At 27.5% G+C, this 168,341-nt stretch carries 124 protein-coding genes, 1 tRNA gene and 1 pseudogene; 80 read left to right on the top strand and 46 right to left on the bottom strand.

Annotation, left to right across the window (positions count from 1 at the left end; genetic code table 11):
- Positions 1-108 precede the first annotated feature (108 nt).
- The 3 genes from F811_RS0114595 (at position 109) to F811_RS0114605 (ending at position 2,469) form a co-directional block, all read left to right on the top strand.
- A complete protein-coding gene (locus tag F811_RS0114595) occupies positions 109-885 on the top strand; it encodes an enoyl-CoA hydratase-related protein (RefSeq protein ID WP_020005972.1) in 777 nt (258 codons plus the stop codon).
- Between the two features lie 185 nt (positions 886-1,070).
- On the top strand, positions 1,071-1,913 hold the full coding sequence (locus F811_RS0114600; protein WP_020005973.1) for a 3-hydroxyacyl-CoA dehydrogenase family protein: 843 nt from the start codon (positions 1,071-1,073) through the stop codon (positions 1,911-1,913).
- A gap of 181 nt (positions 1,914-2,094) precedes the next feature.
- Entirely contained in the window at positions 2,095-2,469 is a 375-nt protein-coding gene (locus F811_RS0114605) for a group III truncated hemoglobin (RefSeq protein WP_020005974.1), read from the top strand.
- 38 nt (positions 2,470-2,507) lie between these two features.
- Here F811_RS0114605 and F811_RS17055 read toward each other — a convergent pair whose 3' ends face one another.
- Both F811_RS17055 and F811_RS0114615 read right to left on the bottom strand, forming a co-directional pair.
- On the bottom strand, positions 2,508-2,924 hold the full coding sequence (locus F811_RS17055; protein WP_342662789.1) for a MarR family winged helix-turn-helix transcriptional regulator: 417 nt from the start codon (positions 2,922-2,924) through the stop codon (positions 2,508-2,510).
- Between the two features lie 85 nt (positions 2,925-3,009).
- The gene (locus tag F811_RS0114615) at positions 3,010-3,840 is read right to left on the bottom strand and encodes an MBL fold metallo-hydrolase (protein WP_020005976.1); all 831 of its coding nucleotides are present in this window, start codon (positions 3,838-3,840) and stop codon (positions 3,010-3,012) included.
- Between the two features lie 165 nt (positions 3,841-4,005).
- On the opposite strand from F811_RS0114615, the gene F811_RS0114620 reads away from it, so the two are divergent.
- The 4 genes from F811_RS0114620 to F811_RS0114635 all read left to right on the top strand — a co-directional run bounded on the left by F811_RS0114620 (position 4,006) and on the right by F811_RS0114635 (position 8,553).
- The gene (locus tag F811_RS0114620) at positions 4,006-5,154 is read left to right on the top strand and encodes an ankyrin repeat domain-containing protein (protein WP_020005977.1); all 1,149 of its coding nucleotides are present in this window, start codon (positions 4,006-4,008) and stop codon (positions 5,152-5,154) included.
- 114 nt (positions 5,155-5,268) lie between these two features.
- Positions 5,269-6,156: a DUF58 domain-containing protein gene (locus tag F811_RS0114625; protein ID WP_020005978.1), complete on the top strand. Its 888-nt coding sequence runs from the start codon at positions 5,269-5,271 to the stop codon at positions 6,154-6,156.
- Between the two features lie 83 nt (positions 6,157-6,239).
- A complete protein-coding gene (locus F811_RS0114630) occupies positions 6,240-7,577 on the top strand; it encodes an MATE family efflux transporter (RefSeq protein WP_020005979.1) in 1,338 nt (445 codons plus the stop codon).
- A gap of 64 nt (positions 7,578-7,641) precedes the next feature.
- On the top strand, positions 7,642-8,553 hold the full coding sequence (locus F811_RS0114635; protein ID WP_020005980.1) for an Rpn family recombination-promoting nuclease/putative transposase: 912 nt from the start codon (positions 7,642-7,644) through the stop codon (positions 8,551-8,553).
- Positions 8,554-8,585: 32 nt separating this feature from the next.
- Here the strand turns inward: F811_RS0114635 and F811_RS0114640 are convergent, their stop codons facing one another.
- Positions 8,586-9,548 carry an alpha/beta hydrolase gene (locus F811_RS0114640; protein ID WP_020005981.1) on the bottom strand — a complete coding sequence of 321 codons (963 nt, stop codon included), beginning with the start codon at positions 9,546-9,548 and terminating at the stop codon, positions 8,586-8,588.
- A gap of 23 nt (positions 9,549-9,571) precedes the next feature.
- A complete protein-coding gene (locus F811_RS0114645; protein ID WP_020005982.1) occupies positions 9,572-10,378 on the bottom strand; it encodes a ZIP family metal transporter in 807 nt (268 codons plus the stop codon).
- A gap of 487 nt (positions 10,379-10,865) precedes the next feature.
- Between F811_RS0114645 and F811_RS0114650 the strand changes: the two genes are divergently transcribed.
- Positions 10,866-11,216: a histidine triad nucleotide-binding protein gene (locus F811_RS0114650; protein WP_020005983.1), complete on the top strand. Its 351-nt coding sequence runs from the start codon at positions 10,866-10,868 to the stop codon at positions 11,214-11,216.
- A gap of 21 nt (positions 11,217-11,237) precedes the next feature.
- On the top strand, positions 11,238-12,050 hold the full coding sequence (locus F811_RS0114655; RefSeq protein WP_020005984.1) for a TatD family hydrolase: 813 nt from the start codon (positions 11,238-11,240) through the stop codon (positions 12,048-12,050).
- A gap of 76 nt (positions 12,051-12,126) precedes the next feature.
- Here the strand turns inward: F811_RS0114655 and F811_RS0114660 are convergent, their stop codons facing one another.
- The gene (locus F811_RS0114660; protein ID WP_020005985.1) at positions 12,127-12,642 is read right to left on the bottom strand and encodes a flavodoxin family protein; all 516 of its coding nucleotides are present in this window, start codon (positions 12,640-12,642) and stop codon (positions 12,127-12,129) included.
- A 187-nt stretch (positions 12,643-12,829) separates the two neighbouring features.
- Between F811_RS0114660 and rplI the strand changes: the two genes are divergently transcribed.
- The 10 genes from rplI to F811_RS0114710 all read left to right on the top strand — a co-directional run bounded on the left by rplI (position 12,830) and on the right by F811_RS0114710 (position 24,837).
- On the top strand, positions 12,830-13,348 hold the full coding sequence (gene rplI, locus F811_RS0114665; protein ID WP_020005986.1) for a 50S ribosomal protein L9: 519 nt from the start codon (positions 12,830-12,832) through the stop codon (positions 13,346-13,348).
- A gap of 37 nt (positions 13,349-13,385) precedes the next feature.
- Positions 13,386-14,792, top strand: coding sequence for a replicative DNA helicase (gene dnaB / locus F811_RS0114670; protein WP_020005987.1), 1,407 nt, complete (start codon positions 13,386-13,388; stop codon positions 14,790-14,792).
- A gap of 7 nt (positions 14,793-14,799) precedes the next feature.
- On the top strand, positions 14,800-15,606 hold the full coding sequence (locus F811_RS0114675; protein ID WP_020005988.1) for an MlaE family ABC transporter permease: 807 nt from the start codon (positions 14,800-14,802) through the stop codon (positions 15,604-15,606).
- Between the two features lie 137 nt (positions 15,607-15,743).
- Entirely contained in the window at positions 15,744-16,856 is a 1,113-nt protein-coding gene (locus F811_RS0114680; RefSeq protein ID WP_169337210.1) for an AraC family transcriptional regulator, read from the top strand.
- A gap of 111 nt (positions 16,857-16,967) precedes the next feature.
- Entirely contained in the window at positions 16,968-18,044 is a 1,077-nt protein-coding gene (chvE, locus tag F811_RS0114685; protein WP_020005990.1) for a multiple monosaccharide ABC transporter substrate-binding protein, read from the top strand.
- 27 nt (positions 18,045-18,071) lie between these two features.
- Positions 18,072-19,601 (top strand): sugar ABC transporter ATP-binding protein, encoded by a 1,530-nt coding sequence (locus F811_RS0114690; RefSeq protein ID WP_020005991.1) that lies wholly within the window; start codon positions 18,072-18,074, stop codon positions 19,599-19,601.
- 48 nt (positions 19,602-19,649) lie between these two features.
- The gene (gene mmsB / locus F811_RS0114695) at positions 19,650-20,828 is read left to right on the top strand and encodes a multiple monosaccharide ABC transporter permease (protein ID WP_020005992.1); all 1,179 of its coding nucleotides are present in this window, start codon (positions 19,650-19,652) and stop codon (positions 20,826-20,828) included.
- 31 nt (positions 20,829-20,859) lie between these two features.
- Positions 20,860-22,536 carry a ribulokinase gene (locus F811_RS0114700; protein WP_020005993.1) on the top strand — a complete coding sequence of 559 codons (1,677 nt, stop codon included), beginning with the start codon at positions 20,860-20,862 and terminating at the stop codon, positions 22,534-22,536.
- Between the two features lie 19 nt (positions 22,537-22,555).
- Positions 22,556-24,049, top strand: coding sequence for an L-arabinose isomerase (gene araA, locus F811_RS0114705; RefSeq protein WP_020005994.1), 1,494 nt, complete (start codon positions 22,556-22,558; stop codon positions 24,047-24,049).
- A 92-nt stretch (positions 24,050-24,141) separates the two neighbouring features.
- Positions 24,142-24,837, top strand: a complete 696-nt coding sequence (locus F811_RS0114710; protein WP_020005995.1) for an L-ribulose-5-phosphate 4-epimerase — start codon at positions 24,142-24,144, stop codon at positions 24,835-24,837.
- Positions 24,838-24,899: 62 nt separating this feature from the next.
- Here the strand turns inward: F811_RS0114710 and F811_RS0114715 are convergent, their stop codons facing one another.
- Positions 24,900-26,426: a UDP-N-acetylmuramoyl-L-alanyl-D-glutamate--2,6-diaminopimelate ligase gene (locus F811_RS0114715; RefSeq protein ID WP_020005996.1), complete on the bottom strand. Its 1,527-nt coding sequence runs from the start codon at positions 26,424-26,426 to the stop codon at positions 24,900-24,902.
- 184 nt (positions 26,427-26,610) lie between these two features.
- On the opposite strand from F811_RS0114715, the gene F811_RS0114720 reads away from it, so the two are divergent.
- Both F811_RS0114720 and F811_RS0114725 read left to right on the top strand, forming a co-directional pair.
- Positions 26,611-28,125 (top strand): glycogen synthase, encoded by a 1,515-nt coding sequence (locus F811_RS0114720; protein WP_020005997.1) that lies wholly within the window; start codon positions 26,611-26,613, stop codon positions 28,123-28,125.
- Positions 28,126-28,163: 38 nt separating this feature from the next.
- A complete protein-coding gene (locus F811_RS0114725) occupies positions 28,164-28,661 on the top strand; it encodes a YajQ family cyclic di-GMP-binding protein (RefSeq protein WP_013115207.1) in 498 nt (165 codons plus the stop codon).
- A 76-nt stretch (positions 28,662-28,737) separates the two neighbouring features.
- Here F811_RS0114725 and lexA read toward each other — a convergent pair whose 3' ends face one another.
- The 5 genes from lexA to F811_RS0114750 all read right to left on the bottom strand — a co-directional run bounded on the left by lexA (position 28,738) and on the right by F811_RS0114750 (position 34,186).
- Positions 28,738-29,364, bottom strand: a complete 627-nt coding sequence (gene lexA / locus F811_RS0114730) for a transcriptional repressor LexA (protein WP_020005998.1) — start codon at positions 29,362-29,364, stop codon at positions 28,738-28,740.
- 193 nt (positions 29,365-29,557) lie between these two features.
- Complete coding sequence (gene rpe, locus F811_RS0114735; RefSeq protein ID WP_020005999.1) at positions 29,558-30,208, bottom strand: ribulose-phosphate 3-epimerase; 651 nt, start codon at positions 30,206-30,208, stop codon at positions 29,558-29,560.
- 59 nt (positions 30,209-30,267) lie between these two features.
- Complete coding sequence (rnc, locus tag F811_RS0114740) at positions 30,268-31,008, bottom strand: ribonuclease III (protein ID WP_020006000.1); 741 nt, start codon at positions 31,006-31,008, stop codon at positions 30,268-30,270.
- 96 nt (positions 31,009-31,104) lie between these two features.
- Positions 31,105-32,586 carry a VWA domain-containing protein gene (locus tag F811_RS0114745; RefSeq protein ID WP_020006001.1) on the bottom strand — a complete coding sequence of 494 codons (1,482 nt, stop codon included), beginning with the start codon at positions 32,584-32,586 and terminating at the stop codon, positions 31,105-31,107.
- Between the two features lies 1 nt (position 32,587).
- On the bottom strand, positions 32,588-34,186 hold the full coding sequence (locus F811_RS0114750; protein ID WP_020006002.1) for an AAA family ATPase: 1,599 nt from the start codon (positions 34,184-34,186) through the stop codon (positions 32,588-32,590).
- A 181-nt stretch (positions 34,187-34,367) separates the two neighbouring features.
- On the opposite strand from F811_RS0114750, the gene F811_RS0114755 reads away from it, so the two are divergent.
- From F811_RS0114755 to pgsA, 4 genes are read left to right on the top strand one after another with little or no spacing between them, the layout of a single operon-like run.
- Positions 34,368-35,315 carry an ABC transporter ATP-binding protein gene (locus F811_RS0114755; protein WP_020006003.1) on the top strand — a complete coding sequence of 316 codons (948 nt, stop codon included), beginning with the start codon at positions 34,368-34,370 and terminating at the stop codon, positions 35,313-35,315.
- Positions 35,316-36,059, top strand: a complete 744-nt coding sequence (locus tag F811_RS0114760; RefSeq protein ID WP_020006004.1) for an ABC-2 transporter permease — start codon at positions 35,316-35,318, stop codon at positions 36,057-36,059.
- 41 nt (positions 36,060-36,100) lie between these two features.
- Complete coding sequence (locus F811_RS0114765) at positions 36,101-37,129, top strand: DUF4340 domain-containing protein (protein ID WP_020006005.1); 1,029 nt, start codon at positions 36,101-36,103, stop codon at positions 37,127-37,129.
- 28 nt (positions 37,130-37,157) lie between these two features.
- Entirely contained in the window at positions 37,158-37,715 is a 558-nt protein-coding gene (pgsA, locus tag F811_RS0114770) for a CDP-diacylglycerol--glycerol-3-phosphate 3-phosphatidyltransferase (protein ID WP_020006006.1), read from the top strand.
- Positions 37,716-38,095: 380 nt separating this feature from the next.
- Here pgsA and F811_RS0114775 read toward each other — a convergent pair whose 3' ends face one another.
- Positions 38,096-39,298 carry a dicarboxylate/amino acid:cation symporter gene (locus F811_RS0114775; RefSeq protein ID WP_020006007.1) on the bottom strand — a complete coding sequence of 401 codons (1,203 nt, stop codon included), beginning with the start codon at positions 39,296-39,298 and terminating at the stop codon, positions 38,096-38,098.
- A gap of 560 nt (positions 39,299-39,858) precedes the next feature.
- Between F811_RS0114775 and F811_RS0114780 the strand changes: the two genes are divergently transcribed.
- From F811_RS0114780 to F811_RS0114795, 4 genes are read left to right on the top strand one after another with little or no spacing between them, the layout of a single operon-like run.
- Positions 39,859-41,577, top strand: a complete 1,719-nt coding sequence (locus tag F811_RS0114780; protein WP_020006008.1) for a hypothetical protein — start codon at positions 39,859-39,861, stop codon at positions 41,575-41,577.
- A 15-nt stretch (positions 41,578-41,592) separates the two neighbouring features.
- Entirely contained in the window at positions 41,593-42,843 is a 1,251-nt protein-coding gene (locus tag F811_RS0114785; RefSeq protein ID WP_020006009.1) for a hypothetical protein, read from the top strand.
- A 12-nt stretch (positions 42,844-42,855) separates the two neighbouring features.
- Positions 42,856-43,455, top strand: a complete 600-nt coding sequence (locus tag F811_RS0114790; RefSeq protein ID WP_020006010.1) for an OmpA family protein — start codon at positions 42,856-42,858, stop codon at positions 43,453-43,455.
- Positions 43,456-43,472: 17 nt separating this feature from the next.
- Entirely contained in the window at positions 43,473-44,141 is a 669-nt protein-coding gene (locus F811_RS0114795; protein ID WP_020006011.1) for a hypothetical protein, read from the top strand.
- A gap of 98 nt (positions 44,142-44,239) precedes the next feature.
- Here F811_RS0114795 and F811_RS0114800 read toward each other — a convergent pair whose 3' ends face one another.
- Together F811_RS0114800 and F811_RS0114810 are read right to left on the bottom strand one after the other, a co-directional pair.
- Complete coding sequence (locus tag F811_RS0114800; RefSeq protein WP_020006012.1) at positions 44,240-45,139, bottom strand: SAM hydrolase/SAM-dependent halogenase family protein; 900 nt, start codon at positions 45,137-45,139, stop codon at positions 44,240-44,242.
- Between the two features lie 222 nt (positions 45,140-45,361).
- Positions 45,362-46,324: a class II fructose-bisphosphate aldolase gene (locus tag F811_RS0114810; RefSeq protein ID WP_008725933.1), complete on the bottom strand. Its 963-nt coding sequence runs from the start codon at positions 46,322-46,324 to the stop codon at positions 45,362-45,364.
- Positions 46,325-46,646: 322 nt separating this feature from the next.
- On the opposite strand from F811_RS0114810, the gene thrS reads away from it, so the two are divergent.
- The 4 genes from thrS to rplT all read left to right on the top strand — a co-directional run bounded on the left by thrS (position 46,647) and on the right by rplT (position 49,834).
- Positions 46,647-48,578 (top strand): threonine--tRNA ligase, encoded by a 1,932-nt coding sequence (thrS, locus tag F811_RS0114815; RefSeq protein ID WP_020006014.1) that lies wholly within the window; start codon positions 46,647-46,649, stop codon positions 48,576-48,578.
- 12 nt (positions 48,579-48,590) lie between these two features.
- The gene (gene infC / locus F811_RS0114820; RefSeq protein WP_020006015.1) at positions 48,591-49,169 is read left to right on the top strand and encodes a translation initiation factor IF-3; all 579 of its coding nucleotides are present in this window, start codon (positions 48,591-48,593) and stop codon (positions 49,167-49,169) included.
- 92 nt (positions 49,170-49,261) lie between these two features.
- Entirely contained in the window at positions 49,262-49,465 is a 204-nt protein-coding gene (rpmI, locus tag F811_RS0114825; RefSeq protein ID WP_008725923.1) for a 50S ribosomal protein L35, read from the top strand.
- 15 nt (positions 49,466-49,480) lie between these two features.
- A complete protein-coding gene (gene rplT, locus F811_RS0114830) occupies positions 49,481-49,834 on the top strand; it encodes a 50S ribosomal protein L20 (RefSeq protein WP_008725909.1) in 354 nt (117 codons plus the stop codon).
- A gap of 779 nt (positions 49,835-50,613) precedes the next feature.
- Here rplT and F811_RS0114835 read toward each other — a convergent pair.
- On the bottom strand, positions 50,614-53,793 hold the full coding sequence (locus F811_RS0114835; RefSeq protein ID WP_020006016.1) for an efflux RND transporter permease subunit: 3,180 nt from the start codon (positions 53,791-53,793) through the stop codon (positions 50,614-50,616).
- A gap of 331 nt (positions 53,794-54,124) precedes the next feature.
- Here F811_RS0114835 and F811_RS0114840 point away from each other — a divergent pair, with 331 nt between their 5' ends.
- From F811_RS0114840 to F811_RS0114875, 9 genes are all read left to right on the top strand, one after another.
- A complete protein-coding gene (locus F811_RS0114840) occupies positions 54,125-54,712 on the top strand; it encodes a TetR/AcrR family transcriptional regulator C-terminal domain-containing protein (RefSeq protein WP_020006017.1) in 588 nt (195 codons plus the stop codon).
- 251 nt (positions 54,713-54,963) lie between these two features.
- Positions 54,964-55,494 (top strand): hypothetical protein, encoded by a 531-nt coding sequence (locus tag F811_RS0114845; protein WP_020006018.1) that lies wholly within the window; start codon positions 54,964-54,966, stop codon positions 55,492-55,494.
- 13 nt (positions 55,495-55,507) lie between these two features.
- Positions 55,508-56,020: a hypothetical protein gene (locus F811_RS0114850; RefSeq protein WP_020006019.1), complete on the top strand. Its 513-nt coding sequence runs from the start codon at positions 55,508-55,510 to the stop codon at positions 56,018-56,020.
- A gap of 199 nt (positions 56,021-56,219) precedes the next feature.
- Positions 56,220-56,552, top strand: a complete 333-nt coding sequence (locus tag F811_RS0114855) for an STAS domain-containing protein (RefSeq protein ID WP_020006020.1) — start codon at positions 56,220-56,222, stop codon at positions 56,550-56,552.
- Positions 56,553-56,654: 102 nt separating this feature from the next.
- A complete protein-coding gene (locus F811_RS0114860) occupies positions 56,655-63,656 on the top strand; it encodes a TolB-like translocation protein (RefSeq protein ID WP_020006021.1) in 7,002 nt (2,333 codons plus the stop codon).
- 134 nt (positions 63,657-63,790) lie between these two features.
- Complete coding sequence (locus F811_RS17065) at positions 63,791-64,000, top strand: hypothetical protein (RefSeq protein ID WP_020006022.1); 210 nt, start codon at positions 63,791-63,793, stop codon at positions 63,998-64,000.
- 24 nt (positions 64,001-64,024) lie between these two features.
- Entirely contained in the window at positions 64,025-64,519 is a 495-nt protein-coding gene (locus tag F811_RS16160; RefSeq protein ID WP_020006023.1) for a hypothetical protein, read from the top strand.
- A 171-nt stretch (positions 64,520-64,690) separates the two neighbouring features.
- Positions 64,691-65,500, top strand: coding sequence for an undecaprenyl-diphosphate phosphatase (locus F811_RS0114870; RefSeq protein ID WP_020006024.1), 810 nt, complete (start codon positions 64,691-64,693; stop codon positions 65,498-65,500).
- A 15-nt stretch (positions 65,501-65,515) separates the two neighbouring features.
- Positions 65,516-69,160, top strand: a complete 3,645-nt coding sequence (locus tag F811_RS0114875; RefSeq protein ID WP_020006025.1) for a DNA translocase FtsK 4TM domain-containing protein — start codon at positions 65,516-65,518, stop codon at positions 69,158-69,160.
- 98 nt (positions 69,161-69,258) lie between these two features.
- Here the strand turns inward: F811_RS0114875 and F811_RS0114880 are convergent, their stop codons facing one another.
- Both F811_RS0114880 and F811_RS0114885 read right to left on the bottom strand, forming a co-directional pair.
- Complete coding sequence (locus F811_RS0114880) at positions 69,259-70,020, bottom strand: DUF4261 domain-containing protein (protein WP_020006026.1); 762 nt, start codon at positions 70,018-70,020, stop codon at positions 69,259-69,261.
- 2 nt (positions 70,021-70,022) lie between these two features.
- Positions 70,023-71,372: a UDP-N-acetylmuramoyl-tripeptide--D-alanyl-D-alanine ligase gene (locus F811_RS0114885; RefSeq protein WP_020006027.1), complete on the bottom strand. Its 1,350-nt coding sequence runs from the start codon at positions 71,370-71,372 to the stop codon at positions 70,023-70,025.
- A 281-nt stretch (positions 71,373-71,653) separates the two neighbouring features.
- On the opposite strand from F811_RS0114885, the gene F811_RS0114890 reads away from it, so the two are divergent.
- Both F811_RS0114890 and F811_RS0114895 read left to right on the top strand, forming a co-directional pair.
- Entirely contained in the window at positions 71,654-72,703 is a 1,050-nt protein-coding gene (locus F811_RS0114890; protein ID WP_020006028.1) for a tetratricopeptide repeat protein, read from the top strand.
- Positions 72,700-74,526 carry a hypothetical protein gene (locus F811_RS0114895; protein WP_020006029.1) on the top strand — a complete coding sequence of 609 codons (1,827 nt, stop codon included), beginning with the start codon at positions 72,700-72,702 and terminating at the stop codon, positions 74,524-74,526. The genes F811_RS0114890 and F811_RS0114895 overlap by 4 nt, the downstream gene beginning before the upstream one ends.
- Here F811_RS0114895 and F811_RS0114900 read toward each other — a convergent pair.
- The 3 genes from F811_RS0114900 to F811_RS0114910 all read right to left on the bottom strand — a co-directional run bounded on the left by F811_RS0114900 (position 74,523) and on the right by F811_RS0114910 (position 79,974).
- Complete coding sequence (locus tag F811_RS0114900) at positions 74,523-76,400, bottom strand: conjugal transfer protein TraB (RefSeq protein ID WP_020006030.1); 1,878 nt, start codon at positions 76,398-76,400, stop codon at positions 74,523-74,525. The two genes, F811_RS0114895 and F811_RS0114900, sit on opposite strands and share 4 nt — an antisense overlap.
- 33 nt (positions 76,401-76,433) lie before the next feature.
- A complete protein-coding gene (locus tag F811_RS0114905) occupies positions 76,434-78,833 on the bottom strand; it encodes a penicillin-binding protein 1A (RefSeq protein ID WP_020006031.1) in 2,400 nt (799 codons plus the stop codon).
- A gap of 424 nt (positions 78,834-79,257) precedes the next feature.
- Entirely contained in the window at positions 79,258-79,974 is a 717-nt protein-coding gene (locus tag F811_RS0114910) for an META domain-containing protein (protein WP_020006032.1), read from the bottom strand.
- 177 nt (positions 79,975-80,151) lie between these two features.
- On the opposite strand from F811_RS0114910, the gene F811_RS0114915 reads away from it, so the two are divergent.
- From F811_RS0114915 to F811_RS0114985, 15 genes are all read left to right on the top strand, one after another.
- Entirely contained in the window at positions 80,152-80,652 is a 501-nt protein-coding gene (locus tag F811_RS0114915; protein ID WP_020006033.1) for a GNAT family N-acetyltransferase, read from the top strand.
- Positions 80,653-80,870: 218 nt separating this feature from the next.
- Positions 80,871-81,659 carry a flagellar type III secretion system pore protein FliP gene (gene fliP, locus F811_RS0114920; RefSeq protein ID WP_020006034.1) on the top strand — a complete coding sequence of 263 codons (789 nt, stop codon included), beginning with the start codon at positions 80,871-80,873 and terminating at the stop codon, positions 81,657-81,659.
- A 51-nt stretch (positions 81,660-81,710) separates the two neighbouring features.
- Positions 81,711-81,980: a flagellar biosynthesis protein FliQ gene (gene fliQ, locus F811_RS0114925; RefSeq protein ID WP_012669897.1), complete on the top strand. Its 270-nt coding sequence runs from the start codon at positions 81,711-81,713 to the stop codon at positions 81,978-81,980.
- 39 nt (positions 81,981-82,019) lie between these two features.
- Positions 82,020-82,823 carry a flagellar biosynthetic protein FliR gene (gene fliR, locus F811_RS0114930; protein ID WP_020006035.1) on the top strand — a complete coding sequence of 268 codons (804 nt, stop codon included), beginning with the start codon at positions 82,020-82,022 and terminating at the stop codon, positions 82,821-82,823.
- A complete protein-coding gene (gene flhB, locus F811_RS0114935) occupies positions 82,820-84,019 on the top strand; it encodes a flagellar biosynthesis protein FlhB (protein ID WP_020006036.1) in 1,200 nt (399 codons plus the stop codon). The genes fliR and flhB overlap by 4 nt, the downstream gene beginning before the upstream one ends.
- A 21-nt stretch (positions 84,020-84,040) precedes the next feature.
- Entirely contained in the window at positions 84,041-86,152 is a 2,112-nt protein-coding gene (locus F811_RS0114940; protein WP_033425286.1) for a flagellar biosynthesis protein FlhA, read from the top strand.
- 64 nt (positions 86,153-86,216) lie between these two features.
- Positions 86,217-86,390: a hypothetical protein gene (locus F811_RS16815; RefSeq protein WP_008725115.1), complete on the top strand. Its 174-nt coding sequence runs from the start codon at positions 86,217-86,219 to the stop codon at positions 86,388-86,390.
- A gap of 78 nt (positions 86,391-86,468) precedes the next feature.
- The gene (locus F811_RS0114950) at positions 86,469-88,451 is read left to right on the top strand and encodes a flagellar biosynthesis regulator FlhF (protein ID WP_020006038.1); all 1,983 of its coding nucleotides are present in this window, start codon (positions 86,469-86,471) and stop codon (positions 88,449-88,451) included.
- A 36-nt stretch (positions 88,452-88,487) separates the two neighbouring features.
- Complete coding sequence (locus tag F811_RS0114955; RefSeq protein ID WP_020006039.1) at positions 88,488-89,351, top strand: MinD/ParA family protein; 864 nt, start codon at positions 88,488-88,490, stop codon at positions 89,349-89,351.
- A 34-nt stretch (positions 89,352-89,385) separates the two neighbouring features.
- A complete protein-coding gene (locus F811_RS0114960; protein ID WP_020006040.1) occupies positions 89,386-89,994 on the top strand; it encodes a hypothetical protein in 609 nt (202 codons plus the stop codon).
- 41 nt (positions 89,995-90,035) lie between these two features.
- A complete protein-coding gene (locus F811_RS16390) occupies positions 90,036-90,935 on the top strand; it encodes a sigma-70 family RNA polymerase sigma factor (protein ID WP_020006041.1) in 900 nt (299 codons plus the stop codon).
- A gap of 75 nt (positions 90,936-91,010) precedes the next feature.
- Positions 91,011-91,829: an RNA polymerase sigma factor WhiG gene (whiG, locus tag F811_RS0114970; protein WP_013112715.1), complete on the top strand. Its 819-nt coding sequence runs from the start codon at positions 91,011-91,013 to the stop codon at positions 91,827-91,829.
- Positions 91,830-91,843: 14 nt separating this feature from the next.
- Positions 91,844-93,826 (top strand): FapA family protein, encoded by a 1,983-nt coding sequence (locus F811_RS0114975; RefSeq protein ID WP_020006042.1) that lies wholly within the window; start codon positions 91,844-91,846, stop codon positions 93,824-93,826.
- Positions 93,827-93,851: 25 nt separating this feature from the next.
- Positions 93,852-94,817, top strand: coding sequence for a hypothetical protein (locus F811_RS0114980; protein ID WP_020006043.1), 966 nt, complete (start codon positions 93,852-93,854; stop codon positions 94,815-94,817).
- Between the two features lie 23 nt (positions 94,818-94,840).
- Positions 94,841-95,506, top strand: coding sequence for an HAD-IA family hydrolase (locus tag F811_RS0114985; RefSeq protein ID WP_020006044.1), 666 nt, complete (start codon positions 94,841-94,843; stop codon positions 95,504-95,506).
- Here F811_RS0114985 and recO read toward each other — a convergent pair.
- A complete protein-coding gene (gene recO, locus F811_RS0114990; protein WP_020006045.1) occupies positions 95,495-96,292 on the bottom strand; it encodes a DNA repair protein RecO in 798 nt (265 codons plus the stop codon). The genes F811_RS0114985 and recO overlap by 12 nt on opposite strands.
- An 84-nt stretch (positions 96,293-96,376) precedes the next feature.
- Entirely contained in the window at positions 96,377-96,544 is a 168-nt protein-coding gene (locus tag F811_RS0114995) for a DUF362 domain-containing protein (RefSeq protein ID WP_013112710.1), read from the bottom strand.
- A 337-nt stretch (positions 96,545-96,881) separates the two neighbouring features.
- Here F811_RS0114995 and F811_RS0115000 point away from each other — a divergent pair, with 337 nt between their 5' ends.
- On the top strand, positions 96,882-98,135 hold the full coding sequence (locus tag F811_RS0115000) for a homoserine dehydrogenase (protein WP_020006046.1): 1,254 nt from the start codon (positions 96,882-96,884) through the stop codon (positions 98,133-98,135).
- Between the two features lie 60 nt (positions 98,136-98,195).
- Here F811_RS0115000 and F811_RS0115005 read toward each other — a convergent pair whose 3' ends face one another.
- Positions 98,196-99,953, bottom strand: coding sequence for a YhjD/YihY/BrkB family envelope integrity protein (locus F811_RS0115005; RefSeq protein WP_020006047.1), 1,758 nt, complete (start codon positions 99,951-99,953; stop codon positions 98,196-98,198).
- 55 nt (positions 99,954-100,008) lie between these two features.
- Between F811_RS0115005 and F811_RS0115010 the strand changes: the two genes are divergently transcribed.
- Positions 100,009-100,089: transfer RNA gene (locus F811_RS0115010), tRNA-Leu, on the top strand.
- Positions 100,090-100,093: 4 nt separating this feature from the next.
- Here the strand turns inward: F811_RS0115010 and F811_RS0115015 are convergent.
- Positions 100,094-100,366 carry a hypothetical protein gene (locus F811_RS0115015; protein WP_026364481.1) on the bottom strand — a complete coding sequence of 91 codons (273 nt, stop codon included), beginning with the start codon at positions 100,364-100,366 and terminating at the stop codon, positions 100,094-100,096.
- A gap of 43 nt (positions 100,367-100,409) precedes the next feature.
- Complete coding sequence (locus tag F811_RS0115020; protein ID WP_020006049.1) at positions 100,410-100,781, bottom strand: hypothetical protein; 372 nt, start codon at positions 100,779-100,781, stop codon at positions 100,410-100,412.
- A gap of 359 nt (positions 100,782-101,140) precedes the next feature.
- On the opposite strand from F811_RS0115020, the gene F811_RS0115025 reads away from it, so the two are divergent.
- The 8 genes from F811_RS0115025 (at position 101,141) to F811_RS15890 (ending at position 109,196) form a co-directional block, all read left to right on the top strand.
- On the top strand, positions 101,141-102,703 hold the full coding sequence (locus tag F811_RS0115025; protein ID WP_020006050.1) for an AbgT family transporter: 1,563 nt from the start codon (positions 101,141-101,143) through the stop codon (positions 102,701-102,703).
- Between the two features lie 43 nt (positions 102,704-102,746).
- Positions 102,747-103,991 carry a peptidase T gene (pepT, locus tag F811_RS0115030; protein WP_020006051.1) on the top strand — a complete coding sequence of 415 codons (1,245 nt, stop codon included), beginning with the start codon at positions 102,747-102,749 and terminating at the stop codon, positions 103,989-103,991.
- Positions 103,992-104,163: 172 nt separating this feature from the next.
- Positions 104,164-104,964: a thymidylate synthase gene (locus tag F811_RS0115035; protein ID WP_020006052.1), complete on the top strand. Its 801-nt coding sequence runs from the start codon at positions 104,164-104,166 to the stop codon at positions 104,962-104,964.
- A gap of 21 nt (positions 104,965-104,985) precedes the next feature.
- Positions 104,986-106,557, top strand: a complete 1,572-nt coding sequence (locus F811_RS0115040) for a DNA methyltransferase (protein ID WP_020006053.1) — start codon at positions 104,986-104,988, stop codon at positions 106,555-106,557.
- Positions 106,558-106,565: 8 nt separating this feature from the next.
- Positions 106,566-107,348: a TdeIII family type II restriction endonuclease gene (locus F811_RS0115045; protein WP_020006054.1), complete on the top strand. Its 783-nt coding sequence runs from the start codon at positions 106,566-106,568 to the stop codon at positions 107,346-107,348.
- Between the two features lie 3 nt (positions 107,349-107,351).
- Entirely contained in the window at positions 107,352-107,849 is a 498-nt protein-coding gene (locus F811_RS0115050; RefSeq protein ID WP_020006055.1) for a dihydrofolate reductase, read from the top strand.
- A gap of 275 nt (positions 107,850-108,124) precedes the next feature.
- Positions 108,125-108,433, top strand: coding sequence for a tetratricopeptide repeat protein (locus F811_RS17070; RefSeq protein ID WP_020006056.1), 309 nt, complete (start codon positions 108,125-108,127; stop codon positions 108,431-108,433).
- A complete protein-coding gene (locus F811_RS15890; protein ID WP_020006057.1) occupies positions 108,426-109,196 on the top strand; it encodes a tetratricopeptide repeat protein in 771 nt (256 codons plus the stop codon). The genes F811_RS17070 and F811_RS15890 overlap by 8 nt, the downstream gene beginning before the upstream one ends.
- Before the next feature lie 51 nt (positions 109,197-109,247).
- Here F811_RS15890 and F811_RS0115060 read toward each other — a convergent pair whose 3' ends face one another.
- The 3 genes from F811_RS0115060 to F811_RS0115070 form a co-directional block, all read right to left on the bottom strand.
- Complete coding sequence (locus F811_RS0115060; RefSeq protein ID WP_020006058.1) at positions 109,248-111,407, bottom strand: methyl-accepting chemotaxis protein; 2,160 nt, start codon at positions 111,405-111,407, stop codon at positions 109,248-109,250.
- A gap of 147 nt (positions 111,408-111,554) precedes the next feature.
- Positions 111,555-112,235, bottom strand: a complete 681-nt coding sequence (tsaB, locus tag F811_RS0115065; protein WP_020006059.1) for a tRNA (adenosine(37)-N6)-threonylcarbamoyltransferase complex dimerization subunit type 1 TsaB — start codon at positions 112,233-112,235, stop codon at positions 111,555-111,557.
- On the bottom strand, positions 112,232-112,699 hold the full coding sequence (locus F811_RS0115070) for a YaaR family protein (protein ID WP_020006060.1): 468 nt from the start codon (positions 112,697-112,699) through the stop codon (positions 112,232-112,234). Before F811_RS0115070 ends, tsaB begins: the two co-directional genes overlap by 4 nt.
- 235 nt (positions 112,700-112,934) lie before the next feature.
- Here F811_RS0115070 and F811_RS0115075 point away from each other — a divergent pair, with 235 nt between their 5' ends.
- Both F811_RS0115075 and F811_RS0115080 read left to right on the top strand, forming a co-directional pair.
- Positions 112,935-113,630, top strand: coding sequence for a YggS family pyridoxal phosphate-dependent enzyme (locus F811_RS0115075; protein WP_020006061.1), 696 nt, complete (start codon positions 112,935-112,937; stop codon positions 113,628-113,630).
- Between the two features lie 56 nt (positions 113,631-113,686).
- A complete protein-coding gene (locus F811_RS0115080; RefSeq protein ID WP_020006062.1) occupies positions 113,687-114,832 on the top strand; it encodes a restriction endonuclease subunit S in 1,146 nt (381 codons plus the stop codon).
- Positions 114,833-114,912: 80 nt separating this feature from the next.
- Here the strand turns inward: F811_RS0115080 and F811_RS0115085 are convergent, their stop codons facing one another.
- A complete protein-coding gene (locus F811_RS0115085) occupies positions 114,913-115,440 on the bottom strand; it encodes a hypothetical protein (protein ID WP_020006063.1) in 528 nt (175 codons plus the stop codon).
- Positions 115,441-116,152: 712 nt separating this feature from the next.
- Between F811_RS0115085 and F811_RS0115095 the strand changes: the two genes are divergently transcribed.
- Positions 116,153-139,423, top strand: coding sequence for a SpiroCoCo family coiled-coil protein (locus F811_RS0115095; RefSeq protein ID WP_020006065.1), 23,271 nt, complete (start codon positions 116,153-116,155; stop codon positions 139,421-139,423).
- 396 nt (positions 139,424-139,819) lie between these two features.
- On the opposite strand, the gene F811_RS0115100 is transcribed toward F811_RS0115095, so the two are convergent.
- From F811_RS0115100 to F811_RS0115120, 5 genes are all read right to left on the bottom strand, one after another.
- The gene (locus F811_RS0115100; RefSeq protein ID WP_020006066.1) at positions 139,820-140,560 is read right to left on the bottom strand and encodes a hypothetical protein; all 741 of its coding nucleotides are present in this window, start codon (positions 140,558-140,560) and stop codon (positions 139,820-139,822) included.
- Positions 140,561-140,563: 3 nt separating this feature from the next.
- Positions 140,564-141,379, bottom strand: coding sequence for a hypothetical protein (locus F811_RS0115105; protein WP_020006067.1), 816 nt, complete (start codon positions 141,377-141,379; stop codon positions 140,564-140,566).
- 42 nt (positions 141,380-141,421) lie between these two features.
- The gene (dut, locus tag F811_RS0115110) at positions 141,422-141,856 is read right to left on the bottom strand and encodes a dUTP diphosphatase (RefSeq protein WP_020006068.1); all 435 of its coding nucleotides are present in this window, start codon (positions 141,854-141,856) and stop codon (positions 141,422-141,424) included.
- A 70-nt stretch (positions 141,857-141,926) separates the two neighbouring features.
- The gene (locus tag F811_RS0115115; protein WP_020006069.1) at positions 141,927-143,309 is read right to left on the bottom strand and encodes a GntP family permease; all 1,383 of its coding nucleotides are present in this window, start codon (positions 143,307-143,309) and stop codon (positions 141,927-141,929) included.
- A 52-nt stretch (positions 143,310-143,361) separates the two neighbouring features.
- The gene (locus tag F811_RS0115120) at positions 143,362-143,673 is read right to left on the bottom strand and encodes an HPr family phosphocarrier protein (RefSeq protein WP_020006070.1); all 312 of its coding nucleotides are present in this window, start codon (positions 143,671-143,673) and stop codon (positions 143,362-143,364) included.
- A gap of 269 nt (positions 143,674-143,942) precedes the next feature.
- Here F811_RS0115120 and F811_RS0115125 point away from each other — a divergent pair, with 269 nt between their 5' ends.
- From F811_RS0115125 to F811_RS16260, 7 genes are all read left to right on the top strand, one after another.
- A complete protein-coding gene (locus F811_RS0115125) occupies positions 143,943-144,131 on the top strand; it encodes a hypothetical protein (RefSeq protein WP_020006071.1) in 189 nt (62 codons plus the stop codon).
- A 372-nt stretch (positions 144,132-144,503) separates the two neighbouring features.
- Positions 144,504-145,043: a PadR family transcriptional regulator gene (locus F811_RS0115130; RefSeq protein ID WP_020006072.1), complete on the top strand. Its 540-nt coding sequence runs from the start codon at positions 144,504-144,506 to the stop codon at positions 145,041-145,043.
- 456 nt (positions 145,044-145,499) lie between these two features.
- On the top strand, positions 145,500-146,087 hold the full coding sequence (locus F811_RS0115135; RefSeq protein ID WP_020006073.1) for a P-loop NTPase family protein: 588 nt from the start codon (positions 145,500-145,502) through the stop codon (positions 146,085-146,087).
- Between the two features lie 24 nt (positions 146,088-146,111).
- A complete protein-coding gene (locus tag F811_RS0115140) occupies positions 146,112-146,528 on the top strand; it encodes a hypothetical protein (RefSeq protein WP_020006074.1) in 417 nt (138 codons plus the stop codon).
- Positions 146,529-146,561: 33 nt separating this feature from the next.
- Entirely contained in the window at positions 146,562-147,371 is an 810-nt protein-coding gene (locus F811_RS0115145; protein ID WP_020006075.1) for a hypothetical protein, read from the top strand.
- A gap of 165 nt (positions 147,372-147,536) precedes the next feature.
- Positions 147,537-153,365 (top strand): excinuclease ABC subunit UvrA, encoded by a 5,829-nt coding sequence (gene uvrA, locus F811_RS0115150; RefSeq protein WP_020006076.1) that lies wholly within the window; start codon positions 147,537-147,539, stop codon positions 153,363-153,365.
- A gap of 59 nt (positions 153,366-153,424) precedes the next feature.
- Complete coding sequence (locus F811_RS16260; RefSeq protein ID WP_020006077.1) at positions 153,425-154,147, top strand: hypothetical protein; 723 nt, start codon at positions 153,425-153,427, stop codon at positions 154,145-154,147.
- Between the two features lie 182 nt (positions 154,148-154,329).
- Here F811_RS16260 and F811_RS0115160 read toward each other — a convergent pair whose 3' ends face one another.
- From F811_RS0115160 to F811_RS0115175, 3 genes are all read right to left on the bottom strand, one after another.
- On the bottom strand, positions 154,330-155,442 hold the full coding sequence (locus F811_RS0115160; RefSeq protein WP_020006078.1) for a DUF3298 and DUF4163 domain-containing protein: 1,113 nt from the start codon (positions 155,440-155,442) through the stop codon (positions 154,330-154,332).
- Between the two features lie 124 nt (positions 155,443-155,566).
- Entirely contained in the window at positions 155,567-155,698 is a 132-nt protein-coding gene (locus F811_RS17135; RefSeq protein ID WP_020006079.1) for a hypothetical protein, read from the bottom strand.
- A gap of 618 nt (positions 155,699-156,316) precedes the next feature.
- Positions 156,317-158,485: a glycosyltransferase family A protein gene (locus F811_RS0115175; RefSeq protein WP_020006081.1), complete on the bottom strand. Its 2,169-nt coding sequence runs from the start codon at positions 158,483-158,485 to the stop codon at positions 156,317-156,319.
- A 156-nt stretch (positions 158,486-158,641) separates the two neighbouring features.
- Between F811_RS0115175 and F811_RS16265 the strand changes: the two genes are divergently transcribed.
- Positions 158,642-159,643: a WavE lipopolysaccharide synthesis family protein gene (locus tag F811_RS16265; RefSeq protein ID WP_020006082.1), complete on the top strand. Its 1,002-nt coding sequence runs from the start codon at positions 158,642-158,644 to the stop codon at positions 159,641-159,643.
- Between the two features lie 5 nt (positions 159,644-159,648).
- Here the strand turns inward: F811_RS16265 and F811_RS0115185 are convergent, their stop codons facing one another.
- The 9 genes and pseudogenes from F811_RS0115185 to F811_RS17075 form a co-directional block, all read right to left on the bottom strand.
- The gene (locus F811_RS0115185; RefSeq protein ID WP_020006083.1) at positions 159,649-159,876 is read right to left on the bottom strand and encodes an acyltransferase family protein; all 228 of its coding nucleotides are present in this window, start codon (positions 159,874-159,876) and stop codon (positions 159,649-159,651) included.
- Positions 159,877-160,018: 142 nt separating this feature from the next.
- Positions 160,019-160,699, bottom strand: a complete 681-nt coding sequence (locus F811_RS0115190) for an acyltransferase family protein (protein ID WP_020006084.1) — start codon at positions 160,697-160,699, stop codon at positions 160,019-160,021.
- Between the two features lie 64 nt (positions 160,700-160,763).
- Positions 160,764-161,360: an HAD family hydrolase gene (locus tag F811_RS0115195; protein WP_245555880.1), complete on the bottom strand. Its 597-nt coding sequence runs from the start codon at positions 161,358-161,360 to the stop codon at positions 160,764-160,766.
- Entirely contained in the window at positions 161,345-163,138 is a 1,794-nt protein-coding gene (locus tag F811_RS0115200) for a hypothetical protein (RefSeq protein ID WP_020006086.1), read from the bottom strand. Before F811_RS0115200 ends, F811_RS0115195 begins: the two co-directional genes overlap by 16 nt.
- A 1-nt stretch (position 163,139) precedes the next feature.
- Complete coding sequence (locus tag F811_RS0115205; protein WP_020006087.1) at positions 163,140-163,883, bottom strand: glycosyltransferase family protein; 744 nt, start codon at positions 163,881-163,883, stop codon at positions 163,140-163,142.
- Complete coding sequence (locus F811_RS0115210; protein WP_020006088.1) at positions 163,880-165,010, bottom strand: WavE lipopolysaccharide synthesis family protein; 1,131 nt, start codon at positions 165,008-165,010, stop codon at positions 163,880-163,882. Before F811_RS0115210 ends, F811_RS0115205 begins: the two co-directional genes overlap by 4 nt.
- Positions 165,007-166,956: a WavE lipopolysaccharide synthesis family protein gene (locus F811_RS0115215; RefSeq protein WP_020006089.1), complete on the bottom strand. Its 1,950-nt coding sequence runs from the start codon at positions 166,954-166,956 to the stop codon at positions 165,007-165,009. The genes F811_RS0115210 and F811_RS0115215 overlap by 4 nt, the downstream gene beginning before the upstream one ends.
- Positions 166,957-166,974: 18 nt before the next feature.
- Entirely contained in the window at positions 166,975-167,940 is a 966-nt protein-coding gene (locus F811_RS0115220) for a class I SAM-dependent methyltransferase (RefSeq protein WP_020006090.1), read from the bottom strand.
- A 38-nt stretch (positions 167,941-167,978) separates the two neighbouring features.
- Positions 167,979-168,341 (bottom strand): annotated as a pseudogene (locus tag F811_RS17075) (hypothetical protein); the annotation flags it as partial.

Genomic DNA, 168,341 nt, shown 5'->3' on the forward strand with positions numbered 1-168,341 from the left:
AGTTTATCACTAGCAATATTATGTGATAAACGAGCAGCTTATAACTGACGAAGGAAGTTATAAGCTATTTGTAGGCGAGTTTATCACTAGCAATAAAAGGAGAAATCAATGGAATTCGTTAAGTATGAAGAGAAAGGTATGATTGGTATTATTACCATTAGCAGAGAAAAAGCTCTTAATGCCTTAAACTCTCAAGTGTTGGATGAAATAGAAAAAACTTTTGATAGTGTTGATATTAATAATATAAGATGTTTAATATTAACTGGAGCAGGCGAAAAATCATTTGTAGCAGGTGCTGATATATCTCAAATGAGTACATCTACTAAAGCAGAAGGCGAGGCTTTTGGTAAAAAAGGTAATGATATATTTAGAAAAATAGAAACATTCCCTATACCAGTAATAGCTGCCGTTAATGGTTTTGCTTTGGGCGGCGGATGTGAAATATCTATGAGCTGTGATATTCGCATATGTTCTGAAAATGCTATATTTGGTCAGCCTGAAGTTGGTCTTGGTATTACCCCTGGTTTCGGCGGTACTCAAAGACTTGCTAGAATAGTAGGTGTTGGAATGGCTAAACAAATGATTTATTCTGCAAAAAATATAAAAGCTGATGAAGCTTTAAGAATAGGACTTGTTAATGCTGTTTATCCTCAAGCAGAACTTATGGCTGCTGCAGAAAAATTAGCTTCTTCAATAGCTGCTGCTGCTCCTATAGCTGTAAGAAACAGCAAAAAAGCTATTAATGAAGGCTTACAAGTTGATATGGACAAAGCCATTGTCATAGAAGAAAAATTATTTGGTGACTGTTTTGAAACAGAAGACCAAAAAGAAGGTATGAAAGCTTTCTTGGAAAAAAGAAAAGTAGAAAAATTTGTTAATAAATAATAGTTTAATTTGCAAATTAATATAAATAATGTAATATATTTTTAATATTAAAATGCTAAATATAAAAATTGTTAGTGTATATCAAATTTATTTGCTATACATTTTACATTAGTTTAGTAGAGCTAATGTATGGTTTTTATTAGCAGCAATAAAAAATAATAATTTTTAAAATTAAGGAGTTAAAAATGAAAGTAGGTGTAATTGGTGCTGGTGCTATGGGTTCTGGTATAGCACAAGCTTTTGCTCAAACAGAAGGTTATGAAGTTTATTTGTGCGATATAAAAGAAGAATTTGCAGCTAATGGTAAGGCTAGAATTCAAAAAAGTTTTGCTGGAAGAGTAGCTAAAGGTAAAATGCAGCAGGCTGATGCTGATAAAATTTTGGCTAAAATCACTACTGGTCTTAAAGATATTTGTAAAGACGCAGATTTAATAGTTGAAGCTGCTTTTGAAAATTTGGAAGTTAAAAAAACAACTTTCAAAGAATTGCATGAAATTTGTAAACCAGATTGTATATTCTCTTCTAATACTTCATCTCTTTCTATTACTGAAATAGGTGCTGGTATGGGAAGACCTATTGTTGGTATGCACTTCTTCAATCCTGCTCCTGTTATGAAATTGGTTGAAGTTATTTCTGGTCTTAATACTCCTAGAGAGATTGTTGACAAAGTTATCAAAATATCTCAGGAAATAGGTAAAACTCCAGTAGAAGTTAATGAAACAGCTGGTTTCGTTGTTAACCGTATACTTGTTCCTATGATTAATGAAGGTATTGAATTATATTCTATGGGTATAGCTTCTGCTGAAGGTATTGATAATGCTATGAAATTAGGTGCTAATCACCCAATGGGTCCTCTTGCTTTAGGAGATTTAATCGGCCTTGATATAGTACTTGCTATTATGGAAGTTCTTCAAAAAGAAACAGGAGATCCTAAATACAGACCTAGTGCTTTGCTTAGAAAAATGGTTCGCGGCGGATTACTTGGTCAAAAAACTGGTAAAGGTTTTTATGATTATTCTAAAAAATAATGGTATTTTAGTTTATTTATGTTAAGGATTAATGCGGGGGACTAGCTGTTCCCCGTATTTTTTTGAATTTAATATTATTTATTAAGATTAAAAAGTATAAAAAATTATGAAGTTTAATTGTATTTTTTTATTACTTTTATATAATTAAAAATAAAAAATAAAATTATTAGGACAATTTATTATGAAATATACTGAAATAAATGATGAAGGAATAGAAAAATTAATGGATATATTCTATTCAAAAATAAGAGTTCACAAAGATTTGGGACCTATATTCAACGGTGCTGTTGGTACAGATGATGAATCTTGGGAGAGACATAAAGAAAAAATAGCCAAATTTTGGAAAACTATGCTTTTAAATAAAAATTTGTATATGGGAAATCCAGTTCAGCCCCATATTAATTTGCTTCCTTTTGATATTAAATTATTTGATACTTGGCTTGATTTGTTTAAAGGATGTTTAAATGAAGTTTTTGAAGAAAAGGCAGCTAATAAATATTATGAGGTTGCAGAAAATATAGGAAGAAATTTTAAAGCTGTATTATTCCAGCAGTAATATTAATAGGCAAGGGATAAATTATTTATCTTTTGCCTTTATACTTCTGATATATTATCTCTGATTTTTTCTAATATTTTTATGAACTTATCAGTATCTTCTGTATTTAATTCTTTTACTATTGTTTCTAAAACTTTATTTTCATAGTTTTCTATAATTGGAAGTTCTTTTTTGGCTTTTTGTGTAAGAAATAGTGAAAAAGCTCTTTTATCTAGTTTATTTTCTCTTCTTTCTATAAAAGATTTTATTTCTAATTTATCTATCATAGCTTTGACAGTGTTTTGATCCTTATCGAGCTTTATAGATAATTCTTTTTGAGATATTCCTTCCTCTTTGGAGAGTTCTTTTAATACTATTAACTGTTCGGGTGTAATATCAAAATCAATTATTTGTTTGCCTATATACTGATATATTTTTCTTGCAGTATAACAAACATCATATCCTATATTATTAATATTATGCTCCTTATATAAAAAATGCTATCATATATTTATTATGATAGCATATAATTTATTTTTTGTTAATAGGTTATGTTATTAATTATTGTTTAGCTCTTTCTATTAATGAGTTTAAATATTTTTCCATATCTTCATTTGACATAATAAATGGATTTTCTTCGCCACTTTTTAAATTTCTTACTTTTTCTAAATTGGCATATCCGTTATCAGCAAATAAGTGTGCTGTGAGAGAAACTCTTGCATTTCTTGATTTGGCTTCTTTTTTAAAATATTCTGCTGATTTTTTATATTCTGATATTAATTCTTTTTCTTTTGGAAGTCCAGTTCCTCCCCAAAGTACAGCAGTATATTCTTTTCCTCTGAATTTTACTGGAAATATAAAAGAAGTGCATCCAGCAGTATGACCTGGTGTTTCTAATATAGTTATACTCATGTCTCCTAAAGTTATTACATCTTTATCTTTTGAATAAATATCAACTTTAGTTTTTGGAGAACGAGGTGAATTTGCTCCAGTATTTAGATTGTACATTAGATCTTCATCTGTTTTTGTTAGTACAACTTTAGCACCGTATTTTTCTCTTAAATATTTAGCTCCGCCGTAATGATCTCCATGACCATGACTTAATATTATATATTTTAAGTTTTTAGGGTCTAATCCGAAGCCTTTAATACCTTCTTCTATTAGTTTAGCATCTCTGTCGTCCCACATAGAATCTATAAGTATAAGTCCGTCATAAGTATTTATTACCCAAGCAACAACACTTACAGAGCCTATACAGTATACATTATCAAATACTTTTGTAGGCTTTAGAGGAGTATTGTCATTTAGATAATCCATTGGTGTTTTTTCGGCTGCAAATAGTGAAAAAAAGAACATTAAAAAAATGAAAAAAGTTTTTTGTAATAGGTTCATCAATTTTTTACCTCCTACTAATAATTTATACCTAAAATATAATACGTATACGTACTATTGTCAATATGTAATTTTTATATAAAAAATAAAAAAATTGTATATTTGATTGTTATAATAATATTTCATATATGTTATAATGAAATATATCTTATTTTGGAATGAATTATGTTAAGAAGGTTAATATTTATAATTTTTATTTTATCTTTAAATATCTTGTATTCTCAAGAGGAGCAGGAGCCTCCTGTTAATATACCAATAATAAAAGCTGTAGCTAATAATGATATTAATGGATTAAAAAAACTGATAGAAGAGGGAGCTGATATTAATATAAAAGATGCTGAAGGAAATACTCCTTTAATATGGGCTTCACTTTTAGGATATGAAAAAATAGTTAAGGAGCTTTTAGCAAATGGAGCTGATATTAATATGGGAAACAGCTTTGAGAATACTCCAATAATGGCAGCGGTTCTTGAAGGTAACAGCAGTACTGTAAGAGAATTAATATCTAGTGGAGCTGATTTAAATGCTAAGAATAAAGACGGATGGACTGCTTTGATGTGGTCTTGTGTTAAAGGGGATTTATCAGTATTGAGAATGCTTGTTAATGCTAAGGCTGATATTAATATAAAAGATATTAACGGCAGTACACCTCTTATGGTTGCTTCTGACAGCGGTTATTCATCAATTGTAAAAGAATTAATAAAATTTGGAGTAGATGTTAATCAAAAAAATAATTTTGGAGATACTGCTTTGATGATGGGAGCTATAATAGGCGATGTGACAATTGTAAGAGAATTAATTAAAGCAGGTGCTAATATAAATGAAAAAGGTTCTAATGGAGGCAGTGCTTTAATATATGCAGCAAGATTTGGAAAAATAGATGCTGTTAGGGAATTAATAAAAAGCAATGCTGATGTTAATATATCCGCTGATGACGGAACTACTCCAATATTGGCTGCATGTATAGACGGACATAGTGATGTAGTAAAAGAACTTATAAAGGCTAATGCTGATATTAACAGAGCTGATAATGTAGGCTATAATCCTTTAATAGTTTCTGCAATAGAGGATCATATAGTTATTGTAGAGGCACTTATTGATGCGGGTGCTGATATAGATTTTTCTACTAAAGAGGGGTACACTCCATTAATGGGGGCTGCTATAAAAGGAAATATTGAGATGGCTCAGGTTCTGCTTGATGCTGGTGCTGATATTAATTATAAAGCAAATAATGGAAAAACTGCTTTAATAATGGCTGAAGAAAAAGAACAGGAAGAGATGGTTAATTTTTTAAAAGCTAATGGTGCTAAATAGTTTTTATTTAATTTTTATTGTAAGATAATAATGCTTTATAAAACTCATAGTATTGTTTTTTATCCTCTAATAATATAATATTAATTCAATAAATATTTAATAAATAGGTTATATATGTTTACAAATAATAATATGACAACTTCCGAATTATTAAAGTCGGTAAGGCAAATAGAAATAAAAACTTCAAAAATAGTTAACTCATATTTTGCAGGACAGTATCATTCTGCTTTTAAGGGGCAGGGTATAGAGTTTGATGAGGTTAGAAAATATACTGTAGGCGATGATGTTAGGGCTATGGATTGGAAGGTAAGTGCCAGATACAATGAGCCTTTTATTAAACGTTTCAGAGAAGAGAGAGAATTAAGCGTTATAATACTTGCTGACTTTTCTGCTTCTACTGATTTTGGGTTTACAAAGACTAAACATAATCTGATTGTAGAGCTTAGTGCTTTGCTTAGTTTTTCAGCTTTAAAAAATAATGATAAAGTTGGTCTTTTAATATTTACTGATACAGTAGAAAAATTTATTCCTTTAAATAAAGGCAGAAATCATGTACTTAGGATAATAAGAGAGCTTATAGAGTTTGAACCTAAAAGTGCAAATACAAATATAGCCAATGCTTTAGAATATTTTAACCGAATACAAAAAAGAGACAGCATAACATTTTTAGTAACAGATGCCTGTGCTGATTTGCCTAAAAAAGAAATAGATATTACAAGAAAACGTCATGATTTTATTGTATGTTTGGTTAATGATGATTTGGAATATAATCTTCCTAATTTGGGAGGCACTTTAGTATTGTCTGATTTGGAAAATGAAGATTATGTTTACTTTGATATGTCTAATAAACGAATAAGAGAAGAGTACTTCAATGAACAGAATAATATTATGGAAGATAGGCTTAATTTTCTTAAAAGAAATTCTATAGAAAAAATAGTTTTAGATACTTCAAGCGATTATGTTACTGAAGTTATGAAGTTTTTTGTTAAGAGAAGACGATAATTTTTATTTTTTTATAATAATAATATATTTTTATTTTTTATTAATGATATATAATATTCTCTATATTTTTTTAGAGTTTTATTATGACAAAAGACATGACGGTTGGAAGTCCATTCAAAACTATAATATATTTTTCTATACCTATGCTTGTAGGAGGAATATTTCAGCAATTTTATGGAGTTGCTGATACGATTATAATAGGTAAGTTTGTAGGTTCTAGGGCTTTGGCCGCTATTGGTGCTACTACTTCAACTATGTTTTTCTTTTTATCATTTGCTATAGGATTTACCAATGCATTTTCTATAGTAATGGGGCAGTTCTTTGGGGCTAAAAATGAAACTATGCTTAAGAGAACTTTTTTAAACTCTATATATGTTACATTATTCAGTTCTGTAATATTATTAATATTAGGTTTATTTTTTTCAAGACCGCTTATGGTATTATTAAAAACGCCTGATGATATTATAAATAATTCGGTACTTTATTTGCAAATATGTATTGGCTTATCATTTGGACAACTCATTTATAATGGTGCTGCAAGTATATTAAGGGCTTTAGGTGATAGCAAAACACCTTTATATTTTCTTATACTTACAACCATTGTTAATATTATATTAGATTTGGTATTTGTTGCTTTGTTAAATATGAATGTTGCAGGAGTTGCTATAGCTACAGTAATATCTCAGATAATTTCTGCTTTTTTAAGTGTACTCTATATTATTAAAAAATTTCCTATGTTAAAATTGAATAAAGATGACAGAGTATTTGATTTTGATAATTTATTTATGATAATAAAAATAGGTTTTTCTATGAGTATTCAGGCTGTATTTTTATCTATCGGTGAGATGATTATAAGCGGAGTAGTTAATACTTTTGGTACTAATGTTGTAGCATCATATACTACTGGAAACAGAATAAGTCAGTTTGCTTCTATGGCTTATTTTGTTATATCAGAGGCTTTTGCTGTTTATGTAGCACAAAATTTTGGGGCATGCAAATTTGATAGAATTAGAGAAGGTTTTAAAAGTATAATAATACTGTCTCTATCTTTAAGTATATTAGCAGCTGTTATTATATTTTTGTTTGGAGATAATTTAATAGAACTTTTTATATCAAAAAATGATATGTATATAGATACAATAAAAGATATATGCAGAGGCTATTTGAGGATATCATCATTATTTTATCCGTTTTTGGCTATAATACTTTTATATAATAATTCTATAAGGGCTATAGGAAATGCTTTTATTCCTTTAATGTCTGGAATAGCAGAGCTTATTATTAAAGTAGGGGGATCTGTATTTTTATCTATACCTTTTGGATATGTTGGAATATGGTTTGCAAATCCTGTGGGCTGGGCTATAGGTATAATTCCTACTTGTATTTATTTTCATAAGTATGCTTTCAAAACAAAAAAATAATAGACTTGTATTTATAAAAATTATACTGCTTTACATTTATAATTAATTTTAGTATAATAATATCATGAGAGATATTAATGTATTAAATGATTATTTTGTGAGATATTTATTCTCATCTAAAGATAGTAATTTGATATTACTTGATTTTATTAATTCAACAATGCTTGATGCTAATATGAAAACTTTTAGGTCAGTAGAGATTCTAAATCCATTTAATTATAAAGAAAATTATCAGGATAAAGAAACTATAGTTGATGTAAAGTGCATAACTCAAAATGGAACAGTTGTTATAATAGAGATTCAGCTTCAAGGCAATTCAAGATTTCCAGAGAGAATATTATATTATTGGGCTTCTAATTACAGCAAACTTTTAAAGCAGGGTGAAAAGTATGATGCTTTAACTCCAGTAATTAGTATAAATTTGCTTAATTTCAATTTAGATGATAATGATTGTATACATTCTTGCTATATGATTTATGATACTAAGAGTAAAAGACTGCTTACAGATCATTTACAGATACATATAATTGAGCTAAAGAAATTTAAAGATAATTTATTAGATAAAGATTTAGACTGCTGGCTTAAATTTTTTACTATTAAAGAAAAAGATAATAGGGAGGTAATTATGTCAGAATTAGTAAAAGAAAAACCTATAATGGAAGAGGTACAGAAAAGATATAATAATTTTATAAAAGACAGACTTATGATGAATGAATATGATAAAAGAGAGGCTTATTTATATGGTAATCAGATAATGTTGGAAGAAGAAAGAAAATTAGGTATTGAAGAAGGTTTTAAAAAAGGTATAGAGAAGGGTATAGAACAAGGTATAGAGAAAGGTATAGAACAAGGTATAGAGAAAGGAATAAAAGAAAATCAGATATTAACTGCCAAAAATATGAAAAATAAAAATATAGATATAACACTTATAAGTGATATTACAGGGCTTAGTATAAAGGAGATAGAAGAGTTATAATAAAGCTATTTAATGTATACTAAAACTATTAATTAAATATATTTATTTATAAAATTATTAATAGTATTCCAGTATAAACTTTCATCTTTCATTACAGCTGATATATGTCCTCCGTCTTTAATTATTAGCTTTTCTTTTTCTGAAGAGCATGAATCATAAAGTTTGTGTACCATATTGCAATTGACTAACTCATCTTTATCGCCATGTATAAAGAGTATAGGTACTTTTGATTTTGATACGCTTTTTTCAACATTAATATCATCAAATGAAAACCTAAGTCTTATTTTTGACATTATAGAAGTTAATTCTACTATCGGAAGAAAAGAAAATTTATATGCCATGTCAAGTCTTTCTTTTAACTGTTCATACGCATTTGTAAACCCTGCATCTTCTATAATTGCTTTTACATTATTTAAATCTTTATTTGAAGCTTCATTTAAATTTTCACAGCTGCACATCATAACAGCATTTGCTCCCATTGAAATTCCATATAGAATAATTTTTGGAATAATTTTTTCATCGTTATAATTATTGTTAATATACTTAATCCAAGCTAATACATCAAGCCTCTCTAAATATCCTAATGAATATATATTGCCTTCACTTTCTCCATGACTTCTTAAATCTATAGCAAGTACATTAAATCCCATATTATAAAATTTTTCTATAAAATATTTCATATAAGATCCTCTGCCTTCATATGGGTGAACTATTATTATATATACATTGCTGTTATTATTTATTAAATGAGCATGAAGTTTTAGATTATCGCATGAAACTGTGTATACATCTTTTTGATTTTCTTCAAACCATATTTTTCTTTTTTCTTTTATTAATTTTTTTTCATCATCATCTTCTTTTGTTTTTTCTTTTCTTTCAAAAAGTTTTTTATTAGTTTTTATAAGAAGTTTATTTACAAAATGATTTGCTGTAATTATCAGAATTACTGCTGTTATAGTTATTGCAGATAGTATTATATATAATACTATTATCATTAAATAATCCTTTTTATTATAAATTAACCCAAAGCCACATCAAGAACCATCATCACAGCAAAACCAATTATAAAACCAAATACACCAAAGTGATTATGTTCTTCAGCTACAGCCTCAGGTACAAGCTCTTCTACAACAACGTATATCATAGCACCAGCAGAAAAAGATAGTGCTATAGGAAGTATAAGCGTAAGTTTAGTAACAGCCAAAGCACCTATAACGGCAGCAATAGGCTCTACTATTCCAGATACAGCACCAAATAAGAAAGATTTTATATTTGATACACCGTTGGTTTTAAGAGGAAGCGATACGGCAGCACCCTCTGGAAAGTTCTGCAAACCTATAGCCAATGCTAATACCAAAGCAGCATTAAAAGTTACATCAGCATTTCCTATAGAAAAAGCTCCGAATGTTATTCCTACAGCCAAACCTTCTGGTATATTATGCAAAGTTACAGCAAGAAATAAAAGTATATTTTTTGAAAGTTTTGTGTTTGTTCCCTCTTTTTGTTCGCTTCCATTTACTATATGCATATGAGGGAGTATTTTATCTAGCACCCATATAAAAAATGATCCGAATAAAAATCCAAAAGCGGGTATAACCCAATTTGGTAGATTAGTATTTTTTGATAACTCTATAGAAGGGGCAAGCAATGACCAAAAACTTGCCGCCATCATAACTCCAGCAGCAAATCCATACATAGAAGCAAATACTTTATGTTTGATTTCCTTTGAAAAGAAAAATACAAGTGCTGAGCCTAATGCTGTAAAAGTAAATGTTATAGTTCCGCCGAATAATGCAAGTAATGCTGGGGGGATATTTTCTATCATTTTTATAACCTTAAATAAATATAATTTTTTTAATTTGTATATTATATATATAATGAGATTAATTTCAATTTTTTAAATTAGCTTATTTTTATTAAATAGAGTATAATAATATATAGATTAATTTTTAATTTTAGTTTATACCTAAACAATTATATTTTGTCAGAATTAATTTTTTTAATTTTAAATATTTGCATTGCTTTACCCTTACGAAGTACACAGCGTGAGCTACGTATCCATCACTTCTTTTGTACTGTGTCCGCCTCGTTCTGCGTACCGTATGCAGGCATGTAATAAAGGAGCAAAATGCCTAAATTTAATAATTTATCCTACATGTAAAACATAATTAGTACTATTTAATATTATTTTTAGATTTGCACTTTTTGCAACTTTTTGCGGCGGGAAAAAGTTGAATAAAAAAATTGACAAACTTAAAAATTTTTAGTATATATTATTAAACGATTTTATAATATTTCTATTGGAGTTTTTTATGAGTAATTATAATGATGATAAATATTTTGATAAAGACTGTATATTCTGTAAAATAATTAAAGGAGAGATTCCTTCAAATTTCATAAAAGAAAATGAATACTGTGTTGTATTTGCAGATTTAAATCCAAAAGCTAAAGTACATTTGCTTGTTGTGCCAAAACCTCATGTGAAAAATATATTAGAGACAGATGAGTTTTTGATGAATAAAGTTTTAGAAACTATAAAGGAAGTTTCTAAAGAACAGAAGTTGGAATCTTTCAGAGTTATAAATAATTGCGGAAAAGGTGCAGGACAAAGCGTATTTCATGTGCATTTTCATATACTTTCAGGCGATAATTTGGAAGAATAAATAATAATTGGAGTTAACATAATGATAGACAGTCATTGCCATCTTACATATATATCAAAGAAGAGTAAAGAACTGGAAGAGGTTTTAGAGAGAGCTAATAAGGCGGGTATATTTTATTTTGTAGATATAGGAGTTCACCCTAATGATATAGACGAACGTATGTTTATACTTTCTGATGCTGAGGGTGTATTTTTCAGTATGGGGTATTATCCAGATTATGCCAATGAAAATGATGAGGATACATTAAAGGCTTTTGAATTAAAAATAAAAAATTTAAATAAAAAGACATTAAAAAATCAAAATAAGTCAATATATGCTGTAGGTGAAATAGGACTTGACTATTATCATGATGATTCAAATAAAAATGAGCAGCGTGAGTTTTTCTTGGCTTTATGTGAGGCTGCGAAAAATACTGATCTTCCTATATTAATACATAGCAGAAATGCATTTAAAGATACTTTTAAAATTCTTAGAGAAGCTGATATACCAAAAAGAGGTATATTTCATTGTTTCAGCGGCAATGTTGATGATGCAAAAAATGCTTTGGATTTGGGATATATACTTTCTTTTTCAGGCTCATCTACATATATAAAAAATGATTTTATAAGAGATGCTTTTAAGTATGTGCCAAAGGATATGTTTACAATAGAAACAGATGCTCCGTATTTAACTCCGCAGAAAGTAAGGGGTAGGGCAAATGAACCATCATTTATACCATATACAGTGGAAGTATTAGCTGAGGCAAGCGGTGAAAAAAGCGAAGATATTATGAGAAAAGCTTTAGAAAATACTGTAAGAGTTTTGGAACTTCCTATAGATTTGAATAGAATTTAATTTGTATAAAGATATGAAAAGCCCTCTATAAATAGAATTAATCTATATTATAGAGGGATATTTTTATGGGTAAATATTATAGAGTTTTAATAGCTTCTTTCAATTTGTTTAAATCATCAGCATTAGGGTGTCCCATAGCATTGTCATAATTAGCTAATTTAGATTGAACAACTTTTTTCTCATCATCAGTTGCAGCTTTTTCAAGCATATTTTCTAAATTTTTCTTCTGACCGTCTATCCATTGACCTTGGCAAGCATAAGTACCAACTAATGTATTAGAAGAATCTAAGAAAGTTTTTGCAGGATTAAGCATTTTATCATAATATTCTTGATTATTACCGTAGCCTACAGTCATAAATAAAAATACTTTTTTATTTTTTAATGTCTGCATAAACTTACCAGCAGCCTCATCGCAAGTACCTTTATAACTTCCAGCACCTACAAATACTAAGTCAGATTCACCAATTTTATTAGCATCTACTGCATCAGCTTTTACGCATTGAAGACATTCTCCGTTAGCAGATTCTTTTATAGCTAATGCTAATTTTTCTGTATTACCGCTTTTGCTAGTATAAACTATAGAATATTTCATATTAAATTAACTCCTTATGTTAGAATACTCTAATTATTATAACATAATAATAAAAAAAATCAATATACTATATAGGTGTATTTATGTATAAAAGTACTTGCTATAATATGTGTAATATGATATAATATGTAAATTGTAAACTAGAAATTTATTATATTATTTAATAGCGATATCAAGGAGAAGGCAAATGGAAGTTATCTTAAAAAAAGATTTTATATCATTAGGTTATGAAGGTGATATATGTAAAGTAAAAGACGGCTATGCAAGAAATTACCTTATTCCAAGAAATATAGCTGTAATAAAAAATGCAGCTAATTTAAGAACTTTAGCTCAAATGCAAAAAAGTTTAGAGAAAAAAAGAGCTAAAAGAAAAATGGAAGCTGAAATATTAAAAGGTAAAATTGTTGATATAAGCGTAGTTATACCTATGAAAGTGGCTGAAAACGGTAAATTATATGGTTCTGTTAGTCAGCAAACTATAGTTGATGCTTTAAAAGAAAAAGAAATTGATATAAATAAACGCGATGTTCATATGGAAAAACATATTAAAGAACTTGGCGAGTTTGATGTTGAAATAAAATTATATCATAGTGTTAATGCTGTTATCAAAATTAAAGTTATCAATATAGATGATAAAGAAGTTGTAGAAGTAACAGAGGAAATAAAAGAAGAAAACAATAATACTTCTGAAACTGTACAAGCTTGAGATTAAGTCTTAGTATCAATTAATAGGCATAATATTTATGAATAATACACCCTGCTCAATAGAGGCTGAAGAGTCTCTATTGGGGGCGATGCTTCAAAACTCTCAGGCTATATCCGCAGCTTTATCCAAAATAAAATCTACTGATTTCTATAGTGAAAGAAACAGGCTCCTTTATGAAAGTATCATAGAGATGAATAATAGGGGTATAGCTGTTAATGCCGAAACCACTTTAAGATATCTTAAAGAAAACGGACTTTTTGAAAAAATTATTCAAAATGATGAAGCGTATTTAATGCGTATAATAGACGGTACGCCTTTTCATCAAAATGCCAAATATTATGCTGAAATTATCGCTGAAAAATCATTACTTAGAGATTTAATAACAGCAACTCAGGATATACAAAAATCAGCTTATGAGGCAAAAGATGCAGAAACTAAAGAAATTGCTGATTTTGCTGAGAAGAAAATATTCGAGGTTACTCAAAGAAGACTAAGCAATGATTTTATTCATATACGGGATTTACTTTACGAGGCTTTAACTACTATAGAGAGCCGAAAAAAACACAAAGGTACTGTAACTGGAGTTCCATCTGGTTTTATATCACTTGATAAAATTACTCATGGTTTTCAGCCTTCAGATTTGATTATATTAGCAGCAAGGCCTTCTGTAGGTAAAACAAGTTTTGCACTTAATATCGTAGAACATGTTATTACAAATATAGAAACTACAGGTTTTGGTATAGGTTTTTTCTCTCTTGAGATGAGCCGAATGCAGCTTGTAGAAAGGTTAATAGCAAGTAAGGCTAGAATTAGTTTGTCAAGAATAAGGTCTGGGGACTTGGAAAAGCAGGAATGGACTAAACTCGGACAGACTTTTAATAGTTTATCTCAGGCTAATCTTTTGATAGATGATTCCAGCCAATTAACTATAATGGAAATACGCGGTATAGCTAGGCAGATGAAGTATAGATTTGCCGAGATGAGTAAAACTTCTGGAAAAGAAATTGATTTAAAATTAATAGTTGTAGATTATCTTCAGCTTATTCATTCTGGTGTTCAGACTAGAAGAAATGGTACAAGAGAACAGGAAATAGCGGATATTTCAAGAGGGCTTAAAGCATTGGCTAAGGAGCTTAATGTACCTGTTATATCTTTGGCTCAGTTATCTAGGGCTGTTGAACAAAGACAGGATAAACCTAGACTTTCAGACCTTAGGGAATCTGGTTCTATAGAGCAGGATGCAGATATTGTTATGTTTCTTCATAGACAAAAACCTAACAAAGAAGGAAAAGATGATGAAGTTATAGATGACAAAACTAATCAGGTTGAAGTTATACTTGCAAAGCATAGAAATGGTGCTATACATGACGGAATACCGCTTCATTTTATAGCTGACCAGACTAGATTTGAGAATATATACAATAATAGTAATGATGCGGGGTAATTTTATTATGGAATTATTTGATGTTAAAATAGAATTACGAAAAGGTGTTAAGAATAAAATAAACTATTTTCTTGCAACTTTAGGTGAATTTGCTACTCTTCTTATAGAGGTATTCAGATATACTTTTAGATCTTCTTTCTCTTTTAGACTTTTAAGAGAGCAGATAGTAAGAATGGGTGTTGATTCATTTGTTGTTGCTGCTGTTACAGTTCTTTGTACTGGTATGGTTATGTCTTTGCAGATAGCCGTAGTACTTGACAGTGTACTAAAAGGTATTTCTCAGTTTGTAGGATCTATGGTTGGTAAGGCTATGGTTAAAGAGCTATCGCCTATGCTTCTTGCTTTGATATTTGCAGGAAGGGTGGGCAGTTCTGTTACTGCTGAAATAGGTACTATGCAGGTTAGTGAGCAGTTAGATGCTTTGAAAACTTTATATACTAATCCTATAGAATATGTTGCCGTTCCGCGTTTTTGGGCTGCTGTTATATCGCTTCCTATGCTCACAGTTTCTGCAGATATTATAGGTGTTTTGGGAGGAGCTGTAGTTACAGTATTTGTGCTTAATAGTGACCCTATTCATTATTTTGATAGTGCTATATCTGTTATATCGCTTGGAGATTTTATAGGAAGTTTAATTAAATCAACCATATTTGGTGCTGAAGTTATGCTTATATCTTGTTTTTATGGATTTAGAACTTCTGGCGGAGCTGAAGGTGTAGGTAAGGCTACTACTACAAGTGTGGTTTATAGTTTTATGCTGATACTTATTACTGACTATCTTCTAGTTTCTATACTCGGATTGTTTGGAATGTAATATCTTTTTATCTTTTATATTTATAATAATTATTATATTAGAAAATAGTTTTTATATTATATTGAATATTATTCATAAATTTATATACTAAAATATATACTATGAATATAGAATATATATGCAGCCATATTTTAAAAATGATTCAGTCTCCTGTAAGAATATATAATTCCAATAATATTTTAGAAAAAACTATAGGAATTTACGAAGGTTGTAAAGATTCTATAGATATAAGACTTCAGAATTTTCTTCTTATGAATGCCAATAAAGATTATCCTATATTAAGTATAGATAGAGATAATATAGTTTATTCTTCTATTGTACTATCAGATAAAAAGATTATAGTAGGTCCTAATTGCATAAACAGTATATCAAATGATTCTAAGAATATGTTAGAGATTCCTTTAGATATATTTTGTGAAGAGATTTTATTTATTCATAATTTATATAATAATACAGAAATATCTTATGATGAAATGCTTATTAATAATTTTATTAACGAAGAATTGCTTCATAAAATAAATAAGGAAATTACAGATACCTATATAAATACATATTCTAATAATGTATTTCATAATCCTTATGACAGAGAGCTTAGAATATTGGAAAGTATCAGGAATGGGGATTTAAATAGTTTAAAGCAGAGTTTAGATGAAAAGTTTATAGGTCAGTATGGGGTTATGGCTAAAGATAAAATTCGTTCATATAAAAATGTAGCTATATGCCATATATGTTTATCAAGCAGGGCAGCTATAGACGGAGGTATTTCTTCAGAAGTTTCTTTTTCAATTTGCGATAACTTTGTAAGAAAATTAGAAGATACTAACAAAATAGAACATATACAGTCTATAGAAAGAGAGGCACAATTTTATTTCGCTCAAATGGTATACAATGAAAAAAATAATGAGCATATAGATAATAAAAATTATTTAATAAATCAATGTAAAGAAATAATTATAAAAAATATTAATAAAAAAATAGTTGTTAAAGATATAGCTAAAAAACTTTATACCAATTCTGAATATCTTTCTAGGGTATTTAGTAAACAGGAAGGCATCACAATAAAAGATTATATACAAAGGGAAAAGATTACATTCTCAAAAAATATGCTTATTTATTATGAATATTCTTTCGGAGAGATAGCACAATATTTTTCTTTTTATTCTCAAAGTCATTATATAAAAATATTTAAGAAATGGACTGGTACAACTCCAAAGAAATTCAGAGATGAATATGGTATAAAAAATAAATAATTCTTAAAAAATCAAATTTATAGTATAAAAGTAATAATTATAGTATATAAAGCTCCTATTTTTTCCTAGTTTAAATATATATAAAAAAATAAATATTTTGGGGGCTTAACTATGATAAAAAAATTATTTATCATCATTTGTTCTTTAATGTTTTTTATAATTTCCTGTTCTGGAGGAAATGACAGCGATAAAATTTTGGTTGGTGTTGCTATGCCTACACAGTCATCAGAAAGATGGATAAATGACGCTGCTAATATGAAAGCCAATTTAGAAAAATTGGGTTATGCAGTTGATATTCAGTTTGCTGAAGACGATGTTCAAACTCAGGTATCTCAAATTGAAAATTTTATAGCAAAAGGTGTTAAATGTTTGGTAGTTGCTTCTGTAGATTCTCAGGCATTAGTAAACGTTTTGGATCAGGCAAAAAATAATGGCATACCAGTAATAGCTTATGACAGATTATTAATGGATACTGATTCTGTTTCATACTATGCTACATTTGATAATAAAGGCGTAGGAACTAAAATAGCAGAATATATAGTAAAAGCTAAAAATTTGGAAACAGCTAAACAAGAAAATAGAAGCTATACTGTAGAATTCTTTATGGGATCACCAGACGATAATAATGCCTTATTCTTATATAACGGTATAATGGAAGTTTTACAGCCATATCTTGATAATGGTGTATTAGTATGCAAAACAGGAAGAACAAGTTTTCAGGATACTTGTATATTGAGATGGTCTCAGGAAACAGCACAACAATGGGCTGAAAATTATCTTTCTGGTTATTATAACAATCAAAAATTGGATATAGCTTGCAGTGCTTTTGACGGATTTGCATATGGTATACGTTCTGCTTTGGAAGCATCAGGATATAAAGTTGGTGAAGATTGGCCTTTAATTTCTGGTCAGGATGCTGAATTAATGGCTATAAAAAATATTATTTCAGGTCATCAAACTATGACTATATTTAAAGATACTAGAATATTAGCAGAAAAATGTGCAGCTATGGTTGACGCTGTATTAAAAGGCGGTGAACCAGAAATAAATGATACTACTCAATACAATAATAATGTAAAAGTAGTTCCTACTTATTTGTGCGAACCTATTGCTATTGATAAAAATAATTATCAAAGCATAATTGTTGACAGCGGTTATTATACAGAAGAACAACTTCAAGTTAATTAATATTCAATTAAAATTAGGAGGACATTCATGGATAATGATTATATTTTAGTAATGGAAAATATTACAAAAGAATTTTCATCTGTAAAAGCTCTTGATAATGTTAATTTAAAGGTTAAAAAAGGTGAAATACATGCTCTATGCGGAGAAAATGGGGCTGGTAAATCAACTCTTATGAATGTCCTTTCTGGAGTTTATCCTTACGGCAGTTACAGCGGTAATATATACTATAAGGGAGAAAAGTGTAAGTTTAAAAAAATTAAGGATAGTGAGCATAATGGAATAGTTATCATACAGCAGGAATTGGCATTAATACCTTATCTTTCAATAGCTGAAAATATATTTTTGGGTAATGAACAGGTTTCTTTTAAAGGTGTTATAGATTGGAATAAAACTAGAGAAAAAGCTGTAGAAATGCTTAAAGTTGTGGGATTAGAAAATGAAAATGTAATGGATCCTATTTATACTATAGGGGTGGGTAAGCAGCAGTTAGTAGAAATATCCAAAGCATTAGCAAAAAAAGTGGAGCTTTTAATATTAGATGAACCTACAGCTTCTCTTAATGATAAAGAAAGTATGAATCTGCTTGAGATTATTAAGCAGCTAAAGAATGAAGGTATTACTTGTATTATTATATCTCATAAATTAAATGAAATAAGTTATATAGCAGATTCTATAACTATTATTAGAGACGGACAAAGCATACAAACTTTACATAAAGGAAAAGATAGTTTTGATGAAGACACAATAATTAAAGGTATGGTTGGAAGAGAATTAACAAACAGATATCCAAAGAGAGAAAATTGTCCTATAGGTAAAGTTATATTTGAAATAAATAATTGGAATGTATATAAGGGTAATAAACATGTTTTAAAAGATATATCTTTAAATGTAAGGGCTGGAGAAGTAGTTGGTATTGCAGGATTAATGGGCAGCGGAAGAACAGAACTTGCTATGAGTATATTTGGAAGGACTTACGGAGACCGCATTAGCGGAAATATGAAAATACATGAAAAAGAAGTGTTTATAAAAAGTGTTAAAGATGCAATAGATAATAAAATTGCATATACTTCAGAAGATAGAAAAACTTATGGTTTGGTGCTTATAGATGATATAAAACATAATATGACAATGGCAAGTCTTAAAAATGCTTTTTCTAAATTTGGCGTTGTAAATGATAATGAAGAAATATTAAAATCACATGAATATAAAAATTTATTAAATTTAAAATCTAATTCAATAAATCAGGTTGTCGGATCTTTATCTGGAGGAAATCAGCAAAAGGTAGTTTTAGCAAAATGGATGCTTTCTAATCCAGATGTTCTTATATTAGATGAGCCTACTAGAGGTATAGATGTCGGTGCTAAATATGAAATATATTGTGTTATTAATGATTTGGTAAAAATGGGGAAAGCTGTAATAATGATCTCTTCAGAATTACCTGAAATAATAGGAATGTCAGACAGAGTATATGTATTAAATGATGGAAAAATTGTGGGTGAATTGAAAGAAGATATTAATCAAGTAAATATAATGAAATGTATTATTCAAGATAATTAATTATAAAATTAATAAATAAAATATATAAAAAAATGGAGGCATTTTTATATGGATACAAAAAATAACAAATATATTAATATTGATGTAAAACAATATGGTATGATAATAGCACTTATAGCTATATTCTTTTTGTTTTATATTCTTACAGGAGGTAAAAATGCATCTCCAACTAATATAAACAATTTAATAATGCAAAATGGATATATAGTTATATTGTCAATAGGTATGCTTTTATGTGTTTTAACAGGTAATATAGATTTAGGTGTAGGATCTATAGTTGCTCTTTGCGGGGCTACTAGTGCTATATTTGTAGTTGATTTAGGAATGCCCACTCCAGTTGCATTTTTAGCTGCAATAGTTATAGGTACATTGTCTGGTGTTATAGTTGGATTTTTCGTATCTGTTTTATCAATACCCCCATTTATTGTAACTTTGGCTACTATGTTGATGGGAAGAGGTTTAACTTATACTATGCTTCAGGCTCAGACAAAAGGTCCTTTGCCTAAAGATTATACTTTTTTAGCAATTGGATTTTTGCCTAATATAGAAGTTACATTAGGAACTGTAAAATTAGATTTGGTTCCAATAATAATAGCTTTGATAATAACAGTATTTATAATATTATCAGTAATTAAAAAAGATAAAGAAAGAGCTAAATATGGTTTTCCTACAGTTGTAAAATGGCAGCAGGCTATAGTTATTTTTGTAATATTGGCTATATTATGGTTCTTCTTGTATAAACTTGCCAGATATAATGGTATACCTGTTGTATTAATATTGATGTCATTACTTATTGCCGTATATCATTTTATTACAACAAAAACTATAGCAGGAAGACAAATATATGCTTTGGGAGGAAATGCTAAAGCAGCTAAATTATCAGGTATTAATACTAAAATGGTATTTTTCTGGGTTTATACCAATATGGGACTATTATCAGCAATAGCTGGAATAGTATTATCAGCAAGAAATGCATCAGCAACTCCTAAAGCAGGTGACGGTTTTGAAATGGACGCTATAGCAGCTTGTTATATAGGAGGTGCTGCAACTTCAGGAGGTATAGGTACTATTATTGGTGCTGTAGTAGGTGCTTTCACTATGGGTATATTAAATAATGGTATGTCTCTTGTAGGATTATCTACAGATATACAAAAGATAGTTAAAGGTTTAGTTTTATTAGGAGCAGTTACATTTGACTTATTGTCAAAACAAAGAAAAAATGCATAAAATATTCTAATTAATTTTGGAGATAAATAAAATGAAAAACTTTAATGTTGGCGAGCATTATGTATTAGGTGCAGATTTTGGTTCTGATTCTGTGAGAGTAGTTATAATAGATGCAAAAGATGGAAACGTTGTAGGCAGTTATGTAAGCTATTATCAAAGGTGGAAGAAAGGACTTTACTGTAATAAACAGATAAATCAATTTAGACAGCACCCTTTAGACTATATTGAGAGTTTAACAGAAGCTGTTAATAATGCTGTTAAAGAGGCTGATAAAAAATTTAATAATGTATCTGAAAAGATTAGAGGTATATGTATAGATACAACAGGTTCTACTCCATGTTTATGCGATAAAGACGGAATGCCTTTAGCTATGAGTGAAAAGTTTAAAGATGATCCAGATGCTATGTTCATACTTTGGAAAGATCATACTTCAGTGAAAGAAGCAGATGAGATTAACAGAGTTTCTCATAGTAATGATGTTGATTATACTCAATATCTTGGAGGAGTTTATTCTACTGAATGGTTTTGGGCAAAAACTTTGCATGTTATCAGAAATAATAAAGCTGTAAAAGAAGCAGTATATACTGTTCTAGAGCATTGCGATTGGATAACAGCAGTATTATGCGGAAATACCAATCCTAGTACTATAAAAAGAAGCAGATGTGCAGCAGGTCATAAATGCATGTGGCATAAAAGCTGGGGAGGTTATCCGCCTAGAAATTTCTTTGATAAATTTGACTCTAAACTAGGAGATATAAGAGATTCATTAGGAACTGAAACATATTCAACTGAAACTATTGAAGGATATTTAACAAAAGAATGGGCTAATAAATTTGGACTTAATGAAGGTATATTAGTATGCGTTGGAGCTTATGATGCACATATAGGTGCTGTAGGCGGTTTAGTTGATGTGGGTGTTTTGGTAAAAAGTATAGGTACTTCCACATGTGATGTTACTATTGGAAATTTACCAAATGGGGAAGAAAAGTTAGTAAAAGGGATATGCGGTCAGGTAGATAGTTCTGTTGTTGAAGGATATATAGGTTATGAAGCAGGTCAGTCAGCTTATGGTGATTATTATTCTTGGTTTAGAAGTTTATTAATGTGGCCTTATAAAAATATATTAAAAACTTCTGAAGAAGAGACAGAAATGTTTGAGAAAAAAATACTTCCTTTATTGGAAGAAGAGGCTAGTAAAATAAAAACTACTGAAGATTCTCCTGTTGCTGTGGATTGGATTAATGGTAGAAGAACTCCTTTTGCTAATCAAAATTTAAAAGCGTCTATATTTGGAATGTCATTAGGTGTAGATGCTCCTATTTTTATGAAAATGCTTTTAGAGTCAACAGCGTATGGAGCTAGGGCTATAATAGAATGTTTTGAAGATGGCGGTATAGAGATTAAAAAAGTTATGGCTATAGGCGGCGTTGCTAGAAAAAGTGTATTGGGAATGCAGATATTAGCGGATGTTACAAATAGAGAAATATATGTAACCAAAGGTGATCAGGCTCCTGCTATTGGGGCGGCTGTATTTGCTGCTAAAGCTTATGGTTTATATGACAGTGTTTTTGAGGCTCAGAATGCTTTGTCTGCGGGAATAGACAGAGTGCATAAGCCTATAGAAGAGAATGTAAAAGTATATGAGACATTATACAAAAAATATAAAGAGCTTGCTAATTTTAGTGAGAAATTAATTAATAATAACTAATTTGCGGAGGATAAGTATTATGATGGATTTATCTAAATATGAATTTTGGTTTTTGACAGGCAGTCAGTATTTATATGGAGAAGAAACTTTAAAAGAGGTTAGAGCTAATTCAAAAAAAATAGCAGAAGCATTAAATAGCAGCGGACTTCCATATAAAGTAGTATGTAAAGAAATATTAACAGATTCTGATAAAATATTAGCACAATTAAATGAAGCAAATTCAAGTGTTAATTGTGCAGGGGTAATATGCTGGATGCATACATTTTCTCCAGCAAAAACTTGGATAAAAGGGCTTAGTGTATTAAAAAAACCTATGCTTGAATTAAATACTCAATTCAATGTAGAAATACCTTATGATAAAATAGATATGGATTTTATGAATTTAAATCAATCAGCACATGGAGACAGAGAATTTGGTTTTGCTACATCAAGAATGAACATACCTCGTAAAGTTATAGCAGGTCACTGGTCTAGTAAAAATGTACAGGACAGAATAGCTGTATGGATGAGAGTTGCTGTTGCTTATATTGATGGTATGGATATGACTATCGTAAGATTCGGTGATAATATGAGAGATGTAGCTGTTACTGACGGTGATAAAGTTGAAGCTATGATAAAATTTGGCTGGTCTGTTCAGTATTATGCTGTTGGTGATTTAGTAAAATATATGAGTCAGGTTACCGATGCTGAAATAGATAAACTTATGAAAGAGTATGAAGATACTTATAATATAGTTTATGGAGATAATAAAGAATATACAATATCTCATATAAAAGAACAGGCAAAAACAGAAATAGCTATAAGAGCATTTTTAAAAGATAAAAATGCAAAAGCATTTACAAATACATTCCAAGATTTGTATGGAATGAAACAATTACCAGGACTTGCTACTCAAAGATTAATGGCTGATGGATACGGATTTGGTGCTGAAGGTGATTGGAAATTATCTGCTTTGGTAAGAACTATAAAAGTTATGGGTAATGGTTTGAAAGGCGGTACTTCTTTTATGGAAGACTATACTTATCACTTTGAAGAAAATAATATGATGAATTTAGGAGCTCATATGCTTGAAGTTTGTCCTTCTATAGCAGAATCTAAACCTAATATAGAAGTTCATGAACTTGGTATAGGTGATAAAGAAGCACCTGCACGTTTGGTATTTAATGGTCAGGCTGGTCCTGCTCTATGTACTTCAATAGTAGAAATGAAAAATAGATTCAGAATGTCAGTTAATGTAGTTAATGCTGTCAAAATAGAAGAAAATAAATTCCCTAAATTGCCTGTAGCAAGAGTACTTTGGAAACCAGCACCTAATTTAACTACTGCTGCTGAGGCTTGGATATTGGCTGGAGGCGGTCACCATACTGTTTATTCTAATGCAATTAATGTTGATTATTTAACAGACTATGCCGAAATCGCTCAAATAGAACTTTTGGTAATAGATGAAAATACTAAAATTAATGAATTTAGAAAAGAAATGAGATGGAATGAAGCTTATTGGAATATGAGATAATATTATTATATGATATTTATTTTCTATTATGATAATATATTATTTATTTCATAATAGAAAATATATCTTATAATCATTAAAGGGGCATACATATGCTTGATGAATTAAAAAAAATAGTATTTGACGGTAATATTGAACTTGTAAGAAGAAATCTAGTTATTTATACTTGGGGGAATGTAAGCGGTATTGACAAAGAAAGCGGTCTTTTCGCTATAAAACCAAGCGGTGTTGATTATGATACAATGAAATTTGATGATATGGTTGTACTGGATTTAGAAGGAAATAAAAAAGAAGGCAAGTATAAGCCGTCATCTGATACTGCTACTCATATAGAATTGTATAAGGCTTTTCCAGAAATAGGTGCTGTAGTTCATACTCATTCTAGTTATGCTGCTAGCTGGGCACAGGCAAGAAAAGATATAAAAGCATTTGGTACAACTCATGCAGATTATTTCTATGGAGATATACCTTGTGCCAGAGCTTTAACTAAAGAAGAGATAGAATCAGATTATGAAAAAAATACTGGTTTGGTTATAATAGAGACTTTAAAAGAAAGAAAGATTAATCCTATGGATATACCAGGTATAATACTATCATCTCATGGACCTTTTGCTTGGGGTAAAGATGTTCATAATGCAGTACATAATGCTGTTGTACTTGAAGAAGTAGCTAAAATGGCTTACAGAACTATACAGATTAACCCTGATATAACAAGAGTAGAACAGTATTTGCTTGATAAGCATTATTTCAGAAAACATGGAAAAAATTCATACTATGGTCAAAATTAAAATTTTTGAGTAAACTGTATAATTTTATATTTATACTCTAAAATTATACAGTTTGCTTATTTTTATATATCTTTATAGAATTCTTTTAATGCTTCTTTTGCTGTTTCTCTGTCATCAAAATGTATTGTCTTATCTGGGAATATTTGATAAGTTTCATGGCCTTTGCCTGCTATTATAACTATGTCATTTTCTTTGGCTTCTTTTATAGCTTCAAATATTGCCTCTTTTCTGTCTATAATTTTTTTATAATCTTTCTTTTTAAATCCTTTTTCAATATCGTTCATTATTTGATTAATGTCTTCTGTTCTTTGATTATCTGTAGTAAGTATAGAAATATCCGAATATTTTTCTGCGATACTAGCCATTATCGGACGTTTTTTTCTGTCTCTATCTCCTCCGCATCCAAATACTACTATTACTCTGTTTGGATTTAATTTTCTAGCCTCTCTTAATATATTTTCTAAACTGTCTGGAGTATGAGAATAATCAACTGCAGCAATAAATGGGTGCTTTTCTTTTGTTACTATTTCAAATCTTCCTGCTACCTGAACCCTTCTCATAGCTTTAATTGATTTTTCTATGTCTAGTTTATATTCAGAAACATAAGCTAATACTGATAATGAGTTTAAAATATTAAATCTTCCAAGCATTGATAATTTTACTTTTGATATAAACTTGCCATTAGCATAAAACTCATATTCTGTATTTTTTGAATTAAGAGAAATTATTTTTCCGTAATAATCAGCTTTTTCATTAAGTCCGTAAGTAACCATTTTAATACCAAGTTTTTTTATATAATTTGATATTTGCTTAAAGTTATCCGTGTCTATATTAACTATTGCTAATTTTTTCTTTTTAGAGCTTTCTTTTAGAAGTGAGAATAATTTTAATTTTGCTTTAAGATAATTTTGCATATCTCCATGATAATCAAGATGATCTTCTGTGATATTAGTAAAAATGGCTGTATCATAATTTAAATAATCGCATCTGTCCATAGCAAGTGCCTGAGATGATGTTTCCATAACTATATGAGACACCTCTTTTTTTAATGCCTTATCAAATATATTCTCTAAGTCAATGGATTCTGGGGTAGTAAGATTAGTTTTTATTTCTGTTTTTCCTATCATATTTTTAATTGTACCTATTAAAGCAGTTTTATTTTTATTGGCTTCAAGTACAGATTTTAACAAATATGTTGTAGTTGTTTTTCCGTTAGTTCCAGTAATTGCTATAGTATTAATCTTTTTAGTAGGATCATCAAAAAACTTTGCCGAGATATAAGCTAAACATTCTCTTGGATTTTTTACTGCTATAAAATATACATTTGAGTGTTTATCTTCTAATTCTTTTATAAAGTTTTTATCAGCTGAATTATCATGTATTATTATACTTGCTTTATTATTAATGGCACTTTCTATATATTTATGACCGTCATCTTTTAAGCCTTTTATAGCTACAAAAATATAGTTCTTTTTTATTAATTTTGAATTGTACGCTATGCCTTTTATTTCAGTGTTTAAGCATTCTTTAGTTAATTGCTTTTCTTTTGATACTTTATATCCTTTGATAAGTTCTTTAAAAAGTTTCATAATTTAGTCCCATTTTTCATTTATTATATTTCTTATATAGAAAATAAAACAATTTTTTAAATTTTATAGTAAAAAATATATTTTATTTTATTTACTATATTATACAAATAAATAGCTTGATTTTTAGGTGTAAAAGATATATAACTATATTATAGTAAAAACTTTTTCTTGATGGAAGTAAATTATGAATATATTTATGGTATCTAGTGAAGCCTATCCATTTTCTAAAACAGGAGGGCTGGGTGATATTGCAGGAAGTCTGCATTTGGAGATTTCTTCTATCAATACTACCAATACTATGAATACTAGAAAGGCTTCAAATATTAATGCTTCTTTGATTATACCATTATATAAACAAAATTATAAACTTATATCCAAAAAAGATATATTAACTACATTAGAAATAGAACATGGTAAAAATATAGTTAAAGTTGATATTGCTAGAATTAAGCACCCTAATAATGATAATATAAATGTTTATTTTATAAAAGAAGATAACTTATTTAAAAGAAATGGTATTTATTCTGAAAATGGTATTGATTATAATGATAATGCAAGCAGATTTATATTATTTTCAAAAGCGGCAGTTAAACTTATAATATATTTATACGAAAAAGAAAATTTAGAAGTTGATATAGTACATATTCATGATTGGCAGACTGCTTTAATAGCTTTATACATTAAAGAAGTATTTAATGAAGAGGAAGCATTAAAAAAATTAAAAGTAATTTTTACTATACACAATTTGGCATATCAGGGTAATTTTCCTGTTGATATTTATGGTCTTTTAAATATCTCTTGGAAGTTTTTTGTACATAGCAGATTGGAGTTTTATGGTAATGTTAGTTTTATAAAGGCTGGTATTATACTATCTGATATCGTTACAACTGTAAGCCCATCATATGCTAAAGAGATACAGGGTGAAGAGTTCGGATGCGGTCTTAATAATTTGCTTTCCGATGTATCTTCAAAATTATATGGTATACTTAATGGCGGTCATGACGAAGAATGGGACCCTAAAACAGACAAATATATAAAAAATAATTATGATATAAATACTGTTTCAAAGAAAAAAATTATAAGAAATTCATTATATAAAGAGTTTGGTTTTATTAATAAATCCTGTCCTCTTGTAACTATGATTTCTAGGTTTGACCCTCAAAAAGGGCTTGATTTGATATATCAGTCTTTTTTTGAGATTGCAACTTATAATGCTAATTTTATTTTTCTTTTCAGCAAAAATAATTATTTTAAAGATTTTGAAGAAGATTTTATTGACAGAGCTAATAGAGCAAAAAACATAAAAGTATTATTTAGTTTTGATGAATCATTGGCTCATAGACTTACAGCAGGAAGCGATATGTATTTAATGCCTAGCAGATTTGAGCCTTGCGGACTTAATCAGATATACAGTATGAAATATGGAAGTATTCCTATAGTGCATGCTGTAGGAGGACTTAAAGATACTGTTATAAATTATAATGGGGCAAAAACTATTAATAAAGCAACTGGATTTGTATTTAATGAATATTGTATTAAAAGTTTTGTTTACACTATGGATTTAGCTTTTGATTTATATTATAATAAAAAAGATATATGGGATAAATTGGTTGCTAATGCTATGAGTAAAGATTATTCGCTTCATAGATGTGCTTTAGAATATACTAAACTTTATAAAAAATTGTTGAGTGATAAATAATAGAAAATTAAATTTATAAATTTACAAAGGAGTTAATTATGGCAAAAGATCCAAGTTTTGATATAGTTTCTGAGGTTGATATGCAGGTTATTGATGACTGTGTTAATGTTGCTGCTAAAGAAATAGATAATAGATTTGATTTTAAGGGACAAAATATACAAATAGAACTCAATAAAGGAGAGAAAACTATTACTATAGTTGCCCCTGCAGATTTTGTACTTAATCAGGTAAAAGATATTCTATTTCAGAAATTTATTAAAAGAGGCTTAAATCAAAAATGCCTTAGAGAAAAGAAAAAAGAAAAAGCAGCAGGCGATGCAGTTAGAGAGATTAATGAAATAGTTCATGGTATAGATAAAGATTTGGCAAAACAGATAGTAAAAGATATTAAAGATATGAAATTAAAAGTACAGGCAAGTATACAAGATGAGCAGGTAAGGGTGTCTGGTGCTAAAAAAGATGATTTGCAGTCTGTAATAACAATGCTTAAGGGTAAAGATTATCCTATACCTTTGCAGTTTACAAATTATAGATAATTAATTTTATATAATAATATTTATTATGCAGTAAAAAAGAGGGTTTATAAAGCCCTCTTTTTAACAAGATATATAATCATACTTTTAACCTTATAAGTCCTACAACTTTTCCAACTAAAGCAACGCTTTCTTTTATTATAGGCGGATAATTTTTATTTTCTGGCATAAGTTTTATATGGTCTTTTTCTCTGAAAAATCTTTTAATTGTTATCTCTTCATTTCCATTATCATCAATTTTTGCTACTACTATATCGCCGTTATCAGCCTGATTAGTAGGGTGCACTAATACCATATCTCCTTCTTTTATATGGGCATTTATCATAGAATCTCCCATAACTTTCATAAGGAAATTACCTTCATCTTGAGCTATAGATTTTGGAAGTGAGTATGTTTCTTCTACAGTTTCATCAGCTACGTCCATTAAAAGACCTGCTTTAACTTCATTTGATAAAAGCGGTATTCTTACCATATTGTGATTGCCTTTTTCTGATGTATCTATAGGCACGCTTCCTCTAGCTCTTTTACCAGTTTTTTTTACGTATCCCTTTTTTTCCAAAGCTGTAAGATGTGTTGTTACTGCTGTTGGAGAAGCGAAGTTAAAATGAACCATAATTTCCTTTACAGTTGGAGGGTATCCGTTTTCATTGGTAAATCTTTGCAAAAAATTAAAAATATCTCTTTGTTTATCAGTTAATTCAGTCATATTTATACCTCTTTATATTTACATGTAGTATTTGTTATTATACTATATAAAAATATGATGTCAAGTTATAATGTGAAAAAAATAATATTTTTATAAAATATAAATAATAAATTATCATAAAATTTAATATTATAATAATATGTTAAATACAAATATTTGTATAAAAATAATTCTTGAATGATAATTATTTAAATTATTTATTTCCCTTAAGTTTATTAATAGTATCTTTTTTGTTATCGCTGTCAATTATTGCACTTCCAGCAACAAGGAAATTTGCTCCTGCTTCAATTACCATATTACAGGTATTAAGATTAACACCTCCGTCTACTGCAAGTATTATATCCCTATTACCAATCAATTTTTTAGCTTCTCTTATTTTTTTTACAGATGATTCTATAAACTTTTGTCCTCCAAATCCCGGATTAACACTCATTATAAGTATATAATCTATATCATCTATAATAGGCTCTATAACATCAACTCTTGTATGCGGATTAAGTACAATACCTGCTTTGATATTATGCGATTTTATTTGATAAATAAGTCTGTGAATATGAATATTGCCTTCATAATGCACACTTATAATATCAGCACCAGCTTTAGCAAAATCATCAATGTGCTTTTCTGGATTTACTATCATAAGATGAACATCAAGAGGAATATTGCTTGCTTTTTTTATATCAGAAACTATTTTGGCCCCGAATGTAATTTGAGGAACAAATACTCCGTCCATAATATCCAAATGAAGATAATCGCTTTGAGCTTCTTCAAGTTCTTTTATTGCACTTTCCAAATTTAAAAATGAAGAAGTTAATATTGAAGGGGCTATCATAATCTTATTCATATGTTTTCCTTATCATATTTTTTGTTTTATTAAAAATTTATTATTAAAAAATTATATTATCATTTGTTTTGTCTGTTTTTCTTTATGGTTTTGCTTACTCTTTCTATATTTTCTAATGCCTTTTTAGCAGCTTCAGTTTCTGCTTCTTTTTTGCTTTTTCCTATTCCAGAAGAAAAGTTTTTATCATTAACATAAACTTCTGCTTTAAACATCTCATGATTATTTTCATCATGGTATTCATAAGATTTATATACTGGGCTTGTTTTATGTTTTTTTTGTATAAGTTCCTGAAATATAGTTTTATAGTCTTTATCAAAGTTTTCTATATCAAGATTAGTAAGTCTGTTTTTATATGCCGTCATAACAAATTTGGCAGCATTAGTAATACCAGAATCCAAGTATATAGCTCCCACTATAGCCTCAAATAAATCTTCAAGCATGTTATCCCTATATCGTCCTCCAGAAACCTCTTCTCCATGTCCTAAAAGAAGAAAGTCTCCGAGTTTTAGTTCTTTTGAAATATCGGCTAAACTTTTTTGAGAAACCAAAGATGATTTTACTTTGGAAAGCAAACCTTCTTTACTAGTATTATATTTTTTAAATAAATAATCTGATATGATAAGAGAAAGTACAGAGTCTCCAAGAAACTCAAGCCTTTGATTATATTTCATTTTATTTTTAGATTCATTAGCATAAGTTCTATGAGTAATAGCTTCTAAAAGATATGACTTATTTCTAAACTCATATTTTATAGCTGCCTGACAATTATTTAAAATTTCTTCTATATTTATTATGTTCATAATACATTCTGCCTAACAATATAGCAATTATAATACAATGAAAAAAAATACAGTCAAGAAAATATTATTATTTTTTTATAATTTTATATATAAATGTTAAATATTAAAGATATTTGAATACATATTTTCTGTAATCTCTTTAACAGAACCTCTTGAAGAATCATAACACCAATTATAATCAAATATGCTGTTTTTTACATTAAATAGAGGAGTACTTCCTACTATAAGAGAATAGAATCTATTTTCATTTTTTCTTTGTTCATTTACTAATTTATAATCACTGTCGGTAAAATCATTAAATACAAAGTCAGAGATAAAAATTAAATCAGATTTTTTATAATTTTCAATATTCATAGTTTTTATAGCATGCCTCAATGCAGGCACAGCATCAGTTCCTCCATCAAAACTTAATCTTAAAAACTCAATCAAATTATCCATAGTATTAGGATATGTTAAATCCATAGTTTCTATTTGCGTACTAAAATTTATAAGATAGCAGTTTCTTTTCTGTTTCATTGCACGAGTAGCTAGATATAATGTAACAGCTTTTGAAACAGTTTCTGGAACTCCGCTCATAGAACCGCTTGTATCAACACATATTATAATAGGACCTTTTTTATCATCTTCTTTAGCCTGTATTTCTTCTTCTATATCCTGCTCATAAAATGAATCAACATATCCTTCTTTTTTGAAAGTTAAAAGCCTGTTTTCAAAATATTTAACTCCAAATAAAGTTTCAAGTACACCTTCAGCTAGAAGCAGCTTTTCCTGAGGAAGTATATTATGTATATCCCTAGAATAAGTTATGCCAACAATCTCTTCCTGAGAGTTAGTATCTATTTTTTTAGTTTTGAAAGTTTCTTTTCTTAGAACTTTTTCTATTTTTATGCTTTCCTCTGCTTTCATAAATCTTCCTAGCATATCGCAAAGTTCTTTTATACTTTTATGATTTTTTAGAAAGTTTGCTAGTTTTTTTATATAATTTATATCTCTTTTGGCAATTTTTCCAAGACTCAAATCAAAAAGCTCACCTGTTTCATCGCCTAATGATTCTTTAATCTCTTTTATATCTTTTAAATATTCAAGCAGATTTTTAGTATCTTTAAAAAACTCTTTTCTCCTTTCGTCTATTTTATCCAAAGCCCATTTAGTATATTCTCTGTCTAAAGAATTTTTCCAATCATTCAAAACCACTTTTTCTAAAGCATTATAATAGTTATTGATATTATTGTATTCTTCTTTTTTATGTCTATTTTTTATATCATTTAATTTTTTATTATAAAAATTATAATCAGCATTTTTATCAAAATTTTTATAATTATTTATATCATTTAAAATACGGTTTTCATCAGCACCATTATTTTTAAAAGAAGAATATGCATTATTATATTTATTATATTCATTTTTCAAAGGGTTGTTAGATGAAAGTTCTTTATTCAAATTTTCATTATAATCATTTATTTTTTTATCGAGTTCCTTTGAAAACTCTTCATCTTCAAATAATTCACTGTACTGCGGAAATTCAGTATATAATTGATTTTTAATATCATCTTTTTTAAATAAAAAACTATCCAGCATATTATTTTAAAAACTCTCTAATCTTTTCAAGCTCTATAACCTTAGACTTTAATTCAGATATATTTTCATTGTATATTTCAGCCATCAAAAAATTATTTTCATCACTTAAAAATACAGAATATATATTATTAATATTGTTTTTTAAATAATTTTCATAACCATTAATATAATCATCAATATTGTTTATTAAATCATTGCATTCTATTTTTAAGTTTGAATTATTTACTGATACAATATTATTAGCTGTATTATTGACACTATTTTTAACAGGCAGACTGCATATAGTTTCATATACTTCTTTTCCATTTTCATCTATTAAAATAACACTACCCCAAAGACCAACAAGACTTATACTTCTATTCTTCATTTTTATCTTCAATTTGCCATTACCTAAATGTATGCCTTCTAAGTATTTACATTCAAAAACATTTCCATTATTTACATAATATGGATTGAAATATGAACCAGTATTCAATTGATGTGATGTAGCATATAAACTATAATTTATCAAAGGATAATTTCTCCATTTTACAGGTAATTCTACAAACTTTTCTCCATTTATCAATACTGTTTCAAATTCTAAATCGTCATCATTTGAATCAGTGCTGCTGCTATTTTGAGAATTTTTAGACCTATTTTTTATGTCCTCAATTTTTTCATCAAATATATTTATATCTGAAGCTGAAAAAAATTTTATGGCTTCTAATACTATTTTTTTCACCGCTTCAATATTTTCTTCAAGTGTCCATATACAATGAGTTATTAAAAAACAATCTACAGGCATAACAGTATTTCTTTCTGAAAAAAATGCAGCTGCTTTTAATATATAAACAATATTTTTCCATCTTCTGTCTGAAATATATATAGCTTCATTATTGCCTTTGTTATATTCGTCTATCTCGTATTTTATGGAGCATATTATATCAAGAGCTTCGTCGGATACTGATACATTATCTATCTCTTTATGAAATTTTAACCAATCTTTAGTAGATATTTTTTCTTCTTCTTTTAAATCAGCATCGAAAGAAACATCTTTATCAGATATTAACTTTACAAAATTATCAACATCTTTAGCAGTATCAACAAATAAACGCATTATAAATCTGTCATACATTGCCTCAAATCCCTGACCTTTAGGCGGAGTTTCATTACTTGCTGAAACTAATGCCTTTAATGGCACTTTCTCTTCAGCACTTCCGTTTCTATACACTTTTTCATTTATTATAGTTAATAATGTATTTAATATTGCAGGACTGCTTTTCCAAATTTCATCTAAAAATACAAAATCGGCTTTAGGTAAATATCCTTCAGTCTGTCTTTCAAATTTATCTTCTTTTAATTTTGATAAGCTCACAGGTCCGAATACATCTTCAGGAGTAGTGAATCTATTCATAAGCTGCCCGAAATATTTAGAATCTTTAAAATCTGAAGCTATTCTTCGTACTATCAAACTTTTAGCAGTGCCAGGAGGACCATATAAAAATACTGATTTTCCAGCCAAAGCACATAAAAAAGTTAAGGCAATAACTTCATCTTTTTCATACAACCCTTCAGAAAGTTTTTTTATTATATAATTTACTTTTTCTTTATTTAATTCCATATTATAATACCTTAATAATTACTTATTAAGTATAATAACATATATATTAATCATTAACAAGTATAAAAATATATTTTTAGATTTTATAATTGTTTTTTTACTTTGTATATATTATAATGTTTTTTTAATTCATAAATAAAATTATTTTGTTTAATATTTATTTGCAGATAAAAGGAATAAAATGATATCAGTAGAAAATTTAAGTAAATATTATGGTGATTTTCATGCTTTAAAAGGCGTAAGTTTTGAAATAAATGCAGGCGAAATAGTAGGTATACTAGGTCCTAATGGTGCTGGCAAGTCTACTACTTTGAGAATACTTACCTGTTATCTTTCTCCCACAAGCGGAAATGCAGTTATTGACGGAAAAAGTATATTAGATAATGAAATGGAAGTAAAAAAAGTTATAGGATATTTGCCAGAATCGGCACCGCTTTATGATGATATGAGTGTGTTTGATTATCTTGTTTATATGGCGGAAATACAGGAACTTGAAAGAAGCAGATTAAATGAAAGACTAAGATATGTTGTAGAAGCCTGCAGTTTGAAAGATGTTATATCAAAATCAATAGGTGAGCTTTCAAAGGGTTATAAGCAGAGGGTAGGTATTGCTGGTGCTATAATCCATGACCCTAAAATACTTATATTAGATGAACCTACAAACGGACTTGACCCAAATCAGATAGTAGAAATAAGGGAACTTATAAAAGAGCTTGGTAAAGAAAAAACTGTTCTCATATCAACTCATATATTAAGCGAAGTTGAGGCTACTTGTTCTAGGGCTATAATTATTAATCAGGGTAATGTTATTGCAGATGCTGACCCTAAACATTTAACTTTAAATAATAGTAAAGAAAATAAAATATCTTCAAGAATAAAATTATCTATTAAAACTAATGATGATAATAATAAAATAATAGAAAAGCTCAAAAAAATAGAAAATGTTTATGATGTGAAAATAGAAAATAATGATAATTTGAAAGATATAATAGTTTATTCTAATGATGAAGAGCCTAGAGAAAAAATTTATGCACTTATAAAAAGTACGGATTGGGTAATATATGAAATGATAAAAGAAAGAGAAAATTTAGAAGAGGTGTTCCATACACTTACAAAAGGAGATAAATAAGTGGAGAATGTTTTTTCAGTGAATAAAATAAATCATATTATAAATAAATCTATAGTTATACTAAAGAAAGAATTAAGACATATTTTCTTTTCGCCTATAGCATATATATTTTCAGCAATATTTTTGATAGTAAGCGGAGTATATTTTTTCTCAAGATTTTTTATACTTCAGCAAAATGATATGCAGGATTTTTTCAGCATTTTGCCTTTAATACTATCTTTAATAATACCGCCTATAACAATGGGTTTATTATCAAGCGAGTTTTCGAGCGGTTCTTATGAGCTTATAAGCACTCAGTCAGTTTCTACTTTAGAAATAATATTAGGTAAATTCTTTTCAGCTGTTATATTTATGCTTTTTGCCTTAATTCCAACTATACTATATCCTATTACATTGATGTTTTTAGGAAGGCTTGATATAGGACCTATAATTGCAGGCTATATTGGAAGCGTATTTCTTATTATGGCATTATGTGCTATTGGTATATTTGCCTCATCAACAACAAAGAATCAGATAGTGGCTTTGATAGTAGGACTTGCTATTATGATATCATTAAACATGTTTTTGAGATATTTAACCTTGCTTTTTCCAGCCTCTGTTAATATTATAGAAGTTATAAGCGGTGATTATCATTTTGCTAATATTGCAAGAGGGGTATTGGATTTGAGAGATATTGTTTATTTCTTGTCTGTTACAGTAATATTTTTGTATTTATCAAATATTATGCTGGAAAATAGGAAATAATTTACGATATTAGAAATTAAAATAAAATAGGGATTATATAAATGAAAAAGAATATTACAAAAATTATAGTTTTACTTGTTGTACTTGCTGTAATAAGTGTTGCAGCTTTTATTACTACAAAACAAAAACGCTTACAAATGGAAGCTAATAAACCAAGAACTCAGCTTTTTGAACTTAATGAAACAAATGTTACGAAATATGAATTAAAATATGCTGAAGAGCCGATTATCGTAGAAAAAATAGATGAAACTTGGAAAGTAATTTCGCCTTCTAATGATTATAAAATAGATCAATTAGAGGCTTTTGCTAATGTTAAAAACTTTAATACACTCAATATTGATATGACTATTACTAATCTTTCAGAGCTTGAATCATTCGGACTTGAAAATCCTAGCAATGAGTTTACAGTTTGGGAAGGTAATAAAGAGTATAAAATATTTGTAGGAAATAAAACCCCAGATGAAGAAAGATACTATGTAAAATATAATGATGAATATTTTAGTGTTGAATTAATATATATAGAGGCATTAAAGAAAACTATTGATATGTTAAGAGATAAACAAATATTTGACAGACCTATATATATAGATTCAGTAATTAGAACAGAAAGCAATGTAAGAGATTATACTAATATCATAAGAAAAGAAAATAGAACTAATTGGGTTGTTGATGGAGTAGAGGAAGAGATTAATTTAGATAAGGCTTATAGAGATTTTGAAACTTTATCTTTGGTTAAGGCAACAGGATTTGTGTATGATGATAATATGATAAAATATTTGGAGAGATTATTCAGAATTCCAGATGCAACAATCACAATATATATGGAAGATAATACTAAAAAAAGCTATGAAATAGTATATGATAATAATGACAATAGAGTATATGTAAAACCAGAAAGCGGAATAATATACGAAGTTGATTATTCTATATATGCTGCTGCTATGCGTGACAGAAGTTACTATATAAAGACAGAAGATGATGATAAAGAAATGAATAATTCAGATGATGAGTTTTATAATGATAATATGTCAGAAGATAATATGAGATTAGATGAAAATATTCAGCAATAATTTCATAAATAAATAATAGGAGCAAATTATGAAAAAGCAAATACCTAATTTACTAAGTATTAGCAGAATAGTTTTATCACCGCTTGTTATATTTTTATATTTTTATAATTCTATGATAAGTGCTGTGCTTGCTTTAATATTTCTCATAATATTGGAGATAACTGACGCTTTAGATGGAGCTATGGCTAGGAAATTCAATTTAGTTAGTGATTTAGGTAAGGTGTTAGATCCTTTTGCAGATACTGTATTTCATATAACTATGTTTACAATATTTTTGTATGAAGGTTCTATGCCTATATGGATGTATATAATTTCGCTTTACAGGGATATGTTTTCTATGTTTATAAGAATATTAGGAGGGCTTCGAGGCTTTGCTGTTGCTGCTAAGTTTAGCGGAAAACTAAAAACTGCTTCAAGGGCTGCTGCTGTTGTTATAATATTCTTAATAAAAATATTAAAGCATACTTCTATAGTTTTACCATATAATGAAATAATATACTATAGTTTATTAGTTGTAACAATAATAACTATATATTCATTCTTTGATTATATGCCTTTAATAACTGGAAAGTCAGCTAAAAAATAATAGAACTGATTAAATTAATTTTTTAGTATTAGAATAAAAAGCTGATAACTTATTGACTTGAGTTGTCAGCTTTTTTATTATAATTATACCAGTTTATAGTTGTCTATGTATATGCTGAAAATTCTTAAGTTTGTCAATTTTTTTATTGTTCTTTTCCCGCCTTCGCTCTGCGGACTTCGTCAAAATAACCTTATATCATCTATAAACTCGGATACGCTTCGCAAAAGACTGCATATTTATATATTATTATCTTCTATTTACGATAAAAATAATATATAAAAAATAGTTTAAAAACAGGCAGGTATAATATAAAAATAAAACCGCCTATAAAATATTTTATAGACGGTATTTATTAATGGCAATTTTATTATATGTCAGTTTTATGCAGATTTTACAATTTTTTTCTTGTATATTGTATCTACTATAACACCCAAAGCATTATCACCAGATACATTACAAGCAGTACCGAATGAGTCTTGAGTGATGTATAAAGCAACCATTATAGCACATAAAGGACTATCTGGAGTACCTAATCCTACCATATAAAGGAAAGGCAAAGCTGTCATTATAGAACCGCCAGGAGCACCAGGAGAAGCTATCATAGCTATACCAAGCATAGCAATGAAAGGAAGTACTGTAGTGTAAGAAATAGGTATTTGATTCATTAAACATACGGCAGTGGCACAGGCTGTAATTGTTATCATAGAGCCTGCCATGTGTATATTAGCACAAAGAGGTACTACAAAGTTTCTTATTTGTTCAGATATTCCGTCTTTTTCAGCACATTGTAAATTTACAGGTATTGTAGCAGCTGATGACTGAGTGCCTAAAGCTGTAGCATATCCAGCTATTTGGTTTTTCATAAGCATAAAAGGATTTTTCTTTCCTATTGTACCAGATACTAAGAATGCTATTAATAAATAAAGTAAATGCATTATTATTACCACTATAAATACTTTCCATAATATTCCTAAAATTACAAAAGTTTTTCCAGATCTAGTCATATCTACGAAAGTACCACAAATGTAAAGAGGCAAAAGAGGAATTATAGATACTCTTAAAACTTTATCTATAATAGTTGATAACTCTTTAAAAACATTGTACAAATAATCACCTATTTCTTTTCCTCTCATAGTGGAAATACCAAGTCCTATTATGAAAGCAAATAAAACAGCTGCCAAAGTATCTAAAAGAGGAGTTACCGTTATTGATAAATAAGGAGCAACAGAGTTTCCGGCAGCAGCAGCTATTTTTTGAATATCATCTGGACTCATAAAACTAGGAAATAGATTATAAGCTACTAAAAAAGATGCTGATCCAGCGATTAATGTAGAACCATAAGCTAATATACAAGTCACAAGAAGTAAGAATCCCGAGCCTTCTTTTAAATCAGCTATACCCATAGACACATAGGAAACTATCATTAGCGGTATTACAAACTTCAAATAAGAACTAAATATTCCAGATGCTGTAACAATAATTCTTGATATTACTTCTGGTATAAAGTGCTGTCCAAAGAATATACCGAGCAGAATTCCGATGATTAGTCTAGGTACTAATCCAAGTTTAAATTTTTTTTCCATGCATTTCTCCTAAATTAATGTTTATACTATATAATATATACAAAAATCACAACAAGTAAATAGAAGTCCACATTTTTTTTGTTTTTAACTACTAATAGAAATATTAAAATTTTGTTTAAAAAACTTTTACACTACATAAATTATGTTTACAAAAAATATAATAGATTTGTAGTAAAACATTAAATTTCAAATATATTGTAATATACGGCCTTTATATATATTAAATCAATTTTAAAAGAATGTATTATTATATAAAAATGAATAATATTTATATGTTATTCAATTTATTTATGCTATTATAAATTTATTTGTATTAAAAAATGATTACTAATTAATATGAAATATATCTGATTTATAAAAATAAAGTTATAATAAATATTATTAATAGTAATTTTAAATTAATTAATAAACATCTTGTATCTTAATAATGATTTATCAATAAACTAAACTATATATCTATAATAATATTACTATAATAAATAAAAAAATAATATATTTTACGAATGTTTTTCAATTTTTACGTATTTATTATAGTAAAGTATATTATTTGGAATTTAATTATGAAAAAACTATTTTTTCTTATTTTATTAATTTTGGTTATTATATTTTCTTGTAAAAAGGTAAATATATTAAGTCCCGTTCATATTCCTCCACCTACTGCTTTCCCTTCTGAAAGTGATGAAGAAGCAAGTATACCAGATTATCCTAATCCAAGTCCTTTGCCTCTGCCTCCTGAAGAAACAGAAGAAAAACCTATAGAAATAAACCCAGAAATAGTTCAAGACGGTACAGTATTCGGCGGATTTTCAAAAAGATTTAGATATAAAAATGAATGGTATGTATTAGCTGCTAATGAATATAAATATGATCCTGATAAAAAACAATTAAACAGAACAGGAAAAGGTGCTGTATTAAAAATAACTGATGATGGAAATACAATAATCAAAATACATAGTCTGTCACCAAATGAAGATTTAAGTAAAGTTCAATATTGGACTAATCTTCATTCTCCTAAATTAATTATTGATACTGATAGAGTATATATAGAATTAACCAACAGATCATATGAAGTTCCTTATAAAGATATAACATTTGAAATAAAACCAAGTAATTTTAAAGATACATTATATGATACAGAATATTATTATGAAGTTAGAACATACAGACATAGTGTTTCTTCGGATACTCTTATTAATTGGCAGGATTTAAAAGATATTGATAAAATATATAAACTTCCAGAAACAAATTATAATAATCCTAATAACTGGCAGGGAAGAATAGGCTGTACTAGAATAGAAATAGTATTTTTTAAAGATAAATTGTATGCGTTTAATAGATGGTATTCAGTGTATGATTTAAGTCCTACAGGATACAGAGATCCTAATGATAAAATATTTACCACTTCAGATGGGTATTATTATGTTAATGATTTGAATGACTCTTCTTTAGAGTTAAAAACTTGGACAACAAATCAAAATCCGTTCGGATGCCGAGATGGTTATGATATAAAAACAGATGGAAAAAAGCTTTATGTTACAGGAGGAGTTTCAAATTGGTTCTATTATAATGCTCCTTATTGGAAATATGGAGTTAAATATTTTGATAAATCTTATGGTATATGGTCTACTGAAGATGGTAAGAATTGGGTAAAAGAAACATCGTCAGCAAATTATGATGCAGCTGATTATATAGGAGATGAAATGATAGCTATGAGTAGTTTGCCTCAAACACCTCCAACACCTTCAGAACCTTCATATACATTGCTTAACGGTAAATATTATAGAACCTTAAATCTTACCTATCCTATACCGCCTATAAAAGAAATAATGGATACCGTTGATAAATTTGAAACTAATTTTACTATTACAGAAGAACATATAAGAAAGTCTGGAAGTTATCAATTACAGGTATCTGATATTTCTCCTGATAAGGCACAGGAATCCGATTGGATCAGTATTGTACCAAATAATGATATTACTTCTTTTATAGGATGGGAAAGCGGAGGAGGATATTTGTTTACATTTAATAATAAAATAGTGCGTTTAGTAGATTATGACAGAGAGTTTAAACTTAATACTCAGTATGAAACAGCATTAAACTTATCAGAGAAATATTATGCACTTCTTATAAAGGCAAAAACTATGGAAGATTATAAAAAATATGATTATTATTTCTTGTATTATAAATCAATGTCTGATATGATTAAAATGATAAAAGATAAAGGCAATGATTATTTCCTTCCAGATAAGGCCTATACTCATTATACTTTTGAATTATAATTTGGGAATGTTTTTATGAGAAAAATTGTTTTTATATTTTTTATGATAATTTTATCAGGGATAAGTCTGTATTCTCAGTTTCCCGGACTTAATTATAATACATTTATTAATGCATATATAGAGTATACTGGAATGTATAATAATATTCCTAAAGAAACATTAGATATTTTAACCTCAAGCGAACAAATGAATAAATTATTTGATGATGGAATAAAGTCTTTTACATTTGGAGAACTCATATCAATAGCACAAAATCCAGAAAAAGTTTTGGATACTACAACTAATGAATCGGTAATATTATTGGTCGGCACCACACTTGGTTTTTTAGAGGTAGCTAATATGCAGCAGGGAACTGCGGCTATTGTACTTAATGCTTTAAAAAAGAAAACAGCTTTTAATGCTGCTTCTGGCAATAATACTGGTCTTCTTATACCTATGCATACTCCTATAGGAAGTTTTGGAATTAATTTATATAGTGATGTTCCTCTGCTTCATATTGATTATATAAAAAATCCCACAAGGACTCAAAATGATTATGAGGCTTTATCAAAGGCATTGGATATATTGCCTATACCTCATGTTAATGCCTATTTTCAGGTGAATTTAGGTCCTATACCTTTGGCTTTAACTCTTAGAGGCGGCATTTCTTTGGGATTTAAAGAGATTTACGGGGCTGTTGTTAATGATGTTGAAATAGAATCTATGGGTTGGAATATAGGAGCTTCACTCAAGGCTTATTTATTCAGAACTAAATATTTTTTTGGAGATTTAAGATTTGATTTTAATTATGATGTTGGTAATTTAAGTTTGGATGTTAGAAATAGAAATATATATGTACCTTTATATTTAGGATTTAAAGGCGGTACTGAAACGGGGGTTGTTTTTAATGGAAATGCTTTTTTAAGAAGCAAATGGAAAACTTTTGCTTTAAGTCCTAAATTGGTATTTGGATTTAAAATGCAGGAGAAAGTTCCAGTTATACAATATTTAGCTGCATATTTTTCAGTTGGGGCAGATATAACTTTTGGAAGTATGGAATCAACAGTAGGCGTAAATGGTATTGGAAGTTATGCCAATATAGTGGGACATAAGATAACAGCAAATGATTTATATATACCTAATTCCAGTGATAAACAATCTTATAAGCTTTATGATATGAGAGTGGGTTTTCATTTTGATATATTCTATCAGTCATTAGCTATTGAATACGGTATATTTACAAAGCAATTCGCTGTTTCATTTATACCTATAAACATAAGGTTTTAATAAGGCGGTATTATGAAATATATAAAAATATTTTTGATTCTAATTATTCCTTTTATTCTTACTGCCTGTTTCATACCTGAAAGAAGATTATATTTTTCTTGGAACAGACCACAGAAAATTAAAGATGCATGTGATTATGAGTTTAATGTTAATACTAATATCTCATTGATTAAAACAGACAGAGGATATTTGCTTGATACAGATAAAGAAATATATTATAGGCTTGGAGAAGAAAAGCCATACAATATAGATGATTATTATTATGTTATGAATGAAGTTATGACTTTTATGAGTAATAATAGAAATTGCATTTTGATAGTAGAAGGTCATGCTGATATTACAGGGCATGGTAATGGAGATATTAATTACAGATTATCAGAGAGAAGGGCTAGCGTTATAAGAGATGTTATACTTTCTTCAGGTTTTTTTTATAAAAGAGTTCAAATTTTTGCTTATAGTGATATAATTCCTAAATATATTACTAATATTTCACAAAATAGAAGAGTTGATTTTGTCGCTCTTAAATGTGAGAGAGAATTAAGTAATTATCTTAATTATTATAGTAATTATTACAGCAATATTACAGCTTTTAGTAGTAATATTACTGAATAATTGTTAGGAGTTATATTATGTTAAAATTATCAAAAATTGTTCTAATAAGCAGTTTATTAGTATTAGTTCAGCAAATCTCTTATGCCAAAATTGGCGGATTTGAATTGATAGTTAATGTCCCTATAGGTGCTGGTATTACTTTAGTGAATAAAAATGTATCAGTTGCTGGTAATCCTAAATTAGGCGGAAATTTTCAAATAGGGGTAGAGGCTGATATAGGGTATATGTTCCAAATAATGGATAATATGGGAGTAAGTCTTCTTGGTTCTCTTGGATATGATTTTACTGGTTTTAGTTATTCAAAAAATAATAACACTGAAAGCTATAAAAATACGGTTCATGATATTTATATAGGTTTTTATCCTAAATTCAATATAGCTGGATTTTCTATTGGTATCAATACTGGAGTGAAATTTGATGTGAGTTCAAAATTACACTATGAAACTTCATCCGCTTCTGAAAATATTAATAATAAAGTTAAGCCTAGAACATATATAAGAGGCACTTTTGATTATTCCATATTTTTCAAAGATAATATGGCGATTAATGTAGGACTTTATATAGGCTATGACTGGGGATTTGCATGGTCAGATACATATGCCAATGCTGATGTTGTGAAGAACGAAACATTTGGAAACTTAGATGTTGGTGTTCAGGTAGGATACAGATTCGGACCTAAATTTTAATTAAGATATCTTCAATAATCATATTTCTGTTTTTTATAAAGGGCATACTATTAAAAATAGCATGCCCAACTTATTTTATATAATATAAAATAAATATATTATTTTTTTATTATCTCCATACTCCAATCGGGGCCGCTTTCAACTTTATATTTATCAGAGAAATTTCCCATATTAACAGCAACAGAGAAATTAAGTTCTGAATTGAAATATGACATGTTATCGCCTTCAGCTACATCTCCGAAAGTATTAACAAGTTTAACATCGCCATTCCAAATTAAAGTATTTTTATTGTATATAGAAACATTTAGAATATCTCCAACCTGTACTCCATTGTCTAGCATTAATTGACGAGAAAGTGAAGACCATACATTTCCATACTGTACATCAAGTATAGGAATGTTGGCAAAGAATTTACCTTCTTCATATCTTGGTTTTTGATAATCTATTTTTGTTATATTAGTTCCTAATGATTTACCAACTTGTTCAAAAGTTATTTGTTTTGAAGCTAGTCTTGCTCCAGTATATACATAAACATCTCTGCCATGAAAAGTATATGATTCCTGAGAGTTGGTAAGTCTGTTTACTGCTTCATCAATCTCTCTTACTTCTTCTATACCTAAAGTTTCAGAGACAAAAGTTAAAGAGCCATTATCTGGAGTTACAAAATAATAGTTGTTAGTAGTTTTCATAACAACCGATTTTCTTTCAGTACCAACTCCGGGGTCTACAACATTAACAAATACAGTTCCTTCAGGCCAATATCTTGCAGTTTGGTCTAATCTCAAAGCAGCTTCCCATATATTAAATGCAGGTATTTCATGAGTAAGGTCATAAACTTTTAAATCTTTATCTACTGTTAAAGCTACTCCGTACATACTTGCAACAGCATTATCCTTTCTTCCAAAATCTGTTTGAAGTGCAAGCGGAGATTTATCAATTTGTTTTTGGCATGATATAAGCATAACAAATAATGATATTATTAATATATATTTTTTCATTTTGTATCCTTTTTTATTTTGTTAAAAAATTAAGGGCATAAGAATAAACTCATACCCTTGAAGTTTCTTTTTAATAATTATTTAGTTTTAGCATTTAGAGCGTCTTTTTGTCTTTTTATTCTTCTTAAAGCTCTTTTGCGTTTAACTACTTTTCTATGCTGTTTTCCCACGTTATCTCCTTTAATTTAAATTTTTATTGTATTTATATTTTATTTATTAAAATTATATTTTTCCATTAGAACCTAATACATTATTAATTTTATGCATGTATAGTTTTTTCATTTCATCACGAGCAGGTCCTAAATATTTTCTAGGATCGAATTCTTTAGGATTGTCATGGAATACTTTTCTAATAGCTGCAGTCATAGCAAGTCTTGAATCGCTATCGATATTGATTTTACAAACGGCACTTTTTGAAGCTTCTCTTAATTGTTCTTCTGGAATACCTATAGCATCATCTAATTTACCGCCGTATTCATTAATCATTTTTACATATTCTTGAGGTACACTTGAAGAACCATGTAAAACGATAGGGAATCCAGGAATTTTTTTCTCAATTTCTTTAAGAATATCTAATCTTATTTCTGGATTTTGACCTGGTTTGAATTTATAAGCACCATGACTAGTACCTATAGAAATAGCAAGAGAGTCAACGCCTGTTTTTTTAACGAAATCTTCTACTTCTTCAGGCTGAGTGTAAGTGTGATGTTCAGCAGAAACATCGTCTTCAACACCAGCAAGTACTCCCAATTCACCTTCTACAGTAACATCATATTTATGAGCATATTCAACAACACTTCTAGTAAGTTCTACGTTTTTGTTGTAATCATAATGGCTTCCGTCTATCATAACAGAAGAGAAACCATATTCAATACAGCTTTTGCAAAGTTCTAAACTGTCGCCATGGTCAAGGTGTAAAACTATAGGAACATTAACACCTAATTCTTTAGCATATTCAACAGCACCCTGAGCCATATATCTTAATAATGTTTGATTGGCATATTTTCTTGCTCCTGAAGATACTTGAATAATAACAGGGCTTTTAGTTTCTACACAAGCCTGAACTATAGCCTGAAGTTGTTCCATATTATTAAAGTTAAATGCAGGTATTGCATAACCGCCGCTTATAGCTTTTTTAAAAAGGTCTCTGCTATTAACAAGACCTAAATCTGAGAATTTAACCATATTCTTCTCCTTAATTCTTTTTAAAAATTATAAAAAATACTTATTAATAATATAGTAAAAATAATATTTTTTCAATAAAAATACTTATTTTTTATATGATTAGAATTCAAAAAAAATATTTAAAAATTAAAAATAAAATAACAGCCTACAAATTATACATGAAATAAAACTATATTATTAATTATAATTATTTTTCTATAATTTTAATAATTGCCTTATATGATTTGTTGACTATTGTTTTTATATATGTTATAATACTTCAAAATATTTGCATAAGTTTTTATTATATGCAAATATAAGTATCAATTCAAGAGGTGTTATAATGTCAAAAATTAATTATTTGGGACAGTCCTATGATTTGTCCAATGGAGAGTCCTTACTAGACTTCCTTAAACAAAATGCCAAAAAAGATTCCAAAGATGCAATAGCAGCTAAATTTAATGGAAAAGAAGTTGACCTTACATATACGCCTGAAACAGATGGCGATTTAGAATTGATACTTACAACCACCGATGAAGGGCTTGAAATATTAAGACACTCTACAAGCCATTTAATGGCTCAGGCTGTTAGAAGACTTTATCCTAATACTCAGGTTACTATAGGGCCTGCTATTAAAGATGGGTTTTATTATGACTTTGATGCAGAAAAACCTTTTACAGAAGAGGATCTTCCAAAAATAGAAGATGAAATGAAAAAAATTATCAAAGAAAATATACCTGTAGTAAGAAAAGTAATGAATAAAAATGAAGCTATAGAGTATTTTAAAAAAGCTAATGAGCCTTATAAAGTTGAGATTATAGAAGGCATAGATGCTGATACAGTATCTTTTTATGAACAGGGCGATTTTATAGATCTTTGCCGCGGTCCTCATGTTCCTTCTACAGGATATATAAAATCATACAAACTTATGTCTGTAGCTGGTAGTTATTGGAGAGGGGATTCTAATAACAAAATGCTTTCACGTATATATGGAACAGCATTTGAAAGCAAAGATGCTTTAGACAAATATCTTAAAAAACTCAAAGAAGCTAAAGAAAGAGATCATAGAAAATTAGGTAAAGAACTTAATTTATTTAGTTTTCATGAGGAAGGACCTGGTTTTCCTTTCTGGCATCCTAGAGGAATGATTATCTATAAAGCAGTAGAATCTTATATAAGAAATGAAAATGATAAACGTGGATATGTTGAAATAAAAACTCCAGCTATACTTAATGAAGAATTATGGCATAGAAGTGGACACTGGGATAATTATAAAGAAAATATGTATTTTACAGAAATTGATGAAACTAAATACGCTGTAAAACCTATGAACTGTCCGGGCGGTTTGATTGTTTATAATTCTAATATACACAGCTATAGAGATTTGCCTTTAAGAGTTGCTGAATTAGGTTTTGTTCACAGACATGAGCTTTCTGGAGCTTTGCATGGGCTTTTCAGAGTTAGAGCTTTTACTCAAGATGATGCCCATATATTCTGTACAGAAGAGCAGTTGGGTGATGAAATTATTAATACTATAGAATATTATTTATCTGTATATAAAGATTTTGGTTTCGAGAACTTTGAAATATTTGTTTCTACAAGACCAGCCAAATCAATCGGAAGCGATGAGATTTGGGAGCTTGCTACTAAATCATTAATTAATGCTTTAGATAAATTAGGTATAAACTATAAAATTAATGAAGGAGACGGAGCTTTTTATGGTCCTAAAATAGATTTTAATATTAAAGATGTTCTTGACAGAAACTGGCAATGCGGTACTTTACAAGTTGACTTCTCGCTTCCTATGAGATTTGAAATAAGCTATGAAGGTAAAGACGGAAGAAAACATACTCCAGTAATGCTTCACAGAGCTATACTTGGTTCAATGGAGCGTTTTATAGGTATATTGGTTGAGCATTATAATGGTAAGTTCCCGTTATGGCTTTCTCCTTTACAAGTAGCTGTTGTTAATGTGCTTGATGAAAAATCTCAGATTGACAGAGTTAATGAAGTGGCTAAGGCATTAAAAGATGCAGGATTCAGAGTTGAAATAGATGAAGGAAATGAAAATTTAGGTACTAAGATTAAAAAATACCGCTTGCAAAGAACTCCGTATACGGTTATAATAGGAGCCGAAGAAGTTTCTAATGGTAAATTATCTATTAGAACACGTTCTTCACAAGAAATTAAAGATATGGATTTAAATGAGTTTATAGAGAAACTCAAAAAAGAATCTAAGGAGAGAATGAATGATTCTATATTTACTACTAAATGAGGTAGATAAATAATGGCAACAGTAAAAAAAGAAGGAGAGAGAATTAATCAATTTATTACTGCCCCAGAAGTTAGAGTTGTGCGTGATGAGGGAGTAAGTCCTGGTGTAATGAGTATTAAAGATGCTCTTGCATTGGCTAAAGAGGAAGGTTCGGATTTGGTTGAAATTGTACCTACAGCAGATCCTCCTGTTTGTAAGATTATCAATTACGGTAAGTATAAATTTGATATTCAAAAGAAAAGTAAAGAAGCTAAGAAGAAACAGAAATCAGTACAGCTTAAAGAAATCAAGATGCGACCTCAGATAAGCATACATGATTATAACTTTAAAATGAAGCATATTCGTGAATTCTTAGAGGAAGGTAATAAGGTAAAAATTACTATAATGTTTAGAGGTAGGGAAATGGCTCATACTGAATTCGGCTATGACCTTATCAATAAAATTATACAGGATTTGGAAAATGAGGCTGCTACAGAAAAACCTGCTAAATTAGAAGGTAAAAATCTATCAGCAGTGCTTAATCCAGTAAAAATGAAAAAAACTTCTTCTGATTCGGAAAAAAATGAAGTTTCTGAAAATAAGGAAGAATAATTATTTTATAATTAATAGCCCACTAGCTATGCGTACTTATCATACGTATAGATTGAGCATACAGTAAATATAATTTTAAAGGATATTAGTTTATGAAACAAAAATTAAAAACAAAAAGCGGTGCAAAAAAACGTTTTAGATTCTCTAAAACAGGTAAAGTGAAATTTGCTCATGCATTTGGAAGCCACAAATTCTTAAGCAAAAGACCTGACACTAAAAGAAAGTATCGTAAAGCAAGAATAGCTGATGATACTAATATGTTAGAAATGCCAAGATTAATGCCTTACGGCAGATAATAAAAGGAGACCAGAATGAGAGCAGTTAGCGGTGTAGTAAGAAAGAAAAAAGTTAAAAAAATATTAAAGATGGCTAAAGGTTACTATGGTTCTCATAGTAAACAGATGAAACAAGCTAAAGAAGCTGTAATAAGAGGTTTAAAATACGCTTATCGTGACAGAAGACAGAAAAAAAGAATGATGAGACGTTTATGGACTTTAAGAATCAATGCAGCTTGCAGACCTTTAGGTATATCTTACAGCAAGTTTATTAATGGACTTAAAAAAGCTAATGTTATAATAGACAGAAAAGCTTTATCTAATTTGGCTATTGATGATTACAAAGCATTTGAAGCTGTAGTTGAAGTAGCTAAAAAAGCACTTGCTTAAAATAAATTAAAAAATATTTACTTATGTATAAACAGCCGTTAGTATTTATTAATTTAAATACTAACGGTTTTCTATTATCAAAAATTTATATAATTTTCTTGTTTTTTTATAAAAATATTAAAGTTAATTTCCAAGCGGCCGATAATATATTTAGTTGATTGGACTACCCCCCAATAACTATATTTGTAATAAGCCGCTTTGTTCATCCCACAAAAGCGGTTTATTTTTTTAAATTTTATTGAATAAAAAATATACCTTTTGCAATTTTGTACATTTATATGGCTAATTATCATATAATAATTATAAAATAATATTTACAATTTTAATAATTGAGTCTTTGCCGCTTACTGTGTATACTTTAGAAAATAGACTTGTTTCAAAACTAATTTTTTATAATTTTGTGGGGACTAGCCCCCACACCCCCACTTCTTTTGGACGATGTCCGCCCGTGGCGTGGCACAAAGAAGCAGGTACAGCCCGTAGTCGCGAAAGACTGCATGTTTATATACTAAAATTATAGTTTATACAACATGTAAAACATTGTATTTATAATTTTAAAATTAAATAATTTTAGTAATTAATCTAGTAAAGTAGTTTTGAAACAAGTCTAATATAATTTCTTCACTTTATAGTAAGGCATTAGGAACATCTTATATACCTAAACAAATACAGTTTGTCAAAAAATTAATTTTTTAAATTTAGAAATTTGCAGGGCTAGTCCCAAAAAATATTAAAAATATAAAAATCAATTTTTGACAAACTTAAAAATTTTAGTATAATCATTTCAATTTTATAAGTCTCAAATCAAAAGCTATCATAAACACACAAGGTAAAAATATTAATGTTATAAGTGTGGAAAATATAAGTCCATAAGCCAAACTCATAACTATAGGCACTATCAAATCAGCACGTCCTCCTATGCCATAAACTGTTGGAAGAAGGCCTCCTACTGTTGTTACTGTGGTCAAAAATATAGGAAGAAGTCTTTGAGTAGCACCTTCTACTATTGAGTTGAATGCGAATTTTTTTGGGTTGCTTAATGCTTCCGTATCAGTTTTTCCAGATTCTATGATTTTATTTATCAAGTCTATCATTATGATGCCGTCATTAACGAGAACTCCGCATAGTCCTACAATTCCTATAAAACCAATAAATGACATAGGCATGCCATGAAGATAAAATGCTATAAATACTCCTGTTAATGTAAAAGGTATTAAAAACATTATCATAAGAGGCTGAACAAATTTTTTAAACTGAAGTAATAATATTAAATATATTAAAACTATTGCTATTAAAAGTGTAACAGTAAGCCCGTCCAAAGCTCCTACTGTCTGGTCAGCTTCTCCTCCAAAACCTATTATTATACCGGGGTATCTTTGAGCAATATCTTTAAACTTATTTTGTACAGCAAACATTACTTGTATAGAAGTATTTTGTCCTTGTATCAAGTCGGCATTGATTGTAATACATCTCTGACCATTATAGTGCCTAATAGAAGATACTCCATTAGTTTCAACTATATTTGCCACATTTTTTAAATATAAAAGTCTGTTATATGTATTAGGTATAACTAGATTATTAAGTACATTAGTATCAAATATATAATTTCTGTCTAACTGTACCCTGAAGTCTAATTTATAATCAAGTTCCTGTATTGATGTTGCCACTGTTCCGCTGTATGCTGTTCTAAGTTCATTTGCAACATTAGCTACATTCATACCAAGCTGTGCTATTTCATCATAGTCAAATAATACTCTAAGTTCATTTTTACCCGCTTTGTCATCATCATAATAGTTAATTACGCCGTTTAAGCTAAGTAAATATGCTTTTACTTCATCTCTTACTTTTCTAGTCTGCTCTAGATTATTTCCTACTATTTTTATATCTACTGCTTTACCAGGGTCCATAGGAAGTTTTACTGATACCATTAAAGCATCTAATTCTTCTCTTAAACTCGTTTTTTCTAATTCTCTGTTTATATCGTCCATTATATCATAAGCTGTTTTTTTTCTTTCTGTAGATGGTATAAGATAAACAGTGATTCCTGCTAGATTTGCCGATTCTTCTGAAATATCAACTATATTTTGATTAACCTGTTTTCCCACAACACTATTAACAGCTATTAAGTTTTTAGGATCAACTGACTTGTATATAACATTCTCTATTTGTTCAACGTATTTCATAGTATTATTAATAGAGTTACCTATACCAGAGTCAATATTTATCATTATACTGTCTGAACTTGTATCATATATAAGTATAAATTTTTTAAGGCTTTCTTTAGCTAAAAAGAAAGAAAATATTAAAAGCACTATAAAAAATAAAACTACTAAATATCTGAATTTTAATAAAGTTTTTAATGCTTTATTAAAAGGATTTTTCATAGCATTAAATAATTTTTCTTTATCAAAGTCTAGAGGATTTTTTATTTTTTTAAAAAATTTAAATTTAGAGTTTTTTTTAGTTTTATCCTGTAAATTATTTGGAAGAATAAATATAGCCTGAAAAAGACTAGCAATTAAAGCTACAACTACAACTTTAGGAAAAGGTGCTATAAGTTTTCCTACAACATCTTTTGTAAGAAGCATAGGCATAAAGGCTACAACAGTAGTCATAGTAGCAACCATTATGGGGCTTACTACGTCTCTCACTGCTTCAACTGTTCCATCCAGCCCAGTTTTTCCAGCCTTTTGGAAATCGTATATGTTTTCGCATACTACTATGCTATTATCAACAACCATACCTATAACAGTAATTATACCAGCAAGTGATATTATATTAAAAGTTAAATCAGAAAAATTAATATATGAGAAAGTGATGAATATAACAACTATCATACCTATGCTTGTAAATAATGCACTTTTAAAATCCAAAAATATTATAAGCACTATTAATATGATGATAAATCCGAATATTAAATTACTCGTTGCCACATTTGTTAGAGATAATACCATTCTTGAAGTTTCACCCATAGTTGTAACTTCTATATTTTCTGGGATAAGTTTTTGATTATTTTTTAGGAAATTATTAATGTTTTCTGTAGTTTTTACTATATCAGCATTTTCTTTTTTTTGTATGCTTAGAGAATATCCTTCTAGGCTGTTTATTCTTACATATATAGACTTTTCAACAAAATCTCTATTTACTTTTGCCAAATCCTGTATTCTTACTCTTTGCCCATTAAAAGTAGAACGTACTACAACATTAGTTGCTTCTATAGGGTTTTCAAACTGCCCCATTGTTACTATTGTTTTTTCTTCTTCATCTTCTTCTAAATCTTCATAAATAGGCTTCTTAAAATCTCCGCTTGTAGCTCTTATATTTCTAGCAGAAAGAGAGTTTACTATATCAGTTAAAGAGATATAGTATTCCTGCAGTTTTTTTGGGTCAGCAAGTATTTTTATTTCAGGGTCTGTTCTTCCCTGCACAGTTATATCAGCAACCCCATCAACATATTTTAATTGTCTTTCAAGTTCTTTACTAAAATCATATAAAACTTTTTCATCTCCTTCAAATCCTTTTTTAAAATGAACTCCTATTTTATAAATAGATGTAAGTTTTGGGTTTATATCTGTTATTTCTATGGTTTCAACTTCTTCTGCCATATCTGGAACACTTTGCATCTTTCTGAAAATATCGTCTTTAGCTTTGCTTGTATCTATCTCCATATCAAGCTGTACAAATATTATAGCAGCATTTTCTGTTATTATGGATGTAAACTCATCTATTCCAGATATAGTTCTTAATTGGTCTTCTATTTGTATAACAGCATTTTGTTCTACATCTAAAGGAGAAGCACCTGGATATACAACTTGCAAAATCATTAATTCTAAATCTGTAGATGGAAATGATTCTTTATCTATATTGTAATATGAGTATAAACCTATCATAATAGAGACAAATATGATAATGTTTACAAGCATTCTGTTACTTGCAAAGAAGTATATTAATTGTTTCATATGTTTTATCCTAAAATATATATATTATAGTATAGCAAATTTTTATATAAATTTATCTATATAATAAAAAATATTATATAATAATTTATTTTAAATTTACACAAACATCAATATTTATGAAATATAGTATTAATTTGTACTAATTAATAGACATAAATATTATAGTGTTCATTATAATCATATTTATCACAAATTTTTTTATGATTATTATTTATTATTGTTATATTAACAGTTTACATTTTGTAATATTATAATATAATAATTATTATTGATAATATTGTTAATTGAATTAGTAATATTATTTTTTTTGTTTAGATTAGGAAGCTAACGTATGAAAAATAGTTCAAATAAAAATAATGCTAGAGTAAAAAAAACAAAAAAAATACTTGAAGATTCACTAGGTCTTTTACTAGAAGAAAAGCCTTTTGAAGATATTAGAGTAATTGATATTTGTGCAAAAGCTAATATGCACAGAAGTACTTTTTACACTTATTATAATGATAAATATGAACTATTAAAATCAAAGTTAGATGAATATGAAGCCAAGTTTTTGGAAGACCTCAATAGATACAAAATAGAAAATAAATTAAAAGATGAACATATTGATATAATGGAGAAAATACTTCAATATTTTTATCTTAATAGGAAATATTTAAAGATAATATTTCAAAATAATAAAGACGGAAGTATTACTAAGATATTGAGAGAATATTTAGCCTCTTATGTAATTGAGGGTATAAAGGATTTTAAAACAATAAGACCAGATAAAGAAAATGTTGTAAGAATAATGGGTAGTTTTTATTCAGGAGCTTTTATATCTGTTCTTACTGATTGGATTTTAAATGACTGTTTTATATCTGTAGAAGATTTGGCTGTGTATATTTCTGATATTATCATGCAGAGAGTATTTTCTGAATAAAATATAAATCTAATTAATAATATATAATTCTATTAATCTTTTAAATACTTAAATTATTATATATAAAACTAAACATGTTTTGTATAAATTAATCAAGTTTTATAATTATTTAATCTGCAATGAAATAAATATTAAAATATGTTATTGAAAAAAAATGCGGTTGTCGATAATATAAAAAATAAAATAAATTTTTTACTTTTATATACTTAATTTGATTTATTTATATATAAAGAATAGGAGATATTTATATTATGAAGAAAATAATTATCTTGATATCATTGTTTGTACTTTGTTTTAATTTATTAAATGCACAAAATATAACTAAAGATAGTGATTATTCAAAGAATTGGGCTAATTTCATATTTAGAAAAACAATAGACATGAGAGGTGCTTTATATGAGGGAAGACCTGGAGGTGATTTAGAATTAGTATCTGGAAGATCTCCTCTTTTTTTGATTAAAATGTATAAATTTATGGGAGCAAGATCTGATACACATGCATATTATACTCATCAGGTTCCTATATCTATGTTTTATGATAATGCACCAGCTTTGGGCGTTAATCTTGTAGAAGGTTATTCTATAGAGGGCGGCAAAATAATGAGATATTCAAAATATATAAGAAGCTATCAGGGCAAATTGGATTCATGGAAAAAATCTAATTCTGTTTATACTAATGAGAGATGGGTGGCAAATTCTGATGCTGATTGGGGATCATACCCAGTACCTCAGCCTGAAGATGTGAATTGGGCAGAGGGAGAATATGCAGGAGAATTGTATTAAATTATAATGCAGTATGTTTTTTATTATATTAGTTATATTATTAGTTCTTATAGTTTTATTTTTTATTAATCATAAAAGTGTAATATCTTATGATAATGCTTGGGTTAGATTAGTTCAGAATAAGACAGTTAAAGATGCTGATAAAAGCTATTTATTTAAAGAAGATGCTCAATTAATTATAGGCGGCAAAAAAAAAATAGATTTTATAAAAGCAAAATATGATAATATGGCCGTTTACAGTAATACTGATTATTTAAATAAATTTATGTTAGTTTTTTCTGGATATCCTTCTGTAAAAGTAACTTTTATGGAAGGATATATTGTTGAAAATAATAAATTATATTATACCTATGCTTATAAATCTTCATATTATACTAAGCTCAATAACTGGATGAAAATTAACGGGGTTTTTCAGTCTAAAGAAGTATGGGTGGCCAAAAAAAATATAAAGTGGTCTGCATTTCCGTATCCTACTGCCTCTGATATTAATTGGGAAAAAAAGGCTATGATAGGCAGTTTATCATAAAATATATAAAAATTATAACTGATATGAAAGTTTACTTATTATACCTTTTTGTGAATATATGAAAAGTTAGGAGATAATTTTTTTATTAATTTTAAAAATCTATATATTACAATATTACGGTATATCTTGTTATTATAAGTTATATTGACTAAAAATTTTTATTTGTCATACTTAAAATAAATTTACAAAAGGAGAAATTATGAGTTTAAATATAGATGATAAAGGTAAAGTTAAAGTTGTTAGTTTGGCTGGAAAACTAGATGTTAATTTATCTGTATCTATAGAAGCTGAGTTAGAGCAGTTAGTTGAATCTGGAAGCCATTTTCTAATATTAGAGCTATCAGGAATTGAATATTTAAGTTCAAGCGGTATTAGAGTATTTATTTCTATAATGAGAAAAATTAAAGATAAAAATGGAAGATTAGTATTAGCCTGTGTACCAGATATTATTAAAAAAATATTAAAAACAGTTGAATTAGAAGATTTGTTTGAAGTTTATGAGTCAGTAGATGATGCAGTAGCTTCATTCTAATTTTTTTTACATTGATTTTTATTTGTATTTTTTGTATAATGCTTGTATAAGTTGTATAATTAATTTTATACTACTATTAAATATATAGAGTAGAAACATTTTATGAAGTTAAAGTATTATATAAAATTAAAATTACTAATATTATTTTCTTTTATACTATTTGCCTGTGCATCCAGTCAGAAGAATTCTGATTCTGTATTCAGCAGCAGACCTTTTTTAAGAGAATATAAAAGATATTCTCTTACTTCAGGGGAGGTGAATCCAGCTTTGGATGCTGTAATAGACAGAGAAGGTACTTGGGTATATTATGCAAGAGAAAATGCAGGAAATACAGATATTTTTGCAATAGATTCATATACTTTAGAAACATTTAGATTAACTAGAAGCCCTGGTATAGATACTTCTGTTTCTGTTGATGATAAATCAAAATATGTAGTATTTTCTTCTACAAGAGATGACGCTTTTGGTGATATATATGCTTATAAACTAGTTAATCTTGTTGGTATAAGAACTTCAAAAAATAATTTAGAAAATTTAGAACAAAGTATTATAAGACTTACAGATTATAAAGGCTATGATGTTGACCCTGTGATATCTCATAGAGGAAATATGATAGCTTTTGTATCTGATAGAGATGCTGGTATTAAAAAGCTCTTTACTATGAGAAATAATGGTAAAGATGTAAGAAAACTATCAGATATAGAAGCTAGTTCCCCTGCTTTTTCTTTTGATGACACTAAAATAGCATTTATAACTTCAAAAATAGGAGAGCCTTATTCTCAATTAGCTATATATAATTTTACTCCAAGCACTAATGAGCAAACTAATTTAACAATTCTTACTTCTACAAAGACATTTAAATTTAATCCCACTTTTTATAATGATGATACTATAATATTTTTTGAAATAGAAAAAGATTCTGATAGAGATGGAAATTTGACATACTATGATAAAAGACGTTTGATGTCATATTCGCTTACAACACATCAGTCATATGTATTATCTGAAGATACTCAATTAACAACTTTTAATGTTGCTTATCCTTCTGCTTTGGTAGGTGCTTATGTTGTTAGTGAAGATGGTACTAGTATAGTAACAATGGGTTCTACGAAAGAGTATTTTATAAAAGATGATAATTCTCAGACTATGTATGAGAGTTTTGTTGAACTTCCTTATGATAGAAAAGTTGATGCTATAGACAGATTTTCTGAATATTTTCCATTTGAAGATGATAAGGGAAATGTTGCTAAAGCATATTTTAATATAATGATATCATCATATACAAATAATAATATAAACGAATATAATAAAGCTAAAAATACTCTTACACAGGAATATTCTGATACATTTGTAGGATTTTTGACTTCAAGAATATATACGAATTTTTATACTAATGAAAATATATTTAATTTAGATTTTTATACTAATGATTTTTTTGCAACGAATAAAAATTTCAAAAATTTAGATATTACTAATTTGCTTGGTTGGGCTGGATACATATCGGCCAATGAAAAATATAAAAATAATAATTCTGATAAAGATACATTACTTATACTAGATAACTTAATAAATTTGAATATAAGCAAAGATTTATATATGTTGGCAGCAAAGTTATATGCTCATTCTGTTGAAGATAATGGTTATAAATATCCTGAAGATGAAGATATGTATAATGTTCCTTATAAGAGAAAAGATTTATTATTTTCAGACAGACTAGATATTGCCAAAAATTTTATAAGAGATACAAAGATATCTTATAACATTATAATAGATAATGCCCACCCTTATGCGCCTTTATCGGCAGCTGCTAGGCTTATATATTTAGACGGACTGATACTTTCAAGAAATTATGAAGAAGCTACTAATTTATTTATCCCTTATACTGAAGCGAAAAATGATATAATGCTTGCTTTAGGATATTATGGAAATGCGAAGGTGCTTTTAGCTCAAAATGATGATGGGGCTTATGCTCTTTTAAAAGAAGCTTTGACTTCTGGAGGTAAAAATTTTGAATCAACTTATGAGGCAGAAGATTGTAAAACTAAATTAGCAAGTTATTATAAATCATTAGCAGATGATGCTTATAATCAGCAGAGATATGCTGTTGCTTATGATAATTATAATGAAGTGTTAAAGTATTCGCCTAATGATACAACTGCTTCAACTAGAGTAATAGAGAGCGGACTTAGAGCTTACAGTACTATAGATTCTCTTGAAAGAACTATTTATGAAAGAGAGAGAACTATTTTAAGTACAAGATATTCTGATCATGAGGCACATGCCGAACTTGCTAATGCATATTATTATTTGGCTAATAGATATTATGGTATGGCTGTATCAAAACAGTACAGTAAAGAACGCTATGTTGTAAGTGATAAAAAGCGTGAAGACGGATTTTATTTGTATTTAAATAAATCTTTTGAGGCAATAGTTGATAAGGCTGTTTCATATATTGACTTTGCAATATTTTTATATCCAGATGAAGAGGATTATTATATAAAAAAAGCTGAGATGTTAACATTTGCTCAGGCTTTGAAAATGCAGGTTCTTCAGGATACTAAAACTTATAAAAGTGTAATAGAGTTAGTACCTGCTTATAAAGATAATACAATTACCAATGATGTATATATGGGCTATAATTTACTTGCATTTCAAACTGCTGATTTGGATTCTGAAATTATAGATGCATTGATAATGGCTAAAAGCAAAGTAAAAACAAAACCTAATATTGTTTCTATAATGCTTGCTAATTCATACTTGATAAATGGAAGATATTCTGATGCTGCCTCTGAATATAAAGAGGCTGAAAGTCTGCTTAATCAGGTAGGAAGTGATAAGAGCAGGGCTTGGTATCATTTCTTTTATGGTTATTCTCTTTGGATGAATAATGATATAAAAGGTGCATACAGAGAATACGATACTGCACGTAAATTATTTGAAAAACTTGGTGATAAAGAAAGTATATATAAAATAGTAGGGTATACTTCTGTAGCTGCTATTGAGCAGGAAGATTATGAAAAAGCTATAGAATCATTGCTTGAAAGAGATAAACTTACAGAAAATGATGTTAATAAAAATGAACTTAATCAGCTTTTGCTTGCTGCATGTTATCTAAAATTAGAAGATTATAATAATGCTTTAGCATATTGTGATAGTGTAAAAGCACAGATTGATAGTTTGGATTCATCAGTTTATACTCCTAACTATGTAAGTATAACATTATACGGAGCTAACATTAATATAGTAAATTTGGGTCTTGCATCTTTCGGAGGATATATACCAGGGGAGCCTTTGAATGTTGATAAGCAGCAGATGCTTTACTCTATATATCAAGAACTTTATGAAAAAATGGGAAGATATTCTGAGGCTAGAGAGGCTTTATCATCTTATAGAAATTATGTTATGAAAGATAAGCCTAAAGAATCTATACAGCCTCTTATGCTTGCTACTTACTTTAATAACGAAGGATATCTTTACTACAGACAAGGAGATCAGTCAAACTCTATAATGTCATTTAAAAGTTCTATAAAGGAATATCAAAAGACATTAGACCCTAAAACTCTTGAAAATAATCCTAGTCTTCAGTATCAGAATGCTGAAAATGATGCTAAAAACTATTTAAGTTTATCATCTTTATATTTAAGATATTTGTCAGAAAATGATTTAACTTCTATAAAAAAAGAATTTTTTATAGAATTATTTAATACTACAAAAACTCTTAAAGTATTATCTACTAATAATTCAGTTAGTACCAAAGACAGATTATTGTTATATTCTCATATAGCAGCATTCCAATATATAATGGCATTCAAACTTACAGCAGATAACAGCATAGAGTATAAAAGAACAAACAATGATGACCCTACTGATATGACTGATTATGATATAAATGTTCAAAGACTTACTATGCTTAAAGATGCTATTGACAGATATAAATATATTCTTTCTTCTAATTCTAATTTCCCAGTGGATTTAAAAACTGAAATAATTGTAAGATATAATTTGGCTAAGGCCTATGAACTTGCAGGATATATTGAAGAGGCTGCAAGAGAGTATATGTCAGCATTTTCAAAGGCACAGGCTTCAGCTTTTGCTGTTGAGGAGATTGCTATACTTACTACTTTAATTGATTTTAGTACTAAATATAGAAACAGATATCCAGATAGTCTTGATTATCCTGTGCAGTATGTATTTAGGATACTTCAGAGAATAAGCGAAAGCGTATTTATGATAACATTTGTTGAAGATAATAACTTTATATTAATACAGGCAAGACGTAAAGTTATAGAATTTCTTCAAGATAAATATCCAGATGCCAGTCTTAATATACTTGCTATGTTTGATGCTATTGATATGCGAAGAAAGTTTTTGGATAAAAGACTATATACATTAGGAGAAAATAATTATTATCTTAGAGAATATTATAAACTTTATGAGAATGCTCTTTATGCTTATCAAAGATATTTAGACGCTGTTGCAACTCCTTATGATAGTAAAACAGAAGCTGCAGCACTTAAAGAAATTGCTAATTATGAAAAAGAAGCTATAAAAAGATTTTCTAATACTCCAATAGAGCCTATCGTTATATGCGATGTTAAGCCTGCAGATATAGACAAATCTATGCGTAAAGATGAAACTTTAATATGGGATACTTTCTTCGGATATAGATTTGTAAGAGAAAATGGAAAAACTTCATTCTATCTGCAAAGTAATGCTATGCCTAAAACTAAAAACTATGTTACTCATATAGGTTTTAGACCAATTGTTATAAGCAATAAGAATATATTTGTAAGGGAATTGTATGATTCTACAGAATATATGCTTCCTGCAAAAACTGCTTATATAGATACTAAATTAATCTCATTCTACAGAACTACTAGAAGTGCTGAAAAAGAAATAAACAGCAGTATGAGTATGATGAGTAATACCAACTCTACTAATAGTGCCTATAGCTATAATATTAAAGAAACAAATAATTATGAGTACAGAAGAAATACTCTTGCTATGAATGTGGCTTATAATACTGCTGAAACTAATTTATCAGAAACAAATTATAATACTACAAATGTACTTTCTACAAATAATACAGCTTCTACAAACAGACGAAGAAGAGGAAACTTTAGATTTATAGAATTAAAAGATATACCTACTAATTCGTATGTTCCTTTGATTGTAGATATAACAGGTGCTAGCGGCTCTGATATATCTAATATTATGAGTAAAAATCTTTATATAGTTTACAGTGATAAAGAAACTTTTGATAAAAACAGAAGAGTATTGAGAAATATTAATAATATAGCATTAGTAGTAGGCAACAGCGGAAGAGATTCTAGGATAATGTTCTATACTAATTATTTCAGAAAATTATCAACCAATTCTTTAGAAACTGCGATGAAAGGATATGATAATAATTTATTTACTGTATATGGAAAACCTGATTATAGTATGACTTCATTATCAAATGAAGCATATAATTTTAAAACAAGACTTTACACTTCATATGCCAATACTGAAAATCCTAGTATTTCTATGATGTCTAATGTTATTGCCTATTCTCAAAGCGATGATGAAAAAATGTTTAATTATGCTACTATTGTTGAAGATAGATATGCGGCAAAAGATACTAATACTGCGTACTTATTTTCAGAAGAAGGATATAAATTCTTTGCCTCTTCATACAGCAATATAAGTGATTCTAATGCTTATAAATTTATTAAGTCAATGCTTCCAGTGTATAGAAGAATGGGAGAAGACGGAGCGGTAAAAGGTGCGAATAGAGCATTGCATTTTGTATATCTATATACAAACAATAATTACGATTTAGTAGATGAATACTTTACTCCTAGGACATTATCAAGATTCTTAAAAGCTAAAGATAATCCTAATGAATCTGTAAGGTATTTAAATTATATAGCAAATAGGGTTAATGGAGATAATAAAGAAAAGATTTTGGAAGTTGCTGTACTTTATGATTTGATATATGCTAAAACTCCTATTGATACTGTAACTAATTTCCTTAACAGAATGCAAAACACAAATGAGGTATTAACTGTAGCTAATACAATACTTGATACTTCTGTAACAAATGAAAGCGATATATTCACTACTATGAATTATATATACGGCAATCAGTATGTATTTGAAACAGAAACAGTATCTTCATTTGCCGATAGATTCTATTCATTATACAAAACTAATTCTGCTTATATATACGGGCTATTAAATAAAATACGTGTTCCAGAAAGCGACTTTGATAAAAATATAGCAAATGCTTATGATATATTTTCTAATGAAAGCACTAATACTATGTTTATATTTTATGCTTATGAAAATGATAAATATACCGCTTATAGTTATGTGGTAGGCGACAGCGAAGTAAAAAAATCAAGCCTTATTGATATGAAAAAACTTAGCGGATATTTGGAAAGTTTTACTAATGCTGCTAAAGCTAGAGACAGAAGAACGGCTTTGAAATCCATTGAAAGCGGAATGCTCTCATCAGATATTATTAAAGATGCACAGAGAGTTCAGAGAATATATATAACAGGTTCTTATGCTAATTTATTTACAGTGCCTTTTGCATATTTGAATTCTTTAAGAAGTAATGATGTTGTTAAGATAAGAGAGTTGGAGTATTCACCTCTCTATGTACTTAATGTAGGAAAGCCTAAAATTAAATTAAATACTGAAACTAATTTCTATACCTCTTTAGAAACTTCAGCAGTTGAGAAATTTACTAATCCTAATGGAAATATACCATTAACGCACTATATAGGAATAGATACTAATAGAAATAAACCTTTTGATAAAGAAGATATTTTCCTATCTCCTGCTAGAAATGCTGATATATTTATGTATTTGGCTGCCAGAAATGATACAAAACTTATGTTTACTTATGCTACTAATAGTGCAGGCGACTATTATACTGTAATGAAGTATTTATATGAAAGATTTGATAATGGTATTATTGATGCTTACAGATTTATAAAGACTAATAGGGTGAGTGTTAATACTATAAATAACAGTGATAGGGATACGCTTTACATTGCCAATTATGCATTGTTTGATTATATACTTCCGGGTATACCTAAAGGTGATAAATAGATAAATAATATTTACCTTATTTTACTTTATATTAAAAAATACGCTTTTTTAGTAAAAATTATTTACTTTTTCTTGACATTTTATTTACAATATATTATAATATAAGTATAATCAATCAAGAAAGGGGCGTATTTATGAAAAAGATATTTCTTGCAATTATTAGTATTTTTATAATTCAAATTCAAACAGCTTTTGCAGATTTTAATGCTGGTATAGGTTTGTATATACCTTTGGGAGCATCCATTTCTCAAAGTTATCAAGACTATAAACTAGGTGTTAATAATAATGACGGCAAACTTACTACAGGTGCTGCTTTTGAATGGGGTGTTGGAATAACTCCCTGAATATATAATGGATTTGATAATTACATGGGGTTTTCTTTATCATTGGATATAGCATATCATAGAGATGTTTATGCATACAATGAAAGTAAAGCAGCAGGAGCAGCAGGTCAGTTTCAAAATGTAAAAACTACATATTATTTTGATACATTAACTATAGGCATACTTCCTAAATTTAATATAAAAGGTTTTTTCATTGGAGTTGGTGCTGGAGTAAAAATTCCTTTGGCTGGAGGAGAGTCAACTCAAAATTACAACACAACATACAGTCAATTTGAAAAAGTTAATTATTATTATAATTTAAGCGATATAAAAAATAAATATAAAATGTCAGTTATTCCATATGTTAAACTTACATTAGATTATTTATTTTACTTCAGTGATGAAACTGCTTTAGGTATAGGTATTTATGCAGGGTATGATTTCGGACCTGGTATTGTTAATGATGCCAGATTTTCTAAAAATGATTTCGGAGCTGTTGATATAGGAGGACAAATAAGTTTATATTTGGTAGATAATTAATTCTTATAATAAATTCATATATCACTCATAAATAGTATATGGGCTTGTCTTAATATAAGGCAGGCCTATTTTTTTGGTTATCATAAATCAGTTTACATAATTTTTTTATATTGTTTTTTTTAAACTATCCGAAAATTATCTCAGTATTATGTAAACAAATGGGGTAGTTTAATGATTAAAGCTGTAATATTAGGTTTTATACAGGCTATAACTGAATTTTTACCAGTATCGAGTTCAGGGCATTTAAGAATAGCAGAATATTTTCTTAAGTTTCATGCAGAAAATATATTATCATTTGAAGTAGCTTTGCATTTCGGTACTTTTTTAGCTACATGTATAATATTTCATAAAGATATTATTAAAGCTATAAGCGGATTTTTTTCTGGATTAAAAGATGTTAAAAATTCAAGCAAAAATAATGAAGGTTTCAGAACATCATTAATGGTGATAATAGCTTCTATACCTGTTGCAGCAGTAGGGCTTCTTTTAGAAAAATATTTAAGTAATTTAGAAATACAGAGAATAGGTCTTAATCTTGTTATAACAGGTTCTATATTACTTTTAACTAGAAAGTTTGATAAAAACACTTATAATAATGATACGAAAGATGTATTTAGTATGAGTTATTATAATGCTTTTATAATAGGATTAGCTCAGGCGATTGCAGTTTTTCCAGGTATTTCAAGGTCTGGTATGACAATAAGTATAGCGTTATTTATAGGATTAAATAGAGATTGGGCTGGAAGATTTTCTTTTTTAATATCACTTCCTGCAATATTTGGGGCATTACTTTTATCAATAAAGGATTTGACGGATTTTAATATAACTTATGCTTTGGTTGGATTTATCACAGCATTTGTTTTTGGTATTATAGCATTAAAATTTTTAATGGCATTTTTAAAGAAAGGCAAACTTTTCTACTTCGGTTTTTACTGTATGATAGTAGGAATTGCCGTTTTAGTTTATTTTATGGGTTTATAGTATTGGAGTTTTATTATGTTTGGATTATTTAAAAGAAAATTAGCAATACAAAAAAGAGCTGAAATAAGAAATGCAAATAAGAAACATACATCAGATAATTTTGATGACAATTATGAAGAAACTTATGAAAATAGAAATATATTCTTTGATATAGCAGGATTTTTATGTATTTTATTTTCTGGTATACTGCTTTTATCATATTTTAGTATGAATATGGAAGATTTAAACTCTGGAAAAGAAGTTAGGAATTTGCTTGGAATATTTGGAGCTTATATATCTGCTTATTCATTTTTAGCTTTTGGTTTTTCTTCTTATGTAATACCTGCATTTTTTATGTATGCTGGAGTTAATATTATATTAAAAAATTCTACTGATAAAATATTAGTTTCTGCTTTATCATCATCTATATTAATGATTTTGCTAAGCATATTATTAAATATATTTTTAGGCAATTTGGATTTTTATAATAAAGGCGGTATGATGGGAGAGTTTATAGGAGGCTCTTTAGTATCATTGTTTGGAAAGACTGGTGCTGTTATGATAGTGTTATCAGCATTTTTAATAACAGCTATAATATTTGCCAAAGTTTCTATAATGGATTTAGTTAATTATTTAATAGATATGTTTAAAAATGTAAAAGTTATAGAAAAAAAAGTTGTTGATGGAATAAAAGATTTTGAAATGAAAAATATGCATCATGATGATAGTATTATGAATAATCATACTAGTGAAAATAATTCAAGCGGCAGTCAATCATATACAAAAGATTATCTTCCTTTATTTTACACAAAAGAGGTTTCAGAATTAGAATTAAAGAGCATACCTTTTATAGAAAAAGTTAATGATTTTGATGAAAAAAGCTATAGAGAGAATTTTTTACATAAAAATAATGTTTCTCATAATTTCAATGATAATTTCTTTAACAGAACATCTAAAGAAAGCAAAGAAATAGACAGTATTGTATCAGAGCTAAAAAATCATAGATTTGGCGGAATAAACGTAAATACTATGGAAACTAAAGAAGAAGATTTGGGATTAACTTTGGCTGAGGCTGTATTTGGAAGAGATAGAGCTAATAGAGTTAATAATAATACATATCAAAGCAGTATGGAAAGAGAAGATAATTTTTATAGAGAATATTATAATGATATAATAAATAAAAAAAAAAATAATGAAATAGAATATAGTAACAATAAGATAGAAGATAATGAAATATTTGAAGGGCTTGATTATAATATAAATTATTTAAGAAAGTCTGATTTTAAAAGAGCTGCTTATGATGATTCTGTTAATAATTATGCTAAATATAATGTATCAGATCAGTATATAAAAGCTAAAGAAACAGAAAGTTTTGATGATGATTTTATTTATTATAATGAGGCAGATGAGAATAATTTAAATACAGAAAATGATTTCAATATAGAAGAAGAGGATAGCTTTGAAAAACTTCAGAGATTAGTTGAAGAAAATAAAGAAAGTAAAAAAATTAAAGAGATTGAAGAAGCTGAACACAATGCAGATATAGATAATATAATAGAGACTATAAACAATAGAAAAGATAATATTGAATCAGAAAAATATGTTTCTAATATACAAAGCAGAAATTCTAATAATAATAAAAAAGAGGTATTTGAATTTGCTATGGGATACGCTTCAAAAAGAGCATATAATCGAGCAGATCATATACCAAATTATAGCAATTCTTCATACAATAATAGTATTGACGGAAGAATAGATGAATTTGATTTGGACGAAGAAGAACTTTATAATGCTGATAATAATTCTGATAGCATAGAAGATATTAGATTAAAAACAAGAACTGTAAATAAAACTTCTGATTATGAAGAAGAAAATAATTATTTAAATGATCCATATTTAGATTCTTCTAAATATAATTTGGATTCAAAAATCAATGATAATATTCCAGCAGAAAATATTTCAGAAATTGCTGCAATAGAAGAAAACAATAATAATATTACTGAAGATTTTAATGAATCTGCGGATAAAGAAAATTCAGATAATATTTTTGATAATAATTCAGAGATAAATAATGCACCAAAAGAAGAGGCAGCAGGTTTCATTAATATGGAATCTCAAAGAAATGTTGACACCTTAAATAAGCCTAAAAAAGTTATACTTGGTACTAAAAATATAAGGAATATGGACAGCGAACGCATACAGTCAAATTTTGATACAAAGTATGTTGATAAGCATTATAAACACCCTCCTTTTGATTTGCTCAACAGATCCATACCTGTTAATGATGGTGCTATGATGGAATCTATAAAACAAACAGCTATGCAGCTTGAGCATACTTTATTAGATTTTAATATAGAGGCAAAAGTTACTGGAGTATCAAGAGGTCCTGTTATTACAAGATATGAGCTTGAAATAGCTTCTGGTATAAGAGTATCAAAAATATCAAATCTTACTGATAATATTGCATTAGCTTTAGCTTCTGAAAGTGTAAGAATAATAGCTCCAATACCCGGACGTTCTGTCATAGGAATAGAGATCCCTAATAAAGTAAGAAATGCAGTTTTTTTGAGAGATGTATTAGAAAGTTCCGATTTCAGACAGTCTAAACTTGATATACCTTTTGTGCTTGGAAAAGGAATATATGGAAATAATGTTATATCTGATATGTCGGAAGCTCCTCACTTACTTGTTGCTGGAACTACAGGTTCTGGTAAAAGTGTTTGTCTTTCTACTATAATACTTTCACTATTATATAAATTCAGACCTGATGAATTAAAGTTTATATTTGTAGATAAAAAGAGAGTAGAACTTTCTATATATAACGGCATACCGCATTTGATGTCTCCTGTAGTATCTGATGAGAAAAAAGCTACTATAGTATTGAGATATATTGTAGATATAATGGAAAAAAGATATGAGAGAATGGAGAGATTTTTTGTAAGAAATGTTAAGACATATAATGAAAAGGTTAGACAATTACTAAAAGAAGGAGAAACAGAATTTAATGGAGAGCCTTTAGAGTTTTTCCCGTATATAGTTCTTGTTATAGATGAGCTTCATAACTTGATGGTTGTAGCCTCAAAAGAAGTTGAGGATTTAATCTCACGTTTGGCTGGAATGAGTAGGGCAGTTGGAATACATTTAATAATAGCAACTCAAAGACCTTCTGCTGATGTTGTTACTGGGGTTATAAAAGCAAATCTTCCAACTAGAATAGCATTCCAAGTACCTAACAAAACTAACTCAAGAATTATAATTGATATGTCTGGAGCTGAACAGCTGCTAGGTAAAGGTGACGCTTTATTCTGTGCTTCTGGAAGTCAAATGCCTGATAGGGTACAGGGTGCTTTTGTATCTGATAATGAAGTTAAAAAAGTCGTTGATTATTTATCTGGGCAGATGTCTCCTATGTTTGATGAGAGTTTGATTGCTGCTTTAGAGGGAAGCGATGCTGATGATAAAAATTCTGATGAAGAGGATATACTTGATGAAGAGCTTTGGGAGGATGCAGTTCAATTAGTTGCTAGAACTGGTAAGGCTAGTGCTTCATTCTTACAAAGACGTTTGAAAATAGGATATAACAGAGCTGCAAGAATAGTAGAGATAATGGAGCGTCAGGGTATAGTGGGACCAGAAAACGGCAGCAAGCCTAGAGAGGTTTTAATTACTTTAGATGAATGATATTATAATAATTTAAAAACTATCAAATATTTATATACATGTTTATACCTATCTAAAAAGACAGGAGAGTTAAGAAATTAATTCTCTTGTCTTTTATTTTATTGATTTTTATTTATATCTTTTAAGTTTTTTTCAAGCATTATGAATTTATTATCAAAGAATTTAAACATACCTATATAATTATCATCTGTCTGCATAGTATTTCCGTCTTCAAGATTAAGATTGTTTTCTATAATGCTTCTTGATAATATTGTAAGCAGATTAATTATACTTTTTGCATCTCTTACCGTTTTATAAGCCATAATCTCATATTTACCAAAATTTTTAAGTCCTTCAGTGAATGCATGGTTTCCATTATTATCTGAAAAAATATCTACTCTTACCCATAGACGAGTAGGGAAGTATTTATTATTTTTTATATATTCTTCCATTTCAGATAAATATATATCATTAGAAATAAGAAGATTAATTTCACCTATTAAAACGGCTGATACATTATTTTGTCTTATTATAGAATATATTATCTTACTAAAAGTTAAAGCAGCATCTTTGAAGCTTTTATTTTTTGAATTGGCATTAATAGATACAAATGCATTGTGATTTAATATTTTTTCTCTTGTTACATTATCTATATCATTATAATTAATTAGTATTTCAGCTTCTTTGTCAGGTACTTTAAAAGGAGCTAGTTCATATTCAAAATCAATATCATTAATGGTAAATGTATTTTTGTTATTATAAGATACTATGTTTATATAAATATTCCAATCTTTTTTTAATTGATTTGAAAAGTCATTAAAGTTTTTATCATCTAATAAAATAAAAGCTATTACATAATTATTTTGAATTAAGTTATTCATTTTTATTTATTCTCTTTTATACTATCTATTATCACAGCAAAACCCATACTTAGTGAAGCCTTTATAAGCATTGCTGTATTATATTTCAAAAACTCTTTTACTTTTTCTATAGCACTTTTAGCATTTTCAAAATAGTATTTTTCACAATTAACAGTATTATAAATATCTTTTGAATGCTCTCCAACTGCTATAACAGTATCAATATTTTTTAATTCATTTATAGTATTTCCTATTTCTTTATGATAAGATGAGTTTTCAGTTTCAGTTTCAAGCATATCTCCTATCACAGCAATTTTTTTTGATTCATTTCTTTGCGATAAATATTTAAGCATATTTTTTAATGCTGATGGATTAGAATTATAGCAGTCATTAATAACATTACAGCCTTTTATATTAATTATCTGCATTCTGTTTTTTTGTGATTCATAATTTACTAAAATATCAGCACATTTTTTTAAGTCTGCATTATAAATCTCTGCGGCATTTAAAGCAGAAAGTACATTATACAAATTAAAATCTCCAACTAAATTATGCTTAAAAATTATTCCTTTATACTCAAAAGTATTATCATCTTTTTTGACTATCTCTTTTATATCAGATTCTATTATATTTTGTATATTGTTTCTTTGAGCCTCTTTTTTTAAGATATCAGCACAGTTAGTATTTTTATTTATTATAGCATTAGCATTTTCTCTAGTGTGATTAAAAAGTTCTGCTTTGGCATAAGCAATATTTTCTATAGAACCAAGATGAGCAATATGCACAGGTTCTACATTATTTATTATAACAGTATTTGCCTCTATACATTCAGATATCCTTAATAATTCATTTTTATGATTCATTCCAGCTTCAATAACTGCTATTTCATAACTACTATCTAAATTAAATATTGTTTTTGGTACTCCTATTTCATTATTAAAATTTCCTTCTGTTTTTAATGCTTTATATTTTGTAGATAAAAAAAGATGAGTTAATTCTTTAGTAGTAGTTTTACCGCAGCTTCCTGTTATTGATATTATAGGTATATTAAATCTTTTTCTATATTCTCTTGCAAGTTTTATAAAAAAAAGTATTGTGTCATTAGTATAAAAAACTATTGCGTCATCTGGCATATTTATAGTTTCATCGCTTAAAATAAAATATCTGCAGCCTTTATTGTATGTTTCTAATGCGAATTTATTTCCGTCAAACTTTTCACCCTTTATTGCTAAAAATAATTTTGTGCTGTCAAAATCATCTCTGCTGTCAGTTGATATTTCTAATTCTATATCTGAGTTTTTTATATCTTTATTGTATTTTGAGTTTAATTCTTTATTTACTTTTATTATATCTTTTAATGAAGTTTTTCCCATGATAAAATTTCCGATTAATTAATATTGTTAACATAATTAAACCATGTAAATAAATAATTGTAAAGTAGGCACAGGTATAATTTAAGCTATAAAATTATTATGAATATGGTTAATAATTTTTATATTTAATTTTATCAAATACTTTTGAAATAAGTATATTCTTTAACAGGATAAATATGAAAGTATGGCTTTTGGTTGACAAACTTAAAAATCTTTAGTATATTTATTTAAGCTGCGAGAGATTGTTTATTATATTAGTAGTATAAATTAAGGATAAGTTTATGGTAGATGATTTATTAAAATTGGCAGATGAAGCATTTGATAATGAGGATTATGAAAAGGCTATAGAATATTGTGATAAACTAATATTTTATAATGGAGATAATGAAGAAGTTTATAATTACAGAGGACTTGCCAAAAGCAATTTAGGTAAATATAAAGAGGCATTAGATGATTTTAATACCGCTTTAAAATTGGATAATAATAATGCGGATATATATTATAATAAAGGTGTAACTGAATATCATATGGGTGATTATGATAAAGCCATTGAAGATTACACTAAAAGTATAGAACTTGATAATAGTATTGATGATGTTTATAATAATAGAGGTTTATGTTATTCTGCATTAGGAGATTTTGAAAAGGCTATTGAAGATTTTACCTATGCAATAGAATTAAATAATGAAGATTCACAGTACTATTATAATAGAGGACTTGCAAAAGATAATTTAGAAGATTTTAAAAGTGCATTAGATGATTACGATAAAGCTATTGAAATAAATCCTAAGTACAGCAATGCTTATAATAACAGGGGGAATGCAAAGGCTGAATTGAATTATGATGAAGAAGATATTATAAAAGATTACGATAAAGCTATAGAACTTGATAATAATAATATAAATGCATATTTTAATAAGGCATTATATTACGATATTAATGAAAATTATGAGCAGGCTTTGAATATTTATAATCAATTATTAGAGATAGATGAGTATTATATAGAGGGTTATGGAAACAGGGCTTTAATTTTATATAAGTTAAATAAATATGAGGAATCTATTAAAGATTGTGATAAAGCTATTGAATTAGACAGTAAGTATTGGTTATTATATTTAAATAGAGCAGAGATTAAACTTGAAGTTGCTAAGAAAAATATTGATGATTTAAAAAAATTAAATGATGAAGTATTTGAAGATATAAAAAAATTTTATGAGTTAGCTTTAGAAGATGAAGATAATTTGAATGAGTTTAATAATTTTGTATCAGAATTGGCAAATGAAGGATTTGAAGCAGTAATAAAATTCTGTAAGGAATATAAATTATCATGAATATAGAATCATATCCAAAATGGGATAATTATTATGTAGAAGATGATAATAATTCTGAATTTCAACTGGATAAAACAGAACGTCCTCCATTGACAGGAAAAAACAGATATGTTTCTAATGGACTTTATGATGAAAAATGGGGAAATGTTTATGATGCTTACGGCAAAGCAGATTTAACTCCTTATTATATAGAGGCTCTTACAAGTGATGATGATAATGATGTTAACTTTGGTGTTTATGGTCTTTACTCTGCAACTACTCATCAGGGAAGTGTTTATAAATCTTCAAAAATGGCAGTTCCTTATTTGGCTGATTTACTTAAGTTTAATAATAATTCTTCAGAGTTGGCATGCATATTTCTATCAAGAATAGCATTAGGTGAAAAGCATTTTATCAATACACCATTCTTTTATAAAACTAAATATTATGGTGCAGTTAAAAAATATAAAGATGAAATATTTGATTATTATAAAAAAAGTAATTCATTAGAGGCTATGCATCTATTATGTTTTATATCAAAGTCTTTGCCTAAAGTTTTGAATGTTTCGTATGAAGAATGCTTGAAAATAGAAAATGGAAATAAAAATAATGCTTATATTCGTCAGGCTTCTACTTTATTAGTACAAGGTTTTACAGCAGCACAATATAATTATAAAATTTCTGATAAAAATTATTATAAAGAATACCCAAATATTGATATGACAGATGACAGCTATAAAAAATTAGAAGTTCATAATCATATTAAAGAGGTTTATAATATTATGAAAACAAGCGAATCTCTTTTAGTTATAGGCTCTGCAGCAATTTGTTTAGCTTATACTGGAGTATTTAATAAAGATATTTCAGATTTGCTTTTATATATAGCTGAAAATAATTGTTCAGGTGTTGATTGGGTATGGTACGATAATTTTTCTAATATAGCAAAACATGCATGGCTTTATTCCAGCGATATTGAAACATTATTAAATACTGGAGGTATTAAAACAAAAAATGATATATGTATTGCGGGCAGTGTTAGTAATGAGAAAAGTTATGATGATATATTAATAGAAGCTGTAGTGAGAGTTTTTCCTTATAAAGAAAAAAGAAATGAATTAATAAGTATAGAATTAAATAATATACAAAAAAGAGTATTAAAAATAATAATTGATAAAGCACCTAATCTGCTTGGAAGTTATGAACTAGAGGCTATTAATATGCCTTTAAATATCGAAGCAGTAAAAAGACTTATAGATGATAATTATATAAAAAATAAAATACTATGTAAAATAATTAGTTCAAAGCCTTTATGGTATATAATAGAAGAAGCATTGATTAAAAAAGATGAAAAAACTATTACTGATACTATTATCAATAAAAATATAGATGCATTAAAATTATTATATGAAATATACACACCTATAAAAAATATTGTTAATAGAGAGATAATAAAAAATACATTGAATATATATACTGACTTGGATAAAAAAATATTAAATGAAGCAAATACTATTTTACTTTCTTCAATAGCTGATTGTATTGTTTATAATATAGGAAGTTATAAAAATGAAATATTTAATTATTTAGATGAAACATTAATAAAAGTGAAAGATTTTAAAGATGATTATAGTGAAAAATTAACAGGTGAGTATGTAGGTGTATTCTTGCTTGCATTAGGACGTTCAAAGTTATTAGAGGAAAAATATTATATATTAGTTCGCCCTTTTCATAGATATGTTAAGTATTCAAGTTTCCCAAGCAAATTATTTTTTGAGCTTTTAAATTATACTTCTTTAGAACATATAGAATATATAAAAAATAAGTTTTCTATAAAAATTAATTAAATTATATAATCATCAGCAATTTTTCTAAGTCTTTTGTTGCCAAGTACATGAAAATGTCTTAATTTTCTTAATGTTTCGCTTGAAAATGTAGCAAGAGGTACATAAACTATTTCAACAGAATTTTTTTTAGCAAACTCTTTTAATATATCAGACGGCGGATTAGGAGCAACATACCCTAAATATTTATCAACAGAATATATTATAGCAGTATAAAGTAAAAGGTCAGCATAGTTTCTGACAATATTTTCTTTTTTAAGGCTGTAGTACATTCTCCATACATCATGAGGAGCCTGCGGAGGCATTAAAGAGGCATACCCACCGAAGTAACATTTTGATATACCAGGTCCTACAAGTGTATTTCCGGGCTCTGTAGAGTATAATATCAAGTCGCTGTCATCATGTGCTTCGCTGTACCAAACTATATTCCAATCATAATCTTCATCATGCTCATCATCAAAAATTACTACCATATGTCCGATATTGCCTTTAATCTTTGGAATCTCTTTGACATATATCTCATTTTTATAATAGTTTCTTATAGTTTCACGCATATCAATACCGTCTTTAATGCTTACAGTAAAAGGTTCAATTTTTGCTTTATCTTCTGTAAGCATATTTCTTATTTTTTCTCTTAATATATTCATATGCTTTTCCATAAGTATATCTTCAGGTACATGTGATAGTAGATTTGTTCTTTTATTCCAAACATCTTCCCATTCACCTTCATATTTTTCACTAGGACGTGTTGTTACATGAACTTTTTTAAAAGATGTTCTCCATACATTATCATATTTGTGAAGCTTTATTTTTTTATCTTTGAGCATTCCTTCCATACCATTAGTGCTTGGATCTCTGTTTAATTTTATGGTAGGGTAGTTTTCATCTTCTTCGGTATAATGAGGATAATATTCCATCCCTTCCATAACTTCTAATGCATAGTCATTGTTTATCATACATTTTGCAGTGGTTAGCATATCTATATAGTCTGGTATGATGTAATTATCCAAAAGGCATAGATTTCTCAAATATTTCATCATATTTTTTTGCTGTAATAATGATATTGGAAGTTTGTATCTTAATTTAGCTTCTTTAAATATAGTTTCTATTATATTTATTTTATCAAAGTTTTCTAATTCCCCGTTTCTGTACAGTTCATACATATAAGTTGTAAAAGGAAACTCTCCAAGCATTTTATTTAAAGATTCTTTATGTACATTATATATTTTAGGCTCTGAGTATTCGTATTCTTCATCGTCTTCATCAAATTTTTTATTTATTATTTCTTCTCTTTCTTTACTGTCTGATTTATCAAGCTTTTTTAATATTGAAACTATACTCTCCCAATGAGACATTCCTATAACAAGAAGTATTTTATTATATTTTTTAGAGAGTTCATGTATATTTTTAGCCATATATATTTCTCTCTCTTCATCGGTATCATCTTTATGAAATATATATTTTGATTTAACTTCGCTGTAGAATCTGTCAAGTCCTATATTTTTCATAACATAGTCATCAGGCATAAGATAATGCGAATTAGTATTTATAGAAGTAATATCTTTGTCTATAGGAAAGAAAGGTATCTCTTCATCAATGGCAAGACGTACTGCTTCTATTATAGAGTCGCATGGATCTATAGGTATATAAACAGCTTCATTTTCAATTTCCCTTATTATTAAGCTAATATATGGAAGTCTGCTTACAGCCTCACGCAAAGAATCAGCAAAATTGGCTGGATGTTCTATAGCTATAATATCAGGCTTAAACTTCTCAAAAGCCTCTCTTACAGCCATAGAAAAATATACTCTAGAATGTATAGATGGTATAGCTAATATATTTTTGTATCTTAATATATCAGAGTTTATATCAACCATATTTTTTATCCATTTATATCTGCTTAATAGTTTTTAATAGTTAAGGAAAGAATCAATTATACTGTCAAGCTCATTAGAATCTTCCAAATAATGCGAACATACATTGCATGTTTCAGTTGGTATTTTATTAGTAATAAATAAATCAGTCTGAAATGAATAGCATGAAGGACCAGGTAATTTACCGCTAATAGCACATACCTGCACACTTACTATATCATCAGGTCTGTCATACCAAGTAGGCTTAACTTCTTTTAAGGCAGCCACCATATATTTACCCCATATAGGAGCAGCAACTCTTCCGCCAACCTGATTATTTCCTAAAGAGTATTTGAATGAATCAAAACCAATCCATATTCCAGTAGCAAGTTCTGGAGTATATCCCACAAACCAAGCATCTTTCCAGTCATTGGAAGTACCTGTTTTACCTGCACCTCTTCTAGTAAATCCAGCTTCATACATCGCACTTGTTGCAGTACCGCCTCTTAATACACCCATTAATATATCGCTTATTAAGTATGCAGCTTCTTTGCTGATAACCTGTTTAGGTCCTCCTCTTAATGTTACTTCTTTTTTAAGCTCTTCTTCAAAATTATCTATGACAATGCCATATCTGTCAGTAACATATCTTATAAGTATAGGGTTAACTTCTTTACCTTCATTTGCAAACTCAGCAAAACCTGTTGTAAGTTCTAAAGGTGTAAAAAGACCTGTACCAAGTCCTAAAGTTAAATCTGGATTAAACATTCTTTTTGATTTATCAGAATTATGTTCAGCTTTGAATATAGGCTCTACATAATTAATAGCATTCGTAATACCTACATAATTAAGCACATTAACAGTAGCAATATTTAATGAAGCTGCTAATGCATATCTTAAACTAACATCGCCTTTAAAGTTTCCAGAATAGTTTTTAGGTATCCAAACTTCGCCTTCTTCCCCTTCTTCTGGAACAAAGCCTATAGGAGCATCGCTAACTATAGTAGAAGGGCTGTAATTACTAATATCCATTGAGGCAGCATATACAAAAGGTTTAAATGCACTTCCAGCCTGTCTTCTAGCTTGAGTAGCACGATTAAATTGATTTCTTGCCGTAAAGCCTGAACCTCCAACCATTGAAACTATATATCCGTTTCTTGGGTCTATTGCAACTAATGCTCCTTCAATTTGTCTTGAAAGTTCTGCCTCATCAGCTTTCATCACTTCCATAGTTATATCATTAACTTCTTCCATACCGAATACATCAGATAATAATGCTAATGGTAAGGTAGTATATTTATTTAAAGTATCTCTTACAGCTATATTAAATTTATTATAAGCACTATTCTCTGGAAGATTAAATAAAATAGAAAGCATTTTTACTCTGTCTATGGTTTCTCTATCATATATTTTGATAATATCCATAGAACCGCCTTCGTATTTATTGTTATATTCTGTAAGTGCTTCAGTTAATAATCTTTGGGCTTCTTCCTGTTTTTCTATATCTATAGTAGTGTATATTTTAAGTCCATCTTCTTTTAACGCTTTCTCTCCATATCTGTCAACTAATTGTCTTCTTACATACTCCGTAACATATGGTGCTCTGTCTATAGAGGCACTGTAGGCAGTAGAACCTCTTCTTCCTATTTTACCAGTATATGTTTCCCAAAACTCTTTATGAGCTTCGGCTGCTTCTTCTCTTGTTATAAACTTTAAATCAGCCATTCTGTTTAATACAACTTTATGTCTTGCTATTGATATATTAGGATTATTAATAGGAGAGTAGGCATTTGGTGCTGGAGGAAGTGTAGCGAGCATTGCACATTCTGCTAAATCTAAATTTTGAACATCTTTATTAAAATAGAATCTGCTTGCTGCCTGAACTCCATAAACAGAGTGTCCGAAATATATTTGATTGAAATATAATGTAACTATTTCTTCTTTCGTAAGTCTTTTTTCTATCTGGAAAGTTACCCAAATCTCTTTTAACTTTCTCATTATAGTTCTTTCACTTGATTTTAATACTATGTTTCTTGCTACCTGCTGAGTTAATGTACTTGCTCCTCTAGCTCTTTTTCCAGTAAGTATATTACCTATAGTACCTCTAAATATACCAAAAATATCTATACCAAAATGTTTCATAAAGTTATTATCTTCCATAGAGATTATGGCTTCTATTAGTTCTGGAGGCAAGTCTTTATATTCAACTAATGCTCTTTGCTCTGTAAAAAACTCTGATATTACCTCGCCTTTTATATCATAAATTTTTGTAGGTATTGTCGGTTTATATAATTCTACTGCCTGAACATCTGGCTGCATAACTATATCAGCTGCTAAAATAGAAAGTACTATAGTAACTGCTAAAAATATAACTGACATGAACACAATATAAAATTTTTTGAATTGCTCTATATTTATTTTATTGTAATTATCCCATATTTTCTTTAAAAATTTCAATTTACTTATCCTAGTATATATTTTATATTCTTATTATACAAATAATTATTCATTTAATCAACATATTTTTTCTATTATAAAAATGAGATATATAAAAAAACACTCTATGAAATTATATGTTCATAGAGTGAAAAAGTAATGGGTTTGTATATATATCTTAAGAGCGCAACAAATGACGTTTGTAGCTATACTATATATAACATTAATAAATAGAAACAGTAAAATATATTTAGCTGATTAAATTAAAATCAGTATTATTACAATACGAAGTTTTTAATTATTATTTTTTTAATTATATTTAAGTGATTTAAGTAAAAATAGTAATGGGCTTATGATTAAGGAAAATCACAAGCCCATCAATAATAGTGTTAGGAGTCTGATAATAATGAATAATTGCTTTGTTTATAAAAAATATTAAATAAAATTAAGATTTCATCTTGTATATCAACTTTTCTTTATCTTTAGTTGTTAATATAAGTTCATCTCCTTCTAATGATATTTTAGATATACTTCCTAACAAATTTATATATTTATCATTAGCTGTTTCTTCAGTACTTTCTGTTTTTATATCTTTTATTAAAATTTTATCATCATTAATGGTATAAGCCGAGAAATATTTATCTCTATTATTATAACCATATATATAATTTTTAGTAAAACCAATAGTAATATTTAATTCATCAAATGCATTTTTTAATACAAATTCTTTGCCTTTAAGATAATTTGATGATAATTCTATTACTTCTTTAAATATTAATTCTTTATCAGTATTAGTTTTTATTTTTAAAATATTACCTTTTATTTCTAAATTATGAGCTTCTGAAAGTAATTGTAAATATTCTTCCTCTTCTTTCATCAAATTTTGAGGTCCGTTCATTTTTGAAGCTGATATATCATTAATTTCTATATTATCTCCTGTTATACGATATGAGGCACTGTATGTATTGATAGTTGATTTTCCGCTTATTTTATTATCATCAAAAATAATTGTAATGCTGTTTTTTGCTAAATTATCTAAAGTATAAACCTTCCCATTTAATATTTTAGTAATTATACTATCATCAATGCTGAAGTCCGTTTCCGAAAACAAGGCAAGAGAATATGCCAGAAAAATAAAAATATATGCCAGTTTTTTAATCATATATAAATATTTTATCCTTTAATAATTATTATTCATATAACTAATATAACAATTATAGTGTAAAATGTATAATAAAAAAAATAAAAAACTATTAAAATAATTGCAAAAAAAGAAAAATAAGTTATCATATTATAGTTTACATAATAAAATCCGATAATAATATGCAGGTAATATATTATGAATAATATACGTGAAGCACATATAGAAGATGCTCAGGATATTATAGAATATATAAAAAAAGTTTCTGATGAAACAGATTTTTTAGTTTCTGGTTCTGAAGAAAGGCAGTTAGATGTAAAAAGAGAGGAGGAATTTCTTCAAAACATACAGCATTTAACATTAGAAAAGATGTTTTTATACGAAATTAGCGGTAAAATTGTAGGAATATGTAATTTAAAAGGCATTAATAAGGTTAGAATAAGGCATAGAACAGAGCTTGGTATAACTGTATTAAAAGATTATTGGTCAAGAGGCATAGCTTCTGAACTTATAAATCATGCTGTTGATTACTGCAGGCTTAATTCTATAAAAAAAATAGAATTAACAGTAAGAACTGATAATGAAAGGGCGTTAAAACTGTATAAAAAAGCGGGTTTTGAGATAGAAGGAGAAATAAAAAGCTTTTTTTGTATAAATGGTGTTTATTACAATTGTTATATTATGGGGCTTTTTGTTTAAAATAACACTATAAATAAATTTTATGTATAGTGTATTGATACTGTAAATGTTATTTTGCTTTTAGTATGAGATTTAATTTTTATTGAGTTGATTGTAAATTAGTTAACATAATACTTGACTATTTTAGAATAATATGTTAACTTTATTCAAGTCGTAAAGATTATCGTTTTTAGAAGAAAAAATATTAGGAAAAAAATTTATAAAGTTGGAGTTCTCAAATGCGAAAGTTTCTTATGGTATTTTTGGTATTATGTTTACTTATACCTGCAGCAGCTTACGCTCAAGATAATACTCAAATACCAATACCTACAATAGGGCTTAATGTAACTCAGGCTCAGACTCCGCAGCAGGTAAGTTTAGGTCTTCAAATATTATTTCTTTTAACGATATTGTCTTTATCTCCGTCTATTATAATAATGACAACAAGTTTTATAAGAGTTTCAATAGTATTAAGTTTCGTACAAAGGGCATTGTCATTACAGGAAACCCCGCCAAGAGCATTGATAATGGGGCTTTCACTATTCCTTACATTTTTTATAATGATGCCCACATTAACTCAGGTGAATAATGAGGCACTGCAGCCGTATTTGAACGGATCTATAGGTGTCAATGAATTATACAGCAGAGGCATACAGCCTATAAGAATGTTTATGTTCAACTCTTTAAGAGGTGAAAACGGTATGAAGAGTTTGGATTTATTTCTAAGTATAAGTGATACTAATATAAGACTTAGAGATATTCAGACAGTAGATGATTTGAATAGGATACCCACTATAGTAGTAGTGCCTGCATTTATAATAAATGAACTTACTATAGCATTCAAAATGGGAATATACCTATTTATACCGTTTATTGTTATAGACTTGGTTGTTGCTTCTATACTTATGGCAATGGGTATGATAATGCTTCCGCCTATTATGATATCTTTGCCTTTAAAAATAATTTTGTTTGTTGCAGTTGATGGCTGGAAACTATTAATACTTCAAATAGTTCAAAGTTTCCAATAATTATAAAAAATATTTGGCTTTTATATAGTTAATTTATTTTAAGGAATTTTTATGAGTGATACTTCAATTATCGTTTTGGTGCAGGAAACATTATGGGTTTTTATGCTTCTTTCTGCCCCTGTTTTGGGTGTATCAATAATAGTAGGTTTGATAATATCTATACTTCAGGCTACTACAAGTATTCAGGAGCAAACTTTAACATTTGTTCCAAAGATGATAGCGATGCTTGCTGTTATATATATGCTTGCTTCTTGGATGCTTAATTATACAAGTGCTTTTACTGTAAGATTATTTAGCATACTTCCTAGTATAGCTAGATAATAAATATTTATAATAGGTTAGGGATAATAGGAATAAGAAATGGATAATTTTGTTAATTTTTTCCAGATTTACCTGCTCATTATGGTAAGGTTTATAGCTATACTTATGGTAGCTCCTTTATTCTCATCTAATGTTATTCCTAATAGTATAAAAATGGCACTTGCTTTTATAGCTACGGCTACTATATTTCCTTTAGTTGCTGATATATCTGTTCAGGCTGCTCCTACATTTGTTGAATATTTTTTAACACTTGTTAATGAGGCACTTATTGGAATATTAATAGGATTTTTGATGTCTATTATATTTGCTGCCTATCAGGTTATGGCAAATTTCTTTGAGGTTCAAATGGGATTTGGTATATCAGAAACAGTTGACCCAATATCACAGGTTACAGTTCCAGTATTAGGTCAGCTTCAGTCTTTGGTAGTGGTATTAATATTTATAGCTATAGACGGACCAAGCTGGGTGGTTAGAACTTTATTTTATAGTTTTAAAGCTATGCCAGTATTAAGTGATGCATCAAAAGCTGTATTTGCTTCATCATTTAATGGTGTTATAGATAGAATGATATATTATATGAGTTCATTATTTTCTATAGCTCTTTCGCTTGCTTTGCCTATAATGCTTACTTTATTCTTATTATCACTAAGTTTGGGTTTGTTGTCAAAAGCAGCTCCTCAGATGAATATTTTAATGTTAGGTTTTCCTATGCAGATAGGTGTTGGTATCGTTTCTTATTATATATTAATACCAGTGCTTGTTTCTAACTTTATGAGAATATTGGAATATACTATATCAGATGTTAATAATATAATAACTTTCTTATCGGGAGGTACTATATGAAAAATATAATATCTTCCGTACTTGAACTATTAATAATATTTAAAGCCAAGCTATACAGAAAATATTTACGTATCACAAAAAAAGGCTATGTGTTAACATTATTTGCATCTCCTGAAGATGAAGGCAGAACAGAACTTCCTACAGAGAGAAAGAAAAGAAAAGCAAGAGAAGAAGAAGGACGTGTTGTAAACTCTGTAGAAATAAACCAAACTCTTGTTTTAGCAGTTACAATAGCTGTAATAGCACTTCTTACAACATATTTAACTGATACAGTGTCTAAATTTTTTATGACAATATTAAATAAGATATCAACAGCAGACGCCACTATGAATGTATTGTCTCTGCCAGATATGTTTTTGGAGATAGTAGTTTTAATAGCAAAAACTGCAGGTATAGTTTTGGCAGTAGCATTAGTTGTAGGTGTGGGGATTAATTTAGCACAAACTAAATTCCTATTTACGACTAAAAAATTAAAACCTAATTTTAAAAGAATAGCTCCTACTTGGTCAAACTTTAAAGAAAGGGTATTTATTTCTTCACAAAACTTAATGAACTTGGCAAAAATTTTATTTAAAATGGTAGTTATATCTTTTCTTACTTTTACTACAATATATGGAAAACGCACTGAATTATTTAATATGACTAACATGGAGCTTCCTCAGACTATGCATCTTTTCTTTTTTATAGTTTTGGAGATGCTTGCTAAGGTAATAGTATTTATGATAATAGTATCTGCTTTCGATTATTTCTTTCAAAGAAGGCAGTATATTAACAGCTTGAAGATGACAAAGCATGAGATGAAAGAAGAGTTCAAAGAGATGGAAGGAGATCCTTTGGTAAAAAGTCAATTGCAGGATATGGCTAGAAAGATAGTAAGCAGAACAATGCTAAAATCTGTACCAGAGGCTGATGTAGTTATTACAAACCCGACTCACTTTGCAGTTGCTTTAAAATATGAAAATGGCGATTATGCTCCAGTAGTAACAGCTAAGGGAGCGGATCATATAGCTTTAAGAATAAAAGAAATAGCTAAAGAAAATGATGTACAAATAGTAGAGAATAAACCTTTAGCCCGTGAATTATATTTTAATGTTGAAATAGGGCAGTATATACCAGAAAAACTGTTCCATGTTGTTTCAAGAATACTTGGCGAAGTATATAGAATACGTAATGAAAAAATGGCAAGGGCTATATAGGAGGAATAAAAAGTGGCAACAATGAATGGTGCTAAATCAATATTAGATTCGATAAAACTGCCTGCTAATATGAGCAGACACAGCGATATAATGTTTGCTGTAGGTGCGGTTATGGTAATAATGATGCTCATTATACCATTACCTTCCTTCGTATTGGACTTTTTGCTTATAGTAAATATTATAGTATCATTATTAATATTACTTATGGTGCTTAGTATAAAAAGTGCCAATGATTTCAGCGTATTTCCTTCTGTGCTTCTTGTTATGACAGCTTTCAGACTTGCTCTAAACGTATCCACTACAAGGGCTATTCTTACAGAGGGTGCTAATTTCAACGGTAAAGTTATCACATCATTTGCTGACTTTGTAGTAGGCGGAAATATAGTTGTAGGTGTAGTAATATTTATCATACTTATTATAGTACAGTTTGTAGTTATCACTAAAGGTGCTACAAGGGTATCAGAAGTAGCAGCAAGATTTGCATTAGACAGTATGCCTTCAAAAATGATGGCTGTTGAAAGTGAACTTCAGGCTGGTGCTATTACTGATAAAGAGGCAGAAGAAAAAAGAAAAAAAATAAGAGGCGAAAGTGATTTTTATGGTACTATGGACGGTGCTTCAAAGTTTGTACAAGGAGACGTTATAGCAGGTATCATAATCACAGTTATAAATATAGTAGGCGGACTCATCATAGGAATGACTATGAGAGGCGAGCCTTTTGCTCAGGCGGTTAATGCTTATACACGCTTTACGGTAGGTGATGGTTTGGTAAGTCAGATACCTTCTTTCTTTATGAGTTTTGCTACTGGTTTATTAGTAACTAGAAGCAGCAGCGAAGATAATTTGTCTACTCAAATTGCAGTGCAGATTTTTGCTAAACCTAAAAACTTATTTATAGGTGCTGGTTTTGCTTTCTTTTTAATGCTTTTACCTGGTTTTCCAAAAATAGCATTATTTGTTATAGCATTAGCATTATTTTTAGCAGGTTATGCTCTAAGAAGAGAACAGCAGGAACTTGGACTTAATGAAGATGGTACAAAAGCAGATGCTGGAGAGCAGGTACATCAAGGTCCTTTGGATGTTACCCCGTATTTGAAAGTAGAAAAGATAGAGCTTTCAGTAGGTGCTTCGCTTATACCTTTGGCATTAGAGTCTGAGGGCGGAGATTTAATTAACAGAATAAGTCAGATACGTAGAGAGCTTGCTTTGGAAGTGGGTTTGGTTGTACCTCCAGTACGTATTGTAGATAATAGTGTAATAGAGCCAGACGAATATACTGTAAGTATTAATGGTACAGAGATGGCTAAGGGATTTGTACGTCCTAATATGCTTTTAGCTTTGAATGCTAATTCCCCAGACGGACCTTCACCAGATTGTGAGAAAGTAAGAGAGCCAGCATTCGGGCTTCCAGCTTATTGGATTAAAGTTGATGAAAAAGATATGGCTGAGAAAAAAGGATTTATGTTGTTTCAGCCTACATCAGTTATTGCTACTCATTTCAGCGAAACTATTAAAAGAAATGCTAGTCTTCTTATCGGACGTGAAGAGGTACAGAATATGCTTGATCTTATTAAAGATGATCATAAAGCACTTGTATCCGAAGTACTTGCTGCTAAACCTCACAATGAAAGTCCTCTTGGTTATATACAAAAAGTATTGCAGAATCTTCTTCAAGAAGAAGTGCCTATCAGAAACAGTGTTGCTATATTAGAGGGTGTTGCTGATGCTATATCTATTATGGGAAGCGAACAGGCTACTGAACTTGTAAGAAGCAGACTTGCATCTCAAATATCGCAGATGGTTGCAGACCAAGACAGAAATATCAGAGTTATTACTTTAAGTCAGCAGCTGCAAAATAATATAGCTCAAAACCTTGCAAATACTGGAAATTTACAAGGCTCTCAAATGATAGCTATGAGTTTTGAAAGTATGCAGAACTTGATTAAAAATATAAAAGATGCTGTTAAACTTGTCAGTGATTCTGGAGTTGATGATATAGTATTTTTAACTTCTCCTATCATAAGAAGACCTTTATATCAATTTATATCCAAAAATGTTGGTAAGTATAAGGTTATAGCAACTACTGAAATAGCACAGGGATATAATGTACAGGGAGTTGCAAGCATAAAATAACAAAATACAAAGCTCTGTAAAGAGTATTTTTTAAGATATAAATATAATTATTTGGAGTTAAACAATGAAAACTATAAAAATTTTTGGTAAAAACAGAGAGGAAATTGAAAAACAAGCCAGAGATAAATATGGCGAAAGCTATTTTATTATTAGTGTTAGAGAAAGCAAAAGAAAAAACATATTTGGCATGATTAAAAAAGAGTTTGAAGTTTCTATTGGTATATTAGAGCAATATTAATAAAAAATTTAAGATAAATTATTAAGATATAAATATTTATAATCGAGGAGTTTCTAAGATGATTAGAGGAGTTACAATATGGTAGACATACGTACTATAAGAGGGAAGGATAAGACTGACGCCTTTGCCAAAGCAAGAGTGGAATACGGCGGAAATTTTGTTATACTGACAAGCAAAGATGTAAAAGTAGGCGGTTTTTTAGGTCTTGGAATGAAAACAGAGCATGAACTTAGAATAATGCTTAATAACTCTATATATGATAGAAAAAACAATTCAGAAGAAAAAAATTCTTATGACAGCAGCACAGAAGATGATGATATGCATAGAACCAAACTTCTAAGCGACAGAATAGAGATGAAAAAGCATACAACTGAAACTATTGATGCAAGTGAAATGGCTGATAGAATAGTTGCTGTAACTAAGGCTTTAAAAGAGGCTTCAAGAGAAAGAAATGCTAATAGAACAAGCAGTTCTTCAGCTATGAAAAATAGTTTAAACTCTTCTTCTCAATCTGTTCATTCTGACAGTTTTGATGATGACAGCAGAGATGGTATTAGTAGTATCAACGAAGAACTTGTTAATGAAACTTTGGAAAGCAATAATCATTCATATTCTATTGAAGAAAAAAAGGAAAATATATCTGCTAGAGAGATAAATAATAATAGCACAGATAATTTTACTCCATTGCCTCATTTTAATAATTCTCCTTATTCCAATTTTTCATCTTCTACATTTACTAATGTAAAAGGTTCAATGCTTTCAGACTATAATACTACTAATAATAGTTTTTCTCCAATAAATAATTATAGTAATTTTGCTAATAACAGCTTTATGAATGGTATGAACAGCAATATGAATAATTTTAATAGCAATGTTATACCTAATCATATTAGCACTTCAAATAATCAGAATAATAATTCAGCTAATACTGCTAATGCTATAGATGAAAATGTAAAAAAATTAGTTCAAGAACAGATAAGAGATATGGTAAAAGAATATTTGGAAGGAAGTTTGCCAAATATTAATAAAAATAATAAATATAATTCTCAAAATAATACTAATTCTAGTAATAATAGAAATACATTTAATGATACTGAAGATGAAGAAATTAATAATGCTATAGAAGAGATAAAAGAATACAGAGAAGAAAATAATCTCACTAGAGAACATAGAGAAAAGAAAACGAATGTGAGAGATTATTTTGAAGATACAGATGATACTTCTGATGACTATAATAATAATGATGATGGCTCTGAAAATAATCCTGCTGACGGAATGGAAGAGAGCTTCAATTATTTAAGAGACAGAGAGTTTCCTGAAGAGGTTCTTTTAGATTTAAGAGAATATTTATTAACTTCAAGCAATGCAAGATTTTTTCAGTCTAAAGATGTAATTAGAGAGGAGGTTGAAAAATATTTCTCTGATAAATTAATATTGGCTAATGGTATAGATGTAGGGGCGAAAAAGAAAATTATAGTATTTGTAGGACCTACAGGAGTTGGAAAAACAACAACTATACCTAAAATAGCAGCTCAGCATATGAAGTCTGGAAAAAAAGTTTCTTTTGTTACAATAGATAATTACAGAATAGCAGCGGTTGACCAGCTTCAAAGATATGCAAGCATTATGAAAGTTCCGTTTACTAGTGCAAGTACTCCTGAAGCTTTAAGGGCTGAAATTAGAAAGATGGATAATTCTTCTCTTTTATTTATTGATACTATGGGACGTTCTCCAAAGAGTGCTGAAGAAATAGTTGCTATGTCAAAATATTTTACTACAGTTGGAAGATTTGACATGGATATTCAGCTTGTTATGAGTGCAACTGCTAAATATAAAGATGCTGTGAAAATACTTAATGGTTTTAAGCCTACTAATTATAAGGGAGTAATACTTACAAAAGTTGATGAAACTGATTATTTGGCTTCTTCAATTTGTGCTATTACAAAGAAGAAACTGCCTATTACCTATATAACACATGGTCAGGGTGTGCCTAAAGATATATCTACAGCTAAGAAATATGGATATAAAATAATGGAAGGATTATTTGGTTCTTCAAAATAAAGATAATTATAAAAAACAGGAAATTAAGTATATATTATGAAAGATCAAGCAGATGAATTAAGAAAGATGATGGGCGTAAAAGATAAACGTCCGCAGCGTATAATAAGTATAGCCAGCGGCAAAGGTGGCGTAGGCAAAACTAATATAGCTATTAATCTATCCATAGCATTGCAGGAATTGGGTCAGAATGTTCTTTTAATAGACGCTGATCTTGGACTTGGTAATGTTAATGTAATACTTGGAAATATACCAGAATATAATCTTTACCATGTTATTAAAGGTGTAAAAAAACTGCATGAGGTTGTACTTGAAACTGATTATGGTATAAGATATATTGCAGGAGCTTCAGGATTCTCTTCTCTTGCAAATCTTTCTGGAAGAGCTTTAACTAAATTGGTTAATAGTATGGATTCTTTAAATGATGCTGATATTATTATAGTAGATACTGGAGCAGGAATTTCTGATACAGTATTATATTTTCTATTATCATCAGATGAAAGTATTGTAGTTACAACTCCAGAACTTACTGCTATACTTGATGCTTATGGTGTAATAAAATCTATAGCCCCAGAAAATGCTAATGCTGATATAAAAATATTAGTTAATAGAGTTACAAAGGCTTCTGAAGGTAAAGAAGTGGGAGATAAAATTATTATGACAAGCAAAAAATATTTGGATATGGATGTAAAATATTTAGGTCATATTTTGGAAGATAAGACTATTCCTTATGCCGTGTCTCAGCAGCTTCCTTTTTATCAATATGATAATAAATGTCATGCTTCTATGTCTATATATAATATTGCTAAAAAAATAGTTGATATGGAATATGATGATGACAGAGAAGCAAAAGGTTTGGGAGGATTTATGGAATCTCTTCTATCTTTTGTAAGTAAAAAATAAAAATTATTAATGAATTAATACTTAGAGGTAATTTATGAATAATATAGTTGAAAAAGTAAAACAATATTTTTCATCTAATTTTGGAAAATTAGCAGCAATTATAGCTGGACTTTCTTTTGTTATAACGCTTATATTATCAGTTTCCTATAAAAATAGAATTGACATTTCTTTATTAAAAGCAATTTTTTCAGCTATTATAACAATTGCCATATTGTTTTTACTTGGTACAGTATTGAAAAAATATTTAGGTGATGTAATAGATGAAGCAGAAGATAATTCTAATATGGATATAGACTATAATGCTATAGATGATAATAGTACTAATAATACAATTTCGCCTGATACAGATAATGCTCCTTTTACTCCAGATTTGAGTCCTGATTCAGCAGCTCCAAAACCTTTAAATCTTGATAAAAATACTAAGCCGAATTATAAAAGTTCAGGAGATGATATTGGCGATATAGTATTCAGTAAGCCCAATACCACTCAAAGTACTACAAGCTATACTTCAAGCAGCAGCAGTATGTTCCCTGATAAGAAGGTTACAAGTGAAGAGATGGAAAGAGAGGTTAGGGAAGACCCTGAAAAAGTAGCTAAGGCTGTTAGAACAATGATAGCTAAAGATGAAAAAGATGATAAGTAAAACATATTAAAATAAAGAATTTAATAGTTAGGGTGAATATTATGAGAGACAAAGATAAAATACCAAATATTACTAATGACAATGAACAGGAATATTGGCAGGAGTTTAAAAATACTCAGTCACCTTATATAAGAGAAGCTTTAATTAATAAATATTCTCCATTGGTAAAATATGCTGCAGACAGAATATATGTTAATATGGACACTCAGGAAAATGTTGAACTTCAGGATTTGTTTGGTTTCGGAGCTTTCGGACTTATGGATGCTATTAATAAATATAACCCTAATAATGTAGATATTAATTTCAAAACATATGCTCTTGATAAAATTAGCAGAGCTATATATGATGGACTCAGAGAATTAGATTATCTGTCAGACTCTATGAGAGATGTTTGGTATGCAGGCGATGATTCTAATGATAAAACTGAATATGTGGCTGAAAGAGAAAATACGAAAAATAAAATAGTAGATGCTTTGAAAAAACTTCCTGAAAAAGAAAAACAGGTGATTATATTATATTATTATTATGATCTTACATTAAAAGAGGTTGCTAATATATTAGAGGTACCAGAGAGTAAAATATCTCAGCTGCATACAAAAGCTATTAATGATATTAAAGATTTATATAAGAATGGTAATATATTAGAGCCAAGATTAAGCAGAAATATAAAGCCTCAGGAAATGACTGATATTTTTATAATACCAGTAAGCCAATATAATGAAACTATGAAAAATTATATAGAGACTCCTACTACATATTTGAGTGATGTTTGGTATGTAGATGATGATTATGATGAAATATCTGTAATAGATACATTAAAATCTAAAACTAATCATGAGTATTTTATAGATAGAGAATATACAAAAAATAAAATAATAGCTGATTTGAAAAAACTGCCTGAAAAAGTTACTAAGGCTGTTATAATAATTATAAAAAGTTAAAAACGATAAAAAAGATAAATAAGAAATTATTTAGAAAAATTATATAGTAAAAAATTAATAACTAGAGTGAATATTATGAAGATGAACAAAAAAGAAAAAGGTAAAATACCAAATATTACTAATGATAATGAACAGGAATATTGGCAGGAGTTTAAAAATACTCAGTCACCTTATATAAGAGAAGCTTTAATTATTAAATATTCTCCATTGGTAAAGTATGTTGCAAGCAAAATATCTGTTAATATGGGTTCGCATAAACATATTGAATTTCAGGATTTGGTGGGTTTCGGATCTTTCGGACTTATGGATGCTATTGATAAATATAACCCTAATAGAGATATTAAGTTCAAAACATATGCAGTTACTAGAATTAGGGGAGCTATATATGATGAACTTAGAAAATTGGATTATCTTCCTAGGTCTATACGTAAAGATGTTAAAGAAATAGAGAAGGCAAGAGAAATATTAGAGGCTAGATTAAGCAGAAATATAAAGCCTCAGGAAATAGCTGATATGCTTGGAATACCTATAAGCAAATATAATGAGACTATGAAAAGATATATAGAGGCTTCTCCTACTTCACTTAGCGATGTTTGGTATGTGGGAGATGATTCTGATGAAATATCTGTGATAGATACATTAAAATCTAATGATAAAACTAACCCTGAATATTTGGCTGAAAGAGAAGATGTAAAAAATAAAATAGTAGCTGCTTTGAAAAAACTTCCAGAAAAGGAAAAGCAGGTACTTATATTGTATTATTATGATGATCTTACCTTAAAAGAGATTGGAAAAGTATTAGAGGTATCCGAGAGCAGAATATCTCAATTGCATACAAAGGCAATACAGCAATTAAGATATAGTCTTTCAGAGATAAAAAAACAATTATTATAAAATAGGTGATTTTTATGAATGAGTTAAAAAGAAAAATATTGCAAAGCGATTTTTATAAAGAGGTTTATAATAATAAAAATACACGTTCTGTTGAATTATCTGTAGCGTCTTTGGAACGCGGTATGCAGGAGGCTGCTGCTATATTTCAATGTCCGATTTATGAATTGAGTTATAAGGTTTTGGAAGAGGGAAGCAAAGGATTTTTTAATATAGGTGCTAAACCATTTTTGGTAAGATATACACATATTACGTATGACAAATCTAATATAGGCCCTGCTATAGGAGCTGATTATACTGTTGGAAATGTAAATGATTATAACCAAGAAAAAGTAGTGTTTAATAAAGATACTGAAATAATTGTAAGAGTAAAAAGAGACGGAGTATTTTTAAAAGTTAATCCTCCAGTTGCTGATGGAAAAAGAATTGAAGATATAACAGCTTTGGAAGGTAAGTTAATAGATGCTGGAATAAAAGAATATGATTCTCATTTGGCTAAGAAAATGCTTCATGAACAGACTGGAGAATATGCCAAAGTTGCTGAATGGGACGTTGGAAGATCTGGAAATAATGCTAAGATTAGTTATAGTATTAGTGATGACAAAATGCGTGCTTATGTTACTGTAACCAAACCTAATAAAGGCGGAAGAGAAATGGATTTGCAGGACGTAAAAGAGCTAATGGAAAATAATGGAATTACTTTCGGATTTCAGGAAGAGAATGTTGTTAAGTGTTTAGAAGAAGGTACCTTTAATATACCTATACTTGCAGCTGAAGGACGTGCTCCTGTAAATGGTCAGAATGCTAAAGTGGAATATTTGGTTAATGTTAATAAAAAAGTTATACCTAAATATATAGGAGAGGATCAAAGTATTGACTATAAAGATCTAAGCATAGTAGAAAATGTTGAGCAGGGGCAGAAATTAGCTAGGAAAATACCTGCAACTGATGGTGAAGTAGGAAGAACTGTACTTGGAGTAAAAATAGAAACTAAGAGCGGAAAAGATATTGATATTAAAGAAATATTGGGTGACAATGTTGAGATGTCTGATGATGGAGAGTATATAATATCTTCTATAAACGGACAGGTAGTACTTAGAGGAAAATCACTTAATGTTGAGCCTATATTTGAGGTTTCTGGAGATGTAGGTCCTGAGACTGGAAATATCAATTTTATTGGAAGTGTTGTTGTTAAAGGAAGTGTAAGTGATAATTATTCTATAAAAGCAGAAGGTAATATCGATGTACATGGAACTGTTGGAAAATGCGACCTTGAGGCTAAAGGTGATATTATGGTTAAACTTGGTATTCAGGGTAATGAAAATAGCTCTGTAAAAGCAGGCGGCGATGTTATTGCTAAGTTTATACAGTTTTCTAATGTTCAGGCTGGAAATAATGTTGTTGTTACAGAAGCTATACTTAATTCAAATATTGATGCTGATAATAGAATTATACTTATAGGTAAGAGAGCTTCTGCAAGCGGCGGAAGATTAAGAGCTTTAAGAGAAGTTAATGGTAAAGTTTTGGGCTCTCAGGCTGGTGCCATAACATTGATAGAAACAGGTATATCTCCTGCTAAAAGACGTGCCATTGATGATTTGGATAAAGAAAAAGAAGAATTAGACAGTTCTATAGAAGAAACAGAAAGAAATATAAAATCTCTTGAACAGGCTGCTAAACTTAAAAAACTTGATGATGAGAAAAAAGATCAGTTACAGAGTTATAAAGATCAGTTATCACAGGCGAATAGCAGAAGAGAAGAGGTTGTTTTAGAAAGAGAAGCATTAAATCAGAATATAGAAGTAGAAAAAGTGGAATCTACAGTTAGTGCTGGTAAAGAGATGCTTCCGGGAGTTAAATTAATTATAGGAAGTGCTGAGTTTACAATAAGACAAAGCTATAAAGCTATAACTTTCTTTGAAGAAGGCGGAATGATACAGACAGAAAAATATAGAGGCGAACCTAAAAATGACAGCAAAAAAAATGAAGATGATGAATAATCTTAAATAAGAGGTTAAAAAATATATGGCTTTAAAAATAAATGAATTATACAGAGCAGCTGTTGAATGTGCTATTGATGCTGATCCTAGAGGCAGAGCGATTGTAGAAAAAGAGTTTGAAAACACGAAAAAAAATTATAATAGTTTAGATGAAAATAAAAAAGAATATTTTGATAAAGACACAATATTTAATCCTTATGCCGATACAAGAGTTCTTAATATTGCAGAGGATAAAGATATAAAAAAAATTTTCTGCGGTATAGATATGCAGACTTCAGAGCTTTTACTTGCTGACAGACTTAATGAAAAAAATGAAAATATCGATTTGGTTATAACTCATCACCCTAATGGGTATGGTTTTGTTAATTTTTATGATGTTATAGAAATGCAGGCTGAAAAAAACGCTTTGCATAATGTGCCTATAAATGTATCTGAGGCTTTAACTAATAAAAGACTTAATGAAGTAAGCCGTTCTGTATACGGAGCCAATCATTATAGAGATGTTGAAACTGCTAAACTTCTTAAACTTAATTATATGTGTATGCATACTGTGGCTGATAATTTTGTAGAGAGTTTTTTAACTGAAAAGATGAAATTAGAAAAGCCTAATACATTATCAGATATAATTGATATTTTATACACAATAGAAGAATATAAAATATCGGCTAAGCGTTATAATCCTCCTAAAATATTTAATGGTTCTAATAAATCTAAAGTTGGAAGTATTATTGTTGATATGACAGGAGGAGCTTCATTTGACTCTGCTATGATATATGCACTTTCTAAAGCGGGTATTTCTACTATTATAGTTATGAATATATCTGACAGACTTTTAGATGAATGCAAAAAACATTATATAAATGTTATTTGTGCTGGTCATATGTCAAGCGATAGTTTGGGACTTAATTTGTTATTTAAAGCTATTAAAGAAAAAACTAAAGAAGACTTTGAGATAATTCCAGCTTCTGGTTATATTTTTGTTTCTAAATAGTTGATATGTATGAGTGATAAGAAATGAGTAAATATTGTAATATATTGTTTGATCTTGACGGAACAATTATTGATTCTGCTTCAGGTATAATGAATGGTGTTTTATACGGGGTAAAAAAAATTAATGAAACATATAATTTAAATATAAATATCCCAAGTAATGAAACATTAAAAAAGTTTATAGGTCCTCCTTTAGATTCAAGTTTTAGAAAATATTGTTATGATGATGAAAAATTATCTCTTGAGTTTGTAAAGTTTTACAGAGAAGATTATAATGGAAATAACGGGCTTTTTAATTGTTCTCTTTATGACGGCATATATGATTTAATAAAAAAACTTTCAGAGAATAATTATAAAGTATTTTTAGCAACTGCCAAACCTAAAGAATCCGCTTTAAGAATAATAGAGCATTTTGGAATGGAAAAATTTTTTACTGGATTTTATGCACCTATTTTAGGCGGAAAAATAAAAAATAAATTAGATGTATTGAAAGAAGCATTAGAAAAAGAAAATTTTGAAAAAGACAAAACTGTTATGATAGGTGATAGAATAGATGATATAGATGCTGCTAAAAATGTGGGTATTGATTCTATTGCTGTACGTTACGGATTTGGAAATGATGATGAGTTTAAAAATGCTGTTTATATAGTTGATAATACTAAAGAAATATTTGATATATTAAGCAAATAAAATTTCTTCTAATACTTTTTTGCTTTTTATATTTCTGTTTATGTGATTAAATAAAGATTTGTTCATTATATCTTTTACAGTTCCTATTGAATTATTATACAAGTTAATTATATCTTTACTATTTACTATATCTATTAATGATGTGTGTTTTATAATTCTCATAAAATTTTTATCATCTTCTGTTATTTCAAATGCATCTTTTATTATTGCTTTGCATTTTGAGCATATAAGTCCTCCTTCTATTATAGAATAAAATGATGCATTATTGTTTTCACATAGTATACATTTATCCAAATGAGGAGATATTCCTGCTATATGAAGAGTTTTCATCTCAAATGCTCTCATTAAAATATTGATATACATTTTTTTTATTTTATCATTGCTATCATTGTCTTTTTGACTTTCTTGTTTTTCTAATTCTTCTAATGCATTTAAAGATTTCTCCATTAAAATAAAATATCTTTCATCAAAATCCCTTGCACAGTATAGCAGTACTTCTCTGATATAAAATACTAAGAGTGATGAATATATTGACTTTTCTAATGATGTATAATTTTTAATAATGCTAGATTCTTTTAATATAGATAATTGAGGCTGTTTTTTTTCGTATATATCTATATCTAATTTTGAAATACTTTCCAAATCAGAGCCGAATGCTTTAGAAGATTTTTTTGCTTTATAGCATATAGCCTGAATGACTGAGTTATTAGTTAGAAAAGAAGCTATTATAGATGAAGTTTTATACTCATTATATGATAGTATAAATGCCTGAGTATTTTTTATCAATATTTTTCCTTAAAGTATATAATATAAAAATAGGGCAGGAATCTATCTTAAAAGAAACCCGCCCCGAACTATGCCGTTAAGCTATTAAGCTTGATGAATAGCATTGCTTGGACAAACTGGTTCACAAGCACCACAGTCAGTACATTTGTCTGGGTCAATCACGTAGATATCTCCTTCGCTAATAGCATCAAATGCACATTCTGGTTTACAAGAACCGCAAGCTACACAATCGTTATTTATAACACGTGGCATAATTTACCTCCATATAATTAATTAAACTCTCTATATTATAACATAAATTAATAACGAAATCAATATCTATAATCCAATTATAAATATATTCTAATATATTTTGATATTAATCTAACACATGTTTTGTTTATTTAACTTAATATTAAATTATTTATATTAACTTTGAAAAAATCATAAATGTCCTTGTAAAATTATTTAATAAATGTTATAATATAACTTAATACAGTAATATCATTTTTAGAAATCATAAAAATATAATATTACTAGCTTTTGTAATAATTTAAGGTTAATTTTATTAAAACAAATTTATATTTAATCAAATTTTAAGGAGTTAAAAATGGACAAGAAAAAAGAATTTAAAGTTGCAGTAGCAGGTTACGGACATGTAGGTAAGGATACAGTAAAAACTATTATTGAGAATAATTCTATAATGGAAAACAGAACTGGAATAAAATTAACCGTAAAAACCATTTTTAGCCGAAATATTGATAAAGTACAAAATGATAAATTTTTGGACAGGGTAGAAATAAAAACTAAAGATTTGAACGATATATTGAATGATGATGATATTGATATAGTAATAGAAGTTTTAGGCGGTATGGATACTGCTAAAGAACTATTAATGAAAATAAAAAAACCAGTTGTTACAGCAAATAAGGCATTACTTGCCAACTGTTTTGGAGAGCTTATAAAAGACAGAAAAACAGATATAGCATTTGAGGCATCTGTTGCTGGTGCTATACCTATAATAAAAGCTATGAAAGAGAGTTTGGTTTCTGACAGAATGGAGGGTGTTTACGGAATATTAAACGGTACTTGTAATTATATATTAACAAACATGACTAAAAATAATTTAGATTTCAATGTTGTACTTAAAGATGCTCAGGAAAAAGGATATGCTGAAGCTGACCCTACATTTGATATTGACGGAATAGATACTGCTCATAAACTTTGTATACTTTCTTCTATTGCTTTTTGCAATGTTATAAGTTTTGATAAGATATTTATTAGAGGAATAAGAAATATTATATTAGATGATATTGTATTTGCTTCTGAGCTTGGTCTTACTATTAAATTGATAGCTGAGGCAGCTTTAGATGAAAATGATAATGCCTATATATACGTAATACCTACATTACTTAATGACAGCAATATGCTTTCAAAGGTAGATTATGCTTTTAATGCTATAACAGTTGTAGGGGATCGTTCAGGAGACACAGTATTTTATGGATCAGGTGCAGGCGGAAGACCTACAAGCAGTGCTATAGTTTCTGATGCTATTACTTTGGCTAGAAACAGTCTTATTACTGATGAGCTTAGAGTGCCTATACTTGGTTTTGTTAATGAGAATAAAAATATCAAAGTAAAAGATTTTAAAGATAAAAATGAAACTTTTTATGTAAGATTTAAATCAAATAATAATAATTTACTTGCCTTTAATGAAGCCTTTTATGATATCAATATTGAAAAAAGTGTTGAAAGAAACGGGTATTTTATGTATGTACTTAAAGATGTCAGCATAAACTCTATAATTGAAGCTATAGAAAAAGTTGAAAAAATAGAAGATATATTTATAGCAAAAATAAAATAATATATTTTTAGATTTATGATTAACAGCACATATATAGATTTGAATAACTATATATGTGCTTTATTTTTTATTTTTATAATAAGCTAAATGAAGCAGATTTGTATTATAATCTTTAATTGATATAGCTTTATTTTGATATATTATGTTTTTGTATTTATCATTAGAGTTTATATTCTTACTTCTGAATCCTCCGTCCATTCTTAAAGAGTATAAAATATCTCCTATGGTAATTGATTCAGGCTGACAGCCTAAAGTGTATGAAATATTTGAGCCATTAACTATCTTTATTACAAACATAGACTTTTCTAAAGCATCGGATATTTCTGTTATTGTAGTAGGTGCTGTTCTTAATTCTTTGGCAAGCTCATACATAGTTATTGCTTTTTTCTTATTTATAAATCTGTAAGTTACTATATACATAAATTCTAATGCTATAGCTTCTTTTTCAGCAAATGATAATCTTATATTACTTTTATCAATTCCATAAGATCTGAAATATTGTATAGAGTAGGTAAGTTCAGCACCGAATAATATAATAATCCAAACTATATATAACAATAATAATAATACAGGTATTTGAGCAAAAGAGCTTGCTGATGATAATTCGGCTGGAGTTATACTAGTGAGCATATTATTTTCACTGCTTATAGTAACTACATCATCTATTTTGAAATTATATTTTACAAGCTGTTCTCCTACATTTGGTGAAAAACTTTTAAAATCAAGCATATTAGTTTCTATAGGTTTTTTTTCATATATTGCTCCGCTTATTCCATTTCCAACATTTTCCATAATAACATAGCTTATTCTTTCTATTTTTATACTTGTTATATTTTCAACATCAATTTTTTGATTTTCCTGAAGTATATTTTCATTGGCGTTAGTAACTTCATTAGTTATTATATTTTGATTGGTGTCAGTAACTTCATTAGTTATTATGTTTTCATTTGATGTATCATTATATTCCGTATATCCAGTATTAATTTCTTTTACAATATATTCTATTTTGTATCTGTCACTGTCAAATATTTGTTTATAATTCTTTACATTTATATTGAGTTTAAAATAAACGCTGAAAAGTGTTATTATCGCTATGGCCACTAATATAGAAGATATAGCAGCATTAGACCAATTTACTTTTGTCTGCGGAACTAATACGTAAGAAAATAATACCAATATAGAAGTTAATATTATAGGAGTAACCCAAGATAATAGTATTTTTATTAATGCTGGAAGATTATGCAAATTTATAGATGTATAAGTTATTAAAGTAAATGATACGCCAATTAATATAGGAATTAGGAAAAGCAAAGCTATATAATTGGCTACAACTCTAGGTATAGAAGTTGTTATTTTTACACGCCATATTTTTACTAAAGATGATTGTATACTATGAAGTATTAATGCTGTACTCACTATAGTTGATATAATACCAATAATACCGAAACTTGCCAAATTGGTATTATCAGCTATATTTAATATCTGCCTTACCATAGGTTCATAAAAAGGTGCATTTTTTTCCATCCAGTCAAATATAACAAGAAATATGTTCTGATATATATTAAAAATTCTCAATATAAATAATCCAACTATCAATGCTGGTATAAATGATAATGTTACCAAATACGTTAGAGCTGCTGCTCTTATAGTACAGTCATCTTTAAAAAAATCTGTAATGGCAAATGTAATCACTCTATATATATTTACTAAAAACTTTTGTATGGGGTTAAATGTGTTTTGGTCAATGAAATATATGTCTTCAATTAGAAATTTTTTCACTTTCTTGAAAAATTTGTTAATTTTTTGAATTTTAGCCATACAAACCTTCTTGCAAAAAAAAATATATAATGTATAATATATAAATAAAAATCAAGCGAGGGTGGCGGAACTGGCAGACGCACTAGACTTAGGATCTAGCGCCCTAGGCATGAGGGTTCGATTCCCTCCCCTCGCAATTCTTATTCATCTTTTTTCTCTGTATCATTTTTATCATCTTTTACTTCTATTGAATATCTGCATTTAGTACATACTTTTTTGTATCCGCTTGAAGTTTTTATTATTCGCATAGAATTCTTACAATGACAAAACGGACAGTCTTCATGATTTCTAAATATGATCATAGAGATTAAATCTACAACCTTACTTATACCCGAAACAAAAAATAATATTCCAAACATTAAAATAAATATTATGATGATAATTATAAAAAATATAATAACTAATAAGTCCACTTTTCAATAATTCCATTAGTAGTGTTTATATTATAATTATATGTTAAATGTATGATTTTTTAAAGAAGTCAGAGTATATTTTTATTATATTTGTATTAATATATTTTATAGGGAAATCTGACCAATTATCTAATTCATTATCCCATAATCTATAATAATAGTTGTTTCCTTCTTTTTTCCATTCATACGTATAAACTTTATTATTGTTTGGAGCATTTTTATCATCATTGCTGTAAACTATTTTATTATTATTAAAGAAAGTATATTTCTCTTTGTTATTTCCATTAATAAACTCCCAAGTACCAATAAACCTATAATCTACAGTTCCTTTTTCTGTGCTTATGATTTCTTTTTTATGACAAGAAGATAAAACTATTACTAAAATTAACAATGTAAATATATAAAGTTTATACATGTATATTATACCTCTTTAATATGATATATTCTATAATATCGTAATAAAAATTATAAAATAAAAATATTATGTTTATGCCATGTATATTTTATATTAATTGAATTATAGTCATTGTCTTTAATTTCTATAAAAAGTATTGATGAATATAATTTTTATTGTATAATAATAAAGTCTGTTTATTTTTTAGAAATTATTTTTATTTACAATTTTTTTATTCTAAAACTACTTTTTATGTATATGGGCAATTATTTTTTATTGCTTTTTTATTAAATTAGTATTAAGGAATAATTTTTGCAGAATATATATTGTAAAATTATTTTTCTAAATGATAACATAAATATTTTTTATAGGAGTTTTTTATGCAAAGTGATGGGAAGGCAGTAAAAAAATCTAATAAGTTTGAAAGTTTTTTGAATATTATTGAGGCAGTAGGAAATAAACTTCCAGACATAACTATTTTATTTTTAATAGCATTTTTTATAATGCTTATAGTATCATGGATATTATCTCATTTTACTTTTAACTATTTTCACCCTACAACAGGCGAGCAGATAAAGATTATAAATATGCTTGCACCTTCAGAGCTTACTAAATTTATAACTAAGATGACAGCTAATTTTGTGAGCTTTCCTCCATTGGGTATTACTGTTGTTGCTACACTAGGTATAGGAGTGGCAGAGGGCAGCGGATTTATTAGAATGATACTTATTAAACTACTAGCAATAATACCAAAAAAAGCAATAGCACCAGCTATAATATTTATATCTGTGGTAAGCCATATAACTTCAGATTCTTCTTATGTTATATTGATGCCTATAGCTTCTATAATGTTTTTTGCTGTTGGAAGACACCCTTTGGCAGGAATTGCTGCTTCATTTGCAGGACTTGCTGGAGGCTTTTCTGCAAGCTACACACCTTCTACAATAGACCCTATAATGCAGGGATTTACTCAAGGAGCAGCAAGACTTATAGATCCTACTTATACTGTTAATGTTTTATGTAATTATTTTTTAAGCGTATCATCTACATTTGCTGTTATTTTGGTATGCTGGTTTATTACGGATAAGATAGTAGAGCCTTTTTTATGGAAAACAATGCCTATCGATGAAGGTGTTAAGCCTGAAGACACTAGTATTTCTTCAATAACAAAAGAAGAAAACAGGGCTTTTAAAATAGCATTTGCTGTTTTGATATTGATGTTTGTACTTTTGATAGTTTTACTTGTACCAAAAAATTCTTTACTAAGATCTCCAAATGGTAACTTAACAACTCCAGATGCTCCAGTTATGCAGGCAATAGTGCCTATACTTTTCTTATTTTTGGTTATACCCGGATATACATACGGTAAACTTACTAATAAATTCAAAACAACAAAAGATTTTAGTTTGGCTATGGCTGGAAGTGTTAAGAACTTAGCTTCATTTTTAACTTTTTCATTTTTCTGTGCTCAATTCTTATATGTTTTCGGTAACTCTAATGTAGGTACATTAATAGCCATATCAGGTGCAGAATTTTTAAAATCATTGAATATGGCTCCTCAAATAACTATAGCAGGTATAACTTTGCTTACAGCTATATTGAATTTGTTAATAACTTCAGCTTCATCAAAATGGGCTATATTAGCACCTATATTTGTACCAATGCTTATGGCGGTAGGTATATCTCCAGAACTTACTCAGGCAGCATTTAGAGTCAGCGATTCGGCTATTAATGTTGTTACTCCGATGTTTGCTTTTTATCCATTGATAATATTTTATTGTCAAAAATATTGTAAAAAAACAGGAGTGGGTACATTATCTTCTATGATGCTTCCATTTAGTATAGGTTTGCTTGTTGTGCTTATGATAATGCTTTATATATTCTGGGCATTAAATATACCTATAGGTTTTAACAGCGGTTATGTGTATCCGCCAGTTAATTAAAATATTTAAAATTATAAATTTATAAATAAGAGGTAAAATAAATATGTTAAACGATGATATTAAAAAATTTCAGATAGATAGCTTTTTTAAATACGTTTCAATACCAAGTCAGAGTGTTGCAGGAGCTAAGACAATTCCAAGTTCAGAAGGTCAGATGAAACTTGCTAAAGTATTGGCAGAGGATTTAAAGGCTTTGGGATTAAAAGATGTAGTTGTAAATGATAACGCTATAGTTACAGCTTTACTTGAAAAAAATAAAGATAATATACATTCTATAGGTTTTGTTGCTCATCTTGATACTGTGGACGTTGGACTTACAGGAGATGTTCACCCGCAGATATTAAAATTTGTAGGTGAGGATTTATGCCTTAATAAAGAAAAAAATATAATGTTTAGGGTTTCAGAACACCCTGAAATAAAAAAATACATTAATGATGATATTATATTTTCAGACGGTACTAGTGTATTAGGTGCTGATAATAAGGCGGCAATAGCTACGGTGATGTCAGCATTAAAATATATAAAAGATAATAATCTAGAGCATGGTGATATATATATAGCTTTTGTACCAGATGAAGAAATAGGATTAATTGGTTCTAAGGCATTGGATTTGAATGTATTTAAGCCAGATTTCGCGTATACTATAGATTCCTGTGAGATAGGGGAGGTTGTATATGAAACATTCAATGCAGGAAGTGCCTCAATAGATATAGAGGGAGTAACTGCTCACCCTATGAGTGCTAAAGGTGTTTTGGTGAATCCTATACTTATAGCCATAGATATAGCTAATGAGTTTGACAGAAAATCTACTCCTGAATGTACCGAGAAAAAAGAAGGCTATATTTGGGTTCAGGGAATAAGCGGAAATCAGAGAAATGCATCATTAAAACTTAATATAAGAGATCATAGCAAAGAACTTTATGAACAGAAAAAAAGCAAAATAAAAGAATCAGTTGAAAAATATCAGAAATTAGAACCTAGAGCAAAAATATCATTAACTATAGAAGATGTCTACGCTAATATTTCAGATTCTATTAAAGATGATAGATTTCCTATAGATGTTATTTATGAAGCTATGAAAAATCTTAATATAGAACCTAAAACTATATCAATGCGTGGAGGTACAGATGGTTCTGCATTATCAGTTAAGGGGCTTTTAACGCCTAATTATTTTACAGGTGCTCATAATTTCCACTCTATATATGAGTTTTTGCCTATATCTTCATTTCATAAAAGTTTACAAACAACGCTTGAAATAATAAGAATAATATCTTCTAAATCAAAATAAATTTAATTTGTATAATTTTTATTAAGCAGGAGGTTTTATATTAATATATAATTCCTCTTGCTTAATAATAACATGTTATTTTGTATATATTGATAAAATCTATTAAACATGTATAATTACTCTCTATTATGATTAAATATAATCAGTCAGAACTTATAAACTAGGATTTTGTATGAAAAACTATTTAGAATTATTAAAAAAAGTATTGGAAGAAGGTGAGGAAACTTTAGACAGAACTGGAGTTGGTACAAGAAGAATATTCGGACCTCAATTAAGATTTAAATTTGAAGGAAATAAAATACCTATTATAACTACAAAAAGAGTATTTATGAAAGGTGTTATTATAGAATTATTATGGTTTTTACAAGGTTCTACTAATATAAAATTTTTACTTGAAAATAATGTTCATATATGGGACGAATGGGCTGATGATATGGGAGAGCTTGGTCCTGTATACGGCAAACAGTGGAGAGCTTGGGAGACTAAAGAAGGAAATAAAATAGATCAGATATCAAATATAGTAAACACATTAAGAAATAATCCTACTAGCAGAAGAAATATTTTAAATGCTTGGAATGTAGGGGAGATTGATAAAATGCATCTTCCTCCTTGTCATATGATGTGTCAGTTTTCTGTTAATAATAAAGGTGGAATTATAACACATTTATATCAGCGTTCTGCCGATTTATTTTTGGGTGTTCCTTTTAATATAAGTTCTTATGCTATACTTACAAGGCTTTTAGCTATGCATAGCGGACTTCATGCTTCAGAACTCATCATGACTTTTGGTGATGCTCATATTTATAATAATCATATAGAACAGGTAAAACTTCAGCTTTCAAGAGAGCCTTATGAAAATACTGCAGAATTATTTATAGAGAATCGTCCTAATATATTTAGTCATGTTTATGAAGATTTTAGATTAGAAGGCTATAAATATTATCCTACTATAAAAGCGGAGGTAGCAGTATGATTTTATGGAGTTTTATAAATAATGAATAAGTCGGACTTAATAACTTTAAATGCTGCAGCTATTTGGGCTTCAGAATATACTAACAAAGCAGTAACTATATCTAATATTAGTTATTTAGTTCAGTATGCTTTGATAGATAAAGTTATAAATAATGGTGTAGCTTATGTTTCTCAATCAGATTTGAAAAAATATTACGATAAAAATAAAAGAGAAATTAATTGGAAAAATAAACTTGGAAATGATTTAAACTGGAAACTTTCTTTTGATAATTTAAAAGAATCTGATACTACAAAACATGTTCATCGTATGCACCCATACAAAGGAAAATTTATACCTCAGCTTGTTGAATATTTTATAGATAGTCATATAGATGAATTTAAAAAAGATATATATTTTAAAGAAAATGATATAATATTAGACCCATTTTGCGGAAGCGGTACAACTCTTGTTCAAGCTAATGAATTGGGTATTAATGCCATAGGTGTGGATATATCTGAATTTAATTCTATGATTTCAAATTGTAAAATAAGAGAAATTGATTTAATAAATCTTGAAAATATTATTAATATTCTGACAGATAAATTAGAATGTTATATAAAACCAAGTTTGGAATTTGAATATGAACTTAATAATAAATTGATAGAATTCAATGAAATTAATTTTAATATATTAGATTATAAAAAAAAAGTTAGGGATAAAAAGATAGATTCTAATATATACGGAAAAGAAAAAGAAGATGAATTTCTAATTATTTATAACGATTTAATAAAAAAATATAATATAAAATTACATAATGATAATAATAATTCATTTATATATAAGTGGTTTATCCCAAGTATAGTTGATGAATTAAATTATATTAATAATTTAATAAATAATATAAATGATGTAAAAATAAAAAGTATCTTACAAGTAATTTTAAGTAGAACAATGCGTTCTTGCAGAGCAACAACTCATTCTGATTTGGGTACTTTATTAAAACCTGTAACATCCGCATATTATTGCCGTAAACATTATAAAATATGTAAACCATTATTTTCTATTATTAAATGGTGGAAAAAATATTCTATTGATACAATAAAGCGTTTATATGAATTTAATTCATTAAGAACTAATACTCATCAATTATGTATAACTGGGGATTCTAGGAATATAGATATTTTTAATGAAGTAAAAATATCTGATAATGTTTTTTATAATATATTAAAAAATAAAAGAATAAATGGTATATTTACAAGTCCACCGTATATAGGACTTATAGATTACCATGAGCAGCATGCTTATGCTTATGATTTATTTTCTTTTAATAGAAATGACAATTTTGAGATAGGTTCATTATCTAAAGGTACAAGTTTAAATGCTAAAAAAGAATATACTGAAGATATATCAAAAGTTTTATTAAATGCTAAAAAATATATGCTAGATGATTATAATATTTTTATTGTTGCTAATGATAAATATAATTTGTATCCTGAGATAGCTTATAAATCAAATATGAAAATAGTTAATACTTTTAAAAGACCTGTGTTAAATAGAGTAGAGAAAGATAAAGCAGCATACTCTGAAATAATATTTCACTTAAAAGAGTTATAGGAGTTTTTATGCCATTGAATAATAAACAAAAAGATGCTATAAAAGATAAATTATATACAACTTTAAGAAATAAATTTAAAGATTATAAACCAGAAACAACATCAATGCCTTTTCACACTCGTTTACTTGGTAAAGATAGAATGGCTTTATTTTCATTTATACATTCTTTAAATACTAATTTTGGTACTACAATATTTGAACCACTAGCCATTGAATTAGGTAAAGATAGATTTAAAGTTATTGATAAGCAAGTTAAACCTAATGATATAATTACATCAGAATCACAAATAGTTATACAGAATATAATGGATGATCTTAGATCCGCTAATAAAAAACCAAATAAAGATAATGAAATTAAATTAATAAAAAAAGTGTGCAAAGTAGGGGAAGCTAAAAAAATAAAACCAACAAAGGTAGATATTTATATTGAAGATTATCATAATAATATATATTTAATAGATTTAAAAACAGCAAAACCTAATAAAGGCGAATTTCAGAATTTTAAAAGGACTTTATTAGAATGGGCAGCAGTAACTTTATATTCTAATGATAAAAATAATGTTCATTCCATTATAGCTATACCGTACAATCCTTATGCACCGAAACCTTATGAAAGATGGACTATAGCTGGCATGCTTGATTTGGATAAAGAATTAAAAGTAGCAGAAGAACTTTGGAATTTTATAGGCGGTGATAATGTTTATGATGATATTTTATTATGTTTTGAAGAAGTAGGTCTTAATATGAGAAAAGAAATAGATGAATATTTTTCCAATTTTTTAAAAGGATAATATATGATAGTTTCATTAATTGCGGCAGTGGATTCAAAAAATGGCATAGGTTTAAATGGTATTATGCCTTGGGGACATATAAAAGAAGATATGCAGTTTTTTAGGAGCACTACTACAGGATATCCTGTTATTATGGGACGTGTAACTTTTGAATCTTTAGGATCTAAACCGCTTCCAAAAAGAAAAAATATTGTTATATCTTCTAGTATAAATAATGAGATTAAATATGATAATCTTTTTTTTGATAATTCACTTGAAAATGTTTTGTCTAAATTGTTATTAGAAAAATATAATCAGATATTCATTATAGGAGGAGAATCTATATATAAAAAGGCGTTAGATTATGCTGATAGTATTTATCTTACTCACATAAATAAAGATTATAACTGTGATAGATTTTTTCCAGAAATGGATAAAAGTTTGTTTAATTCAAATAAATTAAAAAGTTTTATCTATAATGATATAAATGTTGATATTGTGGAATATAGCAGAAAAAAATAGTTTAATAATAATTTGCTATCATATATATACTTTATTTTTATTATAGAATATGAAATGATTTCTTTTTCAATAAACTTTCTATACAGTATATACTGAATATTTTATTATTATATAAATATAAATTATCATAAAAATAGTTTTTGCAATATTATTTACAGTAATACTGTTGCAAAAATTAAAAATTACTATACAATTTTTTATATATGTAAAATTCTTGTTATATATGGTAAAAAATTATTGATAAATAAAGTGATTTTATTTAGGGGTTATTTGTTATGAGTAATCTTGATGATTTATTACAATTGGCAAATGACGCTTTTAATGGCGGTGATTATAAAAATTCCATAGAATATTTTGATAAACTAATTTTTTATTATGGGGATATTGTAGAGCTTTATAACAATAGGGGGCTTGCAAAGAGTAGTTTAGGAATGTATGAAGAAGCCATTAAAGATTTTGAAAAAGTTATCAGTATAGATCCAAACTATGTTCATGCTTATAATAATATAGGTTTAGTTCATCATAATTTAGGTAATTATAAAGAGGCTATTAAGTATTATAATAAGGCCTTTGGAATTGGATAATAATTGTATTCAGGTTTATAATAATATAGGATTAGCTAATCATAATCTGGGTAATTATGAGGAGGCTATAAGAAATTATATAAAGGCTATAGAAATATCGCCCAATGTGCATACCTATAATAATATAGGTTTGGTAAAAAATGATCTTGGTCTCTATGAAGAGGCGATAAAAGATTTTAATAAAGTATTAGAATTAGATAAAAATTATTCAAAAGCTTATTATAATATAGGTCTTTCTAAATATAATCTAAAGAAGTATGATGAGGCTATAGAATATTTTAATAAGGCTTTAGAATTGGATAGTAACTTTGCTTATACATATAATAATATAGGTATAGTAAAACAGGATTTAAGAATAGATAAAGAAGCTTTGTATTATTTTGACAAAGCATTAGAATTAGATAAAAATTATTCAAAGGCATATTATAATAGGGGAATATCAAAAATTAATTTAAAATTATATGAAGAAGCTGTAAATGATTTTTATAAGGTTATAGAGTTGGAACCAAAAAATTTTAATGCTTACTTACGACTAGCTTATGCTAAGTTAAAATTGAGGCTTTATGAAGAAGCTATAGAATATTATGATAAATACATAGATTGTGATAATGTATCAAATGATGTCTATTTTTATAGGGGATTTGCTAAATATAAATTGTCAGACTATAAAAATGCTATAAAAGATTTTGATAAAGCTGATAGTAATATTAAAGTTATTGTATTAAAAATGATTTCAAAAATTAAGTCAATATTGAAAAAATAAAAAAGCGAAAGATTAAAAATCCTTCGCTTTTAATTTTATAAGTATTAAAGATTAAAATGATTCAAAACCATCTGAAGTATCTTTAGAAGTATCAAATGTATTTCCAAACTCATTATCTTTTACAGTTTTTGAAGAAACCTGAGGTGTTATTTTTTCCTCATGATGTTTTTTAATAGGGCTTTTCAATTCAGGTCTTTTTAACTCTGGTTTTGAAGAAGAGCTTGAAGGCTTAGTAGCAGAACTTGATTTTGTTGCTGCAGGTTTATTTTCCTGAACAGCTTTAGAATCGGTTGTAGGAGAAGATTTTTTTCTTTCTACTTTTGTTATGCTCTTTTTAACATTAGAACCTCTTAATTTGAAGAATTCCATAGCAGTTACTAATTCTTCAGCTTGAGAGAATAAAGCCTCAGAAGCAGCAGTAGATTCTTCTACTAAAGCAGCATTTTGCTGAGTAGTCATATCCATTTGAGTAATAGCTATATTAACTTGGTCAACACCAGCCTGTTGTTCCATAGCAGTAGAACTTAAATCCTGCATAATTTTAGCAGTTTCTTCTATTTGAGCTCTTAGGTTTTGGAATATTTCTTTTGATTCTCTAGCAGTTTCAGTAGCAGCAGCAATTTTTTCTTCAGAATCAGCAACCAAAGTAGTAATATCTTTAACTGAAGTTTGAGTAGTTTGAGCCAAGTTTCTAACTTCTGAAGCAACAACAGCAAAACCTCTTCCTTGTTCTCCAGCACGTGCAGCCTCAACAGCAGCATTAAGAGCAAGTATGTTAGTTTGGAATGCTATATCTTCAATTATTTTTGTAATAGCACTGATTTTTGAACTAGATTCATATACAGCTTCAATATTCTGAGTACTTTCTTCAATAATTCTTCCAGCCTCTTCAATAGCCTTTTTAGAATTAATCATCATATTATTACCTTCTAAAGTATGCTCAGCAGAAGATTTTATTGTAGAAGCAATTTCTTCCATAGAAGAAGCAGTTTCTTCAAGTCCTGAAGCCTGATTTTCTGTTCTATTTGATAAATCTATATTACCTTGTGCCACCTCATTAGCAGATGCTTTTACAGTATAGGCACTATCATATACTATTCTTACCTTTTCATTTAATTGGTCTAATATATTTATTAAAGCAACAGCAATTTCACCAAACTCATCTTTTCTCTTTTCAAATCCCGGAGTAGTAGACCAGCTAAGATCACCTTTAGAAAGACTAGTTAAATCTACTGCCAAAACATGAAGTATAGTTGTTATTTTGCTTATATAGAATACTATAACTATAGAAGCTATAATAAGTATTGCTATTGTACCAATAATAGCATATCTTTTCATAGCGTTTATATGAGCAAACAATTCATCAGATTCTATACTCATAACAACAGACCAGCCTGATATAGGTTCCTTATAAAAAGTAGCTATAGAATCTTTGCCATTAAAAGGAGATTTAAATTCATAGTATCCAGATTCATTTTCAACAGCATATTTTATATAATCAGCATTTCTTAAAACTTCGCTTCTTACATGAGAAGGAACAGGGTCTGCTATAACCCATCTGTCAGGGTCTACAATAAATGGGTGTCCAGTATTTCCCAATTTTACAAGATTCAATTCTTTATCTATAAATCCTAACCAATCTATCATTGTTGATATAGCACCAACTACACTTCCAGATGAGTTTTTTATAGGGGAGAAAATTTTTACTACATATTTGGTGTTATCAGCTGGCGAAGGATCTACTGTAGAGAGCATTGAAGACTGACCAGACATAATCTTCTGCCATAGTTCTGTTCCGCCAAAATTTCTTGTACTTGAAGAATTAACCACTTTTCCATCCAAACTATCAGCTACAACATTACCATTAGCATCTAAAACCACAATACCTTGTATATTAATGTTATTTGCCACAACATTTTTAAGACTTGTCTCAAGAAGAGCTCTATTTTCTGCTGTTCTATCTTGAAGAAATGCGATTAATTGTGGATATCCTTTGCTTATAGCTTCAGAGGTGTATATAGATTGTTCTAGCCATACATTTATCATTCTAGCATACACTTTAGTAGTAGATTCAAAACCGAATATAGCAGAACTTCTAATACCTTGAGAACCTATTCTAATAAGAAGAGTAACCAATATGATTGTCATTACAGTAACAATCAGCATTACGAAAAAAGGTATTTTAACCTTCAAGGATTGCAATTTTCTCACTTTCAAACTCCAACAATTTTTCGATTATGTTAAAAATAATATATTAACATTCTTATATATAATAACAATATTTTTAATGAAGTCAAGATATATTTTTTACATAGCATATAAATTATCGTGTAATTTGCAGTTATTTTTTAAAAAAAATTACATTTTTTTGTATTCGGCTTCGCTTTTTCTTACATATAATGGAATTAGTGAAAATACATCATCGAATTTTTTATTTGCGGATAATTTGATAGTTTTTGACGCTTTTATGATATTGTATGAATTGTCTAATTTGTTTATATTATAATTTTTCAAGTTTTCTATAAAGAAATCAGAATTTTTTGAAAATCCATCTCCGCATAAAGTGATATTTTTATTTGAAGTGTTAATGGAGTTAATTATGTCTATGAATTGCTGATAGGTGAGGTCGGCATTCTCCGTTATTTTTTCGTTATTATTATATATATTGGCATAGACACTTCCTTTTCTTGCATCTATCATAGCCGATTTTATACCTTCTCTTTCAGATATATTTTCATACAGAGTATCTAGGCTAGAAATTCCAACTATAGGAATGTTTTTTGCATAGCATATAGTTTTTATTGTGGCAAATGCTATTCTTAAGGCTGTAAATGAACCAGGACCTATACCTAATGCTATGTATGATATATTATCCAATGTTAGGTTGTTATTAGTTAAAAAATTGTGAAGTACTGGGAGCAGCTCTTCATTATGATTTTTTACATTTTCTTTATTGTATTCTATTATTGAACCGTTTTCTTTTTGAATAGCTATAGAAAAGCTAGTAGATACTGTATCGAATGCTAGTATATTGCTCATGACATTAAATCTAATACCAAACCCTTAAGACGCATTACCTTATTTGCTATGGCTATATGGTTTTTCTGCTCTGTCATTATTAGTTTATATAATGAATCGAGTTCTTCATTGATTTTTGAAACAACCTGATATTCACGTCCTCTTCTCATATATGATGATACTATTCTTATCCTGTATGCATCTTTTACTAATTTGTCGGTTAATGCTCTTATTAAATCTCTAAATTTTTGAAAGTCTTTTATATTGGCACTTTTTTCTAGCATGTTTCCAGCATCGTATATTTGTCTTTTTAATTCGTCTAATTCATAAGAGTATCTTTTTATTTCTTTTTCTTCTTCAAGCATTGCTGCAAATGGAGATGATGATACAGCTACTTTCATAGATGAAACCATTGAAGCATCTTGTGAGGTCATAAGTATACTGTTTAAATTCATCTCGCTGTTTCTTCTGTCTTGAACTCTCATTTATTTTTTCTCCATAATTTCAAAATTAAATTGATTAAAATGTATTATGTTAACTTAACATGAAATCAATAAAATATCAATATACTATAAATCGTATTTTTATAATTTTGCTTTACTATTTTATTTATGATAATATATGTATTATTATATAGTGTTTTTATAAAATTGTAGTTTATTGAAAAAAAAAGAAAAAGATTTATAATAAAACAATGTATTTATTTGCAGGCGTTTTATTATGAATAGAGATGAAATTTTAAAAAGATATAATTTGATAGAAGATAATATTAACAGAATAAAAGAGAAGTATAATATAAATTATGATGTAAGTTTAGTAGCAGTAAGTAAATATTCTTCTATTGAAACAATAAAAGAGTTTTTATCATTAAACATAGACTTACCATTGGGAGAGAGTAGGGCACAGAGTTTGAGAGATAGGATAGGGGAGATAGGTAAAATAAAAGATAATATAAAATGGCACTTTATAGGACGCATACAAAGCAATAAAGTAAAATATATAGTAAAATACGCAGACTTGATACAGAGTGTAGATTCTATAGAGATAGCTGAATGTATAAATAAAGAGGCATTAAAAAATAATAAGGTACAGGATATACTGCTTCAGTTTAATATAAGCGATGAAGGTCAGAAGGGCGGATTTACAGCAGATGACTATATAGGAGTATATGAGAATATTATAAAAATGCCTAATGTATCAGTAAAAGGATTAATGGCTATAGGAAAAGACACAGAAGATACTAGTGTTATAGAGGAAGAATTCGAGCATCTTAACATAATATATAAAGAAATAAATAAAAAATATAATAATGCTTTATCAATTCTTTCAATGGGTATGTCATCGGACTATGAACTAGCCATAAAGCATGGTTCAAATATGGTTAGAATAGGCAGCAGCTTTTTGGGCAATTCCTGAATATTTTTGATTTGAGTATTAACATCATAAATGTGATTGTAGGAGTTTTTTAAGTAATGGGAAAGAATGAAAAAGAATGGCAGGAAGTTAGGCTAGGGGATATATGCATAATTAATTATGGTAAAGGATTAATAAAATCAAAAGTTATCAAAGGTCATATTCCTGTTTATAGCTCAAGTGGAATAACAAATTATCATAATAACTCATTAGTAAATTCAAAAGGTATAATAATTGGAAGAAAAGGTAATGCTGGAAGTGTCTTTTATTCAAAAGTCCCATTTTTCTGTATAGATACAACTTTTTATATAACAGAAAATAAAAATTATGATTTAAATTTTTTATATTATAACTTAATTTCACTTAATTTAACAAATTATATAACTGGTACAGCAGTTCCTGGAATAACTAGACGTGATCTTTATTCTATAAATACTAAACTCCCGCCGCTGGAAGAACAAAAGAAAATCGCCTCCATACTCTCATCGCTTGACGACAAAATCGAACTCAATAACCGCATGAATAAAATACTCGAAGAGATGGCACAGACTATTTTTAAGGAATGGTTTGTCAATTTCAACTTTCCGAGTGAAGATGGCAAACCCTATAAAGATAGCGGCGGCAAGATGATAGAAAGCGAGCTAGGGGCAATACCAGAGGGCTGGAGAATCGGAAAACTAGATGAAATAATAGAATTATTTGACAATAAGAGAATACCATTATCAAATATAGAAAGGGAAAAGAAGAAAAAAATATATCCATATTATGGAGCAGCATCACTTATGGATTATGTAGATGATTATATATTTGATGGAACATATGTTTTATTAGGTGAAGACGGAACAGTTATAGATTTAAAAGGATATCCTATATTACAATATGTTTATGGTAAATTTTGGGTAAATAATCATGCTCATGTTATAAAAGGTAAAAATGGATTTAATGAAGAAAGTTTATTTATTTTACTAAAAAATTTAAATGTAAGAAGTATAGTAACAGGTGCTGTTCAGCCTAAAATAAATCAAAACAATTTAAAATCATTAAAAATTATAATACCAGATAAAAATTTAATATTAGATTATAATAAAATTTCAAAATCTATTTTCAATAAGATAAAATTCAATCAAATAGAAAACCAGAAACTTGCTTCTATTCGGGATACCCTATTGCCAAAGCTTATGAGCGGGGAGATTAGGGTAAAATAGTTAAAAATGCAGTCCTTACGCGATACTCTCATGCCTAGCTTATTGATAGGGGAGATTAGGCTAAATAATTAAAAGCTATATCACTGAAAACGTCTTGGTCTGTCTATTGTTATTAAATAGTTCCAAACATAGTAAAATATAGTGTCTTTTGTTGTAAAGTTTTCTACAGCTTCATCTTTTTTTAGTTTTATCATACTATTAGAGAAAGCCTCATCTTTTTCTAATTCTTCTATTTTTAAGGATAATTCATCTGTATGTGCCTTTACTTTAGACATAAGCTCTACAGGCAAATTTCGCTCATAGTCTTTGCTTGTTAAAGTTTCAAGTGCGTATTCTATCTTGTCTGGTGTTATTCTTGATGATATTTCTTTTTCTCTTTGTGCTTCTGTATTTAGTATATTTTCAGTCCAAGTGTTAAACTCATTAATCCATTCTTTATACATATTACCGTATTTATCAGATTCTAATGTATAGTCGCTCCTTATATCAGTTGGAAGTATATTCAAGAAATTTTTATATCTTTTCTCCATAGCGTATATAGATCCGCCGTCATTTTTGCATGATATAATTATTAAACTTAATATTAAAAAAAGTATTATTTTTTTCATTAGTGCATATCCGTAATTTTATTTTTCTTTATTGATGACAGATTATACTATAATATATAAAAAAGTTCAATTGTTAATGAAAATTGCTTGTATAAATATTATGTATTGACTTTTTAATTTTTTTATTTATTATAAAAATATAATAACTTTAAGGATTTAAAAATGGAAAATCAGGGAAACCCTTTAGTATCTATTGGCATGATGATAGCTATATTCTTTATTATCGGGTTTATTATCAATATAATAATAAAGTCTATAAAAAAATAACATGCCCAAGTTAACATAATATACATTATCGGAATATAAATTTGCTTTTTTGGGCTTTATTTATTGAATACCTAACTACAATTAATAATTTTAATAAGTACTATAACCAACATACATACTACAAATACCCAATTATAATTAATATACACACATATTAGCTGCACTTCGATATCTCATAGCCTTTGTAGATTACTTAACTTCCAGTCTGTTTTTACTAAAATTATTTTATATATCTTATATATACTTTGTGAAGTTATTATTAATATGGCTTATGCTTTATATTTTAGGTATTAATTATAATAAAATACAGTTATAATTTATTAAAAAAAATTATTTTTTCTCAAATTTTACTATACGCAGAAATTAAAACCTGCAAATACTATTGACATATACATTAACATAATATAGAATTATGTTAATATACTATACTTGCGGAGTTTTTCTTATGAACCCTGTTCTTCAATTAATACTAACTTTTGTTGTACCTCTATTATTTATCGGTATTTATAGCGTAATCAATAGGAAAAAAAATTATAATGATAATAATTTTAGCGATATGTTTGCAGAAGAGAAAGCAGCGCTAGAAGGTATTGTAGAAGAGAAAATTTCCGAGGTTAGAGATAATGCTATAGATTTGGAAATAGCAGTTAAAAAAGCTGGTTTTATAAGCAAATCTATGGAAGAAGACCTAGCCAAGCTAAATAAAAGGATAGAATCATATAAAGATTATAAAGCAGCTGTGTCTCAGTATCAGGAACAAGTTGATTCTCTTGAAGAGGCTTATTTAGAGATACTTAATAAAGTAGATACTGTATTAAAAGAACGTAATACTATAGAAAAAACATATAAAAGAATATCTGATGTTAAGGCTAAAATGTCAGAATTAGAAAAAAATGTAGGATCCATACAGGATAAATTGATAGAATCTTATAATTCTAAATTAAATGAGTTTGAGAGCGAACTTTATAAGAGATTTGACGCTCTCACAACTAATTTATTAGCTAGAGATGCTCATTACAGCACTATGGCGGAACAAGAAAAAGAAAAAATATCTGCTCTTACAGAGGAATTCAAACTCCACGTTGCCAAAAAAGAAGAATTATTTACAAATCAGCTTACTCAGCTTGCTGAAAGAACAGCACGTCATAATATAGAACAGCTTGCAGAGCTATTTGAGAAAGGAAGAGATGAACTTATAAATAAATATTCATCATTTGCTGATGAAATTGATGTTAAATCTAAAGATATAGAAAATCGTTATGAAACTTTAAGCCAGTCAAAAGACGGTCTTGAAACAGAATTAAATAATTTAAGAGACACTATACATGATAGATTGAACTCTATAACAGAATCTAGCGTATTAGAGTTCCAAGATGAAATGGAAAAAACTAAAGAGATGCTCTACTCTACCCTAAAAGAAGGCCTTGAAAAAATAAGTATGGACAGAGAAGAGTTCTTAGATTCTATAGAACAAAAAGCTCATTCTTTAGAAAAATCTATAGATGATATAAAAGATAAAGCTGATTATATAAGCAAAGATTATGCTGAGAAAGCTCATCAGTTAGAAAGTGAGTTTTCAGTATTAAAAGATGATATAAATAACAGATTTATAGCTGAAGTTGAGAATTTCTCTAATCATATAAAAAATGTTCTTGAAAATGAAGATGACGGTGTTATAACTCTTTATAGAAACAAAACTAAAGAACTTAATGATTTAATCATATCTATAGATGGTATGAGTGAAGAAACTATGCTCAGAGCTGAGAGCAGATTTGAGGATATTGTTAACGATATAGATAAATTAAAAGATGATATTCTAACAAGAGCTCAAGATGATATGGAATATTCTATAGATAATGCTAGAAGTTCTTTAATAGCAGAAATTAATGAACTTAGAAACGATGTTGAAACAGAAACTAATCTATTAAAAGATAAAATAGATGAAACACATTATCAAACTTCTGAAATAATATCTATACTTAATAATAAACAGGAAGAAATACTTGATTCTTTAAGTCTTCAAAAAGAGTATTTATATAAAGATTTAGAAACTCAGGCTAATGACAGAGTAAATGAAATAGAAAAGTTATTTGCTACTGTTAAAAATGAGTTGGAAGAAAATATTAATACATACATAAAAAATACATCTTCTGATTTAACTGCCATTGATGAAAAATTATCAGGTTTAAAAGAGCAGTATGATAAAGCCGCTTCTGATATAGATACTTTAAGTAAAGAAACAGAATCTAATATAAAAGACAATATAGAAAAACGTTTGGAAATATTAGAAAAAACTTCAGTAGAAATTAACGGATTAGTAAGCAGAGCCAATGAAAAATTGGATGTTGGTATGAAAGATGCTGAAGATAAAATAGAAGGTATTAAAAAGGAAATATCCGACTACAGCGATGCATATATAGATAGTTTGAAATCTCATTTAAAAACTGTTTTAGATGACTATGAACAAACTAAAATGAAAGCTATAACTGATAGTATAGATTCTGTTATAAGTCAGGTCGATGAAAGTGAAAAAAGACATGATGCTTTAATGAGCAGTATAGAAAATTCTTTAGATGATTTTAGAAATAAAGTAGACGCAGCTGTAGATGAAAATATAAAATTCAATGAGGAAACTAAAAAAGAAGTAGCTGATATGCTTCATGATGAGCTTCGTCAGGCTACTGATTCATTTGATACTCTTTTAAATGAAAAAAGAGAGAGTATGAATAAAATAAAAGATGAAATTGAAGATATATTGCATAGAGTTGAAAATGGAAGAGATGTATTTGAACGCACAATAAATAAAGTGTATGAAAATGCTGAAGATAAAGAAAAAGAATTAATGTCTGATATAGAAGATAAATATAATTCTTTGGATAAAAAAATTGATGGCGTATTAGATGAAAGAAGAGCCGATTTGAATGCTATAAGTGCTGAATATCATGCTATGCTTGAGAAGTATTCTAATAATTTGAAAGATGATTATGAAGAATTAAAACACCATGCTTCCTTAATGACAGATGAATATAAAATGCGTATAGAAAATCTAGGCGAGAGAATCAATGAAATAATCGATAATGCTAATAATATGCAGTCTGTAGTTGATGCTAAAACTGGAGAGATGGATTCGTATATAGCAGATAAAAAAGATGAAATTGCTAAAAGAACAGAAACTATATTTACAAATATAGAATACGATACTTCTAAAAAATTAGATGAACTTAAATCATTAATAGATAATGCTATAGCTAAATATCAGGACGAAATAAAAGAAATAGAAACTTATAGACTTGAAGAAAATAAAAGTATTATAGAAGATGTAGAAAATATAGGTGCTGGCATAAGAAAAGATTATGAACAGTATACTAATATGCTTGAAGAACTCTACAATAAAGAAAAAAATTCTTTGAATGAGCATGTTAATACTTTGAAAGATGAGATAGAAAAAGCAAGAGAAGAATCCGAAGCTAAACATCTTACTAATGAATCTAATTATATAGATGATTATTTGAATAAAGCTTCTTCAAAAATAGATGAAGAGGTTAATCGCCTAAATGAAGAGCTTAATGATTCATTCAATACTTTATACAGCGGTTTTTCTAAAATATTAGCTAAAATAAGAAAAGCTAATCATAAAAAAGCATTGCAGTCTATTGCTAAAATTAAAAAACATGCTGAAAAAGTTATATCTAATACAGCAGCAGAAGTTAGAGACAGTCTTGGTCTAACATTAGAAGATTTAAGAAATGAGTTTATATCATTAAAAGATAATGTTGATGATAGATTAAGAGAACAGGCAGATAAATTAATATCTAATAATGAAAATGTGCTTGCTATATTAGATGATCATGAAAGCAGACTAGAAAAAATAAATGATATCTCTAATATAATAGAAACTATAAAAGAAACTTTGTCTGAACAGATAGATGAATTAAAATCTAATATTTCAGACAGTAATGAAGATGTTAATAATAGAATAGAAGAAATTAAATCTTCTTTAATAGACAGAGAAGAATTAATAAACTTGCATGATAGTGAAAGAGAACTTCTTAAAAATCAGATAGAAGATATAAAAGAAGAGTTTGAACTATTTAAAGATAATATAATAAGAACTAATGAAGTAGAGATACCTGCCCTATTTGATGAAGAAAAAGAAAGAATAGAGAGAATGTTTGATGAGTTTAGTAAGAACCTACTCATGAGACTTACTGACAATGAAAGCGATATACATTATATAAAAGATGTATTATCTGAAGAGAGAAGTCATTTAATATCTCAAATAGAACTTTTAAGAAAAGATGTTGATGATATAAAAGATGATAATACAGTAACTGTTTTATCAGAAGAAAAGGCTGTTCTTGAAAACTCTTTAACTGCTTTAAGAGATGATTTTGATAAAATAATGGATTTGGAAAAAGATTTTGTTTCTCTTAAAAACAGAATGGAAGGAATCGACAGCGGATTGAAAGATGATGTTAAAGATTTATCTGATAAATTAAAAAGTTTCAGAGATAATTTAGAAGAAAAGATAGAAAAAAATTCAAATGGTCTTTATAAAGATATAGAAAATCTTAATAAAAATTTTGAAACTGTTAGAGAGAATATGTCCAGTTTGTTGGATAGAAATGAAGTTGAGTCATTAATCAATAATGAAAAAGAAAGATTAAATTCTATATTTGAGAGTTTAGCTTCTAACAATGAAGATTTTAAAGACAGATTAGAAAAACGTATATCTTATTTTGAGGACGTATGGTCTGATAATACTAGAATAAAAAGTATATATGCTTCAGATATAAGAGAAGAAGTTGAAAATATAAGAAAAGAAGCTGATGTTAAGTATGACAATCATATAGCTCAATTGAAAGAAAAAATGAAATTAATTGAAGAGGATATATATGATTGGAAAAATGGTAATTTGAATACTTTACTTGCTCAGTTGGAAGATGCAAGAAAAGGAATAGAAAGCTTTATAGACACTTCAGAATCTAAGAAAAATCAATTCTTGATTGATATGCTAAGCAGTATAGAAAATAAAGAAAGTGAAATATATTCTCGTATAGATGAGAAGATATTAAATGCTGAAAATAAACTTTCTGATATAGACGAAAAATTAAATAATGCTATAGGAAATAGCTTGGAAAGTATTCATAATAGAATAAACGAATCTGTTGCAAAATATGATGAAGAGATAAAAAGAATAGAACATCATAGAGCAAATGAAGCTGAAGATTTAATATCTGATATGGAAGATTTGGGCAACAGCATACGTGAAGATTATGAAGAATATTCTATAATGATAGATAAAATTTACGAAGATGCTGTGGCAGAATTAGAAACTCATCTTGAGAATATTAAAAAAGAAATAGAAAGAGCAAGAGCCGAATCTGAAGAGAAACATTTGTCTAATGAAAAAAATTATATAGATGATTATTTATTAGATTATTCTGAAAAAATAGAAGCTCATGTTAATGATAAATTGAGTATATTAACTGAAAGTAAAGCTCAGTTAGATGATATGATAAAAGATTCATTCAGCACTCTTAATGCTAATTTGAATGATACTATATCTAAATTTAATGAAGAAGCAAATAGTCAGATATACTCTGTTGTTGAAAGATTAGAAAGAGAAGCAGCGGCAAGATTGTTTAGTGAACAGAAATATATGTCTGACTTGGAAGAACAATTAAGAGCTATTAGTGCAAAAATAGATAATGAGCTTTATAATATTTCTTCTAAGTTAGATAGTGAAATATCTGATGTAAAAACAAAATATAAAGATTTGAGTACTGATTTTGATGAAGCATTAGATATGATAAAAAGCTCTATTCTTGACAGAGATGAACTTATGGAACTTCAGTCATCAGAAAAAGAACTTTTATCTGAGCAAATGGAAACTTTGAGAACAGATTTTGATACTTTCAAAGATGAATTGTTAAAAGCCAATGAAGAGGATATACCTACCCTATTTAATGAAGAAAAACAAAAGATAGAAAAAGCATTTGAAGATTTTACTAATGTTATACTCGATAGAATGGTGGATTCTGAAAATGATATTAATAATGTAAAAGACGCTATATCAGAAAATAAGGCTTCTTTCTTAGAAAAAGTTGAAAATATTAAAAGAGATATAGAATCAATAAGAGAAGATAATACTATAGCTCAGCTTGCTTTAGATAAACAGTCTTTGGAAGAGTCTTTTAATGCTATAAAAAATGATTTTTCTAAATTAAATGATTTAGAAAGTAATTTTTATCATTTGAACGACAGACTTGAAGATTTCCAATTGAAAGTTGCTGCTGACAATGATAATTTATTTGAAAATATAGATAATATAAAAAGCAGCATAAAAGATTCCATAAGCAAATCTTCTGAGCTTGATGATAAATTTACTTCAATAAAAGATAATGTATTTACTGTATTGGGTAAAAATGAAAATATAGAAAATATGTTTGCTGAGGAAGTAAAAAAATTAGATGAATTATTTAATAACTTCAAAACTGATAATGCTGAGTTTAGAAGCAGATTAGAAAAACGTATTGATTATTTTGAGGATATATGGTCTGACAGTAGCAGAATAAGAAGTTTGTATGCAGCTGATTTAAGAGATGAATTAGACAGCATAAAAGCAGAAACTGAAGTTAAATTAGAAAATTATCTTAATGATTTGAATGACAGAATAGAAACTATTAATAATGATGCATCTTCTTGGAGAGATGAATATATTAATGATTTCAAAGAAAAAATTGATTCTCTTGATAAAGATATATCAAGCTGGAAAGACGGACGCATTAATGATCTTTTAGAACAGTTAGAAAAAGCTAAAGAAAATATTAATAGTTATTTAGAATCTTCTGAAGGTAAAAAAGAAGAATTATTATCTGATATACTATCAAAAATTGAAGAGAAAGAAAACTCTCTCTATGGAAAAATAGATAGCAAGATAGAAGAGATAGAAGGCAGATTATCTATTGTAGACAGCAAAATATCAGATGATATAGCCAGAGGTTTAGAAGAAGTACAATCTATAGTAAATAATGCCGTAAACAAATACGATGAAGAGATAAAAAATATAGAACATCATAGATCTGAAGAAAGTTCTAAATTATTAGAGGATATACAATCAGGTTATGATTATTATTCTAAACTTATAAATAATACTTATAAAGATTCATTGTCTTCTTTGTCAGAGTACACTAACAGAATTAAAGCAGAAATAGAAAAAGCTAGAAAAGAAACAGAAGCTAAACATCTTAATAATGAAAAAAATTATATAGATGAGTATTTAAAAGAATATTCATTAAAATTAGATAATCAGGTTAATGAAAAAATAAATGTATTAAATGATACTAAAAATCAATTAGATGATATGATAAGAGAATCATTTAATACTCTTAATAATAACTTGAATGAAGCAGTAATTAAGTTTAATGAAGAAGCTGACATGAAAATTAATGCTACTCTTGAAAGATTAGAGAGAGATGCTTCTGAAAAATTATTAGACTATAATAATTATGTTGCTGAATTGGAAGACAGTTTAAGAGTTCTTAATTCTAAAATAGATAATGAGATATACAATGTATCTTCAAAACTAGATAGCGAAATATCTGATATAAAAAATAGATATAAAGAGCTTAGTATAGATTTTGAAGAATCATTGGATATGATAAAAGGTTCTATTCTTGACAGAGATGAACTTATGGATTTGCATACATCTGAAAAAGAACTTTTATCAAACCAAATAGATGAGATTAAAAATGATTTCATTACTTTGAAAGAAGAGGCTTTAAATGCTGGAAAAGAAGATATACCTGCCCTATTTGATGAAGAAAAACAAAAAATAGAAAATGCTTTTGAACAGTTTACTAATGCTTTATTATACAGAGTAAATAATTCTGAAAATGATATTAATTATCTTAAAGATGCATTATCAGAGGATAAACTCTCACTATTAGAAAAGATAGATAATTTAAAGTCTGAAATAAGAACTTTAAAAGAAGAGGATAAAGTAAATAAATTAGCATTAGAAAAACAGGCATTAGAAGAGTCTTTTAATGCTATAAAAAATGATTTCTCTAAATTAGAAGATTTGGAAAATCGCTTGCATGAATTAAAAAATAACATGTATACTACAGATGTTAATTTGAAAGATGAAGTTGCTAATTTGTCTAGTAAATTTGTAGATATTGAAAATAAAATAAATGAAAATAATGACTATATAGACAGAAATATAAGCAATAATATATCAGCTTTAAATAAAGATATTGATATAATAAAAAATGCTGTAAATGAATCTATAAATAAATCATCAGAACTAGAAAATAATATTCTAAAAGACAGAGAAGAATTGGAAAACAGAATCGATTCTCTAAAAGAAAGTTTAATAAATATATTAGGCGATAATGAAACAGTAGAAGGCTTATTTTCTAATGAAGTAAAAAGAATAGATGAATTATTTAATAACTTCAAAAAAGATAGTATAGATTTTAGGGATAGATTAGAAAAACGCATAACTTATTTTGAAGATACTTGGTCAGATAGTACTAAGATAAGAAGTTTATATGCTTCAGAAATGCGTAATGAACTTGAGGAAGTTAAAAATGCAGCAGAAAAAAGATTTGAAAACTATCTTAATGATCTAAGCTATAAGATAGAAAGTATAGATAAAGATATATCTAGTTGGAAAGATGTACGCATTAATGATTTATTAGAAGAGTTGGAAACAGCTAGAGAAAATATAGAAGAATACCTAAATTCTACTGAAGGCAAGAAAGAAGAGTTAATCTCTGATATACTTTCAAAAATAGAAGAAAAAGAGAACTCTATCTACGGAAAAATAGATAGCAAAATAGAAGAGATAGAAAATAGATTATCTGTAGTTGATAGTAAAGTATCAGATGATATAGCTAGAGGTTTAGAAGAAGTACAGTCTATAATAAATAATGCTGTAAATAAATATGATGAAGAGATAAAAAATATAGAACATCATAGAACAGAGGAAGGTTCTAAATTATTAGAGGATATCAAATCAGGCTATGATTATTATTCTAAACTTATAAATAATACATATAAAGATTCTTTATCTTCATTATCAGAATACACTAACAGAATAAAATCAGAGATAGAAAAAGCTAGAAAAGAAGCAGAGAATAAAGGTTCTAATGTAGATAAGAATTATATAGATGAGTATTTAAAAGAGTATTCAGAGAAATTAGATAATCAGATAAACGAGAAGATAGGTATATTAAATGACAGTAAAACTCAATTAGATGATATGATAAGAGATTCGTTTAATACACTTAATACTAATTTGAATGAAGCTATATCTAAACTTAATTCTGAAGCAGATAGTAAGATAGAAAGTGTAGTGTCTAAATTAGAAGCAGAAGTATCAGACAGACTATTTAATTATAAAGAATACATATCAGAATTGGATAGTCATTTACAGTCTATTAATTCTAAAATAGATAATGAGATATATAATGTGTCTTCAAAACTAGATAAAGAAGTATCAGAATTAAAAGCTAAATATGATTCATTAAATATAGACTTTGAAGAAACATTAGATATGATAAAAGGTTCTATACTTGACAGAGATGAACTTATTGAACTTCAGGCTTCAGAAAAAGAAATGTTGTCTGATAGATTGGACGAAATGAAAAAAGACTTTGATGATTTTAGAGAAGAATTATTAAAATCGGACAAAGCAGATGTGTCTAGTATATTTGAAGAAGAGAAAGAGAGAATAGAAAATGCCTTTGAAGAGTTTACAAGTAATTTATTAGACAGAGTAAATACTTCAGAAAGTGACATAAACTATTTGAAAGATGTATTATCAGAAGATAAATTATCATTGTTAGAAAAAATAGACAGCTTGAAAGAAGAGATAGATAATTTAAGAGAAGATGATACCATAACTCAGCTTAGTTTAGAAAAACAAGCATTGGAAGAGTCTTTTAATTCTATTAAGAATGATTTTTCTAAATTAGAAGATTTAGAGAGCCGTTTGTATGAATTAAAAAATAATATGGAAGATACAGATATCAGCTTGAAAGATGAGGTAAAAAGTTTATCCAGCCGTTTTGAAGATTTAGAGCAGAGAGTATCTGAAGATAAAGATGGTATAGAAAAAGACATAATCTCTAATTATGATAGCTTAAGCAGTGATATAGAAAGTATCAGAAATGAAATACAGAACTCTATAGATAAATCATTGGAATTGGAAAATAATATTCTAAAAGATAGAGAAGACTTAGAAAATAAACTAGAATCATTAAAAGAAAACTTAACTAACATATTAGGAAATAATAAAGACATAGAAGGTTTATTCGGCGGAGAAGTAAAAAAATTAGATAAATTATTTGAAGATTTCAAAAGAGATAGTATAGATTTTAGAGACAGATTAGAGAAACGCATAACTTATTTTGAAGATACTTGGTCAGACAGTACTAAGATAAGAAGTTTATATGCGTCAGAAATGCGTAATGAGCTTGAAGAAGTTAAGAAAGAAACAGAACTTAAATTTGAAAATTATCTTAATGATCTAAATAATAAAATAGATTCTATAAATAATGATATATCCGTTTGGAAGGAAGGCAATATTAATGAACTATTGCATCAGCTTGAAAATGCTAAAAAAGATATAGCTGATTATTTGGATACTACAGAAGATAATAAAAATAAACTTGTATCTGAAGTTTTGGCAAAAATTGAGGAAAAAGAACAGAATATTTATGCTAAATTAGATGAAAAAATATCATCTATAGAAAGCAGATTGTCTGAAACTGATTCAAAACTTCATGATGATATAGAATCTAATTTGAATAATCTTCATGAAATGCTTAATAATGCTTTAAGTAAATACGATGAAGAGATAAAAAATATAGAAAACTACAGAGCTTTGGAATCTAATAAACTTTTAGAGGATTCTCAAAAACTTATAGATGATATAAAAGCTAGTTATGATAGTTATTCTAATTTGATAAATGAGACTTATAATAATTCTCTTAATTCTTTGACAGATTATTCTAATTTGGTAAAAGAAGAAATAGAGAAAGCAAGAGAGGAATCAGAATCAAAACACCTATCTAATGAAAAAAATTATATAGATGAATATTTGAAAGATTATTCTTCTAAATTGGATAATAAAGTATCTGAAAAGATTGATGTATTAAATAAGACTAAAGAAGAATTAGAAAATTTGGTTAAAGATTCATTCGGTAATTTAGAGGCAGGTATGCAGAATGCTATATCTAAATTTGAAAAAGAATCAAACACTAAACTTTTAGAAGTTATTAAAAGATTAGAAAATGATGCTAAAACAGTTATATTTGATAAAAATGAATACAGTGTTTATCTAACAGAACAGTTGGGCATTATATACAAAAAAATAGAAGAAGAAATATCTCAGATTAATCAAAGAATAGATACTAATCTAGTAAATATATCAGATAAGGTTGAAGCTAATAATAATGAGTTTGCAGAAAAATATGAAACTTTAAATAAAAATATTTCTGAATCATTAGATGGAGTAAAAAAATCTATACTTGACAGAGATGAACTTATAGAACTTCAGGCTTCAGAAAAAGAGCTTTTATCTTCAAGAATTGATGATATTAAAAATGATTTTGATAGTTTCAAAGAAGAAGTATTAAAATCTACTAAAGAAGTTATACCTTCATTATTTGAAGAAGAAAAACAGAGAATAGAAAATGCTTTTGAAGAGTTTAGCAGTACTCTTTTAGATAGGGTAAATACTTCAGAAAGTGATATTAATTATATTAAAGACATACTTTATGAAGATAAAACTTTAATTTTAGAACAAATAGAGAATTTAAAAGATGAGCTATATACTGTAAGAGATGATGACACTGTAAATAGATTGTCTTTAGAAAAAGCAGCGTTAGAGGAATCATTTAATGCTATTAAAAATGATTTTGCCAAATTAGAAGAACTTGAAACTAATTTGTATCAATTAAAAGATAATATGTCAGATCTTGATATAAATTTAAGAGATGAAGTTAAAGATTTATCTTCTAAATTAGAGGAGCTTGATTATAGAATAAGGGAAGATGTTTCTAAAGATTTGGAAGATTATTCTAATGATTTGAGTACTCTTAATACTAATGTGGATACTTTAAATAGTTATATAGAAGCCATAAGAGAAAATATACAAGATTCTCTAAATAAATCTGAGGAATTAGAAAATACTATCTCTAAAGACAGAGAAGAATTAGAAAATAAATTATCTCTTATAAAAGATAATTTGATTTCTGTATCTGGACAAAATGATGGAATAGAATCATTATTTAATGAAGAGGTAAAAAAATTAGATGAGCTTTTCAATAAAGTTAATAATGATAATACTGAGTTTAGAAACAGACTTGAAAAACGTATAGAATATTTTGAAGATTCTTGGGCTGACAGTGCTAGAATAAGAAGTTTATTTGCTTACGATATAAGAGCTGAAATAGAGAATGTAAAATCTGATACAGAATTGAAATTTGAAAACTCTATTAATGAATTAAAATCAAAAATGGAGTCTATTAATGATAATATAGTTTCTTGGAAAGAAGAACATATTAATGATACTAATGCCAGATTAGAGTCTATTAGTTCAGATATGGCTGCTTTCAAAGATGAATATTTGAATGAATTAAAAGAAAAAATGGATTCTATGGAAAGTGATATATCTTCTTGGAAAGATAGTAATATCAATGAATTATTATCACAGTTGGAAGAAGCTAAGAATAATATATCAAACTATATAGAAAATTCAGATGCAAAAGCAGAGGAATTACTTTCAGATATATTATCAAAAATAGAAATCAAAGAAAAGAGTATCTATGCCAAATTAGACGATAAAATATCTTCAATAGAGAGTAGATTATCAGAAGCAGATTTGAGATTGAGTGATGATATAGGAATTAATTTGGAAAATCTCCATACTATGCTAAATGATGCTGTAAGTAAATATGATGAAGAGATAAAAAATATAGAAAGCTTAAGAAACGATGAAAACAGCAAACTTTTGGAAGATATAAAGAATGGTTATGAGCATTATTCAAAATTAATAGAAGAAGTTTATAATAATTCACTTAATTCTTTGAAAGATTATTCAGCTTTAGTAAAAGATGAGATAGAAAAAGCAAGAGAAGAATCAGAAGAAAAACATTTATCTAATGAGAAAAATTATATAGATGAGTATTTAAAAGAATATTCATTGAAATTAGATAATCAGGTATCAGAAAAAATAATGCTGCTTGATGAGACTAAAGAAGAATTAGATAATATGGTAAAAGAATCCTTCAATAATTTGGAAAACAGCTTTAATGATGTTATATCTAAATTTGAAGATGTAACTAATGAAAAAGTTTTAGAAGCTTTGGATAAATTAGAGAAAGAAACAGAAGCTGTATTATTTAATAAATATATGTCCTCTTTAGATAATGAAATAAAATCTGTCAATGAAAGATTAGAAGCAGAAACTAATGCTATCAAAGATAAGTATGAGGCTTTAAGTAATGACTTTGATGAAACTCTAGATATAATTAAAAACTCTATACTAGAAAAAGATGAAGTATTGTCATCACATAATGAAGAGAAAAATGATTTAATAGAAAGTTTAGAAGCTTTGAGAAAAGATTTTGAATCTTTCAAAGAGTCATCTTTAAGATTTAATACAGAAGAAGTACCTGCTTTATTTGAAGACAAGAAGAAAGAAATCGAACATGTGTTTGAAGAGTTTACTAGTGCTGTTATAGAAAGAGTGAATTCATCAGATGATGAGGTTAATAGATTAAAAGATATTATTTCGTCTGATAAGTTTGATTTATTGGAAAAATTAGATAATTTAGAGGCAGAACTTGAAGCAGTTAGAAAAGATAATACTATAGAACAATTATCTTTAGAGAAAAAGGCTTTAGAAGAATCATTTAATGCTATTAAAAATGATTTTGCTAAATTAGAGAAGTTAGAAAGCAGTTTATATCAATTAAAAGAGAATATGTCAGATACTGATGTATTCTTAAAAGATGAAGTAAAAACTTTATCAGATAAGCTTGCAGATTTTGAAGGCAGAATAAAAGATGATATTGTAAGAGATTTGGATGAATATTCTATAGAATTAGATACTTTAACTTCACAAGTAAATAAATTAACCTCAAGTATAGACGATGTAAGAGGAAGAATAGAAGATAGTATTACTAAATCTTCAGAATTAGAAAATATTATCTCTCTTGAAAAAGAAGAATTAGACAGTAAACTATCTTCTATAAAAGAAGAGTTAATGTCAAATTCTGATAATAAAGTAGAAGTTGAAGAATTGCTTAATAATGAAAGAGAAAAATTAATTGAGCTATTCAATAAGATAAAAGATGATAATAAAGATTTCAGATACAGACTTGAAAAACGTATATCATTCTTTGAAGATACTTGGTCAGACAGCAGCAAGTTAAAGAGTATTTTCTCCACTGATATAAGAGAACAGTTGGATAATATCAGAAATGATAATGAGATAAAATTTGAAAATTCTATAAATTATTTGAAAAATAGAATTGAAGCTATAGATAATGATATATCAGTTTGGAAAGAAGGTGAGATTGATGAATTAGTTAAACAGTTAGATGAAGCTAGAGAAAGCATATCTAATTATTTGAATGATTCTGAAATAAAGGGTGAAGAGATAGTAAGTAATTTATTGTCAAAAATAGATGAGAAAGAAAAATCTATATATGAAAATATAGAAAAAAATATAGAAAGTAAGGTAAATGATATAGAGAACAGATTATCTATTATGGATAGTAAATTAAATGATGACATAAGTGGTAATTTAGAAAATCTCTATAACATGGTAAATGAGGCTGTTGAAAAATATGATGAAGAGATAAAAAATATAGAACATTACAGAATAGATGAAAATAATAAACTTTTAGATGATATAGATAATGTAGGTAAAGAGATAAAATCTTCTTATGAAAATTATTCTAAACTCATCAATGAAGTTTATGATAATTCATTAAACTCATTAAAAGAATATTCTAACTCTATTAAAGAAGAAATAGATAATGCTTTATCAGAAATAAAGGATAAACATTTATCTAATGAAAGAGAATATATTGATAATTATTTGAAAGAATATTCTTCAAAATTAGAAAAGCAAATATCTGATAAGATGAATGTATTAAATGAGGCTAAAGAAGAGCTTAATAATATATTAAAATCTTCCTTTGATGATTTGGAAACTAGATTTAATGAATCTATGAGTAAGTTTGAAGATACTTCAAATGAAAAATTGTCTCAAACTATAGAGGGCATAGAGAAAAAAGCAGATGAAGTTATCTATGGTGAAAACTACATTCAGAAAATTGAAGATAAAGTAAAAGACTTCTATGGAAGAATAGACACTAAGATTCTCAATGTTGAAGATAAATATGATGCTTTAGAGAGAAAGATATATGATTTGGAAAATAATCAAAGTTATATAAGCATATTTGAAGATAGAATAAGAGATTTGCATGAAAAAATAGATTCTAGAATCTCTACTATTAATGAAAGATATGATAATTTAAGAAAATACTTTGATGATAAATTAATTAATCTTGAAACTATAGTATTAAATAATGATCAGATTCAGAAATTAAAAGATGACTTTATTGCTTTCAAAGATGATATGTTAAAATCTAACAGAGAAGATATACCTTCTATGTTTGATAAAGAAAGAGAAAAATTTGAAGAATCGTTTAATCAGTTTACAAATGAAATATTAGAAAAAATTGATAATTCTAATAATAACACTGAAGAGTTCAAAAATACTATATTAGAAAATATAGAAACATTAAGATATGAATTAGATGAGCTTAAAAATAATGATTCTGTAGAAGTTTTAGAATCAGAAAAAGCAAGATTGGAAGATACATTTAATTCTTTTAGAGAAGAGTTTGAAAGACTTTATGATTTAGAAAGTGAAGTTTATACATTAAAAAGCAATTTAGATGGTGTTGATTCTAATTTAAGAAGCGATGTTGATAAATTGTTTGAAGAGTTATCAGATTTCAAATACAGCTTGGAAGAAAAACTAGATACACTTGAAGATAATACAGTTTCAAGAGATTTGTTTGATGATGACAGAGAAAAATTATATTCTTTATATGATGAATTAGAATCTGGAAATAAAGAGTTCAAAGATTTAATGGATAAGAGAGTTTCTTATTTTGAAGATACTTGGTCAAATCCTAATAAGGTTTTAAAGCTTTACGAAAGTGCTATAAGACCTGAAGTAGATGATTTTAAATCTGAAATTATTTCTAATGTTCAAAATCATGTAAATGAAATAGAAAGCAATATATCCGCTTGGAAAGATGATAATTTATCAGTTCTTTTAGAACAGTTAAAAGAAGCTAAAGAAAATATCGACAGCTTTATAGAAAGTTCTAAAGATAAGAAAAACGGAATCATTGCTAAAATGATAGCTTCTATCAAAGAGGAGATATTAGGAAAAGAAAGTGAAATAAACAATCGTTTGGAAGAAAAATTATCTTCTGTAAACAGCAGGCTTTCTGAATTAGAAAATAAATTAACTTCTGATGTTAATAGATTCAATAATATGATAGAAGATGCTGTTAATAAATACGAAGATGAATTAAAACATATAGAATCTTACAGATTAGATGAGACTCAGTCTATAATGAGAAATTTAGAAGATGTAGGCAGAAATATTGTTTCTAACTATGAAGATTATTCAAAAATGCTTGAATCTGCTTATGAAAGCAATAGAAAGGCTTTAGATGAATATTCTAATAGTTTAAAAATAGAAATAGAAAAAGCTAGAGTTGATACTAATAAAGCATATATAGATGATTATTTGAATGAGTATTCTTCTAAAATAGAAGATGATATAAAAGAAAAATTAGAAGAGCTTGAGAAAAACAAATATAATTTAGATATTATGATAAATGATTCATTTAATAATTTGAATCAAAGCATAAACAATGCAGTATCTAAAATGGCAGAAGATTCTGAAGCAAAATTAAGAGATGTAGTTGATAGTTTGGAAGTACAAATTAATGATATACTTGCAAATAAAGAAGAAGAGATAGTAAGCAGAATAACTTCTTATGAAACTGAACTTAAAGATAAACAGGAATCTTCATTTGAAAATATTAAAAATGAATTATCCGATTTATATAATGAGTTTAAAGATAAGATAGATTATAATGGCTTAATGGATATATCTGAAAAATTGGAAGCTATAGAAAATTCAGTAGCTGAAGTTAACGGTCAGTTGGAGACTCAGGCTAGATTTGTTTCAGATAGAATGGATTTAGAGAAAGAAGAGCTTTATAATTCAATATCTAAGTTATCAGGAGAATTTGAAGACTTGAAATCTAATATAGATGAAAGATTCAAAGCTCAGGTTAATGACTTTATATCAAATAATGAGCATATATTGTCATTATTCGGTAAATACAGTCAGAAAATTTCTTCTGTAACTGATATATTAGAAGATATAGAAAATGTTAAACTATCTCTTATAGATGAGATAAATAATGTAAAAGAAGAGATAGATAATAAATACTTTACTTTGAGTAAGGATTTTGATAAATCTATAGATGAAATAAAGGATGCTGTATTAGATAAAAATAATATGCTTCAGTATTCTATCAATGAGAAAGAGTTATTGATAAAAGAAGTTGAGGCTTTAAAGGCATCATTTGAATCATTAAAAGATGATATATTAACTGCAGCTGATGAGAAGGTTCCTACCCTACTCGACTCTGAAAAAGCAAGAATACAGTCTTCTATAGATGATGTAATGGAAACATTAACAGCTAGAATGCATAATAATGAAGATAGCATTCTTAATTTAGAATCTTCTTTAGCAGAATATAAATCAATGATATCAAATGCTATAGATGAGTTTAAAAACGAAGTTATGGCTATAAGAGATGACCATGATTACAGCGATTTGATAGAAGAAAGAGACAGATTGGAAGAGTCTTTCAATACTCTTAAAGAGGACTTCTCAAAAATAGGAGATTTGGAAGAGGATCTATCAGCAATAAAAGATAAAGTAAAAGGTGTTGATACCAGCATAAATGATGAAGTTATAAGACTTTCTGAAGAATTGGAAGAATTAAAAAATAACATGGCTAATATGGAAATAATTAGTTCTGTTAATAATTCTGAAGAAGTTTCTGATGAGGTTATAACTCATGAAGATATGAATATTATATATGATAACTTTAAACAGCTAAGTGATAGTTTTGAAGAGCTTAAAGAAGATATCATTCCTCAATTATCAAACTTCACTAAATTGGAAGATAAAATTTTAGAAAGTAAGGAAGAGATATTCAAAGAGTTTAATAATATGATGAACTCTTTGCCTAAAACTTATATCAATAAAGATGAGCTTAGCAGATTAGAAGGAAGATTGGATAATATTTTCAATAACTTTGATGAAAGCGTAGTATCTATAAAAGGTGATTTATTACGCAGTATAGAAAAAGATGCTAAAGAGTTTAAAAATAGACTTGAAAAACGTGTAGAATATTTTGAAGATGTATGGTCTGATGAAAATAAAGTTGTTGAGCTTTACGGAGATACTATATCTACAAGTTTCGGCGTATTGAAACAGGAATTAGAATTATACTTTAATAATTCGTTTATGGAAGTAAAAACAAAAATAGATTCTATAGAAAAAGATTTTAATTCTTGGAAAGATACTAGCTATGATTCTATTGCAAACAGTTTAGAAAATGCTAAAGAGAATGTATTGAACAATGAACATTATATCGAAATAATGTCTATGATAGAAGAATTAAAAGGTGATATATCAGACAGACAACTAGAACTTCAGGATAGAATAGATTCAAAATTGGAAGAAGGTATTTCTAATATAGAATCACAGGTTAATACATTTGATGACAGAATAAAATATTTAGAAGATATTCAGGGATCTTTGAATGATGATATAGCTAAGTACAGAGAGCAGCTAGATTCTGTATTAAATGAATATGAAGATAAAGTAAAATCTAAAGTTGTAAATCTTCATGACGCTTTGAAAACTGAAGGAAAACAGACTATAGATTACTTGGAAAATAATATTCTATCTATAAAAGAGGATATTAACAGTTCTAATAAAGGAGTAGATGTAAAAATTAAGGCATTAGAATCTTATATAAGCAAAGTAAATAATGAACTTAATACTAATACATTGAAACTTTCTAATGAATTAGCTAAAGAGAAAAAAGACTTAATAAATATTTTAGATGAGTTTAGAAAAGAAGTTTATGACAGAATAAGCAGCGAAGTATCTCAGAAAGATAATCAGCTTTTGAATGACTTTGAAGACTTCAAGAAAAAAATAATAGATTCTGTACCTAACATGGATGAGCTTGCTGACTTGTTTGTATCTGAAAGAGTAGACAGAGCTAATGAATTTGAAGAGTTTAGAGCTGAGATTATTAATAATCAAATAGATAATAGAAATTTTGCTAAAATGTTTGAAGAAGAGAAAGCAAAATTGATAAATGAACTTGATCATTTCAAATCAGCTGTAAGAGTTGAATACTTATCGGCAGAAGAAAGATTTGAGGCTGTTAAAAAAGAGTATTTGGATAATTTGAATAATCTTTTAGATATTGAGAGAGTTAATTTAGAGTCTTCATTTGATGAGATAAGAAAAGAAATTAATAACTTAAAAGATAAATCTGTATCAAAAGAAGATATAGAAAAATTAATAGACAGCTATAAATCAGGAATTACTGCTGATATAGAAAGTACAAAAGCTGAAGTTGCTAAAAATATGGAAGCTGGAAAGGTAGATACTTCTTATGTTGAAAAATTGATAGAAGATGAAAGAGTAAGAATAAATAATACTTTAGAGGCATTTAAGAAAAATATAGAGGATAACTACTCTACTGTAGAAGCAGTTGCTGAGGTTTTATCTAAAGAACAGGAATCTATTGAGGCTAAACTACTAGAGATGAAAGAAGATATTCTTAGAGATATACCTACTTTGGATAATGTAAGTCAAATATTTGTAGAAGAAAAAGAAACTCTTAAAGATGAATTGAGAGATGAATTTGTGTCTTTAAGAGATGAGATATTAGGTTCTGTTCCTACACATAATGACTTGGCTAATATGGCACAGCAGTACGGAGCCAGAATTAAAGATGATTTCCAAATATTAGAGCAGGACTTCTCTGAAAGTATTAAAAGATATAAAGAAAGTGTTGCTAAAGAGATGACAGAGTTTAGAAATGAGTTTAATGACAGAATAGCTAATATTAAAGATTTGGCAGAAGCATTGCAGGCTGAAAGAGACAGATTAATGTCTGAAATAGATGAGATAAGAATCAAATATGAAAGCGGTGCTATTTATTCAGGTGATACCTTGAACTCTATTGAAGGTGACAGAGACAGACTTGTTAATGAGTTTATAAACTTTAGAAAATCTATAGTTGAACTTATAAAAGAACAAGATGAAACTATGAGCAGATTCAATCAGGAGAAAATAGATATTATTGACAGTATAGAGGCTTTGAAAAATCAAATATCATTCGATACTCTAAACAGAGATGATGTTGTTTCTATGATTGAAGATGAGAGAAGACAAGTAATAGATATGTTTGAAAGCATACAAAATGATTCTATAGGTACAGATTTGAGATATCTTACTGATTCATTTAGAGATGATATTATCAAAGTATTTGAAGAATCAAATGAAGAGTTTAGAAAACGTATTGAAGCTAGAATAGTTCATTTTGAAGATGCTTATGCTTCACCAGATAGAATAAAAGAATTCTATAAGGACGCTATAGTCGCTGAAGTTAATAATTTAAGAGAAGAGGCTGTAGATATACTTGTAGATATTAATGATAAGGTTGAAAGTGCTAAAGAACAAATAGATGAATTAGAAAATAATAAAGTAAAAGATATAATAAATAAAATAGACGAAGCTGAAAATGATATTAACTCTTTGATTGGCACTATAAAAGCTAATATTAAAGAGCAGGAAAATGAACTTAGAATGCTAAGTCAGTCTCAGAAACATATATCTCAGGAAGTTGAAACTGTACGCAGAGAAAGAGAAGCTCTAATGGATATGGTTAAAAACTCTGATATAAATATACGTAATAAGATTGACAGTTTGTCAGCTGCTGTAATGGAGGCTGCTAATGTTGCTGCTGCTAAAATAGCTGAAAAAGAAGCAGCATTCAGTACTAAAGTTAAAGATGCTGAAGAGTATATTAAGTCTTTAGAAAATAAACTTACAACAGAAAATGTAAATAAAGCTAAAGAATCTATTAATAATTTAGTAGCTTCATTTAATGAGTCTGTGGTAAAAGAAACTAATGAACTTGCACCTAATATAACTAAAGCTGTACAAAACTTTATTAATAATGAGATGAAAAAGTTCGAGAAATTCTCTGATGTTAAAAGTGCTATAGAAGGCATCGAAAATGATATTAACAATAAAATTACAGCTGCCTTCAATAATATGAACAAAGAGCTTGAAAGCAATATTACAAGCTTTAAAAAGAAAATAGACACTTATCAGGAAGAGTTTATCGGCGAATTAAAAATGTCAGTAGGTACTGAAGGTGAAAAAGCTATTGATGAACTTAAATCTATGCATGACAGTGAAGTTTCTAAATTAAAAGAAATGTACTTGTCTACTGAGAAGTTCTATACTGAAAGACATGAGAAAAATCAGGAAGACTATTCAAAACTTCTTTTAGAAACTTATAAAGAGTATAATGAAAAAATAGAGGCTTTATACGCTGAATTAGATGACACTAAATCTAATATCACTTCTTCTGTAGAAGATGTTGTTGCCGATTTGAAACAGGCTTTAAATATAAAAGATGATTTTGTAGTTTCAATAGAAGATAATAAAGAAAAACTTAAAGCTGTAGAAGAGCAGATGAATAATTTACAAAATGAGTTTGCTCCTTCTGTAGAAAAATTAAAATCTCTTATAGAGGAAAAAGCCTTAGAGCTTCAGGATAAAATTAATGCCTACTCTGAAGATATAGAGGCACAAGGTGAGAAATTTAATGCCAGATTAGAAGAGCTTTCAAATAATGCTAAAACTACTGTAGATAGCAGGGTTGGAGAAGTTGACTCTATAATAGAAAATGTTAAAGGTAGAATGGACGCTTTACTTGAAGAGAAAAGTTCTGAATTTGATGCATTAAAAGCTCATTATGAAAGTTTAAGTGAATCTTTAACTGCTTTACAGGATTCTATATCTGAAGCTGTTAATGAGAGAATAGCAGATGCTAATAACATTATAGAAGAAAATGTTAATGCTATAGAAGAAACTACTAATGAAAAATATGAAAAATATATAGCAAGACTTAATTCTAATTTGGAACAAACATTATCTCTTTTAATGAATGATGCTAAAGAATATGTTCAAAATGCCAAAGAAGAAATAATAAAAGCTCATACAGATAATTTAGATGAGTATGATGAGAGAATTACAAATATGAAAGATATTGTTACTGCTTTGGAAGAGGATATAACTAAGTATTCTTCAGAGATAGATGCTAGATTAGAGAGTATTAATTTGAGCTATGATGAGAAAACAAATGTTATACTTAAAGATTTTGAAAATAAAACTGAAGATTTAAAATCAAAATTGAATGATGCTTCTTCATCTATTGATAAAATGCTTGATTCAAAAACTAATGATATATCTTTAGAGTATGATGCTATGAAATCTAAAATAGATGCTATAGGAGCAGATATTCAAAAGTATATGAATACTGTAAAAGTATTTGATAATGCTAAAGAAATGGCAGAGTCTATAAAAGGTGATGTTGCTAAATTAAATGATTTAGTAAAAGATACTAAAGCTACAACTGCAGAAATGGGTAAAACTATGTCTGAGTTTGAAAACTTGAAGAAAATGCATCATGATATATTAGATTATGCTTCTAGTATTAAAAAAGAAAAAGACAGCTTGAAAGATACTCAAGAAAAAGTCAATATGCTTATGGATATGTCTGGAGAGATTCAGGAAAGATTTGTTCATATAGCAGAAAATAATGCTATGATAGAACATACAGAAGAAGGCATACAGCTTGTCATAGATATAGCTTCTCAGATAGAGAATAAACTTTCATTTATTAGAGATAAAGAAGAGTATGCTGATGATGTATTACAGCAAATAAGAAAGGCTGAGATAGAAACAGAGGTTATACTTGAGAGAGTTGATAGTATAAAAGCTGCTATGGTTGATGTTGAAGATACTAGAAAGAACTTTATGGATAAGATTTACTCTTTAGAGAGAGATTTTGCTAAAATAGATAAAAATGATAAAAAAGTTCAAATATTTATAACAAAATTAGAAGAGCTTGATATCATAATTGATGAGATACAAAATCAGAGAGAAAATCTTGTGCGTATGAAAAATCAGTATGATGACTATGATAAAACAATAGTTAAAAATCTTGAAAGAGCTGAATATTTTGTAAGATATTTAGAAACTTTACTTGATAATGCTGATAGATATATGTCAGATAAAGGCAGTAAAACTTCTTCTAAAAAAGATAAAAACAGTAAGGTAGACAGCAAAAAAGAAGAGTTTATAATAAAAATGTATAAGCAAGGTTGGAAACCAGATGAGATAGTAAAAAATACTTCATATTCAAGAGATGAGGTTGAAAGAACTATAAAGGCTTGGAAAGATAAACAGTCAAGAATGTAAATAAAAGGTTTATTGTTCTCCTTGTTGTGAAAAATAGAGTCTATAGCTTAAATGTTATAGGCTCTATTTTTATTAATAGATTGCTTTTATATTTATAATTTTTAACTTATACTTAAAATTTTAAAGTTTGTAAATGGTATTATAATTTTTTTTGACGAGCATTAATCAAATGCAGTTTTTTGTTATTTTATATAACAAATAACAAAACAATACAACTTCCTATGCTAGTAGAAGAACTTGGGTGATGTGTAAGTACAATAGTAGTTGTCAAGCAATATCTAAATTAAAAAAATTATTTTTTGGCAATTATATTTGTTTAAATGTATGTTTGAAGAATCACTACTATAATAAATAATTCCACTACTAAATATAATAAAAAAAATTAAATGGTATTTATTAAATGCCCCACCACTGAGAAGCATCAGCCTGATATGCCCATCTGTAACCATTAGCTGAAGTTATCCAAATTTTAGCTAATTGATTTCCACTTTTGAATACATAAAGCCCATTGACAGCATAAACTGCTTCAGTATCAAACGAAGCATCTGTATTATTTGTAATATTAACTATACTATTAAAATTAGTTTGATATCCGAAATACTGAACTCCCCAGCCGCTATTTGCTGTAACTTTTCCTCCAGTAATATCAATATTACCAAAAGTTTGACCATTGGCTGATAATGTTGTACCTGTTCCAGTACCTTCTGGTCTTGGAATTACTGGACATACTGTACTTATAGGTGTTTCTATGTATTTTTTGTCTACTAAGTTATTTGTACCATAAGCAGTGACAGATACATAATATAAAGTTCCGTTATTAAAAGTCATATTAGGAACTTGTATTATAAAATTTGTTCTAGCATGATTTGAACCTGTTATTGTAGGATATGTTTGACTTGCATTTTTTATGGCACTATCTGGCTGAACAAATGAAGATGATGTACCAGCATATATATTGAAACCTGCAAAATCAGAAGCTATTATTCCAGACCAAAAATCTATATATATAGCATTATTACTTGCTATAGCTTTTATATCATAAGGTGAATTATATTCATCAACTACAGTAATAAGCTCTTCGTTACAAGAATATAATAAAAAAATTATAGGCACAATAAAAATTAATATTTTTTTCATAAATTAATAACTTAATATATTAGCAGCTGTTTGACGGCAATAATCTACTACTGCACTAGTACCGCTAACACTCCTTACATATATTTTTCCATAATAGGAATTATTGTCTTCTGTAATTTTTACTAAGTAAAGTCTGTTTGCTTTTACTTCCAAATCAATATTTCCATATCCATTTTCTGGAGGTACAACAATATCATTTAAAGAGCTACCAGCCATAACCATCATAGATGTATTTGCAACATTTTGGAAATATAATTTACCTCCAGAATCTATTAATTTTGCTAAATCTCTTCCTTCCATAGATATATTTTGATTTGCATTTATTGTTTGATTTACAGCTTCAGGTCTAGGTGTACCCATTTTTACAAAATTATCATAATAATAGTAGCTTTCTAATTGAGGTGTTATTTGATACGATGATACCCAAACATATATAGGTATACCATTAGGCAAATCTGTTTCCCTTAATGTGTCTACTGTAGAACTATTAGTAGAATAATAGCTTCCTACTTCTATTGTAAATGAATATTTTTTTACATTTTCTGATCTTAATTCAGTCATAGTTGGAAGAGCTTTTTGCTGATTATACAATCTGTATTCTCTTGGATTTGTGCTGTCCCCAAAATATATATTATATCCGCTGAATGAAGGTTCATTATTTTGTGCTTCAAACTCTACAACCAATTTATTTTGACCAGGTATAACTTTAGTAATATAAGGCTGATTTAATTCGAGAGTAATACCAGTAACATCTGGAAGTCCGCATGAAACAGCAGATAGAATAATTATAAATATAAAAAGTTTTTTAACTATGTTCATATTGTCAATTAATTATAATATAAAATACAATTATATCAATACTTATTTGTTAGTGCTTCCAAATCCGCCCTCGCCTCTTTTGGTATCAGAAATAGAATCAACTTCTTCAAAATCTATTTTTTCAACTTTAGCAAAAACCATTTGAGCTATTCTGTCGCCATGATTTATTGTAAAAGGAGTATCTGTAAGAGAAGCTAATATGATTTTTAATTCGCCTCTATAATCACTGTCTATTGTAGCAGGAGAGTTTAGGCAGAATATACCATTTTTTAATGCCAGAGAACTTCTGCTTCTTATTTGTGCTTCATAACCATCTGGTATCTCTATAAAAAGTCCTGTTGGTACCAATACTATATCATTTTTATTTAATGTTATCGGTTTATCCAAATTAGCATGCAAATCCAGACCAGATGAGCCTTCAGTTTGATATTTAGGCAGAGGATTAGTAGATTTATTAATAATTTTAATTTTGAGCATTATTTTCTCCGATTAGTTATATTTTAATTATAAAACAATTATATATAAAAAATGAAAAAAATAAAATAAATTATCTGAATAAGAAAGATAATATAAGTATGATTATAAGTGCAGTAATACCTTGTACAAAAGTAGCTAAAGTTCTAGCCTTGTAAGCATCTTTTACTTTTAATCCAGACAATTCAACAACTATCCAGAAATAACTGTCATTGGCATGCGAAGCTATCATAGAACCAGCACCAATTGCCATTAATACTAGTATTTGTGATATCGGTGTAGTGAATCCTAATGTATTAAGTAGAGGAGCAAAAAGTGTTGCTACTGTAACAACAGCTATTGTAGATGAACCAAGCATTATTTTTAAAGCAGACGCCATTATAAACGGCAATATTATACCCATATTTAGTGAAGCAAATATATGCCCTAACTCTGGTATAATTTTGGCTAGTTCTGTAGATTTTAATACTTCAGCAAAAGCACCGCTCGCACCAACTATTGCAAGTATATTTCCAGACGCCTTTATACCATCTCCTATCCACATAGCTATTTCTTCTGTATTAAATTTATGTGTTAAAAGAAGTGAGAATAGAAAACCTATAAATAATGCCATTGAAGGCTCGCCTAAAAATATAAATATATTTTTTATAATACCATCTGACATTTTAAAAGAATCAAATCTTACAATACTTCCAATAGCCATTAATAAAATAGGAACAGCTATTGGTGCTAATGCTTTCCAAGCAGATGGAAGCTCTCCTATATCACTTATTAAAGTTTCATAAGTAGGAGATTTGTCTGGATAATTAGGTTTTTTTATGTATTTAGATATAAATATACCATAAATTGCTCCGACCAAAGATGTAGGTATAGCAACTATTAAACCTATAAGAATGATAGTTAATAAATGTGCTTCAAGTCCGAATAAATTAACAACAGCAGCAGGTCCAGGAGTCGGAGGTATTAAGGCATGCGAGGCATAAAGTCCTGTAGATAATGCAACAGATAATGATACAGGAGAAGCACCGCTTTTTTTAGCAACTGCTTTTCTTAAAGGTGTAAGTATTAAATATCCAGAGTCACAGAAAACAGGTATTGATACTATAAAACCTAATATATTCATAGCTAATGCTGGGTGGGATTTTCCTACAATTTTTATTACTATTTCACCAAGTTTAAGAGCAGCACCTGACATTTCTAATATATTACCTATAATACTTCCAAGTACTATTATTATTCCTACACTTGCTAAAGCGTTTCCAAATCCTTTTCCTATTAAAGCAGATATCTCTGTTATGTAGTTATTATCTTTATTTGTTGGTATATGTAAAGTAAATGCCAAGAATATAGCCACTAAAAGCATTGCTATAAATGGATGAACTTTAAACTTAATAGTTAAGATCATTACAACAATTATAGATATTGCTAACATAGCTATTACAAAATAACTAATCATTGAATATCCTTTGATTTATTTTATGAAAAATTAAAATGAAAATATTATGATGTTAATCTTCTTCTGGAACTTCAGCGTAAATATAGCCTTCTTCAAAAAAATCTAATAATTCTTTTTCAGCTTCTTTAGCTATATTTTCCATTCCGTCTTCATATTCGATTTCTAGTATAAGATTGGCTCCTTGAAACGCTCCAAGTCCCATAATATTGAATACGCTTTTAGCATCTGCTCTAACACCGTTATACAATAGGAATATTCCTATATTAGAGTAGGCACTTTTGCTTGAGATTTGTGATAAAACGCCTGCAGGTCTTAGATGCATCCCATTTTTACTTTTGATTGTAACTACATTTGTTAATGTCATTAAATATCCTGTTGAATTTATTTTATATATTAAGTATAGTATATTTTTTTTTATTTTTCAATAGTGTTTATTTTTTAGAATATAATATTTAGTTATATTATAATTTGTTTGTATTTTAGCTAATTATATTTTTTCTTAAGAACAACTTTATCTATGAACTTTTAATATAATAGTATATATAAAATTATAACATATTTTTATTGTTGACTTTTAAATACATTATGTAAGCCTTTACTTTTTTAATATAATAAGTATTGTTTATCATATGTATGTCATTAGGTATAAGTATAACTATAGAATATTTTGAAACATTAAAAGTTGACATATTTCCAATAGCAATACTTACAATATGTTTATTAATATTGTCTGCTTTATCTTTTTCTATAAGCTTAATAATTAATGCTATTGTAAGATCAATATCAGAAAACAGAAGATTTAAGTATAATTATGTAAAGTAAATACTAAGGTATTTTATTAAAAACTGGCTTTATATATATAAAACCAGTTTTTAATTGTGTATATATTATTTAATTATATGTCTAAAGCAGTATTACAGCCTCAATATACGGTACTATTATAATTGCAGCATATGATAGCATAAGACTTTAGTAGCAGTATACCTCAATTCTATACAGTATAGTTATATAATATTGGTATGCAATTTATAATTTTTTACTCTTATAAATTAAGTTAATTATTATAAGAATATTATAACATATAATCATATATATGTCAATATAAACACGTATAATTTGCATGTTATGGCTATAGATTTTAATTTTAATAATGGTATAATATGAAATACAAATAATAATTATTGGAGCTGTTTTATGGGAGTATTAAAGTACGCTATATTGGGTCTTTTAAACCAAAAGAATATGACTGGATATGATATAACTAAAGAGTTTGAAGAAACACTATGCGAATTTTGGAATGCAAAACATAGTCAAATATATCCAGAATTAAAATTGCTTAATAAGCAAGGTATGGTCGAATATAAAATAGAGATATCAGGTACTGTATTAGAGAAGAAACTATATTCTATTACAGAACTAGGCAGAAATGATTTTATGAAATGGCTTGAGTCAAAAATAGATATTCCTCCTACATTCAAAGATGAGTTTAGACTGCAGTTATTTTTCTCTAATTGTTTATCAGAACAAACAAGAGAAGAATTGATTATAAATCATCTTAATCAGCATATAAAAAGATTAGAGTATTTAAGAAATAATCAAGAAAAATTTAATGGAAGTATACCTGAAAAGAATACAAGTGCTTTCAGCGATTATTTAGTTCTTATGGGGGCTATTATGCGTGAGGAAAACACATGCAGATGGCTTGAGAAATGCTTAGAATTATGTAGAAAATAGCATTATATTAATTATATATCTATTGTGAAAATTAATGAGTTTTCATAATAGATATATAAAGTAATATTTTATAGCTTTTATTAAATTCCCGCCCATTAGATTTTATAACTTTGTTTTGAAATTATAATCAAAATTATATTTAAAGCCTAATTACAAATTATTAGCTCCCACCCTAGCTTTGATTATATTAATAATCTCATTAACGCATGGTTAACGAATTATTTTATCTTTAATTTGTATTATAAGTTAAGATTTATTTTTTAGCTTCATTCTGCGTGCGGTTAATATATTTATCAAATTTGTATTTAAATTAATATTTGCTTTAAGTATTAATCAAAAAAGTATAATATCTTATTTTTTAATGTATATAAACATATTAGTTTCTATAAAAAATACTTGACTTTTATGTTTTTTTTCTATAATAATTATTATAACAATTTATTTTGGAGTTTATTTATGCCGTTGCCAGTGATAGCAATAGTTGGGATTGTAGGAGGGATTTTAGCACTTCTTGGAGTAGGAGGTATGGCGTTTTATCATGCTACTAAAGATACTCCAGCAGATTTAACTATTTTATTAGTAGGAGATCAAGCAGCAGGAAAGGATGCTGTTATGAATTTAATTGAGAATAATATATTTGATGAACAATATGAGGCTACAGCAAAATATTACACTATAATGACTGAAGTAAAAGGTAAAAAAATAAAAATTATTAATACTAGCGGAAGTGAAAAGACTTTAGAAGACACAGAAGAAGCTACTCTTCTAAAGCATGATATAAGATGTTATGTTTTTAATTCAATTAAATTTTATGAAAATAAAGATATAGTAAAAGGAATTAATCATGCTAAAAATGATATAAAAGGAATAGAAGAAAAAGAAAAAAGAAAAATAGAACTTATAGCTATAGGGACTAGAGGTGGTAGTATTAGTAATAAAGACAGTATTGAAAATGATGTAAGAGAAAATGGTGTAAAATGTAAAATATTTGAATTATCTAAAAAGCCAAGAGAAGAAATTTTAAAATATATATTTAATATTTAAAAAATATAATTTATGGAGTAAAAAATGATAGTAGCAATAGTACAAGGAAAAGATAGAGGTTTATATGATACTGTAATAGATGGAGAAGTAGTTTCAGGAAAAGAACAGCAAGATGCTATAAATAAATTATTATCTAAAATTCCTCCAATAAAAATTACAGGAAATGGCGGCTTTAAATTGGAAACAGGTGAATTTTTTTGTCATATGCAGCATCCTGAAAAAGATGTGGAAGGAAGATATAGAGTAGTGTTAATTGTATGGGACAAGAATACTTCTGAAGAAATTATAAAAGAAACCATTAAGGCTATAGGATGTGATTATTATAAATATGTTCAAATAAGAAATGAAATTAATAATGAAAAAAAAACTTTGAAAAAAATAATGATGTTACTAGGAGTATTTCTAATACTAGTAGCGGTAATGCTTTTTTTAAAAAAATAAAATTAAATATTTTTAATAAAGGTAATAAAAATAATGATAGATAAAGAACAAATTTTATTATTAGATGAACAAACAAAATTTGACATTAGAAAAAAGCCAAAAGCTACTTATGATATGACAAATGGTTTTTCAATATACGAGTTTGGAGACACTAATTTAAAAAATTCTTTTGTTGTAACAGAAACTAATAAAAAAATTCAATTAAACGAATATGATAAATGTGGTTATTTAATAGCTAGTTCTATTTATAACAATGTATATTATCCTATAGAAGTATATGATAAATGCTATAAAAAAGACTTTAGAAATTTATTGAATAGAATTGTTTATAGAATTGGTGCCCAAGATTTTTTTATGTCATATAGTGATGATACGAATTACAATGAAGAAGATTCAAGAGAATATATAGGTGGTTTTAAAGTTTCTCATCCTGCTGTAAAAGCCGATGCAAATGTTAATATTAATAGCATCTCTTCTAAAGAATCTGATATAAAACATATGGTAAATTTAGAAATAAATATGAGTAAACAGGAAGTATCAAGAGAACAATTTTATGACTGGGTAGATAAAGAAAGTATTAATTTAAAGGTATATGATAGTATTGGATTAGCCGCATTTTTAGATAGATTTGATGATTTTGGAAAAATAGATCATGGTATTTTAAGTTATAAAGATGTTAGTATTGAACATATAGGAATTGCTCATAATAAAAGTATGAAAATTTCTGGAGGATTTAATTATGCTCCTTCTTTTATAAAAGGTAAATTTGATTTTGAAAATATAAATAAATTCAGTTCTAATACTAAAATAGCTGAGAAATTTAAAGTTTATATAAAATTTTAATAAATATTAATTGTTAATGCAAAAAGATATAGTACAATTTTTCGGTATATTTTTTAATATCATTTATTTATTAATATTTAATATTAGTAAACCTTTTTTTATATAGAATTCATGTTATAATAGTTTAACTTTTAAACTTTTTTACTTTTTATTGAGGATAAATTAATGGCTAACAATTCTATAGAAATAAGAGGAGCTAAAGAGCATAACCTTAAAAATATATCGCTGTCAATACCGCATAAAACCCTAACCACTTTAACAGGAGTATCAGGAAGCGGAAAAAGTTCGCTAGCATTCGATACTATTTTTAAAGAGGGTCAAAGAAGATATTTAGAATCATTATCAGCCTATGCAAGACAGTTTTTAGGCGTTATGGCTAAGGCGGATGTTGAACATATAGAAGGACTATCCCCTACTATTTCTATAGACCAAAAAAGCGTTAATAAAAATCCCCGCTCTACTGTAGGTACTGTTACAGAGATTTATGACTTTTTTAGACTTCTTTTTGCAAGGCTTGGTGTTCCTTACTGTTCTAAATGCGGACATAAAATTTCAAAGCAAAGCGAAGACCAAATAGCTCATAGTGTATTAAGAGAGTTTGCAGAAAAAAGAATTTTAGTTCTAGCTCCTATTGTTAGAGATAGAAAGGGAGAGTATAGAAAAGAAATTGAAGAAGTGAAGCTTGCAGGATATCCTAGAATAAGAATTGATAATATAGTTTATAAATTCGATGAAGATGAAATACCAGAGCTTAAAAGATATGAGAAGCATACTTTGGAGATAGTTATTGATAGGATAAAAGTTGAAGATAAATACTTGTCAAGAATCACTGATGATATAGAAAGGGCTATAAGAATAACAAAGGGATTAGTGGCATTTTATGAAGAGCATGAAAAAAGTAATGAGGCAATTGAAGTTAATAATGATATAGAAAACATTGAAACAAATGAAGCTGATACAAAGACTAAAAAGAAAAAAATCAAAATGAGTAAGCAATTTGAAATAGATAAATATTACAAACTCTATACTACAGAAAGATCTTGTGCTAACTGCGGACACTCTATTGCTGATATCGAGCCTAATTTATTTTCATTTAATAACCCTATGGGGGCATGTACTGTTTGCGGAGGACTTGGGGTTGAGCATGTATTTACAGAAAAGCATATTGTAAGAGATGAAAATTTAAATATTTATGATGGAGCTTTGTCCTGTTTTGTAGATGATCATATTGGTTTTGATATGGAATATGGTATTGATGAACTAGAAGTTATTGCCAAAACTTATAAAATAGATTTAAAAAAGCCTTGGAAAGATTTTACTAAAACAGAAAAAAAATATTTACTTTATGGTACTGATAAAGAAATTAAATGGAGAAAAAGATTCTGGTATCATAGTAAACTTGTGGAAGAGAGAGTACCTGGTATTTTGGACAGGTTAAAATATGATTATGAAACTTATAAAATGAGCTATTATGCTAATTTTATGGACGAAGTTGAATGTCCTAAATGCAAGGGTAAAAGAATTAATGAAGATGCATTGTCAGTTAAATTTAATGGAAAAACTATAGCCGATTTTTCTTCAATGACTATAGAAGATTTGTATGATTATTTTACTAAATTAAAATTAAAACCTAATGAAGAGATAATCGGTGCTCCTATAGTAAAAGAGATTATTTACAGATTAACATTTTTGGTGAAAGTAGGATTAACTTATTTGACTGTAGAACGTTCCTCCCCTACTCTTTCAGGCGGAGAATCTCAAAGAATAAGACTAGCATCTCAAATAGGAAGCGGACTTGAAGGTGTATTATATGTATTAGATGAGCCTTCAATAGGACTTCATCAGTCTGACAATAAAAAATTAATAGAATCATTAAAAACATTAAGAGATAAAAACAATACTGTTATAGTTGTAGAGCATGACAAAGAAACTATGGAGGAGTCCGACTTTTTAATTGATATAGGTCCTAATGCTGGAGTTAATGGCGGAGAGGTTGTAGGCATTGGTGATTATGAAGAGTTTTTAAAGTCTGATAGATCCTACACTGCAAAATATTTACGCGGCGATGATGATATAGAAATACCAAAGACAAGAAGAGACGGAAACGGAAAATTTTTAAAAGTAATAGGTGCTAATCAATTTAATCTAAAAAACATAGATGTAGAGTTTCCTTTGGGATTATTTATTGTAGTTACAGGACTTTCTGGAAGCGGTAAATCTACTTTAGTCGAAAATATTTTAATGCGTGCTTTGCATAATCATTTTTATGGAAAAACTTTAACAGCAGGCAGTCATGAAAAAATAGAAGGACTTGAAAATATTGATAAGGTTATAGAAGTTGATCAGTCTCCTATAGGAAGAACTCCAAGAAGCAACCCTGCAACTTATACAAAAGTTTTATCACCTATAAGGGATTTATTTGCTGCTACTAAACTTGCAAAAATGAGAGGATATGATAAAGGCAGATTTTCATTTAATGTAAAAACAGGAAGATGTCCTACATGTGAGGGTGCTGGAGTTATAGAGCTGGAGATGCAGTTTTTATCTAATGTATTAGTGCCTTGTGAGGAATGCGGCGGTAAAAGATTTAATGCAGAGACTTTGGATGTTAAATACAAGGATAAAACTATTTATGATGTTCTTGAGATGAGTGTTTCAGAGGCTATTAAGTTTTTTGACGGAATAACTTCAATAACAAGAATATTAAAAATAATGGAAGATATAGGACTTGGATATATAAAATTGGGGCAGCCTTCCACTACTTTATCTGGAGGAGAGGCTCAGAGAATAAAACTAGCAAGCGAGCTTCATAAAATATCTACAGGAAACACTTTATATATATTAGATGAACCTACTACAGGACTTCATTTTGAGGATATAAAAAAATTATTAAAAGCATTAGACGGACTTGTTGAAAAGGGAAATACTGTTTTAGTTGTAGAGCATAATTTAGACGTTATTAAATGTGCTGATTATATTATAGATATGGGACCTTTAAGCGGAGATAAAGGAGGCAGAGTTGTTGCTAAAGGAAAGCCAGAAGATATTATAAAAGTAAAAGAATCACTAACTGCAAAAGAACTTAAAGAAATATTAAAGCCTTCAAAAAAGAAAAAAGAAATTATAAAAATAGAAGAAGCAAAAAAAGAAGAAAATACTTCTCTCATTATAAAAGGTGCCAATAAACATAATCTTAAAAATATAAGCTTAACATTACCAAAAAATAAAATTAATGTTATAACAGGAGTATCTGGAAGCGGTAAAACTTCTCTGGCATTCGATACTATATTTAAAGAAGGTCAGAGAAGATTTGTTGAATCACTTTCTACTTATGCTAGAAGATTTTTAGGAAGATTTGAAGATGCTAATGTTGAAAAGATAGAAGGACTTGCACCTGCCATAGCAATAGATCAAAAAAATGTAAGCAGAAATCCGCGTTCTACTGTTGCTACTGTTACAGAGATTTATGACTATTTCAGACTAATTTTTGCAAGAGTGTCAAAACCTCATTGTCCTCATTGCAATGATAAAGATACTCTAAAAGCTGAAACTCCTTCAATACTTGCAACTGAAATTATTGATACTATGAACTTACATAAACTTATTATAATTTCTCCTCTATATCATAGTTCATTTAATCATAGATTTACTTTTGATGATAATGATGCAAAAGATATTAAAAAAATTATAGAAAAAACAAGAGAAGCTGGTTATGTGAGAATGCAGATTAATAATAATGATTATGTTATAGATGATATTACAGAAGAAGAAATTGATTCTTTATCAAAAGAAGAGATATATTCTGTAGGTATAGTTATTGATAGAATAGTTGTCGGAAAAGATAAAAGGGCTAGAATTGCAGATGCCATTGAAAGGGCTATGGATTTGTCAAATGGCGTAGTGCATATAAAGGCTTCACATGGCATAATTATAAAAGAAAGTTTCCATACGAAGTTTCCAGCATGTCTTCTACATGGCATATTATTTGATTTTGAAGTTACTCCAAGACATTTTTCATTTAATTCTCATTGGGGATACTGTGAAGAGTGCAAAGGGCTTGGAAGTAAACCTACATTCAGCATAGATTTGGCAATAAAAGACAGTACAAAGCCTTTATTTGATGGGGCATTGGATACTGCTCTTCATAATATGTTTTCTACTCATGGCAAGCATTATACTGATTCATTATTCAGACTATTAAAAAGAAATGGCATAACAAAAAAAGATTTATATCAAACTCCATTTAATGAACTTGATAAAAAAGTTATAGATACTATATTTTTTGGTGGTGATTATGCTATAGGTAATGTTATCACTGCTTGGCATTCTAATAATGATGTTACAAGTGAAGATTATTCAGAGTGGAAAGATAAATCGCTTGGCAAATTTTTTGTTGATGAGGAATGCAGTTCTTGTCATGGCGAAAGGCTTAATGAAGTGATGAGAGCATACACAATACAGAATAAAAATATAAGCCAAGTATGTGCTATGACAGTTGAAGGGGCAATTAATTTCTTCGATGAACTTCCTAAACTTTTAACAGATAGAGAAAATACAATATCAAAGGAAGCTGTTAAAGAAATAAATACAAGGCTTAGCTTTTTGGATAAAGTAGGATTAAATTATTTATCATTAGGAAGAAAATATGCTACACTTTCAGGGGGCGAAGCACAGAGGATAAGGCTTGCTAGTCAGTTAGGCTCTAAACTTACAGGCGTGCTTTATGTATTAGATGAGCCAACTGTAGGACTTCACCCAAGAGATACAGGTCATTTGCTTGATACATTAAAGGAATTAAGAGATTTAAAAAATACTCTTGTAATAGTAGAGCATGACAGAGATACTATGAAGGCTGCCGACAATATTATAGATATGGGACCTTTTGCTGGTGCTTTTGGAGGCGAAGTAGTTTTTGAAGGTAAATACGATGATATATTAAACTCAAATAATTCACTTACAGGAGATTATTTAAGCGAGAGAAAAAAAGTATTTGATAAAACTGCCGTAAGAAATGAAGAGACTGAATGCATAAAATTAAAAAATGTTTCTACAAACAATTTAAAAAATATTAACGTTGATATACCATTAAAAAAAATAGTGGTTGTTACAGGAGTATCAGGAAGCGGTAAATCATCACTTATAATAGATACTCTCTACCCTGCACTAAAAAAACGCAGACTCAATCAATACTCTAAATTTGAAAGTGCTGAAATACCTAACATTGTTTCAGACACTATATTAGTTGACCAAATTTCAATAATTGGTTCTATCAGAAGTACATTAGTAAGCTATAGTAAAGTGTTTGATAAAATTAGAAATATATTTGCAAAAACTCCTGCAGCAAAAGCGAAAGCATTCGCAGCGGGGAGATTTTCATATAATGGAAAAGAAGGAAGATGCAATATATGCGAAGGTAAAGGTATAAGAAAAATAGCTATGCACTTCTTATCCGACATGGAAATAGTTTGTGAGGCTTGCGGAGGTAAAAGATACAATGATGAAACTTTATCCGTGAGGTTCAAATCTCTAAACATAGCCGAAGTATTAGAACTTACAGTTGATGAGGCAATAGATTTTTTTGACTTTGACAAATCAATCACTAAAACTTTATCAATAATGAGTGAGGTTGGGCTTGGTTATATAAAACTCTCTCAAAGGCTTGATACTTTCTCAGGCGGAGAATTGCAGCGTTTGAAACTTGCAACAGAATTAGCTAAAAAACAAGGCGATGAGCATATAGTTTATATTTTGGACGAACCTACTACAGGGCTTCACTTTGATGATGTTAATAAACTTCTTATAGCTTTAAACAAATTAGTAGAAAAAGGACATAGCGTCATCATAATAGAGCATAATCCTGATGTTATAAAAGCTGCTGATTATATAATAGATTTAGGTTTAGAAGGCGGCACTAATGGTGGAGAGATAATTGCTAAAGGTACTGTTGAAGAGATTTTACAGATGAAAAAAGGATACACTTGGAAGTACATTTGATTAATAAATTGAAAGTTATTATAATATTTGTATAATAAGTATTTTTTGAGGAGTTATATATGAAAAAACTTTTTTTATTAGTTACAATCTTATCTTTATTTTTCATACAATGCGGTAATTTTGTAACAAGTTCTGATAATACGGATACGACCAAGCCTCCAGTAATAGATTCTGGGGATTATACTTGGAATGATTTTAAAGGACGTTATAGTGTAAGTATTGATACTCAAAGTACTATGGATATAGTTTTATTTGATACAGGGTATATTCAGATTATTATGAAAACTGCAGCAGGTAATGCTAATTTAGGTTCTTATTATTTAGGTGAAAATACAGGAAGTAAATATTCTACATATTCATTTATAGTTGGTAAGGGAACATCAGCACAAGCAGAATATGATATTAATTTTAATAATGAAACATTAGTATATAAAAATGAGGTCATTAATATGTCAAAAATATCATCTAGTACAGATATACAATTAAATGAAAGAGTAGGACAATATTTTGATGAAGAAAATCAAAGCTATGTTATTGTATCAGCTTCAGGTATCTCTTATTCTAAATTACAGGCTTATTCTATAATATTAGATGATGCTAATACAACAAAAACTCATTTTAGTAAAAAAGGTGTAGATGGTTCTGTAAGCTACAATGTAGACTATATATTTAATGATCAAGGAGTTACTATTATTTACAAAGCTGTAAACTCTCAATTAGGTAATACGGTAATTATAGATATTAATAAATTATGTACAATTCCTACAGAAGTTAAACAATGAAGCTTCTATTTAAAATATTTTAATCATTTAACTTAGTTTTAATTGTTATAGTATTGTAGTAAATATATATTAAAAACTGATGAGTTTGATAAAAGCATTGCTAGTGCCAGCAAGGCGGTAGATAATTTTTTATATAAAAAATAAAGAGGATAGTTAAACTAATAACTACCCTCTTATAAACTTTATTCAAATATAGTTTTGTACTCGTCTTTTAAATAAGGCTTGATTTCTTCTGCTGACATTAATACTTTAGTCTCGCCTATTGCATAAGGTCCTATTTCGTATATTCCCCAAGTAAATACTAAACCGCTTGATGTAATATAAAAATTATTGTTTTCTAGTGAAAGTTCATTCAAATCAAAATAAGATCTTTCATCTCTTCCCTCTATTTTTAAGAGTTTATCTTTTATTAAATTGAGTAAGTCAGTATTTTTTAAGTCAGATATCAAATCTTCTATTTTTAATTTGTTTCCGTTTTCTAATGAATAAACACTGTATACTGTAGTGTAGGTTCCATGTGCACCGCCTGTGTACTCGTATATAAATCTATTTATTGAAATGAATTTTTCGCTTAAATAATTTATACCATATTGACTTAAATCTTCAGATGTGTTGGTTATATAATCAGAGTTTACCCATTCATCATAATAGGCATTCATTTTATTGCTTATTATATTTTCTTTTTTTAATAATGATTCTAAATCGTTAAAAGAAGCTGCATCAGTTACAGCAAACTCCTTATTTATATCTAAATTTATTTTATCTATTACTTCTGAATTATTTTCATTGTTCAATATAAATATAGAGTTTTTATATTCAAATATATTATCACTATTAGATGAAATATTTGTGTATGTATATTCAATTATTCTTGCTCCTGTTACTGGACTTTTAACCGATTTAAAAGTTATTTCTTTACCGTCTATTTTAGCATTAAAAGGATATGATACGCTTGGCAGATTTCCTTCTAAAGTATTATTATCATAAGAAACTGCTGATATGCTTCCTTCATCAAGCTCCCCTATTCTTTCTACATTAAATGTTACTGAATTTTGATTAGAGTCTGTATAAACAATTGTACCTAAATTATTTGTATTATATGTTAAAGCAGAACTTACATACTCCCCGTTATCAGACATCAAATATAATACTTCATAATTATATAATTTTTCATTTTCAGTTAAAGGAATATTAATATTTGCTTGTATATTATTTGATTTATTATCATTATTTGAATTGCTGCATGAAACTACTAACAATAAACTTAATATTATCACTGTAAAAATTGTTCTCATTTTTATCCTCTTTTTCCATTTGTGAAATTAATACTTTAAAAACAAGGAGTTTATTTAATGTGTAAAATATTAGACTTGTTTCAAAACTGATTTTATTTATTAATTGTTGATACTAACTCATACTCTACATTCTTTTGGCAAGCACCACTTCTTTTGCTGAATAGGCATCTACAATACAAAGTACGCATGCATAAGGTGCAGGTATAATTCCAAGTCCTATTTCAGCAGTTGCATATACAGATACAATATTTAACATATATTTTTGTATAAAATATAGATTTAATAATTGATAAATATAACAATATTTATCAATCACTTCTTATTTTACAATAAATAATATATCATAAATTCTTGATACGAGTAATTTAATATTGCTTATATTATATGTTAAATATAGGAAAAGAATATATATTTATTAATATCTAATCCAAGAATATCCGCTTGATATATTATATTATCAATTTGCATAGTATTGTAAAACATAATGTTACTATGACAAAATAATATTTTATATTATTTTGAATACTATGAGATTTTCTTAAATTATTTGCAGACTCCATAGAATAAAACATAAATTTCATAGAATGTATATCTATTGATCTATTAAGAAGTAATTAAAAAACTAGATGGTATTTAATCATTTTTTTATTTGATATTATATTAAATATTTTTTAGGATTATATATATCAAGCATATATTATATATTTATAAGTTATGTTATATGAATCTATGATTTGATTTAGGAGTTAAATTATTAACAACTACTTTATCATAGTTTATTAAAAATATGTATTATAGGTTTAGTATACTTATATCCTACTTCAGTAAATCTACTTCCTCTACCAGCCATAGGAATTACTATATTAAGCATTAATTATACTCCTAATTTTTTGTTTAATTTTAGCATATTTTTTAAATTTTGTAAAGACTTATTATACAAATAATCACTATACTTTTTTAAATTCATTTGTTTAATTTTATAAACTTCTTCTTCCATATTAATAGCTAATTTTAATGATTCTAATAAATCTTGATTTTTTTCATATATTATGCTATTGTCATTATCCAAGCCATATGTTTTAGAAAATTTACTATTAACTATGCATATTTTGTTAAATCCATACGATAATTGAAATGTTCCAGAAACACCATATTTCACATATCTATTATGAGCCTTATTTTCACAATCTAACATAGGAAGTATGAAATCAGAAGAGTAAACTTCTTCAAATAGATCTGGATAATTTATTCTACCTCTGATAGTTACAAAAGGTCTTAAATATGTTAAATCATAATTTATATCACCACCTCCTACTAATGTTAAATGAAAATTTATTATTCCAGACTTTACTAACATTCTAAAAGAATCAAATAGTAATTTATAATTTCTTCTATGTTCTGAAAAACTACCCGCAACAATAAATTTTGTTATGTCCTTATTTTTTGTTTTGTAATTAAAATCTCCAAAGTAATGAGGATTAATGTAATTTTCTTTTAATTCTTCATCTAAATTATGCATAATGGCTATTTTTTTATTTTTTCTTAAAAGGTTTCTATTAATTAGGTCAATATGATGTTCCATTATTATAGTATTTTTATTTAACTTGTAAATGTTAGGTATATAATCTAATATAGATGGCCAATTATTTATTGTATTATATATATAATATGAAGTTATAAATATATTTTTATATTTTTTTATTTTTTTATTATTAAAAGCTTTTTTTATTCTATCTAAATCTAAAGAAAATATTTTTACTTTATTATTATCATTGAAGATATCTGATATTCTTTCATAAAATATATTATTAGTTATAAGTATATCCACATTGTAATTCAAATCTAAAAAATATTTAACTATACCAGGTATAACTTCTCCATGTGAATTATTAAATTCAGATACTAAAACAGTATTATCAGATATCTTAGCATTAATAAAATTAATTAAATTTATATTTTCTATTTCTAAGTAAATTTTATTTTTAAACCATTCATAAATATAATAATGATTAATATTGGAAGATAAATAATTCATTATAATATAACTATTAATAGTAAGTTTGTTTGATAATATATTATCTATTATTTTATTTTCAAAATAAGACATTACTTCTAAAAATATATTTATATTACTAGAAAAATTATTATGTATTTCATTGTAAAAAAAACATAAATAGTATGAATAAAATTTATATATTTCATTTATGTCATATTTATTGATAATATTTAATATATTATTAATATAATCATTAATATAGTTTTTATAATTTGTATAATTTATTTTTTCTAAATTACTTACTGAATTTTTATATGAAAATTTTATTGGAATATTCATATAGGTTTTAGCATTTATAAAAGCTTTTAAATTGAATAGTATAGTATTTTCTATTATATCAACATTGTTTTTTATTAAGTCATATCTATACAATTTATTATACATTATATCAGCTCTACCATTAGATATAAAATAATCTAAAATAAATTTGCCAAATAAATGAGTATATCCAATACTTTCATCAAATGTAATTATATCTAAATTATAAAATGCGGAATAATATAGTAATATTTCATAAGTTTCTAAATTAAAATAGTTATCTGTATCAATAAAGGCAATATACTCTCCACTTATATATTTCATAGCTTCTAATTTATTTGATACTATTTTTATTTTATCATCATTAATATCCAATTCATAGTTAAATGTATTGACTATAATAATATCTATATTTTTTAATGTTTGATTAATTATAGTATCTATGCATGATATAATATTATTTTTATTGCTTGTTTTATCTATTGTTATAATTATAGATATTTTACTTTTCATATTATTAAATATAATATGTTTATTTTTTTCAAAGAAAGTATTTATACTTTCTTTGGTTATTATATTATCTCTTTTTAAACTATTTTTATTATTTTGTAGTATAAAATCAATTATACTTTTTTTCTTATTTTTTATAAATATTTTTATAAAAAATATATAAATTGTTATGTTTAATGAGTATGGATCTATATTTATAGAAAATATTTTTTTTAACATAAAATATTACTCTTTGCAATAGTATTATTAACTAAATTATAAATTATAATGTATATTATTTCAAATGTAAAAAATGTCAATTAATGTTTATATTAGTTTTGACAAAATATTATATTTGATTTATAATATACTAGAGTATTACATTGGAACGTAAATATGAAAATTAATGATATTAATACAAAAGATATATCTGTAGTTGTTCAAGGAGCTATAGATAAAGAATATACACATATATGTTTAGAAAGTATTAGGAAATATTTACCAGGCAGTGAAATAATACTCTCTACTTGGGAAGGCTCTAATATAAATGGATTAGATTATGATATTTTAGTTCTTAGTAAGGATCCAGGAGGTGTCATTTTTGATTTTACTAGAAATGTTGTTAATAATTCAAATAGACAGCTTATAAGTACTAAAAATGGATTAAAAAAAGTTAATAATAAATACACTTTAAAATTTAGAAGCGACAATATATTAATAGATAATAAATTTCTGAATTATTTTAATAAATTTAATTTTTATAATTATAAATATAAAATATTTCAAAGTAGAGTTTTGGTCAGTGCTGTTTATTCAAGAGAATTTAGTGATGAAACTAACTTTCCAATGCCATTTCATCCATCAGATTTTTTTATATTTGGATATTCATCAGATATAGAAAACTATATTTATAATACAGAATTACTAAAAAATGATAGTTTATCTAATTTTGATTGTAAATATTATAATAAAATTCCATATCAAAATAGCACTTATCAATATACAACTGAACAATATTTTTGTTATTCTTGGGTTAAAAGGCATTTTGATGATGTCATTTTTGATGATTGGTCTGATTGGAATGATAAAAATATAGAGCAGTCCAATAATATACTTTATAATAATTTTGTATTTCTTGATCCATATCAAAGCTGTTTCATTAATTATAAACATTCATGGGCTTTTGAATTATATCATTCTATAAATGGACTTATTACTTATAAAGTTTTTCAAAAATATTATAAAAAATTATGTGATAATAATTATATTATAGAAATGGATTTTAGAGATAAAATCAATAATTTAAAGTTCTATCAAAAGCTATTTAGAATTATAAAATTTTATAATAAATTAACTATATTCTTTGTAGGAATAAGAATAACTATTAAATTATATTGATATAATTATTTTATAAATTTTTTAGTTAAATATTTATTTAATGGTTTATCCCATAGATAATATGATATTATTCCAAATACTATAATTAGAATAAAACTAAATACATACTCTATTATTGGATAATTAATTCTAAAAGATGAATATATTTTTGTAGATGCTAGTAAATTTCCATTTGCTATTACTTCTTGTACTATCCATTGCATAACATATATGGCATATGAATATTTTCCCATAAATCCGAATATTTTATGATTTAATAGCTTAGCTAAATATCCTTTGTTTAAGATAAAACAAAATAGCAATATACAAAAAAGTATAGTATAATATATTTGTAAATCAATTATTTGATATTTTATAAAAATGTTGATAAAAATTTCAATTAGACATATTATAGATATAATGGTAAATAGTATTGCTCTGCTCCTCTGCTCCTCTGCTCTGATACCATACTATAAATATTGCAAATAAATACCCAATTGTCATAAATATAATACTTTTTAAAAGACCTCCAGTAATAATAAGGAATTTATTTTGAATGTATGATAAAAATCCAAAATATAAAAATATAGATATATAAAATAATAAATTTTTATTTTTAATATTTCTAAAAAAATAGAATAGAGTTATATAACCAAAAAATAAAGGTCCCAAATACCATAAATGTGTATTTGTAGGCCAAGCACCATATTCCATTTTAGGTAGTAGTCCAAAACTGTTTATGCCAATATCTCTTATAAATAATAGATTTAAAAATTCATGTCTAAAGTAAAAAGGCTGCTTTATAACTCCAGAGTAATATAATATGATATGTAGTAAAGAACTTAACACACATAATGGAAGAAGTCTAATGATTTTTTTTATAACAAAATTTTTAAAACTTATGTTTTTATTTTGAACTTCAAAATATAGAAAATATCCTGATATTAAAAAGAAAAAATTAACAGCTATACTTATATCTCCTCTATATGGAATTGTTTGACCTGTCAGATATGAGGCATGTGCTATTAAAATTGCTATCAAGAATAAAAACCTTATGAACTCTATACTATATATCATATAATCTCTCCCTATATTTTAGTGTATTAATTATTAAAATTTTAATAGTTTTTCAATTTTTTTATTAATTAATTATGGAATTTGACCATTTTTCTACTTTAATAATCCATGCTCCTGTTTTATTAGCTGCTTCTAGACCAATATCACTATCTTCAAATATTACTGTTTGGTAAGGTTCTATATTAAAATGTTCTAAGCATTTAATAAAAACCTCTGGATTTGGTTTCTTATTTTTGACATCATTACCTGTAAGTATTAAATCAAATGCATTTTCTAATTGAATAGTTCTTAACACATTTTGTACAGCTATGGCACCTGCTGTAGTTGCTAATGCAAGTTTCTTTTTATTTTTAAATTCTATAATAATATCCTTTATAATAGGATTAACAGAAATATTTTTCATATTACTGATATATATTTCTTGTTTCCTATCATGTACTTTTTCTATTTCCTCATCAGAAGCATTAGGCATTAGTAAAGGTAAAAAATCTTTGTAATGCTGTCCATTAAAACAATTTTTGATAAAAAAATCTTTGCTTAGTTCAACATCTACCTCAGCAAGAGCATTTTTATATGCCTTGTAGTTGGCTTCCTCACTATCTATAATTGTACCATCTAAATCAAATATTAAAAGTTTTATATCTGTCATAATTCTCTCCATTTATTTAATGCCTTTCCTGATAAAGCTAGCATTAATATTGCATTTTCATTTTTTAATCTAGTCATATAACTTAATGTTCTTAAATGACATATTCCTTCATAGAAATAAGTAGCTTTTAGACCATCAATTCCATGTTTTTCTGTTATGTAATTTTTTAAATTAATAAAAAGATCTTCATATTTTTTAGTTGAATAGTCTGCGTATTTTATATGATTTCTATCTATATTCCAGTTCTTTGATTTTTTTAAATATTCATATTTACCATGTAAAGATTGAAAGAGTTTTGCATATTCTGAAAATATATTATTATACATTGGAGATGGATCTATTATAATATAATTTACATTAGAGTCTACTAAAATATTTTCCATAGTAAGATCTCCATGAATATATTTTATATCATAATTTAATTCCATAATATATTTTTCTAGTGCTTGAGACATATTTAGTATATTAGGGACTATTTCATCATTAACAATTATTTCATTATATTCTAAAAATTTATTTATTTCAGAATTAGTTATTGAAATATTTATATTATTCTTTATATAATTTTCAAAGAATTTAGTATTATATGTCTTAGTATCATCGTATGTTATATATGTATCATTTAAATCTGATAAAATATTTTTTATTATTGTCCAAGACTGCTCTAATGTTAAATAATGAGTATTAGTAAAAAGTGTTTCGGCATTACCAAAATATTCCATATCATATGAGAATAAATTTTCTTTTTCTATGTTATCTATTATTTTTGGTAAAGATAATTTATTATTTTTACATAGCCATTCAAATTGTGTTTTTAGTTTTATAGCTGCATTGCCAATAGCAACTTTACGTACTAATAGAATACCATTATTTTCTATTAAAAATGTTTTCGCTTCACTAGCAGCACTCATATCTTTTATAACATATGAATTGTTTATTATATTATAATATATTTCATCATTTATTGTATATTTATTATTGAAGTAATAATCAAAAAAATGTAAAGAACTATCTTGTGATACATAAGGTATAATTTTTAATTGATAATTTTTATTTCTTTCATTAAAAGGAATAAAAGATAAAATTGTTACTATTATATTAGGTATTAATATATATAATATACTATATATTGTATTATTATTTTTTAATAAACTATTTAGTTCTGTGATATTAGAAGGAATTATTAAATTAAACTGTGAAAAAAGTGTTTTGATAATAGTATCATCATTTAAATATTTAGAAAATATAAATATAGAAAATAATAATGTTATATTAAATACTATACTTAGTAGTATGAATATTATTAGTTTTTTCTTTATTTTAAATATATTATTTCTTATTCTAAATAGTGACCAATATAGTCCTAACAAAACAGATTTTATAGAATCATTAAATAATGAAGATAATAAATAATATATTTTTTTTAAAATACTAGAATTTATAAATAATATTACTAATAGTAATATTAAAAATATGATAATTGTATAAATATTTTGTATTTTTAATATGTATAAAATTATTATCGATATTAATAAATCAAAAAATAATTCTATAAAATAAAGTCCAAAGCTCATTCTGAATGATGTTTTAGTATATTTAGAAAAAACAGATACTCTAATTATATTTGATATAAAATGTGGAAGTAATAATCCAAGTATATCAGCAATCCATAAACTTCTTAAATAATATTTAGCAGGTTTATGAACATAATCAGACAATATATAAATACTTCTAAAAGTTCTAATTATAAGAGATAAAATATAAATGAATATTGATATAGTAAATAGCATATTATACTCCAGTAAATATAGAAAAAATATCGCTATCTTTAACCTTTAAAAATTCATCTACAGTACCAAAAGATAAATTGAAGTCTGCTTCATAATTAATAACATTACCATTTAAAAGTGGAGGAATATTGTATAACCCGCTTGTAAAAAATTCATTATATGTACATTTAGTTAAATATTCGTCACTAACTTTTTTAAAAAGAGATATATTTTTAAATCCGTAAGCTCCAGCTATAGCATCATTACTAATAACCTCTTTTTCTCTAGTTCCTATAACCTTATTATGTGTGTCTTTTACACAATAACTGTAGCAATCTTTATTGGATTTAAAAGTAAGTAAGAAGCCATCATATATATTTAAATTATCCTGATTTAATCTAAATTCTTCACTATAAAAACAATGGTCGCAATCATTAAAAACTACGGGAAAATCATTGTCTATTAGTTCTATAGCTTCTCTTGAAGTTAACACAGCTCCAGGAGGTGTTTCATCTAATAATTTAATGATAGCATCTGGAAAAAAATACTTTATTCTATTAACTAATAATTCATCTATGTTATGTTCTTTTAATCCTATAAATATTAGTTTTTCATATTTATAATATTTAGTAAAACTTTTTGCAGAATAATAGAAAAAAGGAAAACCTTTTATTTCTATTAAAGGTTTTGGGACTTTATACCCAAGATTATAAAACCTTGTTCCTTTCCCAGCCATAGGTATAATAATATTTAATTTAGTATTCATTTTTTTACCTTTTTTATTGTAATTTTAAATCCAAATAATGTAATAATTTTTTTATCTTGTAAAGATTCTATTGAAAATAGAAAATCGCCTAATATATTAAATATGTTTTTTCTATTATTAATTAAATAATTGTTTATTATATTATTCATTTGATTATTAATATTATTATGAATGTTGTTAGTTTGAAAGTCTATATACCCTATTATATTATTCATATAAAAAGCTTGTTCATCATAATTATTTTCTTCTTTGTCCTGATTATTAGAACATAATTCATCATATCGCTGCAGAAATCTTTCATATGTAATTAATCCATATATTTTATCAGAATTTTCAAAAGCCCATGAATGTTTAGGATTTGTTATACCGCTTTGTTCTAAGTCTAAGAATATAAAATTATTATATAATATATTTAATGACTCTTTATAGCTTTTATAAGTTATATCAGACCAATCCATGAAGAGTATATTATTAAATCTTTTTTGTACCCAATATGCACATATATGTTGTTCTGTTGGATATTTCCACTTAAAATTTTTAGATGGAGCAAGATTATTGTATTTTAAATAAAAACCAGATAATTCATTATCTTTTAATAGTTCTGTATTTAATATATAATCTTTAATATCATCAGCAAGTCCAAAAAAATAAAAATCTGATGTGTGAAAAGGTAAACATAGTTTTATATCATTAGAATATTCTCTGGAATATACGGATGGTACTATGATTCTATTTTTAAAACCTATATACTTATTATTTCTGTTTGGAAATTCATAAAAGTATTCTAAGAAATTATTATTTAATAATAAACTATCAGTACGTAATTTGAGAATATATTTTTTAGAAGCCTTTTTTATTCCATTTTGTGTGCTTATAATTTGCCTATTGCTATTGTTTATAATGTTTAAAATTTCATTGTGTATAAGATTATTTTCTATTTTTTGATTAAAAATAATAATATCATAATCTAAACCATCTATATTAGGACCTTCCCAAGTAGAAAGTATTATTTCGCTGTCAGGTAAATGTTTTCTTATAGTTTTAAGACAATTAGGTGTATATTCTTCATTTATTGCACCTTGTACTACTACTGATATATCTTTTGTATTTATATTTCCTACTATCATGATTTATTCCTTTTTATTGTGATTTTAAATCCAAATAATGTAATGATTTTTTTATTCTCTTTATTTTCTATATTAAATAATTTTTTATATATGCTAGTATGATTATTTTTATTGTAAATATGTTCTAATAATTTTAATAGAGCTTCGTTGGCAGGATCTACATTTAGTAAATAAATTTCTAAATATCTATAGAATGATATAAAAATTAGATTTAATTTTTGAGCATTTTTTATATTTACTTGGTTTTGTTCAGTAATCATAAAATTATTAGATAATATTTTTTCACTATCAAAAATATATTCATCTCTACTGCTATCCGAATTATATTTGGGAAACATTATATTTTTATATATTTCTGCTTGTTCTAGTATGTTTCTTATTATAATTTGATCTTCTGTATATTTTATATATTTTTTTTGATCTAAATCTTTTTCAGAGATTTTATATCCATTCCACATTTTTTTTATGTCATTAGTTAGTCCGAATTGAAATATTGTAGAGAAACTATAAGGATTTATAAAATCTTGAGTAATTCTTGCATCTATAGTCATATACTGAGATATTAAAACTTTTTGTTCAAATATATTGTAATTTATATCATATTTATTGAATTTATTTAAATATTCATTATAAATATTTATAATTTTTTGATCAAAAGTACATTCTAATGATGTTTTTATAACATATTTAGTATTAACCAATTCTAATGCTTTTTTGATGTAGAATTGTTTTTTATCATATTCATAATTAAAATCATTTTTTGTTATAACAATTTTATCATATAGACCTTTTAGAGCATTACTATTAATTTCTTTATCTAAGCATAATATTATTTTTGCTTTACTAAAATGCTGGTTTATATGTAATAAATATTCTTTGTAGATATTAATATCTTTACTTTCATCATATATAATAAAAGTTATATCTTTATTTAGTATATCAAAATTATTCTTATATTCTATTATATTTGTGTATTTGAAATAATTTCTTACTATATATATATAATTTTTTAGATTCCAAAAGTCATTGAACTGTAAATCTATTAATTTATATTTTATTTTTAAATACAATTTACTATATGTATTTAACTTAGGTAGTTTTATTTTATTTTGTATACATAAATTATACCATTTTAGAAATATCAAACGATAATGGTTACCAGCAGGATTATTTACATTTGAATACTTGGGTAATATTATTTTACTTAAAGAATCTTCTAATAAAATAGTATTATTAATTATAAAATTTATACTTTTATTTAAGTTTATATCATTAATATCATAAAAGTGTTCGTAATTAATATCTTTATCAAACTTTAGTATGTTCTGAATGACAAACCATTGTTCTGCTATATATTTAGTAACTATATCTGCAAATTTAGGTCTTTTGTAGTAATTATCATCTTGGAGAAAATATTCTTCATTTAATCTGTAATTATATTTAGGTATATTGTAATATTTTTTTAAGTCTATTGTTAATCCAAAACACCACCAATCTCCAAGAACATATGGTAAATTTATATCTGTCTGTTCATTGAAAAGTATTCTCTGTTTAAAATATGAATTTTGAGTGGAACTATTTCCAAATTTATAATAATATTTTAGAAACCCGCATCCTTTTATCATCATATCAGATCTCAATTTTAAGCCATATTTTCTAGTAGCTTTGCAAAAACCGTTATAAGAAGAAACTAATTGTCTACTTACGTTATTTACATGTGGAGCAATATATTTTCTAACTAAACAATCAGGTCCTGGATCTTTATTTAGAACTAATATATCATAATCTAAACCATCTATATTAGCTCCTTCCCAAGTAGAAAGTATTATTTCACTGTCTGGTAAATATTTTCTGATACTTTTTAGACAATCAGGTGTGTATTTTTTATCTATAGCCCCCTGTACTACTACAGATATATCTTTAGTATCTATATTTCTTACTATCATTTTAATTCTACTTAAATTTTAATCTTTTACACAATGTATATATATCCAGTCTGTTGCCCAACATTCTTTATAATGTTGAGCAGATAATAAATCATCATAATAATGCGAAACTTGTGAAAACCAAATATGACAATTACCAAATATTTCTATAAAATCTTTTTTTAAATTATCTAAGTCTTTTAATCCTATTCCAACATCAAATCCCCCATTTGTATACATTGCAGAAGAATCATCAGATAAATAATCTGCCATAGGGATTTTTTCTTTAACAATCACTAACTTATCATTAATAAATAATTTATTTTCTTTTGTATATGGGACATCTTTATTGTATGCTAATTGTAGTGTAATTTTTCCATTCTTTTTTAAAGCTTTATGTATGTTTTTTACTATATTTTGTCTTATAGAATGACAGGCTATATGATGCATAGATATAGTGCAGTAAATGAAATCATAATAATCATTTTCAACATTTCCTAAATTATCACCACTAGTTAAATAAAACTCAGATTTAGGATTTAGTTGTTTTGCTTCATCTAATAATCTTTGAGCAATATCGCATCCATTAACTTTTTTAAATATTTTCTTCATCCTATTGATCATTCTTCCAGGTCCGCATGCAAAATCTAATGCTATTTTATTGGAAAAATCATCAAAAATAGGTTTTCTAATATCCCCATATTCATACAATAGAAATGTTTCATATGGATAATTTTCATGCCATTGATAATTACCAACTATAACTTCAGATGGGATATCTTTATTTTCATAAAAGTTTTTTTGCATTTTAGTATAATCTTCTAAAGACATATTATTATCCGTATATTTATATTGTTCTTGTAGCAATAGTTTATATAATAAATCTATATTATCTAAATTAATAAGTGGATCTTTATTTATTGTAATTTTAAATCCAAATAATGTTATATCTTTTTTGTATTGATATTCCTTAATTGAGAATATTTTTTCCATTAAATTTGACATTTTTATTGCTCCTTATTTTTTATTATGGAAAAATAAACCTATGCTACAATTTTATGTTGCAAAATATGTTGTATTTTTTTGTATTGCATATTATTATAAAAGCATATGTAATCACTACATATATTAGGTCTGGTCTGGTCTGGTCTGGTCTGGTCTGGTCTGGTCTGGTCTGGTCTGGTCTGGTCTGGTCTGGTCTTTACCGTAATTTTAAATCCAAATAATGTGGTAATTTTTTTATCTTGTAAATATTCTATTGAAAATATAAAATTACCTAGTATTGTAAAAATATTTATTTTATTATTAATAGTTTTTATGGAATTATTCTCCAATGTAGATATTCTATTTTCTAATTTATATATTTTATTAGTTCTATCCATATGAATAAGTACAAATAAATTACT

Origin of the sequence: Brachyspira innocens ATCC 29796 (assembly GCF_000384655.1) — a bacterium.
Classification (GTDB): Bacteria; Spirochaetota; Brachyspiria; order Brachyspirales; family Brachyspiraceae; genus Brachyspira; species Brachyspira innocens.

Excerpts from the sequence above, each read along its gene's own strand:
- F811_RS0114595 (WP_020005972.1), top strand. The coding sequence starts at position 109 with ATGGAATTCGTTAAGTATGAAGAGAAAGGTATGATTGGTATTATTACC.
- F811_RS0114600 (WP_020005973.1), top strand. The coding sequence starts at position 1,071 with ATGAAAGTAGGTGTAATTGGTGCTGGTGCTATGGGTTCTGGTATAGCA.
- F811_RS0114605 (WP_020005974.1), top strand. The coding sequence starts at position 2,095 with ATGAAATATACTGAAATAAATGATGAAGGAATAGAAAAATTAATGGAT.
- F811_RS0114615 (WP_020005976.1), bottom strand. The coding sequence starts at position 3,840 with ATGAACCTATTACAAAAAACTTTTTTCATTTTTTTAATGTTCTTTTTT.
- F811_RS0114620 (WP_020005977.1), top strand. The coding sequence starts at position 4,006 with ATGTTAAGAAGGTTAATATTTATAATTTTTATTTTATCTTTAAATATC.
- F811_RS0114625 (WP_020005978.1), top strand. The coding sequence starts at position 5,269 with ATGTTTACAAATAATAATATGACAACTTCCGAATTATTAAAGTCGGTA.
- F811_RS0114630 (WP_020005979.1), top strand. The coding sequence starts at position 6,240 with ATGACAAAAGACATGACGGTTGGAAGTCCATTCAAAACTATAATATAT.
- F811_RS0114635 (WP_020005980.1), top strand. The coding sequence starts at position 7,642 with ATGAGAGATATTAATGTATTAAATGATTATTTTGTGAGATATTTATTC.
- F811_RS0114640 (WP_020005981.1), bottom strand. The coding sequence starts at position 9,548 with ATGATAATAGTATTATATATAATACTATCTGCAATAACTATAACAGCA.
- F811_RS0114645 (WP_020005982.1), bottom strand. The coding sequence starts at position 10,378 with ATGATAGAAAATATCCCCCCAGCATTACTTGCATTATTCGGCGGAACT.
- F811_RS0114650 (WP_020005983.1), top strand. The coding sequence starts at position 10,866 with ATGAGTAATTATAATGATGATAAATATTTTGATAAAGACTGTATATTC.
- F811_RS0114655 (WP_020005984.1), top strand. The coding sequence starts at position 11,238 with ATGATAGACAGTCATTGCCATCTTACATATATATCAAAGAAGAGTAAA.
- F811_RS0114660 (WP_020005985.1), bottom strand. The coding sequence starts at position 12,642 with ATGAAATATTCTATAGTTTATACTAGCAAAAGCGGTAATACAGAAAAA.
- rplI (WP_020005986.1), top strand. The coding sequence starts at position 12,830 with ATGGAAGTTATCTTAAAAAAAGATTTTATATCATTAGGTTATGAAGGT.
- dnaB (WP_020005987.1), top strand. The coding sequence starts at position 13,386 with ATGAATAATACACCCTGCTCAATAGAGGCTGAAGAGTCTCTATTGGGG.
- F811_RS0114675 (WP_020005988.1), top strand. The coding sequence starts at position 14,800 with ATGGAATTATTTGATGTTAAAATAGAATTACGAAAAGGTGTTAAGAAT.
- F811_RS0114680 (WP_169337210.1), top strand. The coding sequence starts at position 15,744 with ATGATTCAGTCTCCTGTAAGAATATATAATTCCAATAATATTTTAGAA.
- chvE (WP_020005990.1), top strand. The coding sequence starts at position 16,968 with ATGATAAAAAAATTATTTATCATCATTTGTTCTTTAATGTTTTTTATA.
- F811_RS0114690 (WP_020005991.1), top strand. The coding sequence starts at position 18,072 with ATGGATAATGATTATATTTTAGTAATGGAAAATATTACAAAAGAATTT.
- mmsB (WP_020005992.1), top strand. The coding sequence starts at position 19,650 with ATGGATACAAAAAATAACAAATATATTAATATTGATGTAAAACAATAT.
- F811_RS0114700 (WP_020005993.1), top strand. The coding sequence starts at position 20,860 with ATGAAAAACTTTAATGTTGGCGAGCATTATGTATTAGGTGCAGATTTT.
- araA (WP_020005994.1), top strand. The coding sequence starts at position 22,556 with ATGATGGATTTATCTAAATATGAATTTTGGTTTTTGACAGGCAGTCAG.
- F811_RS0114710 (WP_020005995.1), top strand. The coding sequence starts at position 24,142 with ATGCTTGATGAATTAAAAAAAATAGTATTTGACGGTAATATTGAACTT.
- F811_RS0114715 (WP_020005996.1), bottom strand. The coding sequence starts at position 26,426 with ATGAAACTTTTTAAAGAACTTATCAAAGGATATAAAGTATCAAAAGAA.
- F811_RS0114720 (WP_020005997.1), top strand. The coding sequence starts at position 26,611 with ATGAATATATTTATGGTATCTAGTGAAGCCTATCCATTTTCTAAAACA.
- F811_RS0114725 (WP_013115207.1), top strand. The coding sequence starts at position 28,164 with ATGGCAAAAGATCCAAGTTTTGATATAGTTTCTGAGGTTGATATGCAG.
- lexA (WP_020005998.1), bottom strand. The coding sequence starts at position 29,364 with ATGACTGAATTAACTGATAAACAAAGAGATATTTTTAATTTTTTGCAA.
- rpe (WP_020005999.1), bottom strand. The coding sequence starts at position 30,208 with ATGAATAAGATTATGATAGCCCCTTCAATATTAACTTCTTCATTTTTA.
- rnc (WP_020006000.1), bottom strand. The coding sequence starts at position 31,008 with ATGAACATAATAAATATAGAAGAAATTTTAAATAATTGTCAGGCAGCT.
- F811_RS0114745 (WP_020006001.1), bottom strand. The coding sequence starts at position 32,586 with ATGCTGGATAGTTTTTTATTTAAAAAAGATGATATTAAAAATCAATTA.
- F811_RS0114750 (WP_020006002.1), bottom strand. The coding sequence starts at position 34,186 with ATGGAATTAAATAAAGAAAAAGTAAATTATATAATAAAAAAACTTTCT.
- F811_RS0114755 (WP_020006003.1), top strand. The coding sequence starts at position 34,368 with ATGATATCAGTAGAAAATTTAAGTAAATATTATGGTGATTTTCATGCT.
- F811_RS0114765 (WP_020006005.1), top strand. The coding sequence starts at position 36,101 with ATGAAAAAGAATATTACAAAAATTATAGTTTTACTTGTTGTACTTGCT.
- pgsA (WP_020006006.1), top strand. The coding sequence starts at position 37,158 with ATGAAAAAGCAAATACCTAATTTACTAAGTATTAGCAGAATAGTTTTA.
- F811_RS0114775 (WP_020006007.1), bottom strand. The coding sequence starts at position 39,298 with ATGGAAAAAAAATTTAAACTTGGATTAGTACCTAGACTAATCATCGGA.
- F811_RS0114780 (WP_020006008.1), top strand. The coding sequence starts at position 39,859 with ATGAAAAAACTATTTTTTCTTATTTTATTAATTTTGGTTATTATATTT.
- F811_RS0114785 (WP_020006009.1), top strand. The coding sequence starts at position 41,593 with ATGAGAAAAATTGTTTTTATATTTTTTATGATAATTTTATCAGGGATA.
- F811_RS0114790 (WP_020006010.1), top strand. The coding sequence starts at position 42,856 with ATGAAATATATAAAAATATTTTTGATTCTAATTATTCCTTTTATTCTT.
- F811_RS0114795 (WP_020006011.1), top strand. The coding sequence starts at position 43,473 with ATGTTAAAATTATCAAAAATTGTTCTAATAAGCAGTTTATTAGTATTA.
- F811_RS0114800 (WP_020006012.1), bottom strand. The coding sequence starts at position 45,139 with ATGAAAAAATATATATTAATAATATCATTATTTGTTATGCTTATATCA.
- F811_RS0114810 (WP_008725933.1), bottom strand. The coding sequence starts at position 46,324 with ATGGTTAAATTCTCAGATTTAGGTCTTGTTAATAGCAGAGACCTTTTT.
- thrS (WP_020006014.1), top strand. The coding sequence starts at position 46,647 with ATGTCAAAAATTAATTATTTGGGACAGTCCTATGATTTGTCCAATGGA.
- infC (WP_020006015.1), top strand. The coding sequence starts at position 48,591 with ATGGCAACAGTAAAAAAAGAAGGAGAGAGAATTAATCAATTTATTACT.
- rpmI (WP_008725923.1), top strand. The coding sequence starts at position 49,262 with ATGAAACAAAAATTAAAAACAAAAAGCGGTGCAAAAAAACGTTTTAGA.
- rplT (WP_008725909.1), top strand. The coding sequence starts at position 49,481 with ATGAGAGCAGTTAGCGGTGTAGTAAGAAAGAAAAAAGTTAAAAAAATA.
- F811_RS0114835 (WP_020006016.1), bottom strand. The coding sequence starts at position 53,793 with ATGAAACAATTAATATACTTCTTTGCAAGTAACAGAATGCTTGTAAAC.
- F811_RS0114840 (WP_020006017.1), top strand. The coding sequence starts at position 54,125 with ATGAAAAATAGTTCAAATAAAAATAATGCTAGAGTAAAAAAAACAAAA.
- F811_RS0114845 (WP_020006018.1), top strand. The coding sequence starts at position 54,964 with ATGAAGAAAATAATTATCTTGATATCATTGTTTGTACTTTGTTTTAAT.
- F811_RS0114850 (WP_020006019.1), top strand. The coding sequence starts at position 55,508 with ATGTTTTTTATTATATTAGTTATATTATTAGTTCTTATAGTTTTATTT.
- F811_RS0114855 (WP_020006020.1), top strand. The coding sequence starts at position 56,220 with ATGAGTTTAAATATAGATGATAAAGGTAAAGTTAAAGTTGTTAGTTTG.
- F811_RS0114860 (WP_020006021.1), top strand. The coding sequence starts at position 56,655 with ATGAAGTTAAAGTATTATATAAAATTAAAATTACTAATATTATTTTCT.
- F811_RS17065 (WP_020006022.1), top strand. The coding sequence starts at position 63,791 with ATGAAAAAGATATTTCTTGCAATTATTAGTATTTTTATAATTCAAATT.
- F811_RS16160 (WP_020006023.1), top strand. The coding sequence starts at position 64,025 with ATGGGGTTTTCTTTATCATTGGATATAGCATATCATAGAGATGTTTAT.
- F811_RS0114870 (WP_020006024.1), top strand. The coding sequence starts at position 64,691 with ATGATTAAAGCTGTAATATTAGGTTTTATACAGGCTATAACTGAATTT.
- F811_RS0114875 (WP_020006025.1), top strand. The coding sequence starts at position 65,516 with ATGTTTGGATTATTTAAAAGAAAATTAGCAATACAAAAAAGAGCTGAA.
- F811_RS0114880 (WP_020006026.1), bottom strand. The coding sequence starts at position 70,020 with ATGAATAACTTAATTCAAAATAATTATGTAATAGCTTTTATTTTATTA.
- F811_RS0114885 (WP_020006027.1), bottom strand. The coding sequence starts at position 71,372 with ATGGGAAAAACTTCATTAAAAGATATAATAAAAGTAAATAAAGAATTA.
- F811_RS0114890 (WP_020006028.1), top strand. The coding sequence starts at position 71,654 with ATGGTAGATGATTTATTAAAATTGGCAGATGAAGCATTTGATAATGAG.
- F811_RS0114895 (WP_020006029.1), top strand. The coding sequence starts at position 72,700 with ATGAATATAGAATCATATCCAAAATGGGATAATTATTATGTAGAAGAT.
- F811_RS0114900 (WP_020006030.1), bottom strand. The coding sequence starts at position 76,400 with ATGGTTGATATAAACTCTGATATATTAAGATACAAAAATATATTAGCT.
- F811_RS0114910 (WP_020006032.1), bottom strand. The coding sequence starts at position 79,974 with ATGATTAAAAAACTGGCATATATTTTTATTTTTCTGGCATATTCTCTT.
- F811_RS0114915 (WP_020006033.1), top strand. The coding sequence starts at position 80,152 with ATGAATAATATACGTGAAGCACATATAGAAGATGCTCAGGATATTATA.
- fliP (WP_020006034.1), top strand. The coding sequence starts at position 80,871 with ATGCGAAAGTTTCTTATGGTATTTTTGGTATTATGTTTACTTATACCT.
- fliQ (WP_012669897.1), top strand. The coding sequence starts at position 81,711 with ATGAGTGATACTTCAATTATCGTTTTGGTGCAGGAAACATTATGGGTT.
- fliR (WP_020006035.1), top strand. The coding sequence starts at position 82,020 with ATGGATAATTTTGTTAATTTTTTCCAGATTTACCTGCTCATTATGGTA.
- flhB (WP_020006036.1), top strand. The coding sequence starts at position 82,820 with ATGAAAAATATAATATCTTCCGTACTTGAACTATTAATAATATTTAAA.
- F811_RS0114940 (WP_033425286.1), top strand. The coding sequence starts at position 84,041 with ATGAATGGTGCTAAATCAATATTAGATTCGATAAAACTGCCTGCTAAT.
- F811_RS16815 (WP_008725115.1), top strand. The coding sequence starts at position 86,217 with ATGAAAACTATAAAAATTTTTGGTAAAAACAGAGAGGAAATTGAAAAA.
- F811_RS0114950 (WP_020006038.1), top strand. The coding sequence starts at position 86,469 with ATGGTAGACATACGTACTATAAGAGGGAAGGATAAGACTGACGCCTTT.
- F811_RS0114955 (WP_020006039.1), top strand. The coding sequence starts at position 88,488 with ATGAAAGATCAAGCAGATGAATTAAGAAAGATGATGGGCGTAAAAGAT.
- F811_RS0114960 (WP_020006040.1), top strand. The coding sequence starts at position 89,386 with ATGAATAATATAGTTGAAAAAGTAAAACAATATTTTTCATCTAATTTT.
- F811_RS16390 (WP_020006041.1), top strand. The coding sequence starts at position 90,036 with ATGAGAGACAAAGATAAAATACCAAATATTACTAATGACAATGAACAG.
- whiG (WP_013112715.1), top strand. The coding sequence starts at position 91,011 with ATGAAGATGAACAAAAAAGAAAAAGGTAAAATACCAAATATTACTAAT.
- F811_RS0114975 (WP_020006042.1), top strand. The coding sequence starts at position 91,844 with ATGAATGAGTTAAAAAGAAAAATATTGCAAAGCGATTTTTATAAAGAG.
- F811_RS0114980 (WP_020006043.1), top strand. The coding sequence starts at position 93,852 with ATGGCTTTAAAAATAAATGAATTATACAGAGCAGCTGTTGAATGTGCT.
- F811_RS0114985 (WP_020006044.1), top strand. The coding sequence starts at position 94,841 with ATGAGTAAATATTGTAATATATTGTTTGATCTTGACGGAACAATTATT.
- F811_RS0114995 (WP_013112710.1), bottom strand. The coding sequence starts at position 96,544 with ATGCCACGTGTTATAAATAACGATTGTGTAGCTTGCGGTTCTTGTAAA.
- F811_RS0115000 (WP_020006046.1), top strand. The coding sequence starts at position 96,882 with ATGGACAAGAAAAAAGAATTTAAAGTTGCAGTAGCAGGTTACGGACAT.
- F811_RS0115005 (WP_020006047.1), bottom strand. The coding sequence starts at position 99,953 with ATGGCTAAAATTCAAAAAATTAACAAATTTTTCAAGAAAGTGAAAAAA.
- F811_RS0115020 (WP_020006049.1), bottom strand. The coding sequence starts at position 100,781 with ATGTATAAACTTTATATATTTACATTGTTAATTTTAGTAATAGTTTTA.
- F811_RS0115025 (WP_020006050.1), top strand. The coding sequence starts at position 101,141 with ATGCAAAGTGATGGGAAGGCAGTAAAAAAATCTAATAAGTTTGAAAGT.
- pepT (WP_020006051.1), top strand. The coding sequence starts at position 102,747 with ATGTTAAACGATGATATTAAAAAATTTCAGATAGATAGCTTTTTTAAA.
- F811_RS0115035 (WP_020006052.1), top strand. The coding sequence starts at position 104,164 with ATGAAAAACTATTTAGAATTATTAAAAAAAGTATTGGAAGAAGGTGAG.
- F811_RS0115040 (WP_020006053.1), top strand. The coding sequence starts at position 104,986 with ATGAATAAGTCGGACTTAATAACTTTAAATGCTGCAGCTATTTGGGCT.
- F811_RS0115045 (WP_020006054.1), top strand. The coding sequence starts at position 106,566 with ATGCCATTGAATAATAAACAAAAAGATGCTATAAAAGATAAATTATAT.
- F811_RS0115050 (WP_020006055.1), top strand. The coding sequence starts at position 107,352 with ATGATAGTTTCATTAATTGCGGCAGTGGATTCAAAAAATGGCATAGGT.
- F811_RS17070 (WP_020006056.1), top strand. The coding sequence starts at position 108,125 with ATGAGTAATCTTGATGATTTATTACAATTGGCAAATGACGCTTTTAAT.
- tsaB (WP_020006059.1), bottom strand. The coding sequence starts at position 112,235 with ATGAGCAATATACTAGCATTCGATACAGTATCTACTAGCTTTTCTATA.
- F811_RS0115070 (WP_020006060.1), bottom strand. The coding sequence starts at position 112,699 with ATGAGAGTTCAAGACAGAAGAAACAGCGAGATGAATTTAAACAGTATA.
- F811_RS0115075 (WP_020006061.1), top strand. The coding sequence starts at position 112,935 with ATGAATAGAGATGAAATTTTAAAAAGATATAATTTGATAGAAGATAAT.
- F811_RS0115080 (WP_020006062.1), top strand. The coding sequence starts at position 113,687 with ATGGGAAAGAATGAAAAAGAATGGCAGGAAGTTAGGCTAGGGGATATA.
- F811_RS0115085 (WP_020006063.1), bottom strand. The coding sequence starts at position 115,440 with ATGAAAAAAATAATACTTTTTTTAATATTAAGTTTAATAATTATATCA.
- F811_RS0115095 (WP_020006065.1), top strand. The coding sequence starts at position 116,153 with ATGAACCCTGTTCTTCAATTAATACTAACTTTTGTTGTACCTCTATTA.
- F811_RS0115100 (WP_020006066.1), bottom strand. The coding sequence starts at position 140,560 with ATGAAAAAAATATTAATTTTTATTGTGCCTATAATTTTTTTATTATAT.
- F811_RS0115105 (WP_020006067.1), bottom strand. The coding sequence starts at position 141,379 with ATGAACATAGTTAAAAAACTTTTTATATTTATAATTATTCTATCTGCT.
- dut (WP_020006068.1), bottom strand. The coding sequence starts at position 141,856 with ATGCTCAAAATTAAAATTATTAATAAATCTACTAATCCTCTGCCTAAA.
- F811_RS0115115 (WP_020006069.1), bottom strand. The coding sequence starts at position 143,309 with ATGATTAGTTATTTTGTAATAGCTATGTTAGCAATATCTATAATTGTT.
- F811_RS0115120 (WP_020006070.1), bottom strand. The coding sequence starts at position 143,673 with ATGACATTAACAAATGTAGTTACAATCAAAAGTAAAAATGGGATGCAT.
- F811_RS0115125 (WP_020006071.1), top strand. The coding sequence starts at position 143,943 with ATGTCATTAGGTATAAGTATAACTATAGAATATTTTGAAACATTAAAA.
- F811_RS0115130 (WP_020006072.1), top strand. The coding sequence starts at position 144,504 with ATGGGAGTATTAAAGTACGCTATATTGGGTCTTTTAAACCAAAAGAAT.
- F811_RS0115135 (WP_020006073.1), top strand. The coding sequence starts at position 145,500 with ATGCCGTTGCCAGTGATAGCAATAGTTGGGATTGTAGGAGGGATTTTA.
- F811_RS0115140 (WP_020006074.1), top strand. The coding sequence starts at position 146,112 with ATGATAGTAGCAATAGTACAAGGAAAAGATAGAGGTTTATATGATACT.
- F811_RS0115145 (WP_020006075.1), top strand. The coding sequence starts at position 146,562 with ATGATAGATAAAGAACAAATTTTATTATTAGATGAACAAACAAAATTT.
- uvrA (WP_020006076.1), top strand. The coding sequence starts at position 147,537 with ATGGCTAACAATTCTATAGAAATAAGAGGAGCTAAAGAGCATAACCTT.
- F811_RS16260 (WP_020006077.1), top strand. The coding sequence starts at position 153,425 with ATGAAAAAACTTTTTTTATTAGTTACAATCTTATCTTTATTTTTCATA.
- F811_RS0115160 (WP_020006078.1), bottom strand. The coding sequence starts at position 155,442 with ATGAGAACAATTTTTACAGTGATAATATTAAGTTTATTGTTAGTAGTT.
- F811_RS17135 (WP_020006079.1), bottom strand. The coding sequence starts at position 155,698 with ATGTTAAATATTGTATCTGTATATGCAACTGCTGAAATAGGACTTGGA.
- F811_RS0115175 (WP_020006081.1), bottom strand. The coding sequence starts at position 158,485 with ATGTTAAAAAAAATATTTTCTATAAATATAGATCCATACTCATTAAAC.
- F811_RS16265 (WP_020006082.1), top strand. The coding sequence starts at position 158,642 with ATGAAAATTAATGATATTAATACAAAAGATATATCTGTAGTTGTTCAA.
- F811_RS0115185 (WP_020006083.1), bottom strand. The coding sequence starts at position 159,876 with ATGGGAAAATATTCATATGCCATATATGTTATGCAATGGATAGTACAA.
- F811_RS0115190 (WP_020006084.1), bottom strand. The coding sequence starts at position 160,699 with ATGATATATAGTATAGAGTTCATAAGGTTTTTATTCTTGATAGCAATT.
- F811_RS0115195 (WP_245555880.1), bottom strand. The coding sequence starts at position 161,360 with ATGGAGAGAATTATGACAGATATAAAACTTTTAATATTTGATTTAGAT.
- F811_RS0115200 (WP_020006086.1), bottom strand. The coding sequence starts at position 163,138 with ATGCTATTTACTATATCAATATTCATTTATATTTTATCTCTTATAATT.
- F811_RS0115205 (WP_020006087.1), bottom strand. The coding sequence starts at position 163,883 with ATGAATACTAAATTAAATATTATTATACCTATGGCTGGGAAAGGAACA.
- F811_RS0115210 (WP_020006088.1), bottom strand. The coding sequence starts at position 165,010 with ATGATAGTAGGAAATATAAATACAAAAGATATATCAGTAGTAGTACAA.
- F811_RS0115215 (WP_020006089.1), bottom strand. The coding sequence starts at position 166,956 with ATGATAGTAAGAAATATAGATACTAAAGATATATCTGTAGTAGTACAG.
- F811_RS0115220 (WP_020006090.1), bottom strand. The coding sequence starts at position 167,940 with ATGTCAAATTTAATGGAAAAAATATTCTCAATTAAGGAATATCAATAC.